This is a genomic window from Mucilaginibacter aurantiaciroseus (assembly GCF_024055595.1).
GTDB lineage: Bacteria > Bacteroidota > Bacteroidia > Sphingobacteriales > Sphingobacteriaceae > Mucilaginibacter > Mucilaginibacter aurantiaciroseus.
Genome location: NZ_JAMXOF010000001.1, coordinates 1,324,493 through 1,555,178, shown reverse-complemented (window position 1 = coordinate 1,555,178; position 230,686 = coordinate 1,324,493). Strand labels below are relative to the sequence as shown.

Genomic DNA, 230,686 nt, shown 5'->3' with positions numbered 1-230,686 from the left:
ATTTTTCTTGGGATGGTCTTAGTTTATCTTGTTTATTGTGTCTAACCTATCATTGATCCTTATATCATAATACATGCTATGCATAACCTGTATATGCGGTGCTGTTAAAACAGCGAGACTTAAAATTATATAAATGATTAAGGTATCATGGCTTAAGAACATAAAGCCAGCAATGCCGAACAACATAATACCTATAATTGCAATTATGCTATATAAACTAATTTGCTTAATAAAGTTGTTCATTGAAAAATTACAATCAGTTTGAAGGTAGATGGTAATATTTCGTAAAGATGTTGCCGAATGCCATAAAATAAAGTAAAAAGTAAACCCTAGGAATAGCGGCAGGGTATAAAGAATTATTACAGTTGAGGTAAACGTAAAGATAAAATTCCAGGTAAAAATCGTATTAGCACGAGTGATAGAAGAGTAACTCAAAGCAGTGATAAAGAAAAAGAGAAGCGAAAACGATAAGATTATAAGCTTGTAATTTTTGATATAGCTAATAAGATTAATGTTATCTCTACCAGATTTAAACAATATCAATAAGGAACTGGCTTTGTCAAAATGTACTAAAACAATCACACTTACAATTGCAAGCCCATAGCCGAAGGACATAAGCTTTCCTTTAAATGTATGGGTGTCAAATTTATATAGGTCAGTTTCTCCAAAATGAAAAGATGCGAATACAATGAAAATTATGATACCAACAGAAGGTAAAAATAAAAGGAGTAAAAGAAATGCACCTAATCGCCCTAAATAAAGAAAAAAAAATTTATAATACGAAAACAGACTTTTTTTGTCGTTTGCGCTTTTCATCGAAATTAAAAGGTCTGCAGCACCATGCGGAATACCTAATAATATTATACCAGCTATAAAAACATATGTTTGAATACTTTCAGAAAGAGGAAAAAAAAAAATTGATTGATAGCTAGGAGTAACCCGGTTATTATTAGTGATGTCTTCAACATAATAGCTTACAATTTAAAAAGAAAATTAATCGGTGCAATTGTATTAATTGTTAGAGCAACTAATATTAAAAATTATTTTGAAAGATTAACACCCTAAAATATAAATAGGTGTTAATCTTTCAAAACAACTTAATAAACAAAAAATTATGCTAATGTCGGTTTATCAGACTGTGCTAAGGAATAAATAACAAAGCCAAACCCTATTTTATTAATTGCATCACCAATGTTGTACACGATATCTAAAGAGAGACCATGAAATACATCCATTCCAAATAAGCCACCATGTGTACCTGCAATGTAACCAATTGGATAAATAGCCCATCCTACTAAAACAAACCATGCTAAGGTTTTGTTAGCAGTTGCCACTGCTGTACCGGCATTATTAGCGAGTTGTGCTACCTCACCAAACCATATTAAGTAAACTATGTAGAGATAACCAACACTACTTAATGTACCCCAAACCCAACTTTGAGTTTCCGCTCCATAGATAGCTTCCCCTATGTATCCGGTTACTAACATAAAAACTGAGGCTGTTATCAACTTCCACAATAAACCAATTTTAGCTCCGGCCTTTTTGGTAATGAGATAAAATTCTACACACATTAATGGAACCGTTAATATCCAATCTACATACCGAAAGAAAGTAGGCGAGGTATTTGTTGCCAAATAATAATCGCGCATGTAGTAGTAATGAACAGCTGCTATAAAAGTAATTAGGCCCGAAACTAACACCGACGTTCTCCATCTTTTGTCGGTATTTGAAACTTCAAAAAAGAAAAAAACGGAGGCGGCAAGCATAGCCATGCAACCAACAAAAAAAGTAAAAGCAACGTAGTTGTTGTTCGCGATCGGTAAGATCGTCATTAGAATGTTGTACATCGTAAAGAGTTTAGTTTAAAGAAATTGGTTAATTTGCAGCAGGAGGATTATCCATCGCTACGTTTATCAAAAATATTGAAGAAAATGAGAGTCTTGAAATTTATATGTAATAGAAATGTAAAATAATTGTCTGTAAATTTACACCAAACTAAGGATAACTACTATTTCTTTGATTGGCGGTAAAAGTATTTGGATAGTCGAAAGGTTGAGGCCTATTTATGACTTGCACACCGTGTAATACATGAATCTGCATGTTCTAATATTGCAAAAGCAATAAAAATTCGCACGCTTACAGCCCGGATAGCCCATTAGTTAGCCAGCAATCATTAAATGTTGAGGGCAAAATGCAGTGCATATACTGAAAGACCTGCTGGAAGTAGCCAAAAAAATGACCATTAAAAAGCCCGATGATATCATCAGGCAGATAAAATCAATTCTTAAACTATGGCCGCTCATACAAATAAATGTGGTGTAGCAACAATTTTGCAAAAAGCAATAGCCGAAATATTTCTTGCTAATTTGTTACTAAAATCTTGCAACTTCCTAATAATCAAAGGCACATTACTTTCTGTATCGGCAAGTATGCCTTAAAAACAACGATTAAAATTGACGATTAATGCCAGTTAATATACTCATTGTTTGTAGTTTATGATAAAATTCTTAGTCTTTAGTTAGCGTAATTTTGTGCTATTTTTCTGGCATTTGTTATTCATTTGTTACTCGGAATTTTTTCATCACATCTTAAAATCAAAATGGAGGAATTACGCCGCTTACGTCGTTAATTTCTTCTTATAGCACCTTATGAGTACCTGATATCCTGAAAAATCCAACTGAAGGGTTTTTCCCTCACGTCGCACACGGATCAATTCCTGCCCTTTTAAAGCTGATTTAAGCGCTGCTTCACTGACGTTGATTTTTTTTCGGCACTGTGATTTCCAGCTTCCTGACTTTTTGTCAGAGTATTTACGATTTAATATGCGCGAAAAAAAGGTTAAATCTGGTAATTCTGCCATGTTTTATCAACAGGAAAGTTCAATAAAAGTTTATTAGACCGAATTCACTGAAGCAACTTAGGCAGATTTAACAATATTTAAATAAAAAGTATTTTGGTTCTACCAAGAATTTTTTCGGTTTGATACTCATGAAATGTGTTCGGCACGCATGAGTTATGATCCCAAATTTCTGTACTTAGTCAATGGAACAAGGTATGGAGCGCGCCAAATATTTTTTTTACGGATAAGTCTTTCATAGATCAGGATCGTGCGATAATTCATCTTTTACTTAAATGGCCTTTACCATGAGGGCAGTAACAAAATGAAAAAATTTTTAAATTTTTATTAAAAATTGCAACAAAGAATCGCTCGAAGTTACATCTGTATACTACTTTTTTAACAAAACAGCCTTTAAATAACTTTTACACTGTTCTTGTGTACTTAAATGATACAATAGTGGATTATAGTATGGCCCTTAAGCGACTATTATTGTCCCCACAAACCAATTATCAAAATTATGAAGAAATATTTTTACACAACATTTGTGTGTATGATGTTTTTGCTGTTTAATGCTGTAACTGCATTAGCCCAGCAAAGGCAAATTACAGGGGTGGTGGCCGATCAGCAAGGCATTACACTACCCGGCGTTACTGTAAAGCTGAATGGCACAGCGGTAAATACTGTTACTAATGTTAAGGGCGAATTTAAACTTGACTTAACAGCAGGTAACAACACCCTGGTATTCTCGTTCATCGGGATGCAAACGCTGGAAATTGCTGCAGGCCCTAATCAAACAAAATTACAGGTAACCATGCAAAATGCATCGCGCGACCTTAACGAGGTTGTAGTGGTGGGTTACGGTACAACCAAAAAGAGCGACGTTACCGGTTCGGTAGGTTCCATTAAAGGGAGCGATCTTAACCGCACCCCATCAGGTAGTGTTGACCAACTGCTGCAAGGCAAAATTCCAGGTGTACAGGTTATTGCGCCATCGGGCCAACCGGGCGCGGGTGCAACAATCCGCGTAAGAGGTTTAGGCTCGCGTAGTGGTGCCAATGCTTTGGTTGTTGTCGACGGGATCCCGTTAGGCGATGCCGGTAACATTAAGCAAGTTAATCCGGATGATATCGAATCGATAGAAGTATTGAAAGATGCATCATCGGCGTCTATCTACGGTTCTCGTGGTGCAAACGGGGTTATCTTGATCACAACACGCAGGGGCAAAACAGGCCAGGCGCGTATTACCTTAAACGCTTTAACTACCGTATCTACATTAGGCAATAAACTGGATGTTTTTCATGACCCGGTTGATGTAGCCACGTTAAATAACGAGTCGCGCCAGAATGGTGGCGAGGCCGCACAGTATGTAGGCCAAAACATTGGTGGTACTTACTACCCATCGATTGCAGAACTAAGAGGCATTGACCCAAGCAAAAAACCATGGCCTTACAATACCAACTGGGCAGATCTTGTTTACCGTAACCCGGTATCGCAAAGCTATACCTTATCTGCCGATGGCGGTACAGAAACTACCAAATACTCGGTATCAGGTAATTACTATAATGAGCAGGGTCTTGCTATCAAAAACGGCTACGAAAAATATGTGGGCCGCGTTAACCTGGAGCAAAAGTTAAAAAGGAATGTGACCTTGGGTGTCAACATTATTTCTACCTGGGCAAAAAACTATGGGCAAGGCCTATCGGTTGACCGTAATATCATTTTCCCGGCACTAAACCCGGATGGTACTTACTTCCATATAGGTTCTAACGATTACGGCAACCCGTTGCAAATTGCTAATGAGGTACTTAACAAAAGCAAAACTATCGACATTTTATCTTCGGCTTTTATCAGCTGGGATATCATCAAAGGGTTAAACCTGCGTAGCCGAATTAGCAACACCTATGGTAACTCGATAGGTGATAACTACCAGCCGCGTGATGCTACAGGCACGGGTTACCAGTTCCAGGGGTTTGGTGTGGTTGATAATTACAGTGCCAACCATATGATCGTTGAAAACTTCCTGACCTATGACCGCGACCTGGGCACCAAACACCACGTTAATTTTGTGGCAGGTACCAGTTACGAAAATACCACGGTACGTACATCAAACATACAAGGCCAAGGCTTTGTGAACGATATCCTGAAAAATGAGAATATTGCAGGCGCCACTACTTACATGGTTAATAATAATGCCACCCGCACGGTGTTAGAGTCATATTACGGACGTTTCAACTATACATTTTTAAACCGTTACCTGTTCACCTTTACCGGCAGAACGGATGGTTCATCAAAGTTTGGTGCAAATAATAAATACGCATTTTTCCCGAGTGGTGCCGTTGCCTGGAAGGTTAACGAAGAAGCTTTTATGAAAGCCATTCCGCAGGTATCTGAATTAAAACTACGCGGTAGTTATGGTATTGTTGGTAACCAGGGAATCTCTCCATACCAGTCATTATCATTGTTAGGTAGCTATAAGTACTTTACCGATGGCGGCTTTCAAACCGGTTACGGCCCTCCGTTCTTCAACGACGGATCTAATGTAAACGGTAAAGTTTTTAATGGTTTGGGTAATAATAGCCTAAAATGGGAAACAACGCGCCAGATGGACTTAGGTATCGACTTAGGTTTATTTGACCAGCGCTTTACAATCACTGCCGATTATTACTACAAACATACTACCGACCTGCTTCGACTGAACCAGATCGCGTTATCGTCTGGCTATAGCGTTATCCAGATCAACGATGGTGTGATAGATAATAAAGGTTTTGAATTAGGTGCCAACGCACAAATCCTGACCGGTAAATTACAGTGGAGTTTAGGTGGTATTTTCAGTCTTAACCGTAATAAAGTGTTGCAAATTGGCGGCGGTAATTCTGTAGAGGCGGCCGGTGGCGATATCGAGGCTATCCGTGCACCGCTAAACTACTACATCAACGGCCAGCCGGCATTGGTATTTGCAGGTTACCATTATGGTGGCATTATTCAACAAACAGGTGGTGTATCACCGGTTGATGGTACGGTACAACGCGCAGGCGATATTCGGTATATTGCCGGTGGCCCGCTTCCTGTTGGCCAAAACGGTAAATATATTATCGGTAACCCTAATCCTGATTTTACGTACAGCTTTAACACCTCGCTAAAATATGTCGGCTTTGATCTGTCGGCACAGGTATACGGTGTAAAGGGTAACGATGTGTTCAACTTCTCGAAGTTTACGCCAAGCGCGCAATTACAACGCTGGACACCCGATAATCCAAGCACAACCTACCCAAGCGTTAATTCAACAAGGGTTAATTACGCATCAGATTGGTACGTAGAGGATGGTTCGTTTCTGCGGATCCAGAATGTTAACCTGGGTTATACCTTTAAGCCAAATACCATTAAGGGTATCTCAAACCTGCGGATTTATTTTTCTGGCAACAACCTGTACACTTTTACCAAGTTTAACCCAAGTTTTGACCCAGAAGTACAGGAAAACGGCCAGTTTGACGGTAATTACCGTAAACCGAGGGCATTTTCACTTGGACTAAACGTTAGTTTCTAATTTTTAAAGATGAGATCAAACATGAAAAATTTAAAATATATAGCGCTGATTGTGGCAGCCACTTCGTTCACTGCCTGCAAAAAGCAGCTGGAAGAAAAACCTTACGGTTTCCTTTCCACAGCAAATTTTTACAAAACCGAGGCTGATGCAAATTCTGCCTTAATATATGCCTATTCAATATTGCCCGATCTGGATTATTACGCGCGCAATTTTATTACCTTGACAGAGGCACCGACAGAGGATATTGAAATAGCGGCCGGTAAAAGTGCCGACAATGTTTTGTTGGATAAATTATCTGTATCCCCGGTAAATGCAAGCTTGCGCCCCGGTTTTCAATTGCCTTATGTAGGCATTAACAGGGCTAACCTGGTTATTACTTACGTGCCTGCCATTGCCACCATGAGCGAGACCTCACGTAACGAAGTAGTAGGCGAGGCTTACGCCTTACGCGCCCTGCATTATTTTAACCTGGTTAGGTTATTTGGTGCAGTGCCTATGCACCTGGAGCCCGTTGATGACCCAAGCAAAACTAATTTGCCAAAATCATCGATGAAAGTTATTTATGATCAGATCATAGACGATTTGACCAAAGCTACAGCTAAGACAGACCAGGTAAGGCGTTTGGGCCGTGTAAACCAGGTAGGTGCCTGGGGTTTATTATCAAAAGTGTATTTAACTTTAGCATCCGGTAAATCTTCCAACGCCCCGGGTTATGATTTTGTGACCAATGCCGATGAAATGTATGTTAAAGCTAAAGAATACTCGAGTATGGTTATCAATAAACAATCGGCATACGGTTTAGATCCCGATTTGGTATCAATATATGATGTAAATAAAAAAGCTGGTCCCGAGCATTTATGGGATGCCTCAACGGACCGTACAGGTACCAATGAAGGCTTATATTCCAAATTGCCAAAAATGTTTATGCCGAACATTAATTTTAGGCTGCCGAACAACGTTTTCGTACCGGGTGGGTTTAACGAGTTTTTGACCGAGGCTGCTTTATATAACAGCTTTGATGCGAATGATAATCGTAAGAACTTACTGATCATATCAACAATTAAAGATGTAAATGGCGGTAACTCGGGCACGGGCCCAACGCAAAATTTAAGTATTACTGATGCTTATACCCGCCCGTTCAGTAATAAATTTAATGACTCGGGATGGCAGGCCGGCGATCAAACCAGCTGTAATACGCCAATACTAAGGTATTCTGACGTGTTATTGGTTTACGCAGAGGCCAGCGGCCCAACTGCAGAGGGTTATGCAGCGGTTAAGGCTATTCGCACCCGTGCCGGCCTAGGCGATCTTCCTCCGGGATTATCTGTTCAGCAGTTTAGGGATGCCGTGTTACAGGAACGTTCCTGGGAGCTTTGCTTTGAAGGCCAGCGCCTGTTTGACCTGCGCAGGACCAATAATATGGAAAAAATACTGGTACAAAAGTATGGCAAAACCATCACCGGCGACGGCTACTTTTTCCCTATTCCGCAATCAGAGGTTGACCGGAACCCTAATTTAAACAACTAATAAATCAACTGACATGAAAAGTATAAATTATATATTCATCATCGCAATTCTTTTTCTTACGGCCTGTAAGAAAGACCCTGCCGCCGGCGTCAGAAGCCATGAGCGGGCTATTGAGGCCGTATCGCTTGGTGACGGCCTTGTGCAGGTTGGCCCTGCCGTGGTTGACAGAGCAAACGCTAAAGTAATTGTTAGGGTGTTGGTGCAAACCGGTACGGCCTTTGATGCGGTAAAGCCCACTATCCAAACATCTTATAAAGCAACGGTATCCCCGGCATCCGGCAATGCTATCAACTTTGCATCGTCAAATAACGAGGCGAAATACACCGTGACGTCCGAAACCGGCGAGACCCGTGAATGGACGGTCGTCATCCAGCCGTTTAACGAGGCGCTTTTAGGCACTTTCAAAATACAGGATTATACCGTGTATGGCGGTACCGGCCCGCAATATGGCGGTGGCTCGGTATTTAACATAGCAACCAAGTCGGTTTGGCCGGCTGCCGGCCCCGCGCAAGAGTATGATAACACCTTAACCTTTACTTATACAGGTGTAACAGCCGATGGTAATACACAAGGTACTGTTGTGAACTCCGCAGGTGCCGATGGTTTATATGCCGATTTTGTTTACTCGAAAAACCCGGTTACCGATGTGAATGCGAAGTACCGTGTTATCCCGAAAGGTGAGGGCAAATGGCTGCACAACTACAGCAACAACACCATTGTGTTCACCTTTCCGAATGGTACTTCCACGACCTGTACGTATGATGCTGCCGGCACAACAGCTTTGGGTAACGGTTTAACCAAAGTCATAACAGATAATGCCTTTGTATTTACACTGGCAGGTGCAGATGACTATGGTAATATCTATTCAGATTTTGATAAGATCGTTAAAAGGCCTTACAAACTTTGGGTGAATGTTAAAAAGCAGTAGTTAAGAAGCTATTAATAAAGATTATAGTGTTTTGAAAAAATTAAAAGTGTTGACATTATTCATTGCAGACCTTATGAAAAAGAGATATTTCCCTGTTATATGCCTGTTTGCGGCCATTATTTTATTTACAATTGTAAGATGCAGCAAAGGTGGCGAAACAGCCCCGCCAGCTGTTGATCCGCCAAAAACCGACCCGGTTGTTATCGTCCCCCAAACGCCGTTTAAAACGCTGAAGTATTTATACAGCATAGCGGGTACAAAAACGATGTCGGGTATCCACAACCGCGAACCAAACGTTACCCCGGCGGTATGGACGGACAAGATCTTTACCACAACCGGTAAATATCCGGGCATGTGGAGTGGTGATTTTCTGTTTCAGGCAGATAATATTAATAACCGCCAATTGATGATCAATGAAGCTGCCAAACAATATAAAAAAGGCGTAATGGTGAATATTATGTGGCACTCTTGCAACCCGGCGCTTGCACAGCCTTGCGGCTTTGACAGCAATGGTGTATTAAGCAAACTTACCGATGCACAATGGACCGAACTAACCACCGATGGCACACCCATCAATATCAAATGGAAAGCCTTGGTTGATGAAGTTTGCGTTTACCTGCAGAAGTTAAAAGACCAGAATGTAGAAGTGCTTTGGCGCCCTTATCACGAAATGAACCAGGGTAGCTTTTGGTGGGGAGGCAGGCCCGGTGCCGCCGGTACCCGCAAGCTATACCAAATGTTGCATGATTATATGACCAATACTAAAAAGCTAACCAACTTGATTTGGGTTTGGGATGTGCAGGATTTTGGCAGCCTTGGCGATGATGTAAATAGCTATAACCCCGGTAATGCGTATTGGGATATTGCGGCACTTGACATATATGACGGCAACAGCTACACTAAAGCCAAGTATGATATTATGGTGAATATGGCCAAAGGTAAACCCATTGCCATAGGCGAATGTGATAAGCTGCCAACATCAGATATTTTATACACCCAGCCTAAGTGGGCCTTCTTTATGAGTTGGAGCGAGTTAACCTATGATAAAAATACCGATGCACAGATCAAGGCACTTTACAGTGCACCAAACGTAGTATCGTTAGATGGAATGCCTGGTTGGAACTAAATATAATTGTGTTGAAATATATTAAATTGCTGAATGATAGTTTTTTATCGGATATCCTTATTGTTGTGTTTTACTTTGCTTTTTAGCCCCGTAGGGGCACAACGAAAAAGTATCAGTTACCGGTTGCTCAATCAAAAAACAGTTGAGTTTGAGAAAGCGGAGTGGGATATTAATTTATCTGCTCCGTACTCAAACCCTTTCGATCAGCAGGATATCAGCTTGGATATGGTGATCACCAGTCCTTCGGGTAAGCCATTGGTGCTGCCGTGTTATTTTGAAAAGAGCGGTACGAAGGCATCCGCGTGGAAGGCGAGGTTTGCCGCGCAGGAAACAGGTACCTTTAGCTATTACTTCAGTCTCAAAGCAAAAGGCCTGAGTGAGGAAAGCGAAAAGGCAAAATTTATCGTACTGGCATCAACCCGAAAAGGGTTTTTGCATAAAAATGATCTGTGGACTTTCAAATTTGACAACGGCGAACTGTTCCGTGGAATAGGGGAAAATATTGCCTGGGAGGCGCGGTCGTTCGAAAATCAAAAGTTTAATTACGATTACCTGCTGCCAACCTTGTCAAGAAACGGGGCTAATTTTTTCCGCACGTGGATGTGTTACTGGAACATGCCGCTGGAATGGCAAAAGGTGCGGTCTACCATGCGCTATAACAATACCGACGAGTATTTTAACCCCGGAGCACTGCAAAAGATGGACCACCTGGTGCGCCTGACAGATTCATTGGGCCTATACTTTATGCTAACACTGGATTGGCATGGTCACCTGATGGAAGATGGCGGTTGGAAGAACAGCCCATATAACCAGGTGAATGGCGGCCCGGCTAAAAAACCTTCGGACTTTTTTAGCATGACGGCGGCAAAAAATAAGTACAAAAACAAGTTGCGATATGTTATTGCCCGTTGGGGATATAGTACCAATATTGCGGCTATCGAGTTTTTTAATGAGGTGGATAACGCGGTATTTAATAAGCAGGACAGTATATTAATCGCGCACCAGTATGTAACCCAGTGGCATGATGATATGAGCAGATATTTAAAAGATACCGACCCTTATCAGCATTTAGTTACCACAAGTGTATCCCATCGGGATATAGCAGGTATGAATGCCTTGGCCTACTTGGATATTAATCAAAAACACATTTATAAACACACTGAAAAGATCCCCGCCATTTATCCGGATTATATTGAGGCCTACCATAAACCATACATCGTAGGCGAGTTTGGCCTGCGTTGGGAAGATGATGACCCCAAGTATGCCAAAGAAGCCAATTACGACTTTAAACGCGGGCTTTGGTATGGAATGTTTAGCCCTACGCCGGTATTGCCCATGAGCTGGTGGTGGGAATTGTTCGACGATCAAAAAATGGCGCCATATTTTAAAGGCGTACGAATGATAAGCGATATGATGCTCAAAGCAGGCAAGGGCAAATTTGAGCAGGTTGATGTAAAGGCAAGCAAGCTGCACGCGCAGGCAGTAAAATGCGACAACCAATATTTTATTTACCTGTTAAATAATACTGGTGCGAGCATCAGTTCCCCTATATCGGTGCCGTTTATGAATTCAGGAAAGCCGTCGGCACAACAATTTAATCCATCCACATTGGAAATGGCAAACATAGTCGGTTTTATCTTAGCAAATAAGATTATCAGCTTGCCCGAAATTAAACTTGATGCAGGGCAGGAAACCGTATTAATTCTGTCGGTAAATTAGGGGACAAGCTATTATAGGTATTTAATTAGTACATGGTTAAGTTAATGATAATCTTTTCTTATGCAGTCAAGGCGTGTTTTGTGATACTATTTTAACATTAATAAATGTTAAAATAGTATTATCGATATATCGTACCGATCGTTAGCTTTGTGTACCAGTTATAAATATATCTTCTTGTTTCTTTCATAAAATACAATGCTGTTTTAAAAGCAGGGGTTTGTTTATATTTATCTATATCTGTTTATATGACCGCATATGAAATATTTATACGCTGCCCTGTTTGCCTTTGTAACTATGCTTTACGGCAATACCTGCCTGGCGCAATACACATATCAGCAAATTGATAACAGTACGGGCTTATCCAACAGCTGCATCAATACCATTTACCAAGACTCTGACAATATCATTTGGTTTGGCACCTGGGATGGGCTTAATTTTTACGATGGCAACAATATCCACGTTTTTAATTACGAAAAGGATGATAACAAGCGTGCTATAGCCAGCAACGTTATTTACCAAATAACCGGCGATAAAAAGCGTAATATTTGGATAGGGACTGTACAGGGCCTATCTAAATTCAATAAAAATACAGGCGATTTTACCAACTACTTTTACAACCGCCAAAAAGTAATTTCTAACGGGTACACCGTTGTGGTTGATAACCATGATAATGTGTACGCCGCCCGGCGCAACAGTTCCGAAATTCTGAAATACAACCCGGTAAAAGATGTTTTCGAAGAAATAAAGATGAATGGTACCGGCCAGTTCATGCTGCTCCGGATCTTATTTGATGAGCAGGGCACACTTTGGCTATTAAAAGATAAAGGTAAACTGGAAGCCTATCAGAATACCGCAAACGGTTTTACACTGCAGTCGCGATTTAATGCAGTAGAAGATGTAGACAATATTTTCATGGCTAATCACCAGGTATTTTACACCACCCATAATGGCAACCTGGTTAAGATCAATAATGATTTCGAAAGGCAAGAGTTACTTAAACTGCCTCACGAAGTGCGCTCGATGGACTTTTTTAAGCAGCATTATGTTTTCGCCTGGTCATCAAAGGGCATAGGTGAGTATGATGAACAGTTTAGACCGGTTAGCACTATTGCAACGCAGATCCCGGTATTGCAAAACGTACGCGTCACCTCCTTAATGAGAGACGCTGCCAACTTGTTATGGTTCGGCACGGATGGTAACGGTATTTTAAAGATTGTAAAAAAAGAAAATTACTTTGGTATCGTACAAAAGCAGCCTAATGGGCAATCGTTCCATATCCCGGTAAGGGCTTTCTCTGACATTAACGACGAACTTTGGATAGGTACCAAGGGGAATGGTATCATCACTATAAAAAACTGGGGCAAAAGGAATGTCACCTTTTCTGCCATCAAGTCGTTCCACACGAGTGTCGATCTGCTGGATAACTGTGTTTACGCTATCGAAAAAGGGGGTGATGGCTTGGCCTATATCGGCTCTGATGCACCTGGTGTTACCCTTTATAACCTTAAATCAAAGCAATTTATAAAATGGGAGGATATCAGCAACAGTAAAGATTACCCCGCCTTTGGCTCTGTACATTGCATTCTGCCGGATAAAGATGGCTCCGTTTGGCTGGGCCTAAACGAGAGCGGCCTGGTACACCTGAAACTGAAAAAAAATGCCACAGGGCAGGTAAAGATCAGTTATTTAAAAACATACCACTATACGGGCAATCTCAACGGGCCCGGAGGGGACGTGATTTATACTATTGTTAGCGGTAATAATGACAGGCTTTGGATTGGTTGCCGGTACGGCGGACTTAGTTACTTTGATAAAAAAAAGCAAATATTCACTACGCTAAAGGCTTACGCTTATGAAAGAAGTTTGTCCAATAATGATGTACTATCATTATACTTGGATAAAGCCAGGCGCCTGTGGGTAGGCACCAGTTTCGGGTTAAACTGGATAGATGAGGCGGCCGCGGCAAAAACAGCCACGCCTGTCTTTAATAAGTTGTATGTGGACAACGGCCTGCCTAACAATACTATTCACGCTATCAGCGAGGATGAAAGAAGCAATATCTGGATCAGTACCAACAAGGGTCTGGCCAAGATTAATCCGCTGAGTTTAAAGATAGTGCATTACAAAGAATCTGACGGGTTACAAAGCGACGAGTTTAGCGATAATGCTGTTTGGAAAGACCGTGCCGGCGTGATGTACTTTGGCGGTATTTACGGCTTTAACTACTTTATGCCGCAAAACATACATGTAAGTAACGAGCAACCGCATTTGCTGATATCTGATATGCAGTTTGCCGGCAAAAACCAACCCGAGCGCGGCCTTAAGGTGCTGACTAAGGATGGGTCTGTCGTTAACCAGCACTATATTTTAAAACCACAGGATAATTATTTTGAGCTGAACCTGCAACCCATAACCTACATTAATTCGCAAAAATGCCAGTATGCATATTTTTTAGAAGGATCAGACAAAGGTTGGCATTACATTGGTAAACATGAAAAAATTATTTACAATAACTTGCCTCCCGGCGATTATACGCTGCGCATCAAATGGTCGAACGGCGAAGGAGCTTGGACGCGCGGCATCACTGCTTTTACCGTAACAGTAAAGCAATATTGGTGGTTAACCGGATGGGCGTTTATAGGTTATACTGCTTTAGTCTTGATATCAGGATTCCTGTTTGTGCGCTATCGTAAAAATAAGTTTGTGATGGAGCAGGAATTGAAAATGGAACACATGCTGCGTGAAAGAGAGGAGAACCTACATCAGGACCAGATCAACTTTTTTACCAACATAGCACATGAACTGCAAACGCCATTGACGCTTATCCTGGGTTCTTTAGAACGCTACCTCTTCAAAACCAAAACAAGTGATCAGCCAAAACAAGGAGGAAACTTCCTTTCTATTGTGAAACAGGAGGCATCTCGTCTGCACTATTTGGTGCACCAGTTACTTGAATTCCGCAAGGCGGAATCGGGACAATTAAAGAATCACTATACTCATATTGATATTTCTGATCTGCTAACCAACCGTGCAGGCCTGTTTAATGCTTTGGTGGAGCAAAAAGGATTGGATTACTCGATACACATCGAGCCGGGCATCAGCATGTGGATGGATAAGGATAAGCTTGAAAAGATTGTATTTAATCTTTTATCAAATGCCTGTAAACATTGTGATCATGACCAATATGTCATCTTTTCGGTACACAAAGCGAAGGAGGTAGGCCAGTTGAATGTTGTAGTGGCAAACTCAGGCTGCAAGCTAACGGCAGAAGAAGTGAACCGCTTATTCGATAAGTTTTTTGTGGTTGATGGCAGCCAGCGTAATAAAGTAAGCTCAGGTATTGGCCTAGCCTTTACGCGCCAACTGGTGCAACTGCTGCATGGCAGCATTCATGTAAAATGTGAAAATAACTGGGTGTCGTTCCATGTTAATTTACCGCTGAAGTATGTTCCGCAGGCAGATGAGCAAATAACGGATACAGATAAAGCTGAAAGTTCATCATATATCTTTAATTCGCTTACGGCCGCCCCGCAGATCAATACGGTAACGGTTAACGATAACAATAAAAGATCAATGATCAAAAGCCTGGAGCAGGAAGAAAAAAAGGTGATCCTAATCGTAGATGACGAAAAATTCATCAGGTACCTGCTTAAGGATATCCTGAGCGATACTTATATTATTTATGAAGCTTCTACAGGCAAAGAGGCGCTGGAGGTGATCCACAGGGCAACACCAGACCTCATCGTGAGTGATATTATGATGCCGGATATGAACGGACTGGAACTTTGTAACCTGATCAAAAACACGTCCGAAACTTGCCACATACCATTTGTGCTATTGTCTGCCCGTGCAACCATCCACCACATGACGGAAGGTTATAGTTGTGGTGCCGATGCTTACATCCCCAAGCCATTCCAAACAGAACATTTATTGGTGAGGATCCAAAAACTTTTGGAATATCGCAGCAGGCTGCACCAGTTATTTAATAATGGCAATGTGGCCGCGCAATTAGATAGTAAGGATGTGAGCGAAAGCGATAAAAAATTCATCGAAAAGGTGACTAGGGTTATCGAAGATAATATTGACCAGGAGCTTGATGGCGCCTTTTTAGAGAATGCGCTCCATTTAAGTAAGACCCAATTGTACAGGAAGATCAAGTCGTTGTCAGACATGACACCAACAGAACTGATCAGGAATATCCGTGTGCAAAAAGCGGCAGCACTGCTTACCAGTTCAAACCTAACGGTTTCTGAGATCTTTTACCGTACTGGCTTTAATAACAAAACTTACTTTTTCAGGGAGTTTAAACGGATCTTCAACTGCTCCCCTAATGAGTTTAGAGTGCAAAACAGGCTACCAAACGTTAAAGCCTCCAAATCAAATTAGTGTGTCCCTGATCATGAAAATTACCATGGCGTGTCTGTCGTTACTGTTTTGTACCGATATCGTGCTTGCTCAAAATATCTCCCGGCCATTACAAATTGGCGTATCATCAGGATATGAGTGTCACAATTTTGATTGGTCTATAGCAGGTAATGTTAGCGGGCAAAACCCAAATGTATATTCGGAACTTAAATGGAAAGGGATAAGCGGCCCTGCCGTGTCTGCCACCGTGCAATACACTTTCTGGAAAAAATTTTCGGGAATGGCGTCTTATTCGCGCCTCATTATAAGATTGGGCCGGGTAACAGATAACGATTACAATGGTGACAACCGCACCAACCCGACATACGACGAAACATTTAATTCAAACAGGGGCAATATGTATCAGTGGAATGTAGGGCTGGGATATGAGTTGATCAATAACGAAAAGTTTAGCCTCGTGCCTTTTGCTGGGTACGAAACAAGCAGGCAATTACTATCAATCCTTGACCTTACCGGCGACTTCCCCGAGCTGAACAGTAATTACGTGCCCCTATGGAAGGGCTTGTTTATAAAGTGCCTGGCACAGGTACGGTTGAACAGTGCTTTCAAAATTATAGCTGATGTAAGTTATAACCAGTCGCACTATACCGCTACTGCAGATTGGAACGTGATTCAGACATTTGAACACCCGGTAAGTTACCGGCATACGGCTAATGGATATCGTATTAATACAAATGCATCGCTTTCTTATAGCGTAGCTAAAAATGTAGCTATAAATATTGGCGGAGGTTATTTAGCAGCAACAACAGGTACCGGTATCGATGAACTTTACTTATCCTCCGGCGGGTCAGAAAAAACACAGCTGAACGGCATAAACAGTGCAGCTTACCGGTTAGTTGGTGGGATTGTATTAAGTTATTAGAAGGCGGCTATTTAGTCGCCTTCTAATAACTTAATAAGCTTAGTATGTTACCATGTTGTACATTTCGATCTGCTGACCTGCAGGGTTTGATCCGCCGTACCAGTGGTTGGTACCAACAAAGTAGTAAAAATTGTTGTAATAGCTGCCGCTATTGTTTGTTAAGGTACATTTATAGGCACCATCCACATAAAAATCTACCATATGTGTGTTATCTGCACGTGCTTGGCATTTGTAAGTATGGTAGCCATTATCATTGTCAGATATCAGGTAGGTAATGTATTGGCCGCCACCTTGCAGGTAAGCTTTCAGATCGTTGTTCTCCAACGTTTTCACGAAGCCCATCTCGTTGCCGTTCCACTGGGTAACATTGTCGCACACAAACACGGCCTGCTCGCTTGCGCCGCTGTTGGCATTGCTGCCGCCTTTAAAGGCACCGTTAAATTGCATGCCATTTGCAATTTGCCCTGTATTTTGCTGTGCAGCATCAATATCTGTACTGCAATTACCTACCGGGATACAAATACCATTGGTGCCCGAAATGTTGTAAGGCGTACCGTTACAGGTTTTCCAAAGGTTAAAAGCGCTTTGCGGTAGGGCTGCACGGGCTACCGTGGTTTTAGAATCATTGGTAGTTGGTGATGGTTTGTTGGCATCTTTAGCACAGCCAAAAGCAAGCGCTAACAGCATTGCGCCGCCAACGGTTAGTTGATCGATTTTTCTCATAAAATTTGGTTTTAGTGGTTTTTAATTGATCAAAGCTATATTACCTGTACTTTAATTAAGTACACAAAAGTTTCCTTTTAGTACACAATTTAAACAACAAGAAACCTTGAGGTGCCCGATTTAAGCTACGAAGTTCGATTAATACGCTTGATGATCTCTAAACAAGCTCTGCTGTTGTGATAAGGGCATTTCCATAAGCCGGCTTTGTCTTCAGTGCGCATTACGTCGCCGTTTACGTAAATGCCCCAAAACCATTCGCCATTTTTTTTATCGAGGATACGCTGATTTACGAATTGCCAGTTCGCTATTGATGTATGCTAATAAAATACTTAAAGCCATTAAAATAAAGAAGGATTATTAATGAGTGGCATTTAAAAATTATGATAACTTTATATATTGATTGCCTTTATTTTATTACGAAATGCAATTAAAATTGGGCTTACTTTATTACAAAACAGATGTAAATTTGACTGAAAATTGCAGCTATTATTTATCTTCGTAAAGGCAATCTGAAAAGACAAGTTTTCCACAACCTAAACGGTAAATTTGTCCTGAAAATTATGTGAATTTTTTGTTACTGAAAGCGTATAAACTACTGATAATCATAATATATATATTTATTATAAGGCAAATTGTTATTATATATATAATTTACTTTTTTAGAAAGTAATATCCCTATGTTATTTAAATGATATTTCATTTGTATTAAAAATTATTTTCTTTTGTGGCAAATGCTAATCTTTTATAATAACCGTGTCAAACTTAGTTTAGATCGTAATTAACAAGCCGATAGTTAGCCTATAGCCGTTACGCTCCACTATGTTTAATTGGGTTTTATCAATTTCGCCGCTATTTAAAAACAATTCATCTATGCCTTTACCTGTTTGCCAGGTATAATAACCGCCGTCGGCTTGCAGCGCAATGTTTTCGTAAAGTTTATATCTCAATCGAAGTTCCCCGTCGATACCAAAACCCTTGGCGGTATGGCGGTAGCTAACCGGGTGCTGAAAAGTTTGGATCAGGTTCCAATCCGCTATAGCGTTGTAGTTTACCTGGTTGTATGTTATAGCGGCGGATAAGCTAAATTTATTGCTGATGCCAAACGTTGATGAAGCCCTGATAAAGGGGCCTTTCCAGTTGGCTTTATAAGTACTGTTTAGGTCAGGGAAGTTACCAGTCCGATCTAAAATGTAAAGCGATTGAGTGTTAATGCCATAGCCTGCATTTGCACTTAAATTAAATTTGGCGTTGTCGATCAGTTTGTAACCCGCCGATGCCGACCAATCTCTTGAATATCCCTTGTCGGCGTTAAAACGTTCGTTATACGCCATATTGGTACGGTTATCACCGTTGTAGTCATTATCTGTAACCGTCCCCGATCTAATATATACGTATGAATAATTGGCAGCTAATAACAGCTTACCCAAAATATTCCAATCCAATACCGCTGCAACGGATTGCCCGCCAACCTTCGTCCATTGCAATTCTGAATACACATTTGGGTTTTTGCCGGCAATGTTACCTGCAATAGACCATTTCAAATCCTGTTGGGAGTAGCCTGTAGTTAGGCTAAGCGATAATTTTTGAGGCTTTGCTTGCCCGTAACTCATACTTATGCAGGTAATTATAATCAGGCAGGTAAATAAAAGTCTTTTCATTGGTATATAAAAAGCCTGCCTTTTTAAGGGCAGGCTTCAACTTATATATTTATTGGTTAATGCCAAATGCTTCCCATCCAGATGCTGTAGCTCTTGTGCAGGTCATGGCCTGTGTACCATTTTCGCTGGAAATAAACTTGCCATTATTGCCCCTAAAAGTTATTTTACCATCGGCGGCAGGTACCCAGTCGAATTTTTCCCAGTCGCCTATAGTAGTTCGGTTACAGGTTATGGCTTGCGTGCCGTTTTCTGATGATACGTATTTATTCATGGCGTATAAAGCAACTTTGCCATTGCCTGCATCAATTATCGTGAATTGCTCCCATGCCTGCGCTGTTGCACTTGTACAAGTCATGGCTTGCGTGCCGTTCTGGCTATTTACATACTGGTTGTTAAAGCCTTTCAGTGTAACTGTTTGGCCAATTGGTGCAGTGGTGCCTGTGCCGCCGGTTATGTTGTAAACACGTACATAATCTACCAGCATATTGGAAGGTAACGCACCGTTGTTAATGGTATTGCCCGGCAGATCACCCCCTACTGCAAGATTCAGGATCAGGAAGAACGGTAACTGAAACTCCTCGGTACTATTAATATTGTTTTGGATATTGCCGGTGTTAAATAACGTGCCATCCACAAACCATTTAATGCTATTTGCATCCCATTCAACCGCGTACAGGTGGTAATCGGTAACGTTACTAACCTGGGTGTTGCCGCCATAATAAACGTGCCCGTTATTGTTCCAGTGCATGGTGCCTAATATAGTATTGCTGGTATTAGTTTGCTCCATAATATCAATTTCGCCACATTGCGGCCAGTTCACCTGGCCTATATTGGCACCCAGCATCCAAAATGCCGGCCAGCTCCCCTGGAAAGCCGGCAGTTTAATGCGCGCCTCTATCCGGCCATACTTTACCGTAAATTTACCTGCGGTGGTTATTTTACCCGATGTATATGGCTGACCGCCCATGCTTTGATTTTTGGCAGTAATAACGAGGTTGCCCCCGGTTACGGCAACATTGGCCGACGAGTAATACTCTTTCTCGTTATTTACGTTGGGGTTGCCGTTATCTATGTTCCATTTGCTGCCGTCTACCCCGCTGCCGTTAAACTCGTCAGACCATACCAATGTTAGTGCCCTCGGTGTGGTGGTGTTTTTGGCGTCCGCTTTAGCATCGCCAGACTGGTTGATATCTTTTTTACAGGATATAATAACGATTCCCGCCGCCAGGACTATGCCGGCGCCTTTTAATAATTTTAATAATTGCTTTTTCATATAAGTTTGGAGTTTAGTTTATTGGTTTATACCGAATACTTCCCAGCCAGATGCCGTAGCGCGAGTACAGGTCATGGCCTGGGTGCCGTTTTCGCTGGAAATGAATTTTCCGTTATTGCCCCTGATGGTAACCTTGCCATCTGCAGTAGGCACCCAGTCAAATTTTTCCCAGTCGCCAATGGTAGTGCGGCTACAGGTTATAGCTTGTGTGCCGTTCTCTGATGAAATGTATTTATTCATGGCGCGCAAGGCAATTTTACCAGCACCGGCATCAACTACCGTAAATTGTTCCCAGGTAGAGGCCACAGCACTGCTACAGGTCATGGCCTGTGTGCCGTTCTGGCTATTTACGTACTGGTTATTAAAACCTTTAAGGGTAATGGTATAGCCAATTGGTGCGCCGCTGCCCGGCGCGCCTGTCCATTTAAAAGTTGCCACCGCACCTGCCGCTAAAGTATAACTGAACGATTCGTTGCCCCATTTTACTTTGAAATTTACATCGACGTTGTCGCTGTTTGAAGCGATAAGCACTTTGGAATCATCGCTGTTTTTAAAGGCAACGTTTTGGATACCGCCCGCAATGTTTGAGCTAATGCGGACCGCGCCCGGCCTTACAAATTTGGAAGCATGGGCTACAATGTAATAGCCTACATTACGGGTAATAGATGTACCGCTAACCGTAATGCCACCTAAACAGGTGCTGCAACCTCCGTTGGTATGCGGGTTATTGTTAGGATCGGCAGCTAAATTCCACTCCAGAACATTGCGGCTCCAGTTACGGGTTGCACCAATTATGAGGGTATTGATATGCCAGCCCAGGTCGCCGCCAAAGTTGCTTGGCGCGCCAACCCATTGCTCGGTGAAGTATACGTTTTTGTTTGGATAAGCATTGTGCACATCGGTAAGTGTACTGATGTTACCTGCATATAAGTGAAAGGCAGAGCCATCTACATACTGGCTAGCGTTACCAACCACGGTGGTAGCGTAACTTGGCACATCGGTATTATGATCATAAGCGATGATCTTGGTATTTAACCCGGCGTTGCGCAATTGCGGGCCAAGGTTATTATTGATAAAATTTACCTCCTCGTTGGCCTGCATTACCATACTTGGGTTATTGTATGGGTTAAGTGGTTCGTTTTGCGGGGTAATGGCATCAATGGTAATACCCTGCGCTTGCATGGCTTGTATGTATTTTACAAAATAACGGGCGTAGGCGTCATAATAAGCGGTATTTAGGCTGCCGCCGGTATAGCCATTGTTGCCGGTAGTATTAACCTTCATCCAGGTAGGGGCGGTCCATGGTGTAGCCAGTATTTTAATATTTGGGTTGATAGCCAGGATAGCTTTCAGGATAGGCAGGAAATCGGTATTTTCCTGGGCGAGGCTAAAGTTATTCATGTTAACATCGCCCGAGGTTTGGTTATAGGTAAAATCGGACGAGCTAAGGTCAGACGCACCTATGCTGATACGCAGGTAGCTGATACCTATTTGCCCATTGCCTGTACCAAATAGTTCGTTTAGCACGGCGGCTTTATTGCCGCCTAATCCATTCAGCAGGCTTGCACTACCGCCGGTAAGGGTAAATCCAAAACCGTCAATGCCTTGGTAAGTCACACTTTCGTCAACGGTAATGGTGTTTGTATTTGTACCTGCATCGGCGGTAAAATTCACCGTACTTGGGGCCAATAGCGCGCTTTTGTCCCCTTTAGTTAAAAATACAGTTACCGGCCCGGTTGCGGCACGTACTGTAGTGCCCGTTGCTCCGGGAACATCTGAAGCCAGCGGCCGAACATCCTTTTTGCATGCATAATTTAGCAGCGCAAAAGCAATAAGGCTTGCTGCCATCATTTTTAAACTGTAATTAATTTTCATAATAGTTATTTGGTTTAAGTAATTGGTTTGCATTTTTTGATTTAAGCGGGCACAATAACTAATTAACTGTTGTTTAAAAAAAGTAAGCGTAAGCGATCCGAAAGACGGAGCCTTGAACATTTATTTTTTCAGGAAAATAGCAGATGCCGTTATAATTGGTTAAGACAAATTTAAAGCAATTTCTACGTTGTAAACAACTATAAAGTTTATAAATACTTGATAATTAATTAATTGTATATGGTTTGATACGCTTGTATCACATTGTATTTTTACAGGTAAGTGGGTTTGAACGGCTTAAGCCATCATTGAAAAAAAATAAAAAAAAATAATGATACGCTTTCGTCGCAATTTAATTTTAGCGAAATAGTATTAAAGGATGTAAATATCAGACCAACTTTAATTATTATATAAATAAAGTGGTAGGGGCTTTTTAATTTATCAAAAGAAGTAGTAACAATTGATGAAAAATCAAAAGCAATAAATTATCAACGAGCTTGTTTTTTGTAGCTATTTTGTTGACATAGTTTCCATAACCAGTTTGCTCCAGCCTTTGCTGCCGGCATTGCGCAGTCCTTTTTTCATACCCTCCATTATCTTTTTGATACGGGTACTGTAAGCCCAACAGGTGCTTTGACGGATGGATAAGATCTCGGATAACTTATGTGATGATATCTGGCCTTTTGTAGAATACATCAAAAAGATTATATAAAAAGCTTTGTTGATGGGTATGCGAGTATTTTGCAAAATAGTGTGAGCAATAACAGATTCCTCATACCCACATTTAGAACATCGGCGGCTGTAAGGCTGGTGCCCGTTACCATAATGATCGTTAGCGCATTTTTTGCAGGTGTACCCATTCACCCATTTGATCTCTGCCATGAATTTAAAACAGGTCTCCTTATCGGGGTAGATCCGGCTAAACTCCTCAAAATCAACATCCGTAAGCATAACCCGATCATGTGTTACTTTTTCAATATCGTTATGCAGTAAAAGGTTGTCCTTTTCCAGTATGACATTCATCCGCGAAATCTCCTCAGCTTGCTGCTGAAGCAGCTTATTTACCTGGGTAAGCTCGGTGTTCTGTATCGCGATAACTGATGATTGTGCCATTATTTCCTGTGTACGTACTGCCACCTGTTCTTCCAGTCTTTTATTAAGCATGTCCTTTAATTCCTCATTCTTTTGCAGTTGCTTTATCATGCGCTCCTGTGCCTGGTCTTTTTCGCGCTTAAACAGACGAAGGCGGTCACCAATAGCAAATGTGATGAACAGCATCTCCATTATAAAGCAAAAGCTAAGGCTGTAAAAATTAAGGGCTGTAACTGGCAGCCACCATATGTTTAAAGCAATAAGCGTTTTAATAACAAAACCAAAAAACAGAAAGCTATATCCAATTAAAAAGAACCGCGCAGGCCTGTAGCCTTTATGTAATATGTAGCAACCGGCGGCATATGAAAAAGATAAAGGAATAAACTCTACTATTTTATACTCAAACCAGGCCCTGTTGATAAACAGGCACGCCAGGAAAAATATGCAGCGGCTTATAAGGATGCCATTAACTATATTATTAAAGCGGGGGGCGTTGACTTTTAAATTGAGCAGGCTTTGTGCAAAAAGAGTGGCGAATATGCTGGCCAAAAAAAGTGCTATCCCATAGGCATAATGGTTCCAGGCGGGGGCCATTTGCCATAGGTATTGGTATGCGATGCCATCGGTACACATTTCATAAAGGCCTATGCTGAGGTTGTAAACAATGTAATATAGGTATTGCCTTTGCCTCATGGCAATAAACATCATGAAGTTATAGAGGCCAAAAACCAGTATCATACCGTAGAATATCCCGAAGAAAAAATACTCATCGAGCGCGTAGCTAATAAACCAGTTTACAGATCGTAGTACGATTATAACATTAGCCGACTGGTTGGAGCGCAGGCGGAAGTAGTATACATTCTGTTTCTTCAGATCATTATTGAGGTTAAGGCCAAAGTTTTTATGTCTGTATAAACGATCTGCAAAGGGGCGATTGCTACCTAATTGCGTAACGGTATACCTGTTGTAGGCTGTCGGTGAATAAACGGTTATGCTATCAATGGTTTGGTCAAAAAACTCCAGGATCCAATTGTTCTTTGTGGCGATGGATTGGTTAAGCGTAATGCGGTACCAGTAGGTAGCATTAATATTTTTTAGCTGAGGAGTAGGATTAAGGTTTGATTTAAACTTGCCGCTAAACGCAGGGTTGCTAATTTGCGAAATGTTTAATCTGTTGCCGTCTTCTACGTAATATTGTATTTCGCCATAATTGAAAACATGCTGTTTGGCGGTATCGGTTACAGGTACAATTACCTGTGCTTTTACCAGGGTTAAACTGCAACCCAATAAAAAAACAAGGCATAAAAAGCCGGGGTACACTTTATACATGCAATAAAGAGGTGTTTTGCTTTTTGCACCCGGGGAGGCTATACAAAAGCAGGTTTATAATTTAACTAAGCTAAATAAATTTAGTTAAATCGATAAAAATAGCTTTTTAAATTTTTTGTAAAAGTTGGTTTATTATTTTAGTTATAAAAGTTATAGCTACCCCTAAAGAAAATAATAGCGCGAATGTCATAACTACAGCGCCAAGTTTCAGAAATGCCCAGGCACTTACTGTCTGGCCATCGCGCCTTAATGCAACCAGCCACAATATGGTTGCAAGCGAGCCGGTAATAGATAGGTTAGGGCCAAGGTCAATATCTATTAAAACTGCACTTGTTATCAATTCGGGAACCCGGCCCTGTACTACATTACCCGCAATTAAACCCGCTGATAAATTATTCTTGAGGTTACAGGTAAATGCTACAGTGACAACGCTTCCTCAGGCTGTTGCTACTACAGAATGTGATGCCTGTTGATGGCGGAGGTGGGTCAAAGTTTGGATCAACCCTGTTTTATTAATTGCTTCTACAATAACAACAGACCTGCAACAAGCGGCAATATTCCCCACGATACACCTTAACGATCTTTATTGGATTTTTTTTAGCACGGATAATTAAGACTATTGAAGTCAATATTCTGATAATAGCTGTGGGTAGCCCCACCTAAACGTTTAACACTCGAAGATACCAATAAAATAATTGCTGTAACACTAATGCCTATTAAAGCAGTTTTTGCCGCCCTATGATAAATTAAGTATAGGGATGTCCGAAACTATTTTCTCCTTTAAAGCATCGCGTCAAATGGCTTCTGTTATTTAAAAAAGGGCGAATAATTAAACTTGCTATAACTAAAAAAGAAATGATCCATATAAAATTGGAAAAAAATGCAGAAATATTAATTTATAACCTTTCTTAATTAATACATTATTACACTACTATAAAAATTATAGTACAAAATTGAATTAAATTTGATGCGAATTAACACTTCATAACAGCATATAGCCAACGCTGCAGAAACACGAAGGAAGTGTTATACCAGATAAAAGAATAATTTATACTAATGCTAACATAATTTCATGATAAATAACGACAGCATAAATAACATAATGGTAGAGCAGGTAATAACCGACCTTGAACACGAATATTATAGTTCTGCTTTTGATACCCCATTAAGGCCTGATGCATTTGAGATGGATGATGATACCAAAATGGAACTGATAGCCAAACATTTTACCGGTATTATGCAGGTTTTAGGGATGGACCTGGATGATGACAGTTTAAAAGATACGCCGAAGCGGGTGGCCAAAATGTATGTAAAGGAAATATTCAGCGGCCTTAATCCGGCTAATAAGCCTAAGCCGACATTATTTAAAAATATATTTCAATATAAGCAAATGCTGGTGGAACGCAATATTGCGGTGTTCAGTAACTGTGAACATCATTTTGTACCAATAGTTGGCAAAGCTCACGTGGCTTACATCAGTAACGGGCAGGTAATCGGCTTGTCAAAATTAAACAGGATTGTTCAGTATTGTTCTCAGCGGCCACAGGTGCAGGAAAGATTGACCATGCAAATTGCCAATATGCTGAAAGAAGCTTTGGGTACAGATGATGTAGCGGTTATTATTGATGCACATCATCATTGTGTATCAAGCCGGGGCATAAGGGATGCAGGCAGTACCACGCTTACGGCCGAATACTGCGGGCAGTTTTTAAATACAGAAACAAAAAATGAATTTTTAAAATATATTGGGTAAATGGATTTTAGTGTAGAAATGGTTTAGGCAATTTAAAAAATTTAAGATGACGAACTTTAAAAGTGACGAGATATATGAGTTGGAAAAGCATTACCGGATAAGCCTTATCAATAGCTTAATTGGTTACCGGGCTTTAAATTTGTTGGGTACAAGCAGCACAGATGGCATAACCAATTTATGTATTATAAGTTCTGCTTTTCACCTGGGGGCAAATCCTCCGCTTATTGGTTTGGTGCTTCGGCCGGAGCGCGAGCATAACGATACCCTTATTAATATTAAGTCAACAGGGGAGTACACACTTAATAACGTGTTACCCGATTGGTATATGCAAGCACACCAAACCAGCGCCAGTTATCCATCCGGGGTTTCTGAATTTGACGCATGCGGTTTTAAAAAACAATATATTAAAGGCTTTAAAGCGCCTTTTGTAAACCAGTCCAACATTCGTATCGGGCTGGAACTTCGTGAAGTTATCGATATGGAAATTAATGGCACTACTATAGTCATCGGCGAAGTTGTTCATATTTTAACCGAAGATGCTTTGATAAAAGCAGACGGAACTATTGATCACATTAATGCAGGAACGATGACTGTTGCCGGCTTAGATACTTATTACCTTCCGCAACTTGTGGGGCAATTGAGTTTTGCAAAACCTGGTGCAAAACCTTATTTGTTATCAGAGGATAACGATTTTATTATAAATGGATGAAAAACGACGCTGAGGTAATTATTATTGGAGCCGGTTTAGCCGGGTTAACCGCTGCCAAAGTATTAAAGAAAGCAGGCAAATCGGTACTTATATTGGAAGGTTCTGATGCAGTAGGCGGCAGGGTACGTACAGATGAGGTTGATGGTTTCCTCCTCGACAGGGGTTTCCAAGTGTTTTTAACCGCCTACCCTGAAGCAAAGCGTTTTTTAGATTATGACGCATTAAAGCTTTGTAAATTTGACCCTGGCGCTTTGATACTCAATAGAAAAGGGATTACTAATATGGGCGATCCTATCAGGCAACCTAGTTCTCTTATAAGTACACTACTGTCTCCGGCAGCAACATTTGCAGATAAAATGCGGATGTTAAAGCTCAAATTAGTACTTGGCCGAAAAACTATAGAAGAAATATTTGCCGCGCCAGAGATTACGACCACGGAGTATTTGAAACGCAAGGGTTTTAGCGGAAGGATCATGAATCAGTTTTTCCGGCCTTTTATGACGGGTATATTTTTGGAGGATCAGTTAACTACATCAAGTCGGATGTTTGAGTTTGTGTTTAAAATGTTTAGCGAAGGCGATGCTGCAATTCCGGCAGGAGGAATGGGGATGATTCCCAAACAGCTAGCCGAAGGATTGTTACCTGAAGAGATCATATTTAATCAGAGAGTATGGGTTATAGAATCTAATTCTGTAACAACAACAAACGGAAAAATTTACAAAGGCAACTTCGTGCTCAATGCAACAGACCAGTTAAATTCACCGGCGCCAATTGTAAATATGCCTGTTGCTCACCATTCTGTGAGCAATATGTACTTTACATCGTTAAAAAAGCCTTTTATAATGCCCCTCATTGCTTTAAATACTTTGCCTGGTAAACTCGTTAACAACATAGCAATTATGGATTGTATATCACCTGCTTACTCAAAAAGTGGTGATGCTTTAATTTCACTTTCGCTAATTGGCAACCATATCAAAGCCAATCAAAAGGAACTTCAGGAAAATGTTATCAATGAGCTTAAATTTTGGTATCCCGATGCTATCAACTGGAAGCATCTAAAAACATATCATATCGATTATGCATTGCCGAATGATGAGCATGTGCGGAACATGCCGGATTATAAAGACATTCGCTTAAATGCCCAATGCTTTATTTGCGGTGATTATTTAATGAATGGATCAATTAATGCAGCTATGAAAAGTGGCAGGCTTGCTGCTGAAGCTATTATACAAGCAATACCCATAAATGAATAGTAATACACCATATAACAATGAGCTGCTAAATAAAAAGCGGTTGTCGGGCGATTTGCAGGCTGATGATTTTATTAGGCTGGTTTTTGCTGATGAAGCAAAAAAAAAGCAATTACAGCTGTGGATGGTTGGCAAATCAGGATTTGAACATTTGAAGTCATTAAAGAATGCTTTCCCTGGGTTTGATTTTATAGATAAGGCTAACAGTTTGCCTAAATGGGCGCAACCAAGATTAATGAAGGCCGGAGCCGCTTTTTATAGCCGGCATTCCGAGATCATAATGAGCTTATTGGGCTTGTTATCATTACCTTATTGCTATAACGCTGCTAATGGTGCTATGGTGTTGTATTTATCTGAATTGATACGCAAGCAAACTACCAAGAGGCTTTATGATACCGCCATTTTTGTTTGGGAAGTGATGGGGCCTGATGCTTTTAGTAAGGATGGAAAAGCTTATGAGGAGATCTTAAAAGTACGTATCATGCACGCTGCGGTTCGATATTACACGCTTCAAAGCGATAAGTGGGATAACAGCTGGGGAGTGCCAATCAATGAGGAGGACATGGCGGGGACCAACCTTTCTTTTTCACTTATAGTTATTCGCGGGCTACGGATGCTGGGGTACAATGTAAGCCACGAAGATCAGGCAGCGTTCATGCATATTTGGGCGGTAGTTGGATCTTTGTCGGGATTGGACCAAGACCTTATTCCTGAAAATTCTAAAAAAGCGCAGCAACTGGATTCTCTTATTAAACAACGGCAATTTCAAGTTTCCAAACATGGCCAGGAATTGACACAGTCCTTAACCAATCATATCTTAGCTGTAAATAAAAGCAAGGCAACTGCAAATGATATATTAGGCCTGATGCGCTATCTTCTTGGAAAGGAAATTGCTGACATGCTGGCAATTAAAGCGCCTGAATTACCCGCTTATAAGCTTACGCTTATAAAAACATTAAATTTGCTAAAAAGCTTAAAACCACAGGGTGATAGTAAGCAAAGCTACTATAAGGCTTACGCTGCGTTCAAAATGCAAAACCCGGAAGTAAGTAAAAGGAACTAAATTTGAACAACCGGCCGATACCTTTTAATTTTAAATAACTATGAAATCATACCAACTTATTCACCAATTGATTAGCCTTGTAGAGGAACTGGAAGCTGAGAACCATTCGCGTGAAGTTTCTATTCAGGATTTTACAGGTTTTTTGCTGAATAAAGTTGGCGACCCTACCGGGAACAATATTAATAATGAAGTGAGGTTTGGTAACAGTGATACCACAGCATTGGATATTGCCTACCAATTGGATAATAATATTAGCCGGCTGTTTGTTTTTATGGGCCGTTACGCGAAATCTTATATTAAAAAAGCTTTGGAAGGAACGTCTTTGCAAACTACAGAAGATTTTACGGCGTTAGCAATTTTGCTTACGCACAACCATTTATCAAAGAGTGAACTGATCAGCCATAATTTGCAGGAAAAAACATCCGGTACAGAAGTGATCAGGCGGTTGATTGCTTCTGGGCTCGTAAGGCAATGGGACGATGTAAAGGATAAAAGAAGTAAGCATATCGCTATTACTGCCGAAGGGAAAGGGTTATTATTCAGCGTATTTGAACATACCAGTTATGTGGGTAAGATCATTACCGGAAAACTAACGGTTGCTGAAAAATTCACCTTACAATATCTTCTACAGAAGCTTGAAAGCTTTCATTTGGAACATTACGAAAAGAAGACGATACTGAACAAAGAAGACCTAAAAAGAATAGCTTCGGAAACCATACCGGCCTAAACAAAGCCTTAGTTTTTGAAAAGATAACCGCTATAAGCCAAGCCCTTGGCCACGCTTTTAAAATTATCTCCTGAATTAAGTTTGACATGCGGGAACTTTTTCCTAAACAGACTTTGAATACTGCTAACCATTGATGTACCCCCAGTAAGGAAAAGACTGTCGATATCCTTGGGGGCGATATTGTTTTTTTGTAAGAAAATTTCAAGGTAGTTTGCGATCCGTTCAATATCCTTGGATATAATATTTTCATATTCAGCCAGGCTAATATTCTCGTCTATATCTATTCCCAACTGATGATAGCGAAACGATGCTTCGTTTTTTTTGGTCAGCCTGATTTTCATTTGCTCGATAGATTGAAAAACCGAATAACCCAAGTTATTGTCGATCAAAGTAATCAGGTTCTTGAACTTTCGGTCGTTGCCCGAAAAATAGTAATAATCTTCAATGTCTTTTTTAATACGCAGGCCGTTAAAAAAATTCATCTGTTCCCAGGAACAAATATTGGCGAACAGGGAGACAGGTACGGTTAAGACTTTCCCCGGTGTTGCTTCATATTTGGAATTTTTACCAAAATAGGGTGTGCCCTTTTCCCACATAAAAGCCGAATCAAAACTATCGCCACCTATGTAAATGCCACCATTTGCCACCATGTCACTTTTACGGTCATTACTGTTCGCTTTTTCAGGGTCCAACACCAGGTAGGTGAAATCTGTGGTGCCGCCGCCCAAATCGGCCACTAATACCTTTTCCTTTTTAATAAGGCTTTTTTCATATGCGAAGGCCGCTCCAATTGGCTCAAACTGAAACCGTACATCTGTGAAACCGGCAAGTGCGGCAGCTTTCTGAAGCCTGGTTTGTGCTAAGGTATCCTTTTGTACGTCGTCATCATCAAAGTACACCGGCCTGCCTATCACCGCTTTTTGACAATCATGGCCAGTTAATTGATCTGCACGGTCTTTAAGCTCTTTTAGAATGATGGCGACGAGGTCTGACGCATTGTAGCGCTTATTATGAATCCGGGTCTCAGTAAAACTGCTGCGCGACAGGACCTGTTTTACCGATTTGATGAAACGCCCTTTCATATTGTCGCTGAGGTAAGCTGCAACGGCCGCTTCACCAACCACATGTCCTTCAGCCATATTTTGATGAAAATAAATTAGCGAAGGAATAATGATCGTATGGGTTATTTCGCGGCTTTCCTCGTCAAAAATAGCCAGGGCCGAGTTGGTTGTGCCAAAATCAATTCCGTATAAATATTGCTTCATTCCTTAAAATTGAAAGGCGGCGAAAGTAAAAAAAAATAGTTTAGGAACGAAATTAGGGCTTTCAATAGAACCCTTTGAACTTTCGGGTAACAAAGTAAGCAACGGCCGATGGGATTTATCCACATAGGTTGCAGGCCGGGGCCGGGTTACTTACTTTCGTCACAAACACATATGAAAGTAATTATAGCCGAGAAACCATCCGTAGGGCGAGAGATAGCCAAAGTATTTGGTGCTACAAACAAGCACGACGGTTACCTGGAAGGTAAAGGTTATACGTTTACCTGGGCTTTTGGGCACTTGTTACAACTGGCCGCGCCGCAGGAGTATGGCTATTATGGCTGGAACGTACAAAACTTGCCTATGTTGCCAGCTAAATTTAAATTAACGCTTCGTAAAAAGGATGGTAAAGAGGATGCGGGTGCTAAAAAGCAACTGGATATTATCAAAAAGCTATTTGACCAAGCGACTGAGATCATTGTAGCAACGGATGCCGGGCGCGAGGGTGAGCTTATCTTCCGCTATATCTATTACTTTCTTAAATGCAAAAAGCCCTTCAAGCGGTTATGGATCTCATCACAAACAGATGAAGCTATTAAAGATGGTTTCCGGAACCTGAAGCCGGGTTCAGATTACGACACTTTGTTTAGTTCGGCGCATTGCCGTTCGCAGTCGGATTGGCTGGTAGGAATGAATGCGACGCAGGCTTTGAGTTTGGCTTCGGGTAATAAAGGGGTTTTATCATTGGGTAGGGTGCAAACACCAACGCTGGCAATGATTTGCGCCCGATACCTGGAAAACAAGAATTTTGTACCGCAGCTTTATTACCAGGTAGCTATTCAGCCGGATAAAAATGGCCAGGCATTTCGTGCCATTTCAGAGAAGAATTATAAAACAAAAGAAGAAGCGCAAGCCATATTAGACGCTGTTGAAACTACGGGTAATATTTTAGCGGTGGAAGCTAAGCCCCGTAAAGAACCGCCACCTTTGTTGCACGATTTGAGCAGCCTGCAGCAGGAAGCCAATAAACGCAAGGGCTTTACCGCTGATCAGACACTGGGATTGTTGCAGAATTTATATGAAGGTAAATTAGTTACTTATCCGCGTACCGGTAGCCGCTACATAGGCGATGATGTTTTTGCTCAAGTGCCGGATTTGATCAGTAAATTGACAGATCATCAGGCTTTTGGCAAGCAAGCCACCTTACTAACAGGTGCAAAATTGAGTAAACGAAGTGTTAATGCCAAAAAGGTAACCGATCACCATGCCTTATTAACTACCGGCGTAACGCCGTACCAGCTCATGCCCGATCAGCAAGCTATTTATGATATGGTGGCAGGACGGATGCTGGAAGCTTTTCACAAGGATTGTATTAAGGAGATCACCAAAATTACTATACTCTCGGGCTCGAAATTTATAGCCAGCGGTACCGTTATCCAAACACCGGGATGGCGCGCGGTGTTCAACGATAAGGATGAGGAGAAAAAAGATGAAGAAAATCCCACGCTGCCTAAAGTAATACAGGGGGAAGACCTGCCTATCCTGAATAAGGCCGTACTTGAAAAGCAAACCAAGCCCAAGCCGTTGTATAATGAAGCCAGTTTGCTAAAAGCCCTGGAAACTGCCGGTAAGGAAATTGAAGATGAAGAATTACGGGAAGCAATGAAAGAAAGCGGCTTAGGTACACCAGCCACCCGGGCGGCTATTATAGAAACGTTGATAATGCGAAAATACATCCTCCGGGAAAAGAAAAACCTGGTACCCACCGAAACTGGTCTGTCGGTATATGAGATCGTGAAACACCAGCGTATTGCGCAAGCGGAACTAACGGGCAACTGGGAAAAACGATTGGAGGAAATTCGCGGCGGTGCTTCTGTGGCTGATTTTCAGGAAGAGATTAAAACTTATACCCGAACTATTACGCAAGAATTGTTACAATCCGGCAAAACGATGCTTAAGACGGTTTAAGCGGCCATTCGTAATCTGCCTGGAAAAGGGCAGTATCAGTATCCCAAGTATTGCTATAAGTATACAATTAAAAGTGCCGAATTTTTAAGCGTGGTTTATCAGAACTTAATTTATCTTTGGGGCTTAAATTTACAATAGCAATTTACATGGCAAAGGCATCTGAAATTAAAGTAGGAAATATATTACGCTTTAACGGCGAGTTGGTAACTGTTACCGAAGTTTTACACCGCACTCCTGGTAAGGGAGGGGCGTTTTACCTGGATAAATTTCGTAATATTAAAACCGGTAAAATTGTTGAAGCCCGATTAGCAACAGATGAGCAGGTGGAGATTTGCCGCGTAGAAACCAACGATTTTCAATACTTGTACGAAGAAGGCGAATCTATGGTGATCATGGATAACGTTACTTTCGACCAGCATAACATCCCCAAGGCTTTATTTGGCCCGGCGGTTAGGTTCCTTAAAGAAGGTATGAACGTAATTGTGTCTTTTGAAAGCGAAGAGCCTATTATGGCACAAGCCCCTAACTTTGTGGAGTTAGAAATTACCTACAGCGAACCTGCTGTTAAAGGCGATACTTCATCGGGCGCGTTAAAAGCCGCTACTACCGAAAACGGCGTGGAAGTTAAAGTGCCTTTGTTTGTAAACCAGGGCGATAGAATTAAAGTTGATACCCGCACCGGCGAATACGTTGAGCGCGTTAAATAATTTCATACCATAATATATTGGAGCCTGGATAACTCATCCGGGCTTTTTTGTGGCTATTTAGTTAACCAGGTATTTATCCTTTTTCCTATTCTGAATAAATGCATTAGGGGTAAAGGAGCGGACACCACCCACCAAAAAGCGTTCATTCAAGTAGCGTACAATGATAGCGAGCAGGCAGGTAAGCTGAACCATAAGGTAGTTCATAAACTAAAATACAATAAAATCACAAAAAAAGGGATGCGTTTTTGCACATCCCCGTTTAAATTATTGTTGGTAAAATCAAGCATTTTTATGACATTTTTCCGTCCTGAAAACGACTTTCAAACGCCTTTTTTTCGACGTATATGGTATAAGAAAAGATGCGTTTGTTTATGACTAAATTTCATCACATAAATTACTTATTTTGCAGTACCAATTATTGTAAAGTTTAGTAAATGAGAACCGGTGGCTTATATAAATTTATACTGATTTGTTGCAGCGCATTATTTTTGCTGTTGTTGCACGCAGGCAATGTGAAGGCCTCGGATAAAATTGACAGCCTGCAAAAAGTACTCAATACCATCCTTGATAATAAAAAGCAGAACGACCAGGCGAGGGTAGTGGCGATTGATAAAATCAAATTGGAGCTTAAGTCAAACTACTCGTCGCTAAACGCGAGGTATGGGTATTACCAAAAATTGTTTGATGCCTATAAATCTTTTGTTCACGATTCTGCCTACGTATACAGCAAAAAGCTGAACGTATGTGCCTACCAGCTAAAAGATCAAAACAAGATAAACTACGCCAAGGTTGATATGGGCTTTGTGCTTATATCTGCCGGGATGTTTAAAGAGGGGCTGGATACATTGAGCAAGGTGAACACCCGCTACTTAAACGGTCAGCAGAAATTTCAATACCTGTTCCTGCAGGCCCGCAGCCATTTTGATATTGGCGATTTTGATAAGATAGACGATTACTACTTTCACTACAGCGCCATTGGCCTAAAGTATTGCGATTCGATACTGAATACGCACAAACCAAACACTTACGAGTACCTTTCGGCTGCTGGGTTGAAGGCTTTGCGCAACGCGGACTACAAAGCGGCTTTAGTGCCTTATTTGGCTATTATGAAACTGCCGCAAACCTATCAGGACAGCGCGGTTAACTTAAGTTGCCTTAGTTTTATTTACTTTTTAAACAAGAACAACGATCTGGGGATGCAGCATTTAATGCAGGCGGCTATAATCGATAACATGCACTCCACCAAAGAATCTGTAGCACTTACAAATTTAGCAACAAGATTGTATGAAAGTGGTGACACAAAAAATGCATTTCTCTACATTCATAATGCTATAAACGACGCTACCTTTTACGGCGCCCGCCATCGCGAAGCACAAATAAGCAGCATATTGCCCATTATTGAGAACGAGAAGATCAACGGGATAGAGAAACAAAAGCGCTCGCTGATGATGTATGCTTCTATTATTACGCTGCTCATTGTGGTGGTCATCATCTTCTCGGTGATCACATCGCGCCAGCTAAAGAAACTGCGCATTGCAGATGAGATCATCGTTAAAAAGAACAACGACCTGAATACGGCCAACGCGTCGCTCACCAAGGTTAATAATACGCTTGATCAAGCCAATCGCTCGCTTACCCATACCAATATTAAGCTGGATGAAGCCAACATGATCAAGGATGAGTACATTGGCAACTTCTTTAACATCCACTCAGATTATATCGAAAAGATCGACCGCCTTAAACGCTCGATAGAAAAAATCGTAAAAGAGAAACGCTACGACGAGGTACAACTGGTGTTAAACCGCCTCAATACCAATTTTGAGCGCGAGAACTTGTCGCATAGTTTTGATAAGGTGTTCCTCAATATCTTCCCGAATTTTGTGGAAGATTTTAACCTGCTGTTTGATGCCGGCCACCAAACCAACCTGTCCGAGGGGCATTTGTTGAACAACGAACTGCGCATCTTCGCGCTGATAAGGTTAGGGATAGATGAGAACGAAACCATCGCCAAGATCCTTAACTATTCGGTAAACACCATCTACACTTACAAAACCAAAGTGAAGAACCGCTCCTTTTTACCCAATGATGTATTTGAGTACAAAGTGATGGGCATTAAAGCCGTTAAAGATCTTCCGGTAATAATTTAATTTCCTTTTTTGTTTACAAATCCGATATTATGGGCACAAACATGCCCTGTTTACTCCCTAAAATTCTGTAACATAGTGTATCAAACTTCCATTTTTTCAATATTGCGTTCATAATTATCTATACAAACCAATATGAAATAATTAATTAAATATCTGATTATCAATATATTAATAATGTGTTTCTCTTTCTTTTTTTAATATCTAAATCCATACATATTGTATGTACGCGTAAAGCTCTTTTACTTTGATTCTGGTGCCGCTCTCATAACGGCAGCCTAATTATTAAACCAATTAAACCGTTTTAAATGAAACACATTTCCTTATTCAAGTACGGCTTGACCGTGTTTTTCCTACTTTGTGCTACGCTAACTTTTGCGCAAAATGCAACCTTTAAAGGTAAAGTGGTTGACGAGAACAACCAACCTTTACCAGGCGCCGTAGTTCGCATAAAAGGTACCGAGATAGCTACCGCTACAGATGTAAACGGTGCCTTTGAGATCAAAAGCGCACAGCAAGCAATTGTGGTAAGCATAACCTTTGTTGGTTATGATGTAACCGAAAAAACGATGGTGGCTAATCAGTCATTTACCGTCCAGATGGCGCAAAACTCAAAATCACTGTCAGAAGTGGTGGTTGTGGGTTACGGCACCAGCCGTAAATCAGACATTACCGGTTCGGTATCTAACATTGGTGCTAAAGACCTAAACCCCGGCCCAATTACCAACCCGCTGCAACAGCTGGCAGGTAAAGCGGCAGGTGTTAATATTTCGCAGGTAGGCAGCGAGCCGGGTGTATCGCCAAGTGTGCGCATCCGTGGTATAACGTCGCTGCAAGGCGGTAACGACCCCTTAGTGGTGGTTGATGGCATCCAGGGTAACCTTGATCTGTTAAACCAGGTGCCGCCAAGCGAGATAGCATCGGTAGACATCCTGAAAGACGCGTCTGCAACCGCTATCTACGGTTCACGTGGTGCGCCGGGTGTTATTTTGGTTACTACAAAAAAAGGTATAGCAGGTAAAACCAGTGTAGAAATCACCGAGAATACTTCAATAGACGTGATCGCTAAAAAACTGAAGTTTTTGGATGCCGCGGGTTGGTCAGCGCAAGCTGCTGCACAAGGTGTAGATGCATCTGCAAACCACGGTTCCAATACCGATTGGTACAACATCCTTACCCAAAACGGTGTTACGCAAAACCATACGCTGGCATTTGGCGGCGGCGCTAATGATTTTAACTATCGTGCATCGGTAACCGCTATAGATCAAACTGGTATCGTTATCAATTCGGGTTATAAAAAATACATAGCCCGTATCATAGCAACCCAAAAAGCTTTAGATAACAGGCTTACCCTTACCATGAACCTGAACAGCGGCATCAACAAAACCACTTACAGCCCAACAGGGGTAGGTAACGTTGCCTACAACTCCAACCTTATCAGCCAGGCGTACGTTGCAAGGCCTACCGACCCGGTATTAAATGCCGACGGTACTTTCTACCGAGACCCCAACGTGTTCCAGTATACCAACCCATACGCGGTGGCCACTACCATCAAAAACGATAACAGCATTAACAATCTTTTTGGCAGCTTAAACGCTAACCTCGATATTTATAAAGGGTTATCGGCAGGGTGGTTTGGCAGCTGGAGAAAGGTTGACGAAAATTCGGGCTACTACGCACCGGTTTCATCAACTATCCAGTCAGCTATTGATTTTAAAGGCGTTGCTAACGTGAATAACAAGCACACCGATGAGAAGTTGATGGACATTAACCTGAGCTACAAACACGATTTTGGTTTGCACCATATTGATGGTACAGCCGTTTACGAGTGGCAGGCCCAAACCTACAATGGCAATTTTGCCCAGGCCAAAGGTTTCATTAATGATATTGCTACCTACAACGCATTGCAATTAGGCGATATTTCAAGAGCTACCGTTGGCGATATTTCATCATACAAAAATGAGAGAAGGCTGGTATCGTTCTTAGGCAGGTTCAATTATTCGTACAACAATAAATACTTGTTAACCGCAAGCTTCAGGCGCGATGGTTCAACCGTGTTTGGTGTGAATAACAAATGGGCCAACTTCCCATCGGCATCATTGGCATGGCGTATAGATCAGGAAGATTTCATGAAAAACCAAAGCATCTTTAGCTCATTAAAGCTACGTGGCGGTTATGGTGTTACAGGTAACCAGCAAGGTATTACGCCTTACAACTCTATCCCGTTAGTGGGCCAGGCAGGTTCGGTTTATTTTGGTGGTGCCATTATCCCTAACTATGCGGCAACGCAAAACTCAAACCCAAATTTAAAGTGGGAAACAGTTAAACAAACTAACTTAGGTTTAGATTTTTCGTTGTTTAACGACAGGCTTTACGGTAGTGTTGATGCCTATTCATCAAATACAGACAATCTTTTATTTAACTACACCGTGCCACTTGTTGGGCCGTTTTTAACAGGTAATATACTTGCAAACGTGGGTAGTTTAAAAAGGCAGGGTTTAGAGTTTGCTTTAAGCTACGCCGTTATCCGGAACAGCAAAATGACCTTGACCCTTGCAGGTAACGGATCTATCATGAAGAATAAGGTAACAAGCCTTGGCGGTAACATCCAGGGTTACGATATCCCTACCAACTATGTATCATGGGGTGCAAATGCATACCTGATCCAGGGCAAGCCAATTGGCACTTACCTGATCTTGCAGCACGATGGCAAGAATGCCAACAATGCCGAAACTGTGATAGATCAAAACAAGGATGGCAAGTTTGATAGCAGCGTGCAAAGTGCGGATAGGATGGAAGAAGGCCAATCGTTACCTAAATATAACTACGCGTTTACACCAAGCTTTAGCTACAAAAACTTTGATGTATCTATGGTATGGCGTGGTTCCGGCGGTAATAAGATCTATAATGCTATCAGGCAAAAATTTAGCCTGTTAGAAAACCTGGGTAAATCAAACCTGCTGCAAAGTGCTGTCCCGTTGGGAATTGCCTCTACAGAGTACGGGTCTGACCTTTGGTTAGAGAATGGTTCTTATTTAAGATGGGAAAACCTGTCTTTTGGCTACAAGATAAATGTTAAGGCCAAATACATTAGCGCGTTCCGTGTATCGTTAACCGGCCAAAACCTGGCATTAATTACAGGCTACAGCGGTTTAGATCCTGAACTGGATGCAAGCGGCGGCAGCTCATCAGGTGTAGATAACGGGGTGTACCCGCGTACCCGTACCTTCTCTGTAGGTTTAAATGTTGTTTTAAAATAACCAATCATGAAAAAAATATTACTAATTACCGCAATTGTTGGCCTGGTTACCCAAAGTTGTACCAAGGTTAACGAAAACGTTTACGATAAATACGGTACCAACGAGTTTTACGCGTCGCCGGCAGGTGCCAATGTTGCTTTGGCCAACGTTTATAGCAAAATAACCGGCAGCTGGGGAAGCAACTACGCTGGCCGCGATAATTGCTGGTACGATCTGAACTCGTACTCGAGCGACGAGCAGGTGATACCTCACCGTAACACGGGCGATTGGCAGCTTGATTTTGCGCAGCTTTACACCCGTACTGCACAAACAAACCTGAGTATTATCAATAACACCTGGAACTGGGTCTACTCATCTGTCTACAGCGCTAACCTTGCAATTGCCCAGCTAACCGCGGCAAAGGCCGACCCGGCAAAAATTGCCGAAGCAAAGGTGATAAGGGCATGGTTATATTATTTGGCTATAGATGATTTTGGCGATGTGCCGTTCTATACCGATAACAATACCGATGTATCTAAGATACCACAGGCTAAACGTGCAGAGGTTTTCAAATTTATTGAGAAAGAATTAAAGGAAAATGTAGACCAATTATCTGAAACCCGCGGCACGCAGTATTATGGCCGTTTTAACAAATGGGCAGGTTATATGGTGTTGGCAAAGCTTTACCTAAATGCGGAGGTTTATACCGGCACACCGCGTTGGGCCGATGCACTTGCCGCGGCTAATAAAGTAGCAACAGGTGGCTTTACCTTACATAGCGGCGCATTAAACGCAAGTAGCCCGCTTGGCTCGCAGTACTATGAGTTATTTGGCGACGTTTGCCCTAACGACGAAACCATCCTGGCTTTGTTTATAACCGAAAACGTTATTAGTGGTAATATAATGGGCATCCGCAGTTTAAACAGCGCCAATGGTAAAGCCCTCATCGGTTATTCGGGCTGGAACGGTACGGTTATCCCGTCAGAGTTTTACGATAAGTTTGATGATAAGGACGTTCGTAAAAAGCAATTCCTTGTTGGTGCCCAAGCGGGTAGCGTTACCTACACCAGGGATGTGTCATCACTGATTGACCCGGGTGCTGCACCAGATGAAGGTATCAGGGATGTTAAATTCTTCCCTGCCGCACCTGTTGATGCCAGTGGCGCTTCAAACGATTTTCCGGTGTACAGGTATGCCGATGTATTGCTGATGCAGGCAGAGTGTAACGTACGCTTAGGCAACCCAGGTGCTGCTGCACCTTTCATTAACCAGATAAGGACAAGGGCAGGTTTAGGCGCAATCGCCGGCCCAACGCTTAACAATATTTATGATGAGCGCGGCTTTGAGCTAAACATGGAAGGCCACCGCAGGCAGGACATGATTCGTTTTGGTAAATTTACTTTAGCGCATGGTTTTGTACCAACATCACCTGCCTACAAGCAAATATTCCCGATACCTACGGGCGCGCTTGATGCCAACCCTACATTAAAACAAAACCCCGGTTATTAATCAATTAATAAACATGAAAAAATTAATATACCTTTCAATTGTACTTTTTGCAGGCTTGGCGGCTTGTAAAAAAGAGGCGGAGATAACCAAGATGACAACCGTGTCATTTGTTTCGGAGCCAACCGTGTCAAAAAATGCGGTAACCCTTTCTAAGTCTAACGATACATCATCCGTTGTAACGTTTGCATGGCCGGCGGTTAAGTACCCGGTTAAGGCATCGGTAACTTATACCTTGCAAATAGATGTTCCTGCAGATACTGTGGGCAACAACGCCTGGGCAAACGCCAAAACGGTTGTGGTAGGTAAGGATGTGCTAAGCAAATCTTACTTAGGTAAAGACCTGAACACCATGGCGCTTAACCTGGGTTTAACACCCGGTGCGCAAGGTGCGCTGGTAGTAAGGATCCAATCTTACCAGGATCAGTACGCTTACACCAAGGCGCTTACTTTAAAGGTAACACCTTACCAGCCTGTTGCGGTGTACCCGTTATTGTATATCCCCGGCAACTACCAGGGATGGAACCCGGGCGAAGCACCAACCGCGGCAGCGTTAAAACCCAAAATTTACGAGGCGTACATTTACATGCCTGCTACGGAAAACTATTACTACAAATTTACCACCGCGCAGGATTGGAACCATATTAACTATGGTGACGGGGGCAACGGTGCAGTTACCGGAGATGGTTTAGCAGGTGGTTTGGTAGCGCCTGGGCCCGGCTACATGCAGTTATCCATCAACCTCAATACCAATACCTGGTCGGCAGTGAAAACCACCTGGTCAATATTGGGCGATGCCTCACCGGGCGGATGGGATACCGATACCCAGCTTGCTTACGACCCTGCAAAAAAAGTATGGAGCGTAACCTGCGACATGAAAAGGGCGGGTTCATTCAAATTTCGCGCTAATAATGAATGGAAAATTGATTTTGGTATTGACGCAGATGGTAAACTTACTTATGCTGATAGCCCTGTTTATGGGAATGTATCGGGCATCAATAACATCACCGTACCGTCGGATGGTAATTACACCCTTACGCTTGATCTGCACGATCCGTCAAACTACAATTACACTATAAAGAAAAATTAATTCATGGGGCGGTGCCTGCCATCGCCCTATTTAATTTAATATCATGAAATTCAAACCAACACTAATGAAACTGCTGCTTTTATCGCTCGTAACCATTTTTAGTTTTTGTAAAAAGGATAGCAATAACAACGTTAAAACTGATCCGGCTTATGCGCAGTACGGTACCCCATTTGCCGGTGTGCCCGCTACAACCGATGCCGCAATTTACCAGGTAAACCTGCGTGCATTCAGCCAAAATCACGATTTTAAAAGCATAACCGCTAAGCTTGATAACATCAAAGCCCTTGGTATAAACGTAGTTTACCTGATGCCAATTTACCCGGTAGGGGTAGTAAAGTCTGCAGGTGGCTTAGGCTCGCCTTACTCAGTTAAGGACTACAAGGCTGTAAATACCGAATTTGGTACACTGGATGACCTGCGTGCTTTAGTTGATGCCGCGCACGCGAAGGGTATGGCCGTAATGCTCGATTGGGTTGCAAACCATACCTCTTGGGATAACGCCTGGACAGCTAACAAAAGCTGGTACAAGCAGGATGCGAACGGCAACTTTATCCCTCCCGCAGGCACCAATTGGTCGGACGTAATTGCGCTCGACTATACCAATAAAGATATGCGTGCCGCGATGATAGACGCCATGAAATACTGGGTTTACAACGCCAATATCGATGGTTACCGTTGCGATGCCGCCGATTTTGTACCGCTTGATTTTTGGAAAGAAGCCAATGATGCCATGAAAAGCATCACCACCCACAAGCTAATGATGCTTGCCGAGGGTACCCGCGCCGATCATTTTAAGGCCGGTTTCCAAATGGTTTATGGGATGGGTTATTATTCAGACCTGAAGAACAAAGTTTTTGATGCAGCCAGCTCATTAAGTGTGTTGCAAAACACTAACACTGCCGAATATGCCTCGGCATTGCCGGGTTCGCAGGTGGTTAGGTACACTACCAACCACGATGTTTACCTTAGCGATGGCAGCCCTGTAAATATTTATGGAGGCAAAACAGGCTCAATGGCAGCATTTCTGGTAACGGCTTATATGAAAGGTGTACCGATGATCTACAACGGACAGGAAGTAGGCACCACACAAAAGATAGATTTCTTTTATAATACACCTATCGATTGGACAACCAACCCGGATATGACCGCCGAGTACAAGAGCATCCTAAACTTCCGCGCCGGCAGCGATGCCGTTAAAACCGGCGACCTGACCGTTTACAGCAGCGATAATGTGGCCGCGTTCACAAAATCTAACGATAAACAAAAAGTTTTGGTGATAGCTAACATACGTGGTAATAACGCAACTTATACCGTGCCGCCAGCGTTGGCAGGCGCAGGTTGGAAAAATGCTTTCACAAATACTGCGGTAACTTTAGGCAGTAGCCTTTACCTGCAGCCTTACCTGCACATGGTATTAGTGCAATAAAAATTATCGATTAATTTTTATATTTGGTTTAAGCCCGCGGTTGAGATGACCCGGGCTTTTTTATTGTCGAAGAGTTATCTGCATATGATGTTTATTTTGCCATTAACTTTTAAGTTTGCGCGTTAAACCTATATATGCAGCACGTACTTGATAACCCCATCTATAATGCCCTTGCAACCGGTAGCAAACATCTTGCTGTTGGCGACAGCTACGTTATGCATTTCCAAAGGGATATTGCGCCGTTTGCGGGTTTAGCGGATGTTACCGAAGATAACTTTACTGCTTTGCGCGATATGGTGCCTGATAATGGGCCTTACGTTTTCTTTAGTACGGATGAAATTAAATTCCCCGAACAATGGCAGGTTGTTAAGACTTTTGAAATGAAGCAAATGATTTACGATGGGCCGATCCCGGCACACCAATCGGCACAAAATATTACTGATCTGGGCGAGGGGCATATCCCTGAAATGCTTGCCTTAACCGAACTTACCAAACCCGGTCCTTTCCTGCATCGCACTATTGAATTTGGCGAATACACAGGCATTTTTGCTGACGGTAAGTTAGTCGCCATGGCAGGTCAGCGTATGCAACCACTGCCTTATGTAGAGATCAGCGCGGTTTGCACCCATCCCGATCATCTGGGAAAAGGCTATTCCGGCATTTTACTGAATGAGCAGATCAAACGCATTATGGCAGCAGGGAAAGTTCCCTTCCTGCATGTACTGGCCGATAACCCGGCTGTAAGGGTGTATGAGCATGTGGGCTTTAAAAACCGCAAAGATATTTTTGGATACGTGTGTAATATTTGATCAGATCCCCGAATATGCCGTTGGCACCAACATGGTTGATGTTATTTTAGATACCAGCAAAGCATCGGCATAACCCGGTACTACGCTTATCTTTTTCCATTGCGCGTCATCTACAAAGCTTTTCCAATGGGCGGCTTTATTTTCCATATCCTTAAAAGTAACCATGTAGGTTAGGTTCGGCCTGTCGTTACCAATAATGGTTTCGCCGAAGAATACCGGCTTAAAGCCAAGGCGTTTAAAAATATCAATTTCGCCCTGGTCGTTAAACATCTCTATCTTTTTTTTACCGGCAGCTTCGCTCGCGCTTTTATACTGGCGAAGTTCAAAGATGCGCTGGTCGCGCGGAGGGAGTTGTTTTGAAGGCATGTGCTTAAACGCCTTCATCATCGAAGTTTCCAGGTGCTCAAATGCCGGGTTATCCGCCGGGGCGTTCAGGTAGGCTGCGCCGCGTGTCCAGTAATCCTTATTATCTTCTAAAAAATAATACAGGCTTTCCGCATGCACATAAGTGTTAAAAGGGATCAACACATAAAGTTTTGTTTGCCCCGCGGGGTTTAATTCCGTAAAAACACCTACGGTTTCGTATCGTTTCTGCTTAATAAGCGGCACAAAAACATCCCTGTAAAAATCTTCGGTAATTTTTTGCTGGCGCTCGTCTTTAAAAGTGTAAACCCTAAGTTCGTAGTGTTCTACATTGGGGATCTTATCTTTTAAAGGTTTGGATTGTGCCATGGTTGCTATAGGAGCAATAGCGGCGGCGGCGCCACTTATTAATGATCCTTTTACGAACGAGCGTCTTTGCATTTTATTTACAGATTGGTAGGCCTAATATAAGGATATTATTTTATTCAAAATCCTCGTCGTCTTCATCCTCCGGTTCGGGCACGTAGTTGGTAATTGCCTGGCCAATGGCATCAACTTCGGGGTCGTTATCAAACATGGGGGTATCGGTTTCCGGGTTTAGTTTTAGCCAAACATTATCGGTGTCTTTTTCTATTTTGCCAAACTCGGTTCCGGCCTTAAATATGGTGTAAACGTTATCTTCTTCGGGGAAAACAGCGTATACAACTCCGCTTACCAATACATCAAATGGTTCTTGTAACTCTTGCATAGTATATAATAAAGAGCGCAATTTACCATTTTTACAAATACCGCTTTAAAAGATAGCGAAAAGTTTACCCATTGATTGCTTATTTAAGCGCATATTCATTTACATTTGTGCCCACAATTGCAGCGGCCGGGGTATTATAACTTTGGCCGGTTTTTAGCAGTATAATAAGCATGAAAAGAGTTGTTATTACGGGCCTTGGTGTAGTATCGCCTGCGGGGAACGATATTAAAAGTTTTTGGACAAACATTGTAGCTGGCCGTAGTAACGCTGCTAAAATAACCCGTTTTGACGCAAGCGGTTTTAAAACCCATTTTGCCGCCGAGATAAAAGATTTTACAATGCTTGATCACCTCGATCGTAATGAGATAAAACGTAACGATCTTTACACCCAATATGCCCTGGTTGCTGCCAAAGAAGCTATTGAAGATTCGGGTTTTGAGCTGGATAAGATGTCGCCGTTTGATGTGGGTGTTATTATGGGTTCGGCACAGGGAGGGTTCGAGACTTTTGAAAAACAGGTGCGTGATTATGCCGCTAACGGTTTTCAACCGCATTTTAACCCCTTCTTTATCCCTAAAACTTTGGTAAACATGGCTTCGGGACTTATTTCTATTAAATACGGTTACATGGGAATCAACTTCTCCGCTGTATCGGCTTGTGCATCTGCTAATACTGCCATAATGGATGCCCTTAACTACATCCGTTGGGGTAAAGCAAAAATTATTATAACCGGTGGTGCCGATGCGCCTATCAGCGAAGCATCTATTGGTGGTTATAACGCTTTAAAAGCTTTATCAAACCGTAACGATTCGCCGGAGACCGCTTCCCGCCCGTTTGATGTAGATCGGGATGGCTTTTTGATGGGCGAGGGTGCCGGTGTTTTGGTATTTGAAGAATACGAACACGCCGTAGCCCGTGGCGCAAAAATTTATGCCGAGGTTGCCGGTGCAGCCATGACATCTGATGCTTACCACATTACTGCTACCCACCCTGAAGGTAAAGGCGCTATCCAGGGAATGAAATATGCCCTGCATGATGCCGGTTTAAACGCGGATCAAGTGGATTATGTGAACGCACACGCTACCTCGACCCCTGTTGGCGACCTTAGCGAATCCAAAGCGATAAGCGCGGTATTTGGTGGTAACGACAACCTTGCCGTAAGCGCGACAAAATCTATGACGGGCCACCTGTTGGGTGCTGCCGGTGCGATAGAATCCATCATTGCTATAAAAGCTATCACAGATGGTATTATCCCGCCGACAATTAATACGGAAACCATCGACCCTGAGGTTCCTTCTAATTTGCATATTGTAATAAAAGAAGCTATCAACAAAAAAGTTGATGTGGCTTTAAGTAATACGTTTGGCTTTGGCGGCCACAACGGTATAGCACTGTTTAAAAAGGTATAAGCTATTTTTAATATATTTATACCGATGGATAATAGTCTTTTGCTTAACAGTATTGCCAAATACGTAACGCTCGATGAGCAGGAAGAGCAACAGCTGTTATCCATCCTCCATTATAAAAAAGCCAAACGCAAACAGTTTGTTCTCGAAGAAGGCGATATCAGCTCCAAAATAATTTTTGTAACTAACGGATGCCTGCGCAGTTACGCGGTTGATAAGAATGGTACCGAACACGTACTGCAATTTGCCCCCGCCGGCTGGTGGATCACCGATATGCGCAGCTACATCACCTCCGAGCCTGCCCGCCTCAACATCGACGCTATCGACGACAGCGAGTACATCTTCATCACGAAAAATGATTTTGAGGAGCTAAATCTTAAAGTCCCCAAGTTTGAGCGCTTTAACCGTATCATCGGGCAAAATGCCATAGCTACGTATCAGCACAGGCAAATAGACAATGCCATCTTTGCGGCGATGGAGCGTTACGCTAACTTTTGCCAGCTTTACCCATCGCTCATCAAAAGCCTCCCACAAAAACAAGTAGCCTCATACATTGGAGTTACCCCCGAGTTTTTGAGTAAGATGCTGAATACGCAGATTGTTAAATAAAAAAACACCTGTCATTTCGAACGATAGTGAGAAATTTGTTAGCTATGTTTAGTGACCATCATGCGTGTCTAACAGGGTTTCTCCTCGTACCTCGTTCGAAATGACAATCTTATCTTTACCTCTTAACCTACATTAAGTTTTCTTCTTAATCTGCCATAAGTATTGCCCTTAACCTACATTATTGGGCTGCTTAGGCGTGCAGGCTATCTTTGTTATATCAAATTGAAAGAGATATGAAAAAGAAGATCCAACACATACTTGCAGGGCGCGAAAAGCAAATAACCAAAGAAGAAAGAGTAATGCAGCCATTGCCACACATGGATTTCAGGTTTGCTAATCCGTTCATCGCGCTGCATCATATGGGGCCAAAGCAAATTACGCCGGGGCAGGAGTTGAGGATCCACCCGCATCCGTACTGTGGGTTTGCACCGGTTACCTTTCAGCTGCAAGGCGAAGGTTACCACAAGAATAGCGCAGGCCACAATGGCATTATTAACGCAGGCAATGTACAATGGATGTTTGCAGGTAAAGGCGTTCTGCACAGCGAAGGCCCCACGGCCAATTTGTTGAAGAATTGCGGCACACAGGAACTGATACAATTATGGATTAATGTACCCAAAGCCAATAAATGGGATGAGCCAACCTATCAATCGGCTACCAAAACGCAGCAGCCAAATGTGTTGCAGCAGGAGGGTGTAAACCTGAGATTGGCAAGCGGTACGTATGATGGCCAAACAGGCCCGATAAAAAGCATCACCCCGGTGGTATCAATTGTTGGTGAGATAGCACAGGGCAAAAAAATACAAATGATGGCAACCCCGGGTAACTGGACATTACTTTACATAGCCAAGGGTAGCGTAAACGTAAACCAGGAAACAGTAAGCAAGTACAATTTGGTGGTGTTTGAAAAAGATAACGAAGAGATCATCCTCACCGCCGAAGAAGATACGCAGATCCTGTTCCTGAGCGCCGAGCACATTGATGAGCCGGTTGTTGCTAAGGACAATTTTGTAATGAACACCGCCGAAGAAATTAACCAAGCAATTGAGGACTACAAGAATGGCTTATTCGGCACACTTGAATTTTAAACAGAAACTTATACATTAAATATAAAACTTACACGATCATGGAAAATACAATCAACGGTATCCACCACATCACAGCAATAGCAGGTAATGCCAAACGCAATTACGATTTTTATACTAAAGTATTGGGCCAGCGCATGGTTAAAAAAACTGTGAACTTTGACGACCCCGAAACTTATCACTTATACTACGGCGACAAACAGGGTACGCCCGGCACTATTCTTACTTTCTTCCCATGGGAAGGTGTACAAACAGGCAGGAGAGGCGCAAGGCAGGCAACCGAAATTGGTTACTCCGTACCCGAAGGCAGCTTTAATTTTTGGTTAAAACGCTTCGAAAAACACAACGTTACCTATAATAAGGTAGCCGAAAAATTTGGCGAACAATACCTTACATTCTTAGACCCCGATGGTTTAAAACTGGAGTTGATAGCCTCTAAAACTTTAGACACCCGTTTAACATGGGAAACCGATGAGATCAAGGCAGATAACGCAACCAAAGGTTTCCATAACGTTACCATCACTACCAACGAAATGCAGCCAACGGCCAACATTTTAACCAATGTATTTGGCTATAAATTATTGGAGCAACACGTAAACCGTTACCGTTTTGTAACCGACGCAGTGGACGGCGCTAATATAGTGGACCTGGTAGAAGTGCAGGGCGAAGTTGCCGGGCATGTTGCAGGTGGCTCTGTTCACCACGTGGCATTTAGGGTTAAAAACGAAGAAGTATTAATGCAATACCGTGATAAGATAGCCGCTTTGGGTTTAAATATCACTGATAAGATAGACCGTAACTACTTCTACTCCCTATACTTCCGCGAACCGGGCGGCGTATTGTTCGAAATAGCAACCGATAACCCGGGCTTTAGCGCCGACGAATCTGTTGAAGAGTTAGGCCAAAATCTTAAATTGCCTGAACAACACGAACGTTTACGCAGCCATTTAGAAAAATCGTTACCAAAATTAGACTAAGTAATGTACACACACAGTAAACAAATAAGCATTGGCGGCGCACCAGCCGCCAATGCAAAAGCTGCCCTCATTATGTTACATGGCAGGGGCGCTTCTGCTTTAGATATCATGCGGCTTGCCGGCGAGTTTAATGCTAAGGACATTGCCATTTACGCGCCGCAGGCAACCAATAATAGTTGGTACCCCTACAGTTTTTTAGCGCCTGTAGAGGAGAATGAACCGGCTTTAAGCTCTGCACTTTCTATAATAGATGAAGTAGTAGCACAGGCTTTGGCCGATGGCTTTACTGCCGATAAAATTTACTTTGCAGGTTTTTCGCAGGGGGCATGTTTAACGCTGGAATATATTACCCGCAACGCCAAACAATACGGCGGCGCGGTAGCTTTTACAGGTGGGCTAATTGGTGAGGGGTTAAACCTTGCCAATTACAAAGGCGATTTTGCAGGCACACCTGTACTAATCACCACTGGCGACCCTGATCCGCATGTACCGGTAAGCAGGGTGCATGAAAGCTTTGAAGTGTTGAAAGGAATGAATGCGAATGTGACCTTGAAAATATATAAAGGCCGCCAGCATACCATTAGTTTTGACGAGATTGCATTGGCAAACCAACTTATATTTAAATGAAAAAACTGATCGATTATTTACTGGCGCTATGGACATCGCGCCAGTTTAAAAAAGTAAGAAAATGAATTACGAGGATATTGACATCACTAATAACGAAGCCATCCACAACTTTGAGTTTGTGGTAGACGGGCATCGCTCATTTATCGATTATAAAACAAAAGGTGATAAGATCTACCTGTTGCACACCGAAGTGCCTGCCGAATTAGAAGAACGCGGTATTGCTGGAGTAATGGTTGAAAAGGCTTTTAAATACATTGAAGAAAAGGGTTTAAAACTTGTGCCACTGTGCAGTTATGTGCAATCTTATTTAAAACGTAACCCGGGGTGGGATAGAATTTTAGCCTTACATGGAAACATTTAAATTAACCCGCGTATACGCCGATGCAGATGGCGAAAGCCGTTTTAATGAGGTTGAATACCCATTGACAGATGCCGGGCCGATAGGTCACTTATCTCAAAACGTAGCGGTTAAGCAAGTACAGTTCAGGAAAGTACCCACGGGATATAATGATCTGCATAACGCGCCGCAAAAGCAATACGTAGTTTTGTTGGATGGTGGTGTGCAGATAGAAACTTCTACGGGTGAGAAAAGGTTATTTCAGCAAGGCGAAATATTGTTAATGGAAGATACTACAGGCAAAGGCCACCGCAGCAGTAACATGGAGCAAAAAGAGCGAAGCTCACTCTTTATCATCTTTTAAAGCAGCAACACATCTATGCGGTGTGCATGCACCATATTTAATTCTACCGACCAGGCGAAAACTGTAAACTGACCATCCTGAGATGCTACCAGCGCCACTGCATCATGCTGATCGCTTACAAACTGGGCGGCTGCCAAATGGCGGCTGCCACCACTTTGGGCAGGGTGCATCCTTACGGCCTTGCCATCGGCAACAGGTTCTGTCATGATGATCTGGCCTACAGGCATGCTTGTTTCAGACCGCGCGGCCTTTGCGCCAAAGGCCAGCAGATCATATTTATCTGTAATAATGGTTGCGCCATCCACAGCGGTAAAACCGCCTATCAGGTCAATAGCTTCCAGTAATGATTCCTGCCACTCCAGTTTTTTGCGCTCCTGTTCGGTTAATGCCATTAATTCATCTATAGATCCGTAAGCAGGTATTACCGGGTATTTAATGGGTTGTACTATAGATTCCTTCCACTTGCTTGTACCTGCAGGTACCATTAATACCAACCCACCACGTTTATGCTGGCGCATAGATGTTGCCAGTTGTACCAACACGTTAAACGATTCGCCCATATAAGATGGTAGCGGCATGTTGGCAAGCGATTTAAGCAACTGCTGGCAATCGGCTACGCCCATGGTGGCTTCGTCTAAAACTTTTATCTGGTCGCCTTGTAAAACTGCTACGTTAACAAACTTACCAAAGCCATCAACACGGCGGTGTTTAATCACTAACAGTCCCGGTTCTATCACTTCCAGTACAAAACAAATAGCAGGCACGCTGTGCGTGGTTCCCCAGATAAACAGGTCGTCGCCATCAGGCCAAACACCCAGGTGGATGCCCGGCTGTTCAACAGCTGGTGCCAATTTGATCAGGTTTTGTGTGGTGAGTCTTAATTTCTCGCCAAAAATTAATGGCTTGTCGGATTGTGAGGGCTGTAATAATGCCAACGAAATATTTGGTGAACGCCCTTCCTCGCGCCTCATGCTGGCCCAAAACGCGGTGTCAATAACTACTTCAATGATGTGTTCATCGGGTGCAGTAGCCACGTTACTATCGGGTATATTTTGCGCCTCCGACTGGTGCTTCTTAAAATGCGCCTCAATTTCGGGGGCAACTATACGGGCCGGGAGGTAGGTGGGTTCAGATAGCATCGGTACAAACGTTTTTCAATACAATAATAGTTAATATCCGCGGGCATTAGTGTTAACGTTATGTAAGTAAAAATTGTTTGGGGATAGTGTGACGAATGAGGTTGTCAGTCTGAGCCTGTCAAAGACTTTTACGGTTTGCTAATGGTTCTACAGGCTCATCATGACAATTCTGACTGTTGAAAATTAACCGCGCTAAAGCTTTTAGTATTTGCCTAAAATGGTTTACTTTGTAATTATGCCGGTGTTTATAGCGTCATTAAATTCGGGGAGTAACGGCAATTGCTATTACGTTGGTAACGAGCACGAAGCGGTGCTGGTTGATGCCGGCATATCCTGTCGCGAAACAGAAAAGCGAATGCTGCGCCTCGGGCTTTCCATTCAAAAAGTGAAGGCCATCTTTATTTCACACGAACATTCTGACCACATTAAGGGCCTGGCCGTACTGGCTAAGAAATACCGCCTACCGGTTTATGTTACCGACGGCACAGTTCACCATTGTGGTGATATACCTAAGGAACTTTGCGTCAGCTTAAGATCTTACGAATCGGTGAGGATAGGTAGCCTTGAGGTAATGCCGTTCCCAAAACACCATGATGCTGTGGAGCCGCATAGTTTTATGATCAGCAACGGTGATACCCGCATTGGTGTATTTACAGATATTGGCGCGCCCTGCGAGCATCTGATCCGCCATTTTGCGAAATGCCATGCCGTTTTCCTGGAAGCCAATTACGATGAGGAGATGATGGAGCAGGGCAGGTACCCGTTCTTTCTGAAACGCCGCATCCGCGGCGGCAAAGGCCACTTATCCAATAAACAGGCGCTGGATATGTTTATCGGTCATAAACCCAATTACTTGAGCCATGTTTTGCTGGCGCATTTATCAAAAGATAATAACTGCCCCGACCTTGCCCTTAAAATGTTTACCGAACATGCCGGCGATACGCACGTTTGTGTTGCTTCGCGATACGAGGAAAGCCCAGTTTTTGTGATAGACCCACAGCCGCTAGCACCGGGCGAAAGCAATGTATTCAACCAAATTACCGGGCAGTTTCAATTTGCAATAGGTTTATAAAGCAGGGGTGTCTCACTAAAGATTAAACAACGTGGGATTAAAGTGCAAATAATTAATAATCAATATATTACAAAATAATATTTTGCAATTTTAATTAAAGTAATACTTATTAAAAATTAAGCTAACTAATTTTAAATAAGTTATTTATATATTTTATGAGGGGTGTCTCACTCGTTTCTAAATGGGACAGAATGAGACACCCACCAACACCGCCTTTAAAAGACCCTTTTTCGCCCTCCATATGCTCGAGATACTTCATCAGGACGACCATTTAATAGCCATTAACAAACCGCACGGACTGTTAGTGCACCGCTCATCCATCGCCGCCGATGCCGAGGAGTTTGCCCTGCAATTACTGCGTGACCAGGTAGGGAAAAAAGTAAACCCCGCCCACCGTATAGACAGGAAGACGGGCGGAGTATTACTCTTTGCGTTTGATAAGCCTACCGAGATAGCCATGCAGCAGGCCTTTATGGAGAACCGGGTGAAAAAGAAATACCTGGCCGTTTTGCGTGGTTATACGCCCGATGCCGAAGAGATAGACTACCCGCTGCGTAAAGAGAACGGCACCTTACAGGAAGCGTTAACTAAATATGTAACCTTGCAACGGGCAGAGTTGGATGTGCCTTTTGGCAGCCATCCAACATCAAGATATTCGCTAATAGAGGCATCGCCTGAAACAGGAAGGATGCACCAGTTACGTAAACACTTCGCCCATATATTTCACCCCATTATTGGCGACCGCACGCATGGTTGTAACAAGCAGAATAAATTTTTTAAAGAAACCTGGGAAATGGAAACCATGCTGCTGCACGCGTCGCAATTGACATTCATGCATCCGGTTACGGGGGCGGAAATAACTATTAATGCACCATTGCATGACGAGTTTAAACGGGTAATGGAGTTGATGGGCTGGGCGGAGTTATCCCCGGCTATTAAATAACTTTAAAATTCTTTTGGCTAAAGCTATCTAAGCTTATTTATAAACCGTTGGCTGAAGCCAACGGCAATGATTTTGCAAAGACTTAATTTAAAAATTCATTCCCGTTTCATTTATGGAACGGATAGCGTAAACAAGCGCATGGCTTTAGCCCAAAATGCTAACAATAACTTATATTTGCGGTATGAGCAATAACGATATCATGAAAAAGCTTCGTGTGGCCCTTCAGCTGCGCGATGACCAGATCGTCGAGATACTAAAACTGGCTAATTTTCGTACTACAAAGACGGAATTGAGCGCTATCTTCCGTAACGAAGATCATCCAAACTTTCAACCCTGTAAAGACCAGTTGTTGCGTAATTTTCTGAATGGTTTAGTATTGCACCTGCGTGGCCCTAAAGTAGAGAAGCCCACAGAGTCTTAAGTCTATAGTTGGTAGTCTTAAGTTTTCTGAGTATAGACTTAATACTTCAAACCTAGTACTTCTCTATCAACCGGTACTTGCCGCTTTTAATCAGTTTTTGCTGTTCTTCGCTAAAGGCCTCGCGGCCGCCAAAATCCTGCACCCAGTATTTGTTATTCTCGGCAACGCCAACTTCTTTATAGCCGGGGTTCATTAAATTTTTACAATGGCCTTCGCTTTTAAACCACCCTGCCATCACTTCTGGTATGCGGGTTTGCCCGAAGGCTATATTCTCGCCAATGGCAAAACTTTTCCATCCTTTAAATACATAGCCGGCGGTAACAATGCGGGTATTCATGGTGCGGCCATCTTTGCTTTCGTGGCTAAAGTAGTTTTGTTTGGCCATATCTTTCGCGTGGCCTTTGGCAGCCTCTTCCAGATCGTTGTTCCAAACCATTGGCGGGGCAGGCGGGTACCATTTACTGCCGCATTTACAGCCTTTACCACGCGTTTCGTTTATCAGGTCTAAAAATTCTTGCTTGAATGAGGTATAATCTTTAGCCTGGTTTAGAAAAATAAACGAGCTAAATGCAAATATCGAAAGGGAAAGTGTTGCGCCGAAAATGTATTTCTTCATATTGCCAATTATGACACTATTAACGTGTTATGGTTTAAATTATATATAAACCAAAGTAATAATTTTCGTGAAGATAAGAGGGTATTATAACGAGGCCAGTTTACCAACAGCTATCGCCTTTGCAGGTTTTTTAGTGGTTACCAGTACCTTTTTCTTTTTAATTACTACAGGTTTTGAAGGTGAATTATCAAAACTTATAAGAACAGGTTTATCCGCGTCTCGTGCGGCCTGTTCGGTAAGTTCGGTAGCGCGTTTTTCGGCGGCATCCCCTTTATCGTAGTCTTTTAAACGATTGTAAAGATAAGCGTAATTCTGTTGAACAATGGCTTCCAAAGCGGGCATGTTGGTAGACCATCTTAAGGCCTCATTCAAATCGCGCATGGCCATTTTGTATTCTTTGAGGTCCATTTTAATGGATGACAGTTTCACCAGTGAGCTAATGATATTCGGGATGTCTTTTACCTGGCGCGAGATCTTGTTTGATTGCAGGGTGAACCATTTGGCTTCGCTGAATTTGCGTTGTGCAACATATACTCGTGCAAGGTCATCAAAGCTAGCGCGGATACCTGTAGTATCTTCGTAATAGCTATAGTTATGCAGGGCCAATAAAGTATAGTGGATAGCTTCTGTTTGGTAGTAAGCTTTTAAATTACGGTTGGGCTGCTTGTCGAATTTTAAATATTCGGTCGCGATCTGGGTGTAGATCACACCTTTAAGTGTATCGTTGGTGGTAAGCTGCAGTTTTTGTTTAAGGCTGTCGATGTTGTTTTTGTCAACGTCATCGGCATGCGCGGCAAATGTAGTAGCGGCTAATATAAATGTGAAAAGTATAAAAAGTTTTTTCATCTGCTTAAGATCTCAAAATGTGCCATGTTGTACCATCTTCAAATTTAATGCCCGTTATTGCCATTATTTAACAGCGGGGTGGGTAAGGTACAATAAACTACCCTAATATTACAATTAGTTTGATTTATAGCTACTTATGGTTTAATAAATAGATTTCAACAGTAATAAAATTTATTAACAGTTAAATGGTAGAAGTACATAAAAGTGTACAGTATCAGCAAATTGATATAGTTACTGTATTACGCTTTCGTACTTGTCCAGGAAAGTGTTAAACCTGGCCGATCTTGATCTTACCAAATTGAAGATCAAGATACCTAATGTGGCGCAAGCAATCCCCGCAAGTACATCAAGCACGTAGTGGTGGCTGGCGTACACGGCGGTAAACCATATGCCAAGCATCACAACACCAAAAAACCAATTGATGAGCCCCAGGCGGTTCTTAATGCCATAATAAACCACTATAACCGGGTATGAAGAGTGCAGCGACGGCATAGCAGCGAATACATTGGAGCCTTTAGCGTAGATCGATTTAAACAAGTTTACATGAAATAGCTTATCAAACCTGGCCAAACCGGCAGTGTTGCCTTGTGTTAGGGGGTGAAAATTAAAGCCATGGAACTGGATATACCATGGTGGTGCGGCGGGGTATAAATAGTAAACGATAAAGCCCAGCATGTTCACCAGCACAAATGTTAGCGAAAAGTAAAGGAACTGGCGTTTATTCTTAAAAAACAAATAAGCTGCAAAAGCCAGCGGCACGGGTATCCAGCACAGGTAAAACAGCCCGGCCATGGTATCTAAAAAATCGGTACCCTGCATGCGCAGGTATTCATTAGGGGTTAGGGATTTACCGTGATAAGTGATCCCGAAAACATATTTTTCGGCACCATATAAACCGCCTACGGCCACATTATTATAATTATAATTAGGGAATGCCTTCATATAATCAAAAATGATCCAGTAAACGATAAAGATGGTAAAACCCAGTATAAACTTGCGGGTAATTACCGATGCATAAAACAAAACGTTAAATATGCCAAGCAAAATAAGTTGATCTGTTTTAAAACCAACTAAAAAATACGATAAGATAAGGTATGCAATGGATACGCCGGTAACAATGCTTATACTTTTCGCATTGATCCGGACACCATCGCCAGCAGCATTAGCCATTCTGCTTTTTAATGAAATCTGAACTGAATATCTTATCCCACAGGGGAGAGCTTACGCCGTAACCTTTGGTAGGGTCCTGGTAATGGTGCAGCATGTGGTGTTGCTTAATGTTTTTCCAAAAGTTGCCTTTAAAGTTAAAATGATGTATGGCGTAGTGCGATATATCATAAAACAGGTAACCTAAAATAAAGCCCGGGAAAAATCCAAAAATATAGTTAGCAGGCAAAAAGACATTAAACAGAAGGTAAAAACCGGTAGCCAAGGGGATACTTGCCGATGGTGGCATTACTAAGCGTTTCGCATCGCTGGGGTAATCGTGGTGTACACCGTGGAATATAAAGTGCAAACGCAAAGCCCACGGTTGTTTTGGCACAAAATGGAACACAAAGCGGTGCATAATGTATTCGGTAAGTGTCCAAACAAACAGGCCGCCTATAAATAACCAAATGTAGTTAACCACACCTATATTTCTATCGTAAGCCAAATAACTGGTTACTAAAATAACCGGTAAAAAAAGTATAACAGGCACAAAGTAGTGCACTTTTGATAAGCTTTCTAAAAAACTGCTTTTAAACATCCTCACAGATTCCTGCGAGTTCGATACAAAATTCTTTGCCATAGTAATCAGGGTTTAAAACGTTGGGTAACCTCTTTTCCTGTAACGGGGTCTGTACCTTTCATTTCTACAAAAATAACATTTGGTACCCACAAAGTGCCACCCTCTATCTTTATAAAAATATTTTGGAGTAACATTTGTTTTTTGGATACAATTGCGAAGATATGATATTTTCCGTCGGCAGCCTTCATTAAAGTAAGCTGAAATTGATTGTATGACATAATTCTGATATCATACTTATCGTTGCCCAAGGCTTTAGAAGTTACACCATACGCAAATTTACGCTGTAAATAAGTTAATTCCGATGGTTCGCCATGGCCCTCTGCATATCTTAACCAATATACATGTATGGGCGAATCTTCATCGGGTTTGCCTGTAGCCTTATCTATGTTAATATCGTACGATAGCGCGTTGATGTTTTGCGAACGCTGCAGGTAAAATAAACGTTGAGGATTTGGCGGCGGGGTAGGGTAAGCACGTCCTTTATCGTCGGTGCGTTTTGTAGTATCTGTTTGGTGTACTTTGCCGTGTTTAGCGGCGGCGTGAAACACAGCCATTGCAAACACTAAAAAAAATACAGCAAAATACTTCAAAAGCGTTTTATTCATTCTCTTCTTTCTCGTCTAGTGCTTTTTTTGCATTCATCAATCTTTTAAAGGCTGTAAAATTGGTTAAAACGGCAAGTACTGCGATAGGGAATGTAAAGATAGTCATGGTTTCGAAAACATGCCATTTGATGCCCGGGATATATAATTTATAATCGGCCGGGAGGTATGAAGAAGCAATACCACAAAATATTGCAAACAAACCAATGGTAACCACACGCTCGGGGCGTTGCATCAGGCCTCCTTTTGCATCTACGCCTAAACCTTCGGCACGGGCACGCACATAGCTAACCATCATGGAACCTATAAGGGCGATGAAGGCGAATATTGAGCTTAAGAAATAGTGATGGGCAACAAGGTAATAACAAATGCCCAAAAACATAATCAGTTCGCTATAGCGGTCTAAAACAGAATCGTACAAAGCGCCGAAAACCGATTTCATATTACCCAGACGGGCTACCTGCCCGTCGAGCATATCAAAAAGACCTGCAAACAAGATAAGGCCGCCGGACCAGCCAACGTAGCTAAGATCGCCACGATTGCCATCCTCGGCACCAATAATAAATATTGCCGCCACGCCCACATTTAAAACAAAACCAATAGATGTAACGGCATTAGGTGTTAAACCTATCTTAATCAGAAGCTTTACAAATGGGTCGATAACCTTATATATCCCCAGTTGAAGGCTTGTGCGTACTGATGTTTGTGATTCCATTTCGATGTAAAAAGTATATAGACCTAAATTAATTATTATTGATTAAAAGTCAAATTTGATTTTTAAACGGATGCCCCATTTTGCAATGTCGGGGTGGTCCAGATAAGTAAATCGTTTAACGTAGTCAACACGCACAAACTTAAAGATGTTTTCGATACCGATACTTCCTTCAATATATGGTGTTTTTCCTAAGGCGTAACTTATTGGGTTGCCGTTCTCATCAACCGGGAACTGGTATAAATTGGGGTGTAACGATGGTGTGTTTTGCGCGCTTAAGCCACCCCATAATGCTTTACCGGACAAGGTTTCGCGCCATTTTAGTTTTTTAAGTAACGGGATCTTGTTAAAAAAGTAACCTCCAAAGTGATGGTCGATGATAACGCTGGCAGATTTATCGCTCACAAACTCCAAAAAGTTCATTAGGTTATACGAGTCGATAACGTAAGAGAATGTCTGGTTGGCGCGGTGGATGTTCAATAACGGGTAAGGGATCTGCCCGAAGGTTTTTGACCCTTCAACTATCACATCCGAGAAGCCGAACGGCGCCAGGTAAAAACGCTTATCACCCCTAAAGTCTATTTTGTCGTAACCGTACTCGCCTCCTAAAACGTTTCTCAATCCCTTCGTATAATCGAGCGATAATTTAGGGTACTGGTTGATGATGGGCGCACGGAATAATTTACCCTGGTAAAACTGTTCGTTTGGCGCATAGCGGATTCCCACGTTAATTTCAGAAGTGGTTAGGTTGGCAAAGGTACTTGTTCCCTGTGTGTTGATGAACGGGAACAGGCTACCCGCAGGTGTTTGCATCAGTTTTTTTAAGCCGATGTGGTACGAGAAATGGTTTTCGTATTCGCTTTGGTAATCTATTTTGTAAATATCGTTGTAGTAATACTTATCGTTCCGGCCACGCTTAAAGGATAGCAAAAAGTTATCCTCCTGAACAAACTGAAGTTCCTGGCCCGGTATTTTGGTATCGCGCTGGAAACTACCGCGAATATAATGTTGCGGGAACCTGTAAACGCTTTTGCCATTTAACGAGTAGGTTGTGGCGAAAAGATACTTCCATTTTTGGTCTTTAAAACCATAGGCGCCGTAGCTTTCAAAAAAGATCTTTTTACTAAAATCGGCAGTGGTACGGCCACCAACGCGCAGCCTGAAACCCTCTATCGGGTTAAAACTGTAGAACGTACTGGCCGGGCCTATTTCAAATTTGCCAAAGTTTTTAAAACCGGCGAATAATAAGTTAACGATATCCGCCGTACGCTTGAATGACGGCATATGCACCAGGCTATCGATGTTTTTGTAAACTTTAGATTCGGCAGTGGTAAGGGTATCTAAACGGTTTTCTGTCCAAAAACTTTCGGGGCGGCTGCGCAATTCTTCATCCTCCAGTTCGGCCTTTGCTTTGTATAGGGTATCCTGGTGAGGTTTATTGATCTCGAAATTTTTGATAGTAAGCACTCGCGTACCAAAAAGCCCGCTTTTTCGCTTGGCGGTTATACCAAAATCGGCAAAGGTGTTGCTTTTGCTCAGGTGGTAACGGCCGTCGGTACTTAGTTCAAAATCCTGGTCAACGTGCATGGTGCGAACAAAATTTACGTTGATGTTTTTGTTGATGGTTAAGCCGGCCTTTTGCACGGCGTAATTACCATCAAGGGTGATGTAGATATCGCCTTCAAATAAAATATCGTTGGTGTTGCGCGGGGTAAAGCTAAGCTGTACCAGCTTTTTACCGCTGTTGAGCGTAATGGTATCAGTTATAAAGTATTTGTAAAAGTTTGGCGCGGTGCTAGCGATAGGGCTTAAAAATTCGCGGCCTAACAATAACGTACTATTATCGTAAATATCAACTTTTTCGTAAAGGTGTTTAAAGTATTGGCCTAAACCTTCGGCATCAAAACCGGGCCCAAAATCAACCGATTTTTCACCAAGTATCACATTACGGGTAGCCTCTGGAGCTTTACGGTAATATACTTTTGACAGGCTCTCTTTTAAATATATAGGCAATAGCGTTTTGCCCGGATAACTTGTGCTATCCTTATTTTCAAACACAAACTTATACTTACGGAAAAGCCTTCTTTCTTTAACTTTATCAGAGATATTGCTGAGCGAGAACTGTATCTTATCATACTCTTTGTACTCCACGTAGTTATAGGCACTTGGGCGGTTCTTCTCTTTATTCTCAATAACCTTACGGATCAGCGCCACGGCAGGGTTCTCATTTACATACTTATTTTTTTTTGCAGATTTGATGTTTACCTCGCTAAGTGCGGTAGAGGAAGGGATCATCTTTACATTTATGACCTGTTCTTTACCAGGGGCTACATTGTAGGTAGCATCTTTAAAACCAACGTAGCTAACTTTTATTTGGTTATAACTGCCGGTTATGCGGATAGTATAATGGCCTGTACGATTTGTAACCGTGCCTACATTGCTGCCAACTAATGTTACGGATACAAAAGGTAAGCCGTCGGGGTTGCTGCCATCGGTCACCTTGCCCGTTATAATGGTGTTTTGCGCTGTAGCCGCAAAGCCTATTAGTAAAAAAGATACAAGAAATATGTATTTAATGTGATATTTAAAATTCATTAAAATTTATTCAGTTATGCAAATACAAACTTCTTTTGCAGGAAATAATTGTATGTAATCCCTACTGTAAATGATACAACGATCTTTGAGATCTTGTAATCTATTTTTATATAGTGCGTAACTAAAAATACGCCTAATGTATTTAATGCCAAATTACCACACCACACCAAAAGGTATTTAAACGCCTGTAGCGGTATGGTCTTCTCTTTGCGTTTTCTAAACACCCAGGCCCTACCTAAAGCAAAATTGGTAAAGCCGCCGGCAACCGTTCCTATAAAGCTTGCCGTAACATACCAAATTAAAAAAACCTCCTTACATACTATCGTAGTCAGAAAGTCAATTAGTGATGCTATAAAGGATGAGGCTTGTGCCTTAACAAATGTTGCCATTTATGTTTTAAATAATCCGGCTAATACGTTTTAACCTTGCCGTAAGGTTATTAGTTAACCTAATTTGTGGTATATCGTAGTAGACGGTATAGTGAATATTTTGTTTCCATCTACGTAAAAAATACTGCAATTAGTTTAACTGAAACAAAAATACCCTCGGGGGGAGGTTTGTGCTTTGCTGCAAATATCGGTATTTTAAACCTAAAAACCCCGCAAAATAAAAAACTGGTTACCGCCCGTTAAGGCAACAACCAGTTTTAATACAATTTGTTATAAATTACTGACCTGCGAACATGTCGTCATAATAGTCGAGGCCCAGATGCGTGATCAGGTCTTCGCCCATTAAGTAACGTAAGGTATTTTCCAGTTTGATAAGTTGTTTGAAGATATCATTCTCGGCATGTAAACCCGGCGCAGTTTGCGGCGATTTAAGATAGAATGATAACCACTCCTGGATACCGCTCATATTAGCACGTTTAGCCATATCGCAAAATAAAGCTAAGTCTAAAGCAATAGGTGCTGCCAGGATAGAGTCGCGGCAAAGGAAGTTGATCTTGATCTGCATTTTGTAGCCTAACCAGCCAAAAATGTCGATGTTATCCCAGCTCTCTTTGTTATCGCCATGTGGCGGGTAGTAGTTAATACGGATCTTGTGGAAGATCTCGCCGTAAAGTTCCGGGTTATCTTCGGGGCGAAGAATATCTTCTAACACACCTAATTTAGATACTTCCTTAGTTTTAAAGTTATCCGGATCGTCTAAAACCAAACCATCGCGGTTACCCAAAATGTTGGTAGAGAACCAACCGTGTACACCTAATGAACGTGCTGCAAGGCCTGGTGCCAATACAGTTTTCATTAAAGTTTGGCCGGTTTTAAAATCTTTTCCGGCAATTGGTGTTTTGGTGATCTTAGCCAATTCTATCATGGCAGGGATATCAACCGTTAAATTAGGGGCGCCATTAGCAAACGGTACACCAAGTTTTAAAGCTGCGTAAGCGTAGATCATGCTTGGCGCAATGCGTTTGTCATCATCTAACAAAGCCTGCTCAAATGCAGCAAGTGTTTGGTGAATCTCAGATCCTTCGAAGTAAACCTCGGTAGAACCACACCATACCAATACAACGCGATCTAAACCGTTATCTTTCTGGAAGTTTTTGATGTCTTCCATAATCTGCTGTGCAAGTTCGTGACGGGTACCGGTTTTAACGTAAGTACCATCAAGGTTTTTTGCGTAGTTTATATCAAACGCAGCTTTCATCGGTTTAATTGATTCTAAACCTTCTCTAACTGAATCTAACAGGTCGCGTTCAAGTACTTTAGCGTTTACGGCTGCTTGGTAAACGTTATCTTCATACACATCCCACCCACCGAAAACAATGTCGTTAAGGTTAGCCAATGGTACAAAATCTTTAATTTTTGGATGACGTGCTTCGGTACGTTTGCCTAAGCGGATGCTACCCATTTGGGTTAATGAGCCTATAGGCTGAGAAATGCCTTTTTTTACAGCTTCAACACCGGCAATTAGTGTAGTAGCTACTGCGCCTAAACCAGGTATTAATATACCTAATTTACCTTCTGCAGGTTTAATGTTAATTTTCATTACTTACTGTTGTTTTTAAAGGATAATGCTACATACCACAAACAGTTTTAAAGTTTGTTTGTGATAGGTTATTTAGTTTATTGTTGCTTTATATAGTAGTGATCGCTCACGGGTACTATTAGTATATAACAATTAAAACCGTTAGGGGTTCGTTTTAATTGTAAATTAAAAGAATATAATTTTTTGGTTGAAAATTTATAATTCTTACAGGCAGATGAAGATTGGCTATAGCTATATAGCCTTTTCGTATATCCTATAAGTTTTGTACTGTTCGCCGCCAATTGCTTCAATGGCACGATTTACCATGTCGTTGTTTTCAAGCGTCCATGATGCTTCGGCATATTTTAAGCCTTTGCGCCTGTACTCTTTAATAATGCTGCCATATAGCGATGCCTCTATACCCAGTTTACGGTACCCATCAATTACGCCTAAAAGCATAATGCGGATGCCGGTTACCTTCTTTTTGTTTAATAATAATTTAAAGATACCTGTAGGCAATAGGCGGCCTTTTTTAATGGTTTTTAGGATCTGGTTAATATCGGGGATGGCTACACCAAAGCCTACAATTTTACCGTCCTGTTCTGCCACAAAAGCAAAATCGGGGTCAAGTATCATTTTAAGATCTTTGGCGGTATAATCAAACTCCTCGTTGGTCATCGGGAAAAAGCCAAGATTTTTATCCCAGGCTTTATTATAAACATCGCGCAGGGCATCGGCCTCCTGCTTAAAATTCTTTAAGTTTATTTTACGGATTACTACATTGCTGTTGCGTTTTAAACGCTCTGAAAGCATATCCAGCATCCTTAACGATTTATCGTTGTAGTTTGCGCCATCCCAGTACCAGGCAAGTAAGTCGGTTTGTTTTTTGAAACCGGCATTCTCTAACAAGGTAATATAATACTCCGGGTTGTAGGTCATCATAACAACCGGCGACTTATCAAACCCCTTGATCAACAAACCGCATGTTTCATTTGTTGATGGGTTTACCGGGCCAATAATGTTTTGCGCGCCTTTTTCTTTAACCCATTTAGTAGCGGTCTCAAAAAGCAGGTTAGCGGTTTCCTGGTCGTTAACGCAATCAAAAAAACCAAAAAAACCATCGTTCACTTTGTTAAAGCTATTATGGTTTGTGTTGTAAATGGCTGCTATGCGGCCAACTATTTTATCGCCATCGTAAGCCAAAAAGGTTTGCAATGATGAATGCTTGTGGAACGGGTGCGTGGTTAGCAGGTCCTTTTGGGCAATAAATAATTCGGGTACGTAAAGCGGGTCGTTCTTATACAGGTCATGCGGGAAGTCAATAAAAGCAGCAAGTTCTTTTTTTGACTGTACCGGTACAATTTTTTTCATTTGGGGTGGGGTGGGTTAACAGCGGTACCATGCAGGCGTGGTACCGCTGTAATTTTAAAGAGACTATATGTTTTCTTTAACAGTATTATTGATTACGCCTACATGTTTACACGCCTGTATCAGCTTTTCTACGGCCTCGTCAATTTGCGCAAAAGTGTGGGTTGCCATTAATGAGAACCTTAACAATGATGAGTCTGACGGTACAGCAGGGGATACAACAGGGTTTACAAATACACCCACATTTTGCAGGTAATTAGTCACCTGGAAAGTTTTTGAATTATCGCGAATATAAATAGGCAATATAGGGCTTTCTGTAGGGCCAAGATCAAAACCTTCGTCCAGTAAAAGCTTCATGGCATAATTCGTATTGTCCCAAAGTTTCTGCATCCTTTCAGGTTCAGATTCAATGATATTTAAGGCAGCAATAACACTCGCTACAGAGCCCGGAGGCATACTTGCGCTAAACATTAATGAACGTGCACGGTGTTTAATATAATCAATAGTGTCGGCATCAGCAGCGATAAAACCACCTAACGATGCTAAAGACTTGCTGAATGTACCCATAATAAGGTCTACATCATCGGTAACGTTAAAGTGAGACGCTGTACCGGCACCTTTATGGCCTATTACACCCAGGCTGTGTGCGTCATCTACCATAATGTTTGCACCAAACTTTTCGGCAAGCTTAACTATTTGTGGTAATTTAACAATATCACCCTCCATGCTAAATATACCATCCACCGCAATCACCTTCACCGCTTCTTCGGGCAGGATACTCAGCTTGCGGGCCAGGTCATCCATGTCGTTATGGGCATATTTAATAACTTTTGAAAAAGACAAACGGCTGCCATCTATGATGCAGGCGTGATCATATTCGTCTAATATTAAATAATCGTTACGGCCGGTGATGCATGACAGTACGCCAAGGTTTACCTGGTAACCTGTACTAAATAATACGGTAGCCTCTTTACCAACATACTGGGCAAGCCTATTCTCTAACTCAATGTGGATATCCAGTGTGCCATTTAAAAACCGGGAACCTGCGCAGCCGGTTCCGTATTTATCAATTGCCTGTTTTGAAGCTTCTTTTATAAGGGGATGGTTTGTTAGCCCCAAATATGAATTAGAGCCAAACATTAACACTCTTTTTTTATCGATAATTACCTCAGTATCCTGGGCAGACTCAATAGGTCTGAAAAATGGATACAGTCCCTGCGCCCTGATCATGTTTGCATCCTGGAACTGGGCAATCTTCTCGTGTAACTTTTTAACCATTTATAGACGCTGCTTAAATTTTTGTAAAAATACCATGAATAAGCTTATAACTTGCATGGAGAATGTAAATTTTTTACACACTACCTTAATAGTATGTTAATATACTTCTAACAGGCAAATTAATTAAATTTTTTATTTATTTGCTACCATTATTTTACATTTGTTTTAAAAATGTTCAAAATCGTGCCAATTATCATTGTAGTCTCCTAATTACGTAATATTCCTGTGGATGATTTTAAATAAGTTTATAATAATATCATATTCGCATTCCTTATTAACAATTCTGGAAATAATAAGAAAACCTTTCTTCATTATTTCCGTCTTTTTGCATCTTAGCTTTTTATGAAAAAAATCCGTTACTTATTCATTCCCAATATACTGCTTTTTTTGCCGGTAGTATTATTTGCACAATCTCCAGCCGATACCACAACAGCTGTAGTTAACTTAAAGCAAAGTATTGATTTTGCCTTGCGCAACCAGCCGCAGTTAAAACAAGCCAATATTGATGAACAAATTAACGAACGCGATATAAGTATAGCGCTATCGGCATGGTTACCACAGCTAAACAGCAGCAACTCTTTTCAGCATTTCATTCAAAGGCCTGCGCAGTTTGCAGCAGGTCAGGGAACCGGCCAGCAGAACTTTGCCATAGTGCACAATGTATCTACTATAGGCGTAAATGCCAGCCAGGTTATTTACAATAATGATGTGCTGCAGGCTTCGCGCGCATCTAAATACTCGAGGCAATATTATAAACAAAATACCGAAAGCAGTAAAATAGATGTAGTATCTTACGTAAGCAAGGCATTTTATGACGTATTGCTATCGCAACGCCAGTTAGATATTATAAAAGAAGATATTGTGAGGCTTCGCCGTAGTTTAAAGGATGCGTATTCGCGCTACCAGGCTGGTGTGGTTGATAAAACAGATTATAAACAGGCCACCATCGCCTTAAACAATTCACTTGCATCGCAAAAGCAAATACAGGAGGCTATTAAAAGTAAAACCGCTTTGCTAAAACAAATAATGGGCTTTAACCCCGAAAAAGGACTGGCCCTTGCTTATGATTCGGCTCGTTTAACATCAGAGGCGGTTGTTGATACCAACCAAATGTTGAACTATACCAACCGGGTAGAGTACCGCTTGCTGCAAACCCAAAAAAACCTGCTTAACTTAAATATATCTTATTATAAATGGGGTTTCCTGCCGTCGCTGTCAGCCACCGGAGGTTACAGCCTTGCTTATTTTAACGACAGTTTTTCTAAGCTATATAATAACGGTTACCCAACATCATTTGCAGGCCTGTCGTTGACCTTCCCGATTTTTACGGGCGGTAAGCGTTTGCAAAATTTAGCCAAAGCGCGTTTACAGGTAGAGCGCAGCGACCTTGACCTGATCAACAGCCGTAATACTATCAATACCGAATATGCACAGGCATTAGCCAATTACAAAAGCAATTACACTAACTGGTTGATATTAAACGAAAACGTAACCTTAGCCAAGGATGTGTATAAAGTAGTTGACCTGCAATACCGCGAGGGGATAAAAACCTATTTGGATGTAATTGTATCACAGGCAGACCTCCGCACAGCCGAGCTAAACTATTATAACGCACTGTTCCAGCTGTTATCAAGTAAGATAGATCTACAAAGATCATTGGGTACGTTGCAACCCGAAACCATACAATAATATATAGCCGTACAAAAATTAATAAGATAATCACGAAACCACCCGACACACACTTATAATGAAAAATAGATATACCTATACCATCGCCGCCATCGCATTAATAACCATATCGTCATGCGGTGACAAAAAATCAAAGGATGCCGCCATTGCCCAGCCGCCTACACCTGTAAATGTTGTAGAGGCTAAAAAAGCCGACGCGATTTACTATGATAAATACCAGGGCACTGTTACCGCACTTAACTCTGTTGAGCTGCGCAGCCAGGTTGGTGGTTTTATTACCGGCATCTTTTTTAAAGAAGGTGACGTGGTACAAAAAGGCAAGCCTTTATATGAAATAGACCGCCGTAAATATGTTGCCGCTTACGAGCAAGCCAAAGCAAACCTGCTTAGTGCCAAAGCAAACCTAAGCAAAGCACAAAAAGATATTGACCGCTATAACATGCTGTTAAAGAACGACGCCGTGGCCCGCCAAACGGTTGACCAGGCTACCGCCTCTTACGAAATCAGCCGCAGCCAGGTTGCTGTAGCGCAGGCAGGGGTTGAGTCTGCCGCTACCGATCTTTCTTACGCTACCATTAGGGCGCCGTTTACGGGCCGTATTGGTATTTCGCAGGTTAAATTAGGTGCACAGGTTTCACCGGGTACTACCTTATTAAACACGATATCAACAGGCAACCCAATTGGTGTTGACGTGGTGATAAACGAGCAGAACATAAACCGCTTTTACAAATTGCAAAAAGCAAGTACCGATATTACCTTTCTATTGCAAACTGCAGATGGTACTATATTTAATAAACCGGGTAAAGTATTCGCTATTGACCGTGGCGTTAGCGACCAAACAGGTACCATTAAAGTACGGATCCAGTTCCCTAATGCTGACGATCAATTGAAGGATGGCATGAGCTGTGTGTTGCAGGTGTTGAACGATAATTCGGGCGACCGCGTGCAGATTCCATATAAAGCCATTACCGAGCAAATGGGTGAGTTTTTTGTATTTGTGTCGCAAGATACCATCGCGAAGCAGGTGAAAGTGCAATTGGGTCCCCGCATCCAAAGCAATGTGGTTATTATGGACGGCGTTAAACCAGGTGATAAAATTATAACCGAAGGTTTCCAGCGCTTACGCGATGGTGGTAAAATAACACTTGGCCCACCGGCTGGTGCAAGTGGAGCCCCGGCTGCTAAATAATAAACGCGTTTTTACGATAGCTACTTAATGGGGCATATCCCGAATATTTTAAGAAAAAGACATATATAATGATCGCAGATACTTTTATAAAACGCCCGGTAACCGCTATAGTCATATCACTGGTTATACTGATCGTTGGGTTGCTGGCCATGTCGAGCCTCCCGATAGGGCAATACCCCGAAATTACACCGCCTACCGTGCAGGTAACCGGTACTTATACCGGTGCTGATGCCTTAACGGTTGAGCAAACCGTTGCCACACCTGTAGAAGTGCAGGTAAATGGTACCCCCGGTATGACCTACCTGCAAAGTAACAGCACAGGTAACGGCGCCATGAGCATGACCGTTAACTTTGAAGTTGGTACCGATATTAATAACGCCGCGCTTGATGTGCAAAACCGTGTAGGTATAGCCCTGCCAACCCTGCCGCAAGAGGTACAGCGCTTGGGTATGATAGTACGTAAACGTAACCCAAGTATTTTGATGCTGGTGGCCATGTACTCTCCAAAAGGATCGCACGGTGTTACCTTTACAGATAACTATACCAACGTATTTATAAAGGATGCGCTACTGCGTACCAAAGGTGTGGGTGACGTGTTTACACGTGCCGATGACTTTAGTATGCGTATTTGGCTTAAGCCTGATAAACTGGCTGCCCTGAACATGACATCGGCAGATGTTACGGCTGCTTTGGCTGAACAGAATGCACAGGTAGCTGCCGGTACGGTAGGTGCAACACCGCAAATGAAGGGGCAAACCTTTGAGTACAGTGTACTGGTTAAAGGCCGTTTAACAGATAAGGCAGAATTTGAGAATGTTGTGGTGAAGACTATCCCGAAAACTGGCGCTGTAGTGCATTTGAAAGATATTGCACGGGTAGAACTTGGTAAATTTAATTATGCGGGTAACTCGTTTGTTGATGGTAAAAGGGCATCCTACCTGTTAATATATCAGGCACCGGGTAGTAACGCTATCGAAACTGCTGATAATGTAACCGCTACCATGAATGAACTTAAAAAATCGTTCCCTGCGGATATTGATTACGTGGTTCCGTTTGAATCGGTTACGGTGGTGAAAGTGTCTCTTAAAGAGGTTATAGAAACTTTGGTTATAGCTTTGTTCCTGGTAATTGTGGTGGTATTCTTATTCCTGCAAAACTGGCGTACAACGCTTATCCCGGTACTGGCTATCCCGGTATCTATAGTGGGTACTTTCATCTTCTTTGTGCCATTAGGCTTTACTATTAATACACTTACGCTATTCGGTTTTGTACTGGCCATTGGTATCGTGGTGGATGACGCCATTGTAGTGGTAGAGGCCGTGCAGCATTACATGGATGAGAAAGGAATGAGCCCTCAAGAGGCAACCCACCACGCCATGAAAGATATATCGGCGCCGGTTATCGCTATCGCTTTGATCCTTGCGGCGGTGTTTGTACCGGTGGGTTTTGTGCCTGGTATTGTTGGCCGTTTGTACCAACAGTTCGCGATCACTATTGCTATTTCGGTATTGATCTCGGCATTTGTAGCTTTATCGCTTACACCTGCATTGTGTACTATATTATTACGCCCGCATAAAATTGATGAGAAATCGACAGGATTAAATAAACTGTTCTACAAATTTAACCAGTGGTTTGACAGGATTACCGGCCGCTACCGTAACGCGGTAGATAAGGGGATAAAAAACTCCAAATTTGTGGTAATTATATTGTTATGTATTGTTATAGGCACGGTATTGCTGTTCAGAAAAAAACCATCGGGTTTTTTACCGCTGGAGGATGAAGGCCGTATCTACGTAACTTACGATTTGCCTGAAGGTTCATCAACAGAGCGTACCGTAGCAGTATTACACGAAATGATGGATACGCTTAAAACCGTACATGCTATTAATCACTACGCCGCGTTAGGTGGGTTAAACGCGGTTAACTTTGCAACAAAAAGCAACAGTGCAACCATATTTGTTCAGCTGAAACCGTGGGAAGAACGTACAAAAGATCAAGACAAGTTAAACGGTGTTATCGCAACCATACAGAAAAAACTGTCTAAGTTTAAAGAGGCCAGTGTAGTTGTTATCTCTCCGCCTGCAATTCCGGGTTTAGGTAACACGGGTGGTTTCTCGTTCATATTACAGGAAAAAGAGGCAGGTGGGGACATTAAGAAGTTTGAAAAGGTTTTGAACACGTTTGTAGCCGCAGTTAATAAACGCCCCGAAATTGCGAAAGCATTTTCTTTCTTTGGTGCGCATACACCGGCTTACCAGTTAACTATTGACAGGGAAAAAGCTAAGAAATTAGGTGTGAAGATCTCCGATGTGAATGCTACCCTTCAAACCTACATGGGTAGTGCTTATATAAACGACTTTACCGTATACGGCCGTAACTTTAGGGTGGTGGCACAAGCCGATACAAACTATCGTACCAATATTGCAAACATAGGCCAGTACTTTGTACGTAACGATGCCGGTGCAATGGTGCCATTAAGCACATTAACCAGTTACAAGGTTATTGAGAATGCCCCCTTAATATCGCATTACAACCTTTTTCGCTCTGCGGAGATAAACGGTAGCACTAAGCCCGGCTTTAGTAGCGGAGATGCTATTACTGCCTTAAAAGAAGTAGCTGCGCAAACCCTACCGCAGGGTTATGGTTACGAGTTTTCGGGCTTAAGCCGCGAGGAGTTGTTATCGGGTTCAAAAACCATTTACATATTTGCCCTTTCGATAGGCTTTGTGTTCTTGTTCTTGGCTGCGTTGTATGAAAGCTGGTCGGTACCGTTCTCGGTACTGTTGGCTGTACCGCTGGGAGCGTTTGGTGCGATCCTGTTCCTGATGTTTAAACCAAGCTTAACCAATAACGTTTACGCGCAAATTGGTTTGATTACGTTGATAGGGTTGGCGGCCAAAAATGCCATCCTGATCGTAGAGTTTGCTAAAGAACGTGTGGATAGGGGGATGAACCTCGAGAAAGCTACCCTGGAAGCGGTAAGGCTGCGTTTACGGCCGATCATCATGACATCAATGGCATTTATATTGGGTGTGTTACCGTTGCTATTTGCATCAGGTGCCGGTGCCGAATCAAGAAAGACCATTGGCTGGACAGTTTTCGGCGGGATGTTTATGGCTACATCGCTGGCTATTTTTATAGTGCCGGTGTTGTATTACATCATTACTAAATTCGCTTACGGCGATGCTAAACTCGCCGAAATGGAAAAGAACTACAAACCCGATCCTGAGATAGATCCCAAATCATAATATTACAAAGCCTCCGTTACAACGGAGGCTTTTTTTATGTATAGAATAATTTTGTGATGCCAAATCTTGGCACCTGCCGCAGTTTGCATTAAAAAAAACCGTCCTAAAATCTATAAAAACTAAACTTTTAGCAAATAACCGAAACTTTTAAAAGTTGTTCACAAATGTTAAATAACTTTTTTAACATTATTTGACCACGGCGGTTTAAAAGTCAAAATTATATTGATTATCAACACATAAGGCTTTAAAACAAGCCATAATGGAGTTTTTTTATGTGTCACTTAAAAATCATTTAACCGTTAAATTGTGCCAATTGGCAGAGTATTTGATTATTGCCGTGTATCACAATTAATAATTGTATTACTAAAAAACACGACAATGAAAAAAATGACAAAAATCATAGCGGTTGCTTTTACAGCAGCAGCTTTATTTATCGGCACAAATGTTATCGCACAATCTACTCCAAAAAGTGCCTTGCGATTAGGTTTAGGTGTGGAAGGTTTACTACCAACGGGTAACTTACATGATATCTCTAATGTTGGTATAGGTGGTACCGCACGTTTACAATACGGATTAGCTGATAATTTGGCTTTAACTTTAACATCAGGTTACTACAACTTTTTTGGTAAAGAACTTGGTAATACCAATATTAAAACAGCTTCGTATGGTATGATACCTGTAAAATTAGGTGTTAAGGCGTTTTTTACTCAAAATCTTTATTTTGGTGCTGAAGTTGGTGCGGGTTTTGAAACTAAAACTTTTGGAGCGCTTAAAAATCAAGACACAGAAGGGTTAAGTAAAAATACAAAATTAATTGCGTCACCTGGAATTGGTTACGCTTCTCAAAAATGGGATGTAGGTGTTCGTTACGAGAATTATTCTGGCCAGAGTAATAACTTTGGTACAGTTGGTTTACGTATAGCTTACGGTTTCGGTTTATAATATTGCCGAAATTCTACTTAACAAAAAGCCCCTCGTCTATTTGGCGAGGGGCTTTTTTATTTGGTTTGAATCAGGATTGTTCAAATTTACAGCATTCTGAAAATTCTTTAGGCAAGTAAAAACCGATTCAGAATACTAAACTAATTTAGCCAGCGCTGTCCTTATCCTCTTTACAGCTTCTACCAATTTATCTTCGGCAGCGGCGTAAGAAATGCGGATAGATTTTTTATCGCCGAACGAATCACCACCTACGGTAGCAACATGTGCTTCTTCTAATAAGAAAATGCTCAGTTCGTCGGCATCGTTAATGGTTTTGCCGTTAAAGCTTTTACCAAAAAATGAAGTAACGTTAGGAAAGAAGTAAAACGCGCCATCGGGCAAGTTCACAGTAACTCCCGGAATGTCTTTTAGCAAACCATAAACAAGGTCGCGGCGTTTCTGGAACTGCTCGCGCATTTGATGAACGGTTTCTAAACCACCTGTGTAAGCGGCAACGCCGGCTTTTTGTGTGATAGAGCATGTACCTGATGTTATCTGGCCCTGGATCTTATCACATGCGGCAGCAATTTCGCTGTTTGAGGCGGTATAACCAATCCTCCAGCCGGTCATGGCAAAAGCCTTCGACCATCCGTTAACGATCACCACGCGATCTTTAATGCTTGCGAACTGTGCAATCGACTCGTGGCCGCCAATAAAGTTAATATGTTCGTAGATCTCGTCGCTCAGGATATAAATCTCCGGATATTTTTCAAATACTTTAGCCAAGCTCTTTAACTCATCCTTACTGTAAACACTGCCGGTAGGGTTACAAGGAGATGAGAACATGAACAATTTAGTTTTAGGCGTAATAGCCGCCTCTAATTGCTCTGCAGTAATTTTAAAATTGCTTTCAACTGTGGTTTCAATAAAAACGCTTACGCCTTCGGCAAGCTTTACAATTTCAGAATACGAAACCCAGTAAGGGGTAGGGATAATAACTTCTTCGCCGGGGTTAACCAAACACAATATGGTGTTGGCAAGGGCTTGTTTGGCGCCGGTAGAAACTACAATTTGCGTATCGGTATAATCCAGGTTGTTCTCTGTCTTTAACTTACCAACCACGGCCTTGCGCAGGTCCGGGTAACCGGCTACAGGTGTATAATAAGTAAAGTTTTTATCCATTGCCGTTTTTGCGGCTTCCTTAATATGCTCGGGGGTATGAAAATCGGGCTCTCCAAAGCTAAGGCTTATTACATCTACACCTTTGGCAGCCAATTCGCGGCCCATTTTAGCCATCTTAATGGTTTGGGATTCTGACAGGTTGTTTATCCTGTTACTTAATGCGCTCATATTGTTGTTTTTATTACTGCGGCAAATATAGAAAATTAGTTTACACACCTTTTGCGATATATATAAACTATACCTAAAATGTTTAGTTATGGGCGAATTGCAAAATGTGTTGTAATAAATAAACTGTGTCAGAACCATTTTAAACTAAACATGTTGCAATTTTAACCGAACGGCAAGATGAAAAATCCGTAAGTTTGGCCTCTCTTAAAAGGTTGGTTTTGAAGGAACATAAAAGGATAATTTTAATGTCGCTTATCACCGGTGTTGTGCTGATGGTGATGAAATTTGGCGCGTATTTTTTAACAAATTCCAACTTTGTACTAACCGACGCTGCCGAAAGTATTGTAAACGTAGTGGCAAGTTCTTTCGCGTTCTTCAGCATCTATCTGGCATCGCAACCGCGCGATGAAAACCATCCATACGGCCATGGTAAGGTCGAATATTTTTCCGTTTTTATAGAGGGTGCTTTAATAGGTATTGCGGGTGTCATCATCATCGCGAAATCAACTTATAGCATATTTTATCCCGAGGTTATTCATGATCTTTTGCTGGGTGCCATTATTATAGGTGTAACCGGCACGATCAACGGCGGGTTAGGATATTATATGATCCGTAAAGGTAAATCGTTACGTTCTATTACTATTGAAGCAGACGGGCATCATTTATTAACAGATACCGTTACCAGTTGCGGTCTTGTTATAGGCTTGCTGCTGATCTACTTTACTAAGATATTATGGCTGGATAGTGTGCTGTCTATCCTTGTTGGTTTTTATATATTATTTACCGGTTACAAATTGATTCGCCGTTCTGTTGCCGGGTTAATGGACGAAACCGATTTTAGCATCGTAAGCGATGTGGTTACTGTTTTAGGCGAACAACGCCGCGAAGAATGGATAGACATTCACAACCTGCGCGCTCAAAAATACGGTAACGAACTGCACATAGATTGCCACCTTACTTTGCCAAACTATTTCGACCTTAACCGGGTGCACGCGGAAGTGAAACTGGTAGAACAACTGGTGAATAAAAACGCAGGCATCCTGACCGAATTTTTTATTCATACCGACCCATGCCTGCCGGATTGCTGCCACTACTGCAGCATGCCAAATTGCCCCATAAGGAGCGAGGCCAAAACAGAGGATATCCCCTGGACGATGGATAAAGTAATGCGCAACAAAAAGCACTATGAATAACAAGTTTTTCAACGTACGTGTTTACGGCCTGCTCATAAACGCAAACAATGAGGTTTTGATAAGCGATGAGCAGGAGTATGGCTTCCGCTTTACTAAGTTCCCCGGTGGTGGGTTAGAGTATGGTGAGGGGTTGATAGAAGGCCTTAAACGCGAGTTTGTTGAAGAATGCAATACAGAGGTAGAAGTGACCAGCCATTTTTATACTACCGATTTTTTTGTAAAATCTGCATTTAACGATTCACAGATCATCAGCGTTTATTACCTGGTGAAGGCAGTATCCGACTTAAGGGTTACCACCAAAATTGAGGTATTTGATTTTGAGGGCGAAGGCGATATCTTACAATCTTTCCGCTGTGTAAAGCTGAGTGAGCTTAATGTTGATGCCTTTACCTTCCCAACCGACCAGTACGTTGCCGATCTATTATTAAAAACACTATGAACTTAGCCGAACGCGATCTAAAAGTTATCTGGCACCCCTACACGCAAATGAAAACGGCGCAGCCGCCAATCCCTATTGTTAGAGGCAAGGGCACCTGCCTGTATGCCGAAGACGGTACAAAATATATAGATGCCATATCATCGTGGTGGGTTAACATCCACGGGCATTCGCACCCATACATCGCCAAAAAAATTGCCGAACAGTTAACGGTTCTGGAGCATGCTATCTTCGCAGGCTTTACACATCCCGGAGCAGTTGAACTGGCCGAGCGTTTACTTGCTATCCTACCAAATAATCAAGCCAAAGCATTCTACTCTGATAATGGCTCTACCGCTATAGAGGTTGCTATAAAAATGTGCCTGCAATACTGGTATAACAAAGGCGAGCAGCGCACCAAGATAATTGCGTTTAAGAATGCTTACCACGGCGATACATTCGGCGCCATGTCGGTAAGTGGGCGTAGCGCCTTTACAGCTGCTTTTGATACCCTATTGTTTGAGGTGGATTTTATTGACTTACCTGATGCGTGTAATATCGACGCTCTTAAATCTCAAATCTCAAGTCTCAAATCTCAGATCTCATCTTTTATTTTCGAGCCATTGGTGCAAGGCTCTGCCGGGATGATCATGTACGAGGCAAAGTATCTGGATGAACTGATGGCGCATTGCCAAAAGGAAGGTGTTTTGCTGATAGCCGATGAAGTGTTTACCGGTTTCGGCCGCACTGGCAAGTCTTTCGCCTGCGAACATGTACAAACACAACCCGATATCATGTGTTTCTCTAAAGGCCTTACAGGCGGCACCATGGCTTTTGGGTTGACAACCTGTACACAGGAAATTTACGATGCGTTTTTGTCTTACGATAAAATGAAGACGCTGTTCCACGGGCATTCATACACGGCAAATCCAATAGCATGTTCTGCAGCTTTGGCCAGTCTGGATCTGTTCCTTGAGCCATCAACCCAACAAAATATTGACCGTATTGCTGCCAAACACACAGCCTTTGCTGAAAAAGTTAAAGGACATAAATCCATAAAAATCACTCGCCAAACAGGTACAATCCTGGCGCTGGAATGGGAAACGGGTAACAATACGTCATATTTTAGCGCCCTGCGCGATAAATTGTATCACTACTTTTTAGATAAGGGCATAATTTTAAGGCCCCTTGGGAATATAATTTACATTTTACCCCCATATTGCATTACTGATACCGAACTCGATTACATTTACACCACCATCAGGCAAGCCCTCGATGAGATCTAAACTATGGAACTAAATACAATATTACCCCAAATAATTGCCGATAACCAGCTGCACGCGCGTTGGTTAAATACGCTATCGTTAATGGAAAACACCGGAGCCCGTAAAATCTCCGCAAGTGAAGACCCTGCAACGGTTACTTACATTATATTAAAGCATGCTGCAGAAGAGCATCGCCACGCGTTCTACCTAAAAAAACAGATAGAAAAAACAGGTAAAGATTTGCCAACCTATTCTGCCGAATACCTGATAGCACCTGCGTTCAGCAAGTATTACCTAAACCAATTGGATATTGATGTTTGCCGTTACCTTAAAAACGAAATGCATTTAACCGGCGCCGAACTGCGTTTTGCGGCATACCTGTTGGTTACCTACGCTATAGAAGTACGTGCCGATGAACTTTATCCAATTTACCAGGACGCGCTTGATGCCGTTGGTAGTAAGGTGAACGTGAAATCGATTATCTTGGAAGAAGAAGGCCACCTGGAAGAAATGATAAACCAGTTGCGAAAGTTCTCGCCAGCTTGGGAAGGCCACGCGCAAAAGGCTGTTGATATGGAAACCCGCTTGTTTAAACAATGGGTTAACAGTTTATCGTCAGAACTAGTCTGAACCAAAATTTCCTGAATTAAAGAATTTGAATGCATTAATAACCTTCTCAAATATTAAAGCCCGGTAATTAATAACTACCGGGCTTTGTTTTTTAAAAGGTTGGTTGGTTTAGTTACCGCCGCCGCCCATAGATTTTAGGTCGTCCATTGAAATCTTATCAAAATCAGCCGGAACGCTGAAAGTACCTGCAGGTACTTTTTGTTCTACAATATTTTTGATAGTAACCTCAGATGACTGCCCGTTTTGGAAAGTTACGTACTGGATAGGGAAACCGCCTGCTTTAGCATAAAATTTAGATGCTGAGTTTACAGGCAACGAAACATCGTTAGTTACCCAAATGTCGTAAGATTTACTTGTTTTAGGATCTGTAGCAATAACTTTTTTGCAGTTAAAACCATTGATAACTTTAGTTTCGGTACCCGGTTTAAAATCAAGTACCGGCATTTTTGACATTTGTTCTTCAATTTCGGCAGGCGTAGCAATAGCCGCTTTTTTTATGGAAGCTACAGGTACGTCAACCATAATAGCCATGTAAGTGCCTTTAGCGTCTGTTAAAACCTTAATAGCAGCAGGCCCCGAGTTAAAAGCAACTGCAGATGAGTCGGTCCTGAAGTAATTTTTTGCTTCGATAGACTGGCCCATAGCGTTCATGCTTATGGTAGCAATGCCCTCTTTATAAACTTTTTGCGCGCTGGCGCTAATAGCTGTTGCGGTTAGGGCTATACCCATGGCAACAGTAAATAATTTATTCTTCATAGTTTTAATTTGATGGATACAATTTAGTGTGTAATTAATTCGTGTGCAAACTTTTTTAAGATATTTTTTAATTATTTATGTGGATTAGATACGATACAGACCGATTTGTTACGTTTTAATATATTATAATTCACTTGTATCGGCTTTACCCTGTCTTTAAATTCGGTAATGTAGCTGTTTGAATTATCAGCATTAATAATAACTGTTTTATTCTTAATTAAAGCTGTATTTAAAAATGCGTTACCGCTCACAAATAAATAATTGATACCCAATTGCTGGGGGATAGACTTTATTTTACTGCTATCGTTTAACAATAGTAGTTTTTTATTTTGGAAGCTAATGAAGTTGCCTTGCTTTATTAAATAAGGCTTACAAATATTATCGGCTGTATTATAAACCTTATAATCCGTTATTCGGTTGCTATCCAGCCCCGGCTGTATAGCATATTTAAAGTATTTGTCCATTTCAGGCAGATCGCTTATGACCACGCCCTGGTTACCGTTCTTAAATACGATGCCGGCATGTTTTCGCAGGTTTAAAAAGGTAATGGTGCTGGATGTATCGGCTTTAAGTTTTTTAAGGCTGATGCTTATGCTCAATATAAGCACACAAACCAAAGTTACTTTTATCAGCCATTTCTTTTTGTCATATAAGTAATAAAACAGGAAGATGATGATCGCGTAAAGCAACAGGTGTTCAAACTTTGTTAACCATATTTTGCCAATACTGGCATAGGGCGAATGTTCTATAAAAACGAGGGCTTTGTTTATTAGCAATATACTTTGCTCCAACACATATCCCAGGGCTTTAGATACATAAGGCAATTGCGGCAGCAGCAACAAAAGCAAGCCACTGTACATGACGATGATGATAGGAATGGTTATCAATAAATTGCTCACCAAAAAGTAAACCGGGAACTGGTGAAAGTAATAAGCACTCAACGGAAACGTAATTACCTGCGCGGCAATAGAAACAGAGCAGGCCAGCCAGATCTTATCTATCCATTTATTCTTAACGCTAAACCACTCATAAACTATTGGCTGGAAAACAACCAGCCCGGCAACTGCAAGGTACGACAGTTGAAAACCTACATCCGTCATTAAAAACGGATCATATAGTAACAGGCCAAAAGCTGAAGCCGCCAGTAAGTTTAACGTATTAATGTACCTGCTGTAAGTTTTACCTGTGATAATTAAACTAATCATCACCGCGGCCCTGCAAACCGCCGGAGAAAAGCCTGTGAGCAATGCGTAAACCCATATCAAGATGACAATTACAACAGCCTTGATGATCTTGCCATGTTTGGAAGTATCCAGAAAGCCAAGCATCCAACCCAATAGTAAATAAATAATAGCCGCATGCCCACCCGATACCGATAGGATATGGATGGTGCCCGTTTTAGAATAGGCCTGCAACACATCGTTACTCAGATTGGCCTTGTAGCCCAGTATCAGGGTGGTTGCTACCGCGATGGCTGTAGTATCCTGCATATTACGCTTGAATTTGTCTACCAGGTTTTGCCTGGTCTTAAGCGCATAAGCAATAACAGGATTGCCATTCCCCGTGGAGATGATTTTATATTGCTTTGGATACAAGAACGCCTGGTAATGAACATTTTTATTGGCCAGGTATTGCTTATAATTAAACTCGCCCGGGTTAAAAGACGGGTCGACTGCCGAGTAATTTGCGGGGATAAGTAACTGTTCGCCATAGAACATGTTTTTAGCCAGCTCATCCTTAATAGTAATAAGTAAAGTACCGCTGGTTTTGCTTGCTTGTTTATTGTTTATTACTTGTTTAGCAACTGCCGTAAAGCGCACCAGGTCGTCTTTTACTTTAGGTTCTGATGTGATGGTAACTAATATTTTTTGCGCAGGTGCTTTTGAGAAATGATTAGGTTTATTCAACTCGTTATGTTCAACGGTAATAAACCAACCCAATAAAAATAAAATTGGGTAAAGCAATGCCCCGCCAAGCCAGCGCGCTTTATAAAGGCGCAGTTTGGTGTAGACAAAATTTAACCCGATGAATAATAGCGTAAATGCTATCAGCCCTGCTAAAACAATACCATCAGATGTATTTAAACAGAAAAGCGCGCCGGTGATGCCTGCTAAAAAGGGGAGTAGTAATACAACAACGGGTATTTCGCCCTTGTGCTTAGCAATCATAGGTTTAGTATTCAGCTCCCTCTCAACCTCCCCAAGCGGGTGAGACTTTTTTATTTAAGCCCTCCCTTTCGGGGAGGGTTTGGGTGGGGCTGCATAAAAATAGAATAATTACAACTGGTCGCGCACTTCCAACAGGAATTTTTTCATGCTTTCCAACGAATCTATCACGCGCTGGCTATCGCGGGTATCGCCCATGTTGGTTTTCAAGTGGTCTTTAGCGCCTTGCAGGGTGTAGCCTTTGTCGTTAATCAGGTGAAAGATGATTTTAAAGTTCTCCAGGTCTTCGGGGGTGAAATACCTGTTGCCCTTTTTGTTTTTTTTTGGCTGCAATACATCAAATTCTTTCTCGTAAAAACGTATCAACGACTGGTTAACATCAAACATGGCAGATACTTCGCCCATGGTATAATACATTTTGTTGATCTCGCGGTCTTTGTAGGGCATGTACAAATGTAGTATTTTAGTAAGTAAGTGTGCAAGTGCTTAAAGCGTAAAATAATAAATCATAAAGCTACAAATACCTATTCATAATGGCAGGGATCAAATTCTATTTTAACTAAACTATAAAATGTATTATTTTAGTAACTTAATTAAGTTATGATTAAAACCTTTACCTTTTGTGCCATAGGCATATTATTTGTCAAAATTGCTTTTGGTAATACGGCAGATTCTGTTGTAACTATTAGTTCGGCAATAGAAAACTATCAATTTGTTTATAACACAAAAACCGCATCGGTAGAGATAAAGCAAAAGCTCACCACTACTTATATTGCCAATAACTTCCAGGCCAGCGTGCCGGTGGTACAAGGCTATAATAACCACTTTACCATAACTAATGTTGAATGTAAGGTTGATGGACGCATCCCTTGGGGCTTTAAGCCAACCTACACTTACTATGGCAGCGATGATATTTTCTACTCCGATCAAAAAATCTGTTATTTCCCCCTAATTATTCCTAAAAAGGGTGGGCTTGGTATAGTTACTTTTGCCGAAACGGTTGATGACCCGCGTTACTTTACCAATATTGGTTTTTCTGAAAGTTATGTTGTAAACCAAAAACAAATTGTTGTAAAGGTGCCCCGCTGGATGAAAGTGGAACTTAAAGAGTACAACTTTAACGGTTTTAATATCACCAAAAGTACACAATACATTAGCGGCGAAGATGCCGATGTAATTACTTTTACTATTAAAAATTTGCCGGCTACCAAGCAAGAAAGCAACAGCCCCGGCCCAACGTACCTGTACCCGCATTTAATGGTGCTGTGCAAATCGGCAACGGTTGGCGGCAAAACCTTTACTTACTTTAACACGCTCGACGATCAGTATAAGTGGTACCATAGTCTCATTAAAAGCACCATTGCAGATCAGGGCGCAATAACAGCCAAGGCTAAAGAGCTTACCGGCGGGCAAACTAACGATATCGAAAAAACAAAAGCGATATTTTACTACGTGCAGGACAACATCAGATACATTGCTTTTGAAGATGGTATGGCCGGTTTTAAACCCGAGAATGCCGACGAAGTATTACGCAAAAAATATGGCGATTGTAAAGGAATGGCAAACCTTACCAAGGCTTTGCTAACAGCAGCCGGTTATGATGCCCGGCTTTGCTGGCTGGGTACTAAACATATAGCTTATGATTATCAAACCCCATCGCTGGCGGTTGATAACCACATGATATGCGCCCTTAATTATAAAGGCAAAACCTATTTTTTGGATGCAACCGAAAGCTACCTTGGGTTTGATGAATATGCAGAACGTATCCAGGGAAGACAGATCCTGATAGAAGATGGCGAAAAATATCAACTTACTAAAGTGCCCGTTGCGCTTGCAGGGCAAAACGCTAACGCACAAATATCAAAACTATCTATTACAGCCGGTGCTATAACAGGTACGGTTAATTACGTTTGGAAAGGCGAGGATAAGGAAGAGATACTTACAGGTATAAACAGCATAAAACGCGAAAAGACCGAAGACGCCATGGTCAGATACCTGTCGGGTGATAACAACGATTATAAGGTAACCAACCTAGCACTATCAGGTACAAGTAACCCCGATAAAGATTTAACAGCTACTTACGCTTTAACCACCAAAAATGGCATTTCATTGTTTGGCAAAACTTACTATATCGATTTGGATAACACTAAGGAATTTATAAATGGTGCAATCAAAACCGACGAGCGCCGGCACGATTACTGGTTTAGCCACAGGCAAAACCTAACACGCAATGCAGAACTGGCTATACCCCAAGGTTATAAAGTTGCTTCGTTGCCGGCAGCTTTAAAAATTGTGAACCCCAATTACGAGTTTCATGTGCAGTATGTGCCCGCAGGCGATAAGGTCACCTACAAAAAAAGCATTATCATAAAAAACACGCATTTGCCCAAAACCGGCTTTGCTCAGTGGAATGCGGATATTGAACAATTGGTCAAAACATATAACGACGCACTAACTATAAAACCTATTTCTGAATGAAAAAACCTTTACTCTTATTATCCTTTTTAATAACTACCTGTAGCGCAGTTTATGCGCAAAGCTACAACGAAAAAGCCGCCGAGATACAAAAAACGGTGTGGGGTAACGCCACGCCTGAATTTAGCTTAAAACAGGTGCCGGCTAAATATGCTAACGAAAGTGCTGTAATATTAGCGCAATCGTATAACATACAGCGTACATCTAATTTAAAGTTTAAATTCCTGATTGTAACGGCTAGTATTGCCAATCGGGTTACCAGGGTATCAACCCTGCACGAACGCGTTAAAATAAACGATAAGTCTGCATTGGAACGCTACTCAACTCTTGAGTATCAAAAAAAGCTGGACAAAAGCATGTCGTTCCTTATCGCTAAAATCAATGATGTGCATAACACCTACATTGGCGCTAAAATAATTAAACCGGGCGGGCAGGAAACCGTAGTGAATACCGGAGAAGAGGTGTTGTTGAAAAATACCGGAAAAGATCAGAAAGGAAAGCTTGCAATACCCGGCCTGCAGGTTGGTGATATATTAGATTATTACATCAGCAATAACGATCTGTCGGAAAATGCCATGGAAGATTCTTACAAAAAGAATGACCAGGTTTATGTATTGGCAGATGAATACCCCATACTTAACTATTCGCTTTATTTTCAATTTAACAGTAAAACTTCAGTTTACTACATAGCTGCTAATGGTGCGCCCAAACTTGAGGAAAGCACCCTGCCTAATGGCGACCTGGTTTATAAACTGAGCAAGAAGGAAATGCCTAAATATCAAAGCCAAAAGTGGGTTTCGGTATATCGCCAATACCCTTATATCGAGATCAGCAGCGCTGCCAAATCAAAAATGATGAGCATGGGTAACCCCACTGCAAAGGCCGGCGGCCTTACCGCTAACAAAGAGCTTTTCCAAACTTTTTTTCACGAGGTAAATAACCCCATTGATGAAGAGCCTAAAAAGATCATGAAAGATTATTTTGACAGTAGGAAAAACCTGAAGGCAGCGCCGCTTGATAGTTCAATGAAGATTTTATATGACGCCTGGAAGCTGCGCTTATTTGGCAATTTTGATAAGGATGACGTGGATGATTTAAAAGCGTTAAACTATCGTACAGCAAAAGGCACCATAGCTACCATAAATATGAGCCGCCTTTTAACAGATATGGATATTGTACATGAAGTGCTGTTGGTTTGCTCGCGAAATACCAGTAGCCTGGATAACGTTTTCAATTTTTCTGACCTTGATGCTGTGATTCGCATAAGCAACGGTAACAAGCCATTATATATGTGCTTTGACGATGCTGTAACCCATTTTAACGAGATACCGGCGAAGTTCCAGGGCGAAAAGGCTATTAGCCTTGTGCCTAAGCGTAAAAGCGCCACCAAGTATGTGTTTGATGAAATGAACACAACCATCCCAATGGTAAGTGCCGACAAAAACCATGTTGAGGAAAAAGTTGAAGTATCTTTACTGGCCGATATGCAAAAGTTAAAAGTGCAGCGATTAGTAAAGCAAACCGGCTACATGCGCCACGACGGCCAGAAAAACCTGCTGAGCGCAATGGATATCGATAATGGCCTGATGGAACTGGTAAAAGGGCCCCCGCTTGCCAAACGACTTTCAAAAAATTACGAGACCAAAAAATCTGCAGATGCCTTTTTAGGTGGCATGGGCAAATCACAGGTAGAGGTCCGTAAAAGCTTTATGGACGAAGCGCAAGAGCAGTTTGGGCAGGAGCCCGTGCAAATAAGCGACTATAAAGTGATAAATCCCGCCCTCGAAAATAACAAACCTGTGTTTGAGTTTTCATCAACGGTGATACTTAATAACCTTGTTAAAAAAGCAGGCAACAACTATATAGTAGATGCTGGTAAACTTAAAGGCAGTTTTGTTCAGTTAGATGAAAAAGACAGGAAGCGTACGCGTGATATTTATATGCCTGCCGCACGCAGCCTTACTTTTACAATAAACCTGGCCATACCGCAAGGATACCAGGCAAAGGGAGTGGAAGAATTAAATACCAAAAAAGCTAATAAAACAGGTTCTTTTACCTCTTCGGCCACAGTTAAGGGTAATGTGTTAAGTATTATAGTTAGCCGTGTTTATGCTGGTAATTTCGAAAAAGCCGCCGACTGGCCCTTGGTTACCGAACTGGTTGACGCCGCCTTTGCGTTTAACAACCAAAAGATCCTTCTTGAGAAATAATTATTGCGGGTTATACATATAAAAGGCGGTGATTTATTCTCCGCCTTTTGTATGTATGGTCAATTCAGTTAATTCCAAAATTCTATTAATTCAGGTTCAGACAATTTTCTACCTTTGCACCCTATGACCGCTAAAGAAATACGCCAGGCTTTTCTTGATTTTTTCGCTTCTAAAGGCCACATTATTGTGCCAAGCGCACCTATTGTTGTAAAAAACGACCCCACCCTGATGTTCACCAACGCAGGGATGAACCAGTTTAAAGATGTGTTTTTGGGCGAAGCTCCTGCAAAAGCCCCACGCGTGGCCGATACCCAACGCTGCCTTCGCGTTAGCGGTAAACATAACGATTTGGAAGAGGTGGGTATTGATACCTATCACCACACTATGTTTGAGATGCTGGGTAACTGGAGCTTTGGCGACTACTTTAAAAAAGAAGCTGTTGACTGGAGTTGGGAGTTATTGACCGAAGTTTACAAATTGGATAAGAGCCGCCTCTACGTAACTTATTTTGAAGGCGACGAGAAAGAAGGACTTGAAAAAGATACCGAAACCTACGAACTGTGGAAACAATATGTAGATGAAGCAAATATTTTGCCCGGCAATAAAAAAGATAACTTTTGGGAAATGGGCGAAACAGGCCCCTGCGGACCATGTTCGGAGATTCACTTTGACAGTCGCCCGGATAATGAGCGTGCGGAGGTTAGCGGTGCTACTTTAGTTAACGCCGATCACGACCAGGTGATAGAGATCTGGAACAATGTATTCATGCAGTTTAACCGTATCAAAGATGGTTCGTTGCACCCGTTGCCGGCCAAGCACGTGGATACCGGGATGGGGTTCGAGCGTTTGGTGCGTGTGTTGCAAGGCAAAAGTTCAAATTACGATACCGACGTTTTCCAACCGATGATCCAATTCATTGCAGAGAAAAGCGGTAAAAAATATAACAGTGCCGCTAAACCCGGCGATGCGGATTGGGCTGATGCTGTGGCCATGCGCGTACTGGCAGATCATATCCGTGCTATTAGCTTTGCCATTGCCGATGGGCAACTACCCGCAAGTAACAAAGCAGGTTACGTTATCCGCAGGATTTTACGCCGTGCGGTACGTTATAGCTACCAAACCTTAAATTTTAAAGAACCATTCTTTAATGAGTTAGTGCCATTACTGGCCGAACAGTTTAAAGGTGTGTTTGATGAGTTATACTCACAAAAGGATTTTGTGCAGAAGGTGATTTTGGAGGAGGAGGTTGCTTTTCTTAGAACTTTATCTGCTGGTATTAGAAGGTTTAATGAGTTGACCTCTATTTTTGCCTCTATAACAAGTGTGGAATATCCTGAGGGCACAATAAAAGATATACCCACCGGTCGAAAAATTAAAGGAGAGCACGCTTTTGAACTGTCTGATACCTACGGTTTTCCAATTGACTTAACCGAATTAATGGCTCGAGAACAAGGTTTTGCAGTTGACATGGAAGGCTTTGAACAAGCTCTTCAAACCCAAAAACTCCGTTCACGCGCTGCAACTGCTGTTAGCGCGGGCGACTGGGTGGTACTTCGTGGTGGTGATAATACCGAGTTTACGGGTTATGATGAGATGTTGACACAGGCCGAGATCCTAAAATACCGTAAAGTAACCACGCAGGGTAAAGAGCAATACCAGCTCGTGCTGAACCGTACACCATTCTACGCGGAAGGTGGCGGCCAGGTAGGCGATACCGGTAACTTAATGAGCGAATGGTACGATGAAAAAAAAGGCAACCTTAATTTTGAGATTACAGATACTAAAAAAGAAAATGGCTTGATCATTCATTACGCTAACCTTTCGCCGTATTATGATATGGAGACAGGCGAGCAAAAAGAGTGGGAATTGCCAAACCCAATGCCAACCCGTTTCCAGGCGGCCATCAACATGGGTAACCGCATCATGACCAATGCTAACCACTCGGCAACACACTTGCTGCATGCCGCGTTAAAAGAAACCCTGGGCGAGCACGTAAACCAAAAAGGTTCATTAGTAAACCCGGATCAGTTGCGTTTCGATTTTTCACATTTCAGTAAGGTTACGGATGATGATATAGAAGTATTAGAACGCATCGTTAACCAAAAAGTGCGCGAGGCTATCCCTTTAAAAGAAGAGCGCAGTGTACGTTACGACGATGCCATAGCAAGCGGCGTTACAGCCCTGTTCGGTGAAAAATATGGCGATTATGTACGCGTAATAACCTTTGATGATAAATTCAGCAAGGAACTTTGTGGTGGTACCCACGTACAAAACACCGCCGAAATAGGCTTCTTCAAAATAACAGGCGAAAGCGCTGTAGCTGCAGGTGTACGCCGTATAGAGGCTATTACCAGTTACCACTCTCAGGATTATATCCAAGCCCAGTCGCGACAAATAAAAGCCTTAAAAGACCTTTTAAAGAACCCAAATGACCTTTCAAAAAGCATCGAAAGCCTGATAGAAGATAACAACCGCATGAAAAAGGAACTGGAGAAAGCAGTCCTGATGAAAGCATCCGGTTTAAAAGATCAGCTGGCTAAAACTGCGGAGGAGATCAACGGTATCAACTTCATCGCCCAAAGGGTGGAGCTGCCAAATGCCGATGCGGTTAAAACTTTGGCTTATCATTTGAAAGATATTGTTCCAAACTTGTTCCTGGTATTGGCTGCCGATATCAACGGCAAACCAAGCATTACCGTAATAATAGATGAAACTTTGGTAAAAGAAAAAGGCCTGCATGCCGGCAATATCGTAAAAGAGCTTGCTAAAGAAGTTAAAGGGGGTGGCGGTGGTCAGCCATTCTTCGCTACAGCGGGGGGCAGCGATTTAAGTGGTATTAATAATGCGCTGGCTAAAGCCAAAAGCTTTGTAAGCTAAGTAATCAACTTACTATATACTTTAAGCAGAACGATCGCCTTATTAGGTGGTCGTTCTGCTTTTATCAGTTAGTGGCGGCCATTGCCACCACCGTGTCCACCCGGTTTACCGCCACCGCCATGTTCACTGCCGCCATTTCCGCGGCCACCGCCATGTTCTTGTCCTCTTCCTGGTCTACGGTTCCTGTCACGTCCGGGTCCTCTGCCTGGGCCACGGTTTACATAGCGTGTGCGGTTCACAATGGTTGTATGCGGGCGGTAATACCTGTCGCGGATAATGCCACCCCTTATACCGCGGTATCGGGCATATCTAACACGATCGCTGCTGTAATAGTGGTATGGGTTGGGCCTATATACAGCCACTTTATAACCATTATTGATATTGTAATAATTATAGCGGGGCGGTAAACTGTTTCTCCAGATCCAGTTGTTGCCATTCAAAAAAATGTATTGATGTGTTGGTGCATAATAATAGCTATTCACATCCGGCAGGTAATAATAATTGGCATCGGCATATTCTACAGGCGGGCTCCAGGTGCCTACGTTAAGGCTAACGCTCACCTGCGCTTTTGAGGCGGTTACTGATGCTGCAAGGATGAACATCCCGGTAAGCATTCCTAAAACTGTTCTTTTCATAATATGTGTTGTAAGTGCATGTGATTCTGTAACGATTAAAGTAACAGACACCTCATTAAATAAAAGGTTTAACAAATTGTTTGCGCCGGGCAAATCCATTTCAAAAAATAGCTATGAAAAATAGATATATAAACTATATTTGGCATGTTTCATCAATGCTGAATAACAGCTGAATATATAATATGGCAGTTCTACAAAGCGGCGTGAGTGATAAATACGAGTTGGTTGTTGGGTTAGAGGTTCACGCGCAGTTATCCACTTTAAGTAAGGCTTTTTCATCAGATTCGGCAGCATTTGGCGCCGAACCAAACCACCACGTTAGTCCGGTTTCGCTGGGGCACCCCGGCACGTTGCCGCGCATTAATAAACGCATGATAGAGTATGCCGTAAAAATGGGCCTGGCCTGTAATTGCAGCATCAACCTGCAAAACACCTTTGCCCGTAAAAATTACTTTTATGCCGATCTGCCCAAAGGTTTTCAAACCACGCAAGATCAGCAGCCGATCTGCCTGGGCGGTAGTGTAACTGTAAAGTTGGCTAACGGTACTTCAAAAACCATCGCCATCCATCACATCCACATGGAGGATGATGCCGGCAAAAGTTCGCACGATCAGCACGACTATTATTCGCTTATTGACCTGAACAGGGCAGGGGTACCACTTATCGAAATTGTATCCGAGCCCGATATGCGCAGTGCCGAAGAGGCAGGCCAGTTCCTGACCGAGGTGCGCCGTTTATTGCGTTACCTTGATATTTGCGATGGTAATATGGAGGAAGGCAGCATGCGTTGCGATGCCAATATATCTGTACGCTTACGAGGCGCTGCTCAATATGGCAACCGTTGCGAAGTCAAGAACCTTAACTCTATACGTAACGTGCAGCGTGCCATCGAGCATGAGTTTGCACGCCAGGTAGAAGTGATAGAAGCAGGTGGCCACATCGATCAAAATACATTGAACTTTAATGCAGATACCGGCGAAACATCCATACTCCGTTCCAAAGAAATGGCGAACGATTACCGCTATTTCCCCGAGCCAGACTTGTTGCCTGTTCAAATTACTGAAATCCAACTGGCAGACATCCGCAATAAAATGCCGGCATTACCAAATGAGCTGTTTGAAAAATACACCTCAAAGCTTGGCCTGTCGGATTACGATGCCGGGGTTATCATTGCCGATAAAGAATTTGCCGCCTACTTTGAAGCGTTAATAAAATACACTGCCAACTATAAATCTGCCGCTAACTGGGTGATGGGTGCGGTAAGATCTTACATTAATGATAATAGCATCAACATAGCCGAATTTAAGTTATCGCCACAAAACCTAGCCGGGTTAATTACACTGGTTGATGAGGGTAAAGTGAACAATTCGGTAGCCGCGCAAAAATTATTTCCCGAAATGTTGAAAGGAAATAACAAAACTGCCGACCAATTAGCTAAAGAACTAAATTTGCTGATCAGCGAAGACACCAATGAGGTTGACGAATTTATCCGCGCGGCCTTAGCAAAATATCCAGACAAGGTTGTAGAATACCAAAAGGGTAAAAAGGGCGTTTTAGGCTTGTTTATGGGCGAAGTGATGAAGCTATCAAAAGGAAAGATAGACCCGCAAAAAACCAATCAGCTTTTAATAAAAGAATTAGAATCTAAATAAAGATCATGAAAAACCGTATTGTTACCTGCCTGACATTTGTGGCAGTGTTCGCTATTTCGTCTTGCAAGCAGGCTACCACCTTTACCTTATCGGGTAAGTTGGAAAACCCCGGCAGCATTAAAAAAATATACCTGTTAGCTGCAGACAGCGCCCAGGTGAGTATTATCGATTCAACGGACGTTAGCGCCGGTAAAAATTTTACCTTTAAACACTCGTCGCCATACGCTAACTTGTACAAACTGCGCATCGGGGGCAACATCTACGATTTTGTGGCAAAGAATGGTGACGCCATCACCTTTAAAACAGACATCGCTAACGTTAACCACGATTACGAGATCAGTGGTTCTGAAACTTCTAAAAAAATAAAAGAGTTCAATAAGATCAGCAACCTGTACGGTGCTAAAAATAGCAAGCTGTCTGACGAGTATACTAACAAATCTGCGGCGTTGGGTAAAGAGTCCGATTCGTTATTGAAGATCTATATCCCGCAATTCCAGAAAAACATTGCCGACTACAGCACCGAGGTTTTGAAGTTTGTGGGCGATAACAAAAAATCGCTTGCAGGTTTCTACGCCGCAACATCATTAGATCAATACAAGTACGAGCAGCAAATGGTTGCTTACTCTGATGATATTAAGGATGAATTTATGGATAACCCTGCCGTGCAAACCTTTTTACGCCAGATGGCCGCTGTAAAACCTATCTCGGTAGGCCATAAAGCACCCGACTTTACCATCAAGAGCATTGATGATAAAGAGGTAAAACTATCCGACTATAAAGGGAAGTATGTGATGCTTGATTTTTGGGCATCGTGGTGCGGCCCTTGTCGCCAGGAAAACCCTAACGTGGTTAAGCAATACAAAATTTACAAAGAAAAGGGCTTTAACATTCTGGGCATCTCTTTAGATATCGAGAAAAAAGACTGGAAACAAGCTATCAATGCCGATGGCTTAAGCTGGACGCATGTATCAGACTTACAGCGCTTTGAAGGCCCAACAGAAAAGCTTTACCACATTGAAGCTATCCCATCAAACTTTATCATTGACCCGCAAGGAAATATTGTTGCAAAAAATGTTACAGGAGCCGACCTTGAAGGATTTTTAAAGAAAACATTTAAATAAACTGAATTAAAGGTTAACTTATGGTGCTATTTAACAATTTGTTAATATTGGCTTAACTGTTAGCTTCTATTAAGCTTATACATTTATGCAAAATTAAATATACATGAGCACCAGCAAACAGAAGATATTAATTGTTGACGATGAACCGGATATTTTAGAGCTGATTGAGTACAACCTTAAAAAAGAAGGTTATCAGGTATATACGGCACGTAACGGCCAGGAAGCTGTTGCCGAAGCCAAACGCACCCAGCCCGATCTGATCGTTTTAGATATAATGATGCCCAAAATGGATGGCATCGAAGCATGTCGCATTATGCGCACCATGCCCGAATTTAAAAATACCTTTATGGTGTTCCTTACCGCCCGCAGCGAAGAATATTCGGAAATTGCAGGCTTTAATGTAGGTGCCGATGACTATATCGCTAAACCTATTAAGCCACGTGCACTGGTTAGCCGTATCAACGCTATCCTTCGCCGTAACTCACCGCCGGAAGAAGTTACCGACAATAAACTGGAAATTGGCGATCTTGTAATTGATCGCGAAGCATACTTGGTTTATAAAAAAGGTGCTAAGGTAGTTTTAGCCAAAAAAGAATTTGAGTTACTGTACCTGCTGGCCTCAAAACCCGGCAAGGTATATACCCGCGAGGTGATCCTTAAAAACATTTGGGAAGACTCGGTAGTGGTTACCAACCGTACTATTGACGTGCACGTACGCAAATTGCGTGAAAAACTTGGAGACGATTGTGTATCAACCGTTAAAGGGGTTGGTTACAAGTTCGAAGGATAAAAAAAGCTTCCGTTAACACTAACGGAGGCCTTTTTTAATTTATAACCGTTTGGCTTATTTAGCCAGGTTTTTTTTTGCTGTAGTTGTCGCTTTTGTAGCAGAAGCTGTTGTTGCTTTTTCTTTGGTAGCGGCAGTAATTTTTACAGCGATTGCTTCTTTTTTAGCTTTATCGGTAGTGTCGGTAACTTTCTTGGCCACGGTTGCATTAGCTGCGGTAGCTTTTTTAGCCGTCACCGATTCTTTGATGTCTTCAAATTTGTGTTCCGCTTTGTCATTAAGGTCTTCGGCAGTTTCTTTGTCGCCATCCCAAAATTCTTCAATGGTTTCTTTTATCTTTTCGAAAAAGCCTTTTTCATCGGGCTGTGTTTTTTTTGTGCTCATGACGTTTTAGGTAGAAGATGATTATTAGGTGATTAACATTATTGAATAAAATTTGTTTGAGCCTCATCCCAGCTCTCTCCGAACGAGAAGTGGTAATTAACACGCTTAGGTAACTCACCCCGCGGTACTTTGTGCACGACACTCTCTGCTTAGCAAAGAGAGTGAAGAATATATTTTAGTCTATAAATGGAAATCGGTAACCGTTGTTTTTACGCTCATTGCGAAGCAGAGAAGGTTGACCAGCGCAGCGTAGTCAGGGTGAGTAAACTTGCAAAGCGATGTTTAACACCTATACCACAATTAATTTAATTAACCGTATTTTTACCAGCTATGAAGTTTCCAAAGTTTGCCAACCTGATACTATTTGAAGACGATGATGTTATTGTGGTTAACAAGCCACCGTTCATCAGTTCGTTGGATGAGCGCGAGGGTGGCGAGATAAATATGCTGCGCCTCGCTAAACAATATACTGATGATGCACAGATCTGCCACCGCCTGGATAAAGAAACCTCAGGCGCGCTTATTGTAGCCAAAAACCCGGAAGCTTACCGTACGGTATCCATGCAGTTTGAAAGGCGTAAGGTGAAAAAGGTTTATCACGCGGTAATCGATGGTACGCATGTTTTCGAAAGCTTATTGATCGATCTGCCTATTCTTAACGTGGGGAAAGGAAACGTAACGATTAGCCGCCAGGAAGGTAAACGAGCCGAAACGTGGTTTCAGTCACTAAAATACTTTAAACATTATACATTAGCAGAGTGCCGCCCGGTTACCGGCCGTATGCACCAGATCAGGATCCACCTGGCTACGCAGCGCGCTTCAATCGCGGGTGATGAAATGTATAAAGGCCAGCCTGTTTTTCTTTCTAAGATAAAACGTAAATACATTTTAGGTAAAGACCAGGAGGAATTACCCATCATGAAACGTTTTGCTTTGCACGCTTATGAAGTTAGTTTTAAGCTGCCGTCAGGCGAGGATATTACGGTACACGCCCCTTATCCAAAGGATTTTGAAACGCTGCTTAAACTTTTAGAGAAGTTTGACAGCTAAAAAAAGCCGTTTAAACCCGTAATATATATTACACAATTGCTTGCATTTACGTTTCCATATAGTTACTTTATAGGAAAATAAATTGTATGCGCAGGAAACTTTATGTTACTATAGCTTTTATATCCTTAACTACCTGTGCTTTGCATGCGCAAGAAATAAGTATCAATAAGGATACACTTATTGATATTATTCAACAAAAAGATAGGCTCACCCAGCAAAAACGGCTTATCAGGTTTATTAAATCATATTTTCAGAATGTAAAGCCCGATGGCGCGATTTGCGGTAAAGATACCCTTATTGGATTATTCAATAAGTATGATTTGCCTGAGAAAAATGCGTTCACAAATTTCACCCAAAGTATATCTGCCAACAAAACATATAACCTTAAAAGTGCCGAAACACACATGCTTAGGTCTATAGACCTTGCACGTGAGCAAAATAATAGTTATCTGCTTTATCAATTTTTAAGTCATCTTAGCTTTATACAAACTGACCAGGGAAATTTTACCGGTGCCATTTACAGTTATCGCATGGCAAAAAAAGAGGCACTAAGTTTAAATGATGACTACTTTCGGGCCTTACTTGATGTTAACATATCCGACCTTTACTACAAAGCCAGTTTCTATAATCAATCCATCAACTATCTTGATCAGGCTCAGGAAATATTGCGGAGCGAAACTGCTGGCCGCAAGGCGCAGCTTAATACTATCATTAGGTATAATAAATCTGAAAATTATTTCAGGATGCGAAACTACGATTCGCTGAAAGTTTACCATGATAAATTAGGCGATACAAGCAACAGATCGTACAAAATTCATACCTACAGGTTGCGTACGGCCTATTATTTAAGTTTGCTTAAGGGCAACTATCCCGATGCTATTAAACAGATAAAGGCTTTAAAGGCTGATGCGAAATATGTATCCAACGAGTTGGAGAACCAGCATTTGGCGGATGCTTATTTTAGGAATAACCAGTTAGATTCCGCAAAACTATTGGTGAATGATCTGCTGGTTAATACTACAGATGATAACCACCCCGAGATAAGGTTCCATTTATATGAATTGCTGGCACAAATAGCAGACAAAAAAGGCGATGCAAAAACAGCAGCCAATAATTATAAAATGGCGTTGAAAGATGCAAAGGAGAACAATGCGCGAATAACACAGGTAGGGGATATCTCCTCGCAAATAAAAATTGACGAAACTGAAAGCTCCTATATACAACGCACCGAGGCTTATAAACGCGAACGCCTTTGGTTGATATTCACTGTGATAGTGGCAGCACTAATAATTGCGGCGGTAGGGCTGATCTACCGAAATGGAAAACAAAAAAGACATTACGAAAAGTTGCTTTTTGCATCAAAACGTGAAGAATTGGCGTTTATCAACTCGCACGAGGTACGTAAACACCTCACCAATATTTTGGGGATAATGGATATTCTTAAACACAGCGATAATAAATTGGAAGAATATCAGCAGATAGAAGAGTATCTGCATAAATCAGCATCATTGCTGGATAAATCTATTAAAAACATCTCAGAAAAATTAAATGATGAGTAGGAGCTTTGCCCCAATCCTAAAAACTAAATTATAAAAGGTTAGTAAATATTTTTTTTTTAAATTTAGTATTTCTCGTATATATATTTTTTTTTAAGGATTTAAAAATTAGATTTTAGGAATTCCCGGCAGGGCTTAATCTAAACTTATTAAAGTAGTTTCCCGGCCTATGATATCAGCAACACTCGTTTCAGATAGGATTTTTAGCGTAGCGTCGCGCACTTCAATAAACACATCGCGAATGCCACAGGTATGTTCTTGGTGGCATTCATCGCAACGGTGATAGAAATTTAAGCTGGCGCAGGGTACCATGGCAATAGGGCCATCGGTAATACGCATAATGCTAACCAGGAAAATTTCTTTAGGGTCCTTGTTGAGGCTGTAGCCACCGCCTGCACCTTTTTTGCTATAGAGGTAACCTGCGTTCCTAAGGTCGAGCAGGATCTGCTCCAGGAATTTTTTAGGGATTTTTTCCAGCTCGGCGATCTTTGAGATCTGCATAGGCGGCTTGTCCATGTTTTTGCCCATGACAACTAGCGCCTTTATCGCGTATTTAGTTTTTTTGGATAGCATCTATAAATATAACACTCAAAATTACATAAACAAATTTATACTACATAATATGTATGCATAGTAAATTAAGTAGCAGATCTATCCGAATGCCCAAGGCTTTTATCGGGGCTAACCACATCACGCACCAGTTGTTTTAACTCCTTAATTTCGGGGAAACGGCTCTCCTCTTTACGGTCGAATATTACCAATTCATTTACCCTAATGTTGTATATACCAGAGGTTTCGCTGGGTTGTAGGGTAACGCCGTAAATATCATCAACAAATGTGGTTAGTAACTCTTGCGCCATATATGCCGCACGTAATAGCCAGTTGCATTTGGGGCAATATTCTATAGTGATGGTTGGTTTCATAACGGGTGTGATCATGTAACAAGCTTGTGTTCAATATGTATGGCAGACACAATAGTTGGTTGCCGGATATTTTTTGTTAATTTCAACATCCAATCACCAACCAATTATAAAACATATTTCATGAAAATAATAATTTTTTTTCTGCTGATGCAAGTTTCCTGCGTGCCCTTGTTCGCGCAAAAAGGCGTACAGGTAAAAATCGAGAATGGCATTGTGGAAAGCGTTACTGAAAAGTCGGGAGTAAATAGCTTTAAAGGCATCCCGTTTGCACAGCCGCCTATTGGCGAACTGCGCTGGAAAGAACCAAAGACTGTTAATAATTGGACAGGTATTCGCAAATGCGATGCATTTGGGTACAATCCCATGCAAAAGAAGGTTTTTGGCGATATGGGTTTCCGTACGCCGGGCATGAGCGAGGATTGCCTGTACCTGAACGTTTGGGTACCTGCAAAAGCATCTAAAGCTAAACTGCCTGTGCTGGTTTACTTCTACGGTGGTGGCTTTGTTGCTGGTGATGGATCTGAAGCCCGTTACGATGGGGAGAGCATGGCTAAACGCGGTATTATTGCTTTAACTATCAATTACCGTTTGGGCGTATTCGGTTTTATGGCGCACCCGGAGTTGACAAAAGAATCGGTGCACCAGTCCTCAGGTAATTATGGGTTGCTTGACCAGAACGCTGCCCTGCTTTGGGTGAAAAAGAATATAGCGGCTTTTGGTGGCGACCCAAACCGCATAACCATAGCAGGGGAGTCTGCTGGTTCAATAGCGGTATCGGCGCAAATGGTGTCGCCATTATCTAAAGGCCTGTTTGCGGGTGCCATCGGTGAAAGCGGCGCGATGATAAAACCAACGCTTGCGCCCATTACTTTGGCAGAAGGCGAAGCCAACGGAGTGAAGTTTGCGGAAAGTGCAGGAGTAAAATCGCTTAAGGAATTACGTGAGATGCCTGCCGATAAATTATTGGATGAAGCCGCAAAACCCGGCACGCCGTCTATGCAATCAGCTACCATCGATGGTTATTTCCTTATTAAGAAACCGGTAGAATCATTTATGGCCGGTGAACAGGCAAAAGTGCCATTGCTGGTAGGATGGAACTCCGCAGAGATACCGTACCAAGCCGTAATGTATGGCAAAGCGCCAACTCCCGAGAATTACATTGCGCAGGTTAAAATGCTTTACGACGAGAAAGCAGACGAAGTTTTAAAACTGTATCCCGGCAATACAGAAGCAGAAGTAATTAAATCGGCCACAGAACTGGCCAGCGACAGGTTTATTAGCTATAGTACCTGGAAATGGGCTGATGTGCATGCGGCTACAAGCGGTAAGCCGGTTTATCGCTACCTATTCTCGAAACCACGCCCGCCAATGACGGCTAAAATGGGAAACATTAAAGCCGGGCTTGCAGGCGGCATTATCAAGGGGGATGATAAAGCCAAGCCGGATGCAAATAATGCACCCGAGCCGTACGCGGGGGCAGCCCACGCCTCAGAGATTGAATATGCCATGGGTAACCTTACCACAAATACTACTTATGCCTGGACGCCCGACGATTACAAGGTATCTAAAACCATGGAAAGTTTTTTTGCCAACTTTATTAAAACAGGTAACCCCAATGGTGCAGGCCTGCCAAAATGGGGTGCAAACTTAAAAGATAGCGAGGTGTCATTCATTAACATCAATGTAAAAACTGTTTTAGAAAAAGAGAGTAGCAATCTTAGCGAGCGGTATAAATTTTTGAATAAACAATATTTGAAATAAGAATATCCGTGTAATAAAAAGCCGCTTTGGGGTTTTCCAAAGCGGCTTTTTATATGAGTACTTATTATTATAAGTGTATTACTTCGCCGTAGGCATCAGCAGCGGCCTCCATTATAGCCTCGCTCATGGTAGGGTGAGGGTGTACCGATTTGATGATATCGTGACCGGTAGTTTCCAGCTTACGTGCGGTAACCACTTCGGCTATCATTTCGGTGACGTTCAGGCCCAGCATGTGCGCGCCCAGGAACTCGCCGTATTTAGCATCAAAGATCAGTTTAACAAAACCATCTTTAGCGCCGGCGGCACTTGCCTTACCCGATGCAGAGAAAGGGAATTTACCGATCTTAACTTCGTAACCTGCTTCTTTGGCCGCTTTTTCAGTATATCCTACAGAAGCAACCTCGGGTGAGCAATAAGTACAGCCGGGGATGTTGTTATAATCTAAAGGCTCGGGGTTTTTACCCGCGATTTTTTCTACGCAGATGATACCCTCGGCAGATGCAACGTGTGCCAGTGCCTGTCCTTTAACAATATCACCAATTGCGTAAACACCTTCAACGTTGGTTTTGTAAAAATCATCAACCAATACTTTGCCTTTGTCGGTTTTTATGCCGTTCTCTTCAAGGCCAATACCTTCGATATTGGTAGAGATGCCAATAGCAGACAATACTATATCAGCCTCCAATACCAGGTTGCCGTTAGCGGTTTTAACGTTAACACGGCAGCCTTCTCCATTGGTATCAACAGATTCAACGGTAGAACCGGTCATGATATTGATACCTTGTTTTTTAAGTATACGTAATAAGCCTTTCGAGATCTCCTCGTCCTCTAAAGGAATAATATTATCCAAAAACTCAACCACGGTAACTTTTGTACCTATGGCATTGTAGAAGTATGCAAACTCGATACCGATAGCGCCAGAACCAACCACAACAATCGATTTAGGTTGCTGAGGCAATATCATAGCCTGGCGGTAACCAATTACTTTTTTACCATCCTGTTTAAGGTTAGGCAACTCGCGCGAGCGGCCACCTGTTGCCAAAATAATACTGGTAGCGGTAAAATCTTTTGTAGCACCGTCGCTTAATTTAACAGAAACGGTACTTTTTGATTTAAGTGAGCCGTAACCTATAATAACGTCGATCTTATTTTTCTTCATTAAAAACTGAACGCCCTTGCTCATGCCGTCGGCAACGCCACGGCTACGTTTTACAACGGCTTCAAAATCAACTTCGCCACCGTCTACTTTAATGCCGTAATCGGCAGCGTGGTTCAAATATTCAAAAACCTGGGCGCTTTTTATTAAAGCTTTTGTAGGGATACAACCCCAGTTAAGGCAAACGCCCCCAAGCGATTCTTTTTCGACAATGGCGGTTTTTAAACCCAATTGCGATGCACGGATAGCAGCAACATAGCCGCCCGGGCCCGAACCAATAACAATTAAATCGTAATCCATATATTATGTATCTTTTATGATTTTTGGAATGCCAAAGCTAATTAAAAAGCAGTGGAAATGAAAAATTGGGAAGTGATTTAGAAACAAGGCAGAAAATTTAACATAAATAGCTAATAATCAAAATGTTTATTGATGGGAATGGCAGTTGTAATGTAAATATTACACTAACAATTCATCAAAATTTCATTATTACTTAAATTAAGTGCAAAGTGTTGAAAAATATATAATTATTGTTAACATTAACTTAATATACCAAATAGGGCTAATACATATCTTTGCCCTATTAATTCAATTAACAATTAATTCATTTAACAGTTAAACTAAAAAAACAACGTATGAGGAAGTATTTACTCTTATTATTTTTTTCTCTCGTAACAGCTGCGGCTACCTTTGCACAGGTAACTACAAGTAGCTTGTCGGGTACGGTGGTAGACGAGAAGGGCTTACCCTTGCCCGGTGTAACCATCATTGCCTTACACGGGCCAACCGGAACCAATTACACAACCGGAACCCGTGCCGATGGTAGGTATAATCTTCCAAACTTACGTGTAGGTGGCCCTTACACCGTAACATTTAAATTTATTGGTTTTAACGATAATGTACAAAGCGACGTTTCATTATCACTAGGCCAGGAATTTAAGATCAATGCCAAGTTATCGCCAACAAGCACATTACTAAACGAAGTGCAAATTACAGGCACACAAAACAAGGTAATCAACAACTCTCGTACAGGTTCACAAGAGATCATTACCCGTTCACAAATTGACCGTTTGCCAACAATCAACAGGTCTATTAGCGATTACACCAAACTTACGCCTACAGCAAACGGTAACTCGTTCGGTGGCCGTAGCGAAAAAGGCAACAACTTAACTGTTGATGGTGCTTTGTTTAACAACTCTTTTGGTTTATCAAGTTCATTGGGTGGCCAAACAGGTTCACAGCCAATTTCGTTAGATGCGATCGAGCAGATCCAGGTTTCGGTTTCTCCTTTCGACGTTACTCAGGGCAGGTTTGCGGGTACCGGTGTTAATACCGTTACTAAATCTGGTACCAACACATTTAAGGGAAGCGTTTATTTATACAAACGTAGCGCAGGTTTAGTGGGCTTAAAAGCTATGACTGCCGAAGTGTTAAAACCAAAAATTGATTACAACCAACGCGGTATTAGTGTAGGTGGCCCTATCATTAAAAATAAGTTATTCTTTTTCTTATCTGGCGAGCAGGAAAGAATTAACGACCCTGCTACGGCTTTTACAGCAGCACAGCCCGGCCAAACTTCTGGTGGTAGTGTATCGCAAGTTACCAATGCTGATTTGACTAAGCTTAAAGACTTTTTGAAAACAAACTACCAGTATGATGCCGGTGCTTTTGATAACTATCAGTTAGCTACAAAATCTGATAAGATAGCCGCAAAATTAGACTGGAACATCGATAAAAATAATACCTTATCGGTTAAGTATTTTTACTTAAAATCATCTAAAAACATACCTCCAAGTGCTTCAGGCGCGCAAGGTAGCCGTAGCCCAAGCTTAACAACTTTACCATTTTTCTCATCTTACTATACCATCAACAACAACTTTAACATAGGTATAGCCGAGTTGAATACCCGTATTGGTACCAATTATGCAAACAAACTTACTGTAGGTTACCAGGCTTTACGTGATTATCGTACATCACCGGGTGGTGGTAACTTCCCGCTGGTTGATATCTTAAACGCAGCAGGTAACACTCAAACTACCTTTGGTTACGAACCGTTTACTGCCAACAATGTTTTAAATACTGATACCTACCAGTTAAGCGATCAGTTTACCATATTTGCAGGTAAACACGAAATTAACCTTGGTGCATCTTACGAGCTTAACAAATTTAAGAACGGTTTTGCCCCTAACTACAATGGTGGTTATCGTTTCAATAGCTTTGATGATTTTTACAACTCAGCTTCTAACGGTGCTTCTACAGCTGTACGTTACGATTTCCGTTATTCTGCTTTGCCAAGCGGTGCTTTCCCTTTTGCATATATCAAAGCATACACAGTGGGTATTTTTGCACAGGATAAATGGCAGGTTAACGACAACTTTAAATTAACTTACGGTGTACGTGCAGATGTGCCGGTTTATGACACCAAAAGTGAAGATAACACGGCTGCTTCTGCTTTAACAGGCTTTAGAGGTGATTACCAAATAAATACCTCGCAATATCCAAAAACAAGGATCCAGGTATCGCCAAGGGTAGGCTTTAACTGGGATGTTAATGGTAATAGTACTACACAGGTACGTGGTGGTGCAGGTATATTTACCGGCCCTGTTCCTTATGTTTACATATCTAACCAGGCAAGTAACAACGGTGTTCAGTTTGGTTCATACAGCCTTGTACCGGGTACAGGTGGTATATCACCAACCGACCAACGTTTGGTGTTTAAACCTGATGTTAATGCAAACAGGCCTCCTAGCGGTGAAGCTAAAACTAACACATCTTACAACCTTGCTATCACTGATAAAGACTTCAAATTCCCGTCTAATTTTAGGGGTAACTTAGCGGTTGACCAAAAATTACCATTCGGCTTTATTGGTACATTAGAAGGTATTTACTCTAAAGATATCAATGCCGCTTACTACCAAAACGTTGCTTTACCATCAACCGGTACAGCTTTAGTGGGTAGCGATAACCGCATCCGTTATAGCAATACAACAGTCTATCCTTCAATAGGTGCTGGTGGTGCCGGCAATACTGCTGCAAACCCTAACATCACTGATGCTATTTTGCTTAAAAACAATAATAAGGGTTACACATACAGCATTACTGCGCAATTACAAAGAACCTTTAAAGAGTTCTATTTTAACATCGCTTACACCCGTTCTGATGCACGTACTGTTAATGACGGTGGTTCTATCGCGCAATCAACCTGGAGAGACCGTGCAGTATCGGGCGATCCGAATGCTGACGTAACTTCTTACGCTAACTTTTATCAGCCAAATCGTATCATTGCTTCTGCATCATACCGCAAGCAATACTTAAACCACTTAACTACATCTGTTGGTTTAACTTACGAAGCTGCTAACACTGGTGTTGCATCTTACGTTTATAACGGTGATGTTAATGGTGACGGACAAACTTCAAATGATTTGGTCTACGTTCCTAAAGATGCTAATGACATTGTGCTTGTTAAGGATAACGCTGCCGACCCGCGTTCGGTTTCGCAAACTTACGCGCAGTTAAGCGCTTACATCAACCAGGATCCTTACCTAAGCAAGCGTAAAGGTAAATATGCTGAGCGTAACGGCTTGATCCTTCCGTACTTCCATTTGGTTAACTTTAACTTCACCCAGGATTTATACCAAACAAGCGGTAAAATTAAAAACACCGTTCAGTTTGAGTTTAACATCATTAATTTAGGTAACTTCCTGAACAGTGCATGGGGTAACTTTAAGTTTGTTAACCGTACAGGCTTATTGGCTTTCAAAGGTATTGATGCTGCTACAGGTAAACCAACTTACTCTTTCCCTTACTTTGATAATGCTAACCAGGCACCTCTTACCAACTCATTTGGTAATGGCGTTTCGCAAGCATCAAGATGGCAGGCACAAATTGGTCTTAGATACATTTTCAATTAAACAAACGCTGAGTTATAAATCAGATATAAAATATTATATATGAAAAAAAATAAATTAAATTATATGGCAAAGTTTGCATTAGTAGCAAGTTTGCCAGTAGTTATGTTTTCATCTTGTAAAAAAGATGACGTTGTTGTAAAGCAACCTGAGCCTGTTAAAACAACAGGTACGGTAACCACTGTATCTGGCTTAGGTACATCCGGTTTTGCAAACGGTTCAGCTATCAGCGCTTTATTTAGCTACCCAACAGGTATAACTTTTGATGCAGCAGGTAACCTTTTAGTTGCAGACCAGGGTAACAACCAGATCCGTAAAATTGTAACTACTACTAATGCTACTACAGGCGTTGTAACTGTTACAGCATCAACATTATCCGGTACTTTAGCATCAGGTAGTTCAAATGCTACAGCAATCGGTACTATTGCATCTTACAACAACCCAAGTGGTGTTGTTTATGACCCAATCAGCAATAGTGTTTTTGTTGCAGATTTTGGTAATCAGCTTATCCGTAAGATCGCATCTAACGGCGCTGTTGCTACATATGCAGGTGTAAGCGGAAACGCGGGTAACAACAATGATGTTATCCCTGCAAGCGGTAAAGCTTCAGCTATCAATCCACGTTTTAGCAACCCGGCCGGCGTTGCAGTTGATGCAACCGGTAATTTATATGTTGCAGATTTTGGTAACAACCGTATCCGCAAAATTTCAACTACAGGTGTTATCACCACTTTAGCTGGTTCAACCGCTGGTAATGTTGATGCTACAGGTACTGCTGCTAAATTTAACGGCCCAAGAAGCATTGCAATTGATGCAGCAGGTAATGTTTACGTTGCTGATGCTAATAACAACGTTATTCGTGAAATTACCACAGCAGGTGTTGTAACAACATTTGCAGGTAGTGGTGCTATTGGTAATGCCGATGGTACAGGAACTGCCGCTTCGTTCAATCACCCGGCTGGTGTGGCGGTTGATGCTGCAGGGAATGTTTACGTTGCTGATACTAACAACAACCTTATCCGTAAAATTACACCAGCAGGTGTGGTTACTTCATTAGCGGGTAGCGGTTATTTGAGCCTTATCACTCCGTTTAATGCACCGGTAGCTATTGCAGTTGATGCAGCAGGTACAATTGTATATGTAGCAAGCTCGTTGGGTAACAATATCCAAAAAGTTAAATAATACGGCATATTGCTATTTTAAAAGCCTCCCGGTTTTCGGGAGGCTTTTTTTTTGGCCGGATTTAAGATCTCTATTAAATAACAAAGGCCTACGAAATTAGAGCGGCCTTTGTTACTGTAAGTATTTTAAAATTTAATTATAAATAAACTCGCCGTAAGGTGATGTTATCGTTACCTGCTTTTTGTCGGCAGCCTCTACGCGGCCAATGATTTGCGCAACAACACCAAAGCTTTTTGATATGGCTATGATGTCGACAGCAATTTCCTGTGGTACGTATAATTCCATACGGTGGCCCATGTTAAATACCTTGTACATTTCCTGCCAGCTGGTGTTAGATTCTTCCTGGATCAGTTTAAACAGCGGTGGTATAGGAAACAGGTTATCTTTAATAATATGTAGGTTATCTATAAAGTGCAGCACCTTAGTTTGCGCGCCGCCGCTGCAGTGCACCATGCCATTTACCTGCGCGCGGTATTTATCTAAAATGGTTTTAATGATAGGGGCGTAAGTACGCGTTGCAGACAAAACCAGTTTACCGGCAGTCATAGTTTCGCCGTTGCCGATGTCTATCTTATCCGTAAGCGTTTTGCTCCCGCTGAAAACCAGATCCTGCGGAACGGCAGGGTCAAAGCTTTCGCTGTATTTATTGGCGATGGTTTTATTGAACACATCATGTCGGGCAGATGTAAGGCCATTGGAGCCCATGCCGCCGTTATATTCTTTCTCGTAAGTGGCTTGCCCGTATGATGCAAGGCCTACTATCACGTCGCCCGGTTTAATGCGGTCGTTTGATATTACGTCGGCACGTTTCATGCGGCAGGTAACGGTGCTGTCTACAATAATGGTACGTACCAGGTCGCCCACATCGGCGGTTTCGCCGCCGGTAGAGTAGATACCTATGCCTGCATCGCGCAGTTCGGCCAATATTTCTTCGGTACCGTTTATGATAGCTGCAATTACTTCGCCCGGGATCAGGTTTTTATTACGACCGATAGTTGACGATAGCAGGATGTTATCAGTAGCGCCCACACAAAGCAGGTCGTCGAGGTTCATAATAATGGCATCCTGTGCAATGCCCCGCCATACAGATATGTCGCCGGTTTCTTTCCAGTATGTATACGCTAATGATGATTTTGTGCCCGCGCCATCAGCATGCATAATGTTGCAATACTCGGGGTCGTTGGTTAAAATATCGGGTACAATTTTGCAGAAAGCCTTTGGGAAAATCCCTTTATCAATGTTTTTAATGGCATTATGTACATCCTCTTTTGATGCAGAAACGCCCCGTTGATCATATCTTTGCGGAGAAGTCATGGGCAAATATACTGCTTACAAATATTTTAAGCGTTAAATATATTATATTGCCACTTCTCCGCACTTCTATGTTAAAATCTATCAGTTACAAAATTGCGCGCTGGCGATTAAAAAGGAACACCCAACGCAACTTTTTAATTTATTGCAGCGTAGTTGTAGGCCTTATTGGCGGCCTTGCTGCCGTAGCTTTAAAATATTTAGTACACCTGATGGAGGAGTTAAGCCGCAACATTTCCACACATCTGCCATACCATATAATATATGTTTTCTTGCCGGCTTTCGGGATATTGCTCACCGTGGCCTGGCAGCATCTTATCAATCGTGACAAAATACAAAAGGGAATAGGCAACGTGCTCATCAATATTAAAAAGAACCGATCCAACATCCGCTCCAATAATATCTATTCGCATTTAATCACCAGCTCGCTTACTGTTGGTTTTGGTGGTTCATCTGGGTTGGAAGCGCCCATTGTTTGTACCGGCGCAGCTATTGGGTCTAATTTTGGTAAGTTATTCAACCTAAGCCCGTACGAAAAAACGGTATTGATAGCGGCGGGCGCATCCGCGGGTATCGCGGCGGTGTTTAACAGCCCAATTGCGGGCGTATTGTTCGCGTTGGAAATCCTGATCGGTGAGATCACTATCCCAACCTTTATCCCGTTATTGATAGCTTCCGCAACTGGGGTGGTGGTAGCTAAGGTATTATACTCACGCCAGCTGTTCCATTTGGTAACCGATGGTTGGGTGATGACCGCCCTTCCATTTTATGTTATTTTAGGTTTGCTTTGCGGATGGACAGCCGTTTACATTACCAAAGTTGCCGGCAAACTGGAGAAGGGTATTTTTACCGGTCAAAACCGGTATATACGCGCTATCGGTGGCGGATTGATCTTAGGCTTTATCCTGATGATCTTCCCCGCTCTATTCGGCGAGGGCTATCATTATCTGCAAGAGATCTTAAATGGTAATATCGATGCGCTAAAAGAGGAGTCCTTTTTTAGCCAGTGGTTATCAAATCCATGGTTGATGCTGTTATTTATTGCCGCCCTTATCCTCATGAAGATAGTAGCTGCAGGTATCACCATTGGCTCGGGCGGTAATGGCGGTACATTTGCGCCTACCATGTTTACCGGCGCATTCCTGGGTTTGTTTGTGGCATTTGCTGTAAACCAAACCGGGCTGGTGCACCTTAATACAAGTAATTTTATTGCCGTGGGGATGGCAGGAGCACTTAGCGGGGTGTTGCATGCGCCGTTAACGTCTATCTTTTTGATAGCCGAGATAACGGGTGGATACGTGTTGTTTATCCCGCTCATGATCGTATCTGCCATATCCTATATCATCTCGCGGATGTTTAGCAAACACAATATGTACTGGCATGATCTGATCCACGAAAAAAATATTCATCCCGGGCAGGATTACGGCATGCTTAACGAAATAACCCTCGACAGTATCATCAACCACGATTTTAAAGTGATAAGTAAGGATATGCCTGTAACAGATTTTTATGCGATACTATCAAATAGTAAAGCCAATATTTTCGCTGTATTGGCCGATGAGGGGCATCTTGAAGGTGTAGTTTGGATGGACGAGATCCGCAAGCATCTGTTTAAGACTGTACAAAAAGAAGATACCGTAGCTGATATTATGGTTGCCCCACCAGCTACAATAGATTTCTATGAGCCGGTAAGTGGCGTTATGGATCTATTTGACGGGCTGGATGTTTGGCAATTACCTGTTGTAAAAGACGAGAAGTTTATAGGATTCGTATCTAAATCCGCCTTGCTAAATAAATACCGGGAGGTAATTATCAGCCAACATAAACAGGCGGATATTTTTGCGAGGTAATAATTAAAAACAAAAAATGTCATTTCGAGCGAGGTACCAGGAGAAATCTTGTTAGATATGCAAAGTCTGCTTTCTTGTCTAACAAGATCTCTCGTCGCTGCGCTTTCCTCGAAATGACAGGGTTGATCTTGGTGCTGTTTAATTACTTAATAAACAACAACTCCCTAAACTTAGGTAACGGCCATAATGAATCATCTACCAGTTGTTCCAGTTTATCTACATGGTAACGGATAGGTTGGAAATAACTTTTTACCTTCTCGTCATAATCGATAGCACGCTGGCGCAGGTCTTCAATTTTGTTGGCCGTTTTGCGTTCATTTATCATTTGTTCCACATTGGTTTTAATGAAGTTGATGTGCCCGGCTATTTGGGTAATAATATCCATCTGAGCTTCGTAGGTACCAGGCTCCATGCCAATATCTTTTAAACCTTTTACGTTTGTTATCAGTTTCGACTGATATTCTATAGCGGCCGGAATGATGATATTCATTACCAGTTCGCCGATTACACGGGCTTCAATCTGTAGTTTTTTGTAAAAGCTGTCTAACAAGATCTCATGTCGTGCATGTGCCTCACGCTTAGTGAATACGCCTGTTTCAGCAAAAAGTATCTCAGCTTTTTCGGATATAAAGGCATCAAGCGCTTTTGGTGTGGTTTTGATATTGGCTAAGCCACGTGCTTCGGCTTCTTTTTCCCATTCCTCGCTATAACCGTTGCCCTCAAAGCGGATGTTTCTCGATTCTTTGATGTAACGTTTAATGATGGTCATTAAGGCTACATCTTTTTTCTCGCCTTTTTTGAGCAGCTTATCAACGTCCATCTTAAATTTCTTCAGCTGGTCGGCCATGATGAGGTTAAGCACCGTCATAGGACTGGCTGAATTTGCAGACGAGCCTACCGCGCGTAATTCAAATTTATTACCTGTAAACGCGAAAGGAGAGGTACGGTTACGGTCGGTATTATCCTTCAATATCTGCGGGATCTTTGGGATACCCTGCCACAGTGAGTTCTCCTCTTTTATTTTTTTGCTCAGGCGCGATGTATCTATATCATCTAATAGCTCGCTTAACTGGCTTCCTAAAAAAATAGATATAATAGCAGGCGGGGCCTCATTGGCACCCAGGCGGTGATCGTTATTTACCGATGCGATAGATGCGCGAAGCAGGTCGGCATGGTCATGTACCGCTTTAATGGTATTCACAAAAAACGTCAGGAACATTAGATTGTTCTTTGGCGTTTTTCCCGGCGATAACAGGTTTTTGCCTGTATTGGTTATCAGCGACCAGTTATTATGTTTACCCGAACCATTGATGCCGGCGTAAGGTTTTTCATGTAATAATACCTTAAAATGATGGCGGTTGGCAACACGGTCCATAATATCCATCAATAATTGGTTATGGTCAATAGCCAGGTTTATTTCTTCATAAACCGGGGCGCACTCAAACTGCGATGGTGCAACCTCGTTATGGCGGGTTTTAAGCGGGATGCCTAATTGCAGTGCTTCGGTTTCCATATCCTGCATAAAGGCATACACACGTGCCGGAATCGACCCAAAGTAATGATCCTCTAATTGCTGGTTTTTTGCCGACATATGGCCGAACAAAGTTCTTCCTGTTAAAGAAAGATCGGGACGAGCATTAAACAATGCGGTATCCACCAAAAAATATTCCTGCTCTATACCTAAGGATGCGTTTACCTTCTCGATGCTTTTATCAAAATAGTGGCAAACATCAACAGCGGCTTTATCTAATGCACTTAGCGCTTTAAGTAATGGTACTTTATAATCTAATGCTTCGCCCGTGTACGATACAAATACTGTTGGGATACAAAGCGTGCGGCCTATAATAAACGCGGGGGAGGATGGGTCCCAGGCGGTATAACCGCGGGCCTCAAAGGTATTGCGGATACCACCACTTGGGAAGCTTGACGCATCGGGCTCTTGTTGTGCCAAGGCATCGCCACTAAAGCGTTCTATTGCGCCACCATCGCCGGTAGGCTCAAAAAAGGCGTCGTGTTTTTCAGCGGTGGTGCCGGTTAACGGTTGAAACCAATGGGTGTAGTGTGTTGCGCCCTTACCCATAGCCCATGAGCGCATGGAAGACGCTACCTGCTCGGCCATATCGCGGGGGATAGGAACACCATTATCTATTGAATCGATAATCACAGTATAGGCATCTTTTGAAAGAAACTCCTTCATTTTTTGCTTATCAAAAACATTTACCCCAAAATAGTCGGATATTTTGGATGATGGCAGCTTAGTTTCAGGTATCTCACGGTTTTGAACAGTGGTTAGGGCCTGAAAGCGAATGTTGGGCATGGTAATTATTATTGGTTCAGCTCAAAATTAGGAAATCATTTAAAATAGCAAGGCTTTTATAAAGATTAATGTTTTTAAGCTTTTAAAAGAGGTTTTAGGCTTAAATAAACTATCGAAAAGTAATATTGAGGGATGGTTAAACATTAAATAAAATATTTACCCATTATTATCCCTTTACTAATTTAATAAGCACTAAAAATTGAATTTTAAATCTTTTTTAATTTGTAAATAAATAAAAATAAATTTTTTATTGCGTTTTTATAGTTAAAAACACGGTAATGTTAATAAAACATCAACTATATTAGTTTTTTATTGAAAATAATGTTTGTTTTTGTAAATATTTATTGTGTATTTAGTAAATAATTAATAGAAATGTATTTAATTGTTAAAATTTACAAAGTTTCGTTAGTTTATTTACATACTTTTTAAATAAATGCAAAAAGTGTAGTAGTTATATAGGTATTATAAGATATGGTTATTAAGTTAATTGCCATACTTATTAAATAAGAAAACAATTAACTAATAATAATTACTTAAAAACAAACTAAATCCGTTATTTATGAAAAAAAGACTTTTACTTTTATCTTTCTTTACTGCTTCAGTATTAGCAGCCAGTGCGCAAGACACTACCAAGTCCGATCCGCCTTTAATTATTTCGGGTTCTGTTGATACTTATTACAAGTACGATTTTTCTAAACACAGTAATATCCCTACCAGTTTCGCTTCAGATCAAAATTCGATCTCTATTGGTATGATAGATCTTGGTTTGAAGAAAAAGGTAGGTAAAGCCGCTTTTGTAGGCGAATTATCATTTGGCCCGCGTGGCCAGTATCAATCAGTTCCAAACGGAGATGGTGCTGCTTTAAATGCCAATAACAGCTTCCATATCCAAAACCTTTATGTATCGTATGATGTAACTGATAAGTTTAACTTAACAGGTGGTTATATGGCTACATTTATGGGTTACGAGGTGATAAGCCCGGTTGGTAACTTTAACTACTCAACTTCGTACCTGTTCACAAACGGTCCGTTCCAAAACCCTGGCTTTAAAGCAACTTATGCTTTTGCAAGCACCGTTAGCTTAATGGCCGGTATTTTTAACGACACTTGGAATGCTTATAACTCTGCCGGTAAAATGAACACCTTCGGTGCGCAGTTAATGGTGTCCCCTGTTAAAGGCTGGACGGCTTACCTAAATGTATTAAGCGGCGAAGTATCCGGTACCGAGTTTGACCTGACCACTTCTTACCAAATTACTGATGCCTTTAAACTGGGCTTAAACGCTGCTGATTTTAAACCGGCTGCCGTTGTTGGTACAGGTGGTTTTACTGGTGTAGCTTTATACCCACAAATTGCAGTATCTAAAGATGTAACATTAGGCTTAAGGGGCGAGTACTTTAAAACTAAAAATGGTACATACTTAACTGCGGGGCCTGCACCGGGTAGTTCGGTTGTTGCGGGCACACTTACTGCAAACATTAAAGCAGGCCCTTTAACTTTGATACCGGAGTTTAGGTTTGACAACACCAAAGATGTTAACGATGGTTTTACTACAAGCAGTGGTTTAGCTACTAAAAAAGCATCTCAAATTTTAGTTGCAGCGGTATACGCGTTCTAATTTTAAGATTTAAACGACCTGATTTTTTTATAAGGCATCCGTATCAAATACGGATGCCTTATCTTTATAACATGAAAAAAATATTCTTTAGCTTGGTTTGTTTGTTTTGCGTGCAGGTAGTATCGGCACAAAAAGATTCTTTAGCTTTTGACGAAGGCAACAATTATATCTATTACCGGGTTATTGATAAACCGGCACTAAATGCCGACACCTTATATAAAAGGGCATGGGCTTTTGCAGCTGCCTTTAATAGATTGGCCAAACCCGCAAAGGGGCAGGTCGAAAATACGCTAAATACATCCGGAAAGCTTTTGGTATATACCGGTGTATCTTTAATGCGTAAAGAAGGCGGGGAAATAAGCTATACGCTAAACATCCAAACTAAAGAGGACCGTTATCGCTACCGCATTAGCAACTTTGTATTTAAACCCTACCAGCGCGACCGCTTTGGTAATATGGTACCCATCCCCGGGGTAGAAGTTCCGTTAGAGAAAATGGAAGTTAAATACGGCAAAAAATATACCGATAATTACCTGGACCAGGTTGCTGCATTTAGCATAAACGCATACGCTAAACTTAAAATAGCCATGGATAAACTGCCTGCGACAGTGAAAACAGAGCCCGTAAAGAAGATCTCGACCCAAAACTGGTAGATATCTCTCATCAAAAATACTTTCTTAACCAAATATAATTTGTAATAAACAATTATTTACAATATAAAAATTGTATTTAATGGGATATTCAATTCATTATTTCGTAAAAATTCAAACTTATACAATATATTGTTTGGCAAATGCGTTAATTAGTAAAATAAAATTTTAAAGGATATGCTAAAAACAAAACTTAATTTATACAATCCCGATTGGATCGAGCTTGTATTCGCCGGCAGGAACAAATCTTACGGCGCTTTTGAACTGAGGCAACATTATGGAAGTACAATGGTAAAAGCTATGTTGATAGCGTTTACCACCATTATTACCGCTGCAGCCGCATATACTTATGTGGTAGGTAAAACCCCGGGCGAAATTATAAGGGAAACAATAGTTGTTTTGCCTAAATTACCTCCATTAGTTGTAAACCAGCCAAAGAAAATTGAGCCACCGGTTAAGGCGAGTCCGCCGGCAAAATCTCTGCAAGCAGCGCCAACCAAGCAGTTTTTAACAATGAAGGTTACTAATGAACCTGTTATTACAAACCCGCCAAAAAATGTTGACCTTATAGGTGAGATCGGCCCAAAAACAACAACCGGTACAGGTACGGTTACGCTAATTGAAAACCCTGAGCCAACTACAGGTGGTACAGGCGTTGCGCCTGCAGAAGATAAAACTGTCCATGAACCCTTTGGACTTGAGTTTATGCCGGAGCCGGTAGGTGGTAATGCCGCATGGAGCAAATTCCTGAGCAAAAATTTACGGTTTCCATCACAGGCACAGGAGGCCGGTAAAGGTGGTAGGGTTATCGTGAGTTTTGTGATTGAGAAAGACGGCCACCTGTCTGATATCACCATTTTTAAAGGAGCGGGCTACGGTATGGACGAGGAAGCTTTACGCGTTTTAAAATTGGCCAAACCATGGAAACCCGGCATGCAAAACAAGTTGGCGGTAAGGGTTAGGTATACCATACCGTTAAATTTCCAGTTGAACGAGGAATAAAAAGAATACGCTAAGAGAAAGATAAGTGATTTTTGGTAGATGTGTTTATGGCGATGGAGTAATTCATCGCCATTTTTTACATAGCAAAATTGCTTTTGTCTTTTACCTTTAACCTCTTTTACTCCTTTTTCCTTTTAACCTTTCCGCTTTTTTGCTAATTTTGCGCATCCTTTCAACATAAACAACAACACATTGGAGAACCAGGAATTAACCACCGTTGAAACCGCCCGCGATCTGGGGCTTTTACCCGAAGAATATACACGTATACAAGAGGTATTGGGCCGCGTACCCAACTTTACCGAGCTATCAATTTTCGCGGTAATGTGGAGTGAGCACTGCTCATACAAAAATTCTATCACCTGGCTAAAAACCCTTCCTAAGGATAGCCCGCGTATGCTGGCTAAAGCAGGCGAGGAAAACGCCGGCCTGGTTGATCTTGGCGATGGCATAGGATGTGCCTTTAAAATCGAATCACACAACCACCCGTCTGCATTGGAGCCTTACCAGGGTGCTGCAACTGGCGTGGGCGGTATAAACCGCGATATATTTACGATGGGTGCAAGGCCCATCGCGCAAATGAACTCGTTACGCTTTGGCGACCTTAGCCTGGATAAAACCAAATGGCTGGTTAAAGGCGTGGTAAAAGGTATAAGCCACTATGGTAATGCCTTTGGCATCCCTACCGTTGGCGGCGAGCTTTTCTTTGATGAGTGCTACAACATTAACCCATTGGTAAATGCTTTTTCGGCAGGTATTGTAAAAGCCGGTGAAACTGTTTCTGCAACATCCTATGGGGTAGGTAACCCGGTTTATATTGTTGGTTCTGCAACGGGTAAAGATGGCATCCATGGTGCGGCTTTCGCGTCAAAAGATATTACCGAAGATTCGATAAACGATTTGCCTGCTGTACAGGTAGGCGATCCTTTCCAGGAAAAGTTATTATTAGAAGCTACGCTTGAGGTTATTAAAACCGGTGCCGTAATTGGTATGCAGGATATGGGTGCGGCAGGTATTATCTGTTCGAACTCTGAAATGAGCGCTAAAGGCGAGCACGGTATGATCATTCACCTTGACCGTGTGCCCATGCGGCAGGAGAACATGAAACCATACGAGATCCTGCTTTCTGAATCTCAGGAGCGTATGCTGATCGTAGTTGAAAAAGGTAAAGAGGCTTTGGTTGAAGCTGTTTTTGATAAATGGGACCTTAATTGCGCTATTATAGGCGAGGTTACCGATACCCAACGCCTGGAGTACTTCATGAATGGCGTAAAAGTAGCCGATGTGCCAGCCGACGACCTTGTATTAGGTGGTGGAGCCCCTGTTTACGAACGCGAATACCGCGAGCCTGCTTACTTTGCAGAAAACCAAAAATTTAAAATAGAAGATGTTGCCGAGCCTGCCAACTTAGTTGACGTGGCAGAGCACCTGATAGGCCATGCTAACCTGGCATCAAAACGTTGGGTTACCGACCAGTATGATTCGATGATCGGTACTGCAACCATGACCACCAATCGCCCAAGTGACGCGGCAGTTGTTGCGGTTAAAGATACCGACAAAGCTATTGTGTTAACCTGTGATTGTAACTCGCGCTATGTATATGCCGATCCGCAAAAAGGTACGGCCATTGCTGTTGCCGAGGCTGCACGTAACATTACCTGCGCAGGTGGTGAGCCGGTTGCAATAACCAATTGTTTGAATTTTGGAAATCCATACAAACCCGAGGTGTATTGGCAGTTTGTTGGCGCTATTAAAGGTATGGGCGAGGCCTGTATAAAATTCGAAACCCCGGTAACGGGTGGTAACGTAAGTTTCTACAACCAGTCATCAGATGAAGGCCCGGTATTCCCGACGCCAACCATTGGCATGCTGGGTGTGATGGATGACCAATCGAACTTAATGACCCTTGACTTCAAACAGCCAGGTGATTTAATTTATATGGTTGGTGCATCACACAATGATATCGCATCGTCGCAATATCTTGCATCTTACCACAAAATTTCAAAAGCACCTGCGCCTTATTTTAATATAGATGAGGAATACGCTATGCATCAGGTAGTTAAGGAACTAATTAAACATAAAGCTGTACAATCGGCACATGACGTGGCCGATGGCGGTTTATACATTGCTTTGGTTGAATCGGCTATGCCAAACGGTTTGGGTTTTGATATCGAAAGTGATAGTAGCGTCCGTAAAGATGCCTTCCTTTTCGGCGAAGCACAGGGCAGGGTAGTGGTGAGTGTTGCACCTGATGACCAGGAACGTTTCATTGAAATGATGGCCACCAGCGAGGTTGAATTTAGTCTTTTAGGTACTGTAAATGGTACAGGCAATACTAATATCGACGACGAACTGTTTGGTAACATCACCGATATTAAAATGGTACACGATAATGTATTGCACGTAATTTTAGGCGAATAATATGCTAAAGCTGAACAGGATACATCACATTGCTATCATCTGTTCGGATTATGAGCGGTCTAAACAATTTTATACCGAAGTATTAGGTTTTAAGGTGATCCGCGAGGTTTACCGCGAAGCCAGAAAATCATACAAGCTCGATCTGGAAGTCAACGGACTGTACCAGATCGAGCTTTTTTCGTTCCCCGGCCCGCCACCGGCGCGCCCTTCCCAACCTGAAGCCCTTGGCCTGCGCCACTTAGCCTTCGAGGTTAATAATATCGAAGAAGCTGTATTCCATTTGAATGGATATAAGGTGATCACCGAGCCCATTCGAATAGACGAAACTACCAGTAAACTCTTCACTTTCTTTACAGACCCCGACGGTTTGCCGCTCGAGTTATATGAAAAGTGATAAAAAAACGCGTCATTGCGAGGTATGAAGCAATCTCTACATTAGCGACTTATTAATTCATGTCATTGCCAGGAGCGTAGCGACGTGGCAATCTCAGCATATCCGCTTGTAATCTGAGATTGCCACGCTATCGCTCGTAATGACAGGTGTTGATTTTATTTCACTACCTCAACCCATTGCCCTTTTATCAGCGCGTTAATGTTATTGTTATACATAGCCTCGCAATAGGCGGCCGGCAGGTAGTATTTACCAGCATAGGCAGCGTTCAGCATTACATAATAGGTTACCTCTTTGCCCTCGGCTAAGCTGAAATAGGTATTCACCCGGTCATCGCGGATGTCGCGGTAATCTGATGGTGAAGACTTAAACGCTTCATCATTATTCAGCATGCGGCTGTTCAATATCTCCCATCCCGATGGTAAGATCTGTGTCAGCGCCAAATTATCATACCTTCCACGTTTGCCCGGGTTTTTGATGGTTACTTGCGCCACAAAATCGCTGCCTTGTTTAAGGGATGTTGGGTCGATAGTTTTACCTCCAAGCGTAAAGTAAGCAATGCGCATCTGCATCACATCGGGGTTTACGTAGGTTTTAACATCCTGCCCGGATGAAGGCTGGCCTTGCTGGATCAGGCGAACATATAGTTTATTTGTGCCCGTATTCTTCATGGCAACCTTACCCCCGTTAGCCGCCAATTCCTGCTGCCACAAGTAAGAGGTTGCATTGATATTACCCTTTGCAGCACCTGCGTTATAGTTAAAGGATAGCTTGGCGCCGCTTTTATTTATACCGCAATACTCTGCTATCGAGATGAGCGAGTAGGCGGTTGTTTGCGTGCTGTACCAGCTGTCCTGCGATAGTTTGGCTGCTACCTGTCTCACCATAGCAGATGCTTTTTGCTGCTGATTAAGCTGAGTAAGGGTTTCTAATATCATGGCCTCGTCGCGCAGGTCAGATCCATAAGTACCATACATACTGCTGTAAGGTTTGATGGTTGTTGGCAAACCTGCTATCATACGTAAACCAATCTCTGGCTGACCTGCCAGTTTGTACGCAGCTGCCAATCGCCAGCGAGCTTCCACGCTGATGTATTGGTATTCGCGCAAGCGGTTCATAGCGCCTAACTCAGGTGAGCCTGATAGGGCCAATAAGTATAAGCGGTATGCCTGCACCAAATCGGTATAATAGTAATAACCATGAATATTGGTACGCGGATCCGGCGACCAGTTTACGGCTTTTTGTTTCTGGTATTTCTTCCATTCGTCAATAAATCCGGATGGCAGGCTATAGCCTTTAGCCTGCGCTGCCAATAAGAAGTGCCCGGCATAGTTGGTTCCCCATTCGTCGGCATTGCCACCGTCGGGCCAGTAACTAAGCCCGCCGCCTTGTACCCTAAAGCCATTTAGGCGGTTAATGGCAAGCTTAATGTTGCGTTCACTTTCGGCCTTTTGTCGTGGCGTGAGGTCAAGCAGCTGACCCAAATATAATTGAGGGAACGCTGCCGATATAGTTTGCTCCACACATCCATGCGGGTAGGCGATCAGGTAACCCAATCGCTTAGCCAAATTCAACGACGGAATGCTGGATACTTCAAGAGATGCTTTGTTGGTACCGTTTATGCCGATAGCATTGTAGGCGGTTGCATAGGTTTCTCCCGGTTTTAGTTCTTTCTCAAATAGGCGGGTTACCGGCGTATTTGGGTTACGTACATTCAGCTCCACATCATAAGCCGCGGTTTCATTACCTGCTTTAGCGATGATCTTCACTTTGCCCACGCCCACAAAATCTTTCACATTCAGGTCAAATGTTACCAGCTGATCGCCCGGTTTGGCAAATTTTACAACCTTAATATTATTGCTGCCCAAATTGCTGAAAGCGTTTGATTGTACCTGCACAGTTACCAATTTGATGTTGTTCTCCATCGCGAAAACGGTAACCGGCAACTGTACACTTTCCGACGGGCCAAGTACGCGAGGCAGGGTCGCCAGTATCATCAGCGGCTTTTTAACAGCTACGGCTTTTTCGGCTGTACCATAAGCGCCATTGTGGCCGGCAATAACCATCGCCTTAACCGAACCTACATACTGCGGCAGGGTAAATTGATGCGTTTGTTTATCGCCGCTGCCCAAATGGAACGGCCCCAGAAATTTCACCACCGGTTTAAAACGGTTAACCGTAACATTCTTATTTGTGCCATTTGTACCATCACCACCAATACTTAGGATGCGTTCCAGCCCGCCGCCAAAAGCGCCGATCACGTAGTCGAACAAGTCCCATGTTTTTACGCCCAATGCTTCGCGAGCGTAGAATGATCCATGCGGATCTGGTGTTTTATAGTTGGTGATATCCAGTAATCCTTCATCTACAATGGCAATGGTATAGGTCATTTCTTTGCCCGATGCTTCAGATACCGTTATGGCAGAAGTTGTTTCCGGCCTAATCTTATCCGGCATACTGATGATCGGTTTCAGGATTGTTTCCTGGTTGTCGACGTTTAGCGGGATAGCGCCATACATACGGATCGGCAAGTCGTTAACCGTTTGGGCATGGCGCTGCAGTAGCGTAACGTTCACAAAAACGTTTGGCGCCATGGTTTCGTCAATCTTAAAGCTATAGCGGGTTTCGCCTTTTTTGGTATTTATCCAAGTTGTTTTTAGCACTTTACTGCCGTTCTCAAAACTGATTAGCGCACGGCCATCGCCACCCGTAGGGATGGTTAGGGTTGCTTCTTCACCAACTTTGTAATTGGTTTTGTTGGATGTAAATGAAAGCATTGCCGCTTCGGTAGGGTCGGTATTCTGTAACCGTTCCGACCAGTTTGGCCAATCGGCATAAATTATTTTACCTGTACTGTGACCGGTTTGCGGGTCTTTAATACGGATAAGGTATCGGCCCCAATCTGCCTGGTTAATTTTTAGGTTCCATTTGCCTTTGCCGTTCTGTAATTGTACGGTTTCAGTTTTAATGAGCTTGTTGTAACGGTCTTGCGTAAAGTTGCTTAGTTCGTTACCGGTTTCGTCCCACCACCAGCGCCATTGTATTTTGTAAAGTTCCAGCTCAACACTGCGGCTGCCTGTAAAGCAAAGGCCTTTGGTGTCAACATCGGCAATCTCAATTACGTGGGTTTTATCGGTCACCAGCATGCCGCTCATGTCGCTGCCTTTTGGCGTTTTAATGCCCACGTAACCATCGTAAACGTTATATGGCATACTGGCCTGCTGCAAGCTAAAATTACCGCCCGGCTCAAATACTTTCACCACAAAGTTGGCTCGTAATTGTCCCGGCGCTTGTTTTTCTACATTAATGTTGGTGTTAACAGATGCCATGCCATTTTCGTTCAGCTTACCTTCAAAAACGGTTTGTGTTTGGGTGTTGAAGGCGAGGGTAGGGTCATCAAAATTATAATCTTCATAGCCCTTAAAGCTGGTTGTTTGTGATGACAGGAAAGCATCTACCTTGGCTTTTAAAATTTGCGCTAAACCCCCAAAGAGCCATTGCGCGCTTAATATGCCTTTAGTACCGCTGCCTTTGGTCAGTTCAGAAGCCCCGCCAAAATCAAGTTTTAATTTGAGGCGATTCGGCATAATGGTTTCCACCTTTATCTTCTTTTCGAAAGTTGCGCCACCCACTTTTACTCGTGCGTTCCAGTTACCTGTCGGGGAAGATGTTTCCGTAGCAACGTGGACGCTATAGAAACCATCCACAGAACTTGTGCGGGTAAGCTTTTGGTACAGTTGCCCGTTAGGATTGTACAATTCAAATTCAACCGGGTGATCTGCCGGCAGGGTTTTCAGTTTATCTTCCAGAATAAATGTCGTAAAGATAGAATCGCCGGGACGCCATACACCACGTTCGCCATAAAGGAAACCTTTTAAACCATTTTGCACTTGCTCGCCGCCTACATTAAAGCGGGAGAGCGGGAGGGAACTGCCGTCATCCAGTTTTAAATAACCACGTTCTTTGCCTTTTTTTGCTACCAATAAGTATGGTTTCCGTTTCATGCTGAAAGTAGCCATCCCGTCACCGTCAGATTTGGTCTTAAAGATCACCTGTTTTTGGTAATCCAGCAATTCCATTTCAACGCCGCTCATGGGCTCGGCACTCAGGATGTTAGTGACTGCGATGGTCATGATGTTATCGTTACCGCGTTTTGCTATCAGCCCAATGTTTGAAGCGATAATATTACGCGTGGCCCAGCGCTGCTTGCTAAAGTACGATTCGGTACATGGGTCGTTGCGTTCCTGCCAGTTGTAGCCTTCGGGATAATAGTTGTCATAACGCTTCCAAAATTCATCGTCCTCGTCGTTTATTTTACTCAGGTTATCACCGGTATATTCCCCGCCTTCATTGTCGTATTCGCCGTCACCCCTTTTGGCGACAAGTTTGCCCGCACTGCAGTTGTACAGCGAGTAATCTTTTCTGAACCCTATAATAACGCGGTAAATAGCGCCCGGCTCGGCACGCATCAACTGGTCAACATCCAGCATAAAGCGGTTCTTTTTGGTAAGGTTGAGGCCTTTATCGGTATCTAAACGGATAGTTTTCTGTACGATGGGTTTACCTACGTGGCGTAATTCGTAACCACCGTCAAAGCCATTATTCTGGAAATATTGCGGAACATTATTTTCGTAAATTTTGATGATGGTAACGTCAACGGCGTTAAGATTAACCGCTTCGAAAGGCATCATCAGTTTACCCAAATCTGGTAGGATCACGCCTTTGCCGGGGATAGTAACCGCCGGTTCGCGGTTCTCAAAAAATACGTTGGCTGTAAAGGCTGTTTTTATTTTGCGGTGGTAAATATCCTGCACACCTTCATTTACAAAAACGCTGAAGTTGCCTTGCATTCGCTCAGGAGCGTAAACTTTTACAATACTACCGTCGATAGTGTAGGCAAGGTCGGATGAATTGTTAATGCCGATCAATCCACTCAATTCCTGTCCAACCATAATAGGGTCCGAGAATTGGACGGACACATACTGGTCGTTATCCTGTACGGCTTTTATATCTATTACTTTAAACTCACCAAGAGCGGGCACGCGAAACTCCTGGTTGCCTTTTTTATCAATGTCCAATTTATCGCCATCCCAATTTACGGTAAGCGGTTTTGCCGTTGTGGTACGGGTTATTTTGGTGATGGTAAATTGATGAGATTTAGCTACCGAATTATGCTGCCAGCTTACTTTTACAGGACTATCATAATTTACGTCAAGCAGTTTTTCTACCGCCGACTGGTCTTCGCTATCAGCGGTCTGGATATTCCCTATCAGCTTCATGTTTTGGCCTGACGTGGCGCTTTCGCTTTGCAGGCCGGCGAACGTTATACTAAAATCTGGCTTAATGGTTTGGAAACCGAACTTAAAGTGCTCGAAATCGCCGTCTACTTTGATGATCTTACCGAGGTTAAAATTTGCGGTGTATTTTTTGTCGATATCCATTGCCGCTGCCGGGCGGAATTCGATGGTACGGTCGTCTATCCAGTAAGCTTTGCCTTTTACAGATGGCGAAAAATTGAAAATGCCTTCTTTCAGTTCCTCGTTTTGCGCGTGCGAAACCTGTACCTCGCCGGCCAGTTTGATGCGGATGGTGCTTTGTTTGGAGATAACCCCCGTGGTGTACGATTCGATGTATTTGCTAAACGCGGCATCAACCTTTAGCTGCTTGTTGCGCTGGTGTTGTCGTGCAAAAAAAATGACTAAAGCAATTAATATTAATGATACAGATACGATGATCTGTCCCCTTCGTGAACGAAAAAGGTTTGCAAAGTAATTCATAGACAGGCTGGTAAATTGCAATGAATTTATAAAAATTTTGGCAGATTAGCATATCCGGGAAAATATATTTGCTCACGTTATTGCGCCTTGAATTTGTCATGGGTAACATAGTGAAGCATATAACCGTGGGCCAATTCTTCGTTAGGTGTGGTAATGAGCAATATCAATTGTTAGGGGATGTCACGTTTTTCGTAATCTGTTTAATTTGTTTTGGCACTCAAGAGGGCTTCGCCGTTCTTTTCTCTCAAAAGAATGTAACCAAAGAAAAGTCGCGACTTGGTAACACCCTGATTTAAGTTGGTGCTTTATAGTTACAATGCTAACTGTGTGTTACGCTATGCCGCATTTTGAGGTTATTGTTCCGTTCAAAGGGCTCATAATCCTGCAACTAATTGTATGGCAAAGAAAATCCATTTAATCCTGCAAATCCCCTTAATCCCGGTTAGCTTTATCCAAACATTCCTGCAAAACCTTGGCGAATTGCTTATCATTTGGTGGGGCGAAGACGGTATTGTGTTCGCCGGGAATATCGTGAACGTTTACTCCTTTTAGGGCGAATGGTTTCCAGCCTAAAAATTTAAAATCTTTCATGTAAAAGGTTTTCTTTTTGGCCCGGAAAAGCTCAATGGTTACATCTACCGGCTCTAAAAGGTAATTCTTTTGCGCGGTAAGGCTCCTGTCGTGGATATCATCAGTGTAGGCTGAAAATCCTTCTTTTTTCTTAATTTTGTCGGGGAAGATATTCTTAAAGATCTTTTGAACCCTGCGTCCAACCTCGCGGCTTTTATATTCAACGGTGCGTTTTGGGTCTTGTAAAAATAATACAGGGGTATAGGCCACCTGTTTGATAAACAGCCAGCCGTTATCAATGGCACGCCTTAATGGCGAGTGGAATTTTTGGGTTTGATCCGCGTAGGTATCAAACATGGCCAGCATCTTTAATTCTTTACCCATAGCCAGCATTTGCTTGGCCATCTCATAGGCTATCAATCCGCCTAAAGAGTATCCCGCGACTGCATAAGGGCCAACCGGGTCATGGTTGATGATCTCTTCCACATAATTGGCAGCGATCTCTTCCATCACATCAAGCGGTTCATCAACGCCATTTAAACCTTTTGCCTGTAGGCCGTAAACAGGTTGCTCATCGTCCATATTCATGGCAAGCGCGTTAAATAAAAGCACATTTAAGCCAGCACCATGTACTATGTACAGCGGCATTTTGTTGCCTTGTGGCTTTATCGGGACTAACGAATCCCAAGTAATAGCCTCGGCATCGATCTCTAAACGGGCGGCCAGTTTTTCAACGGTCGAATATTCAAATAAGGTAGCCAGCGGTAAACGTTTGCCGGTTTCATGCTCTAAGCGGGCCATTATTTTAACGGCAATTAGCGAGCGGCCACCTAACTGGAAGAAATTATCGAAGATGCTTATTTTGTTAAGCCCCATCAGTTCTTCCCAAATATCAGTAACCAGTTTTTCGTTACTGGTACGCGGGGCAACATATTTATCGGAACGGTTTATATGGCTGTAATCTGGCTTTGGCAGGGCTTTGCGGTCTATTTTACCATTTGGTGTAGATGGGATAACATCCATCAGCACATAATCATCGGGCATCATATACTCAGGCAATACGGCAAGCAAGGCATCGTCCCATTTATCAAGGATGCTTTTTTCGGGGATGCCGGTTTTTCCCGATTCTAAAACTATGTAAGCCACCAACCGGGGGATACCCGGGGTGTCTTCGCGGGCAACAACAATGGCTTGTTTAATGCCTTCCTGTTTTCCCAGGTTGTGTTCTATTTCGCCAAGCTCAATACGGTAACCACGAACCTTCACCTGGTGGTCTATCCGGCCAAGATATACGATGTCGCCATCGGGTTTTAGCTTGGCTAAATCACCGGTACGGTAAATACTTTCACCGGGCGAAAAGGGGTTGTTTATAAAGCGTTCCGCGGTCAATTCGGGGCGGTTTAAATAGCCCCATGCTACGCCCACGCCACCAATAAAGATCTCGCCAATTTCGCCATTGGTGAGGTTGTTCTTTTCCTCATCAAGGATGTAGACCTGCGTATTATTAACAGGCCAGCCAATGGTAATATCATTAGGGTCGGTAACGTGTTTAATTACGGAATAGATGGTAGTTTCAGTAGGGCCATAAAGGTTCCAAAGTTCTTTACAAAGCGGGATCAGCTTTTCGGCCAGGTCCTTCGCTAATGCTTCGCCACCACAAAACACTTTCAAAGGTAGTGGTTCCGTCCAGCCAACCTCCAGCATCATGCGCCAGGTGTAAGGTGTGGCCTGCAGAATGCTAACGCTTTCGTTGCGAACGATATCCAGTAAAGCACGACCATCCTTTGCAGTAATAGAATCGGCCATGATGATCTGCGCGCCGCAGCATAAAGGCAGGTAAATATCTATACCTGCAATATCAAACGAAATGGTTGCAACAGCCAATGTGATATCTTTTGATGTGATGCCCGGTGTTTCTTGGAAACTGTACATCAGGTTCACCAAACTATGATGCGCTATTTGCACGCCCTTTGGCTTACCAGTAGAGCCTGATGTGTACAGCACGTAAGCCAGGTTTTGGCCGGTAACAGCTACTGTTGGATTTTCAACCGGATGGTTTTTTGATGCGGACAGTGCCTCTTCAATTAAAACCTCGGTGGTGTTTGATGCGAAGTGGCCTTTGTGTTTTGTGGATGTAATTAATATAGTTGCTGCTGAGTCATCGAGCATAAACTCGATGCGGTCTTTCGGGTACTCAGGATCAAGCGGTACGTATGCAGCGCCGCTTTTTAATACAGCTAAAAGTGCAATAACCAATTCGGTTGAACGGTCAAGCGCAATACCAATGATGTCGCCGATTTTAACGCCTTTGTTAATTAGTACCTGAGCCAGCTGGTTGGCAGTATTATTAAGTTGGGTATAGGTAAGCGAGGTATCATGAAACCTTAACGCAACGTTATCTGGATGCTTTGCAGCACTATCCTCGATAAGGCTGTGAAGCGGCTTATCTTTTGGGTAATCTACTGTCGTATTATTTAATACTACTTCCATATTTATTAAAACCCCAAAACTAAATTTATAAATCTATTGGTTAAAATTAACGCATCGGGCAGCAAATTCCCCATTTTTATACTGCTATTTCCGCAACCCTTGTACACTTATGTAATTAATTTGTGCCCGGGTTATGCGGGGTGTGAATAAATTTCTTGTTCGCACCCTTTAATTTGAACAGCAAGGCCAGCATCGCGAAAAATATCAACGGTATTTTAAGCATTGCGCCGAGCAATTTACTGTTAAAAAAATGACCTGGTACTGCAACTAATATACCAACGTAACATAAAGCTGTTGCGATAAGCCACATTTGCCAGCTTGGGCCTATACCCGGCGTTATTAACGATACCAATAGCATAAACGGCATTAACCCCAACATTAATATACGGGGCAAAATGGCGGTTTGGTAAATCTCGTTAAAGTAGTCGAAGTTACCACGGGCGAATAGTTCCGTAAAGCCTGTTAATCCATAAGTTTTAAACAAGTTAAACTGGGCAGATAACCAGCGGCGGCGTTGTTTTTTGAACACCTCGGGGTTGCTTACTTTTTCATCGTAAACAAAGGCCTTGTCGGCGTAAGCAACGTGGATCTTTTGGCGGGTAAGCACAAGGCCCATTTCTTTATCAAAACCACCAACGGCATCAATTTGCGCCATGGTTTCCTTAAATAATTTATACTCTAGCACCATACCAGAGCCTATAATGGCTGCCGATAGTTTGAATACCTGCTGCGCTTTGCGGAAGATATGGTTGTTGATCTCTTCGCTAATGGCATCTAATATGGCAACAGGGGTTTCAGTGTTTTTTGCTACGCGATGGCCTTGTATAACGCGGTTACCATTGTGCAGGTAATTGTTAATCTGGTGCAGGTAGTCGGGTGCGGCAACGTTGTCTATATCAAATACTACGGCGGCATCAAAGTCCTCGTGCGTGGCAGCTATGGCCGCGTGCAGAGCTTTAGATTTGGTACTGCTTTCGAACACAACCTCTACTACTTGTAAAGGCATCGTTTTTAGCTGCTCAATGGTTTCGGGCTGCATCGAATCTGCAATAACGCAAACGTGGAATTTATCTTTTGGGTAATCTATAGTCAAGGCCTGCGCGGCCGAACTTAGGATAATAGCATCCTCTTTGTAAGCGCAAATATAAATGACGAATTTACTGAACGATGTAGCGGCAGGAGGGGTTTTCTGTTTGACCAGTTTCCCTGAAACCGAAAATACAAACAAGTACAGACTGTAAACACCCAGGTAAATAAATAAGAGTGCAAAAATTAGCGAAAGAATAAATACGATGATACTCATGCTGTTTTAATGATAATTAAACTTCTGCCTTTTCTGTTTTAGTTTTTTCCAGTAAATGGCTCACAATGCTTTTTAATTCGGCATAACCTAAACTAAACATATCCCTAATGGTGAAATGTAAATGTTTTTTTAATGCCCAGTAACCAAATATCGCCCCGGAAAAGAAGGTGAATAATGATGCGATAGCAACGGCGTACAGGCTATGGAATATAAAGATCCCGATAAAATCGCCGGTTATGTTTACGATTAGCATCAAAATAACCTTTAACATGTTAAGGTGCGGTTTGTTGATGATGTCCAGTGTGATTCCAAAAAACCTGTCGATAGGCATCAGCATCACATAGCACATAAACAGTCGGAAAATATTTACGGCTTCGGTATCCTGGTATTGCTTGCCAAAAAGTATGGTTATAACCGGCCCTGCTATTAAAAAAGCAACAACCGCTATTGGTATAAGTGCTACGGTAAGCATCCCGGCATAGCGTTTCATGATATTTGCTACGTCGGTTTGGTTTCCTTTGTGTACCGCCGCAGATAACTCGGGCATCGCGGTAGCAACACCTGCACGCATAGGTATCTCAAAGATCTCCATTAAACGTTGCGGGATGTAGTAAACCGCCAGCAACGCCGGGTTAAACATTATTTTAATAATGAATGTATCTGAGCTGCGTAATAAGTACGAACTGATAGATGTCCCCACGCTAAATTTCCCAAAGTGGGCAAGTTTTCTTACGGTTTCTTTGGTACGATATTTTAGGGTACGGATCTTGGACCAACCATTAAAAATGGTGAACAATGATGTTACTGCACTACCTGCGAAATAGGCGTAAACCGCTGTTTGGAATGATAGCTTATGCAGAAAAATTAGTGTGAGTATCAGCACAAGGAACAAGCCTTGATTAATTACCTGTAAGATCAGCATCCTCCCAAACTTTTCTTCTGCCTGTAAAATGTACGAGGCAATGGTGGCAGGGAGTGTTGTCATATAAATAATGCCAAACCATTGTATGGTGGTTTCGGCATTTACACTTTTGCTCCGATAAACAAGGTAAACTATGGCATCAATCGCTACAAAAACGCCCGCCTGCATCAAGCCCACGTACCAAGCCGAACCCGCTACTTCAAATGCCTTTTTTTTGCTGGTACCCGCGTAAAACTTTATAAGGGATGTTTGTACAAAACCGTTTCTGAAAGTATCGGCTAATAAGATGGTGATTAGCAGAAATATGTAATTGCCAAAATCGGCCGCAGGTAGGTTATGCGCCATTAACGAGAGCACAAGCATCCCTATAACAGGCATGGCCGCACTTGTCGCTAACGATATGGTATGCTTATTTACAAGTTTTTTTAAGTTGGGCATATTGTTTTATACGGCTAAACACGGTCCCAAGTAGCGGTTTCAAAATTATATTTTTTTATAATTTTTGCCGGGTTACCCACCGCCACACAATATTCGGGTATATCCTTGGTAACCACACTGCCCGCGCCTATTACCGAGTGCTTACCAATAGTTACGCCGGCGGTAATAACGCTGTTGGCGCCTATCCAAACATCGTCGCAAACGGTAATTTGTTTGGTGACCACTTTTTGAAGGCGGGTTGACACTGTAACATCCTCAAAACCATGGTTAAGCCCCGATAGTACGATGTGCTGAGCCAAAGTAACGTAATTACCTAAAGTTACCGGGCCTATTAAAATATTGCTAAGGCCGATGCCGGTATGTTCGCCAATAATGATATCGCCAACACCGTTGTTTATTACTGCAAAATCTTCTATAACGCTGTATGCGCCAAGCTTAAAATGGTTAAAAGGAAAAATATCCAATCTGGAATAAAAACTAACTATCGATCTTTTACCACGCGTATGAATAAACGGGTTAACAAACCATTTTACCCACAACCTTGGTGCAGAGCGCCTCGATTGCACAATCATCCAATGTACAAAACTTTTTAAACGCGGGTTTGATTTTACTACTGTTAGTAACGACATCTATAATGTTTTCAGGCGCTTAATTCGGCGCGTTGTTTATCAGCTTGTTCTTTTTGCTCCTGCTTGTCTATCCGCAAGGTAACGCTTAGTAATGCACTTGCAAGATAAAATAAAATGTTTGACGGGTATTGCACTAATGCCTGCTGTGGATAATTACCAATATTAAACACAAATATGATCAATATCATGGCCAAACAGTAAATTTTAAGTTCGGGATTTTTGATGAGATAATAATTGTTGATCCCAGTTTTTAAGATCACAAACATCAGTAAGCAAAACAGTATCAAACCCACATAACCCATCTCTACAGCCACACGTACGTAACCACTATCGGGTGGGAACTTTGCCAGGAACGAGTTTGGCGCAAAACGCCTTCCCCAGATCCCTACCGACCCTAAACCGCCCCCAATAGGGTGAGAAAGTATATACGGTTTAATGCGCTTCTGGTTTTCGGCACGTACATTAAACGAGGCATCGTCTGATGGTTTAAAGGCCGTTTGAAAACGTTTGATGAACTGGTTGGATGTGGGCATAAATATCAGCCCCAACAAAACTACAGCAGCGCCAACAACAAACATCAATATCTTTTTATTAAAGTTGATAACGGCCAGCATCGCCAAAGCGGCCGGGGGCAACACGAATGCGCCACGAGTACCCGAGTACAGCATCACTAAAAAGAAGAATGGAATAGCGCAGGCAAGCAGCACCTTCTTGTACATTTTTATTTTGGTGAAGATGATGCACATACACAAAACTGCCGCAACCACCATATTGTATGAAAACGTGACCGGATCCGGGAAGATTGCAACCTTACGCAGGTGGCCGTTAATGTAAAGGAAACTTAAACGTAACGGGTCTGAATAGTACCAGGCTTTCTCGAACGGGAACAGGCCGAAATTCTCCTGTTGAAAACCTGAGATAGCCGACAGGAATGCAAGCCACAACCACATCTTCACCAGGAATTTAATTTGGGCCATGGTACGCACCTGGTACACAAAAATAAAGTACATCAGCATAATAAACCCAACGGTACGCACGGTATACACCCAAGCCAGTATTGATGGTGAAGCAGGATTAAGCACTTCTATAAAGTTGTACGCCAGCCAGGCCAGTATGAGGTAACTAATTGGGTTTTTAAAGTACGACCAATCCTTATCGTATTTAAATTTAAGCAGGAAGCCGAAGATAAGCAGATAAGTGATGGCATCAAGCAATATGCCGGTAGGGGTATCGGGTGGTAAAAACTCTGATACGTAATTTAGGAAGAACGATACCAACATAAGCACAGCAATACCAAATATGGGGTAGGCTACAATCCCCAATACCACAGGTATACCTATAAATACAGCTAACAAAGCACCGGCAGCCAATATGCCGAACTTGGAAATGGCTACAGCTATAACAATTGCTACAGGCAACAATATAAGAATAAGCTTTAACGTAGATACCTGGCCCGACAATAGCTTGCGGGAAAGGTTTAAGATAAAGTTATTTTGTGCCCGATTATGAAGCATTTTGATGCTTTTGGTTAGAAGAATAAAATTTTAACAGCCCAAACAAACACACTAACAAAAGCAAATGCTATGGCTACCTTGCGCGATTTTTGTTCGAGAGTGGTAAGGTCTTCAAAAACGTCGCCCTTTTTTTCTGTCGATTTTTTTCTCATTAGTAAAATGAATTAAAGGTTTACAGGGGCAAGTTTTGTCGGGTTTATTATTAAAACCTGTCCTTTTTAGGGTCGGTTTTATTTAACACCCAGCCGGCAAATTTACCATTCAGGTTACGAAGGTAATTTACATCATCTTTTTGCCATCTGGCAATACCTTTATTAGCCCCGTATACAGATACTACTTTGTTGGCAAACAATAACCATTCTTTTGATTTATTAAGTGATGACAGTGGCGGCGTCTCGATAATGATAATATCATACTTCATCTTCAACTCGTTAAACTTGCTACGGATGAAGTTTTCGTCGCTAATTTCAAGAAGGGTAACATCGCCGCCATGGTTGCCCATTACATTGGTGGTATTACTAAAGCTTTCGTAATTATCGGGATTGTTCTTAAAGTAATCTTCCAGGTATACCCGCGGACTTACCGTAGTGCTGATGGTTGGGTTATCAAAGTTACCATCAATCAATAATACCTTTTTATTGATCATGGAGTAAGAGTAAGCCAGACTGATAGCCAAAACCGTTTTACCCTCGTGGTTGGCAAGGCTGGTTACGCCTAATACTTTTTCGCCGCGCAGTTCCTGATCAACCTCAAAACGAATAGAGCGGATAAGTTCTTTAAATAAGCGCATTTTATCACGGTGCTCTACATCCCAAAGTTTCTTTAGATCAAGCGAACCCATTACGGTATTCAGGTGGCCCAATAGCGGCAGGTTGGTGCTTTTAACAAGGTCGCCCGGCTCTTTAATGGTATCATCCATAAAGAAGATCCCGAATAAGATGATCACACAGAACGCGAATGCAATAACACCACTCAGGATGATAAGCAACATTTTTTTAGAGGGCTCGGCAGCATCCGGAGTGGCAGGTTCTGCAAGGCGCAACCTTATAGAGAAGGTAGACTGCAGGTTGGTTTGGTTATACTTATTCAGTACGTCCAAGTATTCCTTACTGGCTATATCAATATCAAAATTGTAAGTTTTTACCGTAGCATCAAACGGTACAAGGCGATTAAACCTTGCGTTAAGCTCTTTTACCGCTTGATTTATAGATTGTATGCTATATTTGGCCAGATCACGGGTTACTTCAAGCGTAAGCTTTTGTTTAACAAGATCGTCCTTTGCATTTAAAGGGTTTATAATGTATTTATCCGACGTTTGGTTTATTTGGGCTGAAAGCTTGTTAGATAACGAATCGATACCTAGTTTAAGTTTAGGGTTAAAGCCGCTACGCACATACCTGTCAGTAAGTATATGAAGTTGATCTTGCGAGTTTAATACATCCTGGTTATACTTGCTTATGGTAGCTTCAATATATTGGCGATCACCGGGCTTAAACCTGTTGTTTATCTTTTGGATAGCACCGTTGTAAGAGGCTACATCTTTTTCGGCCTGCTGTTTACGGTCGTTATAAACAATGATCTGGTCGAAAAGTGATTTTGACTGCTCGTCGAGGTTTAGAATGCCGTTTTTGATTTTATAATCCTTTAGTTCGGCCGTTTTTTTGTTTAACGTGTCGCGTTTTTCGTCCAGCAATTTGGCCAGGTAATTAACCGCGTCCGTTTCGTTTTTTCTAACGGTTTTGGTATAATAATCTATAAATTGTGTACATAGCACATTTACAATAAATGCCGATAACTGAGGATTATCAGATTCATAGCTTGCTGTTATAAAGTCGCTATCCTCGGCACGTACCATATTGAGGTCCTTACGTAAAGATCGCTCATCATACTTCATCGAACGCAGCAGTTCATTCAAACCTTGTTCATCCTTATTGTAGTAGGATAAGGGCTGCATGGTTTTAAATTTATTGGTGAACAGTTCTACAGCATGTGCACGCGCGGCAGGATTCATGCTGTTAAATAACTTGCTATGCGGTTTAAAAGGTACACTATCAGTAAGATCGTGGATGATGAGTTTGTAAGATACCTGGTTAATGAGGGTTTTAAGTTTCATTATCTCTATTAGGTTGCTAAACTCGTGAGCTATCGATTGCTCTTTAGTAGCGCCGCTAGGGTCAGCATCAAGCAGGTGGCGCGATTGATCTACAATACCCGTGGCTATTTGCGCCGTTGATACGTATTTATCTGGCAGGTTTTTGACCAAGAAATAAGAGACGATGATTGTAACCAGCGGAATAATGATCAGCAGGTTCTTGTGCTTCCATAAAAGTTTTAAAAAGTCCCCTAACTCCATGCCTTATTTAACCTCTTCTAATTTAAAACCCAGCATTTCTTCAAGATTGGCTTTTGCCGTTAGCATTAGCAGTTCACTTTGTACTTTAAATGAATTTTGATTGTATAAGCTCGTTAAAGATTCGTTATAATCGTGAAAGGTGGTCTCACCTTTCTGAAACGTGTATTTTAATTGTTTAACTGCAATTTCGCCATCGGTAACCGCCCTTGAACGGTTGCGCAGATCTGCCTGTGCTTCAAGATATTGGAAGTAAAGGCGTTTTACTGTAGCCTCAACAGTTAGGTTATAGGTTTGCTGCTGGTACACGGCGATGTTTACATTCTCTTTTGCCACACGTGTAGCAAAAGGTTTAGATAATAACTGGCCAATATTCACCGAAACACCTATCTGGTAACCATTAAAAAATGTTGGGTTTACAACATTCAATGAATTTTTTGGACTATATATGTACGATGCTGTTATCGCATCCAGCCATAATACCTTTGATTGTGTAAGGCTTGCCTTGGCAGCGGCTATTTGTGCCTGTCGTACTTTTACCTCGGGGTAGTTCTTTTTTGCGGTGGCAATAAGCTTATCAAGGTATGGATAGTTTACCTCATTAACAAAGCTTTCCTGTGCGTGCAAAGCAACTGTGCTAAGTAAGAGGAGTATTAATATTTGTAGTTTTTTCAAGGTAGTGTTGATGTTTATTAAACTTTCTCTTTTTGGAACAAGGCAGGCACCGTGCCTATAATGATCTTTAAATCGAGCCATAACGAGTACTTCTGAGCGTAAAAATTATCAAGTTTTTTACGCTCCCGCTCACTCATATCTTCTTTTCCGCGTTTGCTTATCTGCCACAAACCTGTTAAACCTGCAGGGCCTAAAAAGCGCATCGACCATTCGTTTGATGTTAGCATCTCGGCTTCGTAAACCGGTAAAGGCCTGTTACCCACTACAGACATATCGCCCCTGATAATGTTAAACAGCTGTGGCAATTCATCTAAACTACTACCTCTTAAGAAACTACCCAATTTGGTTATGCGCGGGTCGTTCTTGATTTTTACGAACGCCGATTTTGATGCACCATCTTCTTCTGCTGCATACTGGTTATCTGTAACAGCCATTTGCGCTAAAAGTTGGTCGGCATCAGTACGCATACTGCGAAATTTATAAAAATCGAAAATCTTGTAGCCGGTACCCACACGTTTACTCTTATAAAATACGGGCCCTTTCGAATCGAGCTTTATCGCAATAGCAACGGCTGCCATAACCGGGATAAGGCAAACGAACATGCCGCCCGCTATGGCAAGGTCAATAAAGCGCTTGCCAAATGGCATCTTATAGGTGGTATCAACTTTTATAGATAACTCTTGCAAACGTGGTTTTATCAGCTTAAACTTTACCAGGAAATTTAGGCGTTCGCGAAGGTCTGATGTAGCGAAGGGGTAGGTGTAAAAATCATGCAGTTTCATTTGCATCGCTTTTTGCACCAATTTTTTATCCTTACGGGTAGATAGCATTACGATGATCAAACCGTTCATCAAAAAGTTTTGACGAAGGCGGTTAACCAATTCAAAGCATTGCTCGTCCTTATCAACCTCTACCAAAATAATATCGGGTATGGTTAATATGGATTGGTCGCCCATGTAATTCTCAAGATCCTGGAGGGTGTCGTTAAAAGCTATCGAAAAGTTTGCCAGGTCGTTAGCAATCAAGTCCTTCAATTCCAAACCGGCGTATGCAATCCTGATCTGGGAATGAGAATTTTCGTTCCAATCAGTTGCTGTCTTGTTCGTCATAAACTTTTAGGGCTTGGTTAATAGCGGTTTTTAGGCTGGTAGGGTTAAAAGGCTTGTGCATGTAAGCATCAACCTTAAACGGCATGTTGGCAACCTGCTCGTCAAGGTCATGGGCTGCCGAAAGCATAATAACAGGAATGTGGCGGTAAAAACCGCTTATTTTAACATTTTTCAGGAAAGATTGTCCATCAAAATAAGGCATCTGCAGATCAGAAATTATGAGTTTGGGCATGTTGCCATCTTCCAACCAGCTAAAGGCTTCAATACCGTTGTTTTTAACAACAATATCGTATTCTTTAGATAATATAAAGTTGAGCAGTTTTAAAATACTCAAATCGTCATCAACAATCAGTAAAGTTTTTTTCATGCCGATTAATCGTGGTTTCAGTTATAAATATGACATTTTAATATTAAAATACAATAAAAAATATCATGCCAATTATACCCCTTGCAGTTGTAAAACGGATCAAATATTTATATAACAGCTAACTACGTTGATTTTAATGAATCAGATTTTTATTTAAAAGTAGGTTAAAAAAATTGATACCGAATTAATTTCCCCAATTCGGGTAGTATTTGTTGACAAATACTGCCAATGTGGATTAATTTTCCAATATCTTCTGCTAAGTTTACGCACCAGTTTTAAATAGGTTTCAAGTGTATGCAAAAATATTTTGTTGGAATAGATTTAGGCACAGGTAGTACCAAAGCGGTAGCTATGGATGCCCTTGGTAATACACTTGCTACTGCACAAAGTTACTACCCAACAAGCAACCCACAACCCGGCTACAGCGAGCAAAATCCCGACCTGATCTGGCGAGCTTTTATCAATTGTATCAACAAAATAACCACCAATTTAAACGTTCCGCCTGCCGCTATAAGTTTTAGTAGTGCAATGCACAGCATTATGCCTGTTGATGAGCAGGGAAATGCCCTGACCGATGCCATGCTATGGTCTGATGCGCGTAGTGGGGACATAGCGCAAAAGATACGGGACAATGCCAATGGTGAGGACTTGTATAAGCATACCGGTACAGCTATTTACGCCATGTCGCCATTGTTCAAATTGATGTGGTTACGCGAAAATGACAAAGAATTTTTTAACAAGGCTTTTAAGTTTATATCCATAAAAGAATACGTTTGGTTTAAATTATTTGATGTTTTTGAAGTAGATTATTCCATAGCATCCGCCATGGGGATGTTTGATGTGCTGCAATTGAAATGGTACGATAAAGCGCTTGATTTGGCCGGCATCAGTTCTGCTAAACTATCAACGCCTGTTAATACCGATCATAAACGATATGTTGCTACCGTAGATAACCTGCCGGGCATCGATACTCAGACCGCGTTTATTATCGGCGCCAGCGATGGTTGCTGTGCAAACCTTGGTGGCAATGCCGTTAGGCCCGGGATAGGGGCGTTAACTATTGGTACCAGCGGTGCGGTTAGGGTGGGTAGCAAGGCCCCGGTTTATAATTATAAGGCGATGACCTTTAATTACCTGCTTAACGCCGATATCTTCATCTGCGGTGGTGCGGTCAACAACGGAGGGGCGGCGGTAGACTGGCTGCTGAAAGATTTCCTGAAACTGGAGCATGTATCTGATGAGAACTATAAATACCTTTTTAAAACTATAGATACTGTAAAGCCCGGCAGCGAGGGGCTGGTCTTTTTACCCTACCTGTATGGCGAACGTGCGCCTGTTTGGGATGCCAAAAGCTCGGGGGCGTTCATAAATATTAACATTAAGCATCAGCAGCAACACTTTTTAAGGGCTGCCCTAGAAGGGGTTTGCTTCGCACTAAATGATGTACTTAACGCGGTTGAAAACCCGGAAGAGCCCATTAAAGAGATTGTGATAAGTGGTGGGTTTATCACATCGGCAACCTGGGTGCAGATACTGGCAGATATTACCGGTAAAAAACTGGTGCTGCTACAAGGAGGAGATTCATCATCCGTAGGGGCGATTTATTTAGCGATGGAGGCTTTGGGGATTGACATAAGCCCTGTTATAAATAAAGAGGCGCAAGATAGGGTTGAGATTGAACCTAACGCAGAAGCGCATGTTATCTACAGTAAGATCTTCCCGATATATAAAAAGCTGTACAGCGACTTAAAATCATCCGTACATCAACTTTATGATCTAAATAATTAAAGGATCATTACTCCCGGTTTGTTCACCACGGGTAATTTAATAAAGTTATCATCTACAATACTTTCCGGCAAAAAAATGAACTTTTTATCGAAGATCTCACGGCCGATATAATAGCTTAACCAGTACTCATTGTTTAGTCCAAAAGTCTGTTCGTCTATCGGTTCAATAAGCTTAAAAGAGTTGGCTTCTATAATTGGGAACGAATGGCGGAGTACAGAAGTTTTAACCAATTCGCCATCCTTTTCGCCATAACCTTTCGAGGTTATCAGCACATTCTCTAACGGCACCTTTTTAAGATTAATAAGGTACACATACCAGATTTTACTTTCAGGATTTTCGCCTTCAAGGGCAACCGCAACCGCTATTTCTTTTACCACGTTAGGAGGAAGATCTTTTATCATTTTGTATTATGATGAGTGGTTGATTAAGTGAGTTGTGAATAGTTCTCAAATATCTAACCACTTTCCAATCACTCAATCAACCAATTACTTATTTTTTCTTAGCTACAGTTTTTTTCTTGGCCGGGGCTTTTTTAGCCGCGGGCTTAGCAGCCGGCGCAGCTTTACCGAAACGCCCCTTTTTAGCATCCTTAGGCATGGCATCGGCCAAAGCCTTGCACTGCTCATAGGTAAGCGTGGTTGGGTCGGTAATGTCTTTAGGTATTTTAACGTTTAGTTTGCCAAATTCAATATATGGTCCCCAACGCCCGTTCAAAACTTTTACGGTTTCATCCTCAGGGAACGACTTAATCAACCTTTCTGCATCTTTTTTACGTTTGGCTTCTATCAGTTCAATAGCCTGCTCTTCGGTAACGTCAAGCGGGTCAATTTCTTTCGGTACCGATACAAACGCGCTGTTATGGCTAATATACGGGCCAAAACGACCTATAGCTACCTTCATCACTTTGCCTTCGTAATCGCCCAGAATCTTTGGTAACTTGAAAAGTTCAAGCGCTTCTTCCAGGCTGATGGTTTCTATACTTTGACCTGTGCGCAAGCTTGCGTACAAAGGTTTTTCTTCACTTTCGTCGCTTGGGTTTTCGCCAACCTGCACAAACGGGCCGTAACGCCCAATCCGTACCGACATTTTTTTGCCGCTCTCTGGGTGTACGCCTAATTCGCGTTCGCCAGTGGCTTTATCTGCCGTTTCAATTGTGTTTTGTACATCCTTGTGGAACGGGTCATAAAACGTACGGATCATTTTTGTCCAGTCCTGTAATCCCTGGGCAATCTCATCAAATTGTTTCTCAACACCGGCGGTAAAGTTAAAATCAACAATACCTTTAAAATGCTGCACCAAAAAGTCGTTCACTACTGCGCCAATATCGGTAGGGAACAGTTTATTACGCTCGGCACCGGTATTTTCCGTTTTAGTTTCCTTACTGATGTTATCGCCTTTTAGCGTCAACACACGGAAGTTACGCTGACGGCCTTCACGTTCTTCCTTAACTACGTAACCGCGGTTTTGTATGGTAGATATGGTAGGGGCGTAGGTCGACGGTCGGCCTATACCTAATTCTTCTAATTTTTTCACCAAACTTGCCTCGGTGTAACGTGCAGGGGGGCGCGAATACCTTTCAGTAGCCGATAGTTCCTGCAGATCCAGTTTCTGGCCTTTGGTTAGTGGTGGCAATATGGCGTTCTCGCCATCTGCGGTTTGGTTGTCTTCGTCTTCGTCGCTGCTTTCCAGGTAAACTTTTAGGAATCCATCAAACTTCATTACTTCACCATTAGCAACCAGGTCTTCTTTCCGGGTTGAGATACTGATCTTGGCAACGGTTTTTTCAAACTGTGCTTCGCTCATTTGCGATGCTATGGCACGTTTCCAGATCAGCTCATATAGGCGCTTCTCGTTACTTTCACCGTCAATAGTATGGTTATTAAAGTACGTAGGGCGAATGGCCTCGTGAGCCTCCTGTGCGCTGGCGTTCTTAGTTTTATATTTACGGTGCTGATGGTATTTATCACCATAAGCAGATGTGATCTCCTGTTGCGCGGCGTTCAAAGCGGTATCGCTCAGGTTTAATGAATCGGTACGCATATAGGTAATGTAACCAGATTCGTATAAACGTTGCGCAACCTGCATCGTACGCGCCACAGAATAACCCAACTTACGGCTGGCTTCCTGTTGTAGGGTAGATGTAGTGAATGGCGCGGCAGGTGAACGTTTGGTTGGCCTGGTCTCTAAAGATTTAATCTCGAAGATGGCTTGTATACAATCCTGTAAAAACTTCTCTGCATCTTCCTGCTTGGTAAAACGCTCGGGCAGTTCAGCTTTAAAAGCATCACGGCCTTTACCAAATAAGGCTACAATTTTAAAAGCGGCCTCGGCAGTAAATTTATTTACCTCGCGTTCGCGGTCAACAATCAACCTTACGGCTACCGACTGTACACGGCCGGCGGAAAGTGACGGTTTAACCTTTTTCCATAACACGGGCGAAAGCTCAAAACCTACCAAACGGTCTAAAACGCGGCGGGCTTGTTGGGCATTTACCAGGTTATAATCTATTTTACGAGGATTTTCAATGGCCTTCATAATAGCCGGTTTTGTGATCTCATGGAAAACAATACGGCGGGTATCGGGCTCTTTTAATCCTAAAGTTTCAAACAAATGCCATGATATGGCCTCTCCCTCTCGGTCTTCATCGGACGCGAGCCATACAATGTCTGCCTCTTTAGCTAATTTCTTTAATTCGCTCACTATGTGCTTCTTATCGGCAGGTACTTCGTATCGCTGACTGAAGTTGTTGTTGATATCAATGGCATCTTCAGACTTCACCAGGTCGCGGATATGCCCGTAACTTGATTTTACGGTAAAGTCCTTGCCCAAGTAACCTTCAATGGTTTTAGCTTTCGCCGGTGATTCAACTATGAGTAAATTTTTAGCCATTTAAGCGGATGTTTTTTTGCAAAGAAAACATAAAAAGCGTTAGAAACGCAAATTTGTTTTTTTGTGATGGAATTATTTTAGTATATAAAGTAGTGGTGAAAATATTTTAATGTGGACTATCTGCTATTTAAAAAACACCCGTCATTACGAAGTACGAAGCAATCTCTACATAGGCAAAGCCGCTCTGTAGAGCAAAGAGATTGCTTGGTACCCTGCAATGACGCGCGAAGAAAAAGTAATCTTTTACAATAATTCTATATCAAAAACCCTCCCCCCAACAAGTCGTTGCCTTCGTAAAATACTGCCGACTGGCCCGGCGCGATGCCCGATACCATGTGGTCGAAAGATACTTTCATGTGGTCGCCAATTTGTACGATCTTGCTTTCGGTACCTGCATCCTTGTAACGGATCTTGGTAACGGCATCGATAGGTTCTTTTATGCTTTCGTATTTAACCAGGTTAAGGTTACGTACCCAAGCTTCTTTCTTTTCCAGTTCTTCTATGGTACCCAAAACAACCTTATTAGTTTCCGGCTGAATTTTAGTCACGAACATCGGCATACCCAAAGCAATACCCAGGCCTTTACGCTGGCCTATGGTATAATAAGGATATCCCAAGTGTTTACCAACAACAGTTCCGTTACTTAAAATAAAATCACCTGGGCCAACACGCACGTCTAGGTCTTCAACTTTATGGCGCAGGAATGCGCGGTAATCGTTATCCGGTACAAAGCAAATTTCGTAGCTCTCGCTTTTGCCCGCCAGTTCCAGCTGGCCCATATCAACGGCCATCTGTCTGATCTCCGGCTTAGAGAAACTGCCCAAAGGGAATTTGGTACGCGCAAGGTTTTGTTGCGACACGCCCCAAAGCACGTATGATTGATCTTTATTCTCGTCTTTACCTTTTGATATTACGTAACGGCCGTTGTCCTGCTCGCGGATGTTGGCATAGTGGCCTGTTGCTATAAATTCACAATCCAGTTTATCGGCACGTTTTAAAAGGGCTTCCCATTTAATGTGGGTGTTGCACAGCACGCATGGGTTAGGGGTACGGCCGGCAAGATATTCGTCAACAAAGTTATCGATCACAAAATCGCCAAACTCGTTCCGAATATCCAGTATATAATGCGGAAAACCATAGCCAACGGCCAAGGCACGCGCATCATTAATACTGTCCAGACTGCAGCAGCCGGTTTCTTTAGAGCTGCCACCGCTTGCGGCGTAGTCCCAGGTTTTCATGGTAAGGCCAATAACTTCGTAGCCCTGTTCATGCAACATTACTGCTGCTACAGAACTATCAACGCCACCACTCATTGCCACTAAGATCCTACCGTGCTTACTCATATTGGCTGTAAAGATATGGTTTTACCCTTTATGGTGTTTATAGCTTGGGTCAGGGTAGGGTAAAATGAGTTGGGAGGGAATATCGAATGATGAATGTTGAACGTCAAATGATGAAGTAAGAAATGCCAGGCACCTCGATATTCAATATTTGAAATTCAGTATTCGATATTTTAACCTTTCCTCACCTGTCCATTCCCTTTAACGATCCATTTATAACTCGTCAACTCTTCAAGCCCCATTGGGCCGCGGGCGTGGAGCTTTTGGGTACTGATACCAATTTCGGCACCGAGGCCAAACTGGGCGCCATCGGTAAAGGCGGTAGAAGCATTTACATATACCGCGGCGGCATCCACACGGTTCAGGAAAATTTCGATATTCAGTTCATCCTCAGATATAATGGCCTCGCTGTGTTTAGAACTGTTAATAGCGATATGTTCCAAAGCCTGCTGGAGGTTACTAACTGTTTTGATAGCCATCTTCATCGACAAAAATTCTGTACCAAAATGCTCGGGTTTGGCTTCTTCCAAAAGTTCGGCAGGGTACAGGCCATTCAATACCTCAAAGGCTTTTTTATCGGCATAAAGCTGCACTCTCTTTGTTGCAAGTGGCTCGGTAATGTGTACCAGGTCGCCAAGGCGTTTAGTGTTGATGATGAGGCAATCCAGCGCATTGCAAACGCTTACCCGGCGAGTTTTGGCATTATCAATAATGGCGATGGCTTTCTCCAGGTCGCCGGTTTCATCGAAGTAGGTGTGTACAATGCCTGCGCCGGTTTCTATCACGGGCACTTTGCTGCTTTCGCGTACGTAATTTATCAGGCTTTGGCTGCCACGAGGGATCAATACATCTACATAACCAACTGCGTTTAGCAAAGCTTCGGTGGCTTCGCGTTCTACAGGTAGCAGGGTAGCGAAATTATTATCGATTTGATGTGCCGATAAAACCCCGTGGATCACTCGCATGATGGCCCGGTTAGAGTTATCTGCGTCGCTGCCACCTTTTAAAATGCTGATATTGGCAGTTTTAAAACATAAGGCAAATACATCAAACGTAACATTTGGCCGTGCTTCGTAAATTACACCCACCACACCAAGCGGTACGCGCACCTTTTTTATCTGCAATCCATTCGACAGGGTTTTATCAGACAATACTTTTCCTAACGGACTATCCAATCCCACAACGTTCTCGATGTCGTCTGCAATAGCTTTTATCCTGTCGGCGGTAAGGGTAAGGCGGTCGTATTTTGAGTTGGCCCTGTCCATGCGGGCCAGGTCTTTTTGGTTTTCCTGGAGCAGGTAATCCGTTTGGTCGATAGCCGCTTTGGCAACATCAAGCAATACCTTATTTATTACATCAGGGGTTATGGCGGTATTTCTGCCGGCAATTAGCGCGTTTTCGAAGTAGTGTTTGTAGCTCATGTTATCCCTGCAAATAAAGGTAATCGTAATGTACCAGTGCTTTTTGGTTCTTTTGTCCTATTAATTCACGGGCTTTTTCAGAGCCGTACTCTGCAAGGCCAAGGCCTATGGTTTTATTTTGTTCGTCTACTATCTTGATGATCTCGCCCTTTTTAAAATCTGATACAATACTAATAATGCCCACCGGCAATAGACTTGATGCCTTGTTAGATACCAGTACCGTTTTGGCACCCTCGTTCACCTGTACCACACCGGTGGCGGCAGTTTCTGAATGGGCTATCCATTTCTTTTTGCCCGATGCTTTTTTGGTAGGGGTAAAGCGGGTATGGATGGTTTTATTAGCAAGTACATCCGTTAGGATATTTTCTTTAGTGCCGTTGGCGATGTGTACTGCAATACCCAGCTTAGCTGTTTTTTGCGCGATAGTGGATTTGGTGATCATCCCCCCACGGCCAAATTGCGACCGGCCCGAACTTACGAAAGATGCAAAATCTAATCCTGCGTCGCTTACTTCCTCAATTACCGATGAAGTTTCCAGTTTTGGGTCGCCGGTGTAGATGCCATCTACATTGCTTAAAACTATTAAAGCCTGCGCGTTCAGCATTGATGCTATCAACCCCGCAAGTTCATCATTATCTGTAAACATCAGTTCGGTAACCGATACCACATCGTTCTCGTTAATTACGGGGATAACCTGATGCTGCAGCAAAATCTCCAAACAGTTTCGCATATTCAGGTAATGAAGCCTGTCGCGGAAATCTTCTTTGGTAACCAATACCTGCGAACAAAGGATGTCGAACTTCTCGAATAGGTTAGAATACGTATTAATCAATTTTACCTGCCCTATGGATGCCAGCAACTGGCGGATAGCCACCGCATCGGATTTTTCGGAAACTGAGATCAAACTCCTGCCGGATGCTACCGCGCCGGATGATACCAATATTACCTCTATTCCCTGCCTTTTAATAGCCGCAATCTGGTCAACCAAATGTGCTATACGTTCCACATCGGGGAGGCCGTCGGTACGGGTTATAACGTTTGAACCTATTTTGACAATAACGCGGCGGTAGATGAATGACATTTAATGTATAGCAGTTTAGTCGACAATAATACGATTTTCCTGTGTAAATGGCGGCTTTTAAGCCGTTTATCTAAATATTATTTACAAAATAAAGCGATTTTTTTTGGACGTTGTAAAAGATTTGATACATTTGTCTACTTATTCTATAGACAATGTATTATTTAATTGCCTCTTCAACAGTTTTAATGCCATCAATGCAGTGCCTACCTGCATGCTGTTGTTGTTAATTCCGCCCGGATAACGGCACGTAACAAGCTTATTAACATTTTTCTTTCAATCTTATTTCAATGAAACCTTTTAGAACTTTCTTTAAACTTTTTGTGCTCTTTTTAGCCCTTGTACCGGGTTTGGCTTCGGCTCAACTGAATGGTAACTACGCCCTTAGCGGTAAAGTAAACGACGACCACGGCCAACCATTAATAGGCATAACCGTAACCATAAAAGGTACCCAGAACCGTACCGCAACAGATACTACCGGTAAATTTACCTTGCAAACAAATGCAAGGCTGCCTTTTACACTTGTATTTTCCGGGGTGGGTTTCCAAACACAAGAATTTGTGATCCGCAACGCCAACAGTTCGGTAAATGTGCAGCTATCTACACAGGCACTTTTAATAAACGAGGTAGTAGTTACCGCATCCCGCAGGGAAGAAAAACTCTTACGCTCACCTGTGGCTATTGAAAAATTGAGCATAACCGCACTTAAGCAATCGCCCGGCCCCAGCTTTTATGACGCACTGGAGAATGTAAAAGGTGTGCAGATGACCACCACCAGTATCACCCTTAAAGTGCCAAACACCCGCGGCTTTAACAGCCCCAACAACTTTAGGTTTATGCAGCTTGCAGACGGTGTGGATATGCAGTCGGCAACGCTTGGTGTACCGCTTGGTAATGCCATTGGGCCCACCGAACTGGATATTGCGAGCATAGAGCTGACCCCCGGTGCCGCCGCCGCCTTGTATGGTACCAACGCAATCAACGGTTTATCAAACTTGTTTACAAAAGACCCCTTTAAAACGCAGGGACTTAGCTTTTACCACCGCACAGGTATAAACCACGTGGATGGGATAGGCGTTAGCCCAAGCGCCATCAACGAAACGGCCATTCGCTTCGCGAAAGCCTGGAACAACAAGTTTGCCTTTAAAGTGAACGCCAGTTATTTAACCGGTACAGATTGGCAATCAAACACCCGGCTTGATCAAAACCCCGGCAAACTAAAAACGGCTAACCCTGTATATCCAGAACTTACGGGCACAAGCAATGCCGCTTATGACGGCTGGAACAAGTATGGCGATGACGCCCTTGCGGGTAGCAACACGGTATCTATCAAAGGTATCACGGTTGATGGTGTGGTAAGGCCGGCCTTAACCGTTGCTCGTACCGGTTATAACGAAGTTGATTTGGTAGATCCTAAAGTGACCAACCTAAAACTGGATGCTACACTGGCTTACAAAATAACCCCTAACACACAATTATCATATACTTACCGCTATGGCAACATAGATGGTGTTTTTCAACGCGGTAATAAAATATCATTGAATGGTGCATCTGTACAAAACCACAAAATAGAATTAAAAGGAACCGATTTCCTGATCCGCGCTTACGAGTCTGTAGAAAATACTGGTAAATCATTCAATGTAAAACCACTGGCCGATAATCTTGACCTTAACCACGCCAGTAATTCGGTATGGGGTACCACTTATAAAAATGGTTTAACGGCTTATGCCAATACGCATGGCGGTGCTTTAACATCTGCCAACCTTGCCGCTGCCAATGATGCCGCACGTGCGGCTGCTGATGCGGGCAGAGTGGAGCCGGGTACGCAGGCCTTTAACGATCTGCGACAAACTATCATTGGTATCAATAACTGGGATTTTAAATCGAGCCTGATCCCCAATGCACCTGCAACGGGTGGTGCAGCGTTGGTGCAAAAAAGTAAAATGTACAATGCCGAAGCCCAATGGGATTTAACCAAACACGTAAAATTTATTGACCTGTTGGTTGGTGCCGATGTGCGTGTTTATTCCATCACCCCGGATGGTAATAACTTTGTAGACTTTAGCCGTTCCATTGCCAACCGAAATACCGCATTGCCTGACGGCAGCTTTGGCGATAACATTAGCTATAAAAAATATGGTGCCTTCTCGCAGGTTACTAAAACCTTTTTTGAGGAAAAGTTAAAGTTATTCGGTTCTGTCCGTTGGGACCGTAACCCTTATTTCTCCCCTAAATTTACTCCACGTTTAGCCGCGGTTTATTCGCCAACTCAAAACCACAACTTTAGGTTCACCTTCCAAAATGGTTACCGTTTTCCGTCACTTTTTGAGGCTTTATCATACGTAAATAATGGCCGGGTTAAACGCGTAGGTAGTTTAGAGTTTATTAACGACGGCTTGGGTTACCTAAACAATAGCTACACCCAACAATCGGTTACCGCATTTAATGCCGCGGTAAAATCGCAATCTACAACGGGCGATGACGTGACAGCTCTTAAAAACAAGAGTTTGCTGCAAGTGGCCAATCTTCCAAAAGCCCGCCCGGAGCAGATAACCTCTTTTGAGGTTGGTTATAAAGGGATTTTCTTTGATAATAAAGTATTTTTGGATATTGATGCCTACGCCAACCGCTATAACGGCTTTTTGGGCCAGGTGCAAGTGTTTGTGCCAAACAGCGCCACGGTAGGCTCAGATGCAGCCGTATTAGCCATGCTGGACATTAACCGCGACCCAACAACCGCTACAGCCAATAACGCTGCAAGCGCCGGCCAAAGCCGTTACCGGGTTTATACCAACGCTAAAAACGTTTACAATAATTATGGTTCATCTGCAGGGTTAAGCTATAATTTTTACCGCAGGTACACCGTATCGGGTAACGCAAGCTTTAACAAACTGAAGGCACAGCAAACCTCGGATATCTTCGTGACGGGCTTCAACACGCCTGAGTGGAGCGGTAACTTCTCGTTCGGTAACCGCGAAGTGGTGAAAAATGTAGGCTTTAACGTGGTTTACAAATGGCAGCAGAAATACCTTTGGGAAAGCCCGTTGGTAACGGGTAATATACCGGCCATCCACACCTTTGATGCGCAAGTAACTTTCAGGGTTCCGGTTTACTATGCAACGTTTAAAATTGGTGCAACAGATATATTTAATAAAAGATACATCCAATACGCAGGCGGCCCAACAATTGGTGGTTTATATTACGCATCGGTTACGCTGGACGGTTTGTTAAGTAAGTAGCCCATAGACCATAGAAAGATTACACTATCGACTATGCGCTATGGACTATCGACTACATAAAGATCCTATTTGTTTTTTAGGTATAATTTAGTTTTTCAAAAAGCGGGCGGGCGAGCTGCCCGCTTTTTTTGTGTATCAGCGACGTTATTTATAAAATATTTATTAGTGACATTTATAGATGCCTGTAACACTTTAAGTACTGCAATAGCTATTTCAGTAGCCGTTGTCGGTGGTGTATATGCAATGTTTTTTTTATAAATCTATTGATGTTGAAAAATTAGTTATAGAAAACCATTGTTTTTTCTTGAAGCTGCATCCCCTTTTGAAAGATTTAAAATGTGCTTCTACGACGTTTAAATCATTTTTTTTAAAAGGCTTCTTCAATAATCTTCATACCTACTTTTTCTATCCAATGTCATTTCGAACGAGGCACAAGAAGAAATGACATTGTTTATTTGATATAGCAGCCTATTAAAACGCAAGAACCCTGTACGAGTTGCACCTCGCACAGGGTTTTCTTACCTCACTTAACAGTATATAATAATTGGTTAAAATTATTCGTGGTTACTCTACTGACTGGCGCAACATCAGCGCGCCTACGGTTACGTTTGTACGGCTATCTATGATGATAGCGCCGCCATTAGCTTTGTTTACCTGGTATGGGTCGAATGCTAAAGGCTCCGCAGTTTTGATCACGATGCGGCCAATGTCGTTCAGTTTAAAATCTTCGTCGTGTTCTTTTTCCAGGGTGTTGATGTTCACTTTGTAGATCACTTCCTGGATTTTGCAACGTATGGTTTTGGTATTGTGCTGCACCAGGTAGGTCATGGTCGTATCTAATGGCCGGGTATCCATCCAGCACAGGTCGGCTTCAATTACGTTTGATAGCTGCGGTTGCCCGGCGCTGTTCACGATAATGTCGCCACGGCTGATGTCGATGTTGTCCGACAGGTGAACTGTTACCGATGTGCCGGCTAAAGCTTCTTCTAAATTTTTGTCGTAAAGTTCAATTTTTGATATGGTTGAGCTAAAGCCCGATGGCAAAACCGTAACCTTATCATTCACTTTAAACGAGCCGCTTGAAACGCGACCTGCATAGCCGCGGTAATCGTGCAGTTCGTCTGTTTGTGGCCGTATAACCCATTGCACTGGCAGGCGCGCATGAGCCGATGAATCGTCGATAACGATCTCCACGGTCTCTAAATGCTGCAGTAAGCTGTCGCCTGTATACCAGCTGATGTTTGATGACTGGTATACAATGTTATCGCCTTTAAGCGCACTTACCGGGATGTAGGTAACATTAACCAGATCGACCTTGGCGGCTAGTTTTTCAAAGTCGGCAACAATGTTGTTGAATACCTCTTCGCTGTAATCAACCATATCCATCTTGTTTACCGCAACCACCACCTTAGGTATCTGCAATAGCGAAACCAGGAAGGAGTGACGGGTAGTTTGCTCGATAACGCCTTTGCGTGCATCTATCAAAATAATAGCCAAAGCTGCGTTACTGGCGCCGGTAACCATGTTACGGGTGTACTGGATATGGCCGGGTGCATCAGCAATAATAAATTTACGTTTAACGGTCTCAAAGTATTTGTAGGCCACATCAATGGTTATACCTTGCTCGCGCTCGGCTTTAAGCCCGTCGGTTAATATTGCAAGGTCAATGGTGCCATCGTCGTTTTTACGGTTCGATGCATGCAGGGCCTCCAGTTGGTCGGCCAGGATAGCTTCACTATCGTACAACAGTCGGCCTATCAATGTGCTTTTGCCATCATCTACACTGCCTGCGGTTATAAATTTTAATATATCCATTTTTGGATTTTAGATATCAGATTTACGATTTTAGATTTTAACTCTTTAAGAAGAACAAAGCTTTTAGCTTTAACCTTTCCCCTTTAACCATTCCCTAAAAGTATCCACCTTTTTTTCTGTCTTCCATGGCGGCTTCACTTACTTTATCATCTATTCGGGCGCCGCGTTCGCTGATCTTGGATGATGCTATCTCATCGATGATATCATCTATCTCAAATGCGTATGATTCTACTGCCGCGGTACAGGTCATATCACCAACGGTGCGAAAACGTACGTTCTTATGCTCTATCACATCATCAGCATCCATATTGAGGAACGGCGATGCTGCCATCAGTTGCCCGTTGCGGGTGATACACTCGCGCTGGTGTGCGAAGTAGATGGTTGGCAAAGGGATGTTTTCGCGGCGGATGTAGTTCCACACATCAAGCTCCGTCCAGTTACTTATCGGGAACACCCGTACGTTCTCGCCTTTGTGAATTTTGCCATTGTAAATATCCCAAAGTTCGGGGCGCTGGCGTTTTGGGTCCCACTGGCCAAATTCATCGCGTACCGAAAATATGCGTTCCTTAGCCCTTGCTTTTTCTTCATCGCGGCGGGCACCACCAATACAGGCATCAAAGCCATGTTTGGCAATAGTATCTAATAGGGTAGTGGTTTGCAAAGGGTTGCGGCTGGCGTTTTTGCCTTTCTGCTCAATTACTTTGCCTTCGTTAATGCTATCCTGTACATGGCCTACGATTAGTTTTTCGCCGATGTGTGCAATCATATCATCGCGGTAGGTGATGGTTTCTTCAAAGTTATGCCCGGTATCGATATGTACCAGCGGGAACGGGAACTTGCCCGGGCGAAAGGCCTTTAACGCCAAATGCACCAGGGTGATAGAATCCTTACCACCGCTGAATAATAGCGCAGGTTTTTCGAACTGCCCCGCTACTTCGCGCAGAATATATATGGCCTCTGCCTCTAACTCGTCCAGGTAATCTAACCGGTATTTACTCATTCTTTTAAATCATTTAACGTTACTGCTGCATGTAAACCACACTCTTTTTTACTTTGGTCTTCCCACCACCAGCGGCCGGCCCTAAAATCTTCGCCGGGTTGTACCGCCCTTGTACAGGGCAGGCAGCCTATGCTTGGGAAACCCTTATCATGCAATGTATTGTAGGGTATATTGTATTGTTTGATGTAAGCTTTTACATCATCTAAACTAAAATTAAAAACAGGGTGGAACTTGATCAGCTGATTGCCCTCGTCCCATTCCACATTGCTCATATCCTCGCGGTTTGGCGATTGCTCGGCACGGATGCCGGTTATCCAGCATTGGTTGCCTGCCAGGGCGCGGTGCAAAGGCTCTATCTTGCGGATAGCGCAACACTCCTTGCGATTATCAACCGATTCGTAGAAGCTGTTGGGCCCTTTGGCGTTCACCATATGCTCCAACCTGTTATTGTCCGGATAATAGGCGTGGATGGGCTGCCCGTAGATCTCCATGGTGCGGTTCCATACGTAATAGGTTTCGGGGAACAGGCGGCCGGTTTCTAAGGTGAAAACTTTTATAGGAATATGATTAGCGAAGATCATATGCGAGATCACCTGGTCTTCCCAACCAAAACTGGTGGAGAACACGATCTCGCCGGGAAACTGCCCTGCCAAAGCGCGTAAAGCCTCCACAGGGTCTTTCCCGCTCACCAATTGCGATATGTAAATCGTATCGGCCATTAGAAAGGTGGGTGGGTTAAAAAAATAAAAATGCTACGGATGCTGATGAGGATAACAATAACCGAGACAGCCATCATAATGGCCTTTGCCGAAATTTTATTGGAAATGCGTGCCGCTACAGGTGATGCCAATGCACTGCCGATAACCAAACCCGCCACAGCATCCCAATGCGAACTATTAAGCAGGGTAATGAACGTTAACGAACCCATCAGCGCGATAAAAAAACGGGATAGTTTTACTGTACCCAAGGAGAACCTTGGATGACGGCCACCCGCTATCAAAGTAGATAATACGATAGAACCCCAGCCACCGCCGCCAACAGCATCAATAAAACCACCACCAAGCCCTAACAACGGTATGCGTTTGATTTTGGCTGTAGTGCGTTTCTTTCTAAGGTCTAAACCTTTTTTAAAGATAACGATGCCCAATATCAATGTGTAAACCGACACTAACGGTTTGGTGTATTGGGCATAATGCTCTAATGAGGATAATAAATACGCACCTGTTACCGCACCGATGATGCCGGGTAGTAACAGCAGTTTAAACAGTTTCCAGTTTACGTTGCCCATGCGGTAATGCATCCAGCCGGCAATGCCGTTGCTCATGATCTCGGATAAGTGCACACCCATACTTGCCGGAGCAGGCGGAATGCCCATAGATAGCGAAAATGTGGTAGATGTAACCCCGTATGACATGCCGATGGCGCCGTCTATCAGCGCAAAAACAAAACCTGCGCCTAAAAAGTAGTAAAACATAGGAGAGATGTTCTCCACGTAGTTTTTAAATGACGGCTCTTTTATCCAGAGTGCTATAATGGTTATTGCCAGGAAACCTACAAAGGTTCCCCAAACCAATAGTTTAATATTGTTATTACTCGGCGCTTTTTTAGGGCCAAGTAATATCTCGGTAACGCGGTTAAGTTCTTTTACCTTATGCGTAAAATCGCCCGACAAGGTGTTGCGCACCTCGGCCATTTGCTGCAGGGTAATGTCCAGCTCGCCGGGTATCGACTGGCTTAAAACTTCTTTTAAACGCTTGGCTATGGTTGGCGATTTACCGTTTGTAGAGATAGCGATCTTCAGGTCGCCTTTTTGTACGATAGAACCAAGGTAGAAATCGCACAACTCGGGTTTATCCGCAACGTTTATCAGCAGCTTACGGTCGTGTGCAGATTGGCGTACGTATTTGTTCAGTTCGCTGTCGTTGGTTGCAGCAATAACAATATCGGCGGCATCAAGGTCGGTATCGGCAAAAGATTTTTGTTTGATAGTTACCTGCAGATACTGGGCGACAAGCGCATGTACCTCCGGCAAAAAATCCTTAGAAATAATGGTAACAGCGGCAGCCGGGCTGTTGTTGAGCAGGGCGGTCAGCTTTTCCAGGCCAACATTGCCCGCGCCAACCAGCACGGTGTGCAGTTTGTTCAGCTTCAAAAACACCGGGAACAATTGATTGCCCTGTGCCTCTTGCGACTGAACCTGCGCTAAACTATTATCCTTTGGCAACAACGTCATAAACTTCTTTTACCAATTTAAATGTCGGGTGTAAGGAAACCACTTCGCCCAGTATGATTAGCGCCGGAGAGGTGATGCCCTGCTCTGCAGCCAAAGCCACAATAGTATCGGCAACACCAACAACAACTTTTTCATTAACAGTAGTGCCGCTTTGTATCACGGCAGCAGGCAATTGGCCTTTGCCTTCGTTTTTAAAGATATCTGCAATTTTTGCCAGTTTGTGGATACCCATCAGCACCACAATGGTGGCGTTAGTTTTGGCGGCATCGTACAAGTCGGCAGATATTTTACCATCGGTAGTGGTGCCGGTTATCACCCAAAAACTTTCGCTTAATCCGCGATGGGTAACAGGGATACCTTGCAAACCCGGTACGCCGATAGAACTTGAGATCCCAGGTACAACCTGTGTAGGGATCTTATATTCCGCAGCAAAATCCAATTCCTCGTGTCCTCGGCCAAAAACAAACGGGTCGCCGCCTTTTAAACGTACCACATGGCCGTAGTTTAAAGCGTAATCAACCATCAATCGGTTGATATTGTCTTGCGAAAAAGAATGATCTCCCGAGCGTTTACCCACGTAAACCTTTACTGCATTGGCAGGGGCAAAATCTAAGATCTCATCGTTCACCAAAGCATCGTACAAAACCACATCGGCAGTTTGCAGGGCTTTAATTCCTTTTAGCGTTATCAGCTCCGCATCGCCGGGTCCTGCGCCAACAAGGGTAATGCGTGGCTCTTTTATATTATTGGGTTCGTTTTGTATCATGATTGCAACACTGCCTCTCTCTTCGTTTTTACGGCTTCTAAAAAGTCTGTTGCCTGTTGTTTGTATGCAGTGGCAAATTCTTCAGATGGCTCGTTTTTATTTATTTGCAGCACCAGGTCGCTAAAAGTACCCTCAAGGGCAAATTCGCCGGTGGCTACATAATTGTTATCAAATTCTTTTATCACCCCGGTTTGGGTGCTGCTGTTAACGCTTTTATCAAGCAATAACGCCTTAGCCGCGCTCACCATGGTGTTGTAGGAATGGTAAATGGCATCGGCCCATAAACCTTTAACGTAAGCGCCGTTTGCCCAGCCCAGTTTCTCTTCGCTCTCGAACAACAGCGTAGCTACCAGGTCGATAATTACACCTGCACACTCGCCTACACCAATAGCAGAAACATAAGTTTCCTGATGGCCCCAGTCTACAAACTCATCATCTGTAAGGGTGGTCAGGTCGGCCAAGGGTTTTAGCAGGCGGTAGAAATAATCTTTACCCTGCCTATCGTAATAGGCATGGAACGTTTCCTCTTCTGTAGACAATGTTTTATAGTCATCCAGCACGTAGCGTAAAGCATGTGTAGCGCGTTTAGATGGCACTTTTATCACACGTTCTGCAGCGCGGCCTTCGCCGTTGCCTACAGTGCCACCGCCAAGCATCACCTGTACAGATGGCAATACTTTGGTGCCCGCTTTAAGCGAACTGCCGTGAAAACCAATATGCGCCAAACCATGCTGACCGCAGCTGTTCATACAGCCGCTGATCTTTATTTTGATCTCGCGGTTGTAGATAAAATCTTCGTACTCGTTGTAGATCACATCCTCCAGCACCTTAGCCATGGTCATGCTGTTGCTGATGCCCAGGTTACAGGTATCTGTACCGGGGCAAGTGGTAACATCAGCCAAACTATCAAAGCCCGGCGCGGCAAGGTCTAAATTGTGCAGACCAACGTATAGGGCGGGTAATGATTCTTTACGGATAAATTTTAACAGTAAGCCCTGGTTTTGTGTAATGCGGATCTCGTCGCCCACATAAGGCTTGATAGCAGCAACCAGTTTGCGCGCGGTATCGGTAGGGATATCGCCCACAGGCACTTTTATAAATACGCCGTAAAAATCCTTTTGCTTTTGCTCGAATACGTTGGTAGCCAGCCATTGCTCGTAACGGTAGGGGTTGGCAATTTCTACATCGCTATAAACATTATCCTCAGGTAGCTGAGGCTGCGGAACGGTATCGCGGTTTATTTTCCAGGTTTTAACCTTAAGGGCGGTGCGCTCCTCTTTTGCAAGGCGAAGCACTTCATCTAACCCGATCTTTTGGATGAGGTATTTTAAACGCGCTTTATTGCGGTTGTTACGCTCGCCATGGCGGTCGAATATACGGATGATAGCTTCGATGTAAGGGATCAGCTGATCTTCCGGCAGGAAATCTTCTACCGGGCTTGCCAACAAAGGCTGTGCGCCAAGTCCGCCGCCTAAAAGCACTTTAAAACCACGCTCGCCGTTCTCTTTTAGTTTCGGGATAAACCCAAGATCGTGAATATAAGAGTAAGCGGTATCTGCCTCGCTTGATGAAAACGAAATTTTAAACTTACGCCCCATTTCCTGGCAGATAGGGTTCCGCAGAAAATATTCGAACGTAGCCTGCGCATAAGGCGAAACATCAAACGGCTCCAGCGGGTCGATGCCCGAAGTAGGGGAAGAGGTTACATTCCTTACGGTATTGCCACAAGCTTCGCGAAGCGTAATATCGTCCTGTTCCAGTTCGGCCCATAATTGCGGGGTACGGTCCAGGCTCACATAATGGATCTGGATATCCTGGCGTGTGGTTAAGTGAAGGTTGCCGCTGCCGTACTCGTCAGATATATCGGCAATTTTTAAAAGCTGCTTAAAGGTTACTTTACCGAATGGCAGTTTAATACGCACCATTTGTACGCCCGGCTGCCTTTGGCCATAAACGCCACGCGCAAGGCGCAGGCTACGGAATTTCTCGTCGTGTATCTTACCTTCGCGGAACGCGCGGATCTTTCTTTCCAGGTCGATGATGTCCTGTTCCACTATCGGGTTCTCCAGTTCGGTTCTGAAGCTCTGCATATTCGGTACGTAATTTAGTTATCTCAAAAAAAAACCCCTTCTGCTGTGGCTGAAGAGGCGAAAATTATCTATTTACACATTTACAGCCACAATCTATCTGCCCAAATACAGCAGTTAATTAAGTTGTTATGATATGTAAATCCTATTTGTTTCATTAGTATGTCCCAAATATATATATAGTATAGGGGAATAGTAGCATTTATTTGAAAATAGATTGGATTTGATGTTGGGATGACGGAATGTGTGTATAATGGTGAGAGCCTGTCGAACCATTAGCCGGGCGTAGGTATTCAACAAACTCAGACTTAAATATCATGTTTTTTTGTCATGCCGAACGATAGTGAAGCATCTTAATAGGCATAATGCATTCGTCGACTTGTATGTTGTAGAATAGATTCTTCGCTATCGTTCAGGATGACAAATTGTAAAGAATCCTGCGCCGTATGCAAGGCTGCGCAGGGTCCACACTGTGATACCCTGCGACGACATGAAAACGTCGTACATCCCGCGCTGTTTACCTTTCAGCTTTTACCTTTCACCTTTCCCCAAATAAATCTTTCCAAATCCAAATCCCAATCCCAATCGTCTTACCTATCATTAAATTCTACGTGCGCCTACGCGCCAACCGTGTATATGTGCAAGGTAACTGGATACACGGCTTAAGAGGTTACATGTAGAGAAAGGGGCACTGGTGGTAGTCTTTAAGAGAGACAAGACAATTAGAATCAGGAAACAAAACTTAAAAAAAGTTCTTGGCAAAATGCTAAGGGCTTTTGTCTTGATTCTTAATGTCTTGTTTTCTTGCTTCTCTCCAAACTACATGCGTTCCGGTACATCGACCCCCAACAAACCCATGGCTTTGCTGATGACTTTTGCTGACGCGGCAGACAGCTGCAAACGGAATTGTTTTAAGTTTTCCGTTTCGGCCTGCATGATAGATTTTTCGTGGTAAAACTTATTGTAGTTTTTAGCCAGTTCATAAACGTAATTTGCAATCAAAGCCGGACTATGATTCGCGGCAGCCTCCCGAATCGTTTCCGGGAATTTGGTTAGGGTCACGATCAGGTCGCGCTCCACGCCATCCAGTTCGGTGACATCGTGGGTGCTGTTTTCGGCAAAGTAACCGGCCCTGCTTAGTACCGATTTGATCCGGGCATGGGTGTATTGGATGAACGGCCCCGTATGTCCCTGGAAGTCTATAGACTCTTTAGGGTCGAATAAAAGGCGTTTTTTAGGGTCAACTTTTAACAAAAAGTATTTTAAAGCGCCCATACCAATGGTGCGGTACAGTTTGTTTTTATCCTCTTCGCTAAAGCCATCTACTTTGCCCATGGCTTCGGTAGTTTCTTTGGCGGTGCCAAACATGTCGGCCATCAAATCATCAGCATCAACTACGGTACCTTCACGAGATTTCATTTTACCGGATGGAAGATCGACCATGCCGTATGACAGGTGATACAAGCCCTGCGCCCAGGTTTTACCGAGCTTTTGCAGGATTAGGAACAGTACTTTAAAGTGATAGTCCTGCTCGTTACCTACTACATAAATGGACTCGTCCATCTTATAATCATCGTATTTCAACTGCGCGGTACCCAAATCCTGGGTGATGTATACCGAAGTACCATCACCACGCAGAACCAATTTTTGGTCAAGGCCATCCTCGGTAAGGTCTATCCAAACCGAGCCATCTTCTTTTTTAAAGAATACGCCTTTAGCAAGGCCTTCTTCCACAATATCTTTACCTAATAAATAGGTATTGCTTTCGTAATAGTATTTATCAAAGTTTACGCCAAGGGTTTTGTAGGTAACATCAAAACCTTCGTAAACCCAGCCGTTCATGGTTTTCCAAAGGTTAATAACCGCTTCGTCGCCGGCTTCCCATTCTAAAAGCATTTGCTGCGCTTCTTTTATCAGCGGGGCGTTCTTTTTGGCTTCATCTTCAGTCTGGCCTTCTTCAATTAGTTCTTGTATCTGTTGCTTGTAAGCTTTGTCAAACCAAACGTAGTATTTGCCCGCAAGGTGGTCGCCTTTTAAGCCGCTGCTTTCGGGGGTTTCGCCCTGGCCAAACTCGCGCCAGGCCACCATGCTTTTACAAATGTGGATACCACGGTCGTTCACCAGATTGGCTTTAATGACATCGTACCCGGCCGCGCTCAGTATTTCTGACAGCGAAAAACCTAACAGGTTGTTACGGATGTGCCCAAGGTGTAAAGGCTTGTTGGTGTTTGGAGAGGAATATTCAACCATAACACGTTTGCCATTTGGTTTTGCTGCCGCGAAGTTATCCGTAAGGATGTCGGTATGCAGCGCGTTCAGCCAGTAATTATCGGCAATTACGATATTTAAGAAGCCTTTTAAAACGTTAAAAGAGGCGATTTCGGGGCGGTTTTTTTGCAGATATTCGCCAATTTCGGCGCCGGTTTGCTCGGGTCCTTTTCGGGAAACTTTGGTGTATGGGAAGGTAACCAGTGTAACCTGCCCTTCAAAATCCTTGCGGGTTTCCTGCAGGTTTACATCTTTGGCGGCAATATCGGTTTGGTATAAATCTTTAACGGCCTTAACAACAGCCTCAATAATAAAATCCATCGCGCAAAATTAATAAATAAGTTCATGGTTGATAGATTAAACTATGCGTTTTTAACTACAGAGCACGCAGAAAGAAAAGCACCAAGGCCACACAGATTTTCTTTGTGAGCTTTGTGTTAATAGGCACGCAAAACTTAGTGCCCTTTGCGGTTAATTTGATAATTGCACTTATAAACCGGATAAAAATTGGGTGTCCCATTATGTCCCATTCAGAAAGCAATGGGACACCCCACGTAAAATATATAAAACATTAATTTATAATTGGTTAAATTAAATATTTAAAAGTATTACTTTAATTAAAATTGAATTTTATTATTTCATATCTAATTGAATATTAATTATTTGCGATTTTGTCTCGTGTTGTGTAATATTTAATGGGACAGCTGCAAGATTTTACTTACCGTTCCCGATAGCTATCGGGAACGCTATGCTGGTTAACCCTCTCTGCTGCGCAAATAAGGTGAGGACAATTTTTTATAACCCTCTTTCCGCTTGCAGAGAGAGGATAGTAGAGCGAGGCAATGAACGGCTGAATGAATTTCAACTAAAAAACAATAGCTTTGTTTCTTCTTTATAACCATTTATGACACTTAATGACCAAGATTTTAAGATAGATGTAACATCTGAAATAGGCAACCTGCGCTCGCTTTTGGTGCATAGCCCCGACAGTGGTTTAGGCAAAGTTGTTCCCTCTAAGGCCCAGGATTGGCTTTTTGAGGACATTGTGCACCTGGATACCATGCGCCGCAAGGAGTACGATTACTACATTAAACTGCTGATGTATTTTCTTGATCCTGCTAAAATAAAAGGCAAGCTGGCCGATATTGACAGCGATACAGCTAACCGCGATTTTTTTAAGCCGGATAATGCTGCTTTCCATAATTCTACCAGGGTTATAGAGATCCAGACTTTGCTGAGCGATATACTGCAGCAAAATGATATTCGCAAGAAACTGGTAGCAGCGGTTTGCGCTATAGAGAGCTGTAATTACAAATTGCAACTGCAACTGATAGATACTGCCCCGGTAGAGTTGGCTAAAATCTTTATTTCGGGTTCGCTAACAGATGATACCATGATCTTCGCACCGATACCTAACCTTATCTTTTCGCGCGATCTGGGGATTGCCATTAATAACCATATCCTGCTAAACAAACCAGCCAAAAAGGCCCGCTCACGCGAGACTTTGCTGATGCGTTATATCTTTTTTAATCACCCTTTATTTGCTTCATATAAAGATAATGTGATCGAGATCTCAGAAAACAAACAGCATTTCCTGCGCCCCGGCGAGGTAAATGAGGAGAAAACCACTATTGAGGGTGGTGATGTGATGATGGTTAGTCCGCAGCATCTGATCATTGGTTGCAGCGAACGTACTTCCATCAGCGGTGCAAATGAGGCCATAAAGCTGCTTTTTGAAAATGATGTGGTAAGCAAAATTACCATTGTAAAAATACCACATAAGCGCGACTACATGCACATTGATACCGTTTTTACCCAGGTAAAACGGAACGTATGGGTGCTGTTGCGGTCTTTAACAATAACGGAAACCGAGCAATCGCAATGTGAACCTATTGCCTGGTTTGCGGATAAAAAGAATAAGGACAAGCCCGAGATAGTACAGTTCAGGAAAGATAAGAAACCAAAGACTTTTAATACGCTGGAAGACCTGCTGGATAACATCAGCCAAAAGGACCTGCAAAGCACTGAGCCGACCAAATTCATTTACTCGGGTAATGATTTATTTCCGTTTGATGCCCGCGAGCAATGGACGGATAGCTGTAACCTGCTGGCCTTAAAAGATGGGGTAGTGGTAGGCTACGACCGTAACGATAAAACCGTAGAGGCATTTAAACAAAGCGGTTTCGAGGTGATCCACGTGACCGACCTGCTGCCGAAAATGGAAAATGGCGAGATCGATCCGCAAAAGATGAAAGATACTTTGATACTGATGCCAAGCGCCGAGTTGTCTCGTGCCCGAGGCGGTTTTCATTGTATGAGTATGCCGTTGGAGCGTGACGCTGTCTGAAATCGAATTTAGAAAATTTATGAATTTTTAAAATTCTTACGTCGACAATCCATTATTAAATTCTGTCAATTAAAACAATTCGTTTAATTCGAGTTCAGACAATGACCCAACAAAGCACCAATAACCTATTAATGATCCGCCCGGTGGCGTTTGGCTTTAATGTGCAAACGGCCAAAAGCAACGCCTTCCAAAAACAAGATGCCGATCAACAAGCCGTGCAGCAAAAAGCACAGCAGGAGTTTGACGGCTTTGTAAACGTACTGCGTGCTAACGGCGTGAATGTTACTGTGGTAAATGATACCACTGAACCACATACCCCCGATTCTATCTTCCCGAATAACTGGGTTTCATTTCATGATAACGGCGATATTTTCCTATACCCAATGCAAGCTGAAAATCGCAGGTTGGAGCGGAGGGAAGATATCATCCGTCAACTGGAAGAGAATTTTAAGGCCAACCATGTTATCGACCTAAGTCGATACGAGGCTCAGGAGCAATTCTTAGAAGGTACCGGCAGCATGGTGCTGGATAGACAAAATAAGATAACCTACGCCTGCATCTCGCCCCGTACTAATACCGAAGTGCTGAAAGCCTTTTGCGAATATACCGGTTACCAAACCATAACCTTTGATGCCTTCGACCAAAACGGACGGGCCATTTATCACACCAACGTGTTGATGGCCATCGGCAGCAAATTCGCGGTGATCTGTTTGGACAGTATTATGGATGCCGGAGAGAAGGAAACAGTTATTGCTTCACTAAAATCAACCAATAAAGAGATCATCGATATCACTTTCGACCAAATGAACCTTTTTGCCGGTAATATGCTGGAGGTAAAGAATGCTGACGGTGAAACTTTGGTGGTGATGTCGCAAACGGCCTATAACTCGCTTAGCGCTGAGCAGAAAACTACTTTAGAAAAGTATGGAAAGTTAGTTTATGCCGATATCAGTACTATCGAAACTAACGGTGGGGGCAGTGCAAGGTGTATGATGGCTGAGGTGCATTTAGGGGTTAGAGAAAAGGAAAGTTTTTTTTAAACGCAGCTTCGATTTCTAATATATGCTCTGCCTTAATTATTAAACCAAAATTAATTGGAATACTGGAAAATGAAATCTGTTTTAAACTCCTCGGAATATTGACTACTCTAATATCGCCCGTAAGTATTTGTTGAGGGCCGGCAAATAAAACTCCTAATAAACAGACGCGCGACGATACTAAGGTTATGTTACCTTTTTTATCTTGATAACCATGCTCGTTAAATATAAATACTGGAGAGCCGCTTGAACCAGGGAAACAAGCAGCGTCTATCATAACCTCTTTTGCCCATTATATTCGAAATTGGGATGAGTTGTAGTTATTCCCCTTCTTAAAATAGGTTTGTTATTTATTTGATCCCATATACCATTTGGATAACCTACCATCAATATTTCTTCAAGCGCTAAAAGATCAGCAAGTTGGGGGCACTTTTGGTATTAATTTATTGCCGAGCGATTTGTAGAATAATTTGATTCCATTTTCTTCAGCTTCAATTTGATAAAAAGTAATTGGTATTGCGAACAAATCAAAACTATTATTTGGATGCATCACCCAAAGCGATTCGAAATTATTTTGAACTAACTCATAATGCTCAGTATCCAACGGCTCTCTTGTTTCAGATGCTTTGGTGAAAAATAATTTCCCCGTTTGTGCGCCTACAACAACATGTTTATTAGTAATTACAACTGGATTATGATTTCCAGTTGCATCGTCAAGCAAAAAATTAAAAAAAGAAACTAGTTCCGGTTCCATTATCGCACTCTATTTAATAATAGAATATGTTATTTGTTCAGATAGTGATAATTGTATACATTAAGCAAATGAATATTTTTTTTGAGCAAAAACTGTATTTGCCGTAAGACTTTCTATCGTCAAGCCTTTAGGCGGACGGCTATTTTTTTCTACTGACGCACCCATGCCGCATTTGCCTCTTGAACTGTATTAGAGATAGCTGCGTATACCGTCCGCTAGCTACCCGTTTGGGGTCTTTGATAACTCTATGATTTAAACACACTCCTTAAGGCGCTAAACTAAGTTCAGGATGGCCATGAAAAATCGATTTGGTTTTTATTTGGCAATACATTGATGTATAAGGCTTTTATATAAATAAATTCAACTCGTAAACAAATTACATTCCTACTATAAAAAATCCATACAACAAATAATAAATTCATCCGTATAAAATATACATTTGCACCAAATTTTAATAGATGCAGAGTTACCAGGAATTTCTTGACCTAAGCGTTGGTTTCCCACAGGAAGGTTACGAGATAATAGAGGATGAATTATACTTCCACGACCTTAATTTGATGGAAATGATCGAGACGTATGGCACGCCCTTACGATTCACTTATTTGCCCATTATCAGCAAGAAAATACAGCAGGCTAAGCTGCTTTTTCAGCAGGCCATTATTAAAACTAATTATCGCGGTAGCTATAAATATTGCTATTGTACAAAAAGCTCGCATTTTAAGCACATTGTAGAAGAAGCACTTAAGAACGAGATTCACCTGGAAACATCGTCAGCTTTTGATATGCCGATGATTGATGCCCTGGAGAAAAAAGGTGCAGTAAGTAAGGACATCACTGTAATCTGCAATGGTTTTAAAACCTTTCAGTACAAGCAGTACATTATTGATATGCTGCACGATGGTTTCAAGAACATTATCCCGGTACTGGACAATAAAGAGGAATTTAACCTGTACGATGACGAGGTAGAGATGGATGAGCCTTGTAACCTTGGCATCCGTATAGCGGCAGAGGAACAACCCGATTCGCAGTTTTATACCTCGCGCCTTGGGATCCGTATGGAGGATATCATCGATTTTTACCACAATAAAATAGAGAACAACCCTAACTTTAACGTTAAGCTTTTACACTTTTTCATCAATTCGGGTATCTCTGATACGCCATATTATTGGAACGAGCTGGAGAAATACGTTACGCTTTACTGCAAGTTTAAAAAAATAAACCCTGCGCTTGATACATTAGATATCGGCGGCGGTATGCCGTTTAAAGATTCGCTGGTGTTTGATTTTGATTACGAGTACATGATCAACGAGATTGTGAGCCGTATCAAAGAGATCTGTGCAGAGCATGATACAATGGAACCGGATATTATTACTGAGTTTGGTAAATACACTGTGGCCGAAGCATCGGGTATATTGTACAAAGTATTAGGCCGCAAGCAACAAAACGACCGTGAAAAATGGCTGATGCTCGATGGGTCATTTATTACCAACTTGCCGGATGTTTGGGCATTGAACCAAAAATATGTATTGTTACCGGTAAACAACTGGGATAGTGAATACGAACGTGTTAACCTTGGTGGTATCACTTGCGACGGGCAGGATTACTACAACCAGGAAGCCCACATGAACAGCGTGTTTATGCCTAAAACGCGTAAAGTGCAGTATATGGGTTTCTTTAACACAGGTGCCTACCAGGAAGTATTAAGCGGTTACGGTGGTATACACCATTGCCTGCTGCCATCACCAAAACATGTTATCATCCGCAGAAACCGCGATGAGACATTTAACTTTGAGGTATTTGGCGAAGAACAAAATAGTAAACAGGTATTGAAAATTCTGGGTTACACCACTTAACTTTCAAACCTATTTGATATTGAAAAGCACCGCTATTTGGCGGTGCTTTTTTTGTATAAACATTTGTTAGTCTGAGCTTGTCGAAGACCTATTTAAGCGCAAATGGTTCGACAGGCTCACCATGATATCATTATGCGAATTTATCAGCCACAACCAGATCTTTACTACCTGCGGTATACTTGTAAAAACCGCTGCCACTTTTAACGCCAAGGTGTCCGGCCATTACCATATTTACCAGTAGCGGGCATGGCGCATACTTAGGGTTGCCGAAACCGTTATGCAGCACTTTTAGTATCGCCAGGCAAACATCAAGGCCGATAAAATCGGCCAGTTGCAGCGGGCCCATAGGGTGGGCCATCCCCAGTTTCATAACGGTATCAATTTCATGTACGCCTGCCACGCCTTCAAATACTGTGTATATTGCTTCGTTTATCATTGGCATCAGGATGCGGTTAGCAACAAAACCGGGATAATCATTCACCTCAACAGGGTCTTTACCCAGCTGGCGCGATAGTTCCATAATGGTATTAGTAACCTCGTTGGTAGTGGCATACCCGCGGATGACTTCAACCAGTTTCATAACAGGTACAGGGTTCATAAAGTGCATTCCTATCACATTAGAAGGGTTACTGGTCGTTGCAGCTATTTCTGTAATGGATATGGAGGATGTATTTGATGCCAGGATAACCCTTGGTTGGCATACCTCGCTTAACTGTTTAAACAGTTTCAGTTTGATCTCTTTATTTTCGGTAGCGGCTTCAACCACCAGATCGGCATTAGCTGCACCTTCGCTTACATCAGTATAAGTTTTTATATTGCTAAGGGTAGTGGTTTTGGCAGCGTCGTCAATAGCGCCTTTTTTAATCTGTCGGTCCAGGTTGCCGGCTATGGTTTGCAGTGCTTTTTGCAGGGCGGCATCGCTGATGTCTACAAGCGACACGTTAAATCCATTCTGCGCAAAGGTATGGGCAATGCCGTTTCCCATAGTGCCCGATCCTATAACTGTAATATTCTTCATAATATAATTGGTTGTGCTTTTTGGGCAGTCGTAAAAACAATTGCAAATTAGGAATTATACAATTGAAACTTGCCTAATTTTTTTTTTAGCAGCTGATAAATTAGCTAAATTGCAGCAATGCTTAACACCGACGAGATCAGCTTTTATCTTTCCATTTATAAAGAGCTTAGCTTAAAAGATATGTATGAGCTGGTTACTCTCGCTAAAACCCGGAAGATAGCGGCGGGTGAGGTTTACATCGATATAGATACAATTTGCCATAAAGTAGCTTTCATAAAAAGCGGTTTAATAAGAGGTTATCACCTGAAGGAAAATGGTGAAGAACGTACCTTGCTACTTAGGTGGGAGAACCAGTTTATTGCAGCAGCGGATACGATTGTTTTTGAAAAGCCATCACGCTTTATTTACCAGGCGCTGGAAGATACCGTGATAATGGAACTCGACTTTAAAAAAGCCCAGCCTATTATCAATAATAACCCACGTTTATCGGCCAAACGTAATGCCATCATTTTGGGTATGCTTGCCGAATACATGGAAAGGGTGGAGTCGTTTGTACTTTTATCGACTGCGGAGCGGTACATGAAGCTTGTGCACGATAAGCCCGATATCGTAAACCGTGTGCCTAACAAATACCTGGCTACCTTGCTGGGTATTACCCCTGTATCGTTAAGCCGCATCCGTAAACGGATTGCATCGCCCAAAAAGCGTTAATTATCTTTTGTTAATTTTTTGCGACATGCGCGCGGCTACATTTGTATTGTAATAAATTAAAAAAGTATGGAAAAGTTACTGCACGCATTAATCACCATATTCAGCATTTCAGCCGTTAGGTATTTTATACTTGCGGGGGTACCTTTTTTTTTATTCTATAAGGCACTCACCAGTTGGTATAGCAAATCGAAAATACAGAACCGCGCGGCCGACCTTAAAGATTTTAAACGAGAGATCCTTCAATCTATGCAAACAACGGCGGTCTTCGCGGTCATCGCTTATGTGGTATTGTATACGCCGCTTAAAAATTACACCCGGTTGTATACCAATTTAACCGATTTTCCGCTGTGGTACCTGCCCGTAAGTTTGGTGTTGAGCCTCGTTATCCACGATACTTATTTTTACTGGATGCACCGGTTACTGCATCATAAAAGTCTTTTTAAACTAACGCATCTGGTGCATCACCAGTCTACCAACCCATCGCCGTGGGCATCGTATTCGTTCCATTTCGCGGAGGCCTTGACGGAGGGTATGGTGCTGTTGGTAATTGTGATGGTTATCCCTATTCACCCGTTAATGGCGGTGTGGTTTACCATTGTAGGGTTCATTATCAATGTTTACGGGCACTTGGGGTACGAGATAGCACCTAAATGGCTGCGAAATTCTTTCTTTTTTGAGATCATCAGCACATCAGTATACCATAATATGCACCATAGCAAATTTAAAGGTAATTATGGCTTGTATTTTAGGCTTTGGGATAGGCTGCTAAAAACCGAACACCCCGATTATGTGAAAGATTACGACCGGGTGCAGGCAAACAGGTTTGGCGAAAAACGAACAGGTGTTATCAGCGAGTCTATAAGCTAATATATCTGCCCGCATTGGCTATGGTTTCTTTGTTAACCGCCTCAAGTTTAGGGATTCTTCCTAAATGAGCAACCTGTGTATAAGTGGTAATATAATCTTCAGTAGAGGCATTCTCATCACCGTTAAATATAATGCCCTTAACGGGGATGCCGCGCTGTTTTAAAGCTTCGATAGATAATAGCGTATGGTTAATGCTGCCCAGGTAATTTTGTGATACCAGTATTACTTCTGCACCCAATTGTTTGATCAGGTCAATAACCAGGCAATGATCATTTAACGGCACCATCAGGCCACCAGCCCCTTCAATCAATAATTGGGTACCAGTTTTTGGAGAAATGATGGTTTGCTCGTCGATGGTAACACCATCCAGCGCCGCTGATTTATGTGGTGAATAGGGTTGGGTTAAACGATAAGCCTCAGGGTGAAAATCAGATTGGTCATTTGAGATCAACCGTTGCACTTTCATCGTATCACTATTATCCAGTTCGCCGGCTTGCACGGGTTTCCAATAATCGCATTTAAGTTTTTCTACCAATATGGCCGAGATGAGGGTTTTGCCAATATCGGTACCAATACCGGTTACAAATAGCGGTTTATGCATGGATGATGTTATTAATAGTTGAAGTAAGCAGATTGATATCTTCCGCAGTATTATAGGAGTGAATGCAAATGCGGATGCGCTCGGCACCTTTGGCAACCGTAGGACTTAATATCGCCCTTACGTCCAATCCGGAGTTTTGCAAAGTTTGAGCCGCATGCTTAGCCCTTTCGTTATTGTTTAATATGATACATTGGATAGCACTATCGCTTTGTAATAAAGGATAGGTTTCACTTTGCTTAATTCCCTGTTTAAAAAGGTTGATGTTACAATTAAGTTTTTCTATTTCTGGTGATGACTTGCTCAACAGTTCATAAGCCATCTTCACAGCAGCTATTTGTTGGAATGATGCCGCTGTAGTATAAATAAACGCGCGCGAAAAGTTGATGAGGTACTCCCGTAGCAAATTACTGCCCAAAATAATTGCACCGTGGCAGCCTAATGCTTTTCCGAAGGTTACCACACGGGCAAATACCTTATCCTGTACCCCTAAATGAGAGATCAATCCAAAAGGGTATAAGCCAACCGCATGGGCTTCGTCCACAATTAGGTTTGCGCTATATTGTTCGGTTAGTTTAAGTATTTCGACTATGGGCGGGGTATCACCGTCCATGGAATAAATACTTTCAATCACCACGTAACAAACTCCCTTAGCCTGCTTTAGCTTGCCCTGCAGGCTCTTCAGATCATTATGGCGAAATGTGTAGCGGTTGGCGTGACTTAACCGCGCACCGTCGATAATAGAGGCATGAATCAGTTCGTCGTGAATAATGGTGTCGCCCTTTTGCGGTAGTGACGAGAACAAACCCACATTAGCATCGTAACCCGAGTTAAATAGCAAACCCGCTTCGTTTTTATGAAACGAAGCTATCTGCTGTTCCAGTTCTTCGGTGTAGGTGATGTTACCGGAGATCAGGCGCGATCCGGTTGCCCCGTTTAAATTTAGCGGATGTGCATCAATTTCCTGTTGGATACTGACTTTTAAAGCAGGGTAGCGGGCAAAGCCAAGGTAATCGTTTGAGCAAAAATCAACCAGGTCACTTTCCGTGCGAAGGCTGCGGTAGGTGCCCAGCACTTTGCGTTCATCAAGTCTGTTTTGGATGTATTTTTCTGATGATACCACGTTTTTAAATTTCTGCTAAAATAAAAAAAGCGGACTATAGCCGCTTATTTTATTTTAGTAATAATATTATTACTTGTTAGATGGTGCACCGCCGCCACTGCCATTTTGGCGTTGGGCGCGTACTTCGTCCATTTGTTTTTGCCATGCAGCTGCCTGCTTTGGAGTTAATACGGCCTTAACTTTATCAGTAGTAGCCTGCATTATCGGGCGCATCTGTGTACGCATATCGCCGCCTGCATTACGCAAGCTATCCATTGATTTTAATTGAGCATCGTAAATAACTGTAATTTTTGCTGCCTGGTCGTCAGTGATTTTTAAGTTATCTTTAATGGCTTTAACCCTGTCGGCTGTAGTCATTCTCTGGCGACCTCCACCTTGTGCGTAACTAACTGCTGATATTCCTAATACGAATAAGCAAATCATCATAATCTTTTTCATCTCTTGTTTTTTAGTTTAACTGATGTTATAGATAAAGATAATGGTGATTGGTTTAACCTGATGCTATGTAACTTAATTGTTATGCGTTGTGGCTTAAGTGTAACTTAAATGTTGCCGTATTTAATTTACTTCCTTATGATTCAAATTAGCTATCGAGCGCTGCATCTGGGCCATCATCGTGGTAAGGCTTTCCATAGTAGGCTCGGGGGTAGGCATCGGCATGTGGGTAGATATGTATGCCTTTGCTTTCCAAACTTCCAGCACATCGTCCGCGCTTATTTCGTAAGGGTCGTAAACGGGATTATCTGATACCAGTTTAAGGTTGCGGCCTTCTTTATATTTATTGCCAGCACGTTTATAAACCACGCCATCGCTTTTAGAGATAATAACATAAGTTTCGCCAATTTTAACGTCGGCCCAGTTCTCCAGGTATTCGCCTATTATAGTAGTACCGGATTGTAATGGCAGCATTGAATCTCCTTTTATTTCGAACCCACGATATGTACCCTGTTTAAACATAGGCAAATAAAGCTTTGGTAACTGGCTAACATATTCAGGATCAGCATAGCCATTTAAATAACCGGCGCTGGCCTTTAATGGTACCATCTCAATGTTCTCATTATCTTCCTTATCTACCGAAATGCTTAGCACCCTGAGGTTTGCGGGGTTGCCTTTTGGCTTCGGCGCCCACTTCTCGTCGATGGTTTCATTGATGAAATCATCAATAGATATGTCAAAAAATATTGCTAATTGTTTTAGTAGTTCATATTTAGGTTCAGCGCGTTCTTCTTCATATGCGCCTACTAATGAACGTTTTATGCCTAACTGATTGGCGAATTGCTGCTGGGTTAGGCCTTTCTTTTTGCGAAGGAATTTAATATTTTGTGAAATATTTGCCATAAAAATTTGGAATTGCTAAAATTGTTAGTATTTTTATGCTCATAAAATTAGTAATTATTTTTTAACCAGCAAATTTTTTTTATCAAATGAAAAGGTTCGTATATATAATCACAGACAGGAACAGGAGAAATTTACACGTAGGTATGTGCACAGACTTGCTTAAAACCCTTAAGTTTTATGGTGAGATGCCTACCTTGTTTTTTGACAGCGCGCAGCAATTAAACCGCTTGGTTTATTTTGAAGAAATAAATACCGAGGAACAGGCTATGGAACGCTTTAAAATGGTAAGCACATATACACGCCCTCAAAAAGAAAAAATGATTCGTCCCGTAAATCCGGATTGGGTTGACCTTACTGCAGGCCTTAAATACGAAAGTGGTGTAAAAGCAAGGCCCGCCATTTACGGCAGGCCTTCTATACAAGCGGTACGCAGGGCGGTTACTTTTTAACAAACACCAATGCGCCCGAGTTCATGCAATATCTTTTGCCACCCCTGTTTTTAGGACCGTCATCAAATACGTGGCCAAGGTGCAGGCCCGTGCTTTTTTCAATAACCTCGTCGCGGCTCATGCCAAAGCTGCTGTCGTGTATAATTTCTACTTTGTTAGGGTCAACAGCCTTTACAAAGCTTGGCCAGCCGGTACCACTGTCAAATTTATCTTCCGAGCTAAACAATACTTCGCCGGTAGCCGCACTTAGGTAAACACCTTTTTGGTGATTATCATGATAGGCGTTCTGGAAAGGTGGTTCGGTACCACGGTTCACCATTATCTCGTACTGGTTAGCCGTAAGCTTTTGTTTCCACCCAAATGCAGGCTTGGCCAAAGGTCTTTTCTCCTGTGTTTTTTTATTTTGCCCGTTGCTGTTGTCGCACCCAAAGGTGGTTAACATGCTAACTATCAGTATTGCTAAGATCGATCTTTTCATAATACCTAAATTTACGAATATCTTGCCGGTTCAGTTGTCATCGATAAGTCTGATTATAAGAGGCAAAAAATCGGTCGCAAATTGCAGGCGCTAAATCTAAAATCGTAATTCTCAAATCCTAAGTCAACCTACCAACCCGGTGCAAAAGTTAAACCAAATATAGGTTTTTTAACATCCGTACGGTTAAACGGAACGGCAAAGTAAGGTTCCAGTACAAAAGCGCCAAAAAAATTCACCCTTAACGAGATCCCCGCGCTTAGTGACGGCACACGCTGGTTGGTATTATAAGTTGTTTGCGTTTGCGGGTTGCCGTTGCCATCAAGTACAGGGTTACCATTATTATCTAACACAGGCGTTTGGCCTAAGGCATCAGGTGCTTTCTGGAACTTTATGTCGTTGCCTTTGTTCCAGGCTAAACCGGCATCAAAAAACAGGTTAAGATCGGTGAAAAGAAATTTTGATTTAATAACCGCTAGTTTCTCCGGCCCGGTAAATGGTAAACGAATCTCGAAGTTTGCTACCGCGATGCGGCTGCCCGAAAGCTGATCGATAGTAAAGCCGTTTTTATTTGCTGTTTTGGAGTTATAAAATGTTTGCGCCTCGTAACCACGGATCAAGAATGGATAACCCACATATAGCGGATATAGACCGCTAACATTATTACCAAAGCGGCCGTAACCATAAAGCCTTGCAGCAAAGGTCAACGAACCAGCACGTACATATTTGCGCAGATCGATAGTAGGAGAGAAGAAGTTGTAAGTACCCATATTATACTCCGCCTCGATGCGGAAACGGTGTCCGTTCAAAGGAGCGGCAATGCCAAAGTAGGAATCGTCACCAACCAATGCGGCGCTTAAGCCATAGATATTGAATGGTTTTAAGTCGATGCCGTTTTCAGCAAGGAATTGCGTGCGCGAAATTTTATGTTTCTTGTAATCGAGCAGGTTGCCTATAGCCAATTGGTTTACACCATTTGCATCGGGCGTATTGGTGTATGAATAGTAACTGCTGTACCTGTCCACACGGTAAGAGTATCGTGAAGCTGTTGTCCCTATTTCGGTACGTAAAGTGCGGGATAGGGGGTAAGACGTAAAAGCCTGTAGTTGGTCTTCAAAAGTGCGGATGATATCCGTTTTTTCTTCGTAAACAGGTGTCGATTTACCACTAACCTCAATATTGGTAAAGTTGTACCCGTAAGTGCCGGATTGGTAAGGGATATGTGATATACCCAAGCCAAAATTCCAGCGACCTCGTTGATTGATGTATAATATTGATCCCCCAAAATCATAGATTGCGCCATTTACGGCAACACCCGCATAAATCTGGTTCCTGCCCAAAATATCGCTGAACACACCCTGTACACCACTTGCCAATCCTGTTCCAAACGAACTAACCGAAACCCCTACACCTGTACTGCCCAAGGCATCTAACTTAAACTTGGGTTTATATGGTATAGCATGGATCGAATCTAAGGGGATCTTGCTATAAGCGAGGTAATTATTCAGGTTATAATTGATCAGGTCGACACCCACAGCGCGCAATGGCGGCAGCATAGCTGCTGTAAAGTTTGTTGTTCCGGCGTCAACCACAACTGGTTTAAAGTCGGATACTTTGGCATTGTAGATCGTGTATTTTTGGGCGCGATAGTAGGAGTAAACCACATCATCGTTATTGGATAAACTCAATGCCGGCGAATACTCGGTAATACCGCAGATGCCGGTAAACAGGTAGGTCATTTGCTCCACCTTAGCGTTTGCAAAAGTATACCGGTACATATTGCGGAAGCCATCTTTGTTAGACAGAAAATATACCTGCTTACCGTCCGAAGAATACTGCGGGTTCAGGTTGTTAGCCCCGTCGAATACTTTTATATCAGTTATTTTACCGGTGGTGATATCCAGTTCAGCTAAGTTAAAAGTGATATCCTGAGATAGCTTTTTGTCATAAGTTGCCCTGTCGCTCGAGAAGATGATGTGCTTGCCATCCTCTGAGAAGTTTGGCTGATAATCCGAAAACTTATCGTTGGTGAGCTGAACAACTTTTTTAGATTCAAAGTTATACATATAAAGGTCGCCCTGGCCTTCAGACATTCCCTGGAAAGCTACATTTTTACCGTCAGGCGACCAGGTAAGGTTGCCAAACTGCTCGGCCTTCCCCATCGAAACATCATTTACGATCCTTCCATCCGGCACATCAACAACCAGCATCCTGTTACGCCCTTTGCTAAAAACGCTGAACGCGAACTTTCGGCTATCCGGCGACCATGTGCCCGCTGATTCGATAAAGTTAAACTCATCAATATGCGTGTTAGATACTTTGCTGGTTAACTGTTTTATCACCCTGCCCGTTTTAGCATCCGCCAGGTATAGATCAATGCTGAACAAACTTTTTGAGGATAGAAATGCCAAATACTTTCCATCCGGACTAATACAAGGGGCAACGGTCAAATCGCCGCCCAACTTAGTATCGATAAGGCGTTTGCCAACCGGCGTTTGCACGGTATCTTTTAAATAGGGCTTATAAGTGTTTTCGATGGAGTTTTGCCACAGGCGGGAGAGGGTTTTATCGTCATAACCTAAAGTCCGGCGGATTCCGTATTCTAACCCAAAACGTGCTGTATTTTTAAAGAAAGGCACTATGATAGTGTCACCATAGGTTGACCCAAGGAACGACCAGAACGCCTCGCCATATCGGTACGGGAAATATTTATTGCTTTGGGTAAGGTCGCGTATGGTAGGTATGTTGTGATTCAGGTAAGCGTCACGCATCCACATGGCGGTATAGGCGTCTTTTTTACCTAAGGATAGGTATTCGGCCATACCCTCCACCATCCAAAGCGGGATATTGCCAATATTCTCGAAGTTAGAAGAATCGCGGCTAAGCAGCATATGGTATTGAAACGCGTGAACCAACTCGTGCCCCAAAACGTGGCGGGTAGTTTGATTGGTTTCCATAACGGGCATTACCACGCGGTTTTTTAAACCTTCGGTAATACCACCGGTACCCACGCTTATTTCGCCGTCGATAGCTGTTGTCTGCTGAAAATCAGGGTGATTGGTGTAAAGGATAATAGGGTTGGGCTTGTTAAACGTATCTCGAAATACCTGCTGGTGTAGCGTGTACCACAACTCACACTCTTGTGCGAAACGTTTTATTAGGCTATCGTTTTTTAGATAGTAATAGATCTCGAAATGCGGGGTTTTGTAAACCTTAAATTTTAGGTTTTTATAGCGCACCTTGTTTTGCCCAAAATACTGGGCTTTAGCCTGTTGGTTAAATAACAGCGTAAATACAAGGCAAAATAATATAAAAGGATACTTGATGAATAAATTGCAGTGGTAACGTTTATACATAAATAGCGGTTTATATGATATGGCTAATTTATATAATATACGTTCCCTAATCAAGCAGGGTTGCCTTAATTATTTCGTGGCAGGCGGCTTATTTTCCGGTGTTTCCTCTTTCTTTTCTTCAGTTGCCGGTACACTAACAGGCGCGGCCGTGGTATCTATCGGCATTTCCATTAGGCTATCGGTAGATGTTGTGTCCTCGCGGATCTGCGGCGACGGGCACATGTATTCCTTGGTTATTTTTACCCAGGGCTTAGGGAATGGCCCATAGGTATAACCCGAATTAGGATCAGCATAAACCTTTTCCATAAACGCGCCGAATATTGGCAGCGCGGTATGCGAACCTTCACCGGTTTCTGAATTAGTGAAGTGTACGCTACGGTCATCGGCGCCAACCCAAATGCCTGTTACAAGGTCCTTAGTAATACCCATATACCAGCCATCCACGTAGTCGCTTGATGTACCTGTTTTACCACCTATCTGGTTGTTCTTTTTCCAAAGGCTTGGATATTCCCACAGGGCTTGCGAAGTACCGCCCGGTTCTTCCATACCGCCGCGGAACATATAAAGCATCAGCCATGCGGTTTCTTCGCTTAAAACGCGCTCGGCCTTCAGCGTAAATTCCTCGATCACATCACCTTTCTGGTCGGTTATTTTTGTAACTAATAATGGGTCAACCTTTTCGCCTTTGTTAAGGAAAGTGCTGTATGCACGCACCATTTCATAAACCGAAACATCGTTAGATCCTAATGATACCGACGGTACTGATTTTAGTGGGCTCTCGATCCCAATTTTGTGCGCGTATTCTACAATTTTATCCCAGCCAACATGTTCGGTTACCTGCGCGGTAATGGAATTTACCGATTTGCCCATAGCCCAGCGCAGCGACATTTCGCGGTACGAGAAGTGGAAATCGGCATTATTTGGCTGCCATACATCATCCTTACCATTATCTTTAAACTTGATAGTTACCGGTTTATCGGTAAACTTATCGCAGGGGGTAAAGCCGTTATCTAAAGCGGTTACATAAGCAAATGGCTTAAAGGTAGATCCAGCCTGGCGTTTGGCCTGGTTTACGTGGTCGTAATTAAAATATTTATGGTCGATGCCGCCAACCCAAACCTTTATTTTACCGGTTGATGGCTCCATGGTCATCATGCCTGTATTCAGGATCCTGGTGTAGTATTTTATAGAATCTACGCTGGAGAAGGTAGTGTCCTTATCACCATTCCAGGTGAACACGCTCATGCGTTTCTTTTTCTCAAAATAGCTGTTGATCTGTGTGGTATCGCCTTTGTGTTTTTTGCTAAGCATTTTGTAGATCGGCAGCCTTTGCTCGGCTTTTAATAAAAAGTCTTTAATCTCTACGCCCTTACTGTCTCTCCATGGGTTTTTATTACCCCACAAATTATTGAAGCGTTTTTGCAGCATCTTCATTTTGGTTGCAACGGCTTCTTCGGCGTATTGCTGCAATTTTGAATCGATGGTGGTATAGATCTTTAAACCGTCCTCATAAAGGTCGTAATCGTTTTGCTTACACCACTTATCCAGCCATTTTTCAACCGCGCGGCGGATGTATGAATCGCCCTGGCCGGTACGGTCAACATAGCTCAGATCAAGATTTAGCGGTAGGGCTACATTAGCAGCATAAGCCGGTTTATCGATGTAGTTATACTTCAACATCTGGCTAAGCACCACGTTACGGCGTTCAACCGAGCGCGTGGGGTTTGTTTTTGGGTTATAGGTTGATGTCGCTTTTAACATGCCTATCAACGTTGCTGCTTCGGCAGGGTTAACGGCATCGGGCATTTTGTTAAAATACTTTAAAGTAGCCGTCTTTATTCCGAAGGAGTTATTCCCAAACGGAACAGTGTTCAGGTACATGGTCAGTATCTGTTCCTTACTGTATTGGTGTTCTATTTTATAAGCGGTGATCCACTCTTTACATTTAAAGACTACGGTGCGCAATAGGGGGATATGTTTTATTAATCCCTGCGATTTACGCTTACGGGTACTGAACAAGTTTTTCGCCAGCTGCTGCGTAATGGTACTGCCACCCCGGCGTTCGCCTGTTGCCGTAGAAACCAAACTGCCCATAAAACCTTGAAAATCTACACCACCATGTTTGTAAAAACGTACGTCCTCGGTAGCAACCAAAGCGTGGATCAGGTTAAGGGAGATGGCTTTATACTCGACAGGAGAGCGGTTCTCTTTGTAAAAACGACCGATCAGCTTACCATCAGCAGTATAAACCTCTGATGACACCGACATGGTGGGTTGTTTAATATCCTGCATATCGGGCGAATAGCCGAACAACCAAAGAAAGTTAATTTCGATAGCGCAGAAAAAAACAATAATAGCATATATGAAGATGGTGAAATATCTTAGGTACCGGTTCTTTATTTCTCTGAACATTGGGTAAAGATGTAAAATTAAGCGCCCAAATCATAGTGGGCAATTGACAAAAGTTAACAACGCAATTTTAATAAGTAAATTTTAAGTTACTATGTTTAGGGGGAGAAATATTTTAAGGGAGGATTTGGCTAAGATTAACCACAGGGGACACAAAGGATTTAGAAACGCGTGTTAGGAGTTTAAACTGCCGAAGTAGCCTGGGCGTTGATGAAAAAGCGTTCTTCGGTATGGGTGGATAGTACGCTCAGTTCATCACCAACACTTATAACGCCCGTGCTGTTAAATACCAGGTTTTGCCCGAATAGGATCTTGGCTCCTTTACGGCGATAACCTGCCAATGTTTTCAGCGGTTCTTTGCTTTTAGCCGTCGTTTCCTGGTCGATGGTGGTCATCACACAGCGGGCGCAAAGTTTTACACCAAACATGTCAATGTCATTTATGCGGATATGGTTCATTTGGTCTTCGCTGTATGGTTCACCGCCTTCAAATACAATATTTGGGCGGAAACGGTTCATAGGCAATGACTGCGCCAAACGGCTGTTCAGATCGTCCAAAGATGCCTGCCCGATCAATAAAGCAGGGTAAGCATCGGCAAAAGAAGCGATAGAACCTAAAGTAGTATAACGCGGGTCGGTAGCGCGATGAGTTTCATCTGGCATGTAAACCAGGCGGGTAGGGGCGCCCAATTTAACCGTGAACCAGGCATCAACTACATCACTCACTAACTGCCCTGCACAGGTATCGTCCCAAATGCTTACATCAAGTAAATCCTGTTTTAGCGGGATAAAAGGAATGTTGACAGACGTGCTATCGGCAGTAAAAATAACCTTTAAGGCATCACTTAAAACCTCGATTTTAAATAAGGCCAGTTGAGCATGCTCGCGTTGCGAAAGGAAGCGGTTATTCTCGTCTATCAGCATCCAGCGGCGGTCATGCTGTAGGCCGCGGTCGGTCAGTTGGGCGGTGCTCAAGGCAACGCCTCCCAGGGATTTTATAGGGTAAATAAGTAGCTGACTAACGCTAAGCATACACAAATGTAAGGCATTGGTACTTCAAATTACAAACAATTATAATTGTTTGTAATACAGTTGATTTATTGGCTATTATTTAATAGTATTGTTAAACCAAATTATCAATCCGGTTCCCCTAAGCCGGTTTAAACCTATAAAACTATGTCAATAAACGCACCCAACATTAATGGCAAGGCCACGGCTAATAACACTTATGATGCAATTGTAATAGGATCGGGCATTAGCGGCGGCTGGGCTGCCAAAGAGCTTACCGAACGCGGCCTTAAAACCATTATGCTGGAGCGCGGCTCTAACTACGAACATATAAAAGACTATAAAACAGCTAATTATAACCCATGGGATTTTGAGCATCGCGGCAACGCAACTCAAAAACAACGTAAAGAACGCCCGGTAATTTCCCGTAACTGGGGTGCACAGGAAGCCATTATGGATGCCTGGACAAATGAACAGGACGCGCCGTATACCGAGGTAAAACCTTTTAATTGGTGGCGATCATACCGTTTAGGTGGCCGCTCTATTTTATGGGGGCGCCAAAGCTACCGCTGGAGCGATCTCGACTTTGAAGCTAACGACAAAGACGGATGGGCGATTGACTGGCCCATCCGTTACAAAGACATTGCACCGTGGTATGACCATGTGGAGAAATTCGCAGGCATCAGCGGATCTATCGAGGGCATCCCCAACCTGCCCGACGGCCAGTTTTTGCCGCCTATGGACTTAAATTGGGTAGAGAAGGATGTGGCCGCAAGTATCAAAAAACATTTTGGCAGGCACATGATCATTGGTCGTGTGGCTAACCTTACTAAGGCTATCCCATACCGTACGGCCTGCCAGTTCAGGAACAGGTGTTGGGAGGGTTGCCCGTTTGGCGGGTATTTCAGCACACAGTCGTCCACCTTACCGGCTGCTTTAAAAACGGGTAATTTAACCGTTAGGCCGCAATCTATCGTTACAAAAATACTATACGATAAGGATACCCAAAAGGCGAAAGGTGTAGAGGTACTGGATGCAGTTACCAATCAAACCTATGAGTATTACGCCAAGATCGTTTTTGTAAATGCTTCGGCTTTAAATAGTGCCTGGGTGCTGATGAACTCTGCAACCGATATCTGGCAAGGTGGCCTGGGTAGCAGCAGCGGTGAATTGGGTCATAATATTATGGATCATCACTACAACCTTGGCGCCAGCGGTGATGTGGAGGGTTACGAAGATAAATATTACTACGGGCGCAGGCCAAACGGCCCGTACGTGGTGCGCTTTGCAAACGTGGGTGATGATAAACGCGATTACCTGCGTGGTTTTGGCTACCAGGGTGGAGCAGGCCGTAATGGCTGGAGCCGTGAAATTGCCGAACTAAATATTGGCGGCGCTTACAAAGATGCCCTTGCCGAACCGGGTGGCTGGCGCATGGGCATTGGTGGTTTTGGCGAGCTGTTGCCATATCACGAGAACAAGATCACCCTTGATAAAACGGTGAAAGATAAATGGGGTTTACCGGTACTTTCAATGGATGCCGAGATAAGGGATAACGAGAAAAAAATGCGTATCGACATTGTAAAAGAGGCTAAAGCCATGCTGGAAGCAGCAGGTGTTAAAAATGTAGAAACGCATGATAGCGGCCACAATATCGGCGACGGCATCCACGAAATGGGTACCGCACGCATGGGGCTCGACCCTAAAACATCGGTACTAAATGCCCATAACCAGGTTTGGGATGCCAAAAACGTTTTTGTTACGGATGGTGCTTGCATGACTTCGTCTGCCTGTCAAAACCCGTCGTTAACCTACATGGCGTTAACTGCCCGTGCTGCGAATTTCGCGGTAGATGAATTGAAAAAAGGAAATCTTTAGGGTAATCAAGAGTTTAAAAATCAATACACAAGACAATAGAAATCATGAAGATCACAAATATATTAACCCCCTTACTGCTTATCTGCTTTATTACAACTGTAAGCTTTGCCAAGCCTAAACCCAAAGTACTTATTTTTTGTAAAACCGCGGGCTTTCATCATGAGTCGATCGCGGTGGGGATCCCTGCGATAATTAAGTTGGGTAACGAGAATAATTTTGATGTGGACACAACTACCAACTCTGTGAAGTTCACTACTGCTAATTTAAAACAGTACGCCGCGGTAATATTCTTAAGTACTACCGGCGATGTGCTGAACAACGAGCAGCAAACCGCTTTTGAACAATATATTAAATCGGGAAAGGGTTTTGTAGGTATCCACGCTGCTACCGATACCGAATACGACTGGCCGTGGTATGGTAACCTGGTTGGCGCGTATTTTAAAAGCCACCCCGCCAAACAGCAGGAAGCAAACCTAAATGTGATAGACCGTGGTTTCCCGGCAACCAATCATTTGCCCGCCACATGGCGTAGGCTGGATGAGTGGTACAACTACAAATGGATAGCCCCCGACTTGCAGGTGCTTATTAAAATAGATGAAAAAAGCTACCAAGGCGGCGAGAACGGTGATAATCACCCGATGAGCTGGTACCATAGTTACGAGGGCGGCCGCTCATTTTACACCGCTCTTGGCCATACCGATGCGTCTTACGCTGATCCGCTTTATTTAAAGCATATTTTGGGTGGGATAAAATACGCGATAGGGAAGAAATAGATTTGTTCTTTTGTTATCCTGAGCGATAGCGAAGGATCTAATATTGAACTATGCAATCGCAAATCACTCTCGGCGTTTAGATACTTCAATATCGTTTAGTATGAGAAAGCAAGAAAGGCCCGCTTCAACTTGAAGCGGGCCTTTCTTATGAGAAATCTCTCTATTAATCTAAACCACCACGGCGGTTTGCTTTAACAGGCTCCGGCCATTTGGCGGGCTGGCCGTTGCTGCTTGCCGGTAGGGCTGCTTTGTCGCGTGGGAATTTAGCAGGATCTTCGCTGGCCGTATAAATTAGGATGGCGGTTAATATGGCGTTGCTGCGTACATCGTCAAAAACCAGTTTGTCGTAAGTGTCGCGGTTGGTGTGCCAGGTGTAGTTACCGTATGACCAACTGTTCGAACCCAACGAAAACCCCGGTGCGCCTACGGCAACAAATGATGCAAAGTCTGACCCGCCACCACCCGGTGAACCCGGAAAATTGGTTTTTATTTGGTTACGAATGGTATCAGGCACGGCCTCTAACCACCGGTTAATAAAGTCGCCCGATTTTTCATAGCCTTGTCCTCCAATGTTTACAATGCGGCCTGTACCATTATCCTGGTTAAATAAAGCCTGCAGGTTGGCTACAATTTCGGGATGGTCTTCAACAAACGCGCGCGAGCCGTTTAAGCCCTGCTCTTCGCTTGCCCAATGGCCAACTAAGATGGTACGTTTTGGGTGCGGGTAAACTTTTTTAAGGATGCGCATAGCTTCCATCATGGTAATTGTGCCCGTACCGTTGTCGGTAGCGCCTGTACCGCCGTCCCAAGAGTCGAAGTGGGCAGAAAGCATTACGTATTCGTTTGGTTTTTCGGTGCCTTTTATCTCGCCTACTACGTTAAAAGTTGGCACCGCGCCAAGTTCCTTTGATTCGGTTTGGATGGTGACCTTTGGTTTGTCGCCGCTTTCGGTCAAACGGTAAAGCATCCCGTAATCTTCTAAGGCGATGTCAACAGTAGGTACAACTTTAGTATATGCGCTAAAGATCTTATCAACCCCAAAACCGGCAGACCAGTTTGAAGTGATGATACCTACCGCGCCGGCTTTTTCAAGGGCAACAGGTAAGGTTCGGTTATTTAAACCGGTGTTGCTGATGCGCTTGCGCCATGCAGCGGTTTGCTCGGCACGGGCGGCTTTCATTTTATCGAATGAAATGGTCAAGGCAAATTCCTTCCAGTTATCATCCGGTCGGCCTGTCGGCTGGTTCATAGATATCATTATAAATTTTCCTTTAACAGATGGCAGCCATTTTTGGAATGCTACAGAATCGGCCAATTCAGGCAGGATGATCAGTTCAGCAGTAACCGCTTTTTTCATACCCGGGCTCCAGGCTAGTTGGGTGCCTTCCAATGATTTTACACGAGGATAAACCATATCGATATGAGAGATGCCGCGTTCCCAGCCGCGCCATTCGCCCCATTTTTCTTTTTTGGCGGTGATTCCCCAGCCTTTGTACTTGTCCAAAGCCCATTTACCGGCCTTGTCAAATTGTGGTGTACCCACTAAACGGGGCCCAACGCCATCGAAAAGCTCGTGGGCAAGTTTCTCCAGTTGCGAGTTATTAGTTCCTTCTTTTACAATATTATCCACCACCGCGTTTTTGGTTTGCGCGTAGCCAGTACTGCCCGCAAGAAGGGCGGAAGCAACAATTAGTTTAGTTAAGTTTTTCATATCGTTTGATATAGGGCTTAGTTAGTTTATGCAACGAATGTATAAAATACAGGGCTTAAATCATATTCTGACCGGCGGTGTAACAAGTTTGTTAAGGTTGAATTACGTGATTAAAGTAGCAAAGCACTAATTGGCCTGATTAATGCTCATCAAACGCAAATAAACAAGCAATAATAAAATGGCACAGTTAGACGTTCAGCCAAAGCGCAAAGGCTCGGTATTCATATGGATCCTATTCGCGATCATCGCTATCGCGGTGGCAGTTTTACTGTTCCGCGGATGCAATAAATCGGCTCCGTTAAAGATGAACACCAGCGATACCACCAAAAAGGATACTGTTAAAATGGACAGTAATGTTATTGTAACCACACAACCTGACTGGAACGCTATCGACTTTACTATCCCCAGATCAAAATACGATGAGGTTACCGATACGGCTATTGTTGTAAAAGGCAATGATAAATATACCATCTACAGCCTTGGCGAAAATGTATTATTTGCTGCCGATAAAAGCACCTTGCAGCCAGCTGCAGAAGCTAAACTGAAACAGATAGCCGCATCGCTGGCAAGGCGTTACAAAACCGCCGAGATAGCCGTTTATGGGCATACCGATTCTGCTGGTACTGCCGGCGCTAATAAACAACTTGGCGAGGACAGGGCAACCGCGGTTAAAAACTGGTTATCAACCAAAGCAGACATCGTTCCGGATAAAATTTCTATACATTCTTTAGGGGAACAAAAACCTGTAGCGACTAACGCGACCAAGAAAGGCCGCACGCAAAACCGCAGTGTGGAGATTGTGGCGTATGCCGAAGGAGAGAAATAATAACATAAAATCTAAGTATCATGGCATCTGATAATAACACAAATTACGATTTGTACGAGTTAAGCGAAAGCGATTTTGAAATAGTTGACGATCAACCAGAAATTTTTGGATGGGACGTAAAAGACACTCACAAAAATAAAGTTGGTGAGGTGTATGAACTACTGTTTGATGAAGAGACTTTAAAAGTACGCTTCATCGTAATCGATATGGAAAGCAATGATGTTAACCTGGAAGAAGGCCGCGTGCTGATTCCCATCGAAAAAGTAGAATTTGACCTGGAAAACGACGAAGTAAGGATGCCCGGCGTAAGCGTTACTAATTTACTAGCATTACCGCTTTATGAGAAAGGCCGCATCATAAATCATGAAACCGACCTTGAAATTGAACGGGCTTTAGACAAAGCAGAGGCCGGCGCGCCTATCCCGCCCGGGTCATTATATGTTGGTAAAACTAAGTTTTACGAAAAACGCCAGCAGGGTTTTATCGCGGGTGATGATAATGAGGGGTTGTAACACCTAATAAGCTCGGGGTCATCCTGGGCCTGTTGAAGGATGAGCGCAGGTCTCTTTGCGAGTAGTTTGACAAGTTCAGCATGACAACTGTCAGTCCGAGTTTGTTAAAGACTACCTCAAAATATTATCGGTGATCTTGGCGATATCCACAGCCATTTTATTGATAAACCCTAATTGGTCTTTCATTAATACATCGTCTGCAGTTAGCGGGATGGGCTGTGCTTCGGGCATTGGTACAACATCTGTTTTTGGCGTTGCCTCAACCGGGGTAATACTTTCACCGCTTAGCTTTCTGTCGGTATCCTTTAATACAGCAATACTTTTCTTGACCAGTTTTAGCATATCCTTATGCGGCGTCACCTGTTCCGAGCGAATTAAAGCTGATGCGATATTGGCCGAATAGGAGGCCAGGATATGGTTTAGCACTACAAATTTGTGCACATCATTTACGCTCTTTTGTTTGCTTTTGGGTTCGGAAGTCATCCGTTCGAACATGGCCGATAAATTGGCCGAGTTTACATATAAATCTTTACGGGCAAGCTTATATTCTGTAATGCCCACTACTTTGCCCGAGATACTTTCCAGGATTTTTTGCAGGTAGTTGATATTAGCTGTGATAACCGATTTGAGCGTTTCGTTCAATTGCTGGAACTCCCAGGTAGGGAACAGCAGATAACTGGCTATAAACGCGATGCCCGATCCAATAAGCGTATCAATAACCCTTTCCTGGAAAATATTGATAGTACCCAGCCCCAAAAACTTGAACAGAATAAGCACGTACGGCGTCATAAATATTACCGACACAATATAATTTACCCTTAAAAAACTGTAGGTGCCTATCATCAGCACAAGTAATATAATAAATTGCGCTGTTTTATCGGGGATGAAATTCAGGATCAGTATGCCGATTGCGCCACCCGCTATAGTACCAATCAGCCTTTGGTAATTACGCTGTTTAGACAGGCTGAAACCGGGTTTCAGTATCACAATAATAGTGAGCAGCACCCAGTAACTATGCCCCCCAAGGGATACGTTCTTTGCAGTGATAAAACCAACCAAACAAACCAATGATACTCTTAAGGCATGTTTAAACGCGCCCGATTTAAAAGTTAAGTTGTCCCAAAAGATATGCGGTGCAAAATCCTGATGAGATACAAATTTGGAGTATTCTACCTGGTTAGTGCTTTGTACCAAACTGTCTGATGCTTTGGAGTGATAGTATTTATAAATATTGGAGATGCTTTTAGTCAGGTCGCGCAGGTTGATCAGGATCTTCTTTAATACCAAATTGCTGGTTTCCTTGTCATCGGCACCAATGGTATCAATGCGGCGTTTCAAATGCTCCAGCCTCAATTCAAGGTTGCTCAATTTTTCGGGGCGGTTGTTGGCCAAAATGGCATAGCCGATGTTATCCAGATCATCGGCGACATGGTGCAGGAAATCTGCGATCTCTGATAACACACCTGTACTTTCAAACTTTTCGCGGATGTAGTTATAATCGTAGTGGGTAGCCATGATCTGTTCAAACATATCCACCAGGTCGTTAAAAGTGATTACGAGGATCCTGCTGGCCGCGGTAGATTCTTTGACCATCAAACGGCTTTTAAACAGTATCTCCCTTACCGCGTCCTGGTGGTTGCTTACCTGGATCTGCTGCATTACCAATTTGCGGTAATTCTCGTCAACATCTGTCCAAGTGAGGTAAAAATCGGCTTTTATCCTCAGGAAACGGGCTATATCTGCAACATTCTCGCCCAGGATCTGCTGCGCGGCACGATAGGGCCTTATGCCAAAAAATATAAGGCTGAAGATCATGTACCAAAGCCCGCCGGCCAAAATAGTTAGGGAAAAGTAGGGAATTTCCGGTGGAGGCACCGCTTTATCCATCATAAATATCATCACCAGCAAAGCCGATGTACCTACCGATGCCGCCCGGTTGCCGTAAACCGTAAGCATTGAGAACAGGAACGAAAATGCTGTGATCTCTAATCCTAATGTGAACGCATTGAAACGGGCGTAGCCTGTAATTATAGCTACTGCCAACAATATGCCGTTGCCTGCTGCCATGGCATTGCGCTTATGCGAAATTGGCCCCGGCCCATCAATAGTACATATACAAAGCGCGCCAAGTGATAGGGTAAGGCCAAGGTCGAAATGGCCTAAGTACATCATTACCAGCGCGGGGGTGATGATCCCAATGGTCATGCGCAACCCGTCAGAAAAATACTGACTATAAAAAAAGCTTTTTATTTCTCTTTTGTGGCTTTGCATTTACTATTTATTGGATGCGGTATTTGTTGTGCAAAATTAAACAAATAAAACGTGGCTCCCTCTAAATCTCCCCCGAAAGAGGAGAATTTTAAGTTCTTCCTATTGGGGAGGGTTGGGTGGGGCCAATAACAATTATTGCATTAAAATGTACTTAATGTTATTAATTTTTAGTTTTTAGCGTATTTTAATTTTAGATACTTAAATTCACGGCGATATTATTCCTGTAAATCTTTGTAAACCTGTTCTACCATGCCATCAACCTTAAGGCTCAGTCAAAAAGAATCTATTTTTAACCACGAAGTTGTAAAACGTTTTGAGTTATACAACAGCCTGTTTCAAACGCTGCCTTTTTACCAGGTTAAGGATACAGGTATTTTGCTGCCGTTCTTTAGTTCGCATTGCGATAAGGGCGCGGCAGACCAGGCATCACCTACAGCGATCATCGAATCGTTCTTTAAAAAGTACGTACCAAATATTGACCATCGCGAGCAAATAAATCGTTTATTCAGGTTTATACAATACATTGAGCGACAGGTTGTTTTGTTTGACGCGATTGAGGATTCATCCTTCGCTAAAGTGGGCCGTGTGGATGATACCGGTACGCTGCAAAGTTTAATACAGCAGGCATCGCAAAGCGAGCAGGCGAGGGCGAATATCAGCAAGCAGCTGAAAGATTTTTCGTTACGATTAGTACTTACCGCCCACCCAACCCAGTTTTACCCAGGTACCGTTTTGGGGATTATGACGGACCTGATCGAAGCGTTAAAAACGAATGATATCCCATCAATAGATGGCTTGTTACAGCAATTAGGTAAAACGCCATTCTTTAATAAAACTTCGCCAACCCCGGTTGATGAGGCCGTAAGTTTGGTGTGGTTCCTGGAGAATATATTTTACCACGCGCTATCGGGCATCCAGGCTAAACTGGAAGATGAGTTTGACATTGAAGGTAACCAGCAGGTATTAGAACTAGGCTTTTGGCCGGGCGGCGATCGCGACGGTAACCCGAACGTTCATATGGAAACCACGCGATCGGTATCGTCATTATTAAGGCAGGTAATTTACCGGTGTTACTACCGCGATTTCAGGAACCTGAAACGCCGGATCACTTTCCGTGGTTTTGCCGATACCATTAGCAAGTTGGAAACCCTGCTTTACGATAATGCCTTCAATCCGCAGGAAAGCCCTAAAGACCTGCAGCCGGAATTATTGAAATTGCTAAGATCGATGCGCGAGACTTTGGTTAACGAGCACGACAGCCTGTTTGTAGGCATCGTAGATAACCTGATCCAAAAGGTGAATCTGTTTGGTTCATACTTCGCTACGCTCGATATTCGCCAGGATAGCCGTGTGCTGCGCGATGTGTTTAAATATACCACCGAGAAAGTTTATACCGGCGTGCCTAAGAACTACGCCGACATGAGCGAGGAGTCGAAAATTAAAAGTCTTCCGTTTAACCAGGCTGATTTTAAATGCCCCGCCAATGCCGATCCGTTGATCAGCGATACGTTAGATACTATCAGGCTGATGAAGCAGATTCAACACAGCAATGGCGAAAAAGGCTGCCAGCGTTTCATCATCAGCAATTGCCAGCAGGCATCAGATATTTTACAGCTGATAGCGCTGTTCTTGTGGAGCGGTTGGGAAAAAGATAAACTGAGTGTTGATTTTATGCCGTTGTTTGAAACCGTTAACGATTTGAAACAGGCCGGCGATATTATGGAGAAGTTATATACGCATCCATTCTATAAATCGCATTTGAAAAAACGTGGCAACAGGCAGGCCATTATGCTTGGCTTTAGCGATAGTACTAAAGATGGAGGTTACTTGATGGCAAACTGGAGCATATATAAAGCCAAAGTGGAATTGACCGCTATAGCCCGCAAACATAATATTACACTTGCGTTTTTTGATGGTAGGGGTGGCCCGCCGGCACGTGGTGGTGGTAAAACACACCGTTTTTATGCGTCGATGGGTAAAGAAATAGCTAACGACCACATCCAGTTGACGATACAGGGGCAAACCGTAAGTTCGCAATACGGCTCTGTAGAAACGGCAAGGTTTAACACCGAGCAATTAATTAACGCGGGTATTACCAGCGCCCTGCATCCAAACCACCACGATCTGCTTGATGAAAAGCACAAAGCCTTGATCTCGGAAATGGCCGAAGAAAGCCACGGTTTATTCCTGGCGCTGCGCGAACACCCATTGTTTGTAGATTACCTGGAGAAATTTAGTCCGTTGAAATTGCTGTCGCAGATAAATATCAGTAGCCGCCCAACCAAACGTAACGCGGGTGCCAAACTAAAATTAGAAGACCTGCGCGCCATTAGTTTTGTAACCTCCTGGAGCCAGCTTAAACAGAACATACCGGGCTTTTACGGTGTGGGTACAGCGCTTAAAAAAATGAAGGATAACGGCAGCTGGAAAGAAGTGCAGGAGCTTTACCAAAACTCGGGCTTTTTTAAAACGATGCTTGATAACTGTATGATGTCCATGACCAAATCTGATTTTAGGGTTACGGCTTACATGGAGAAGGATAAAAAATTCGGTACGTTCTGGAAAGGCCTTAAAGCCGAGTTTGAACTAACCCGCGATATGCTGCTGGAACTTACCGGTACCACGGTACTCATGGAAGAATTCCCTGTTGACCGCCTCTCTATCGCCATCCGCGAGAAGATCGTTTTACCACTGGTGATCATTCAGCATTATGCCCTGCAGTGCCTTAACAATACCGATGACGAAGAATTGATAGGCATTTACAATAAACTGGTGATCCGTACGGTTTACGGTATTGTAAATGCGGGTAGGAATTTGGCGTAAGATCCCCTAAAATGTCGTTGCGAGGAGTGTAGCGACGTGTTTATCTCAAAGGACAAGCGGATATGCTGAGATTACCACGCTATCGCTCGCAATGACATGGTTTTATATTCCTGCGCAATTGCTAAATTTTTGTAAACAGAATGTAATGAAACTTGTTACGTAAGTATATAAGCTTAATATTTTATGATGAAAAGAACATTTTGTATTGTATTGGCTTTTGCCACTCTAATTTCTATGCAAGCTTGTAATAACCGAAAAGCAAAAAACTACAACAACATAAAGCAATCTAACGAAGAAGGGATTTCCTTCGTAAAAAACGCGCTTGAATCCGGCGCAGCCGAAATAAAACTTTCGCAACTGGCTTTAACAAATTCTAAAAACCCGCAGATGCTGGAGTATGCCAAGCAGGTAATTGCCGACAATACCTTTATGGAAGCCGAATTAAAAACGGTATCTGGCAGTAAAGGCAATACCGATACGTTAACCGCCATTCATCAAACCCAGGTAGACAGCCTTATCAAAAAAACAGACGAAGCGTTTGATAAAATGTATATCCAGGTAATGGTTATTGATCATGAGAACGTGATCAAAGTTTTTAAAGCAGGCGAAACTAACAGTGATAAAAAGCTTAAAGAATTTGCTATTAAAAGTGCACCTAAGCTCAAACAGCATTTAACCCGTGCTAATAAGATCTGTGCTGGGTTAAAATAGCTTTAACTGGTGCTCTACAGGTGGTTTAGCTTTGCCAAACACTGTACGGCCGTTATATTTCCAGGAATCATTTCTTTCTTTTTCGATAACCTTATCGAAGTTTGCATTGGGCGTAAAATTCTTTTCGGCAGCTTGCGCTATGTTGGTAAGGCGTTTAATGGCTTCGTTTTTTTCGCCATTACCCAGTTTGGCCTTATGTATGGCGGTTTGGAGAACGGCAATAGTTTCATCATAAACCTTTATTGGGACAGGGAAGGGGTGCCCATCCTTACCGCCATGCGCGAAAGAGAACCTTGCAGGGTCTTTAAACCGCGACGGGGTGCCGTGAATCACCTCGCTCACCAATGCCAGCGACTGCAGTGTACGCGGGCCAAGGCCTTGCAGTAATAATAATTCTTCAAAATCCTTCGGCTGCTTTTCGTGTGCCAGCCATAGTACTGCGCCAAGGCGTTTTAGATCTACATCTTTTGCTTTTACATCGTGGTGGTTGGGCATCACCAGGTGGCTTATTTCTTTCAGCATCCTGTCGGGATGCTCGGCGGCAATTTGCATTACGCCGGCGCGGGATGAATCCGCAAGCTTGTCGGCCATATTCAATATCAAACCGTTGTTTTTACCGTGGATGCCGGTATGCGGGTCTTCCACAAAAGATGTCAGCTGTTCCGAGTGCCAGTGGTAGCGGCGGGCGGTGCTGCTGGCGTCGCTCATGCCTTGTTGTACAACGGTCCATTTGCCGGTATCGCTCAAAATAAAATTGTGGGTATACAACTGAAAACCATCCTGTATAGCCGTGTTATCTACCTTAGCGCTCAGCTTGCTGCATTTTACGAGGTAATCGCCATTAAGCCCGGTGCTGTTGCAAACGGCCATCAGTTCCTGCGGAGTTTTGGTAGAGTGCTTGCCCTTGCCACCGCAAATGTAAATACCCAAGTCACGGCTATGCGGGTTGATAGCCCGTTTTAAGGCACCCATTACCGAAGTAGTAATGCCCGATGAATGCCAGTCCATACCCATAACAGCGCCCAGGCTCTGGAACCAGAACGGGTCGCTAAGCCGGCGCAGCACTTTATCCTTACCGTAATCCATCACAATGGTTTCTATTACAGCTAGGCCAAGCTTGGCCATCCGCTCGGCAAGCCAAACAGGCACGTAGCCATAATGTAAAGGCATATCGGCACTTCCGGAACGATTCATGCTAACAAAGTTAGCAAAAATATTGTTTGAATCAGGATTTAAGAATTTTCAAAATAAAAGGCGTACACCCCGGGGCGTCATTGCGCGGCTCGATAACGAAAAAGCAATATCTTTAGGCAAGTCTGAACTTGCGAGGTGTATAATTGTCCTAAAGAGATTGCTTCTTACCTCGTAATGACGCGCGTTTCGGGGAGGAGTGTCACACCTCAAACGCCACCTTTACATCACTCCAAAATTCATCCAATGCAATGATGCGGGGCTTGAAGAAGGAGATCAGTATAGGCCAGTCTTGCTGTTGGAAAATGCTTACGGGCGAGATCTCGGTATATATTCGGCTGATGGATTTGCCGTAATCGTCGGCAGTATGCAGATTCCATTGCCATTCCTCGCTAAGGGCACTGTGCAGCATGGTTTTGAAGGTTTCGAATTGCTCGAAGTAAAGTTGTTGCAGTTCCGGGTCGGGGTGAGCTATCTCTATGGCGATGCTTGCCGTTTTGTTATCGGCTTGCATCCTGAAAAAGATATGCTTAACGCCCGTTTTATAATTGATCCAGTTGGTGCGCAGGCCTTCGGCGGATAACACCGGGCCCATGTATTGCCCAAACGCCGTCCAGAATGCCTGCTTTAACTGTGATGCCTGATCTTTTGAGTACATAGATGTATTATATAAACCAAATTGCCATTTTGTAGATAATGTTTTGCTGCGTGATGGAATTCATCGGCATAAATAGAAGCAGGAACAAAAAATGGCGGACTTTCATAAGCGTGTTTCAAAGACGCTTTAAACTTAAAAAGAAATTAGCCGCGGCTCAAATATTTCTGCCTAAACATTTACATTAGCATTTCGCAGATTTTATAATTACGATATCGGTTTCGCATTTTACTTTTGCGCAACCTGCCTAAAAAAGATAAAAAATTGTAAGATGAAGTGTAGGTTAACAGTAAGTGTTTATTGTATCATTTTTGGCGTTTCAACGTCGGTTTTTGGTCAACAAAAGCCGCTGTTTAAAGCTGACAGGAAGCCACAATTGATCTCTAATCAATTTGCCTTTACCGAAGGGCCGGCGGTAGACAAAGCGGGTAATATCTTCTTTACCGATCAACCCAATAATAAGATCTGGAAGTATGATATTAATGGTAAACTTTCTGTTTTTATGGATGGTGCGGGTAGGGCAAACGGCACCTATTTCGATAGTAAAGGGAACCTTATTGCCTGTGCTGATGAACACAATCAGCTTTGGCAGATCAGTAAGGATAAGAAGGTGAAAAAGCTGTTAAAAGACTTCAAAGGCAAGTTATTCAACGGCCCTAACGATCTTTGGATCGATAAAAAGGACAATATCTACTTTACCGATCCATACTACCAGCGCTATTACTGGACCCGTACCAAACCCGATATGAGCAGTCAAAAGGTATTTCTGCTGCTCAAAGGCCAAACCCAACCAATTGCCTTAGATAGCATGGTGCGCCCGAATGGCATTGTGGGTACGCCCGATGGTAAACACCTTTTTGTAGCCGATATTGGTGATGGAAAGGTATATAAATACACTATAAACCCAAATGGCTTGATTAGCAACCGCGAAATGTTTTTTGCGCAGGGCGCGGATGGCATAACGCTTGATGAGCAAGGCAACCTTTACCTGGCAGGCAAAGGCATTACTATTGTAAACCCTCAAGGTATTCAGATAGCCCATATCGATATCCCTGAGCCTTGGAGCGCCAATGTTTGCTTAGGCGGTAAAAACAGAGATATGTTATTTGTAACGGCTTCTAAGGCTATTTATGTATTGAAGATGAATGTGAGAGGGGTAGAGTAAATCTTATTTAAAACCATACGTCATTGCGAGTGTAGCGTGGCAATCTTCGAAAGGATTGTCTGCGGCTCTGTAAGTAGGGGGTTGTCATGTCGCTATCGCTCCTCGCAATAACGTGAGAACGATCCCTATCACATTTTCCTTTGCGCTTTCTCCCATACGGAGCTTTGCTTTTTGGTGAAATAGCGGATGATGCCTGCTAAAACGGCGTAATTCATCACGCAAAAATAATAGGGGATAAACAGTGCCTTGATGCGGATGTGGCGTTTCTCCATTATGTAACCCAATAACGCAAGCAGGTAAAAAACAACCTGCCCGGCAAATAACAGGTTGTAAATAAACCCATCGCCGGCAAAGGCTGTAGCAAAGTTGGTGATGAATGCCAGTATCAAAAAGAATGGCGTAACCGTCCACCTCAACACACGGTGACTTACATATTGGAATGATAGCACCGGGAACTTAAACGGCAGCAACAAGCTTTGTAACCGCAGGATGGATTGGATACCGCCGGCAGCTATGCGGATCTTGCGTTTTAATTCTTCGGCCACATTTTCTGATGCATTTTCTAGCGCGTAAGCTTCCGGTTCGTATATAATACGGTAGCCCTGGTTGGCTATCAGCATCGAGATCATAAAGTCGTCCAGTACCGTATCGGCGGGAACATCCTGGTATAGGTTGCGGCGTACGCTGAACAACTCACCGGCAGCACCAACAACCGAGTATAGTTCCGAATCCCATTTCTTAAGGGCCGACTCGTACTTCCAGTAAAAACCTTCGCCTGCTGCGCTGGCATCGGCGCTTTCGTTTATCTGTACTCGTTTTTCTCCAGCCACGGCGCCAACAGTTTTGTCGCTGTAATGGCGGCAAATGCGGGTAATGGCCTCAGTATTCAAAAAGGTATTGGCATCGGTAAATACAACCACTTCGGTATCCACATACTCCATTGCGCGGTGCACGGCAGCAATTTTACCGGCACGTTCCGGGCGGTGTAATAGTTGGATCTGCGGATGCTTGCATATGATCCCGGCTGTTCTGTCTGACGATCCATCCGTAACAAAAACAAATTTTAGTTTGCCTTCCGGATAATTCAATTGCAGGCTATTGGCTATTTTTTGTGAGATGAAATGCTCCTCGTTATAAGCGGCAACTACCAGGGTACAGGTTGGTAATTCTTCATCGTTTACAATGGGCAATACAGGTTTGCCTATAAACGCGCGTTTTATTTTAATAATAAAATACAGCAGGAAGCCATAACCTAAAAAGGTATAGGCAACTATAAAAAGGCTTATCCAAAGGGCTATGATCATGAAACTTTGTTAATGGTGTAGCCTAATTCGGTGCTGTTTTTACGATGCGTAATATTCCACCAAACGGCGCGGAAAAGCAAACCGATAAAATTGTAACGCTTCTCTTTAACATACTTGATGATATTACGCGGAACCACCATCAGCACAAAATAAATATAGAAAACAAAGGCCTTAAAAGCAGGCGCGTTATGGCGGATGAAAAGGATGCGGTTACGGTTCATAAAGTATTCCTTAAATGGGCTGTTTTTACCAACCGTCATCGATTCTTTATGGTAAATAACAGCATCGCCGCGTACCCAGGCCTGGTAGCCCGATTTATTAATACGCTCGCCCCAGTCAACTTCTTCGTAATAAATAAAGAAGTTGTCGGCCATTAATCCGGCCTTTTCGCAAGTTTCCTTTTTAACCATCATGGCGCCGCCATGGCAATAGCCGGTTTGACCAAGCAGGTTATCATACTGGCCAAGGTCTTTTTCATTTTTACCAACGGCCCGGTTGCGGCAGGTGTAGTAGTCTACCTGGGTAAAGCCCACGTATTGTATAATGCTTCTGTCGAAATCATAAACTAACTTTGGTGATATGATGCCCACCTCGGGGTGCGTATCCAAAATATCTACCAGTTTTTGAACAAGGCCGGGGCTAAACTCGGTATCATTATTAACCAAAAAATAGTAGTCGCCGGTAGCCTGGGCAATGCCAATATTGTTGCCACCGGAGAAACCCAAATTGGATTCGCTACGTATAAACTTAATATCGGGATATTTGCTCGTCCATAGGGGAATGGGGTTTACTGTACTGCCGTTGTCAACTACAATCACCTCCAGGTTTTCGTAAGTGTTTGTTTCGGCAATAGATACTAAAAGTTCTTCGGTAATTTTATCCTGGTTAAAATTTATGGTAACAGCAGATACTCTTTTCATGTAGTATATTTATGGATAATTTTAATGCCATAATATTAATAAAAGTAAAGCATTATATAAGTATTTAAAACTTTGAAAGGTAAACAAGTTATTACAGACGCCGAATTATTAGATACAAAAACGAATGAGCTGGTTGCCATAATTAAAACCGGGGCGATTGATGCCGACCATGCGAAAATCATTCAGCAAAAAATTAATAAAGCCTTAAAAAAATACGATAATTTACCATTTAACCTACAAAACGATCTGGAATTACTACTCTCGGCCCACCAATTACAAAAAGCTACCATTAAAGACCGTTTTGATTTTGAGACCATCAAAAAATATCTGCTTAGTATCATAGGAGCAGTGATGATCACCCTTGGCATGGCCATGATAATAATACCCGCGCCACCGTATTTTGAAATGTTTACCATTTACCATTTCAACGCTAATGATGGCGTAACCCTAATGGACCTGATAGCGCTTGTAATTGTATTTACAGGTGTATACTTATTTTTTAGCGCTTTGTCTAAAAGGGCTTCAGTTTAATATCCTTCCGCCCATTTATCAGCAAAAAAACGTTTATTGCTTTTAAATAACATTTTGGTGTATTTTAAATGAAACTTTAATGCAACAAGATATATGTTGTTGCATTTTTTAAAAAAATTGCACTAATTAAAGCAATTGGCAAAATTTCAGTGTTTTACAGTACATATTTTACCAATCCTTATTTATAGTGAATGAAACAGAATACGATGTTAATTATAGTAGGCGGCAGCTTTGCAGGGTTGGCCGCAGCTATGGCCTTAGGCCGCTCGATGCGAACTGTACTATTGGGAGACAGCTGGGAGTCATGTAACAAAAGGCTCCGCAATCGCACAATTTTTTAACGCACGATGGCGATACCCCAGCTACAATAAGTTTTAAAGCCAGGCAAAAGTTTGCATTTTATGATACCGTTACACTGATAGCCGGTATTGCAGAAAGTGTGGTACAAAAGCACAGCTATTTTGAAGTAAGCACCGCCACCGCAGGTAGGTGATTTTCAGGCAACAACCATTCCCGGTATTTATGCGGCTGGCGATAATGGCACATAAATGCGATCTACAGCGTCTGCAGGTACCGCTGCAGGGGGCATTACCAATAAAGCCCTCATAGAAGAAGAGTTTTAAAAACCATCAGCCATCCTTACTATATTTGTGATATGAATGGGCAAAAATATATCGGTCTGCATTTAAGGGCCTTGCTTGATGAAATGGTGACGCATTTACATAAGCAACTGGAGATCGCCGGTTTCCCTGAGATAAAGCCATCGCACGGATATATCTTTCAGCACATTAGTGACGATGGCTCACGAATTACTGAGCTGGCTGCACACGCTAAGATAACTAAGCAAAGTATGAGTGCTTTGGTTTACCAGTTAGAGGATTGGGGCTATGTAAAACGTAGGGCAGACATCCGCGACAAACGGGGAGTGCTGTTTTACCTAACCGGCGCCGGAACAGTTATACAGCAAACCACACACAAAGTAAACTTTGATTTTGAGCGCCGGTGGGAAAGCAAATTGGGCATAACTAACTATCAAAAATTTAAGGAGAACCTGCAAAAACTGAATAGTATCAAGTAATTAGTATAAAGTATTAAGCCTTAAAAATGCTCTCGAATTAATTGAGAGCATTTTATATAATATATCTACTACCATTTATCAAATCCCAATAACTTACTACCAAGGGGAGATAGCTCTGCAACGGGGTTTTTCTTTTCGCGTTCCATTGGGTCGCCGGGGAAAGCGTAGCCCTGCATGGCCTCGCGGCTTTGCCAGCTGTTTATGCGCCATTCGCGTAGTTCTTCATTATCTTCTTGCGCGGGCATCATGGAAATGTATTGGGCAACGCGTACTTTATTGCCGCTGGTATTTGCGCGGATACCGTGAGGCTCCAGGCTGTTAAATATCAGCAGGTCGCCGGCTTCCAGTTTTACTTTTTCAATATCGAAGCCCGTGGTGTCCGGTTTGTAATGGTCGCGGTCATTGGGTTGCGTAAGTTTCCAGGTATCATAAGTGCGGTACAGTTCGGGCACGCATTGAAAGCCGCCCATGGTCTCATGGGTTTGGTCGGCTAATGCCAATACACCTTGTACGTTTTGCGGTTTGGTTTCCGGGTCGTAATCCCAATGGATAAACCCTTTGTATTCAAAGCCCGGGCGCAGCGGGAAGTTGAGGTTAGCTCGGTCAATAGTTACCCAAAGTTTTTCGGTACCCCACACATCGGCAAATGCTTTGTGTATTTTGTCCATCTGGCGGTTATTCCACATAAACTGGTGGTTATATATCTCCACCATTCCTGTATTATTTAATTCCGACATTTGCATCTGGGCGTTGGGCCTGGCGTACCAGGTTTCAATATCGTTTTGATCTTTGCCTTCATACTCCCAAAGGTAATCGGCCAGCTTTTTAACCTGTTCTTTAGGTACCGCGTTTTTGATGATCACGTAACCATTATCCATCCAAAATTGCCAGTCGGCTTCGCTTAAAACCTGCAGCGGTTTGCCGTTGCTGCGGTCGTTTAATTTTATCTGGCTGCTTGTTGCGGTCGACGGGTTGCCAGGTATAACTTTATGCGCCTCGTTAGCTTTAGAGGCGGCGGGGACCATTGTTGGTGTCATGGTTTCTGTTTTCATAATATTTATTGGTTCTGATAATACAAATGTAGGTTAGCAATTGAACGCCAATATTCTGCGTAATGACCAGTATTTGCTCTCTATTGATATATTAAGTAGATTTATGAGAATAATTAATGCAACAGGCAGATGAACGAGATCCAATTAGAACGCGTAGACTTTGAACTTGGCAAATCATTTAAGCTGTTCTCGCCACGTTTGCGCAATACCTTTCTGTGGCACTATCATCCGGAAATAGAGTTGGTTTATGTGCAGGCTGATGCAGGTATTCGGCATGTTGGTACTCATATCTCCACCTACACCCAAAGCGACCTGGTGTTTATTGGCAGCAACATCCCTCACCTTAATTTCGATTACAGGTTGCGGAGCGATTACCACCAGATCGTGATTCAGCTCCGCACCGATTTTTTGGGCGAAGCCATTAGTATCTCGCCCGAGTTTTCGGCCATCCGACAGTTGTTTAAAAAGGCCGACCAAGGCATTGCATTTACAGGCGAAACAAAGGCGATTGTAGGTGAAAAATTGGCGAAATTAGGTCAATTAAACTCATACAAGCAATTAATAGAATTGATGGATATTTTTAACCTGCTGGCCCACGCATCAGATGTAGAGATACTCAACACCAATCAAAGCAGCAAGCACTTTATCCTGAAAGATAAGATCCGTATGGGGGCTATTTACGAGTACATAGACGCCAACTTCCATCAAAAGCCCGATGTGAATGTTGTGGCTGCCAAAGTCCACCTGACCACCGCTGCCTTTTGCCGCTATTTTAAACGCCAAACCAACATGACTTTTACCAACTTTGTGAACCAATACCGAATAGAGCGTGCTAAGAATTTACTGATGCAGGGCAACAATGTTACCGAAACCTGTTACGCTATCGGGTTCGAAAGTTTGTCGTATTTTAATAAGCTGTTCAATAAAATTGTGGGGCAAAACCCGTCGGATTTTAAGCGTAATTATTCCGGGAAAGTTTTGTAGTGATTTTTTTTGTAATGTTTTAATTAATGTTTGAATTTACAGGTAAAATATTGCATTCTCTTGCTCGCTTTTGTAACTTAAACAACTGATAAACGTAAAAAAGAAATTATTAACTTCCCCTTAATTCCGATACTCTTGCCATACAAAAAACTATTGATCAACTTTAAAAAGTTAGCCCTGACGTTTGTTTCAGGCTTAACTTTGCTTACCCATGTAAATGCCCAAACCGAAACCAAGGAGTGGAAAATTTACTCTCCAGATCAGTCCCTGCAAATAAATTTGGCTTTAAAAGATGGAAACATCACATATAAAGTGCTGAATGAAAATGCTGAAGTTATCCACCAATCTAAATTGGGGGTAGAGAGTACAACAGAAAAATTTACCGGTAATTTGAGTTTTGTGAACGAATTAACCCGTAAGATAAACGAGATTTATACATTACCTGTTGGGAAATATCATGTTTATCATGCCATAGCCAACCAGGCCAGTATAACATTTGCCAATAAAAATAAAAGCCAGTTAACTATAGATTTGCGTGCTTATAACGATGGGGTGGCATTCAGATATCGCTTCCCGGATACTGCCCGTACTTATACGCTAACCAAAGAATTAACCGAGTTTGCTGTACCGCAAGCGTCTGCATGGATGCAACCTTATGACAATGACCCTTCATATGAGAATGTTTTTCAGAACGGTATCCCTGCAGGTACCGCAGCTAAAGAAAGCAGCGGCTGGGCGTTCCCGGCGTTGTTTCATACCAAAGATAATTGGTTGCTAATATCTGAAAGCAACACCACTGTAGATAATGCCGCCATGCACCTGCAGCAAAACTGCGATAACGGTGTTTATAATATTGAGTTTCCGCTGGCCACTGAAGGTTTAGGCCAGGGCAGCCAATATCCGGTAGCTAAAACACCTTTTGCTACCGCATGGCGAATGATAATTGCCGGTAATAGCGCTGCAACCATTGTACAATCGCCTTTGGTTAACCATCTGGCGCAGCCAAACGCAATAGGAGATATCGATTGGGTTGAACCCGGCCGTTCGGCATGGAGCTGGTGGAGCGACCACGCCAGTAGCCGCAACATCACTACCATGAAACGCTTTGTTGACTTTGCCGCGAAAATGAAATTGGAATATTTTTTGGTTGATGCCAATTGGAATATACCTACAGAAGGCGGTACAATAGAAGACCTGGTTAAATATGCCAAAAACAAAAAAGTTGGCCTTACGCTTTGGTATAACTCGGGCGGGCCGTATAACAATGTTGGCGAGCAGCCACGCGATAAGATGTTTAACCCTAAAATGCGCCAGACCGAGATGGAAAAGCTGCACGAATGGGGTGTAAAAACCATTAAAGTAGATTTCTTCCAGAGCGATAAGCAGGAGATCATGAAACAATACATTGATATTTTGAAAGATGCCGCTAAAGAAAAGATAATGGTGATATTCCATGGCAGCACCATGCCAAGGGGGTGGGCGCGAACTTATCCAAACTTACTATCGATGGAATCGGTTCGCGGTGCGGAGAACTACGGATGGTCTAACGATTTTGCGAAGGACGCCGCTAAGATGAACACTATTTATGTTTTCACCCGTAATGTTGTAGGGTCTATGGACTACACACCGGTTACTTTTTCAGATTACCAATGCTGCCCACACACTACAACTAATACCCACGAGTTGGCGCTGAGTGTTATATTTGAATCGGGTATGATGCATTTTGCAGATAGCGATAAATCATATTTAAGCCAGGATAACACCGTAAAGGCATTTCTATCCAATGTGCCAAATACCTGGGACGATACAAAACTGATACAGGGCGAACCGGGTAAAGATGCCATAATTGCCCGCCGCAAAGGTAAAAACTGGTATATAGCAGGCATCAATGGCGAAAATATCGCCAAGAATTACAACTTCAGCCTGCAGTTTTTATATAATAAAAATGTTTACCACGGCACGTTATTCACGGATGGTGACACGCCTCGTACAATAGTGCATAAACACATTGTGCAGGAAAAGGATAATAAGGTTGCCATTACCATGATGCCTAAAGGTGGATTTGTTTTGGAGCTTAGGCCGCAATAATCAATATTATTTTTAAGAAAAAATTGGCTAAGATTGGCGGGTTTTGTAATTTATAGATCTGGACTAAAGCCATTATATTTATTGGACTATGTTATAACTGCCGCAGGTTTACATATTTGGATAATGTTAAACCTTAAAATTTATTAAAATGTCTATTTCAGATGTTGTATTTCAGCGCGAATTTACGCTTGGTGCCGATGAATTTATTGATGTATTAAACCGCAGTACCCTTGCCGGGCGCCGCCCGGTTGATGATGCCGAACGCATACAGGATATGCTGCAAAACGCCAACCTTATTGTAACCGCGCGCATAGATGGTAAACTGGTAGGTGTATCGCGCGCGCTTACTGATTTTGCTTTTTGTACCTATTTGTCAGACTTGGCGGTTGACCAGGCTTATCAAAAGATGGGCATTGGCGTACGCCTAATTGCCGAAACCAAGAACCACTCGCCAAAGGCAAAGCTGATATTGCTGGCAGCGCCTGCAGCGGTTAATTATTACCCAAAAACAGGTATGACCAATTTTACCCATTGTTTTTTACTGGACGATGTGAACAACCTTAAACTGAAAGAATAGGAAGCAAAACCTTTAATATTGGCCTGATATTTCAGTGGGAGACACTTTACATCTAGTCACATTTCGCCAGATCGGCATCAACCACATCAACGGGTATAGTGCCCATTTTATTACCAAACGAGTTACCAACATAGGTAAGCACCTTGGCAACATCAATGGCAGGCAGATCTACATTGGCCGGCATAACGCCTTCATAGGCTTTTCCTTTTATGATTATAATGGTTTCTTTTATCCCGTATTTAACAAAGCAGCTCAGCTGGTTGCGGTTTTTGTTCAGGTAATTCGAATCTGTAAGTGGTGGAATCAGGCTCGATAAACCTTCGCCGTTAGCGCCATGACAGTTCTGGCAATTGGTTTTGTAGATGGCCGCGCCGCCGGTGTAATAACGTTTAAAATCTTGCTCGGCATCGCTTTGGCAGGATATTACGATCACACAAATTAACAGCGTTAAAAAACCAATTATCTTTAGCTTCATTATTGGGCTATTTCGGTATTAACCTCGGCACGAAGAATCTTGATATCGTCTATCATTTTGGCAACCTGCTTTTCTTCGGTACCATCATAATATCCGCGGATGCGTTTCTGTTTATCAACCAATACAAACCAGCCCTGGTGTATATAACCACCGGGGGTACCGTCATCTTGCTTTATAGCAACCAAGTAGTTTTTTTGGCCAAGGTCGTAGGTTTTTTCTTTATTGCCCTGTAGCAACCACCAGCTGTTACCGCTGATGCCAAGCTTGTCTGCGTACTTTTTCATCACCGCAACGCTATCATGTTTTGGGTCGATGGTGTGGGATATGATTTTAAAATCGGGTACGCTCTTAAATTCGTTGTATACCTTTATCATATTGCGGTGCATTATAGGGCATATAGATGGGCAGGTAGAAAAAAAGAAATCGGCCACATAAATATCACCCTTCAGGTTTTTTTTGGTGATAGTATCGCCATATTGGTTCACAAACTTAAAATCTGGGATGGTTTGGTAAACAGTATCAACCACTTGTTTGCCGTTAACCGTTTTTGTAACCGCATCACGGTTGCCCATAATAGGCAGGGTAGGCTTATTGGAGCTGTTAAATTTACAGGCTGCTAATGTTAAAGCAATAAGGGTTAGTGCCGCTAATTTTCTCATTTGGTGGTTTTGTTTTGCTTGATAAATTTTGCTGTAACGGCCAAAGTCTTATTAAAACTATTGTCAATGGCATCTATCAGTTTCTTTTGGTCGGTAAGGTAGGTCATTATCTCGTCGTGGCTTTTACCCTTATTTTCCGCGTCGAAGTTGTGCATCCAAGTCTCCATATGAGCATCTGTACTATCCAGAGCGGTACTGTGTATTTTGGCAGCGGCGGTTACCTCGGTAGATGTGCTGTTCCTTATCAAAGTATCCAGCTGCATCTTGTTGATCATGATGAGTTGTTCTTTACCCATCACACGGTCGTGCATTTTTATTACTTCGTTAAACAGGTCTTTCTCTTGCTTTTTGGTATCGGTACAGCTAAAAATAATAAAGCTTAAAAATAATAAGGCTAATAATCTTTTCATTGTGTTAAATTGAAATGTTATACATTTTGGTTTAAGTTTCTGATGTAAAGTACGTAATCGAGCATGGGTAAGGTTGCCCCGTCCAGTTTTAAAAGTGTGCCCATTTGCGCGCGGTGATGCGTGCCATGATTTATTAAATGGGTAAGTATATCGGTTATGGTATTTTCGCAATACCCAACAGAGTTTGTGTAGCCTATAACATTTTCAAAATCCTGTTCAGGAATTGCTTCTACACAAGCTACAAGCTGTTGGTGGTTATCATTGTTAATTGTAGTCAACGTATCTGCAGACCAGTTGGGCCATAGGTTAGCAGGAGGCGCGGTTGTTTTATTGAGCCGATTTAACCATGTTTGCTGTGCTGTTAACAAGTGGGCCATCAATTCCACAGGCTTGCCCGTAGCAGCGGTTTGTACGATCAGCTCCGCTATTTTTTGATTAGCAAAATGGTCGTACTTAAGCAGGAAAATAAAATGGCTTTTCATAGCGGTAAAAGTAAACATCATTTGCTAAAATATTTTAATGCTAGGTTGATATTTATTGTCAGCTAATGGCAATCAATTTATATGCCTGTATATTACAGGCTTTAGCTTATCTAAGTCAAAATCTCCGGAGTAAATCACAATTCCGGTTTTGTCTATCAGCACAACCTGTGGGAAAGCTGCCACACTGTAATCCTTATTTACCGATGGATCGGCGGTAAATACTACATTATAATTTACCGGGTGTTTTGTTATAAACGAGGTTATAGCGGTTTTGCTATCTTTGAAAGCCGCTTATTACTGCAACTATTGCCAAATACATTACTGCTGCTAAGCAGCCATTAAAGATTTTCATGCGATAGGTTTTAAACATATTTTAAGATAGCACATTTTCTGTTAACATTATAATAACGATACGCTGATGATAACTACACACTACCACTTTATATTTGAATAAACATAAATATAAGCACCATGAAGATCATCACAAAATTAGCAGCTATAGTAAGCGACCTGCGCGAGTGGTTGTTCCTTAAAAGCATGCGTTCGTCGTTCATGCACTAAGTTTTTTTACGTAGCGCTTCATTTATACATTAATAATGTACATTTTGGGCTTCGCATCAGCTCAAATTAATGAATATCGAGAAACTGGATACATCTCTTTCTAAACAACTTTTTGGCGACGGCTTTGCCTGGGGGGTTTCTACTGCCGCGCTTCAAATAGAAGGCTCTTGTGATGCCGATGGCAAAGGCCAGTCTATATGGGATACTTTTAGCAGCCGTAAAGGCAAAATATTAAACGGCGATAAGCCACATATAGCCTGCGATTTTTATAACCGTTACCAAGAGGATGTAGACCTCGTTAAGCAACTCAATATTCCCAATTTCCGGTTTTCTATAGCTTGGAGCCGCATTTTGCCAAACGGCACCGGCGAAGTTAACCAGGCCGGGATAGACCATTACAATAATCTGATAGACTACTGCCTGCAAAAAGGCGTAGAACCATGGGTAACCATTTACCACTGGGACCTACCACAGGCGCTTGAAGATAAAGGCGGTTGGACTAACCGCGAAATAGTAAGCTGGTTTAGCGATTTTGCCACCATTTGCACCAAAGCATTTGGCGACCGCGTAAAAAACTGGATGGTAATGAACGAGCCTGCGGTATTTACCGGCGCCGGATATTTTTTAGGCATCCATGCACCGGGGCGTACCGGTTTACGTAACTTTTTACCGGCCATCCATCATGTTGTTTTAAGTATTGTAGCAGGGGCGAGGATCTTAAGAGAACTTGTGCCTGGTGCCAATATCGGCAACACCTTCTCCTGTTCGTATATCGAGCCATATGCCGATAAGCCAAGGCACATTAAAGCTGCTAAACGGGCCGATGCGCTTATCAACCGCCTATATATCGAGCCATTGTTAGGTTTAGGATACCCTACAGATGAGGTTACCGCTTTAAAAGGCATTAACAAATATATCTTACCCGGAGATGAAGCCAATATGAGTTTTGATTTCGATTTTATCGGTGTGCAAAATTATACCCGCGAGATCGTCAAATATTCCTTCTTCACCCCATACATTGGCGCCAGCTTAATTAAAGCGGAGAACAGGGGGGTAGAACTTACGGATATGAAGTGGGAGGTATTTCCACCTGCCATATATTATATGCTAAAAAAGTTTGATGCTTATCCGCAGATCAAGAAATTAATCGTGACTGAAAACGGTGCTGCATTCCCCGATGTGGTATTTGATAATGAGGTTGATGACCAGCGCCGCGTTATTTACCTGCAAAACCATATCCAACAGGTTTTAAAAGCTAAACAGGAGGGTGTAAAGGTTGAAGGCTATTTTGTGTGGACGCTTACCGATAACTTTGAATGGGCCGAAGGCTACCACCCAAGGTTTGGTTTGGTTCACGTTAATTTTGATTCACAGGAACGCATTATCAAAGCATCAGGCCATTGGTTTGCTAACCTGCTTAGGTAAGTCGGTAGGTACGCTGCGCGATATGATGGGCAGGCTGATGAAGAATGTGCTGCCGATGTTGCTCTCACTCTCAAACCAGATCTTTCCGTAATGCTTCTCCATGATCTGCCTGCAAATAGATAAACCTAGCCCAAATGATTTTTCGCCGGATGTGCCAGGTCTTTGCGCGGTAGTAAACATATTGAAAACCTCGTCTTTAAGAGTATCCGGGATGCCTATGCCGTGGTCTTGCACGGCAATAATTATCTTGCCATTTACTTCGGCAATCTTCACCTGGATCTCGCCACCGGTAGGGCTAAATTTAATTGCGTTACTGATGAGATTACTGATAACCCTCCAGATCTTCTCACGACTGATGTATAACTCCTGCTGCATGTTCAAGATATCCAGTAAGATCTTCTGGCCCTTTTCGGCGGCTTTAAAACGCAATAATTCGACGCTATTGCTTACTAACGAATTGATCTCAATTTGTTCAAGGTTCAGTGCTATAGCATTCATATTGGTAGCCTCCAATATCTCGTTTATCAGTTCCAGTGAATTAAAAGATGTTTCCTTAAGCAAGTTTATCAGTTCCTTTTGTTCTGCTGTGTAATCATCCTCAAACATCATTGTGGTGAGCGAAGCTATACCCCCTATGGGGTTACGCAAATCGTGTGCTACGGTTCGCAAGATGCGGTCTTTCTCCTGGCTGCTGGTATTAAGTTCGTTAAAGGCTTTTTCTAAAACTTGGTTTTGATCGATTATTTGCCTGTTGAGCAGGTTAAGGGTCTCCAAATCTTGTTTAGAGCGCGTCCAGTTACGATAAACCAGGAATACGATTATTAACGCCATCACCGCGAAAAATACGCTTACGCACAGGTAAATCGTTTGTAGCTTGTTATCGTTACTAAGTATGTTTATTTCGTGTTGTTTCTCGTAAATAGATAGTTGTTGGTTTACATCGGTCTGCATTAAAATGCTGGCGCGCTGTGCTATCGAATCTTTTAAAAGGTTATATTTCTGTATATGTGCTAACGCTTGTTTAAGGTCATTTTTTCGCTCGTAATAGTTTCCAAGTAATCGGTTATAATCCGCCTCTGCGTCATCATTTTTAACGGTATCTAACTGTGTGCGAATTTTAGCGAGCAATTTTAGCAGCAAGTCCTTTTGATCCAGATTTAAGTAGATCTGCCCAAGTTTTATCTCGGTTAACTCAGCGTCGTGATTGTCATAACCAGGTTTAAGGTTAATAGCGATACTTTTTTTAAGAAGATCGGCAGCTTGAGCGTATTTTTTTTGTTTGATATAAATATCGGCTATGTTGCCGTAAACCACGCCTTTTGCAGATTCTAAATGAAGTTTCCTATCAGGGTACCTAAAGCCATTCTTATCTATAAAAGCCAAAGCCTTATTAAAATAGGTAAGAGCGCTGTCCGGCTGCTCCATGTGGCGAAAACACAAGCCAACGTTATCCAATAATTCCTGGCGGCGATAGAATAAAACAAAGCCATCGCCCGAGTTTTTAAAGTTTTTATAAGTATCCTTAAAGTAGCTAAGGGCAAGAGGGTATTGGCCTTTTTTATACATGATCATCCCCATACGGTAGGTGTAATCGCCCAGGGTTTCAACATTAATATTGGAACGGTCGAGGCCTATGTAGTAACCACCGTAATATGACTCGTAAGCTTCTGAGTATTGTTTTAGTTCAAAAAGCGCGTCCCCACGCGCAAAACCAACATCGGCAACGTTACGGGAATGTGCTTTTGTATTGGTGATTTTATTGTTTACAGCAATCATGCTATCGGTGTAAGCCAGGCTTCGTTCAAACTGGCTTACCGTTTTTTGATAGTAAACAAAATGAAAACCATAAAAACGGTAACGGTCGTTAAGGGTAGGGTTGGGCAACTTATTAAAAGCCGAATCCAAATAATCAAGGCCGGGTTTTACTTTACCTTGCGACCAGAGCTTCTCGGTGTTTTTTGCAATTGACTGGAATTCTTCAGAAAATTCGCCGTCGTTGACTTTTTTTTGCGTGCAGGATGCAAAAATGAACAGAATTATATATATGCAAGTATGCCTTGTTAAAATATGGGCATATCTATCTTTTAAAAAAATCAAAGCAATAGTATATTAAGGGTACAAAAATATAATATTTGTGAAGCAATCTTACTACCTATAGCTATATTTTCATATAAGTTTATTTAAATGCGTTTTCGCCTGTTACATCCATACCGGTAATTAACAAGTGGATGTCATGTGTACCTTCATACGTAATAACCGATTCAAGGTTCATCATATGTCGCATAATTGGGTACTCGCCGGTAATACCCATGCCGCCAAGCATCTGGCGTGCCTCGCGGGCTATATTTATAGCTATTTCCACACTATTACGCTTAGCCATCGAGATCTGCGCGGCGGTGGCACGGCCTTCATTTTTAAGTGTAGCCAGGCGCCAAACTAAAAGCTGCCCTTTAGTTATTTCGGTGATCATTTCGGCCAGTTTTTTCTGTTGAAGCTGGAAACCACCAATTGGTCGGCCAAACTGCACGCGCTCTTTTGAATAGCGCAGAGCAGTATCATAACAATCCATAGCGGCACCTAAAGCGCCCCATGCTATACCGTATCGCGCCTGGTTAAGGCAACCCAACGGGCCTTTTAAACCGGATACATTGGGCAATATGTTTTCTTTTGGAATTTTTACATTATCAAAAACTAACTCGCCGGTAGCGGAGGCACGCAACGACCATTTATTATGCGTTTCCGGTGTGGTAAAACCTTCCATACCACGCTCTGCAATTAAGCCACGGATCTTGCCTGCTTCGTCTTTAGCCCAAACAATGGCAATATCTGCAAAAGGGGAGTTGGAGATCCACATTTTGGCACCGTTTAATATATAGTGATCGCCGGCATCTTTGATATTGGTAACCATGCCGTCCGGGTTAGAGCCATGGTCAGGTTCGGTCAATCCAAAACAGCCCATCAATTCGCCGCTGGCCAATTTGGGCAGATATTTATGCTTTTGCTCTTCGCTGCCGTAAGCTAATATTGGGTACATCACCAATGAGCCCTGCACCGAAGCGGTTGACCGGATACCCGAATCGCCACGCTCAATTTCCTGCATGATTATACCATAGGCCATATAGTCCAACCCAGCGCCGCCGTATTCTTCAGGAACGGTTGGCCCGAATGCGCCAACCTCGGCCAAACCTTTTAACAAATGCTTAGGGAATTCCGCGCGTTGGGCATAGTCTTCAATCACGGGGCTTACTTCTTTCTTCACCCACTCGCGTACGCTGGCGCGAATCAGTTTATGTTCTTCGGTTAAAAGTTCATCTAAAAGATAGTAATCCGGTGCTTCGTACAGGTCGGTCTTAGCCATGGCATTATAAATTGGTTGCTCAAATATAGGGCATTAAATATGAGTTAAACAAAGCCTAAATCGTTGTTTTTGAATACCACAAGGCACTTTATGCCAAAAAGTAGGTTTAAACCGTTTAAACATATTTTTTGAATGAAAAATTTTTTTGAGAAAAACAACAAACCTCATCCCGGCCCTCTCCAAAATAAAGGGGCAAAACTTCTTATCCGTTGGCTTCAGCCAACGGATAAGAATATGGGTACTTCCTGGCTTTAGCCAAACATATTTGCTTGTTTCGGCTAAAGCCATCTATACCTCCTTACCGTCCCTTGAAAGGGACGATAAGGAATTATGTAGGGTGCTAACTCACCGCCCTACAAATTTTAAACCCGTTTCATTCCACAAATCAAATATTCCCTTACTTTTGAAATATGATAAAAGTAGCTTTAGAAGGCGCCGAGTTTTTTGCTTACCATGGTTTTTACCCCGAAGAGCAGGTAATAGGCACGCATTTTTTGGTTGATGTACAGGTTGGTTTCTATGCCGATATTTATGTGGATGAAGACAACCTGCATAATACGGTAAATTACGAGGTACTGTATAATATCATCGATGAAGAAATGCAGCACGCCCGCAAAGTGATAGAAACGGTTGCGCAAAGCATACTTAACCGCATTAAAACCGAGTTTACTTTTATTGAGACTGCCGAGGTAACCATCCGCAAGCTAAGGCCTCCGTTCCGCGGGCCGCTTAAACAATCGGTTATTACGCTTAGTTATACTAAATAATATGAGTTACCATAAAATTACTGTAGAGATCCTTAGTCAGCTTACCGCTATTGTTGGCGATGAAAATATACTTACGGCCAAAGCCGAAATAGAGAACTACAGCCACGATGAAACTGAGGACCTGGTTTATTACCCGGAGGTAGTGGCCAAACCACAAACCGTAGAGCAGGTTTCGTTTTTAATGAAGGTTTGTAACGAGAACCTCATCCCTGTTACCCCGCGTGGTGCAGGTACGGGTTTGGCAGGCGGTGCCTTAGCTGTGCATGGCGGCTTAATGATCTCCATGGAACGCTTCAACAAAGTTTTAGATATCGACGAGCAAAACCTGCAGGCTACTGTAGAGCCGGGCGTAATTACAGAGCTATTCATTAATGCTGTGGCCGAAAAGGGGCTGCTTTACCCGGTAGACCCGGCAAGTAAAGGCAGTTGCTTTATAGGCGGTAATGTGGCCAATTGCAGCGGAGGACCAAGGGTAGTAAAATACGGTACCATCCGTGAATATGTATTGAATCTGGAAGTGGTGTTGCCAAACGGCGATATCATCTGGACTGGCGCAAATACGCTTAAATATGCATCAGGTTATAACCTAACCCAATTGCTGATAGGAAGCGAAGGTACGTTAGGCATTGTTACCAAAATAGTAACCAAGCTTATCCCAAAACCAACGCTGGATGCTTTGATGCTGGCTTCATTCGCTACTAACGAGGATGCCTGCGCGGCGGTATCAGCGATATTTAGGGCAGGGGTAGTGCCATCTGCACTGGAGTTTATGGAACGCCGTGGCATTGAATGGGTGATAGAACATGACGGCATCGTATTCGACCTGAAAGATGGGATAGGGGCGTTCCTGCTGATAGAAGCCGACGGCACCAACCAGGACGTGATATTTGCCGATTGCGAGAAAATAAACGAAGTTTTAGAACAGCATAATTGCCAGGATGTACTGTTTGCAGATACATCGGCACAAAAGGAAGAATTATGGCGCATCAGGCGTACCATGGCTGTTTCGGTAAAATCAAACTCGATATATAAAGAAGAAGATACCGTTGTGCCACGCGCAGCGTTGCCTCAACTGATAAAAGGGATTAAAGAGATTGGCGCTAAATATGGTTTCGAATCTGTTTGTTACGGCCATGCCGGCGACGGTAACCTGCACGTTAATATTGTTAAAGCAGGGATGAGCGATGTCGATTGGAATAGCAAACTAAAAGATGGCATCACAGAAGTTTTCGAGCTTACCGTTGCACTTGGCGGCACATTATCCGGCGAGCACGGCATAGGCCTGGTGCAAAAAGACTATATGGTCTTGAAATATACGCCCATGCACTTCGCTATCTGGAAGGGTATCAAAGCTGTTTTTGACCCTATTGGAATTTTAAATCCAGGGAAGATATTTTAGCGGATATATAAGCTACACGGTATAACAATTCGTTCAGTTATAATTTTATTGTGGATGAGGATTTTGACCTGTGGACAATGCTTTTACCTCTGATACTCCTCCAGCCCATAATAGAAAATGCTATTTTACACGGCTTAATTGTAGACCCCAAACCCGGCGCACATTTGGAAGTACGGCTTGCAAAAACAGCTAATGGCGTCTTTTTCACCGTATCAAACAACGGACTTGGCATAAATTACACGTCCAAACAACCCAAAAAAACCGGCGGCATTTAAGAGTAGTGGATAGGCATAATGCCATTAAAGAACGCATACGGGCCATCAACCTTCAAAATAAAACAACTGAAGCTAAATTTGAAATTAATGGGGGAGAAGGCGGGAAAGGAACGGTAGTGGCGGTTTTTTTGCCGTTGTTTGAGGCGGAAACGACGGTTGTATAGCCAAGACCGCCATTACTTTCGAAAAGCACGCTTGTATTAAACAATAAGCTTATTTGCCCAATAAATATAGAAGAATACGCTACTTAAATAAACCCAGGCGATCGAGAATGTAATGTGAATTATAGTTTCAAATCGTTTGCCTCTCCATAAGGTTGATGAGTAACCAAAAAACTGTACTACAAGCCTAACAAACCAAAATATTCCTAACCCTAATGCAATCTTATTGCCCAGCCTTGTTTCAATCAAATCTTGAGCGGAAGTAAGGCATAACACGCCCATCATCATTACACCTAAGGCTACAAACAATGTGTGGATGTAAAACATCTGTCTGTTTAATAGGCTCACGCTGTTAAATTCGGTAGCCCAGTTAAAATATTTTGGGAAAAACATGTGTATCAGCGCCAGAAAAATTAATAGTACTCCAATTATCTCAAGATGCAATTCCATTATGCAAGTTTAAAAATATTAACAAACGGTGTTAGCTTTTTTTCGCTGATAACTTTAAGGCCCGCGCCTGTAAAAGTTACATACCAGGCTGGTCTCGATAAAAAGTGAAAGAAACCAATATTATAAGCCAAAAAATTAGGCAGATCCCGCAAATGCTCCACTACGATAATATTACCTTCCGGTTTAACAATCCTTTTAATCTCTTTAAAAAAAGCTATCCGCTCTCTTTCATTTCTTATCTCGTGCGCGGCAAATACGATTAGGATATCGTCTGCATACTTATTTGGTAATTGTAGGTTTGTGGTTATAACCTGTTTGGTTGCATGAAATGGTTTATAGGCGTTTCTGGCGCGTTTTATAGAAACTTCGGTATGCTTTAATGGATTGTAAAAGTCTAATACGGTAAGCTTGGCGGCGGGGAATTTCGCATTCAATATTTCGCTCGTTTCATCAAACCCGGCGTGGATGTTCACTATATTAATATCAAGGTTGTTAATTTGATTGCTCAACCAATTAAATGTATAAAGGTTCGACAGATCATAAACATAAAATGAAACAAGAAGTGATATTAAAGTAGATAGGGAAATTAGGGCAGAAAAAATATAAATAACAAGTAAGTAGGCATTAGAAACCAAATTACCAACCAATAATGTACCGCAAATAAATAGAGCAGCCAGCACATAAAAATGCCAGTTAAACCTGATGATATTCCACGTACCCTGAAAAGGTTTTCTTATTGGTTCCACTTTTCTGTTTTGCCCTTTTTCCAAAAATAGGGTATGTTTCTAATAATAAAGGCGTTGGCTAAAATGCTTTTGCCAAGCTGCAAGGTTTTTAAAAGAGGGATGTTATATGCCGTCACATTCACCGGTTCGGGTATCCAATTTTCCCTTACGCCCTCAATTATCAACACTTCCTTTTTACCTGCATCATAGGTGAATGTAAAAGGCAGAGGCCCAGCAAATCTCCTTGCTTCTTTCCAGTCTACGAAAGGGGAGTTCCAGGGAAGCGGGATATTTTCGCCATCTGTTTCAACCCGGATGTTTAAGCCTGATTGAGACGAGCTAACACTTAGTCCTTCTCTTAAATTCTCGATATTAATATCCGTAGTTGTATAGTTGTAATGAGTAAATATATTACCCAGGTATTCCATTTTCTTACTGTCCGTTTCCGATTTAATGATGTATAACCCCCTAAGTCTTTTGCCGGCGTTGTTGGTGTACCTCACAAAAATTCGGTAACCCGTTAGGATGAAATTATTCCCCATAAATTTTGGAAACCCCTTTGGCCTAAGGTGTTTGGTTTTTACAATTGCTACAGCTAAAAAGGCCCATTTATCGTTCAATAGTTCTAATGATAAACACTCGGGTATTAAATGTATTAGTTCTTCTTTCGGAATAGCGAAGGTTAAGACTAATGAGCTTTCGAAAAACGCTTCAACTGCAAACGGATGGTTTTTAAGAAAAGACATTGGGCTTATTGTTGCAGTATTGGGTTTGCTTTCATTACAAACTTATTATAATATATTAATGCAATAAACATCAGGGCGAAGAATAAATTCATTCTCCCAAATAAAAGAAGATCGGGCACTAATACAAATTCCATAATATTCATGGTAGCTATCACAATTATTTGTGTTATGGCGTTTAGCCGTGGTAAAAACCTACTCAGGATCCAAACGGCCATTAGTATCTCGAGCACACCGATGATTTTGGTAAAAATTGTAGCGTATTCTGTTCCCAATATTTTCCCGACTATTTGCTGATGCCTGGGCACGAGGTTTATCACTTTACAAAACAAACCGTTCGCGACCCAAACTATGGCTATAAAAATATTTAGCGTTGCCTTTAAATTTGCCCGACTTATTGAAACCATAAAATCAATTTGTATTCAAAATCAACCTTGGTTCATCATAGTCTATCATGTTCTTGCGGCCATCTTTATCAATGGCGGTAGATTTATTTGTATCATAATCATAACTAATACATACCGTTTTACAAGTGGTGCAGATATCTTCGCCTTTATCGGTATGCTTGGTTAGTACATGCATTACATCAAAACTGCTGTTGCCTATGCGGGTAACGCGTACATAGCAATTAAGGGTATCATCTATAGTAACGGGCTTAAGGTAATGAATCTCCGAGCGGCCTACTACGATGCCGATCTCTTTTAAATTCCAACGGGCAACATCGCGCCAGTAGTTAAAACGGGCCACTTCAAAATAGGTGAGGTACACGGCATTGTTCACATGGCCACGTGCGTCAATATCCGAAAAGCGGATGGCTATATCGGTTTTGTACTTGTAATCGGTAAGTTTTTCAGTCATTGTAAGACATTTTGTCGGTAAAAAACGAAAATGTAAGACATTTTGTCTTTCGATATTAGGTTTATACCTATTGGTATAACAGTTGATTTATTGGTTACGAAGTTAATAAAAACAAAAACTTAAATACCTATAAGACCATGACATTAGTAAAATTTAACAACGGACTTAAAAATAATGCACATCCATTCTTTAACGATGTTTTCGATTCTTTATTGAACGATTCATACATCGGCGACAAATTAGTTGCACGTGTGCCTGCGGTTAATATTGCAGAGAATGATAATGAGTTCCATATCGAACTGGCGGTGCCGGGTTTAAAGAAAGAAGATTTTAAGATTAACCTGGATAAAAATATCCTGACCGTATCTGCAAAAAAGAAAACGGAAGCAAACCCCGAAGCTAAAAAATACAGCAAACTCGAGTATAGCTACAATTCATTCTTACGGTCGTTCACCTTGCCGGATTCTGTAGATCACTCAAAAATTGAAGCTGATTATGCCGATGGGATCTTAAAATTAACCGTAGCTAAAAGAGAAGAAGCTAAATTTCAAACCAGAGAGATAGCGATTAAATAAGTATTGGTATTTTGAATGTCGGATTAACTTGGTTGAGGGCTAAGCCGTTTTCAATTTCGAATTTTAATTTAACACATCCGAAATTGAACATTCGAAATCTATAAGAGTGTTTTCATAAGTTGGTTTTAGTAAAAAGGCCGTTTCCTTTATTAGGAGCGGCCTTTCGTATATTTAGAAATATTGAACAATGAATGTGTAATGAGGAATTAGACGTTAACTTCGGTGTTCGAAATTCAAATTTAGTGTTCGATATTTTAATTCCTCATATTAATGTACTGTAGTGGCTGGCCAAAGTCTTCGGTGCGGCACAGGGTGATAACAGCCTGCAGGTCGTCTATTTTTTTGGCGGTAACGCGCACCTGGTCGTCCATAATGGCTGCTTGTACTTTTAGGGCACTGTCTTTAATTTTTTTGACAACTTTCTTCGCAGCTTCTTTATCAAGCCCTTCTTTAATTTTAATCTCCTTGCGGATCATGTTGCCGGATGCGTATTGGTCTTTACCAAAATCAAGCGCTTTAGAGTCGAGTCCTTGCTTAACCATACGGCTTATGATAGCATCGGTAATGGCCTTAAGGCGCATATCATCTTCGGTAACAATGGTGATCTCGTTGGTTTTCTTATCCAGATCGATGGTGCTTTTTGATCCGTTAAAATCGTATCGGTTAAGTATTTCTTTTTTGGCAACGTTAATAGCGTTATCTAAAGTTTGTCCGTCTATCTTACTTACTATATCAAATGAAGGCATAATAATAGTTTTTTATAATTAATGCAAAGCTAAGGTAAGAAATGTATCTGCTGTATATATTGCCGCCAAATATTAAATTTAATATTGAAAACATGTTTATATACAAATAAGTTAATACTAACTTAACAAATAAATGAGCAGTTTTGTTGCTATCACAATATGGATACTAAGAACATTCCGTTAATTAACAGAGAAATAAGCTGGTTATACTTTAACGACAGGGTGCTGCAGGAAGCTGCCGACCCTACCGTGCCGCTTATTGAAAGGATAAAGTTCCTGGCCATATTTTCATCAAACCTGGATGAGTTTTACAGGGTACGAGTGGCTACGCTAACACGCCTGGCAAACCTTAACGAAAAAGCAAAGGAGATACTGGGTTACAACCCCAAAAAGATTCTAAGCCAGATAAAAACTACGGTTGTAAAGCAGGAAAAGAAATTCAACAACCTTTACGAGAACATCATTGTAAAGCAGCTTGCCGAAGAAAAGATCTTTATCCTGAACGATAAGCAGCTTAACGTAACCAGAGGCGAGTTCGTAAAAAGCTTTTTCAGGGACAGGTTGCTATCTACCCTTGTACCTATTATGCTGGATGACAGCCTGCCGCTACCCGAACTTCGCGACCGTGCTATCTACTTTTTTGTAAGGCTTACCAAAAATAAAAAATCGCGCTACGCGCTGATAGAGTTTCCAGACAACCTGTCGAGGTTTTTAGTACTGCCGGAAACCAATAACCTGAAGTTCATTATCCTTTTAGATGATATTATCCGCTATAGTTTAGAGGATATCTTCTTCATCTTCGACCATGATTCGATAGAAGCTTACTCGCTGCAGCTAACCCGTGATGCAGAGCTTGACCTAGATAAGGAAGTAAGCGTAAAGTTTGTGGATGCGTTAAGCAAAAGCCTGCTTAAACGCCGTAAAGGCAAGCCAATGCGTTTATTGTATGATAGCGAAATGCCGTTGGATATGGTAACTTACCTCGTCAAAAAAATGAAACTGGATAAGGACAGCCTTATCCCGGGAAACCGTTACCATAATTTTAAGAATTTTATCTCGTTCCCCAACGTTGGCCGGCCCGACCTGGAGTACAAGAAGAACATACCATTACCTGTCGCCGATCTTTCTTTCGGTAAAAGTTTGATGGGTTTGATAGCCAAGAAGGATTTCCTGATCAGCACGCCATACCAGTCGTTTGATTATATCATTCACTTTTTGCGCGAGGCCGCTATCGACCCAAAAGTAAAGGAGATCAGCATTACCGTTTATCGCCTTGCGGAAAACTCTAAAATAGTGCATGCGCTGATAAATGCCGCCAAAAACGGTAAAAAAGTAACCTGCTTGGTAGAGCTGCGCGCCCGTTTCGATGAACAGAATAACATTTACTGGAGCAACAAACTGGAAGAGGAGGGTGTGAACGTACTTTACGGAATAGACGGATACAAGGTACACTCAAAAATTTGCCTGGTAACCCGTATGGAAAAGGGTAAACCGTTTCATTACGCGTGTTTATCAACCGGTAATTTTAATGAGAAAACGGCCAGCATTTACGCCGACCATACCATACTTACTGCCAATAAAAAGATCACTACCGATTTGGTGGCCATATTTAAATCATTAAGCAGGAATGTACTGCCTAAAGGGTTAAAAACATTGATTGTATCGCCAATAGATTCGCGTCCGGCCATTTACAAGCTGATAGATAACGAGGTGAAGTTTGCCAAAGCCGGTAAAAAGGCCTATATGATCTTCAAGATGAACAGCCTTGCCGATGAGCAGTTGATCAACAAGCTTTACCAGGCCAGTAACGCGGGAGTGAAGATAAAACTCATCGTGCGTGGAATGTGCTGCCTGATCCCGGGGGTAAAGGGTTACAGCGAGAACATTGAAGTAATAAGCATTGTAGATAAATACCTGGAGCATGCCCGTGTGCACATATACGGCAACGGCGGCAAAGAATTGATTTACCTTACCAGTGCCGATTTTATGACCCGTAACATCGATAACCGCGTAGAAGTTGGCTTCCCTGTGTTGGATGACGGCCTGCGCCGAGAGGTGAGGAACATCATAGAGATCCAGCTGGAAGATAACACCAAGGCACGGGATATTACCGGCAGCGCCATTAACAGGTACCACAAAACAAAGTCGGAGGTATTAACCCGGGCACAGATAGATATTTACACCTACCTAAAAAATAAAAACACAAATTGAGATACGCCGCCATAGATGTTGGGTCTAACGCCGTCAGAATGCTGATTGCCGAGATCATCGAGAATAACGAATCGATATCCTTTAAAAAAATTACGCTTATTCGTGTGCCGGTAAGGCTTGGGGATGATGCCTTTTTAAACAAAGAAATTTCTGAGAAAAAGGCTATCGACCTCATCAAATCTATGCAGGCGTTCCGCAATTTGATGGATGTTTACAAGGTTGCCGATTATATGGCCTGTGCTACATCGGCCATGCGCGAGGCTTTAAACGGCCCTGAGGTTGTGGCGAGAATAAAAACCGAGGCCAATATCGATCTGCAAATTGTGCATGGCGAAAGCGAAGCCAAGATCATTTACAACAGCCATGCCGAGATCAATATCGACAAAAGTAAAAACTACCTTTACATTGATGTAGGTGGCGGTAGTACCGAACTTTCATTATTCAGCGAAGGGCAGATCATCGCCTCACAATCATTCAACCTGGGTACTATCCGTATTCTGGATAACCAGGACAAGGACGAAACCTGGACAGAAATGAAAGATTTTATTCGCGAGCATACCAAAGGGTTAAAGAATATTTACGGTATTGGTACAGGTGGTAATATTAACAAACTATACAAATTATCGCAGGAAAAAGATGGCGCGGCTTTAAGCTATTTAAAGCTAAGGGCGCTGTATAATTATTTGGATAGCTTCTCCCTTAAAGACCGTATAAACGTGTTGGGCTTAAACCACGACAGGGCAGACGTAATTATTCCCGCCTGCGAAATTTATTTAACCGTGCTAAAATGTGCCAATATCAAGAACATTTATGTGCCAACGGTGGGTATGGTTGATGGAATTATACAAACTTTAATTGAAAAGAACTATACAACAGCGCGTTAAATTTATTTTAACAAATTATTAATAATTAAGAAACTGTTGTTATATTTGTAATGCCCGCTTAAAGGGCATGTTTTTCATAGGTAGATGTAGGGTCGAGTACGAGTTATTCGACCCTTTTTTGTGCCTGTAACTTTTCTTCCGTTTATTTGTACCTATATCATGATCAAAAAGAAAATTATTGTCGCGGTTACCGGTGCAAGCGGATCCATTTACGCTAAATTATTGCTTGATAAATTACAAGTATTGCAAAACCAGATAGAAGAAGTGGGAATTGTAATGAGCGACAACGCCAAACAAGTTTGGGAGTTTGAGCTGGACGACAAATCACACGGCAATTATCCTTTTAAATATTACGCCAAAAACGATTTTATGGCGCCATTTGCATCAGGCTCGGCCAGGTTTGATACCATGGTAGTAGTGCCATGCTCTATGGGTACACTTGGCCGCATAGCCTCCGGTGTTTCCGACGACCTGATCACCCGCTCTGCAGATGTGATATTAAAAGAACGCCGAAGGCTGATCCTGGTAGCAAGGGACACCCCGCTCAATCTCATTCACATCCGCAACATGCAAACCGTTACCGAAGCCGGCGGTATCATTTGCCCCGCCATACCATCATACTACAGCAAACCCAAAACCATCGAAGAATTGGCTATGACAGTAGTAAACCGTGTCATTGACCTGATTGGGTTGGAAAATGAGAGTTATAGGTGGGAGGGGATATAATACAGGGATTAAGCGGATTTAAGGATTAAAAGATTGCCTGTCATGGTGAGCCTGTCGAACCATTTACCGGGCAAAATGTCTTTAAAGTTCAGACTTACAAAAACACCAATGCCATTTTCCGTCATCTGAATTATACGCACTGCATTAGCCAGTTAATACTTTTTTTGTCTATTAATTAGGCCCTCAAAACAGTCAAAAAAAATTCAATTTCACTTGATAATTTAAATAAAACTAAATTTTTTAGCACAAATTTAAACCTTATTATACGAGTTTCATTTAAAAAAACTTAAGCAACAACGAACTTGTTCTTTACAAAGCTAAATTACATTGGATAATTTATCTCCGCGGCGTATTTTGGGCGGTTTTAGGATTGTTGATTGGTAGCGCTTCATATGCCGCCTGTGGCTTATTGTTTATAGTTGGTGTCATTAGCTTTATAATGACCATTATAACATATCAATCGTCAGAATTTGTGGTGACTAATAAACGCGTAATTCTAAAAACCGGATTAATAAAAAGGAAATTTTGCGAAATTCAGCTTAACAAATCAGAAGGCCTTCAAATCGAAGAAGGTATGTTAGGCAGAGTTTTGGGTTTCGGAAAAGTAAGAATAACGTCTGGAGGTGTAGTTGAAGTTTTTTCACCCATTGCCAAACCTTTTGAATTTAAAAAACAAATTAACAATGCAATCGAGGGTTCTTTCAATATTAATCCTGTTAATGTTTAACTAAAATAATTTTTAGTTAGCTCACCGTTGTCACAGCGGTGAGCTTTTAATTTATATCGTAATCCTGAACTTGTTTCAGGATCCCACAGTACAGGCTGACCACTTAGCATGTGAGATGCCGAAACAAGTTCGGCATTACGCTTGGTTGCCGTTCTCACCCAATTTTACACTCCCGTTAATAACCAATCGTTAACCACTAAGCAACTAATCTCTAAAAATCTTATCTTTGCGGCTTACAAATGAATAAGAAAGTAGCTTTTTATACACTTGGCTGTAAGCTTAATTACTCGGAGACCTCCTCAATAGGTCGCCTGTTTAATAACGCCGGTTTTGATACGGTCGATTTTACAGACACGCCGGACGTGTATGTGGTAAACACCTGTTCGGTAACAGATAATGCCGATAAAAAGTGTAAAAAGATAGTGAAAGAGGCCCTCAGGATCAATCCAAACGCCTTTGTTACCATTGTAGGATGCTATGCGCAGCTTAAGCCAAAGGAGATCGCTGAGATTCCCGGTGTTGATATGGTTTTAGGCGCGGCCGAGAAATTCCAACTGGTGGATCATATTACCGATCTCACCAAAAAACCAAAAGCAGTTATTTTAAACCAGCCCGTTAGCAACGCCAACGAGTTTGTGCCTTCATATTCCTTTGGCGACCGTACCCGTACATTTTTAAAAGTGCAGGATGGCTGCGATTATTCTTGTACATTTTGCACCATACCGCTTGCCCGTGGCAGCAGCAGGAGTGATACCATTGAAAACGTTATTGCGCAGGCAAAAGACATCGCTGCATCGGGCGTAAAAGAAATTGTATTAACAGGGGTAAACCTTGGCGATTTCGGCATCCGCGAGGGTAAACGCGAAGACCGATTCTTAGACCTTATTATGGCGCTTGACGGGGTTGAAGGCATCGAACGTATCAGAATATCATCTATTGAACCAAACCTGCTTAACGACGAGGTAATAGCCTTTGTGGCTACCTCAAAAAGGTTTGTCCCGCATTTCCATATTCCGTTGCAATCGGGTTCTGATAAAATTTTGGGGCTGATGCGCCGCAGGTATAAAAGAGAACTGTACGCCAATCGCGTAGCAAAAATAAAACAGCTGATGCCCAATTGCTGCATTGGCGTGGATGTTATTGTAGGCTTCCCCGGCGAAACCCGCGAGGACTTTGTAGATACCTACAATTTCCTAAACGACCTTGATGTATCCTATCTCCACGTTTTCACCTATTCGGAGCGGGAAAATACCCCGGCAGCTGAAATGTGTGGGGTAGTGCCCGGCAGTACCCGTGCAGATAGGAGCAAAATGCTGCATATCCTTTCCGATAAAAAACGCCGTGCTTTTTACGAAACCCAGATAGGCAAAACCTACGAGGTGTTATTTGAGGCCGATTTAAAAGATGGCATTATGCACGGTTTTACCCGCAATTACGTTAAAGTAAAAACCAAGTACGACCCTATACTGGTTAACGAATTACGCACCGTTCAATTAACAGCAATTTCACCGGATGGTGATGTTGAAATAACAGAAAGCGAAGAAATATTAGTGCATTAACTATTATATTCGCAGCAAACTTAACATTTACCAATGTTTCCAAATCTCTATTACCTTATCCAATATTTTACCGGTGCCAACATTGAATTTTTCAAGATCATTCAAACTTTTGGCTTTTTTGTGGCGATAGCTTTTATGGCAGCTTACTGGGCATTTACACAGGAGTTTAAGCGGAGAGAGAAACTTGGGTACATCCACCCGTTCGAAAAAACCATTACCATTGGCGCACAAATTTCATTGGTTGAGTTACTGAGCAACGGCCTGTTTGGTTTTGTACTTTTCTACAAATTGGTATATGCAGCAATGCATTTTGCCGAACTTACCGATAACACCCAAACGGTACTATTATCAACCAATGGCAACTGGCCTGCGGGTATTTTAGGTGCCATTATCTTCGCTTACTGGGCTTATTACGAAAATAAAAAACAGGTTTTACCAAAACCCGAGCAGCGCCGTGTAACTGTGCACACACACGAGTTAATGAGCGCAATATTATTGTGGGCGGCCGTTTTTGGCTTTGCCGGTGCCAAACTATTTAATGCATTAGAGAACTGGGGCGATTTTTTGCGCGACCCGGTAGGCATGCTTGTAGGCTTTAGCGGACTTACCTTTTACGGTGGTTTAATTTGTGGTGGCGCGGCAGTGCTTTACATAGCTAATAAGCATAAAATTAAGCCGTTAACCATGCTGGATATTGGCGGTCCGGGTGTTATGCTTGCTTATGGCGCTGGCCGCGTTGGCTGCCAGATGAGCGGCGACGGCGACTGGGGCATCCCAAACCTAAACCCAAAACCAGGTATCATTAGCTGGGTGCCCGATTGGATGTGGAGTTTCAAATTCCCGCATAACGTAGACATGAGTGACCGTGACAACATCATCCCTAACTGCGTTGGTAAATTTTGTAACGAATTAAAATTACCTGTATACCCCACGTCTTTTTATGAGTCGGTGATTTGTATCCTGTTATTCCTGGTGTTATGGCAATTGCGCCATAAATTTAAAGCGCCGGGCATTTTGTTCGGCATCTACATGATTATGGCGGGTGTAGAACGTTTCTGCATCGAGTTGATCCGTGTAAATACCAAATACAATGTTGCAGGTATCTCTTTCACACAAGCCGAAATGATCTCGGTGATCATGGTATTGGGTGGCGCGGCATTGGTGTTTTTTGGCAATGCCCGTTTCAAAAGAACAGGCGCTACAAACGCTTAATTTCCCATTTTTAAAGTTTACAGCTAATGCAGTTAAATCAGATAATAGGGCAGGTAGTTGATGTTTCTAAAGAAGCCGGCCAGTTTATCCGCCAGGAGCGTAAAACCTTTAATGCCGATAAAATTGAATACAAAGGCCTTAACGACCTGGTATCCTACGTTGACAAAACCGCCGAGCAGAAGATTGTTGCCGGCCTGGAATTGATACTGCCCGAAGCAGGCTTTATCACCGAAGAAAAAACAAGCACCAAAATAGGAGAGCGCTACAATTGGATCATCGATCCGCTGGATGGCACTACCAACTTTATTCACGGCTTACCAACCTACTCGGTAAGTATTGCCCTGCAGGATGGCGAAGACCTGGTTTTAGGCGTAGTTTACGAAGTGAACCAGGACGAATGCTTTTACGCTCACAAAGATGCCCCTGCATACCTAAATAGCGCCGAAATTAAAGTAAGCAACAAACCCACCATTGCCGATAGCTTGATAGCTACGGGTTTCCCATATTACGATTTTAGTTACCAGGAACGGTACATCAAACTTTTTACCGCACTAATGCGCAACTGCCATGGCCTGCGCCGCATTGGCTCTGCCGCCGTAGATCTGGCTTATACTGCCGCGGGGCGTTTCGAGGCTTTTTACGAGTACAATTTAAATCCCTGGGATATTGCCGCGGGTATCGTAATTGTACAACAAGCCGGGGGCGAAATAAGGAATTTTAAGGGCGGTTTAGAAGTGCTAAAAAGTCGGGAATTGCTCGCCACAAATGGCAAAATAACCGCGGAAATGCTGGAGTATATTGATAAGTATTTTAATGTTTAGGATTACACTGATTGTAAGTGGGGATTTCACCGATTACAAAAAAAAGCCAATTAGATTACCTGATTGGCTTTTTGCTTTCATCGCCGAACGGCCTCACATAGTGAACCTTAAGATGCCTTTCAAGCGTGCCCAGAGGTATCGTTCAGAAGACCCTCAGAGGACTAAAACAGGTGTCCCATTCCGTCCCATTCAGAATCAAGTGGGACATCTGCCTTAATTTATTTAATAAGTTAATTATAAATTGTTTAAATTATTTATGATAAAGTTTTACTTTAACTAAAATTACAAATTTATTATTATAATCTATTGATTAATAGCGAATTGTATTTTTGTCGCGCGTTGTGTAATATAAAGTGGGACACCTTAATTTCTGCACAAAAATACCGGCCCGAAGCAATTCGGGCCGGCGTAATATTTAATCGGTATAGTCAAGCTTATAATGCCTCAGAAACTACTTCCGTAACTTCAGGAACCATACGTTTAAGCAGGTTTTCGATACCAGATTTTAGGGTTACTGTTGAAGACGGGCAACCACTGCATGAACCACGAAGCTCAACAGTAACCACACCTGCATTAAACGAGCGGTAGCTGATAGCACCGCCATCCTGCTCAACAGCCGGTCGAACATAATCATTCAAGATCTGCTGGATCTTTATTTCGGTTTCGGTACCTTCAAAAGCAACGTCAGTTTCCTGCTCCACTTCCTGTAATTTAAGTTCAGATTCTACAGCACCTTTAACAAACTCTTTCAATATCGGCTGGATATCATCCCAGTCGCTGCCTTCGGTTTTGGTAACCGTTACAAAGTTGCTGGCGAAGAACACACCATTAACAAAACTGAATTTGTATAATTCCTTTGCAAATGGCGATTTTTCGGCACTTTCCCTTGTGGCATAATCCACGCTTCCGTTAATAAGCAACTTGTTTACAATAAACTTCATTGTTGCCGGGTTAGGAGTTGTTTCAGTATATACGCTAATATTCATGGATGTCAAAATTTCATTATTATTAACAAATGTAATCAGGTTTTTGGTTGTTCAGCCCTGATATCTTTAGTTTTACCCCGCACTGACAGTGCGAATGAGGTGGAGATATGCACATCTGCCTTAAATCCCCGTATAATTTTGCGGTGTTATCGCTTTTATTTCATTTTTAACACTATCGTTCACCTGCAATCCATCTACAAACTCCGCGATGGTTTGGGCATTAACCTGCGTATTGGTGCGTGTAAGCTCTTTTAATGCCTCGTAAGGGTTTGGATATGCTTCGCGACGTAAAATGGTTTGGATAGCCTCTGCAACTACCGCCCAATTAGCCTCAAGGCTTGCATTGATAGCAGCCTCGTTAAGTAACAATTTATTCAAGCCTTTAACGGTTGATTTTATAGCGATCAGCGTATGTGCTATCGGTACGCCAATGTTACGGAGAACGGTAGAATCGGTTAAATCGCGTTGTAAGCGTGAGATAGGTAATTTAGCGGCCAGGTGCTCAAATAAAGCGTTTGCTATACCCAGGTTACCTTCGCTGTTCTCAAAATCAATCGGGTTTACCTTATGCGGCATAGCCGATGAACCAATCTCGCCCGCCTTGATCTTCTGCTTAAAAAAGTTCATAGATATGTAGGTCCACATATCACGGTCAAGGTCTATCAGGATGTTATTGATACGTTTTAAGGCATCGCACTGGGCTGCAAAATTATCGTAATGCTCTATCTGCGTAGTGAATTGAGAACGTTTAAGTCCTAGTATATCATCTACAAATTGATTTCCAAATTCTTTCCAGTCAATTTTCGGGTAAGCAACATGGTGCGCGTTAAAATTACCGGTAGCGCCACCAAATTTAGCAGAATAAGGCACAGTTTTGAGCAATGCCAATTGATTTTGCAAGCGCTCTACAAATACGCTGATCTCTTTACCCAAACGGGTGGGAGATGCCGGTTGCCCGTGGGTATGTGCCAGCATTGGTATAGCATCCCATTCTGTTGCAAAGCTTTTTAACTGCTCAATAAGCTTAGTTATCTCGGGATAGTAAACTTCGGTTAAAGCCAGTTTAAAAGTAAGGGGTATAGCAGTATTATTAATATCCTGGCTGGTTAAACCAAAGTGGATGAACTCTTTATAATCTTCTAATCCGCCTAAAACGTCAAATTGTTTTTTGATGAAATATTCAACCGCCTTAACATCGTGATTGGTGGTTTTTTCAATCTCTTTAATACTTGCGGCATCAGCCTCGGTAAAATTTCTGTAGATATCGCGTAACTTTTCTGTCGCATTTTTATCAAAAGTACTTAGCTGGGGCAGTGGGTGTTCGCAAAGTGCTATAAAATATTCTATCTCTACATATACCCGGTATTTAATAAGGGCGTATTCAGAAAAGTAAGCAGCTAATTGCGCTGTTGTATTACGGTAACGACCGTCTATAGGGGAAATGGCGGTTAGGGAATTTAATTCCATTGAAATTTTTTTTTTTGCAAAGATAGACAATTGTGGAAAACGAGTGATTGTCAGATCGAAGTAATTTAATGTGGAAACTTTTAAATCTAAAAATGTTTCCTTAGTTTTGACCGATAATGTCAAACAGTCAAATAGATAGAATAATTATAGGCGCTGAGGAGCTGTTTTTAACAGCCGGCATCAAAAGCGTTACGATGGATGATATTGCCAAACATTTGGGCATGTCAAAAAAAACCATCTATCACTTTTTTAGCGATAAAAACGAATTGGTGACTGCGCTGGTAGATAAAAAGTTGAAACAGGATGAATGCCAAATAGTAGATATCATCAATATGTCGTCGAACGTAATGGAGGAGATGATCAACATGATGAAATGTTCTGAAGAAATTTTTGGGCGGATCAATCCTATTGTGATACATGATATGCAAAAATATCACCCGGATGCCTGGGGGTTATTTCAATCGTTTAAAGCGGATGTAATCACAAAAACATTGGAAGATCTACTTACAAAGGGCATTACTCAAGGTTTCATCAGGCCCGAGGTTGATGTGAAGATATTGGCCAAAATGAGGGTTAACCAAGTGGAAATGGGCTTTAATACCCATATTTTTCCGATTGCACAATTTAACACCTGGAAAGTGCAATATCAACTTTTAGAACATTTTAACTATGGCATATGCACCATTAAAGGGCACGAGTTACTTAATCAATACAAAAATATACATACCTAACAATTAAATTAAGCAATCGCTACTGACATACTGCTGTCAACGGAAACAGTTGCTTTGCATATAACTATACCTGGAAACAAAACAATAATCTATCATATATCACTCACAAATGAAACGAATACTCACCCTACTATTATTACTAACGGCGGCTTCGCGGAGTTTCTCGCAAACGCAGCCGGTGCCGCAGGCTTATAGCTTTTCGGTACAGGAGGCTATCAATTATGCTTATGAACACCAGGATTCGGTAGTTAATGCCGGTTTAGATGTAGTTAGCGCAAACTACAAGATTAAAGAAATCATTTCACAGGGCTTGCCTCAAGTATCCGGCGCGGTTACTTTCCAGGATTATTTGAAGATCCCGAAAATATTGTTCCCTGATGGAAAAGGTGGGTTTCAATCTGTAAGTATCTATCAAAAATATAGCAATAACGCAGGTGTTACTTTAAACCAATTGCTTTTTGACGGAAGTTATCTTGTAGGTTTAAAAGCTAGGAGCACCTATAAGGAACTTTATAATCGCAGCTTTGTACGGTCAAAAATTCAGGCTAATGTAAATGTAACAAAAGCTTATTACCAGGTATTGGTTAGTGACGAACAGGTAAAACTGCTTGATGCCAATATAAACCAGTTAAAGCAACAACTTGACCAAACAGTGGCCCAAAACAAACAAGGCTTTGTTGAGAAGATTGATGTTGACCGGATTACCGTACAATACAATAATTTAACCACCACAAGGGAAAACACGATCAGGCTGCTTGCTTTAAACTATGCTTTGTTAAAATTCCAGATGGGTATGCCAATTGAATATAACCTTACATTAACTGATAAATTAGCTGATATTAATCTTGACGGTAATGTTCCTGATGTTGCAAATACCGATACCACAGTTTACCGCAACCGCATCGAATATGGCTTATTAGAAACCAATTTGAAACTTAGCCAATATGATGTAAAGCGCAAAAAGTCTGCTTTTTTACCATCGCTGTCGTTTAATGCCAATACGGCCATTTTGTTTCAGAACAATAATTTTAACCAGTTGTACAATATGAATTTTCCGTCAACTTATATTGGCCTAAGTTTAAATATACCTATTTATAGTGGGGGGTATCGTTCCAGCCAGTTAAAGCAATCGCAAATAGTTGTGATGAAAAATCAAAACGATTTAACTAATGCTAAAAACGGCCTTGCTTTGCAGGCCAGCCAGGCTAAAATAATTTATATGAACAGTTTACAATCTTTAAATAACCAAAAAAGAAACCAGGAATTGGCAAGGGAGGTTTTAAGAGTTTCGAAGATTAAGTACCAGCAGGGGGTTGGCTCAAGCATAGAGGTAACACAGGCTCAAACCGCCCTTGAAAATGCCGATAATTCGTTTGTACAAAACCTATACGATGCCTTAGTAAGTAGGGTAGATCTTGACAGGGCCTACGGAAATATTCAATAAAACAAACTTAAACCACACATATACAATCACTCAAATGAAAAAATTAATATACATACCCGCATTTTTATTACTGGCAGCATGCTCAAGCAAACCAAAAGATAAAAAAGCCGAGCTGGCCGACCTGCAAAAACAGCAACAGGACATTAACGCTAAAATAACCAAGCTGCAAAGCGAGGTTGGTACCGGTGATTCTACAAAGGCCGTTGAAGTAAGCGTTGCCGAAGTAAAAAGCGGTGCATTTACAAACTATGTACAAATACAGGGTAAAATTGATGCGCAGAATAACGTTACCGCTTATCCGCAATCGGCAGGTACTATTACCAATATTTATGTAAAACCCGGCCAACATGTAAACAAAGGCCAGGTACTTGTTCAGTTAGATAATAGCGTATTGCAACAAAACATTGCACAATCACAAGCGCAGGTAGAGCTTAACCAGCAGTTGTATAGCCGCCAAAAAAATCTTTGGGATCAAAAAATTGGTACCGAGGTGCAATTTTTACAAGCGCAAACTAACCTGCGGGCAAGTAAAAAAGCTTTATCGGGTTTACGCCAGCAGGCAAATTTATACCGCATTGTATCGCCAATATACGGCACTATTGACCAAATGGACCTTAAATTGGGCCAAGTTACCCAACCGGGTACAAATGGTATCCGTATTGTTAACGCCGATATTTTGAAAGTGAAAGCTGACGTACCTGAAAGTTATGCAGGTAGTGTAGGCACAGGTAACGAAGTTTTGATTTTAGTACCTGATGCTAAAGACTCGTTAAAAACCAAGGTGACATTTGCAGCCAAAGCTATCGACCCAACATCACGTAGTTTCGCGGTAGAGATCAAATTGCCGGCCCGTAAAACGCTTCGCCCAAATATGACAGCTATTATCAAGATAGCCGATTACTCGAAAGCTAATACTATTTCTATCCCTGTTAAAGCGGTACAACGCTCAGAAAATGGCGATTATGTATATGTTAACGAGAATGGAATAGCTAAACGTAAAACTGTTAAAGTTGGCGTAACCTACAGTGGCCAGTCAGAAATATTAGCGGGCTTAAAAGCAGGTGAGCAGTTAGTTACAGAGGGTGCTGCTGATATTGAAGATGGCGATAAAATAAAGGTGTTACAGCCTGCTAATTAATTAACAACCTTGATCTATTACATATATGAAAGATCTTAAAAAAGAATTTGGCCCTTCAAGCTGGGCCATCGATAATAAAACCGCCATATACGTGCTCATATTTTTGATCACAATATTAGGGCTTATAAGCTACAACAGCTTACCAAAAGAGAATTTCCCTGATATTGCGCAATCAAAAGTGTTTATTACAACTGCATGGGGCGGCCAGTCTGCACAAAACGTGGAGAATTTGATAACCAGGCAGTTGGAGAAACAGCTAAAATCTTTAAAAGGGTTAAAGAAGGTTACTTCAAACTCGGTACAAAACGTATCTATTATTACGGCGGAGTTCCAGGCAAACATCAAAATAAAGGATGCTAAAATAGATGTTAAAGACGCTGTTGATAAGGCTAAACAAGATTTGCCGCAGGGCGATGTTAACTTAAAAGAATCGGTGATATCTGATATTAACGTTGCCGATCTTCCAATTCTTTATATCAATATTTCCGGTGATTACGACCTTAAAAAATTAAAGGAATACGCCGATCTTTTAAAAGATGAGATAGAAGGTTACAAAGAGATCTCTAAAGTTGATGAGGTTGGTGCGCTAACGCCCGAAATTCAGATCAATATTGATATGAATAAAATGACGGCGGCACAAATAGGTTATGACGATATCGTAAATGCTGTTGGTAGAGAAAATATCCTGTCATCTGCCGGTACCATTAAAACTGATGGTGTACGCCGCAGTATTGATATAAAACAGGATTTTAAGAATGCCGATGAGGTTTCTGAAATGGTTATTCGTAACCCAAAAGGCCAGGCAGTTTACTTAAGAGATATCGCGGAAATTAAAGACGCGTTTTTAGAGCAGGAAAGTTACGCACGTTTAAAGACGCCAAACAGCAATGTGTTTAAAAATGTAATTACACTAAACGTTAGTAAAAGAGCCGGTGAAAACCTCATTGAGGCATCAGACAAGATAAACGAGCTGATAAAGGTTAAACAAAAAACAGTTTTTCCTAAAGGTTTAAATATTACTGTAACGGGAGATCAGTCTGATAAAACCCGAACAACCCTTAATGACCTGATCAATACCATCATTATTGGTTTTATACTGGTAACGGTTATCCTGATGTTTTTCATGGGGACTACCAACGCCATATTTGTGGCGCTATCGGTACCGTTATCATGTTTTATCGCGTTCCTTATAATGCCGGCCATAGGCTTTACGCTTAATATGATCGTGCTCTTCTCGTTCTTGTTAGCATTAGGTATTGTGGTGGATGATGCCATTGTGGTAATAGAAAACACGCACCGTATTTTTGCTAACGGAAAAGTACCCATTAAAGAGGCTGCTAAAATAGCGGCGGGTGAGGTATTCCTGCCAGTATTTTCTGGTACCATGACAACCCTTGCGCCATTTGTGCCTTTGGCTTTCTGGAACAGTTTGATAGGGCACTTTATGTTCTTCCTGCCTATTACGCTAATTATAACATTATTAGCATCATTGGTTGTAGCATATATCATGAACCCGGTATTCGCGGTTGATTTTATGAAACCCCATGTAGAAGGAGAGCACGATAATCCAAAACTTGATAAACCTACCAAACGTGCTTTAATTTATCTGTCCGGTGCAACTGTAATTGGCTACCTTATCAATTTTGGTATCGGTAATTTTATGGCGCTAATTATTGTGTTGTACCTGATAAACCACTTTTTCCTGTTAAAGGTGATAGACAAGTTCCAGTCAAACATTTGGCCACGTTTCCAAAATTGGTATGCCAAATGGCTGGAAAAGGCGGTACAACGGCCAATTACCATGCTGGCAGGTACATTTGTACTGTTCATAGTGTCGATAGTTTTAACAGCCACGATAGGTAAAACGCCCGAGTTTTTCCCGGCCGGCGATCCAAACTTTGCATACGTATACATCACTATGCCTATTGGTACAGACCAGGCTACTACAAACGAAGTAACCAAACAGCTTGAAAAACGCGTTGCTAAAGTGGTAGAAAGCGATAAAAACGTTGTATCGTCAATTATATCAAACGTTACCAAAGGCGTAACCGACCCAACCGATGAAGACCAGGGCGATTACCAGAACAAGGGTAAGATTACGGTTGCTTTTGTTGAGTTTGGTAAACGCGAGGGTAAGGATACTAAAGAGATCTTGAAGAAGATCCGCAGTTCGGTACAAGGTGTACCTGGCGCCAAAATATCTGTAGCACAAGAAAACAGCGGCCCCCCGGTTCAAAAAGATATTAGTATAGAGTTGATAGGTGATAACCTGGATTCGTTAGTGAAAACAAGTAATCGTTTAAAAACTTACTTGGTAAAACAAAACATTGCCGGTATTGAGAACCTTGTTGCAGATGTACAGAATGACAAACCGGAAATTGTGTTTAATGTAAACCGCGAGCGTGCAAACCGCGAGGGTATAAACAGCGGGCAAATAACCGACGTATTATTCACTTCGATATTTGGTAAAAAGGCGGGCGATTACCGTAACACTAAAGAGGATGATTACAAAATAATGGTTAGGGCCAACGAGCAACAACGTGGTAATATTGATGAGTTGCGAAACTTAAAGATCACTTATCGCGATTTAGCTAGCGGTGGAGCAATACGCCAGGTGCCTATATCAGCCTTTACAGATGTTAGTTATACTAATACCTATAGTAACATTAAGCGTAAACAACAGCGTAGGGTTTTAACCCTGGGTTCGAGTGTTATAAAACCATATAACACTAATGATGTAAACGCCAGTATTTTGAAAGCGATAGGCAATTTCAAAAAATCTGACGATATCATTATCCGACAGGGGGGTGGTCAGGAAGATCAGAAGGAGGCAGTAACATTTCTCGTAGGTGCAATGGCAACATCATTTGGTTTGATCCTAATCATTCTGATGATCCAGTTTAACTCAGTAGGTAAAACGTTCATCATTATTAGCGAGATCTTGTTCAGTATAATTGGTGTATTATTGGGCACGGCAATATTTGGTATGACCATGGCCATCGTAATGACAGGTGTAGGTATCATAGCCCTTGCAGGTGTAGTGGTGCGTAACGGTATATTACTGGTAGAGTTTACCGATATGCTGATAGAACAGGGCGCTAACCTGCACGATGCAGTTGTAGAAGCAGGCCATACACGTATGACGCCTGTATTATTAACCGCGACCGCAGCTATACTTGGTTTAATACCATTGGCTGTAGGTTTCAATATCGATTTTGTGGGCTTATTTACGCAGGGCAAACCACATATTCACTTTGGTGGTGACAACGTAGCCTTCTGGGGCCCGTTAGCATGGACAATGATCTTTGGCCTTGGTTTTGCAACTGTAATTACCCTGATCCTGGTTCCATGCATGTACATTATTCGTGTAAACATGAAAAACTACTTCTTTGGTAATAAAAAAGATAAAGTTGAAAAACCAAAACTGGAAATAACCAAAGCATAATTCAAAACATCAATAAATGCAAAGAGCCGTATAGTTTAACTATGCGGCCCTTTTGTTATACACGTTTATTACTTTAAACGGTGTTTAAGCCCTTTTAACGAAGCTAATATTTTTCTTACTTTTAGTTCCCGCCTGCTGCCGGCGTCAAGTGCGTCATAAACCAGTCCGGCGGTAATAGCATATACGCCATGGTGTAAAACATCAATAGCTATTTCCTGTGGTTTTTGTTCGTTAATTGGTTTGGCGGCATTGTGCTTAGGCAGCATAATCAAAGCCGTCCCCCATACCGCGCCAAAGTGTACCAATGTAGCAGGCA

Annotated in this window: 184 protein-coding genes (1 of these 184 only partly in view); 92 read left to right on the top strand and 92 right to left on the bottom strand. The window is 42.4% G+C overall.

All coding sequences use genetic code 11. The features are described 5' to 3' along the window. Positions 1–18: 18 nt before the first annotated feature. Both NAF17_RS07080 and NAF17_RS07075 read right to left on the bottom strand, forming a co-directional pair. Positions 19–873 (bottom strand): Brp/Blh family beta-carotene 15,15'-dioxygenase, encoded by an 855-nt coding sequence (locus tag NAF17_RS07080; RefSeq protein WP_370340885.1) that lies wholly within the window; start codon positions 871–873, stop codon positions 19–21. 239 nt (positions 874–1,112) lie between these two features. Further along, on the bottom strand, positions 1,113–1,847 hold the full coding sequence (locus tag NAF17_RS07075) for a bacteriorhodopsin (protein ID WP_252757282.1): 735 nt from the start codon (positions 1,845–1,847) through the stop codon (positions 1,113–1,115). Between the two features lie 349 nt (positions 1,848–2,196). Between NAF17_RS07075 and NAF17_RS18075 the strand changes: the two genes are divergently transcribed. Then, the gene (locus tag NAF17_RS18075) at positions 2,197–2,322 is read left to right on the top strand and encodes a hypothetical protein (RefSeq protein WP_256474435.1); all 126 of its coding nucleotides are present in this window, start codon (positions 2,197–2,199) and stop codon (positions 2,320–2,322) included. Between the two features lie 295 nt (positions 2,323–2,617). On the opposite strand, the gene NAF17_RS07070 is transcribed toward NAF17_RS18075, so the two are convergent. Next, positions 2,618–2,860 (bottom strand): DNA-formamidopyrimidine glycosylase family protein, encoded by a 243-nt coding sequence (locus tag NAF17_RS07070; RefSeq protein ID WP_252757281.1) that lies wholly within the window; start codon positions 2,858–2,860, stop codon positions 2,618–2,620. A 496-nt stretch (positions 2,861–3,356) separates the two neighbouring features. On the opposite strand from NAF17_RS07070, the gene NAF17_RS07065 reads away from it, so the two are divergent. The 7 genes from NAF17_RS07065 (at position 3,357) to NAF17_RS07035 (ending at position 16,970) form a co-directional block, all read left to right on the top strand. Next, positions 3,357–6,383 carry a SusC/RagA family TonB-linked outer membrane protein gene (locus NAF17_RS07065; RefSeq protein WP_252757280.1) on the top strand — a complete coding sequence of 1,009 codons (3,027 nt, stop codon included), beginning with the start codon at positions 3,357–3,359 and terminating at the stop codon, positions 6,381–6,383. Positions 6,384–6,404: 21 nt separating this feature from the next. After that, positions 6,405–7,910, top strand: a complete 1,506-nt coding sequence (locus NAF17_RS07060) for a RagB/SusD family nutrient uptake outer membrane protein (protein ID WP_252757279.1) — start codon at positions 6,405–6,407, stop codon at positions 7,908–7,910. 13 nt (positions 7,911–7,923) lie between these two features. After that, a complete protein-coding gene (locus NAF17_RS07055; protein ID WP_252757278.1) occupies positions 7,924–8,838 on the top strand; it encodes an SGBP N-terminal domain-containing protein in 915 nt (304 codons plus the stop codon). 73 nt (positions 8,839–8,911) lie between these two features. Continuing rightward, positions 8,912–9,964, top strand: a complete 1,053-nt coding sequence (locus NAF17_RS07050; protein ID WP_252757277.1) for a glycoside hydrolase family 26 protein — start codon at positions 8,912–8,914, stop codon at positions 9,962–9,964. Between the two features lie 33 nt (positions 9,965–9,997). Then, a complete protein-coding gene (locus NAF17_RS07045) occupies positions 9,998–11,683 on the top strand; it encodes a DUF5060 domain-containing protein (protein ID WP_252757276.1) in 1,686 nt (561 codons plus the stop codon). Between the two features lie 255 nt (positions 11,684–11,938). Beyond that, the gene (locus NAF17_RS07040) at positions 11,939–16,069 is read left to right on the top strand and encodes a hybrid sensor histidine kinase/response regulator transcription factor (protein WP_252757275.1); all 4,131 of its coding nucleotides are present in this window, start codon (positions 11,939–11,941) and stop codon (positions 16,067–16,069) included. Positions 16,070–16,082: 13 nt separating this feature from the next. Further along, positions 16,083–16,970 (top strand): hypothetical protein, encoded by an 888-nt coding sequence (locus NAF17_RS07035; RefSeq protein ID WP_252757274.1) that lies wholly within the window; start codon positions 16,083–16,085, stop codon positions 16,968–16,970. A 39-nt stretch (positions 16,971–17,009) separates the two neighbouring features. Here NAF17_RS07035 and NAF17_RS07030 read toward each other — a convergent pair whose 3' ends face one another. The 6 genes from NAF17_RS07030 to NAF17_RS07005 all read right to left on the bottom strand — a co-directional run bounded on the left by NAF17_RS07030 (position 17,010) and on the right by NAF17_RS07005 (position 25,293). Next, positions 17,010–17,693, bottom strand: a complete 684-nt coding sequence (locus NAF17_RS07030) for a hypothetical protein (RefSeq protein ID WP_252757273.1) — start codon at positions 17,691–17,693, stop codon at positions 17,010–17,012. 767 nt (positions 17,694–18,460) lie between these two features. After that, positions 18,461–19,303 carry a hypothetical protein gene (locus NAF17_RS07025; protein WP_252757272.1) on the bottom strand — a complete coding sequence of 281 codons (843 nt, stop codon included), beginning with the start codon at positions 19,301–19,303 and terminating at the stop codon, positions 18,461–18,463. Between the two features lie 97 nt (positions 19,304–19,400). Continuing rightward, positions 19,401–20,624 carry a family 16 glycosylhydrolase gene (locus NAF17_RS07020; RefSeq protein WP_252757271.1) on the bottom strand — a complete coding sequence of 408 codons (1,224 nt, stop codon included), beginning with the start codon at positions 20,622–20,624 and terminating at the stop codon, positions 19,401–19,403. 18 nt (positions 20,625–20,642) lie between these two features. Continuing rightward, on the bottom strand, positions 20,643–22,499 hold the full coding sequence (locus tag NAF17_RS07015) for a glycoside hydrolase family 30 beta sandwich domain-containing protein (RefSeq protein WP_252757270.1): 1,857 nt from the start codon (positions 22,497–22,499) through the stop codon (positions 20,643–20,645). A 507-nt stretch (positions 22,500–23,006) separates the two neighbouring features. Further along, a complete protein-coding gene (locus NAF17_RS07010) occupies positions 23,007–24,917 on the bottom strand; it encodes a 7TM diverse intracellular signaling domain-containing protein (protein ID WP_252757269.1) in 1,911 nt (636 codons plus the stop codon). Positions 24,918–25,023: 106 nt separating this feature from the next. Then, positions 25,024–25,293: an ArsB/NhaD family transporter gene (locus NAF17_RS07005; RefSeq protein WP_370340881.1), complete on the bottom strand. Its 270-nt coding sequence runs from the start codon at positions 25,291–25,293 to the stop codon at positions 25,024–25,026. Positions 25,294–25,989: 696 nt separating this feature from the next. Between NAF17_RS07005 and folE the strand changes: the two genes are divergently transcribed. The 5 genes from folE to NAF17_RS06980 are packed head-to-tail and all read left to right on the top strand — an operon-like array spanning position 25,990 to position 30,419. Continuing rightward, positions 25,990–26,670: a GTP cyclohydrolase I FolE gene (gene folE, locus NAF17_RS07000; RefSeq protein ID WP_252757267.1), complete on the top strand. Its 681-nt coding sequence runs from the start codon at positions 25,990–25,992 to the stop codon at positions 26,668–26,670. A gap of 46 nt (positions 26,671–26,716) precedes the next feature. Beyond that, positions 26,717–27,379, top strand: coding sequence for a flavin reductase family protein (locus NAF17_RS06995; RefSeq protein ID WP_252757266.1), 663 nt, complete (start codon positions 26,717–26,719; stop codon positions 27,377–27,379). Continuing rightward, the gene (locus NAF17_RS06990; protein WP_252757265.1) at positions 27,376–28,632 is read left to right on the top strand and encodes an NAD(P)/FAD-dependent oxidoreductase; all 1,257 of its coding nucleotides are present in this window, start codon (positions 27,376–27,378) and stop codon (positions 28,630–28,632) included. The genes NAF17_RS06995 and NAF17_RS06990 overlap by 4 nt, the downstream gene beginning before the upstream one ends. Beyond that, the gene (locus NAF17_RS06985) at positions 28,625–29,692 is read left to right on the top strand and encodes an oxygenase MpaB family protein (RefSeq protein ID WP_252757264.1); all 1,068 of its coding nucleotides are present in this window, start codon (positions 28,625–28,627) and stop codon (positions 29,690–29,692) included. Before NAF17_RS06990 ends, NAF17_RS06985 begins: the two co-directional genes overlap by 8 nt. A gap of 40 nt (positions 29,693–29,732) precedes the next feature. After that, positions 29,733–30,419 (top strand): MarR family winged helix-turn-helix transcriptional regulator, encoded by a 687-nt coding sequence (locus NAF17_RS06980; RefSeq protein ID WP_252757263.1) that lies wholly within the window; start codon positions 29,733–29,735, stop codon positions 30,417–30,419. A gap of 8 nt (positions 30,420–30,427) precedes the next feature. Here NAF17_RS06980 and NAF17_RS06975 read toward each other — a convergent pair whose 3' ends face one another. Beyond that, positions 30,428–31,684, bottom strand: a complete 1,257-nt coding sequence (locus NAF17_RS06975; protein ID WP_252757262.1) for an Hsp70 family protein — start codon at positions 31,682–31,684, stop codon at positions 30,428–30,430. Between the two features lie 171 nt (positions 31,685–31,855). Here NAF17_RS06975 and topB point away from each other — a divergent pair, with 171 nt between their 5' ends. Next, a complete protein-coding gene (gene topB / locus NAF17_RS06970; protein WP_252757261.1) occupies positions 31,856–33,649 on the top strand; it encodes a DNA topoisomerase III in 1,794 nt (597 codons plus the stop codon). 146 nt (positions 33,650–33,795) lie between these two features. Next, complete coding sequence (gene efp / locus NAF17_RS06965) at positions 33,796–34,356, top strand: elongation factor P (protein WP_252757260.1); 561 nt, start codon at positions 33,796–33,798, stop codon at positions 34,354–34,356. Between the two features lie 57 nt (positions 34,357–34,413). Here efp and NAF17_RS06960 read toward each other — a convergent pair whose 3' ends face one another. Further along, a complete protein-coding gene (locus tag NAF17_RS06960; protein ID WP_252757259.1) occupies positions 34,414–34,560 on the bottom strand; it encodes a hypothetical protein in 147 nt (48 codons plus the stop codon). Between the two features lie 290 nt (positions 34,561–34,850). Between NAF17_RS06960 and susR the strand changes: the two genes are divergently transcribed. From susR to NAF17_RS06930, 6 genes are all read left to right on the top strand, one after another. Continuing rightward, a complete protein-coding gene (gene susR, locus NAF17_RS06955; protein WP_252757258.1) occupies positions 34,851–36,503 on the top strand; it encodes a SusR family glycan utilization regulator in 1,653 nt (550 codons plus the stop codon). Positions 36,504–36,808: 305 nt separating this feature from the next. Then, the gene (locus NAF17_RS06950) at positions 36,809–39,760 is read left to right on the top strand and encodes a SusC/RagA family TonB-linked outer membrane protein (RefSeq protein WP_252757257.1); all 2,952 of its coding nucleotides are present in this window, start codon (positions 36,809–36,811) and stop codon (positions 39,758–39,760) included. 6 nt (positions 39,761–39,766) lie between these two features. Beyond that, on the top strand, positions 39,767–41,248 hold the full coding sequence (locus tag NAF17_RS06945; protein WP_252757256.1) for a RagB/SusD family nutrient uptake outer membrane protein: 1,482 nt from the start codon (positions 39,767–39,769) through the stop codon (positions 41,246–41,248). A 13-nt stretch (positions 41,249–41,261) separates the two neighbouring features. Further along, complete coding sequence (locus tag NAF17_RS06940) at positions 41,262–42,335, top strand: SusE domain-containing protein (protein WP_252757255.1); 1,074 nt, start codon at positions 41,262–41,264, stop codon at positions 42,333–42,335. Between the two features lie 43 nt (positions 42,336–42,378). After that, entirely contained in the window at positions 42,379–43,761 is a 1,383-nt protein-coding gene (locus NAF17_RS06935) for an alpha-amylase family glycosyl hydrolase (RefSeq protein ID WP_252757254.1), read from the top strand. Positions 43,762–43,895: 134 nt separating this feature from the next. Next, the gene (locus tag NAF17_RS06930; RefSeq protein WP_252757253.1) at positions 43,896–44,570 is read left to right on the top strand and encodes a GNAT family N-acetyltransferase; all 675 of its coding nucleotides are present in this window, start codon (positions 43,896–43,898) and stop codon (positions 44,568–44,570) included. On the opposite strand, the gene NAF17_RS06925 is transcribed toward NAF17_RS06930, so the two are convergent. Both NAF17_RS06925 and NAF17_RS06920 read right to left on the bottom strand, forming a co-directional pair. Further along, positions 44,571–45,374: an NIPSNAP family protein gene (locus NAF17_RS06925; RefSeq protein WP_252757252.1), complete on the bottom strand. Its 804-nt coding sequence runs from the start codon at positions 45,372–45,374 to the stop codon at positions 44,571–44,573. It lies immediately after the preceding gene. 40 nt (positions 45,375–45,414) lie between these two features. Further along, positions 45,415–45,681 carry a hypothetical protein gene (locus NAF17_RS06920; protein WP_252757251.1) on the bottom strand — a complete coding sequence of 89 codons (267 nt, stop codon included), beginning with the start codon at positions 45,679–45,681 and terminating at the stop codon, positions 45,415–45,417. A gap of 170 nt (positions 45,682–45,851) precedes the next feature. Between NAF17_RS06920 and fabF the strand changes: the two genes are divergently transcribed. The 7 genes from fabF to NAF17_RS06885 all read left to right on the top strand — a co-directional run bounded on the left by fabF (position 45,852) and on the right by NAF17_RS06885 (position 51,086). Next, entirely contained in the window at positions 45,852–47,090 is a 1,239-nt protein-coding gene (gene fabF / locus NAF17_RS06915) for a beta-ketoacyl-ACP synthase II (RefSeq protein ID WP_252757250.1), read from the top strand. Between the two features lie 24 nt (positions 47,091–47,114). Next, positions 47,115–47,696: a Crp/Fnr family transcriptional regulator gene (locus NAF17_RS06910; RefSeq protein WP_252757249.1), complete on the top strand. Its 582-nt coding sequence runs from the start codon at positions 47,115–47,117 to the stop codon at positions 47,694–47,696. Positions 47,697–47,929: 233 nt separating this feature from the next. Beyond that, the gene (locus NAF17_RS06905) at positions 47,930–48,784 is read left to right on the top strand and encodes a pirin family protein (RefSeq protein ID WP_252757248.1); all 855 of its coding nucleotides are present in this window, start codon (positions 47,930–47,932) and stop codon (positions 48,782–48,784) included. A 38-nt stretch (positions 48,785–48,822) separates the two neighbouring features. Then, positions 48,823–49,758, top strand: coding sequence for a ring-cleaving dioxygenase (locus tag NAF17_RS06900; protein ID WP_252757247.1), 936 nt, complete (start codon positions 48,823–48,825; stop codon positions 49,756–49,758). A gap of 3 nt (positions 49,759–49,761) precedes the next feature. Next, entirely contained in the window at positions 49,762–50,385 is a 624-nt protein-coding gene (locus tag NAF17_RS06895) for an alpha/beta hydrolase (protein ID WP_252757246.1), read from the top strand. A 61-nt stretch (positions 50,386–50,446) separates the two neighbouring features. Further along, positions 50,447–50,746, top strand: a complete 300-nt coding sequence (locus NAF17_RS06890; RefSeq protein WP_252757245.1) for a GNAT family N-acetyltransferase — start codon at positions 50,447–50,449, stop codon at positions 50,744–50,746. Continuing rightward, a complete protein-coding gene (locus tag NAF17_RS06885; RefSeq protein ID WP_252757244.1) occupies positions 50,733–51,086 on the top strand; it encodes a cupin domain-containing protein in 354 nt (117 codons plus the stop codon). Before NAF17_RS06890 ends, NAF17_RS06885 begins: the two co-directional genes overlap by 14 nt. Here the strand turns inward: NAF17_RS06885 and NAF17_RS06880 are convergent. Then, the gene (locus NAF17_RS06880) at positions 51,083–52,225 is read right to left on the bottom strand and encodes a putative sensor domain DACNV-containing protein (RefSeq protein ID WP_252757243.1); all 1,143 of its coding nucleotides are present in this window, start codon (positions 52,223–52,225) and stop codon (positions 51,083–51,085) included. The two genes, NAF17_RS06885 and NAF17_RS06880, sit on opposite strands and share 4 nt — an antisense overlap. A gap of 217 nt (positions 52,226–52,442) precedes the next feature. On the opposite strand from NAF17_RS06880, the gene NAF17_RS06875 reads away from it, so the two are divergent. From NAF17_RS06875 to NAF17_RS06865, 3 genes are all read left to right on the top strand, one after another. After that, positions 52,443–53,297, top strand: a complete 855-nt coding sequence (locus tag NAF17_RS06875; RefSeq protein ID WP_252757242.1) for an MBL fold metallo-hydrolase — start codon at positions 52,443–52,445, stop codon at positions 53,295–53,297. A 241-nt stretch (positions 53,298–53,538) separates the two neighbouring features. Then, positions 53,539–54,240: a pseudouridine synthase gene (locus NAF17_RS06870; protein ID WP_252757241.1), complete on the top strand. Its 702-nt coding sequence runs from the start codon at positions 53,539–53,541 to the stop codon at positions 54,238–54,240. 181 nt (positions 54,241–54,421) lie between these two features. Further along, positions 54,422–54,661 (top strand): DUF1456 family protein, encoded by a 240-nt coding sequence (locus NAF17_RS06865; protein ID WP_252757240.1) that lies wholly within the window; start codon positions 54,422–54,424, stop codon positions 54,659–54,661. 52 nt (positions 54,662–54,713) lie between these two features. Here NAF17_RS06865 and NAF17_RS06860 read toward each other — a convergent pair whose 3' ends face one another. From NAF17_RS06860 to spt, 11 genes are all read right to left on the bottom strand, one after another. Further along, the gene (locus NAF17_RS06860; RefSeq protein WP_252757239.1) at positions 54,714–55,277 is read right to left on the bottom strand and encodes a CAP domain-containing protein; all 564 of its coding nucleotides are present in this window, start codon (positions 55,275–55,277) and stop codon (positions 54,714–54,716) included. Positions 55,278–55,361: 84 nt separating this feature from the next. Then, positions 55,362–56,123: a hypothetical protein gene (locus NAF17_RS06855; protein ID WP_252757238.1), complete on the bottom strand. Its 762-nt coding sequence runs from the start codon at positions 56,121–56,123 to the stop codon at positions 55,362–55,364. A 231-nt stretch (positions 56,124–56,354) separates the two neighbouring features. Further along, on the bottom strand, positions 56,355–57,293 hold the full coding sequence (locus NAF17_RS06850) for a phosphatase PAP2 family protein (protein WP_252757237.1): 939 nt from the start codon (positions 57,291–57,293) through the stop codon (positions 56,355–56,357). Further along, complete coding sequence (locus NAF17_RS06845; RefSeq protein ID WP_252757236.1) at positions 57,286–57,912, bottom strand: sterol desaturase family protein; 627 nt, start codon at positions 57,910–57,912, stop codon at positions 57,286–57,288. The genes NAF17_RS06850 and NAF17_RS06845 overlap by 8 nt, the downstream gene beginning before the upstream one ends. A 5-nt stretch (positions 57,913–57,917) precedes the next feature. Next, positions 57,918–58,517, bottom strand: a complete 600-nt coding sequence (locus NAF17_RS06840) for a DUF4833 domain-containing protein (RefSeq protein ID WP_252757235.1) — start codon at positions 58,515–58,517, stop codon at positions 57,918–57,920. Next, positions 58,510–59,229 carry a CDP-alcohol phosphatidyltransferase family protein gene (locus NAF17_RS06835; RefSeq protein ID WP_252757234.1) on the bottom strand — a complete coding sequence of 240 codons (720 nt, stop codon included), beginning with the start codon at positions 59,227–59,229 and terminating at the stop codon, positions 58,510–58,512. The genes NAF17_RS06840 and NAF17_RS06835 overlap by 8 nt, the downstream gene beginning before the upstream one ends. A gap of 42 nt (positions 59,230–59,271) precedes the next feature. After that, on the bottom strand, positions 59,272–61,821 hold the full coding sequence (locus NAF17_RS06830; RefSeq protein WP_252757233.1) for a DUF5686 and carboxypeptidase-like regulatory domain-containing protein: 2,550 nt from the start codon (positions 61,819–61,821) through the stop codon (positions 59,272–59,274). A gap of 14 nt (positions 61,822–61,835) precedes the next feature. Further along, on the bottom strand, positions 61,836–62,210 hold the full coding sequence (locus NAF17_RS06825) for a GtrA family protein (RefSeq protein ID WP_252757232.1): 375 nt from the start codon (positions 62,208–62,210) through the stop codon (positions 61,836–61,838). A 277-nt stretch (positions 62,211–62,487) separates the two neighbouring features. Next, positions 62,488–63,810, bottom strand: a complete 1,323-nt coding sequence (locus tag NAF17_RS06820; RefSeq protein ID WP_252757231.1) for an inositol-3-phosphate synthase — start codon at positions 63,808–63,810, stop codon at positions 62,488–62,490. 231 nt (positions 63,811–64,041) lie between these two features. Beyond that, positions 64,042–65,160: a GNAT family N-acetyltransferase gene (locus NAF17_RS06815; protein ID WP_252757230.1), complete on the bottom strand. Its 1,119-nt coding sequence runs from the start codon at positions 65,158–65,160 to the stop codon at positions 64,042–64,044. 63 nt (positions 65,161–65,223) lie between these two features. Further along, positions 65,224–66,435 (bottom strand): serine palmitoyltransferase, encoded by a 1,212-nt coding sequence (spt, locus tag NAF17_RS06810; protein WP_252757229.1) that lies wholly within the window; start codon positions 66,433–66,435, stop codon positions 65,224–65,226. A 342-nt stretch (positions 66,436–66,777) separates the two neighbouring features. On the opposite strand from spt, the gene NAF17_RS06805 reads away from it, so the two are divergent. The 4 genes from NAF17_RS06805 (at position 66,778) to NAF17_RS06790 (ending at position 73,503) form a co-directional block, all read left to right on the top strand. Further along, a complete protein-coding gene (locus tag NAF17_RS06805; RefSeq protein WP_252757228.1) occupies positions 66,778–68,124 on the top strand; it encodes a TolC family protein in 1,347 nt (448 codons plus the stop codon). 58 nt (positions 68,125–68,182) lie between these two features. Next, positions 68,183–69,313 carry an efflux RND transporter periplasmic adaptor subunit gene (locus NAF17_RS06800; protein WP_252757227.1) on the top strand — a complete coding sequence of 377 codons (1,131 nt, stop codon included), beginning with the start codon at positions 68,183–68,185 and terminating at the stop codon, positions 69,311–69,313. 68 nt (positions 69,314–69,381) lie between these two features. Next, positions 69,382–72,561, top strand: a complete 3,180-nt coding sequence (locus tag NAF17_RS06795) for an efflux RND transporter permease subunit (protein ID WP_252757226.1) — start codon at positions 69,382–69,384, stop codon at positions 72,559–72,561. A 378-nt stretch (positions 72,562–72,939) separates the two neighbouring features. Further along, complete coding sequence (locus tag NAF17_RS06790) at positions 72,940–73,503, top strand: hypothetical protein (RefSeq protein WP_252757225.1); 564 nt, start codon at positions 72,940–72,942, stop codon at positions 73,501–73,503. A 135-nt stretch (positions 73,504–73,638) separates the two neighbouring features. Here the strand turns inward: NAF17_RS06790 and NAF17_RS06785 are convergent, their stop codons facing one another. Continuing rightward, on the bottom strand, positions 73,639–74,832 hold the full coding sequence (locus NAF17_RS06785) for a pyridoxal phosphate-dependent aminotransferase (RefSeq protein WP_252757224.1): 1,194 nt from the start codon (positions 74,830–74,832) through the stop codon (positions 73,639–73,641). A gap of 218 nt (positions 74,833–75,050) precedes the next feature. Here NAF17_RS06785 and NAF17_RS06780 point away from each other — a divergent pair, with 218 nt between their 5' ends. Genes NAF17_RS06780 through NAF17_RS06765 form a run of 4 tightly spaced genes read left to right on the top strand, consistent with a single transcriptional unit; the run spans position 75,051 to position 78,335 of the window. After that, positions 75,051–76,025, top strand: a complete 975-nt coding sequence (locus NAF17_RS06780; protein ID WP_256474433.1) for a cation diffusion facilitator family transporter — start codon at positions 75,051–75,053, stop codon at positions 76,023–76,025. Next, complete coding sequence (locus NAF17_RS06775; RefSeq protein ID WP_252757222.1) at positions 76,018–76,464, top strand: NUDIX domain-containing protein; 447 nt, start codon at positions 76,018–76,020, stop codon at positions 76,462–76,464. The genes NAF17_RS06780 and NAF17_RS06775 overlap by 8 nt, the downstream gene beginning before the upstream one ends. Further along, positions 76,461–77,726: an adenosylmethionine--8-amino-7-oxononanoate transaminase gene (gene bioA / locus NAF17_RS06770; protein WP_252757221.1), complete on the top strand. Its 1,266-nt coding sequence runs from the start codon at positions 76,461–76,463 to the stop codon at positions 77,724–77,726. Before NAF17_RS06775 ends, bioA begins: the two co-directional genes overlap by 4 nt. Positions 77,727–77,729: 3 nt before the next feature. Then, positions 77,730–78,335, top strand: coding sequence for a hypothetical protein (locus NAF17_RS06765; protein WP_252757220.1), 606 nt, complete (start codon positions 77,730–77,732; stop codon positions 78,333–78,335). A 108-nt stretch (positions 78,336–78,443) separates the two neighbouring features. Here NAF17_RS06765 and NAF17_RS06760 read toward each other — a convergent pair whose 3' ends face one another. The 3 genes from NAF17_RS06760 to NAF17_RS06750 form a co-directional block, all read right to left on the bottom strand. Next, positions 78,444–79,091 carry a DUF4412 domain-containing protein gene (locus NAF17_RS06760; protein ID WP_252757219.1) on the bottom strand — a complete coding sequence of 216 codons (648 nt, stop codon included), beginning with the start codon at positions 79,089–79,091 and terminating at the stop codon, positions 78,444–78,446. A gap of 71 nt (positions 79,092–79,162) precedes the next feature. Continuing rightward, positions 79,163–81,259, bottom strand: a complete 2,097-nt coding sequence (locus tag NAF17_RS06755) for a ComEC/Rec2 family competence protein (protein WP_252757218.1) — start codon at positions 81,257–81,259, stop codon at positions 79,163–79,165. Positions 81,260–81,367: 108 nt separating this feature from the next. Continuing rightward, complete coding sequence (locus NAF17_RS06750; RefSeq protein ID WP_252757217.1) at positions 81,368–81,703, bottom strand: MerR family transcriptional regulator; 336 nt, start codon at positions 81,701–81,703, stop codon at positions 81,368–81,370. 153 nt (positions 81,704–81,856) lie between these two features. On the opposite strand from NAF17_RS06750, the gene NAF17_RS06745 reads away from it, so the two are divergent. From NAF17_RS06745 to alaS, 3 genes are all read left to right on the top strand, one after another. Next, a complete protein-coding gene (locus NAF17_RS06745; RefSeq protein WP_252757216.1) occupies positions 81,857–83,734 on the top strand; it encodes a transglutaminase-like domain-containing protein in 1,878 nt (625 codons plus the stop codon). Beyond that, positions 83,731–85,941: a DUF3858 domain-containing protein gene (locus NAF17_RS06740; RefSeq protein ID WP_252757215.1), complete on the top strand. Its 2,211-nt coding sequence runs from the start codon at positions 83,731–83,733 to the stop codon at positions 85,939–85,941. Before NAF17_RS06745 ends, NAF17_RS06740 begins: the two co-directional genes overlap by 4 nt. Before the next feature lie 123 nt (positions 85,942–86,064). Beyond that, entirely contained in the window at positions 86,065–88,818 is a 2,754-nt protein-coding gene (gene alaS / locus NAF17_RS06735; protein ID WP_252757214.1) for an alanine--tRNA ligase, read from the top strand. 68 nt (positions 88,819–88,886) lie between these two features. On the opposite strand, the gene NAF17_RS06730 is transcribed toward alaS, so the two are convergent. Further along, positions 88,887–89,453 (bottom strand): hypothetical protein, encoded by a 567-nt coding sequence (locus NAF17_RS06730; protein ID WP_252757213.1) that lies wholly within the window; start codon positions 89,451–89,453, stop codon positions 88,887–88,889. A 182-nt stretch (positions 89,454–89,635) separates the two neighbouring features. On the opposite strand from NAF17_RS06730, the gene gatB reads away from it, so the two are divergent. The 3 genes from gatB to NAF17_RS06715 all read left to right on the top strand — a co-directional run bounded on the left by gatB (position 89,636) and on the right by NAF17_RS06715 (position 93,016). Then, positions 89,636–91,105: an Asp-tRNA(Asn)/Glu-tRNA(Gln) amidotransferase subunit GatB gene (gene gatB / locus NAF17_RS06725; protein WP_252757212.1), complete on the top strand. Its 1,470-nt coding sequence runs from the start codon at positions 89,636–89,638 to the stop codon at positions 91,103–91,105. A 5-nt stretch (positions 91,106–91,110) separates the two neighbouring features. Then, entirely contained in the window at positions 91,111–92,226 is a 1,116-nt protein-coding gene (locus NAF17_RS06720) for a TlpA disulfide reductase family protein (protein ID WP_252757211.1), read from the top strand. 103 nt (positions 92,227–92,329) lie between these two features. After that, the gene (locus NAF17_RS06715; RefSeq protein ID WP_252757210.1) at positions 92,330–93,016 is read left to right on the top strand and encodes a response regulator transcription factor; all 687 of its coding nucleotides are present in this window, start codon (positions 92,330–92,332) and stop codon (positions 93,014–93,016) included. A 54-nt stretch (positions 93,017–93,070) separates the two neighbouring features. Here NAF17_RS06715 and NAF17_RS06710 read toward each other — a convergent pair whose 3' ends face one another. Further along, complete coding sequence (locus tag NAF17_RS06710) at positions 93,071–93,397, bottom strand: hypothetical protein (protein ID WP_252757209.1); 327 nt, start codon at positions 93,395–93,397, stop codon at positions 93,071–93,073. Positions 93,398–93,727: 330 nt separating this feature from the next. Here NAF17_RS06710 and NAF17_RS06705 point away from each other — a divergent pair, with 330 nt between their 5' ends. Beyond that, positions 93,728–94,447, top strand: coding sequence for an RluA family pseudouridine synthase (locus NAF17_RS06705; protein WP_252757208.1), 720 nt, complete (start codon positions 93,728–93,730; stop codon positions 94,445–94,447). A gap of 86 nt (positions 94,448–94,533) precedes the next feature. After that, a complete protein-coding gene (locus NAF17_RS06700) occupies positions 94,534–96,006 on the top strand; it encodes a tetratricopeptide repeat protein (protein WP_252757207.1) in 1,473 nt (490 codons plus the stop codon). A 132-nt stretch (positions 96,007–96,138) separates the two neighbouring features. On the opposite strand, the gene NAF17_RS06695 is transcribed toward NAF17_RS06700, so the two are convergent. Both NAF17_RS06695 and NAF17_RS06690 read right to left on the bottom strand, forming a co-directional pair. After that, positions 96,139–96,576 (bottom strand): RrF2 family transcriptional regulator, encoded by a 438-nt coding sequence (locus tag NAF17_RS06695; protein WP_252757206.1) that lies wholly within the window; start codon positions 96,574–96,576, stop codon positions 96,139–96,141. Positions 96,577–96,641: 65 nt separating this feature from the next. Continuing rightward, complete coding sequence (locus NAF17_RS06690; protein WP_252757205.1) at positions 96,642–96,926, bottom strand: Rdx family protein; 285 nt, start codon at positions 96,924–96,926, stop codon at positions 96,642–96,644. A 120-nt stretch (positions 96,927–97,046) separates the two neighbouring features. Here NAF17_RS06690 and NAF17_RS06685 point away from each other — a divergent pair, with 120 nt between their 5' ends. Continuing rightward, positions 97,047–98,687, top strand: coding sequence for a carboxylesterase/lipase family protein (locus NAF17_RS06685; protein ID WP_252757204.1), 1,641 nt, complete (start codon positions 97,047–97,049; stop codon positions 98,685–98,687). A gap of 67 nt (positions 98,688–98,754) precedes the next feature. Here the strand turns inward: NAF17_RS06685 and lpdA are convergent, their stop codons facing one another. Then, positions 98,755–100,143, bottom strand: coding sequence for a dihydrolipoyl dehydrogenase (gene lpdA, locus NAF17_RS06680; protein ID WP_252757203.1), 1,389 nt, complete (start codon positions 100,141–100,143; stop codon positions 98,755–98,757). A 335-nt stretch (positions 100,144–100,478) separates the two neighbouring features. Between lpdA and NAF17_RS06675 the strand changes: the two genes are divergently transcribed. Beyond that, a complete protein-coding gene (locus tag NAF17_RS06675) occupies positions 100,479–103,754 on the top strand; it encodes a TonB-dependent receptor (protein ID WP_252757202.1) in 3,276 nt (1,091 codons plus the stop codon). 39 nt (positions 103,755–103,793) lie between these two features. After that, the gene (locus NAF17_RS06670) at positions 103,794–104,933 is read left to right on the top strand and encodes an NHL domain-containing protein (protein WP_252757201.1); all 1,140 of its coding nucleotides are present in this window, start codon (positions 103,794–103,796) and stop codon (positions 104,931–104,933) included. Between the two features lie 132 nt (positions 104,934–105,065). On the opposite strand, the gene NAF17_RS06665 is transcribed toward NAF17_RS06670, so the two are convergent. Continuing rightward, positions 105,066–106,247 carry an AIR synthase related protein gene (locus NAF17_RS06665; protein WP_252757200.1) on the bottom strand — a complete coding sequence of 394 codons (1,182 nt, stop codon included), beginning with the start codon at positions 106,245–106,247 and terminating at the stop codon, positions 105,066–105,068. 68 nt (positions 106,248–106,315) lie between these two features. Here NAF17_RS06665 and NAF17_RS06660 point away from each other — a divergent pair, with 68 nt between their 5' ends. Further along, on the top strand, positions 106,316–108,094 hold the full coding sequence (locus tag NAF17_RS06660) for a chloride channel protein (protein WP_252757199.1): 1,779 nt from the start codon (positions 106,316–106,318) through the stop codon (positions 108,092–108,094). A 142-nt stretch (positions 108,095–108,236) separates the two neighbouring features. Here NAF17_RS06660 and NAF17_RS06655 read toward each other — a convergent pair whose 3' ends face one another. Then, the gene (locus tag NAF17_RS06655) at positions 108,237–110,411 is read right to left on the bottom strand and encodes a glutamine synthetase III family protein (protein WP_252757198.1); all 2,175 of its coding nucleotides are present in this window, start codon (positions 110,409–110,411) and stop codon (positions 108,237–108,239) included. A gap of 559 nt (positions 110,412–110,970) precedes the next feature. Between NAF17_RS06655 and NAF17_RS06650 the strand changes: the two genes are divergently transcribed. From NAF17_RS06650 to gloA2, 5 genes are all read left to right on the top strand, one after another. Beyond that, complete coding sequence (locus tag NAF17_RS06650; protein ID WP_252757197.1) at positions 110,971–112,029, top strand: porin; 1,059 nt, start codon at positions 110,971–110,973, stop codon at positions 112,027–112,029. 71 nt (positions 112,030–112,100) lie between these two features. Beyond that, the gene (locus NAF17_RS06645) at positions 112,101–112,682 is read left to right on the top strand and encodes a DUF4468 domain-containing protein (protein WP_252757196.1); all 582 of its coding nucleotides are present in this window, start codon (positions 112,101–112,103) and stop codon (positions 112,680–112,682) included. Between the two features lie 174 nt (positions 112,683–112,856). After that, positions 112,857–113,681 (top strand): energy transducer TonB, encoded by an 825-nt coding sequence (locus NAF17_RS06640; protein WP_252757195.1) that lies wholly within the window; start codon positions 112,857–112,859, stop codon positions 113,679–113,681. Between the two features lie 192 nt (positions 113,682–113,873). Further along, positions 113,874–116,099, top strand: a complete 2,226-nt coding sequence (gene purL, locus NAF17_RS06635) for a phosphoribosylformylglycinamidine synthase subunit PurL (protein WP_252757194.1) — start codon at positions 113,874–113,876, stop codon at positions 116,097–116,099. A 1-nt stretch (position 116,100) separates the two neighbouring features. Continuing rightward, a complete protein-coding gene (gene gloA2 / locus NAF17_RS06630) occupies positions 116,101–116,493 on the top strand; it encodes an SMU1112c/YaeR family gloxylase I-like metalloprotein (protein ID WP_252757193.1) in 393 nt (130 codons plus the stop codon). A gap of 155 nt (positions 116,494–116,648) precedes the next feature. Here the strand turns inward: gloA2 and NAF17_RS06625 are convergent, their stop codons facing one another. The 11 genes from NAF17_RS06625 to NAF17_RS06575 form a co-directional block, all read right to left on the bottom strand. Next, positions 116,649–122,267, bottom strand: coding sequence for an alpha-2-macroglobulin family protein (locus tag NAF17_RS06625; RefSeq protein WP_252757192.1), 5,619 nt, complete (start codon positions 122,265–122,267; stop codon positions 116,649–116,651). Positions 122,268–122,699: 432 nt separating this feature from the next. Next, on the bottom strand, positions 122,700–125,327 hold the full coding sequence (locus NAF17_RS06620) for a non-ribosomal peptide synthetase (protein WP_252757191.1): 2,628 nt from the start codon (positions 125,325–125,327) through the stop codon (positions 122,700–122,702). Between the two features lie 115 nt (positions 125,328–125,442). Continuing rightward, complete coding sequence (locus tag NAF17_RS06615) at positions 125,443–126,630, bottom strand: glycosyltransferase family 2 protein (protein ID WP_252757190.1); 1,188 nt, start codon at positions 126,628–126,630, stop codon at positions 125,443–125,445. Positions 126,631–126,646: 16 nt separating this feature from the next. Further along, positions 126,647–127,990, bottom strand: coding sequence for an oligosaccharide flippase family protein (locus tag NAF17_RS06610; protein WP_252757189.1), 1,344 nt, complete (start codon positions 127,988–127,990; stop codon positions 126,647–126,649). 14 nt (positions 127,991–128,004) lie between these two features. Beyond that, complete coding sequence (locus NAF17_RS18190) at positions 128,005–128,619, bottom strand: acyltransferase (RefSeq protein WP_305884164.1); 615 nt, start codon at positions 128,617–128,619, stop codon at positions 128,005–128,007. 11 nt (positions 128,620–128,630) lie between these two features. Continuing rightward, on the bottom strand, positions 128,631–130,133 hold the full coding sequence (locus NAF17_RS06600) for an O-antigen ligase family protein (RefSeq protein ID WP_252757188.1): 1,503 nt from the start codon (positions 130,131–130,133) through the stop codon (positions 128,631–128,633). Positions 130,134–130,147: 14 nt separating this feature from the next. Continuing rightward, a complete protein-coding gene (locus NAF17_RS06595; RefSeq protein WP_252757187.1) occupies positions 130,148–130,285 on the bottom strand; it encodes a hypothetical protein in 138 nt (45 codons plus the stop codon). Between the two features lie 50 nt (positions 130,286–130,335). Beyond that, positions 130,336–132,486 carry an exopolysaccharide transport family protein gene (locus NAF17_RS06590; protein WP_252757186.1) on the bottom strand — a complete coding sequence of 717 codons (2,151 nt, stop codon included), beginning with the start codon at positions 132,484–132,486 and terminating at the stop codon, positions 130,336–130,338. Positions 132,487–132,489: 3 nt separating this feature from the next. Beyond that, the gene (locus NAF17_RS06585) at positions 132,490–133,158 is read right to left on the bottom strand and encodes a TolC family protein (protein WP_252757185.1); all 669 of its coding nucleotides are present in this window, start codon (positions 133,156–133,158) and stop codon (positions 132,490–132,492) included. Between the two features lie 17 nt (positions 133,159–133,175). Continuing rightward, positions 133,176–134,267 (bottom strand): sugar transferase, encoded by a 1,092-nt coding sequence (locus NAF17_RS06580; RefSeq protein WP_252757184.1) that lies wholly within the window; start codon positions 134,265–134,267, stop codon positions 133,176–133,178. Beyond that, a complete protein-coding gene (locus NAF17_RS06575; RefSeq protein ID WP_252757183.1) occupies positions 134,245–134,634 on the bottom strand; it encodes a response regulator in 390 nt (129 codons plus the stop codon). Before NAF17_RS06575 ends, NAF17_RS06580 begins: the two co-directional genes overlap by 23 nt. Positions 134,635–134,928: 294 nt before the next feature. Between NAF17_RS06575 and NAF17_RS06570 the strand changes: the two genes are divergently transcribed. Further along, on the top strand, positions 134,929–136,422 hold the full coding sequence (locus NAF17_RS06570) for a gluconokinase (RefSeq protein ID WP_252757182.1): 1,494 nt from the start codon (positions 134,929–134,931) through the stop codon (positions 136,420–136,422). Here NAF17_RS06570 and NAF17_RS06565 read toward each other — a convergent pair. The 5 genes from NAF17_RS06565 to proB form a co-directional block, all read right to left on the bottom strand. After that, positions 136,419–136,823, bottom strand: coding sequence for a hypothetical protein (locus NAF17_RS06565; RefSeq protein WP_252757181.1), 405 nt, complete (start codon positions 136,821–136,823; stop codon positions 136,419–136,421). The two genes, NAF17_RS06570 and NAF17_RS06565, sit on opposite strands and share 4 nt — an antisense overlap. 88 nt (positions 136,824–136,911) lie before the next feature. Continuing rightward, positions 136,912–139,311, bottom strand: a complete 2,400-nt coding sequence (topA, locus tag NAF17_RS06560; RefSeq protein WP_252757180.1) for a type I DNA topoisomerase — start codon at positions 139,309–139,311, stop codon at positions 136,912–136,914. Between the two features lie 254 nt (positions 139,312–139,565). After that, positions 139,566–140,654: a tRNA 2-thiouridine(34) synthase MnmA gene (mnmA, locus tag NAF17_RS06555; RefSeq protein ID WP_252757179.1), complete on the bottom strand. Its 1,089-nt coding sequence runs from the start codon at positions 140,652–140,654 to the stop codon at positions 139,566–139,568. A gap of 170 nt (positions 140,655–140,824) precedes the next feature. Next, a complete protein-coding gene (locus tag NAF17_RS06550) occupies positions 140,825–142,072 on the bottom strand; it encodes a glutamate-5-semialdehyde dehydrogenase (RefSeq protein WP_252757178.1) in 1,248 nt (415 codons plus the stop codon). A 1-nt stretch (position 142,073) separates the two neighbouring features. After that, a complete protein-coding gene (gene proB, locus NAF17_RS06545; protein WP_252757177.1) occupies positions 142,074–143,153 on the bottom strand; it encodes a glutamate 5-kinase in 1,080 nt (359 codons plus the stop codon). Between the two features lie 287 nt (positions 143,154–143,440). On the opposite strand from proB, the gene NAF17_RS06540 reads away from it, so the two are divergent. Next, a complete protein-coding gene (locus NAF17_RS06540) occupies positions 143,441–146,389 on the top strand; it encodes a TonB-dependent receptor (RefSeq protein ID WP_252757176.1) in 2,949 nt (982 codons plus the stop codon). Between the two features lie 564 nt (positions 146,390–146,953). Here NAF17_RS06540 and NAF17_RS06535 read toward each other — a convergent pair. From NAF17_RS06535 to argS, 7 genes are all read right to left on the bottom strand, one after another. Then, positions 146,954–148,204: a sulfate adenylyltransferase subunit 1 gene (locus NAF17_RS06535; protein WP_252757175.1), complete on the bottom strand. Its 1,251-nt coding sequence runs from the start codon at positions 148,202–148,204 to the stop codon at positions 146,954–146,956. Positions 148,205–148,298: 94 nt separating this feature from the next. Further along, positions 148,299–149,204 (bottom strand): sulfate adenylyltransferase subunit CysD, encoded by a 906-nt coding sequence (cysD, locus tag NAF17_RS06530; protein WP_252757174.1) that lies wholly within the window; start codon positions 149,202–149,204, stop codon positions 148,299–148,301. Further along, positions 149,201–149,923, bottom strand: a complete 723-nt coding sequence (locus NAF17_RS06525; RefSeq protein ID WP_252757173.1) for a phosphoadenylyl-sulfate reductase — start codon at positions 149,921–149,923, stop codon at positions 149,201–149,203. Before NAF17_RS06525 ends, cysD begins: the two co-directional genes overlap by 4 nt. After that, positions 149,923–151,437 carry a TSUP family transporter gene (locus NAF17_RS06520; protein WP_252757172.1) on the bottom strand — a complete coding sequence of 505 codons (1,515 nt, stop codon included), beginning with the start codon at positions 151,435–151,437 and terminating at the stop codon, positions 149,923–149,925. Before NAF17_RS06520 ends, NAF17_RS06525 begins: the two co-directional genes overlap by 1 nt. Next, positions 151,415–152,203 carry a uroporphyrinogen-III C-methyltransferase gene (gene cobA / locus NAF17_RS06515; protein WP_252757171.1) on the bottom strand — a complete coding sequence of 263 codons (789 nt, stop codon included), beginning with the start codon at positions 152,201–152,203 and terminating at the stop codon, positions 151,415–151,417. The genes NAF17_RS06520 and cobA overlap by 23 nt, the downstream gene beginning before the upstream one ends. After that, positions 152,200–154,293, bottom strand: a complete 2,094-nt coding sequence (locus NAF17_RS06510) for a ferredoxin-like domain-containing protein (RefSeq protein WP_252757170.1) — start codon at positions 154,291–154,293, stop codon at positions 152,200–152,202. The genes cobA and NAF17_RS06510 overlap by 4 nt, the downstream gene beginning before the upstream one ends. An 816-nt stretch (positions 154,294–155,109) precedes the next feature. Next, positions 155,110–156,879, bottom strand: a complete 1,770-nt coding sequence (gene argS, locus NAF17_RS06505; RefSeq protein ID WP_252757169.1) for an arginine--tRNA ligase — start codon at positions 156,877–156,879, stop codon at positions 155,110–155,112. A 583-nt stretch (positions 156,880–157,462) separates the two neighbouring features. On the opposite strand from argS, the gene NAF17_RS06500 reads away from it, so the two are divergent. Both NAF17_RS06500 and ctlX read left to right on the top strand, forming a co-directional pair. Beyond that, positions 157,463–158,905 (top strand): arginine deiminase family protein, encoded by a 1,443-nt coding sequence (locus NAF17_RS06500; RefSeq protein ID WP_252757168.1) that lies wholly within the window; start codon positions 157,463–157,465, stop codon positions 158,903–158,905. A gap of 101 nt (positions 158,906–159,006) precedes the next feature. Next, positions 159,007–159,945, top strand: a complete 939-nt coding sequence (ctlX, locus tag NAF17_RS06495; protein WP_252757167.1) for a citrulline utilization hydrolase CtlX — start codon at positions 159,007–159,009, stop codon at positions 159,943–159,945. On the opposite strand, the gene NAF17_RS06490 is transcribed toward ctlX, so the two are convergent. Next, complete coding sequence (locus NAF17_RS06490) at positions 159,920–160,219, bottom strand: hypothetical protein (RefSeq protein WP_252757166.1); 300 nt, start codon at positions 160,217–160,219, stop codon at positions 159,920–159,922. The two genes, ctlX and NAF17_RS06490, sit on opposite strands and share 26 nt — an antisense overlap. A 135-nt stretch (positions 160,220–160,354) precedes the next feature. Then, a complete protein-coding gene (locus NAF17_RS06485; protein WP_252757165.1) occupies positions 160,355–160,696 on the bottom strand; it encodes a hypothetical protein in 342 nt (113 codons plus the stop codon). Positions 160,697–161,154: 458 nt separating this feature from the next. Here NAF17_RS06485 and NAF17_RS06480 point away from each other — a divergent pair, with 458 nt between their 5' ends. After that, positions 161,155–162,549, top strand: a complete 1,395-nt coding sequence (locus NAF17_RS06480) for an arginine decarboxylase (RefSeq protein ID WP_252757164.1) — start codon at positions 161,155–161,157, stop codon at positions 162,547–162,549. A 130-nt stretch (positions 162,550–162,679) separates the two neighbouring features. On the opposite strand, the gene NAF17_RS06475 is transcribed toward NAF17_RS06480, so the two are convergent. Then, the gene (locus tag NAF17_RS06475) at positions 162,680–163,567 is read right to left on the bottom strand and encodes a 3-hydroxybutyryl-CoA dehydrogenase (RefSeq protein ID WP_252757163.1); all 888 of its coding nucleotides are present in this window, start codon (positions 163,565–163,567) and stop codon (positions 162,680–162,682) included. 117 nt (positions 163,568–163,684) lie between these two features. Between NAF17_RS06475 and NAF17_RS06470 the strand changes: the two genes are divergently transcribed. Together NAF17_RS06470 and NAF17_RS06465 are read left to right on the top strand one after the other, a co-directional pair. After that, a complete protein-coding gene (locus NAF17_RS06470; protein ID WP_252757162.1) occupies positions 163,685–164,278 on the top strand; it encodes a Crp/Fnr family transcriptional regulator in 594 nt (197 codons plus the stop codon). 66 nt (positions 164,279–164,344) lie between these two features. Next, positions 164,345–165,145, top strand: a complete 801-nt coding sequence (locus NAF17_RS06465; RefSeq protein ID WP_252757161.1) for a sterol desaturase family protein — start codon at positions 164,345–164,347, stop codon at positions 165,143–165,145. On the opposite strand, the gene bioD is transcribed toward NAF17_RS06465, so the two are convergent. From bioD to NAF17_RS06445, 4 genes are all read right to left on the bottom strand, one after another. Further along, positions 165,135–165,746 carry a dethiobiotin synthase gene (gene bioD, locus NAF17_RS06460; protein ID WP_252757160.1) on the bottom strand — a complete coding sequence of 204 codons (612 nt, stop codon included), beginning with the start codon at positions 165,744–165,746 and terminating at the stop codon, positions 165,135–165,137. The two genes, NAF17_RS06465 and bioD, sit on opposite strands and share 11 nt — an antisense overlap. Then, positions 165,739–166,866, bottom strand: a complete 1,128-nt coding sequence (locus tag NAF17_RS06455) for an aminotransferase class I/II-fold pyridoxal phosphate-dependent enzyme (RefSeq protein ID WP_252757159.1) — start codon at positions 166,864–166,866, stop codon at positions 165,739–165,741. The genes bioD and NAF17_RS06455 overlap by 8 nt, the downstream gene beginning before the upstream one ends. A 69-nt stretch (positions 166,867–166,935) precedes the next feature. Then, on the bottom strand, positions 166,936–167,304 hold the full coding sequence (locus tag NAF17_RS06450) for a Spy/CpxP family protein refolding chaperone (protein ID WP_252757158.1): 369 nt from the start codon (positions 167,302–167,304) through the stop codon (positions 166,936–166,938). Positions 167,305–167,424: 120 nt separating this feature from the next. After that, positions 167,425–168,204, bottom strand: coding sequence for an XRE family transcriptional regulator (locus NAF17_RS06445; RefSeq protein WP_252757157.1), 780 nt, complete (start codon positions 168,202–168,204; stop codon positions 167,425–167,427). Between the two features lie 143 nt (positions 168,205–168,347). Here NAF17_RS06445 and NAF17_RS06440 point away from each other — a divergent pair, with 143 nt between their 5' ends. After that, positions 168,348–168,653, top strand: coding sequence for a GIY-YIG nuclease family protein (locus tag NAF17_RS06440; protein ID WP_370340742.1), 306 nt, complete (start codon positions 168,348–168,350; stop codon positions 168,651–168,653). Here NAF17_RS06440 and msrB read toward each other — a convergent pair. The 4 genes from msrB to NAF17_RS06420 form a co-directional block, all read right to left on the bottom strand. Further along, positions 168,643–169,131 (bottom strand): peptide-methionine (R)-S-oxide reductase MsrB, encoded by a 489-nt coding sequence (msrB, locus tag NAF17_RS06435; protein ID WP_252757155.1) that lies wholly within the window; start codon positions 169,129–169,131, stop codon positions 168,643–168,645. The two genes, NAF17_RS06440 and msrB, sit on opposite strands and share 11 nt — an antisense overlap. 128 nt (positions 169,132–169,259) lie before the next feature. Further along, on the bottom strand, positions 169,260–172,484 hold the full coding sequence (locus NAF17_RS06430) for an eIF2A-related protein (RefSeq protein ID WP_252757154.1): 3,225 nt from the start codon (positions 172,482–172,484) through the stop codon (positions 169,260–169,262). Between the two features lie 69 nt (positions 172,485–172,553). After that, positions 172,554–174,896, bottom strand: a complete 2,343-nt coding sequence (locus tag NAF17_RS06425; RefSeq protein ID WP_252757153.1) for a penicillin-binding protein 1A — start codon at positions 174,894–174,896, stop codon at positions 172,554–172,556. Positions 174,897–175,075: 179 nt separating this feature from the next. Then, positions 175,076–175,924: an MOSC domain-containing protein gene (locus tag NAF17_RS06420; protein WP_252757152.1), complete on the bottom strand. Its 849-nt coding sequence runs from the start codon at positions 175,922–175,924 to the stop codon at positions 175,076–175,078. 144 nt (positions 175,925–176,068) lie between these two features. On the opposite strand from NAF17_RS06420, the gene NAF17_RS06415 reads away from it, so the two are divergent. Both NAF17_RS06415 and NAF17_RS06410 read left to right on the top strand, forming a co-directional pair. Next, complete coding sequence (locus tag NAF17_RS06415) at positions 176,069–177,778, top strand: GMC oxidoreductase (protein WP_252757151.1); 1,710 nt, start codon at positions 176,069–176,071, stop codon at positions 177,776–177,778. 44 nt (positions 177,779–177,822) lie between these two features. After that, complete coding sequence (locus NAF17_RS06410; RefSeq protein ID WP_252757150.1) at positions 177,823–178,551, top strand: ThuA domain-containing protein; 729 nt, start codon at positions 177,823–177,825, stop codon at positions 178,549–178,551. A 163-nt stretch (positions 178,552–178,714) separates the two neighbouring features. On the opposite strand, the gene NAF17_RS06405 is transcribed toward NAF17_RS06410, so the two are convergent. After that, the gene (locus NAF17_RS06405; protein WP_252757149.1) at positions 178,715–180,262 is read right to left on the bottom strand and encodes a M20/M25/M40 family metallo-hydrolase; all 1,548 of its coding nucleotides are present in this window, start codon (positions 180,260–180,262) and stop codon (positions 178,715–178,717) included. Between the two features lie 178 nt (positions 180,263–180,440). On the opposite strand from NAF17_RS06405, the gene NAF17_RS06400 reads away from it, so the two are divergent. Then, the gene (locus NAF17_RS06400; RefSeq protein WP_252757148.1) at positions 180,441–181,088 is read left to right on the top strand and encodes an OmpA family protein; all 648 of its coding nucleotides are present in this window, start codon (positions 180,441–180,443) and stop codon (positions 181,086–181,088) included. Positions 181,089–181,108: 20 nt separating this feature from the next. After that, positions 181,109–181,600, top strand: coding sequence for a PRC-barrel domain-containing protein (locus tag NAF17_RS06395; RefSeq protein ID WP_252757147.1), 492 nt, complete (start codon positions 181,109–181,111; stop codon positions 181,598–181,600). A 111-nt stretch (positions 181,601–181,711) separates the two neighbouring features. Here the strand turns inward: NAF17_RS06395 and NAF17_RS06390 are convergent, their stop codons facing one another. Continuing rightward, entirely contained in the window at positions 181,712–183,871 is a 2,160-nt protein-coding gene (locus NAF17_RS06390) for an FUSC family protein (protein WP_252757146.1), read from the bottom strand. A 249-nt stretch (positions 183,872–184,120) separates the two neighbouring features. On the opposite strand from NAF17_RS06390, the gene NAF17_RS06385 reads away from it, so the two are divergent. Both NAF17_RS06385 and NAF17_RS06380 read left to right on the top strand, forming a co-directional pair. Continuing rightward, entirely contained in the window at positions 184,121–186,694 is a 2,574-nt protein-coding gene (locus NAF17_RS06385) for a phosphoenolpyruvate carboxylase (protein ID WP_252757145.1), read from the top strand. Positions 186,695–186,877: 183 nt separating this feature from the next. Then, positions 186,878–187,405: a DUF4142 domain-containing protein gene (locus NAF17_RS06380; protein ID WP_252757144.1), complete on the top strand. Its 528-nt coding sequence runs from the start codon at positions 186,878–186,880 to the stop codon at positions 187,403–187,405. Here NAF17_RS06380 and NAF17_RS06375 read toward each other — a convergent pair. Both NAF17_RS06375 and NAF17_RS06370 read right to left on the bottom strand, forming a co-directional pair. Further along, positions 187,397–188,599, bottom strand: coding sequence for a DUF763 domain-containing protein (locus NAF17_RS06375; protein ID WP_252757143.1), 1,203 nt, complete (start codon positions 188,597–188,599; stop codon positions 187,397–187,399). The two genes, NAF17_RS06380 and NAF17_RS06375, sit on opposite strands and share 9 nt — an antisense overlap. 199 nt (positions 188,600–188,798) lie before the next feature. Beyond that, the gene (locus NAF17_RS06370) at positions 188,799–189,254 is read right to left on the bottom strand and encodes a DUF4268 domain-containing protein (RefSeq protein WP_252757142.1); all 456 of its coding nucleotides are present in this window, start codon (positions 189,252–189,254) and stop codon (positions 188,799–188,801) included. A 268-nt stretch (positions 189,255–189,522) separates the two neighbouring features. Between NAF17_RS06370 and NAF17_RS06365 the strand changes: the two genes are divergently transcribed. Then, positions 189,523–190,416: an SMP-30/gluconolactonase/LRE family protein gene (locus NAF17_RS06365; protein WP_252757141.1), complete on the top strand. Its 894-nt coding sequence runs from the start codon at positions 189,523–189,525 to the stop codon at positions 190,414–190,416. A 128-nt stretch (positions 190,417–190,544) separates the two neighbouring features. Here NAF17_RS06365 and NAF17_RS06360 read toward each other — a convergent pair whose 3' ends face one another. Both NAF17_RS06360 and NAF17_RS06355 read right to left on the bottom strand, forming a co-directional pair. Further along, positions 190,545–191,720 carry a glycosyltransferase family 2 protein gene (locus NAF17_RS06360; protein ID WP_252757140.1) on the bottom strand — a complete coding sequence of 392 codons (1,176 nt, stop codon included), beginning with the start codon at positions 191,718–191,720 and terminating at the stop codon, positions 190,545–190,547. Then, on the bottom strand, positions 191,717–192,640 hold the full coding sequence (locus NAF17_RS06355; protein WP_252757139.1) for a glycosyltransferase family 2 protein: 924 nt from the start codon (positions 192,638–192,640) through the stop codon (positions 191,717–191,719). The genes NAF17_RS06360 and NAF17_RS06355 overlap by 4 nt, the downstream gene beginning before the upstream one ends. A 72-nt stretch (positions 192,641–192,712) precedes the next feature. Between NAF17_RS06355 and NAF17_RS06350 the strand changes: the two genes are divergently transcribed. Both NAF17_RS06350 and NAF17_RS06345 read left to right on the top strand, forming a co-directional pair. After that, entirely contained in the window at positions 192,713–193,171 is a 459-nt protein-coding gene (locus NAF17_RS06350; protein WP_252757138.1) for a hypothetical protein, read from the top strand. A gap of 655 nt (positions 193,172–193,826) precedes the next feature. Continuing rightward, positions 193,827–194,249, top strand: a complete 423-nt coding sequence (locus NAF17_RS06345) for a MarR family winged helix-turn-helix transcriptional regulator (protein ID WP_252757137.1) — start codon at positions 193,827–193,829, stop codon at positions 194,247–194,249. 68 nt (positions 194,250–194,317) lie between these two features. Here NAF17_RS06345 and NAF17_RS06340 read toward each other — a convergent pair whose 3' ends face one another. Further along, complete coding sequence (locus NAF17_RS06340; RefSeq protein ID WP_252757136.1) at positions 194,318–195,301, bottom strand: phytanoyl-CoA dioxygenase family protein; 984 nt, start codon at positions 195,299–195,301, stop codon at positions 194,318–194,320. Between the two features lie 129 nt (positions 195,302–195,430). Between NAF17_RS06340 and NAF17_RS06335 the strand changes: the two genes are divergently transcribed. From NAF17_RS06335 to NAF17_RS06325, 3 genes are all read left to right on the top strand, one after another. Continuing rightward, entirely contained in the window at positions 195,431–196,285 is an 855-nt protein-coding gene (locus NAF17_RS06335; protein ID WP_252757135.1) for a helix-turn-helix domain-containing protein, read from the top strand. 135 nt (positions 196,286–196,420) lie between these two features. After that, on the top strand, positions 196,421–198,373 hold the full coding sequence (locus NAF17_RS06330; RefSeq protein WP_252757134.1) for a glycoside hydrolase family 97 protein: 1,953 nt from the start codon (positions 196,421–196,423) through the stop codon (positions 198,371–198,373). Positions 198,374–198,521: 148 nt separating this feature from the next. Continuing rightward, complete coding sequence (locus tag NAF17_RS06325) at positions 198,522–198,950, top strand: GNAT family N-acetyltransferase (protein WP_252757133.1); 429 nt, start codon at positions 198,522–198,524, stop codon at positions 198,948–198,950. 52 nt (positions 198,951–199,002) lie between these two features. On the opposite strand, the gene NAF17_RS06320 is transcribed toward NAF17_RS06325, so the two are convergent. Genes NAF17_RS06320 through NAF17_RS06305 form a run of 4 tightly spaced genes read right to left on the bottom strand, consistent with a single transcriptional unit; the run spans position 199,003 to position 200,997 of the window. After that, positions 199,003–199,425: a c-type cytochrome gene (locus NAF17_RS06320; RefSeq protein WP_252757132.1), complete on the bottom strand. Its 423-nt coding sequence runs from the start codon at positions 199,423–199,425 to the stop codon at positions 199,003–199,005. Next, on the bottom strand, positions 199,425–200,084 hold the full coding sequence (locus tag NAF17_RS06315) for an SCO family protein (protein ID WP_252757131.1): 660 nt from the start codon (positions 200,082–200,084) through the stop codon (positions 199,425–199,427). The genes NAF17_RS06320 and NAF17_RS06315 overlap by 1 nt, the downstream gene beginning before the upstream one ends. After that, complete coding sequence (locus tag NAF17_RS06310; protein ID WP_252757130.1) at positions 200,081–200,494, bottom strand: hypothetical protein; 414 nt, start codon at positions 200,492–200,494, stop codon at positions 200,081–200,083. Before NAF17_RS06310 ends, NAF17_RS06315 begins: the two co-directional genes overlap by 4 nt. A 17-nt stretch (positions 200,495–200,511) precedes the next feature. Next, on the bottom strand, positions 200,512–200,997 hold the full coding sequence (locus NAF17_RS06305) for a DinB family protein (protein ID WP_252757129.1): 486 nt from the start codon (positions 200,995–200,997) through the stop codon (positions 200,512–200,514). A gap of 609 nt (positions 200,998–201,606) precedes the next feature. On the opposite strand from NAF17_RS06305, the gene NAF17_RS06300 reads away from it, so the two are divergent. Then, complete coding sequence (locus tag NAF17_RS06300; protein ID WP_252757128.1) at positions 201,607–202,962, top strand: GH1 family beta-glucosidase; 1,356 nt, start codon at positions 201,607–201,609, stop codon at positions 202,960–202,962. Here NAF17_RS06300 and NAF17_RS06295 read toward each other — a convergent pair. Continuing rightward, a complete protein-coding gene (locus NAF17_RS06295) occupies positions 202,930–205,059 on the bottom strand; it encodes a tetratricopeptide repeat-containing sensor histidine kinase (RefSeq protein ID WP_252757127.1) in 2,130 nt (709 codons plus the stop codon). The two genes, NAF17_RS06300 and NAF17_RS06295, sit on opposite strands and share 33 nt — an antisense overlap. Before the next feature lie 79 nt (positions 205,060–205,138). Further along, positions 205,139–206,320, bottom strand: coding sequence for an acyl-CoA dehydrogenase family protein (locus NAF17_RS06290; protein ID WP_252757126.1), 1,182 nt, complete (start codon positions 206,318–206,320; stop codon positions 205,139–205,141). Positions 206,321–206,730: 410 nt separating this feature from the next. On the opposite strand from NAF17_RS06290, the gene folB reads away from it, so the two are divergent. The 3 genes from folB to NAF17_RS06275 are packed head-to-tail and all read left to right on the top strand — an operon-like array spanning position 206,731 to position 208,761. After that, the gene (gene folB / locus NAF17_RS06285) at positions 206,731–207,087 is read left to right on the top strand and encodes a dihydroneopterin aldolase (RefSeq protein ID WP_252757125.1); all 357 of its coding nucleotides are present in this window, start codon (positions 206,731–206,733) and stop codon (positions 207,085–207,087) included. A 1-nt stretch (position 207,088) separates the two neighbouring features. Further along, on the top strand, positions 207,089–208,486 hold the full coding sequence (locus NAF17_RS06280; protein ID WP_252757124.1) for an FAD-binding oxidoreductase: 1,398 nt from the start codon (positions 207,089–207,091) through the stop codon (positions 208,484–208,486). A gap of 50 nt (positions 208,487–208,536) precedes the next feature. After that, positions 208,537–208,761, top strand: coding sequence for a hypothetical protein (locus NAF17_RS06275; protein WP_252757123.1), 225 nt, complete (start codon positions 208,537–208,539; stop codon positions 208,759–208,761). A 200-nt stretch (positions 208,762–208,961) separates the two neighbouring features. On the opposite strand, the gene NAF17_RS06270 is transcribed toward NAF17_RS06275, so the two are convergent. The 5 genes from NAF17_RS06270 to NAF17_RS06250 form a co-directional block, all read right to left on the bottom strand. Next, the gene (locus NAF17_RS06270) at positions 208,962–209,372 is read right to left on the bottom strand and encodes a hypothetical protein (protein WP_252757122.1); all 411 of its coding nucleotides are present in this window, start codon (positions 209,370–209,372) and stop codon (positions 208,962–208,964) included. Beyond that, on the bottom strand, positions 209,372–209,881 hold the full coding sequence (locus tag NAF17_RS06265) for a methyltransferase domain-containing protein (protein ID WP_252757121.1): 510 nt from the start codon (positions 209,879–209,881) through the stop codon (positions 209,372–209,374). Before NAF17_RS06265 ends, NAF17_RS06270 begins: the two co-directional genes overlap by 1 nt. Before the next feature lie 224 nt (positions 209,882–210,105). Next, positions 210,106–210,843: a DUF2071 domain-containing protein gene (locus NAF17_RS06260; RefSeq protein WP_252757120.1), complete on the bottom strand. Its 738-nt coding sequence runs from the start codon at positions 210,841–210,843 to the stop codon at positions 210,106–210,108. A 5-nt stretch (positions 210,844–210,848) separates the two neighbouring features. Then, positions 210,849–211,247, bottom strand: a complete 399-nt coding sequence (locus NAF17_RS06255) for a DoxX-like family protein (protein WP_252757119.1) — start codon at positions 211,245–211,247, stop codon at positions 210,849–210,851. A gap of 4 nt (positions 211,248–211,251) precedes the next feature. Continuing rightward, positions 211,252–211,698, bottom strand: coding sequence for an acyl-CoA thioesterase (locus NAF17_RS06250; RefSeq protein ID WP_252757118.1), 447 nt, complete (start codon positions 211,696–211,698; stop codon positions 211,252–211,254). Between the two features lie 137 nt (positions 211,699–211,835). Here NAF17_RS06250 and NAF17_RS06245 point away from each other — a divergent pair, with 137 nt between their 5' ends. Next, positions 211,836–212,273, top strand: coding sequence for an Hsp20/alpha crystallin family protein (locus NAF17_RS06245; RefSeq protein ID WP_252757117.1), 438 nt, complete (start codon positions 211,836–211,838; stop codon positions 212,271–212,273). A gap of 254 nt (positions 212,274–212,527) precedes the next feature. On the opposite strand, the gene NAF17_RS06240 is transcribed toward NAF17_RS06245, so the two are convergent. Next, on the bottom strand, positions 212,528–213,019 hold the full coding sequence (locus NAF17_RS06240; protein WP_252757116.1) for a YajQ family cyclic di-GMP-binding protein: 492 nt from the start codon (positions 213,017–213,019) through the stop codon (positions 212,528–212,530). A 159-nt stretch (positions 213,020–213,178) separates the two neighbouring features. Here NAF17_RS06240 and ppk1 point away from each other — a divergent pair, with 159 nt between their 5' ends. The 7 genes from ppk1 to NAF17_RS06205 all read left to right on the top strand — a co-directional run bounded on the left by ppk1 (position 213,179) and on the right by NAF17_RS06205 (position 221,159). Next, a complete protein-coding gene (ppk1, locus tag NAF17_RS06235; protein WP_252757115.1) occupies positions 213,179–215,230 on the top strand; it encodes a polyphosphate kinase 1 in 2,052 nt (683 codons plus the stop codon). After that, on the top strand, positions 215,227–216,114 hold the full coding sequence (locus NAF17_RS06230; protein WP_252757114.1) for a Ppx/GppA phosphatase family protein: 888 nt from the start codon (positions 215,227–215,229) through the stop codon (positions 216,112–216,114). Before ppk1 ends, NAF17_RS06230 begins: the two co-directional genes overlap by 4 nt. A gap of 159 nt (positions 216,115–216,273) precedes the next feature. Further along, positions 216,274–216,840 carry a UbiX family flavin prenyltransferase gene (locus NAF17_RS06225; protein WP_252757113.1) on the top strand — a complete coding sequence of 189 codons (567 nt, stop codon included), beginning with the start codon at positions 216,274–216,276 and terminating at the stop codon, positions 216,838–216,840. A gap of 370 nt (positions 216,841–217,210) precedes the next feature. Then, entirely contained in the window at positions 217,211–217,567 is a 357-nt protein-coding gene (locus tag NAF17_RS06220; protein ID WP_502212827.1) for a PH domain-containing protein, read from the top strand. Positions 217,568–217,806: 239 nt separating this feature from the next. Then, a complete protein-coding gene (gene mtaB, locus NAF17_RS06215) occupies positions 217,807–219,126 on the top strand; it encodes a tRNA (N(6)-L-threonylcarbamoyladenosine(37)-C(2))-methylthiotransferase MtaB (protein WP_252757111.1) in 1,320 nt (439 codons plus the stop codon). A 33-nt stretch (positions 219,127–219,159) separates the two neighbouring features. After that, positions 219,160–220,338 (top strand): prolipoprotein diacylglyceryl transferase, encoded by a 1,179-nt coding sequence (locus tag NAF17_RS06210; protein WP_252757110.1) that lies wholly within the window; start codon positions 219,160–219,162, stop codon positions 220,336–220,338. Positions 220,339–220,364: 26 nt separating this feature from the next. Further along, on the top strand, positions 220,365–221,159 hold the full coding sequence (locus tag NAF17_RS06205) for an inositol monophosphatase family protein (RefSeq protein WP_252757109.1): 795 nt from the start codon (positions 220,365–220,367) through the stop codon (positions 221,157–221,159). Between the two features lie 434 nt (positions 221,160–221,593). Here NAF17_RS06205 and NAF17_RS06200 read toward each other — a convergent pair whose 3' ends face one another. Both NAF17_RS06200 and purB read right to left on the bottom strand, forming a co-directional pair. Next, positions 221,594–222,145, bottom strand: coding sequence for a NifU family protein (locus tag NAF17_RS06200; RefSeq protein ID WP_252757108.1), 552 nt, complete (start codon positions 222,143–222,145; stop codon positions 221,594–221,596). Positions 222,146–222,265: 120 nt separating this feature from the next. After that, positions 222,266–223,612: an adenylosuccinate lyase gene (gene purB / locus NAF17_RS06195; protein ID WP_252757107.1), complete on the bottom strand. Its 1,347-nt coding sequence runs from the start codon at positions 223,610–223,612 to the stop codon at positions 222,266–222,268. 116 nt (positions 223,613–223,728) lie between these two features. Between purB and NAF17_RS06190 the strand changes: the two genes are divergently transcribed. The 4 genes from NAF17_RS06190 to NAF17_RS06175 all read left to right on the top strand — a co-directional run bounded on the left by NAF17_RS06190 (position 223,729) and on the right by NAF17_RS06175 (position 230,370). Then, positions 223,729–224,343, top strand: a complete 615-nt coding sequence (locus NAF17_RS06190; RefSeq protein WP_252757106.1) for a TetR/AcrR family transcriptional regulator — start codon at positions 223,729–223,731, stop codon at positions 224,341–224,343. 109 nt (positions 224,344–224,452) lie between these two features. Beyond that, the gene (locus tag NAF17_RS06185) at positions 224,453–225,787 is read left to right on the top strand and encodes a TolC family protein (RefSeq protein ID WP_252757105.1); all 1,335 of its coding nucleotides are present in this window, start codon (positions 224,453–224,455) and stop codon (positions 225,785–225,787) included. A 34-nt stretch (positions 225,788–225,821) separates the two neighbouring features. Then, complete coding sequence (locus NAF17_RS06180; protein WP_252757104.1) at positions 225,822–226,925, top strand: efflux RND transporter periplasmic adaptor subunit; 1,104 nt, start codon at positions 225,822–225,824, stop codon at positions 226,923–226,925. Between the two features lie 25 nt (positions 226,926–226,950). Further along, positions 226,951–230,370, top strand: a complete 3,420-nt coding sequence (locus tag NAF17_RS06175; protein WP_252757103.1) for an efflux RND transporter permease subunit — start codon at positions 226,951–226,953, stop codon at positions 230,368–230,370. 68 nt (positions 230,371–230,438) lie between these two features. On the opposite strand, the gene NAF17_RS06170 is transcribed toward NAF17_RS06175, so the two are convergent. Continuing rightward, positions 230,439–230,686: the end of a hypothetical protein gene (locus NAF17_RS06170; RefSeq protein WP_252757102.1), read on the bottom strand. The gene runs 289 nt beyond the window's last position; only the last 248 of its 537 coding nucleotides appear in the window; the start codon falls outside the window, past its right edge — the gene reads right to left on this strand; it ends in the stop codon at positions 230,439–230,441.

What these genes read in the sequence shown, in the direction of transcription:
- NAF17_RS07075 (WP_252757282.1), bottom strand. Translation starts at nt 1,847, where the DNA reads ATGTACAACATTCTAATGACGATCTTACCGATCGCGAACAACAACTAC.
- NAF17_RS07070 (WP_252757281.1), bottom strand. Translation starts at nt 2,860, where the DNA reads ATGGCAGAATTACCAGATTTAACCTTTTTTTCGCGCATATTAAATCGT.
- NAF17_RS07065 (WP_252757280.1), top strand. Translation starts at nt 3,357, where the DNA reads ATGAAGAAATATTTTTACACAACATTTGTGTGTATGATGTTTTTGCTG.
- NAF17_RS07060 (WP_252757279.1), top strand. Translation starts at nt 6,405, where the DNA reads ATGAAAAATTTAAAATATATAGCGCTGATTGTGGCAGCCACTTCGTTC.
- NAF17_RS07055 (WP_252757278.1), top strand. Translation starts at nt 7,924, where the DNA reads ATGAAAAGTATAAATTATATATTCATCATCGCAATTCTTTTTCTTACG.
- NAF17_RS07050 (WP_252757277.1), top strand. Translation starts at nt 8,912, where the DNA reads ATGAAAAAGAGATATTTCCCTGTTATATGCCTGTTTGCGGCCATTATT.
- NAF17_RS07045 (WP_252757276.1), top strand. Translation starts at nt 9,998, where the DNA reads ATGATAGTTTTTTATCGGATATCCTTATTGTTGTGTTTTACTTTGCTT.
- NAF17_RS07040 (WP_252757275.1), top strand. Translation starts at nt 11,939, where the DNA reads ATGAAATATTTATACGCTGCCCTGTTTGCCTTTGTAACTATGCTTTAC.
- NAF17_RS07035 (WP_252757274.1), top strand. Translation starts at nt 16,083, where the DNA reads ATGAAAATTACCATGGCGTGTCTGTCGTTACTGTTTTGTACCGATATC.
- NAF17_RS07030 (WP_252757273.1), bottom strand. Translation starts at nt 17,693, where the DNA reads ATGAGAAAAATCGATCAACTAACCGTTGGCGGCGCAATGCTGTTAGCG.
- NAF17_RS07025 (WP_252757272.1), bottom strand. Translation starts at nt 19,303, where the DNA reads ATGAGTTACGGGCAAGCAAAGCCTCAAAAATTATCGCTTAGCCTAACT.
- NAF17_RS07020 (WP_252757271.1), bottom strand. Translation starts at nt 20,624, where the DNA reads ATGAAAAAGCAATTATTAAAATTATTAAAAGGCGCCGGCATAGTCCTG.
- NAF17_RS07015 (WP_252757270.1), bottom strand. Translation starts at nt 22,499, where the DNA reads ATGAAAATTAATTACAGTTTAAAAATGATGGCAGCAAGCCTTATTGCT.
- NAF17_RS07010 (WP_252757269.1), bottom strand. Translation starts at nt 24,917, where the DNA reads ATGTATAAAGTGTACCCCGGCTTTTTATGCCTTGTTTTTTTATTGGGT.
- folE (WP_252757267.1), top strand. Translation starts at nt 25,990, where the DNA reads ATGATAAATAACGACAGCATAAATAACATAATGGTAGAGCAGGTAATA.
- NAF17_RS06995 (WP_252757266.1), top strand. Translation starts at nt 26,717, where the DNA reads ATGACGAACTTTAAAAGTGACGAGATATATGAGTTGGAAAAGCATTAC.
- NAF17_RS06990 (WP_252757265.1), top strand. Translation starts at nt 27,376, where the DNA reads ATGAAAAACGACGCTGAGGTAATTATTATTGGAGCCGGTTTAGCCGGG.
- NAF17_RS06985 (WP_252757264.1), top strand. Translation starts at nt 28,625, where the DNA reads ATGAATAGTAATACACCATATAACAATGAGCTGCTAAATAAAAAGCGG.
- NAF17_RS06980 (WP_252757263.1), top strand. Translation starts at nt 29,733, where the DNA reads ATGAAATCATACCAACTTATTCACCAATTGATTAGCCTTGTAGAGGAA.
- NAF17_RS06975 (WP_252757262.1), bottom strand. Translation starts at nt 31,684, where the DNA reads ATGAAGCAATATTTATACGGAATTGATTTTGGCACAACCAACTCGGCC.
- topB (WP_252757261.1), top strand. Translation starts at nt 31,856, where the DNA reads ATGAAAGTAATTATAGCCGAGAAACCATCCGTAGGGCGAGAGATAGCC.
- efp (WP_252757260.1), top strand. Translation starts at nt 33,796, where the DNA reads ATGGCAAAGGCATCTGAAATTAAAGTAGGAAATATATTACGCTTTAAC.
- NAF17_RS06960 (WP_252757259.1), bottom strand. Translation starts at nt 34,560, where the DNA reads ATGAACTACCTTATGGTTCAGCTTACCTGCCTGCTCGCTATCATTGTA.
- NAF17_RS06950 (WP_252757257.1), top strand. Translation starts at nt 36,809, where the DNA reads ATGAAACACATTTCCTTATTCAAGTACGGCTTGACCGTGTTTTTCCTA.
- NAF17_RS06945 (WP_252757256.1), top strand. Translation starts at nt 39,767, where the DNA reads ATGAAAAAAATATTACTAATTACCGCAATTGTTGGCCTGGTTACCCAA.
- NAF17_RS06940 (WP_252757255.1), top strand. Translation starts at nt 41,262, where the DNA reads ATGAAAAAATTAATATACCTTTCAATTGTACTTTTTGCAGGCTTGGCG.
- NAF17_RS06935 (WP_252757254.1), top strand. Translation starts at nt 42,379, where the DNA reads ATGAAATTCAAACCAACACTAATGAAACTGCTGCTTTTATCGCTCGTA.
- NAF17_RS06930 (WP_252757253.1), top strand. Translation starts at nt 43,896, where the DNA reads ATGCAGCACGTACTTGATAACCCCATCTATAATGCCCTTGCAACCGGT.
- NAF17_RS06925 (WP_252757252.1), bottom strand. Translation starts at nt 45,374, where the DNA reads ATGCAAAGACGCTCGTTCGTAAAAGGATCATTAATAAGTGGCGCCGCC.
- NAF17_RS06920 (WP_252757251.1), bottom strand. Translation starts at nt 45,681, where the DNA reads ATGCAAGAGTTACAAGAACCATTTGATGTATTGGTAAGCGGAGTTGTA.
- fabF (WP_252757250.1), top strand. Translation starts at nt 45,852, where the DNA reads ATGAAAAGAGTTGTTATTACGGGCCTTGGTGTAGTATCGCCTGCGGGG.
- NAF17_RS06910 (WP_252757249.1), top strand. Translation starts at nt 47,115, where the DNA reads ATGGATAATAGTCTTTTGCTTAACAGTATTGCCAAATACGTAACGCTC.
- NAF17_RS06905 (WP_252757248.1), top strand. Translation starts at nt 47,930, where the DNA reads ATGAAAAAGAAGATCCAACACATACTTGCAGGGCGCGAAAAGCAAATA.
- NAF17_RS06900 (WP_252757247.1), top strand. Translation starts at nt 48,823, where the DNA reads ATGGAAAATACAATCAACGGTATCCACCACATCACAGCAATAGCAGGT.
- NAF17_RS06895 (WP_252757246.1), top strand. Translation starts at nt 49,762, where the DNA reads ATGTACACACACAGTAAACAAATAAGCATTGGCGGCGCACCAGCCGCC.
- NAF17_RS06890 (WP_252757245.1), top strand. Translation starts at nt 50,447, where the DNA reads ATGAATTACGAGGATATTGACATCACTAATAACGAAGCCATCCACAAC.
- NAF17_RS06885 (WP_252757244.1), top strand. Translation starts at nt 50,733, where the DNA reads ATGGAAACATTTAAATTAACCCGCGTATACGCCGATGCAGATGGCGAA.
- NAF17_RS06880 (WP_252757243.1), bottom strand. Translation starts at nt 52,225, where the DNA reads ATGCTATCTGAACCCACCTACCTCCCGGCCCGTATAGTTGCCCCCGAA.
- NAF17_RS06875 (WP_252757242.1), top strand. Translation starts at nt 52,443, where the DNA reads ATGGTTTACTTTGTAATTATGCCGGTGTTTATAGCGTCATTAAATTCG.
- NAF17_RS06870 (WP_252757241.1), top strand. Translation starts at nt 53,539, where the DNA reads ATGCTCGAGATACTTCATCAGGACGACCATTTAATAGCCATTAACAAA.
- NAF17_RS06865 (WP_252757240.1), top strand. Translation starts at nt 54,422, where the DNA reads ATGAGCAATAACGATATCATGAAAAAGCTTCGTGTGGCCCTTCAGCTG.
- NAF17_RS06860 (WP_252757239.1), bottom strand. Translation starts at nt 55,277, where the DNA reads ATGAAGAAATACATTTTCGGCGCAACACTTTCCCTTTCGATATTTGCA.
- NAF17_RS06855 (WP_252757238.1), bottom strand. Translation starts at nt 56,123, where the DNA reads ATGAAAAAACTTTTTATACTTTTCACATTTATATTAGCCGCTACTACA.
- NAF17_RS06850 (WP_252757237.1), bottom strand. Translation starts at nt 57,293, where the DNA reads ATGGCTAATGCTGCTGGCGATGGTGTCCGGATCAATGCGAAAAGTATA.
- NAF17_RS06845 (WP_252757236.1), bottom strand. Translation starts at nt 57,912, where the DNA reads ATGGCAAAGAATTTTGTATCGAACTCGCAGGAATCTGTGAGGATGTTT.
- NAF17_RS06840 (WP_252757235.1), bottom strand. Translation starts at nt 58,517, where the DNA reads ATGAATAAAACGCTTTTGAAGTATTTTGCTGTATTTTTTTTAGTGTTT.
- NAF17_RS06835 (WP_252757234.1), bottom strand. Translation starts at nt 59,229, where the DNA reads ATGGAATCACAAACATCAGTACGCACAAGCCTTCAACTGGGGATATAT.
- NAF17_RS06830 (WP_252757233.1), bottom strand. Translation starts at nt 61,821, where the DNA reads ATGAATTTTAAATATCACATTAAATACATATTTCTTGTATCTTTTTTA.
- NAF17_RS06825 (WP_252757232.1), bottom strand. Translation starts at nt 62,210, where the DNA reads ATGGCAACATTTGTTAAGGCACAAGCCTCATCCTTTATAGCATCACTA.
- NAF17_RS06820 (WP_252757231.1), bottom strand. Translation starts at nt 63,810, where the DNA reads ATGAAAATTAACATTAAACCTGCAGAAGGTAAATTAGGTATATTAATA.
- NAF17_RS06815 (WP_252757230.1), bottom strand. Translation starts at nt 65,160, where the DNA reads ATGAAAAAAATTGTACCGGTACAGTCAAAAAAAGAACTTGCTGCTTTT.
- spt (WP_252757229.1), bottom strand. Translation starts at nt 66,435, where the DNA reads ATGGTTAAAAAGTTACACGAGAAGATTGCCCAGTTCCAGGATGCAAAC.
- NAF17_RS06805 (WP_252757228.1), top strand. Translation starts at nt 66,778, where the DNA reads ATGAAAAAAATCCGTTACTTATTCATTCCCAATATACTGCTTTTTTTG.
- NAF17_RS06800 (WP_252757227.1), top strand. Translation starts at nt 68,183, where the DNA reads ATGAAAAATAGATATACCTATACCATCGCCGCCATCGCATTAATAACC.
- NAF17_RS06795 (WP_252757226.1), top strand. Translation starts at nt 69,382, where the DNA reads ATGATCGCAGATACTTTTATAAAACGCCCGGTAACCGCTATAGTCATA.
- NAF17_RS06790 (WP_252757225.1), top strand. Translation starts at nt 72,940, where the DNA reads ATGAAAAAAATGACAAAAATCATAGCGGTTGCTTTTACAGCAGCAGCT.
- NAF17_RS06785 (WP_252757224.1), bottom strand. Translation starts at nt 74,832, where the DNA reads ATGAGCGCATTAAGTAACAGGATAAACAACCTGTCAGAATCCCAAACC.
- NAF17_RS06775 (WP_252757222.1), top strand. Translation starts at nt 76,018, where the DNA reads ATGAATAACAAGTTTTTCAACGTACGTGTTTACGGCCTGCTCATAAAC.
- bioA (WP_252757221.1), top strand. Translation starts at nt 76,461, where the DNA reads ATGAACTTAGCCGAACGCGATCTAAAAGTTATCTGGCACCCCTACACG.
- NAF17_RS06765 (WP_252757220.1), top strand. Translation starts at nt 77,730, where the DNA reads ATGGAACTAAATACAATATTACCCCAAATAATTGCCGATAACCAGCTG.
- NAF17_RS06760 (WP_252757219.1), bottom strand. Translation starts at nt 79,091, where the DNA reads ATGAAGAATAAATTATTTACTGTTGCCATGGGTATAGCCCTAACCGCA.
- NAF17_RS06755 (WP_252757218.1), bottom strand. Translation starts at nt 81,259, where the DNA reads ATGATTGCTAAGCACAAGGGCGAAATACCCGTTGTTGTATTACTACTC.
- NAF17_RS06750 (WP_252757217.1), bottom strand. Translation starts at nt 81,703, where the DNA reads ATGCCCTACAAAGACCGCGAGATCAACAAAATGTATTATACCATGGGC.
- NAF17_RS06745 (WP_252757216.1), top strand. Translation starts at nt 81,857, where the DNA reads ATGATTAAAACCTTTACCTTTTGTGCCATAGGCATATTATTTGTCAAA.
- NAF17_RS06740 (WP_252757215.1), top strand. Translation starts at nt 83,731, where the DNA reads ATGAAAAAACCTTTACTCTTATTATCCTTTTTAATAACTACCTGTAGC.
- alaS (WP_252757214.1), top strand. Translation starts at nt 86,065, where the DNA reads ATGACCGCTAAAGAAATACGCCAGGCTTTTCTTGATTTTTTCGCTTCT.
- NAF17_RS06730 (WP_252757213.1), bottom strand. Translation starts at nt 89,453, where the DNA reads ATGAAAAGAACAGTTTTAGGAATGCTTACCGGGATGTTCATCCTTGCA.
- gatB (WP_252757212.1), top strand. Translation starts at nt 89,636, where the DNA reads ATGGCAGTTCTACAAAGCGGCGTGAGTGATAAATACGAGTTGGTTGTT.
- NAF17_RS06720 (WP_252757211.1), top strand. Translation starts at nt 91,111, where the DNA reads ATGAAAAACCGTATTGTTACCTGCCTGACATTTGTGGCAGTGTTCGCT.
- NAF17_RS06715 (WP_252757210.1), top strand. Translation starts at nt 92,330, where the DNA reads ATGAGCACCAGCAAACAGAAGATATTAATTGTTGACGATGAACCGGAT.
- NAF17_RS06710 (WP_252757209.1), bottom strand. Translation starts at nt 93,397, where the DNA reads ATGAGCACAAAAAAAACACAGCCCGATGAAAAAGGCTTTTTCGAAAAG.
- NAF17_RS06705 (WP_252757208.1), top strand. Translation starts at nt 93,728, where the DNA reads ATGAAGTTTCCAAAGTTTGCCAACCTGATACTATTTGAAGACGATGAT.
- NAF17_RS06700 (WP_252757207.1), top strand. Translation starts at nt 94,534, where the DNA reads ATGCGCAGGAAACTTTATGTTACTATAGCTTTTATATCCTTAACTACC.
- NAF17_RS06695 (WP_252757206.1), bottom strand. Translation starts at nt 96,576, where the DNA reads ATGCTATCCAAAAAAACTAAATACGCGATAAAGGCGCTAGTTGTCATG.
- NAF17_RS06690 (WP_252757205.1), bottom strand. Translation starts at nt 96,926, where the DNA reads ATGAAACCAACCATCACTATAGAATATTGCCCCAAATGCAACTGGCTA.
- NAF17_RS06685 (WP_252757204.1), top strand. Translation starts at nt 97,047, where the DNA reads ATGAAAATAATAATTTTTTTTCTGCTGATGCAAGTTTCCTGCGTGCCC.
- lpdA (WP_252757203.1), bottom strand. Translation starts at nt 100,143, where the DNA reads ATGGATTACGATTTAATTGTTATTGGTTCGGGCCCGGGCGGCTATGTT.
- NAF17_RS06675 (WP_252757202.1), top strand. Translation starts at nt 100,479, where the DNA reads ATGAGGAAGTATTTACTCTTATTATTTTTTTCTCTCGTAACAGCTGCG.
- NAF17_RS06670 (WP_252757201.1), top strand. Translation starts at nt 103,794, where the DNA reads ATGAAAAAAAATAAATTAAATTATATGGCAAAGTTTGCATTAGTAGCA.
- NAF17_RS06665 (WP_252757200.1), bottom strand. Translation starts at nt 106,247, where the DNA reads ATGACTTCTCCGCAAAGATATGATCAACGGGGCGTTTCTGCATCAAAA.
- NAF17_RS06660 (WP_252757199.1), top strand. Translation starts at nt 106,316, where the DNA reads ATGTTAAAATCTATCAGTTACAAAATTGCGCGCTGGCGATTAAAAAGG.
- NAF17_RS06655 (WP_252757198.1), bottom strand. Translation starts at nt 110,411, where the DNA reads ATGCCCAACATTCGCTTTCAGGCCCTAACCACTGTTCAAAACCGTGAG.
- NAF17_RS06650 (WP_252757197.1), top strand. Translation starts at nt 110,971, where the DNA reads ATGAAAAAAAGACTTTTACTTTTATCTTTCTTTACTGCTTCAGTATTA.
- NAF17_RS06645 (WP_252757196.1), top strand. Translation starts at nt 112,101, where the DNA reads ATGAAAAAAATATTCTTTAGCTTGGTTTGTTTGTTTTGCGTGCAGGTA.
- NAF17_RS06640 (WP_252757195.1), top strand. Translation starts at nt 112,857, where the DNA reads ATGCTAAAAACAAAACTTAATTTATACAATCCCGATTGGATCGAGCTT.
- gloA2 (WP_252757193.1), top strand. Translation starts at nt 116,101, where the DNA reads ATGCTAAAGCTGAACAGGATACATCACATTGCTATCATCTGTTCGGAT.
- NAF17_RS06625 (WP_252757192.1), bottom strand. Translation starts at nt 122,267, where the DNA reads ATGAATTACTTTGCAAACCTTTTTCGTTCACGAAGGGGACAGATCATC.
- NAF17_RS06620 (WP_252757191.1), bottom strand. Translation starts at nt 125,327, where the DNA reads ATGGAAGTAGTATTAAATAATACGACAGTAGATTACCCAAAAGATAAG.
- NAF17_RS06615 (WP_252757190.1), bottom strand. Translation starts at nt 126,630, where the DNA reads ATGAGTATCATCGTATTTATTCTTTCGCTAATTTTTGCACTCTTATTT.
- NAF17_RS06610 (WP_252757189.1), bottom strand. Translation starts at nt 127,990, where the DNA reads ATGCCCAACTTAAAAAAACTTGTAAATAAGCATACCATATCGTTAGCG.
- NAF17_RS18190 (WP_305884164.1), bottom strand. Translation starts at nt 128,619, where the DNA reads ATGTCGTTACTAACAGTAGTAAAATCAAACCCGCGTTTAAAAAGTTTT.
- NAF17_RS06600 (WP_252757188.1), bottom strand. Translation starts at nt 130,133, where the DNA reads ATGCTTCATAATCGGGCACAAAATAACTTTATCTTAAACCTTTCCCGC.
- NAF17_RS06595 (WP_252757187.1), bottom strand. Translation starts at nt 130,285, where the DNA reads ATGAGAAAAAAATCGACAGAAAAAAAGGGCGACGTTTTTGAAGACCTT.
- NAF17_RS06590 (WP_252757186.1), bottom strand. Translation starts at nt 132,486, where the DNA reads ATGGAGTTAGGGGACTTTTTAAAACTTTTATGGAAGCACAAGAACCTG.
- NAF17_RS06580 (WP_252757184.1), bottom strand. Translation starts at nt 134,267, where the DNA reads ATGACGAACAAGACAGCAACTGATTGGAACGAAAATTCTCATTCCCAG.
- NAF17_RS06575 (WP_252757183.1), bottom strand. Translation starts at nt 134,634, where the DNA reads ATGAAAAAAACTTTACTGATTGTTGATGACGATTTGAGTATTTTAAAA.
- NAF17_RS06570 (WP_252757182.1), top strand. Translation starts at nt 134,929, where the DNA reads ATGCAAAAATATTTTGTTGGAATAGATTTAGGCACAGGTAGTACCAAA.
- NAF17_RS06565 (WP_252757181.1), bottom strand. Translation starts at nt 136,823, where the DNA reads ATGATAAAAGATCTTCCTCCTAACGTGGTAAAAGAAATAGCGGTTGCG.
- topA (WP_252757180.1), bottom strand. Translation starts at nt 139,311, where the DNA reads ATGGCTAAAAATTTACTCATAGTTGAATCACCGGCGAAAGCTAAAACC.
- mnmA (WP_252757179.1), bottom strand. Translation starts at nt 140,654, where the DNA reads ATGAGTAAGCACGGTAGGATCTTAGTGGCAATGAGTGGTGGCGTTGAT.
- NAF17_RS06550 (WP_252757178.1), bottom strand. Translation starts at nt 142,072, where the DNA reads ATGAGCTACAAACACTACTTCGAAAACGCGCTAATTGCCGGCAGAAAT.
- proB (WP_252757177.1), bottom strand. Translation starts at nt 143,153, where the DNA reads ATGTCATTCATCTACCGCCGCGTTATTGTCAAAATAGGTTCAAACGTT.
- NAF17_RS06540 (WP_252757176.1), top strand. Translation starts at nt 143,441, where the DNA reads ATGAAACCTTTTAGAACTTTCTTTAAACTTTTTGTGCTCTTTTTAGCC.
- NAF17_RS06535 (WP_252757175.1), bottom strand. Translation starts at nt 148,204, where the DNA reads ATGGATATATTAAAATTTATAACCGCAGGCAGTGTAGATGATGGCAAA.
- cysD (WP_252757174.1), bottom strand. Translation starts at nt 149,204, where the DNA reads ATGAGTAAATACCGGTTAGATTACCTGGACGAGTTAGAGGCAGAGGCC.
- NAF17_RS06525 (WP_252757173.1), bottom strand. Translation starts at nt 149,923, where the DNA reads ATGGCCGATACGATTTACATATCGCAATTGGTGAGCGGGAAAGACCCT.
- NAF17_RS06520 (WP_252757172.1), bottom strand. Translation starts at nt 151,437, where the DNA reads ATGACGTTGTTGCCAAAGGATAATAGTTTAGCGCAGGTTCAGTCGCAA.
- cobA (WP_252757171.1), bottom strand. Translation starts at nt 152,203, where the DNA reads ATGATACAAAACGAACCCAATAATATAAAAGAGCCACGCATTACCCTT.
- NAF17_RS06510 (WP_252757170.1), bottom strand. Translation starts at nt 154,293, where the DNA reads ATGCAGAGCTTCAGAACCGAACTGGAGAACCCGATAGTGGAACAGGAC.
- argS (WP_252757169.1), bottom strand. Translation starts at nt 156,879, where the DNA reads ATGGATTTTATTATTGAGGCTGTTGTTAAGGCCGTTAAAGATTTATAC.
- NAF17_RS06500 (WP_252757168.1), top strand. Translation starts at nt 157,463, where the DNA reads ATGACACTTAATGACCAAGATTTTAAGATAGATGTAACATCTGAAATA.
- ctlX (WP_252757167.1), top strand. Translation starts at nt 159,007, where the DNA reads ATGACCCAACAAAGCACCAATAACCTATTAATGATCCGCCCGGTGGCG.
- NAF17_RS06490 (WP_252757166.1), bottom strand. Translation starts at nt 160,219, where the DNA reads ATGATAGACGCTGCTTGTTTCCCTGGTTCAAGCGGCTCTCCAGTATTT.
- NAF17_RS06485 (WP_252757165.1), bottom strand. Translation starts at nt 160,696, where the DNA reads ATGGAACCGGAACTAGTTTCTTTTTTTAATTTTTTGCTTGACGATGCA.
- NAF17_RS06480 (WP_252757164.1), top strand. Translation starts at nt 161,155, where the DNA reads ATGCAGAGTTACCAGGAATTTCTTGACCTAAGCGTTGGTTTCCCACAG.
- NAF17_RS06475 (WP_252757163.1), bottom strand. Translation starts at nt 163,567, where the DNA reads ATGAAGAATATTACAGTTATAGGATCGGGCACTATGGGAAACGGCATT.
- NAF17_RS06470 (WP_252757162.1), top strand. Translation starts at nt 163,685, where the DNA reads ATGCTTAACACCGACGAGATCAGCTTTTATCTTTCCATTTATAAAGAG.
- NAF17_RS06465 (WP_252757161.1), top strand. Translation starts at nt 164,345, where the DNA reads ATGGAAAAGTTACTGCACGCATTAATCACCATATTCAGCATTTCAGCC.
- bioD (WP_252757160.1), bottom strand. Translation starts at nt 165,746, where the DNA reads ATGCATAAACCGCTATTTGTAACCGGTATTGGTACCGATATTGGCAAA.
- NAF17_RS06450 (WP_252757158.1), bottom strand. Translation starts at nt 167,304, where the DNA reads ATGAAAAAGATTATGATGATTTGCTTATTCGTATTAGGAATATCAGCA.
- NAF17_RS06445 (WP_252757157.1), bottom strand. Translation starts at nt 168,204, where the DNA reads ATGGCAAATATTTCACAAAATATTAAATTCCTTCGCAAAAAGAAAGGC.
- NAF17_RS06440 (WP_370340742.1), top strand. Translation starts at nt 168,348, where the DNA reads ATGTGCACAGACTTGCTTAAAACCCTTAAGTTTTATGGTGAGATGCCT.
- msrB (WP_252757155.1), bottom strand. Translation starts at nt 169,131, where the DNA reads ATGAAAAGATCGATCTTAGCAATACTGATAGTTAGCATGTTAACCACC.
- NAF17_RS06430 (WP_252757154.1), bottom strand. Translation starts at nt 172,484, where the DNA reads ATGTATAAACGTTACCACTGCAATTTATTCATCAAGTATCCTTTTATA.
- NAF17_RS06425 (WP_252757153.1), bottom strand. Translation starts at nt 174,896, where the DNA reads ATGTTCAGAGAAATAAAGAACCGGTACCTAAGATATTTCACCATCTTC.
- NAF17_RS06420 (WP_252757152.1), bottom strand. Translation starts at nt 175,924, where the DNA reads ATGCTTAGCGTTAGTCAGCTACTTATTTACCCTATAAAATCCCTGGGA.
- NAF17_RS06415 (WP_252757151.1), top strand. Translation starts at nt 176,069, where the DNA reads ATGTCAATAAACGCACCCAACATTAATGGCAAGGCCACGGCTAATAAC.
- NAF17_RS06410 (WP_252757150.1), top strand. Translation starts at nt 177,823, where the DNA reads ATGAAGATCACAAATATATTAACCCCCTTACTGCTTATCTGCTTTATT.
- NAF17_RS06405 (WP_252757149.1), bottom strand. Translation starts at nt 180,262, where the DNA reads ATGAAAAACTTAACTAAACTAATTGTTGCTTCCGCCCTTCTTGCGGGC.
- NAF17_RS06400 (WP_252757148.1), top strand. Translation starts at nt 180,441, where the DNA reads ATGGCACAGTTAGACGTTCAGCCAAAGCGCAAAGGCTCGGTATTCATA.
- NAF17_RS06395 (WP_252757147.1), top strand. Translation starts at nt 181,109, where the DNA reads ATGGCATCTGATAATAACACAAATTACGATTTGTACGAGTTAAGCGAA.
- NAF17_RS06390 (WP_252757146.1), bottom strand. Translation starts at nt 183,871, where the DNA reads ATGCAAAGCCACAAAAGAGAAATAAAAAGCTTTTTTTATAGTCAGTAT.
- NAF17_RS06385 (WP_252757145.1), top strand. Translation starts at nt 184,121, where the DNA reads ATGCCATCAACCTTAAGGCTCAGTCAAAAAGAATCTATTTTTAACCAC.
- NAF17_RS06380 (WP_252757144.1), top strand. Translation starts at nt 186,878, where the DNA reads ATGATGAAAAGAACATTTTGTATTGTATTGGCTTTTGCCACTCTAATT.
- NAF17_RS06375 (WP_252757143.1), bottom strand. Translation starts at nt 188,599, where the DNA reads ATGAATCGTTCCGGAAGTGCCGATATGCCTTTACATTATGGCTACGTG.
- NAF17_RS06370 (WP_252757142.1), bottom strand. Translation starts at nt 189,254, where the DNA reads ATGTACTCAAAAGATCAGGCATCACAGTTAAAGCAGGCATTCTGGACG.
- NAF17_RS06365 (WP_252757141.1), top strand. Translation starts at nt 189,523, where the DNA reads ATGAAGTGTAGGTTAACAGTAAGTGTTTATTGTATCATTTTTGGCGTT.
- NAF17_RS06360 (WP_252757140.1), bottom strand. Translation starts at nt 191,720, where the DNA reads ATGATCATAGCCCTTTGGATAAGCCTTTTTATAGTTGCCTATACCTTT.
- NAF17_RS06355 (WP_252757139.1), bottom strand. Translation starts at nt 192,640, where the DNA reads ATGAAAAGAGTATCTGCTGTTACCATAAATTTTAACCAGGATAAAATT.
- NAF17_RS06345 (WP_252757137.1), top strand. Translation starts at nt 193,827, where the DNA reads ATGAATGGGCAAAAATATATCGGTCTGCATTTAAGGGCCTTGCTTGAT.
- NAF17_RS06340 (WP_252757136.1), bottom strand. Translation starts at nt 195,301, where the DNA reads ATGAAAACAGAAACCATGACACCAACAATGGTCCCCGCCGCCTCTAAA.
- NAF17_RS06335 (WP_252757135.1), top strand. Translation starts at nt 195,431, where the DNA reads ATGAACGAGATCCAATTAGAACGCGTAGACTTTGAACTTGGCAAATCA.
- NAF17_RS06325 (WP_252757133.1), top strand. Translation starts at nt 198,522, where the DNA reads ATGTCTATTTCAGATGTTGTATTTCAGCGCGAATTTACGCTTGGTGCC.
- NAF17_RS06320 (WP_252757132.1), bottom strand. Translation starts at nt 199,425, where the DNA reads ATGAAGCTAAAGATAATTGGTTTTTTAACGCTGTTAATTTGTGTGATC.
- NAF17_RS06315 (WP_252757131.1), bottom strand. Translation starts at nt 200,084, where the DNA reads ATGAGAAAATTAGCGGCACTAACCCTTATTGCTTTAACATTAGCAGCC.
- NAF17_RS06310 (WP_252757130.1), bottom strand. Translation starts at nt 200,494, where the DNA reads ATGAAAAGATTATTAGCCTTATTATTTTTAAGCTTTATTATTTTTAGC.
- NAF17_RS06305 (WP_252757129.1), bottom strand. Translation starts at nt 200,997, where the DNA reads ATGATGTTTACTTTTACCGCTATGAAAAGCCATTTTATTTTCCTGCTT.
- NAF17_RS06300 (WP_252757128.1), top strand. Translation starts at nt 201,607, where the DNA reads ATGAATATCGAGAAACTGGATACATCTCTTTCTAAACAACTTTTTGGC.
- NAF17_RS06290 (WP_252757126.1), bottom strand. Translation starts at nt 206,320, where the DNA reads ATGGCTAAGACCGACCTGTACGAAGCACCGGATTACTATCTTTTAGAT.
- folB (WP_252757125.1), top strand. Translation starts at nt 206,731, where the DNA reads ATGATAAAAGTAGCTTTAGAAGGCGCCGAGTTTTTTGCTTACCATGGT.
- NAF17_RS06280 (WP_252757124.1), top strand. Translation starts at nt 207,089, where the DNA reads ATGAGTTACCATAAAATTACTGTAGAGATCCTTAGTCAGCTTACCGCT.
- NAF17_RS06270 (WP_252757122.1), bottom strand. Translation starts at nt 209,372, where the DNA reads ATGGAATTGCATCTTGAGATAATTGGAGTACTATTAATTTTTCTGGCG.
- NAF17_RS06260 (WP_252757120.1), bottom strand. Translation starts at nt 210,843, where the DNA reads ATGTCTTTTCTTAAAAACCATCCGTTTGCAGTTGAAGCGTTTTTCGAA.
- NAF17_RS06255 (WP_252757119.1), bottom strand. Translation starts at nt 211,247, where the DNA reads ATGGTTTCAATAAGTCGGGCAAATTTAAAGGCAACGCTAAATATTTTT.
- NAF17_RS06250 (WP_252757118.1), bottom strand. Translation starts at nt 211,698, where the DNA reads ATGACTGAAAAACTTACCGATTACAAGTACAAAACCGATATAGCCATC.
- NAF17_RS06245 (WP_252757117.1), top strand. Translation starts at nt 211,836, where the DNA reads ATGACATTAGTAAAATTTAACAACGGACTTAAAAATAATGCACATCCA.
- NAF17_RS06240 (WP_252757116.1), bottom strand. Translation starts at nt 213,019, where the DNA reads ATGCCTTCATTTGATATAGTAAGTAAGATAGACGGACAAACTTTAGAT.
- ppk1 (WP_252757115.1), top strand. Translation starts at nt 213,179, where the DNA reads ATGGATACTAAGAACATTCCGTTAATTAACAGAGAAATAAGCTGGTTA.
- NAF17_RS06225 (WP_252757113.1), top strand. Translation starts at nt 216,274, where the DNA reads ATGATCAAAAAGAAAATTATTGTCGCGGTTACCGGTGCAAGCGGATCC.
- mtaB (WP_252757111.1), top strand. Translation starts at nt 217,807, where the DNA reads ATGAATAAGAAAGTAGCTTTTTATACACTTGGCTGTAAGCTTAATTAC.
- NAF17_RS06210 (WP_252757110.1), top strand. Translation starts at nt 219,160, where the DNA reads ATGTTTCCAAATCTCTATTACCTTATCCAATATTTTACCGGTGCCAAC.
- NAF17_RS06205 (WP_252757109.1), top strand. Translation starts at nt 220,365, where the DNA reads ATGCAGTTAAATCAGATAATAGGGCAGGTAGTTGATGTTTCTAAAGAA.
- NAF17_RS06200 (WP_252757108.1), bottom strand. Translation starts at nt 222,145, where the DNA reads ATGAATATTAGCGTATATACTGAAACAACTCCTAACCCGGCAACAATG.
- purB (WP_252757107.1), bottom strand. Translation starts at nt 223,612, where the DNA reads ATGGAATTAAATTCCCTAACCGCCATTTCCCCTATAGACGGTCGTTAC.
- NAF17_RS06190 (WP_252757106.1), top strand. Translation starts at nt 223,729, where the DNA reads ATGTCAAACAGTCAAATAGATAGAATAATTATAGGCGCTGAGGAGCTG.
- NAF17_RS06185 (WP_252757105.1), top strand. Translation starts at nt 224,453, where the DNA reads ATGAAACGAATACTCACCCTACTATTATTACTAACGGCGGCTTCGCGG.
- NAF17_RS06180 (WP_252757104.1), top strand. Translation starts at nt 225,822, where the DNA reads ATGAAAAAATTAATATACATACCCGCATTTTTATTACTGGCAGCATGC.
- NAF17_RS06175 (WP_252757103.1), top strand. Translation starts at nt 226,951, where the DNA reads ATGAAAGATCTTAAAAAAGAATTTGGCCCTTCAAGCTGGGCCATCGAT.